Annotated in this window: 182 protein-coding genes, 4 pseudogenes and 1 riboswitch (2 of these 187 running past the window's edge); of the genes and pseudogenes, 78 read left to right on the top strand and 108 right to left on the bottom strand. The window is 72.4% G+C overall.

Translation table 11 applies throughout. From position 1 onward, the window contains the following. On the bottom strand, positions 1-251 hold the start of the coding sequence (locus tag IE272_RS20310; RefSeq protein ID WP_190007422.1) for a DUF8017 domain-containing protein. It extends 841 nt beyond the left edge of the window; 251 of the gene's 1,092 nt are visible here — the first part of the coding sequence; the start codon lies at positions 249-251; its stop codon lies off the left edge, out of view. Between the two features lie 121 nt (positions 252-372). Here IE272_RS20310 and IE272_RS20305 point away from each other — a divergent pair, with 121 nt between their 5' ends. Further along, entirely contained in the window at positions 373-810 is a 438-nt protein-coding gene (locus tag IE272_RS20305; protein ID WP_032792876.1) for a DUF4442 domain-containing protein, read from the top strand. Positions 811-894: 84 nt separating this feature from the next. On the opposite strand, the gene IE272_RS20300 is transcribed toward IE272_RS20305, so the two are convergent. Then, a complete protein-coding gene (locus tag IE272_RS20300) occupies positions 895-1,425 on the bottom strand; it encodes a gamma carbonic anhydrase family protein (protein WP_007453770.1) in 531 nt (176 codons plus the stop codon). A 177-nt stretch (positions 1,426-1,602) separates the two neighbouring features. On the opposite strand from IE272_RS20300, the gene IE272_RS20295 reads away from it, so the two are divergent. From IE272_RS20295 to IE272_RS20285, 3 genes are all read left to right on the top strand, one after another. Next, positions 1,603-2,352: an acyltransferase gene (locus IE272_RS20295; protein WP_056699783.1), complete on the top strand. Its 750-nt coding sequence runs from the start codon at positions 1,603-1,605 to the stop codon at positions 2,350-2,352. 155 nt (positions 2,353-2,507) lie between these two features. After that, on the top strand, positions 2,508-3,080 hold the full coding sequence (locus tag IE272_RS20290) for a helix-turn-helix domain-containing protein (RefSeq protein WP_050357716.1): 573 nt from the start codon (positions 2,508-2,510) through the stop codon (positions 3,078-3,080). 44 nt (positions 3,081-3,124) lie between these two features. After that, the gene (locus IE272_RS20285) at positions 3,125-3,679 is read left to right on the top strand and encodes a YbaK/EbsC family protein (RefSeq protein WP_050357715.1); all 555 of its coding nucleotides are present in this window, start codon (positions 3,125-3,127) and stop codon (positions 3,677-3,679) included. Positions 3,680-3,702: 23 nt separating this feature from the next. Here IE272_RS20285 and IE272_RS20280 read toward each other — a convergent pair whose 3' ends face one another. The 3 genes from IE272_RS20280 to IE272_RS20270 form a co-directional block, all read right to left on the bottom strand. Continuing rightward, complete coding sequence (locus IE272_RS20280; protein WP_073960031.1) at positions 3,703-4,386, bottom strand: hypothetical protein; 684 nt, start codon at positions 4,384-4,386, stop codon at positions 3,703-3,705. A gap of 95 nt (positions 4,387-4,481) precedes the next feature. After that, on the bottom strand, positions 4,482-5,318 hold the full coding sequence (locus IE272_RS20275) for an AAC(3) family N-acetyltransferase (RefSeq protein ID WP_056699648.1): 837 nt from the start codon (positions 5,316-5,318) through the stop codon (positions 4,482-4,484). A 59-nt stretch (positions 5,319-5,377) separates the two neighbouring features. Then, positions 5,378-5,809, bottom strand: coding sequence for a CoA-binding protein (locus tag IE272_RS20270; protein ID WP_098891317.1), 432 nt, complete (start codon positions 5,807-5,809; stop codon positions 5,378-5,380). Between the two features lie 75 nt (positions 5,810-5,884). On the opposite strand from IE272_RS20270, the gene IE272_RS20265 reads away from it, so the two are divergent. The 3 genes from IE272_RS20265 to IE272_RS20255 all read left to right on the top strand — a co-directional run bounded on the left by IE272_RS20265 (position 5,885) and on the right by IE272_RS20255 (position 11,048). Further along, a complete protein-coding gene (locus IE272_RS20265) occupies positions 5,885-6,511 on the top strand; it encodes a YigZ family protein (protein WP_056699643.1) in 627 nt (208 codons plus the stop codon). Positions 6,512-6,774: 263 nt separating this feature from the next. Then, positions 6,775-7,944, top strand: a complete 1,170-nt coding sequence (locus IE272_RS20260; protein WP_190007421.1) for an exonuclease SbcCD subunit D — start codon at positions 6,775-6,777, stop codon at positions 7,942-7,944. Beyond that, positions 7,941-11,048, top strand: a complete 3,108-nt coding sequence (locus IE272_RS20255) for an AAA family ATPase (RefSeq protein WP_190007420.1) — start codon at positions 7,941-7,943, stop codon at positions 11,046-11,048. The genes IE272_RS20260 and IE272_RS20255 overlap by 4 nt, the downstream gene beginning before the upstream one ends. A 59-nt stretch (positions 11,049-11,107) precedes the next feature. Here the strand turns inward: IE272_RS20255 and IE272_RS20250 are convergent, their stop codons facing one another. Beyond that, positions 11,108-11,554 carry an Lrp/AsnC family transcriptional regulator gene (locus IE272_RS20250; RefSeq protein ID WP_190007419.1) on the bottom strand — a complete coding sequence of 149 codons (447 nt, stop codon included), beginning with the start codon at positions 11,552-11,554 and terminating at the stop codon, positions 11,108-11,110. 88 nt (positions 11,555-11,642) lie between these two features. On the opposite strand from IE272_RS20250, the gene IE272_RS20245 reads away from it, so the two are divergent. Beyond that, positions 11,643-12,137 (top strand): rhodanese-like domain-containing protein, encoded by a 495-nt coding sequence (locus IE272_RS20245; protein WP_190007418.1) that lies wholly within the window; start codon positions 11,643-11,645, stop codon positions 12,135-12,137. Positions 12,138-12,157: 20 nt separating this feature from the next. Here the strand turns inward: IE272_RS20245 and IE272_RS20240 are convergent, their stop codons facing one another. From IE272_RS20240 to IE272_RS20230, 3 genes are all read right to left on the bottom strand, one after another. Then, positions 12,158-13,039 (bottom strand): ATP-grasp domain-containing protein, encoded by an 882-nt coding sequence (locus IE272_RS20240; RefSeq protein ID WP_190007417.1) that lies wholly within the window; start codon positions 13,037-13,039, stop codon positions 12,158-12,160. A 55-nt stretch (positions 13,040-13,094) separates the two neighbouring features. Further along, positions 13,095-14,783 carry a DUF885 domain-containing protein gene (locus tag IE272_RS20235; RefSeq protein WP_050357704.1) on the bottom strand — a complete coding sequence of 563 codons (1,689 nt, stop codon included), beginning with the start codon at positions 14,781-14,783 and terminating at the stop codon, positions 13,095-13,097. A gap of 135 nt (positions 14,784-14,918) precedes the next feature. Continuing rightward, positions 14,919-15,398 carry an Lrp/AsnC family transcriptional regulator gene (locus IE272_RS20230; protein WP_050357703.1) on the bottom strand — a complete coding sequence of 160 codons (480 nt, stop codon included), beginning with the start codon at positions 15,396-15,398 and terminating at the stop codon, positions 14,919-14,921. 59 nt (positions 15,399-15,457) lie between these two features. On the opposite strand from IE272_RS20230, the gene IE272_RS20225 reads away from it, so the two are divergent. Next, positions 15,458-16,687: a trans-sulfuration enzyme family protein gene (locus IE272_RS20225; protein WP_050357702.1), complete on the top strand. Its 1,230-nt coding sequence runs from the start codon at positions 15,458-15,460 to the stop codon at positions 16,685-16,687. Here the strand turns inward: IE272_RS20225 and IE272_RS20220 are convergent. From IE272_RS20220 to pdxR, 5 genes are all read right to left on the bottom strand, one after another. Then, positions 16,605-18,047 (bottom strand): GNAT family N-acetyltransferase, encoded by a 1,443-nt coding sequence (locus tag IE272_RS20220; protein ID WP_190007446.1) that lies wholly within the window; start codon positions 18,045-18,047, stop codon positions 16,605-16,607. The genes IE272_RS20225 and IE272_RS20220 overlap by 83 nt on opposite strands. A gap of 101 nt (positions 18,048-18,148) precedes the next feature. Next, positions 18,149-20,977, bottom strand: a complete 2,829-nt coding sequence (locus IE272_RS20215; RefSeq protein ID WP_190007416.1) for a DUF7825 domain-containing protein — start codon at positions 20,975-20,977, stop codon at positions 18,149-18,151. Next, positions 20,974-22,353 (bottom strand): SWIM zinc finger family protein, encoded by a 1,380-nt coding sequence (locus IE272_RS20210; RefSeq protein ID WP_050357699.1) that lies wholly within the window; start codon positions 22,351-22,353, stop codon positions 20,974-20,976. Before IE272_RS20210 ends, IE272_RS20215 begins: the two co-directional genes overlap by 4 nt. A 52-nt stretch (positions 22,354-22,405) precedes the next feature. Further along, entirely contained in the window at positions 22,406-23,989 is a 1,584-nt protein-coding gene (locus IE272_RS20205) for an alkaline phosphatase D family protein (protein ID WP_057661530.1), read from the bottom strand. Positions 23,990-24,117: 128 nt separating this feature from the next. Further along, on the bottom strand, positions 24,118-25,575 hold the full coding sequence (pdxR, locus tag IE272_RS20200) for a MocR-like pyridoxine biosynthesis transcription factor PdxR (protein ID WP_190007415.1): 1,458 nt from the start codon (positions 25,573-25,575) through the stop codon (positions 24,118-24,120). A gap of 47 nt (positions 25,576-25,622) precedes the next feature. Here pdxR and IE272_RS39430 point away from each other — a divergent pair. Beyond that, positions 25,623-26,036, top strand: a pseudogene (locus IE272_RS39430) (EamA family transporter); the annotation flags it as partial. Positions 26,037-26,558: 522 nt separating this feature from the next. Here IE272_RS39430 and IE272_RS20190 read toward each other — a convergent pair. Beyond that, on the bottom strand, positions 26,559-27,389 hold the full coding sequence (locus IE272_RS20190; protein WP_050357686.1) for an alpha/beta fold hydrolase: 831 nt from the start codon (positions 27,387-27,389) through the stop codon (positions 26,559-26,561). A gap of 122 nt (positions 27,390-27,511) precedes the next feature. On the opposite strand from IE272_RS20190, the gene sigJ reads away from it, so the two are divergent. After that, positions 27,512-28,396, top strand: coding sequence for an RNA polymerase sigma factor SigJ (sigJ, locus tag IE272_RS20185; protein WP_050357685.1), 885 nt, complete (start codon positions 27,512-27,514; stop codon positions 28,394-28,396). Positions 28,397-28,681: 285 nt separating this feature from the next. Then, positions 28,682-29,452, top strand: a complete 771-nt coding sequence (locus IE272_RS20180; RefSeq protein WP_050357684.1) for a GntR family transcriptional regulator — start codon at positions 28,682-28,684, stop codon at positions 29,450-29,452. A gap of 157 nt (positions 29,453-29,609) precedes the next feature. Here the strand turns inward: IE272_RS20180 and IE272_RS20175 are convergent, their stop codons facing one another. The 3 genes from IE272_RS20175 to IE272_RS20165 all read right to left on the bottom strand — a co-directional run bounded on the left by IE272_RS20175 (position 29,610) and on the right by IE272_RS20165 (position 32,683). Further along, complete coding sequence (locus tag IE272_RS20175; RefSeq protein WP_050357683.1) at positions 29,610-30,767, bottom strand: ROK family protein; 1,158 nt, start codon at positions 30,765-30,767, stop codon at positions 29,610-29,612. A gap of 100 nt (positions 30,768-30,867) precedes the next feature. Continuing rightward, complete coding sequence (locus IE272_RS20170) at positions 30,868-31,518, bottom strand: response regulator transcription factor (RefSeq protein ID WP_047175546.1); 651 nt, start codon at positions 31,516-31,518, stop codon at positions 30,868-30,870. Beyond that, positions 31,490-32,683 carry a sensor histidine kinase gene (locus IE272_RS20165; RefSeq protein ID WP_190007414.1) on the bottom strand — a complete coding sequence of 398 codons (1,194 nt, stop codon included), beginning with the start codon at positions 32,681-32,683 and terminating at the stop codon, positions 31,490-31,492. The genes IE272_RS20170 and IE272_RS20165 overlap by 29 nt, the downstream gene beginning before the upstream one ends. 108 nt (positions 32,684-32,791) lie before the next feature. Between IE272_RS20165 and IE272_RS20160 the strand changes: the two genes are divergently transcribed. Both IE272_RS20160 and IE272_RS20155 read left to right on the top strand, forming a co-directional pair. Further along, the gene (locus IE272_RS20160) at positions 32,792-33,724 is read left to right on the top strand and encodes an ABC transporter ATP-binding protein (protein WP_190007413.1); all 933 of its coding nucleotides are present in this window, start codon (positions 32,792-32,794) and stop codon (positions 33,722-33,724) included. 2 nt (positions 33,725-33,726) lie between these two features. Continuing rightward, positions 33,727-34,464 (top strand): ABC transporter permease, encoded by a 738-nt coding sequence (locus IE272_RS20155; protein ID WP_190007444.1) that lies wholly within the window; start codon positions 33,727-33,729, stop codon positions 34,462-34,464. Between the two features lie 30 nt (positions 34,465-34,494). Here IE272_RS20155 and mug read toward each other — a convergent pair whose 3' ends face one another. From mug to IE272_RS20125, 6 genes are all read right to left on the bottom strand, one after another. After that, positions 34,495-35,076 (bottom strand): G/U mismatch-specific DNA glycosylase, encoded by a 582-nt coding sequence (gene mug, locus IE272_RS20150; RefSeq protein ID WP_098891331.1) that lies wholly within the window; start codon positions 35,074-35,076, stop codon positions 34,495-34,497. Between the two features lie 19 nt (positions 35,077-35,095). Further along, on the bottom strand, positions 35,096-36,538 hold the full coding sequence (purB, locus tag IE272_RS20145; RefSeq protein WP_032792862.1) for an adenylosuccinate lyase: 1,443 nt from the start codon (positions 36,536-36,538) through the stop codon (positions 35,096-35,098). 100 nt (positions 36,539-36,638) lie between these two features. Further along, positions 36,639-37,508 (bottom strand): SGNH/GDSL hydrolase family protein, encoded by an 870-nt coding sequence (locus IE272_RS20140; RefSeq protein ID WP_057661518.1) that lies wholly within the window; start codon positions 37,506-37,508, stop codon positions 36,639-36,641. A gap of 43 nt (positions 37,509-37,551) precedes the next feature. Continuing rightward, on the bottom strand, positions 37,552-38,571 hold the full coding sequence (locus IE272_RS20135) for a hemolysin family protein (protein ID WP_190007412.1): 1,020 nt from the start codon (positions 38,569-38,571) through the stop codon (positions 37,552-37,554). Then, the gene (locus tag IE272_RS20130; protein ID WP_056699589.1) at positions 38,568-39,905 is read right to left on the bottom strand and encodes a hemolysin family protein; all 1,338 of its coding nucleotides are present in this window, start codon (positions 39,903-39,905) and stop codon (positions 38,568-38,570) included. Before IE272_RS20130 ends, IE272_RS20135 begins: the two co-directional genes overlap by 4 nt. A 269-nt stretch (positions 39,906-40,174) precedes the next feature. Further along, entirely contained in the window at positions 40,175-40,609 is a 435-nt protein-coding gene (locus IE272_RS20125) for a GNAT family N-acetyltransferase (RefSeq protein ID WP_057661516.1), read from the bottom strand. A 95-nt stretch (positions 40,610-40,704) separates the two neighbouring features. Here IE272_RS20125 and IE272_RS20120 point away from each other — a divergent pair, with 95 nt between their 5' ends. Both IE272_RS20120 and IE272_RS20115 read left to right on the top strand, forming a co-directional pair. Further along, complete coding sequence (locus IE272_RS20120; RefSeq protein ID WP_010062312.1) at positions 40,705-40,932, top strand: hypothetical protein; 228 nt, start codon at positions 40,705-40,707, stop codon at positions 40,930-40,932. After that, positions 40,929-41,300 carry a hypothetical protein gene (locus IE272_RS20115; RefSeq protein ID WP_047175538.1) on the top strand — a complete coding sequence of 124 codons (372 nt, stop codon included), beginning with the start codon at positions 40,929-40,931 and terminating at the stop codon, positions 41,298-41,300. Before IE272_RS20120 ends, IE272_RS20115 begins: the two co-directional genes overlap by 4 nt. 40 nt (positions 41,301-41,340) lie before the next feature. Here the strand turns inward: IE272_RS20115 and IE272_RS20110 are convergent, their stop codons facing one another. From IE272_RS20110 to bioB, 4 genes are all read right to left on the bottom strand, one after another. After that, positions 41,341-42,018, bottom strand: a complete 678-nt coding sequence (locus tag IE272_RS20110) for a class I SAM-dependent methyltransferase (RefSeq protein ID WP_050357675.1) — start codon at positions 42,016-42,018, stop codon at positions 41,341-41,343. A 124-nt stretch (positions 42,019-42,142) separates the two neighbouring features. After that, a complete protein-coding gene (gene bioD, locus IE272_RS20105) occupies positions 42,143-42,835 on the bottom strand; it encodes a dethiobiotin synthase (RefSeq protein WP_050357674.1) in 693 nt (230 codons plus the stop codon). A 6-nt stretch (positions 42,836-42,841) separates the two neighbouring features. Beyond that, a complete protein-coding gene (locus IE272_RS20100) occupies positions 42,842-44,194 on the bottom strand; it encodes an adenosylmethionine--8-amino-7-oxononanoate transaminase (protein ID WP_190007411.1) in 1,353 nt (450 codons plus the stop codon). Beyond that, complete coding sequence (gene bioB / locus IE272_RS20095) at positions 44,187-45,464, bottom strand: biotin synthase BioB (protein WP_073960050.1); 1,278 nt, start codon at positions 45,462-45,464, stop codon at positions 44,187-44,189. Before bioB ends, IE272_RS20100 begins: the two co-directional genes overlap by 8 nt. Before the next feature lie 202 nt (positions 45,465-45,666). Here bioB and IE272_RS20090 point away from each other — a divergent pair, with 202 nt between their 5' ends. Next, the gene (locus IE272_RS20090; protein ID WP_190007410.1) at positions 45,667-46,827 is read left to right on the top strand and encodes an 8-amino-7-oxononanoate synthase; all 1,161 of its coding nucleotides are present in this window, start codon (positions 45,667-45,669) and stop codon (positions 46,825-46,827) included. Here the strand turns inward: IE272_RS20090 and IE272_RS20085 are convergent. Beyond that, complete coding sequence (locus IE272_RS20085) at positions 46,820-47,089, bottom strand: DUF397 domain-containing protein (protein ID WP_073960052.1); 270 nt, start codon at positions 47,087-47,089, stop codon at positions 46,820-46,822. The genes IE272_RS20090 and IE272_RS20085 overlap by 8 nt on opposite strands. Positions 47,090-47,148: 59 nt before the next feature. Next, complete coding sequence (locus IE272_RS20080) at positions 47,149-48,003, bottom strand: helix-turn-helix domain-containing protein (RefSeq protein WP_050357670.1); 855 nt, start codon at positions 48,001-48,003, stop codon at positions 47,149-47,151. A gap of 235 nt (positions 48,004-48,238) precedes the next feature. Here IE272_RS20080 and IE272_RS20075 point away from each other — a divergent pair, with 235 nt between their 5' ends. Beyond that, positions 48,239-48,670, top strand: coding sequence for an ATP-binding protein (locus IE272_RS20075; RefSeq protein WP_032792859.1), 432 nt, complete (start codon positions 48,239-48,241; stop codon positions 48,668-48,670). Positions 48,671-48,726: 56 nt separating this feature from the next. On the opposite strand, the gene IE272_RS20070 is transcribed toward IE272_RS20075, so the two are convergent. Then, entirely contained in the window at positions 48,727-49,668 is a 942-nt protein-coding gene (locus tag IE272_RS20070) for a LysR family transcriptional regulator (protein WP_050357669.1), read from the bottom strand. 72 nt (positions 49,669-49,740) lie between these two features. Between IE272_RS20070 and IE272_RS20065 the strand changes: the two genes are divergently transcribed. Further along, the gene (locus tag IE272_RS20065) at positions 49,741-50,400 is read left to right on the top strand and encodes a LysE family translocator (RefSeq protein ID WP_190007409.1); all 660 of its coding nucleotides are present in this window, start codon (positions 49,741-49,743) and stop codon (positions 50,398-50,400) included. 66 nt (positions 50,401-50,466) lie between these two features. Here the strand turns inward: IE272_RS20065 and IE272_RS20060 are convergent, their stop codons facing one another. The 3 genes from IE272_RS20060 to IE272_RS20050 form a co-directional block, all read right to left on the bottom strand. Continuing rightward, positions 50,467-50,937, bottom strand: a complete 471-nt coding sequence (locus IE272_RS20060; RefSeq protein ID WP_007453677.1) for a C40 family peptidase — start codon at positions 50,935-50,937, stop codon at positions 50,467-50,469. Between the two features lie 28 nt (positions 50,938-50,965). Then, positions 50,966-51,042: riboswitch (cyclic di-AMP (ydaO/yuaA leader) on the bottom strand. Between the two features lie 437 nt (positions 51,043-51,479). Next, on the bottom strand, positions 51,480-51,785 hold the full coding sequence (locus IE272_RS20055) for a hypothetical protein (RefSeq protein ID WP_050357666.1): 306 nt from the start codon (positions 51,783-51,785) through the stop codon (positions 51,480-51,482). 37 nt (positions 51,786-51,822) lie between these two features. Next, the gene (locus tag IE272_RS20050) at positions 51,823-52,428 is read right to left on the bottom strand and encodes an ATP-dependent Clp protease proteolytic subunit (protein ID WP_190007408.1); all 606 of its coding nucleotides are present in this window, start codon (positions 52,426-52,428) and stop codon (positions 51,823-51,825) included. An 85-nt stretch (positions 52,429-52,513) separates the two neighbouring features. Here IE272_RS20050 and IE272_RS20045 point away from each other — a divergent pair, with 85 nt between their 5' ends. Beyond that, positions 52,514-52,798: a type II toxin-antitoxin system Phd/YefM family antitoxin gene (locus IE272_RS20045; RefSeq protein ID WP_050357664.1), complete on the top strand. Its 285-nt coding sequence runs from the start codon at positions 52,514-52,516 to the stop codon at positions 52,796-52,798. An 83-nt stretch (positions 52,799-52,881) separates the two neighbouring features. Here IE272_RS20045 and IE272_RS20040 read toward each other — a convergent pair whose 3' ends face one another. Beyond that, positions 52,882-53,865 carry an ABC transporter permease gene (locus IE272_RS20040; protein WP_190007407.1) on the bottom strand — a complete coding sequence of 328 codons (984 nt, stop codon included), beginning with the start codon at positions 53,863-53,865 and terminating at the stop codon, positions 52,882-52,884. 127 nt (positions 53,866-53,992) lie between these two features. Between IE272_RS20040 and IE272_RS20035 the strand changes: the two genes are divergently transcribed. The 8 genes from IE272_RS20035 (at position 53,993) to IE272_RS20000 (ending at position 60,993) form a co-directional block, all read left to right on the top strand. Then, positions 53,993-54,613 carry a TetR/AcrR family transcriptional regulator gene (locus IE272_RS20035; RefSeq protein WP_190007406.1) on the top strand — a complete coding sequence of 207 codons (621 nt, stop codon included), beginning with the start codon at positions 53,993-53,995 and terminating at the stop codon, positions 54,611-54,613. A gap of 137 nt (positions 54,614-54,750) precedes the next feature. Next, complete coding sequence (locus tag IE272_RS20030) at positions 54,751-55,053, top strand: urease subunit gamma (protein ID WP_050357661.1); 303 nt, start codon at positions 54,751-54,753, stop codon at positions 55,051-55,053. Between the two features lie 12 nt (positions 55,054-55,065). Continuing rightward, entirely contained in the window at positions 55,066-55,377 is a 312-nt protein-coding gene (locus tag IE272_RS20025) for an urease subunit beta (protein WP_050357660.1), read from the top strand. Further along, positions 55,370-57,091, top strand: coding sequence for an urease subunit alpha (locus IE272_RS20020; RefSeq protein WP_050357659.1), 1,722 nt, complete (start codon positions 55,370-55,372; stop codon positions 57,089-57,091). Before IE272_RS20025 ends, IE272_RS20020 begins: the two co-directional genes overlap by 8 nt. Before the next feature lie 12 nt (positions 57,092-57,103). Next, positions 57,104-57,766, top strand: coding sequence for an urease accessory protein UreF (locus IE272_RS20015; protein WP_190007405.1), 663 nt, complete (start codon positions 57,104-57,106; stop codon positions 57,764-57,766). Positions 57,767-57,795: 29 nt separating this feature from the next. Next, positions 57,796-58,473 carry an urease accessory protein UreG gene (gene ureG / locus IE272_RS20010; protein WP_190007404.1) on the top strand — a complete coding sequence of 226 codons (678 nt, stop codon included), beginning with the start codon at positions 57,796-57,798 and terminating at the stop codon, positions 58,471-58,473. Beyond that, entirely contained in the window at positions 58,470-59,255 is a 786-nt protein-coding gene (locus IE272_RS20005; protein ID WP_057661507.1) for an urease accessory protein UreD, read from the top strand. Before ureG ends, IE272_RS20005 begins: the two co-directional genes overlap by 4 nt. 208 nt (positions 59,256-59,463) lie before the next feature. Next, the gene (locus IE272_RS20000) at positions 59,464-60,993 is read left to right on the top strand and encodes an alpha/beta hydrolase (RefSeq protein WP_229897358.1); all 1,530 of its coding nucleotides are present in this window, start codon (positions 59,464-59,466) and stop codon (positions 60,991-60,993) included. 63 nt (positions 60,994-61,056) lie between these two features. Here IE272_RS20000 and IE272_RS19995 read toward each other — a convergent pair whose 3' ends face one another. The 7 genes from IE272_RS19995 to IE272_RS19965 all read right to left on the bottom strand — a co-directional run bounded on the left by IE272_RS19995 (position 61,057) and on the right by IE272_RS19965 (position 67,580). Beyond that, positions 61,057-62,109, bottom strand: a complete 1,053-nt coding sequence (locus IE272_RS19995) for an NAD-dependent epimerase/dehydratase family protein (RefSeq protein WP_229897353.1) — start codon at positions 62,107-62,109, stop codon at positions 61,057-61,059. Between the two features lie 63 nt (positions 62,110-62,172). After that, positions 62,173-62,889: a lysophospholipid acyltransferase family protein gene (locus IE272_RS19990; protein ID WP_056699561.1), complete on the bottom strand. Its 717-nt coding sequence runs from the start codon at positions 62,887-62,889 to the stop codon at positions 62,173-62,175. A 191-nt stretch (positions 62,890-63,080) separates the two neighbouring features. Next, positions 63,081-63,239 (bottom strand): hypothetical protein, encoded by a 159-nt coding sequence (locus IE272_RS19985; RefSeq protein ID WP_003970622.1) that lies wholly within the window; start codon positions 63,237-63,239, stop codon positions 63,081-63,083. Between the two features lie 66 nt (positions 63,240-63,305). Beyond that, complete coding sequence (locus IE272_RS19980; RefSeq protein WP_073960061.1) at positions 63,306-64,256, bottom strand: cytochrome c oxidase assembly protein; 951 nt, start codon at positions 64,254-64,256, stop codon at positions 63,306-63,308. Between the two features lie 122 nt (positions 64,257-64,378). After that, the gene (locus IE272_RS19975) at positions 64,379-65,404 is read right to left on the bottom strand and encodes a 6-phosphofructokinase (protein ID WP_003970624.1); all 1,026 of its coding nucleotides are present in this window, start codon (positions 65,402-65,404) and stop codon (positions 64,379-64,381) included. 174 nt (positions 65,405-65,578) lie between these two features. Then, on the bottom strand, positions 65,579-66,307 hold the full coding sequence (locus IE272_RS19970; protein ID WP_007453640.1) for a type 1 glutamine amidotransferase: 729 nt from the start codon (positions 66,305-66,307) through the stop codon (positions 65,579-65,581). A gap of 34 nt (positions 66,308-66,341) precedes the next feature. Continuing rightward, positions 66,342-67,580, bottom strand: coding sequence for a MurT ligase domain-containing protein (locus IE272_RS19965; protein ID WP_032792844.1), 1,239 nt, complete (start codon positions 67,578-67,580; stop codon positions 66,342-66,344). A gap of 114 nt (positions 67,581-67,694) precedes the next feature. Here IE272_RS19965 and def point away from each other — a divergent pair, with 114 nt between their 5' ends. Beyond that, positions 67,695-68,240 (top strand): peptide deformylase, encoded by a 546-nt coding sequence (gene def / locus IE272_RS19960; protein WP_032792843.1) that lies wholly within the window; start codon positions 67,695-67,697, stop codon positions 68,238-68,240. Positions 68,241-68,276: 36 nt separating this feature from the next. Here def and IE272_RS19955 read toward each other — a convergent pair whose 3' ends face one another. Beyond that, the gene (locus IE272_RS19955; protein ID WP_050357651.1) at positions 68,277-68,933 is read right to left on the bottom strand and encodes a TetR/AcrR family transcriptional regulator; all 657 of its coding nucleotides are present in this window, start codon (positions 68,931-68,933) and stop codon (positions 68,277-68,279) included. 183 nt (positions 68,934-69,116) lie between these two features. On the opposite strand from IE272_RS19955, the gene IE272_RS19950 reads away from it, so the two are divergent. Continuing rightward, entirely contained in the window at positions 69,117-70,343 is a 1,227-nt protein-coding gene (locus IE272_RS19950; protein ID WP_050357650.1) for an acyl-CoA dehydrogenase family protein, read from the top strand. Between the two features lie 63 nt (positions 70,344-70,406). Here IE272_RS19950 and IE272_RS19945 read toward each other — a convergent pair whose 3' ends face one another. From IE272_RS19945 to IE272_RS19920, 6 genes are all read right to left on the bottom strand, one after another. Then, positions 70,407-70,895 (bottom strand): glutathione peroxidase, encoded by a 489-nt coding sequence (locus tag IE272_RS19945; protein ID WP_050357649.1) that lies wholly within the window; start codon positions 70,893-70,895, stop codon positions 70,407-70,409. A 50-nt stretch (positions 70,896-70,945) separates the two neighbouring features. Continuing rightward, positions 70,946-71,470 carry a GNAT family N-acetyltransferase gene (locus IE272_RS19940; protein ID WP_050357648.1) on the bottom strand — a complete coding sequence of 175 codons (525 nt, stop codon included), beginning with the start codon at positions 71,468-71,470 and terminating at the stop codon, positions 70,946-70,948. 106 nt (positions 71,471-71,576) lie between these two features. Beyond that, complete coding sequence (locus tag IE272_RS19935) at positions 71,577-72,155, bottom strand: helix-turn-helix domain-containing protein (protein ID WP_190007403.1); 579 nt, start codon at positions 72,153-72,155, stop codon at positions 71,577-71,579. 33 nt (positions 72,156-72,188) lie between these two features. Then, positions 72,189-73,535 carry a chloride channel protein gene (locus IE272_RS19930; RefSeq protein WP_190007402.1) on the bottom strand — a complete coding sequence of 449 codons (1,347 nt, stop codon included), beginning with the start codon at positions 73,533-73,535 and terminating at the stop codon, positions 72,189-72,191. Positions 73,536-73,665: 130 nt separating this feature from the next. Next, positions 73,666-75,123, bottom strand: a complete 1,458-nt coding sequence (locus IE272_RS19925; protein WP_050357645.1) for a DUF2252 domain-containing protein — start codon at positions 75,121-75,123, stop codon at positions 73,666-73,668. Positions 75,124-75,145: 22 nt separating this feature from the next. Continuing rightward, on the bottom strand, positions 75,146-76,132 hold the full coding sequence (locus IE272_RS19920) for a DUF389 domain-containing protein (RefSeq protein ID WP_050357644.1): 987 nt from the start codon (positions 76,130-76,132) through the stop codon (positions 75,146-75,148). Between the two features lie 202 nt (positions 76,133-76,334). Between IE272_RS19920 and IE272_RS19915 the strand changes: the two genes are divergently transcribed. Both IE272_RS19915 and IE272_RS19910 read left to right on the top strand, forming a co-directional pair. Next, positions 76,335-78,164 carry a glycoside hydrolase family 15 protein gene (locus tag IE272_RS19915; protein WP_050357643.1) on the top strand — a complete coding sequence of 610 codons (1,830 nt, stop codon included), beginning with the start codon at positions 76,335-76,337 and terminating at the stop codon, positions 78,162-78,164. A 52-nt stretch (positions 78,165-78,216) separates the two neighbouring features. Next, positions 78,217-78,471 carry a DUF6011 domain-containing protein gene (locus IE272_RS19910; RefSeq protein WP_007453616.1) on the top strand — a complete coding sequence of 85 codons (255 nt, stop codon included), beginning with the start codon at positions 78,217-78,219 and terminating at the stop codon, positions 78,469-78,471. An 8-nt stretch (positions 78,472-78,479) separates the two neighbouring features. Here the strand turns inward: IE272_RS19910 and IE272_RS19905 are convergent, their stop codons facing one another. Next, positions 78,480-79,355, bottom strand: a complete 876-nt coding sequence (locus IE272_RS19905; protein ID WP_050357642.1) for an acyl-CoA thioesterase — start codon at positions 79,353-79,355, stop codon at positions 78,480-78,482. Between the two features lie 34 nt (positions 79,356-79,389). Further along, the gene (locus IE272_RS19900) at positions 79,390-81,903 is read right to left on the bottom strand and encodes a DEAD/DEAH box helicase (RefSeq protein WP_056699550.1); all 2,514 of its coding nucleotides are present in this window, start codon (positions 81,901-81,903) and stop codon (positions 79,390-79,392) included. A gap of 138 nt (positions 81,904-82,041) precedes the next feature. Here IE272_RS19900 and IE272_RS19895 point away from each other — a divergent pair, with 138 nt between their 5' ends. Both IE272_RS19895 and IE272_RS19890 read left to right on the top strand, forming a co-directional pair. After that, positions 82,042-82,833, top strand: a complete 792-nt coding sequence (locus tag IE272_RS19895; RefSeq protein WP_032792837.1) for a metal-dependent hydrolase — start codon at positions 82,042-82,044, stop codon at positions 82,831-82,833. Between the two features lie 92 nt (positions 82,834-82,925). Continuing rightward, positions 82,926-84,461, top strand: a complete 1,536-nt coding sequence (locus tag IE272_RS19890) for an ATP-dependent DNA ligase (protein ID WP_190007401.1) — start codon at positions 82,926-82,928, stop codon at positions 84,459-84,461. 45 nt (positions 84,462-84,506) lie between these two features. Here the strand turns inward: IE272_RS19890 and IE272_RS19885 are convergent, their stop codons facing one another. Next, positions 84,507-85,868 carry an NAD(P)/FAD-dependent oxidoreductase gene (locus IE272_RS19885; protein WP_050357639.1) on the bottom strand — a complete coding sequence of 454 codons (1,362 nt, stop codon included), beginning with the start codon at positions 85,866-85,868 and terminating at the stop codon, positions 84,507-84,509. 249 nt (positions 85,869-86,117) lie between these two features. Here IE272_RS19885 and IE272_RS19880 point away from each other — a divergent pair, with 249 nt between their 5' ends. Then, the gene (locus tag IE272_RS19880; protein WP_190007400.1) at positions 86,118-87,674 is read left to right on the top strand and encodes a fused MFS/spermidine synthase; all 1,557 of its coding nucleotides are present in this window, start codon (positions 86,118-86,120) and stop codon (positions 87,672-87,674) included. A 24-nt stretch (positions 87,675-87,698) separates the two neighbouring features. Here the strand turns inward: IE272_RS19880 and IE272_RS19875 are convergent, their stop codons facing one another. The 5 genes from IE272_RS19875 to IE272_RS19855 form a co-directional block, all read right to left on the bottom strand. After that, a complete protein-coding gene (locus IE272_RS19875) occupies positions 87,699-89,480 on the bottom strand; it encodes an ABC transporter ATP-binding protein (RefSeq protein WP_007453572.1) in 1,782 nt (593 codons plus the stop codon). Continuing rightward, positions 89,477-91,318, bottom strand: coding sequence for an ABC transporter transmembrane domain-containing protein (locus IE272_RS19870; RefSeq protein WP_057661491.1), 1,842 nt, complete (start codon positions 91,316-91,318; stop codon positions 89,477-89,479). Before IE272_RS19870 ends, IE272_RS19875 begins: the two co-directional genes overlap by 4 nt. 159 nt (positions 91,319-91,477) lie before the next feature. Further along, complete coding sequence (locus IE272_RS19865) at positions 91,478-92,944, bottom strand: Gfo/Idh/MocA family protein (RefSeq protein WP_190007399.1); 1,467 nt, start codon at positions 92,942-92,944, stop codon at positions 91,478-91,480. Positions 92,945-93,205: 261 nt separating this feature from the next. Beyond that, the gene (locus IE272_RS19860) at positions 93,206-96,151 is read right to left on the bottom strand and encodes an FAD-binding and (Fe-S)-binding domain-containing protein (RefSeq protein ID WP_098891365.1); all 2,946 of its coding nucleotides are present in this window, start codon (positions 96,149-96,151) and stop codon (positions 93,206-93,208) included. A 33-nt stretch (positions 96,152-96,184) separates the two neighbouring features. Further along, on the bottom strand, positions 96,185-96,664 hold the full coding sequence (locus IE272_RS19855; RefSeq protein ID WP_056699534.1) for a MarR family winged helix-turn-helix transcriptional regulator: 480 nt from the start codon (positions 96,662-96,664) through the stop codon (positions 96,185-96,187). Between the two features lie 113 nt (positions 96,665-96,777). Here IE272_RS19855 and IE272_RS19850 point away from each other — a divergent pair, with 113 nt between their 5' ends. The 3 genes from IE272_RS19850 to mltG all read left to right on the top strand — a co-directional run bounded on the left by IE272_RS19850 (position 96,778) and on the right by mltG (position 100,560). After that, positions 96,778-98,589: an ABC transporter ATP-binding protein gene (locus IE272_RS19850; RefSeq protein ID WP_190007398.1), complete on the top strand. Its 1,812-nt coding sequence runs from the start codon at positions 96,778-96,780 to the stop codon at positions 98,587-98,589. A gap of 92 nt (positions 98,590-98,681) precedes the next feature. Then, a complete protein-coding gene (locus IE272_RS19845; protein WP_190007397.1) occupies positions 98,682-99,293 on the top strand; it encodes a hypothetical protein in 612 nt (203 codons plus the stop codon). A 406-nt stretch (positions 99,294-99,699) separates the two neighbouring features. Then, positions 99,700-100,560: an endolytic transglycosylase MltG gene (mltG, locus tag IE272_RS19840; protein ID WP_057661483.1), complete on the top strand. Its 861-nt coding sequence runs from the start codon at positions 99,700-99,702 to the stop codon at positions 100,558-100,560. Between the two features lie 66 nt (positions 100,561-100,626). Here the strand turns inward: mltG and IE272_RS19835 are convergent, their stop codons facing one another. From IE272_RS19835 to IE272_RS39325, 6 genes are all read right to left on the bottom strand, one after another. Then, a complete protein-coding gene (locus IE272_RS19835) occupies positions 100,627-101,742 on the bottom strand; it encodes an NAD(P)-binding domain-containing protein (protein WP_229897352.1) in 1,116 nt (371 codons plus the stop codon). Between the two features lie 103 nt (positions 101,743-101,845). Further along, positions 101,846-103,054: an LLM class flavin-dependent oxidoreductase gene (locus IE272_RS19830; protein ID WP_050357632.1), complete on the bottom strand. Its 1,209-nt coding sequence runs from the start codon at positions 103,052-103,054 to the stop codon at positions 101,846-101,848. Further along, positions 103,051-104,079: an ABC transporter substrate-binding protein gene (locus IE272_RS19825; protein WP_190007395.1), complete on the bottom strand. Its 1,029-nt coding sequence runs from the start codon at positions 104,077-104,079 to the stop codon at positions 103,051-103,053. Before IE272_RS19825 ends, IE272_RS19830 begins: the two co-directional genes overlap by 4 nt. Then, positions 104,076-104,996, bottom strand: a complete 921-nt coding sequence (locus IE272_RS19820; protein ID WP_190007394.1) for an ABC transporter ATP-binding protein — start codon at positions 104,994-104,996, stop codon at positions 104,076-104,078. Before IE272_RS19820 ends, IE272_RS19825 begins: the two co-directional genes overlap by 4 nt. Beyond that, entirely contained in the window at positions 104,969-105,859 is an 891-nt protein-coding gene (locus IE272_RS19815) for an ABC transporter permease (protein ID WP_179890680.1), read from the bottom strand. The genes IE272_RS19820 and IE272_RS19815 overlap by 28 nt, the downstream gene beginning before the upstream one ends. Before the next feature lie 337 nt (positions 105,860-106,196). Further along, a complete protein-coding gene (locus IE272_RS39325; protein WP_311307964.1) occupies positions 106,197-106,280 on the bottom strand; it encodes a putative leader peptide in 84 nt (27 codons plus the stop codon). 92 nt (positions 106,281-106,372) lie between these two features. Between IE272_RS39325 and IE272_RS19810 the strand changes: the two genes are divergently transcribed. Continuing rightward, on the top strand, positions 106,373-106,795 hold the full coding sequence (locus IE272_RS19810; RefSeq protein WP_050357629.1) for a secondary thiamine-phosphate synthase enzyme YjbQ: 423 nt from the start codon (positions 106,373-106,375) through the stop codon (positions 106,793-106,795). Between the two features lie 173 nt (positions 106,796-106,968). Here the strand turns inward: IE272_RS19810 and IE272_RS19805 are convergent, their stop codons facing one another. After that, positions 106,969-109,323, bottom strand: a complete 2,355-nt coding sequence (locus IE272_RS19805) for a tetratricopeptide repeat protein (protein WP_050357628.1) — start codon at positions 109,321-109,323, stop codon at positions 106,969-106,971. Positions 109,324-109,648: 325 nt separating this feature from the next. On the opposite strand from IE272_RS19805, the gene IE272_RS19800 reads away from it, so the two are divergent. Next, positions 109,649-109,852: a hypothetical protein gene (locus IE272_RS19800; RefSeq protein WP_050357627.1), complete on the top strand. Its 204-nt coding sequence runs from the start codon at positions 109,649-109,651 to the stop codon at positions 109,850-109,852. Between the two features lie 205 nt (positions 109,853-110,057). On the opposite strand, the pseudogene IE272_RS38740 reads toward IE272_RS19800, so the two are convergent. From IE272_RS38740 to IE272_RS19790, 4 genes and pseudogenes are all read right to left on the bottom strand, one after another. Beyond that, positions 110,058-110,195: pseudogene (locus IE272_RS38740) on the bottom strand (IS5 family transposase); the annotation flags it as partial. Between the two features lie 11 nt (positions 110,196-110,206). Then, on the bottom strand, positions 110,207-110,458 hold the full coding sequence (locus tag IE272_RS38735; RefSeq protein ID WP_257140403.1) for a DUF5959 family protein: 252 nt from the start codon (positions 110,456-110,458) through the stop codon (positions 110,207-110,209). Positions 110,459-110,757: 299 nt separating this feature from the next. Continuing rightward, positions 110,758-115,401 carry a sacsin N-terminal ATP-binding-like domain-containing protein gene (locus IE272_RS19795; RefSeq protein WP_050357626.1) on the bottom strand — a complete coding sequence of 1,548 codons (4,644 nt, stop codon included), beginning with the start codon at positions 115,399-115,401 and terminating at the stop codon, positions 110,758-110,760. Positions 115,402-115,816: 415 nt separating this feature from the next. Further along, positions 115,817-116,617 (bottom strand): annotated as a pseudogene (locus IE272_RS19790) (agmatine deiminase family protein); the annotation flags it as partial. 9 nt (positions 116,618-116,626) lie between these two features. Here IE272_RS19790 and IE272_RS19785 point away from each other — a divergent pair. The 6 genes from IE272_RS19785 to IE272_RS19760 all read left to right on the top strand — a co-directional run bounded on the left by IE272_RS19785 (position 116,627) and on the right by IE272_RS19760 (position 123,988). Beyond that, positions 116,627-117,421 (top strand): ABC transporter ATP-binding protein, encoded by a 795-nt coding sequence (locus IE272_RS19785; RefSeq protein WP_308433861.1) that lies wholly within the window; start codon positions 116,627-116,629, stop codon positions 117,419-117,421. Next, positions 117,414-118,211, top strand: coding sequence for an ABC transporter ATP-binding protein (locus IE272_RS19780; RefSeq protein ID WP_056699482.1), 798 nt, complete (start codon positions 117,414-117,416; stop codon positions 118,209-118,211). Before IE272_RS19785 ends, IE272_RS19780 begins: the two co-directional genes overlap by 8 nt. A gap of 67 nt (positions 118,212-118,278) precedes the next feature. Then, positions 118,279-119,436: an agmatine deiminase family protein gene (locus tag IE272_RS19775; RefSeq protein ID WP_190007392.1), complete on the top strand. Its 1,158-nt coding sequence runs from the start codon at positions 118,279-118,281 to the stop codon at positions 119,434-119,436. Positions 119,437-119,658: 222 nt separating this feature from the next. Further along, positions 119,659-120,336: a DUF6338 family protein gene (locus IE272_RS19770; protein WP_098891359.1), complete on the top strand. Its 678-nt coding sequence runs from the start codon at positions 119,659-119,661 to the stop codon at positions 120,334-120,336. Beyond that, positions 120,320-120,466: a hypothetical protein gene (locus IE272_RS19765; protein ID WP_169808518.1), complete on the top strand. Its 147-nt coding sequence runs from the start codon at positions 120,320-120,322 to the stop codon at positions 120,464-120,466. Before IE272_RS19770 ends, IE272_RS19765 begins: the two co-directional genes overlap by 17 nt. A gap of 3 nt (positions 120,467-120,469) precedes the next feature. Beyond that, on the top strand, positions 120,470-123,988 hold the full coding sequence (locus tag IE272_RS19760; RefSeq protein ID WP_190007391.1) for a CHAT domain-containing protein: 3,519 nt from the start codon (positions 120,470-120,472) through the stop codon (positions 123,986-123,988). A 20-nt stretch (positions 123,989-124,008) separates the two neighbouring features. Here the strand turns inward: IE272_RS19760 and IE272_RS19755 are convergent, their stop codons facing one another. Continuing rightward, on the bottom strand, positions 124,009-125,079 hold the full coding sequence (locus IE272_RS19755; RefSeq protein ID WP_057661439.1) for a mannose-binding protein: 1,071 nt from the start codon (positions 125,077-125,079) through the stop codon (positions 124,009-124,011). A 296-nt stretch (positions 125,080-125,375) separates the two neighbouring features. Here IE272_RS19755 and IE272_RS19750 point away from each other — a divergent pair, with 296 nt between their 5' ends. The 4 genes from IE272_RS19750 to IE272_RS19735 all read left to right on the top strand — a co-directional run bounded on the left by IE272_RS19750 (position 125,376) and on the right by IE272_RS19735 (position 131,991). Further along, positions 125,376-126,056, top strand: a complete 681-nt coding sequence (locus IE272_RS19750) for a type VII secretion system-associated protein (RefSeq protein ID WP_050357620.1) — start codon at positions 125,376-125,378, stop codon at positions 126,054-126,056. Next, on the top strand, positions 126,053-127,291 hold the full coding sequence (locus IE272_RS19745; RefSeq protein ID WP_190007390.1) for a ricin-type beta-trefoil lectin domain protein: 1,239 nt from the start codon (positions 126,053-126,055) through the stop codon (positions 127,289-127,291). The genes IE272_RS19750 and IE272_RS19745 overlap by 4 nt, the downstream gene beginning before the upstream one ends. 147 nt (positions 127,292-127,438) lie before the next feature. Further along, the gene (locus IE272_RS19740) at positions 127,439-130,750 is read left to right on the top strand and encodes a right-handed parallel beta-helix repeat-containing protein (RefSeq protein ID WP_050357618.1); all 3,312 of its coding nucleotides are present in this window, start codon (positions 127,439-127,441) and stop codon (positions 130,748-130,750) included. Beyond that, a complete protein-coding gene (locus IE272_RS19735) occupies positions 130,747-131,991 on the top strand; it encodes a S8 family serine peptidase (RefSeq protein WP_190007389.1) in 1,245 nt (414 codons plus the stop codon). The genes IE272_RS19740 and IE272_RS19735 overlap by 4 nt, the downstream gene beginning before the upstream one ends. Positions 131,992-132,048: 57 nt before the next feature. On the opposite strand, the gene eccCa is transcribed toward IE272_RS19735, so the two are convergent. Further along, positions 132,049-136,062: a type VII secretion protein EccCa gene (eccCa, locus tag IE272_RS19730; protein WP_195826389.1), complete on the bottom strand. Its 4,014-nt coding sequence runs from the start codon at positions 136,060-136,062 to the stop codon at positions 132,049-132,051. A 401-nt stretch (positions 136,063-136,463) separates the two neighbouring features. On the opposite strand from eccCa, the gene eccD reads away from it, so the two are divergent. The 10 genes from eccD (at position 136,464) to IE272_RS19680 (ending at position 165,103) form a co-directional block, all read left to right on the top strand. Then, positions 136,464-137,870 (top strand): type VII secretion integral membrane protein EccD, encoded by a 1,407-nt coding sequence (eccD, locus tag IE272_RS19725; RefSeq protein ID WP_056699457.1) that lies wholly within the window; start codon positions 136,464-136,466, stop codon positions 137,868-137,870. 56 nt (positions 137,871-137,926) lie between these two features. Then, positions 137,927-139,468, top strand: coding sequence for a type VII secretion protein EccB (eccB, locus tag IE272_RS19720; protein WP_050357614.1), 1,542 nt, complete (start codon positions 137,927-137,929; stop codon positions 139,466-139,468). 443 nt (positions 139,469-139,911) lie between these two features. Next, positions 139,912-140,247: a hypothetical protein gene (locus IE272_RS19715; protein WP_003970669.1), complete on the top strand. Its 336-nt coding sequence runs from the start codon at positions 139,912-139,914 to the stop codon at positions 140,245-140,247. 91 nt (positions 140,248-140,338) lie between these two features. Beyond that, positions 140,339-140,647: a WXG100 family type VII secretion target gene (locus tag IE272_RS19710; protein ID WP_007457487.1), complete on the top strand. Its 309-nt coding sequence runs from the start codon at positions 140,339-140,341 to the stop codon at positions 140,645-140,647. 119 nt (positions 140,648-140,766) lie between these two features. Continuing rightward, complete coding sequence (locus tag IE272_RS19705) at positions 140,767-141,243, top strand: type VII secretion system-associated protein (protein ID WP_050357612.1); 477 nt, start codon at positions 140,767-140,769, stop codon at positions 141,241-141,243. A 27-nt stretch (positions 141,244-141,270) separates the two neighbouring features. Beyond that, on the top strand, positions 141,271-144,507 hold the full coding sequence (locus tag IE272_RS19700) for an AAWKG family protein (RefSeq protein WP_190007388.1): 3,237 nt from the start codon (positions 141,271-141,273) through the stop codon (positions 144,505-144,507). A 174-nt stretch (positions 144,508-144,681) separates the two neighbouring features. Beyond that, positions 144,682-145,137, top strand: a complete 456-nt coding sequence (locus IE272_RS19695; protein ID WP_007457481.1) for a YbaB/EbfC family nucleoid-associated protein — start codon at positions 144,682-144,684, stop codon at positions 145,135-145,137. A 1-nt stretch (position 145,138) separates the two neighbouring features. Continuing rightward, positions 145,139-145,522 (top strand): hypothetical protein, encoded by a 384-nt coding sequence (locus IE272_RS19690; RefSeq protein ID WP_190007387.1) that lies wholly within the window; start codon positions 145,139-145,141, stop codon positions 145,520-145,522. Positions 145,523-145,612: 90 nt separating this feature from the next. Then, the gene (locus IE272_RS19685; RefSeq protein WP_229897356.1) at positions 145,613-164,620 is read left to right on the top strand and encodes a WXG100-like domain-containing protein; all 19,008 of its coding nucleotides are present in this window, start codon (positions 145,613-145,615) and stop codon (positions 164,618-164,620) included. 78 nt (positions 164,621-164,698) lie between these two features. Next, entirely contained in the window at positions 164,699-165,103 is a 405-nt protein-coding gene (locus tag IE272_RS19680) for an FKBP-type peptidyl-prolyl cis-trans isomerase (protein ID WP_190007386.1), read from the top strand. Positions 165,104-165,206: 103 nt separating this feature from the next. Here IE272_RS19680 and IE272_RS19675 read toward each other — a convergent pair whose 3' ends face one another. The 3 genes from IE272_RS19675 to IE272_RS19665 all read right to left on the bottom strand — a co-directional run bounded on the left by IE272_RS19675 (position 165,207) and on the right by IE272_RS19665 (position 171,325). Beyond that, on the bottom strand, positions 165,207-169,460 hold the full coding sequence (locus IE272_RS19675; protein WP_190007385.1) for a non-ribosomal peptide synthetase: 4,254 nt from the start codon (positions 169,458-169,460) through the stop codon (positions 165,207-165,209). A 98-nt stretch (positions 169,461-169,558) separates the two neighbouring features. Continuing rightward, the gene (locus IE272_RS19670; protein ID WP_190007384.1) at positions 169,559-171,055 is read right to left on the bottom strand and encodes an amino acid adenylation domain-containing protein; all 1,497 of its coding nucleotides are present in this window, start codon (positions 171,053-171,055) and stop codon (positions 169,559-169,561) included. A gap of 33 nt (positions 171,056-171,088) precedes the next feature. Beyond that, complete coding sequence (locus IE272_RS19665) at positions 171,089-171,325, bottom strand: acyl carrier protein (RefSeq protein ID WP_050357605.1); 237 nt, start codon at positions 171,323-171,325, stop codon at positions 171,089-171,091. Positions 171,326-171,643: 318 nt separating this feature from the next. Between IE272_RS19665 and IE272_RS19660 the strand changes: the two genes are divergently transcribed. Both IE272_RS19660 and IE272_RS19655 read left to right on the top strand, forming a co-directional pair. Next, positions 171,644-172,198, top strand: coding sequence for a M23 family metallopeptidase (locus IE272_RS19660; protein WP_190007383.1), 555 nt, complete (start codon positions 171,644-171,646; stop codon positions 172,196-172,198). Next, a pseudogene (locus IE272_RS19655) lies at positions 172,198-172,479 on the top strand (VOC family protein); the annotation flags it as partial. The gene IE272_RS19660 and the pseudogene IE272_RS19655, both read left to right, overlap by 1 nt. A 116-nt stretch (positions 172,480-172,595) precedes the next feature. On the opposite strand, the gene katG reads toward IE272_RS19655, so the two are convergent. Beyond that, positions 172,596-174,851, bottom strand: coding sequence for a catalase/peroxidase HPI (gene katG / locus IE272_RS19650; RefSeq protein WP_190007382.1), 2,256 nt, complete (start codon positions 174,849-174,851; stop codon positions 172,596-172,598). Positions 174,852-175,240: 389 nt separating this feature from the next. Here katG and IE272_RS19645 point away from each other — a divergent pair, with 389 nt between their 5' ends. Then, a complete protein-coding gene (locus tag IE272_RS19645) occupies positions 175,241-175,651 on the top strand; it encodes a Fur family transcriptional regulator (RefSeq protein ID WP_050357602.1) in 411 nt (136 codons plus the stop codon). 13 nt (positions 175,652-175,664) lie between these two features. Here the strand turns inward: IE272_RS19645 and IE272_RS19640 are convergent, their stop codons facing one another. Further along, entirely contained in the window at positions 175,665-176,879 is a 1,215-nt protein-coding gene (locus IE272_RS19640) for a metallophosphoesterase (protein WP_057661419.1), read from the bottom strand. Positions 176,880-177,224: 345 nt separating this feature from the next. Between IE272_RS19640 and IE272_RS19635 the strand changes: the two genes are divergently transcribed. After that, positions 177,225-178,058: a PIG-L family deacetylase gene (locus IE272_RS19635; RefSeq protein ID WP_032791121.1), complete on the top strand. Its 834-nt coding sequence runs from the start codon at positions 177,225-177,227 to the stop codon at positions 178,056-178,058. A gap of 61 nt (positions 178,059-178,119) precedes the next feature. Here IE272_RS19635 and IE272_RS19630 read toward each other — a convergent pair whose 3' ends face one another. Both IE272_RS19630 and IE272_RS19625 read right to left on the bottom strand, forming a co-directional pair. Further along, on the bottom strand, positions 178,120-179,136 hold the full coding sequence (locus tag IE272_RS19630; RefSeq protein WP_190007381.1) for an MBL fold metallo-hydrolase: 1,017 nt from the start codon (positions 179,134-179,136) through the stop codon (positions 178,120-178,122). Positions 179,137-179,219: 83 nt separating this feature from the next. Beyond that, complete coding sequence (locus tag IE272_RS19625) at positions 179,220-180,113, bottom strand: serine hydrolase (RefSeq protein WP_190007380.1); 894 nt, start codon at positions 180,111-180,113, stop codon at positions 179,220-179,222. Positions 180,114-180,152: 39 nt separating this feature from the next. On the opposite strand from IE272_RS19625, the gene IE272_RS19620 reads away from it, so the two are divergent. Then, on the top strand, positions 180,153-181,121 hold the full coding sequence (locus tag IE272_RS19620; protein ID WP_050357824.1) for a LysR family transcriptional regulator: 969 nt from the start codon (positions 180,153-180,155) through the stop codon (positions 181,119-181,121). A gap of 15 nt (positions 181,122-181,136) precedes the next feature. On the opposite strand, the gene IE272_RS19615 is transcribed toward IE272_RS19620, so the two are convergent. Further along, positions 181,137-182,276: a hypothetical protein gene (locus IE272_RS19615; RefSeq protein ID WP_190007379.1), complete on the bottom strand. Its 1,140-nt coding sequence runs from the start codon at positions 182,274-182,276 to the stop codon at positions 181,137-181,139. A 100-nt stretch (positions 182,277-182,376) separates the two neighbouring features. Here IE272_RS19615 and IE272_RS19610 point away from each other — a divergent pair, with 100 nt between their 5' ends. Both IE272_RS19610 and IE272_RS19605 read left to right on the top strand, forming a co-directional pair. Then, positions 182,377-182,568 carry a hypothetical protein gene (locus tag IE272_RS19610; RefSeq protein ID WP_190007378.1) on the top strand — a complete coding sequence of 64 codons (192 nt, stop codon included), beginning with the start codon at positions 182,377-182,379 and terminating at the stop codon, positions 182,566-182,568. 331 nt (positions 182,569-182,899) lie between these two features. Next, positions 182,900-183,751, top strand: coding sequence for an aldo/keto reductase (locus IE272_RS19605; RefSeq protein ID WP_050357595.1), 852 nt, complete (start codon positions 182,900-182,902; stop codon positions 183,749-183,751). Positions 183,752-183,804: 53 nt separating this feature from the next. On the opposite strand, the gene IE272_RS19600 is transcribed toward IE272_RS19605, so the two are convergent. The 8 genes from IE272_RS19600 to IE272_RS19565 form a co-directional block, all read right to left on the bottom strand. Next, positions 183,805-184,713 (bottom strand): class I SAM-dependent methyltransferase, encoded by a 909-nt coding sequence (locus IE272_RS19600; protein ID WP_190007442.1) that lies wholly within the window; start codon positions 184,711-184,713, stop codon positions 183,805-183,807. A 97-nt stretch (positions 184,714-184,810) separates the two neighbouring features. Beyond that, positions 184,811-185,899: an NAD(P)-dependent alcohol dehydrogenase gene (locus IE272_RS19595; protein ID WP_056699417.1), complete on the bottom strand. Its 1,089-nt coding sequence runs from the start codon at positions 185,897-185,899 to the stop codon at positions 184,811-184,813. Positions 185,900-185,901: 2 nt separating this feature from the next. Next, entirely contained in the window at positions 185,902-187,305 is a 1,404-nt protein-coding gene (locus IE272_RS19590) for an aldehyde dehydrogenase family protein (RefSeq protein ID WP_190007377.1), read from the bottom strand. Positions 187,306-187,313: 8 nt separating this feature from the next. Continuing rightward, entirely contained in the window at positions 187,314-188,066 is a 753-nt protein-coding gene (locus IE272_RS19585) for a (5-formylfuran-3-yl)methyl phosphate synthase (protein ID WP_050357591.1), read from the bottom strand. Positions 188,067-188,370: 304 nt separating this feature from the next. After that, on the bottom strand, positions 188,371-189,084 hold the full coding sequence (gene araD / locus IE272_RS19580) for an L-ribulose-5-phosphate 4-epimerase AraD (protein WP_050357590.1): 714 nt from the start codon (positions 189,082-189,084) through the stop codon (positions 188,371-188,373). A 50-nt stretch (positions 189,085-189,134) separates the two neighbouring features. Next, positions 189,135-190,643 (bottom strand): L-arabinose isomerase, encoded by a 1,509-nt coding sequence (gene araA / locus IE272_RS19575; protein WP_190007376.1) that lies wholly within the window; start codon positions 190,641-190,643, stop codon positions 189,135-189,137. Between the two features lie 77 nt (positions 190,644-190,720). Beyond that, positions 190,721-192,433 (bottom strand): ribulokinase, encoded by a 1,713-nt coding sequence (gene araB / locus IE272_RS19570; RefSeq protein ID WP_190007375.1) that lies wholly within the window; start codon positions 192,431-192,433, stop codon positions 190,721-190,723. Between the two features lie 305 nt (positions 192,434-192,738). Next, on the bottom strand, positions 192,739-193,785 hold the full coding sequence (locus tag IE272_RS19565) for a LacI family DNA-binding transcriptional regulator (RefSeq protein ID WP_050357587.1): 1,047 nt from the start codon (positions 193,783-193,785) through the stop codon (positions 192,739-192,741). 282 nt (positions 193,786-194,067) lie between these two features. Between IE272_RS19565 and chvE the strand changes: the two genes are divergently transcribed. Genes chvE through mmsB form a run of 3 tightly spaced genes read left to right on the top strand, consistent with a single transcriptional unit; the run spans position 194,068 to position 198,045 of the window. Continuing rightward, on the top strand, positions 194,068-195,177 hold the full coding sequence (chvE, locus tag IE272_RS19560) for a multiple monosaccharide ABC transporter substrate-binding protein (protein ID WP_190007374.1): 1,110 nt from the start codon (positions 194,068-194,070) through the stop codon (positions 195,175-195,177). After that, positions 195,174-196,814, top strand: coding sequence for a multiple monosaccharide ABC transporter ATP-binding protein (gene mmsA / locus IE272_RS19555; protein WP_373304182.1), 1,641 nt, complete (start codon positions 195,174-195,176; stop codon positions 196,812-196,814). Before chvE ends, mmsA begins: the two co-directional genes overlap by 4 nt. Further along, positions 196,804-198,045 (top strand): multiple monosaccharide ABC transporter permease, encoded by a 1,242-nt coding sequence (gene mmsB, locus IE272_RS19550; protein WP_190007373.1) that lies wholly within the window; start codon positions 196,804-196,806, stop codon positions 198,043-198,045. Before mmsA ends, mmsB begins: the two co-directional genes overlap by 11 nt. Positions 198,046-198,125: 80 nt before the next feature. Here mmsB and IE272_RS19545 read toward each other — a convergent pair whose 3' ends face one another. The 13 genes from IE272_RS19545 to IE272_RS19485 form a co-directional block, all read right to left on the bottom strand. Further along, positions 198,126-198,992: an amidohydrolase family protein gene (locus tag IE272_RS19545; RefSeq protein WP_190007372.1), complete on the bottom strand. Its 867-nt coding sequence runs from the start codon at positions 198,990-198,992 to the stop codon at positions 198,126-198,128. Next, on the bottom strand, positions 198,989-199,300 hold the full coding sequence (locus IE272_RS19540) for an L-rhamnose mutarotase (RefSeq protein WP_050357582.1): 312 nt from the start codon (positions 199,298-199,300) through the stop codon (positions 198,989-198,991). Before IE272_RS19540 ends, IE272_RS19545 begins: the two co-directional genes overlap by 4 nt. 28 nt (positions 199,301-199,328) lie before the next feature. Further along, positions 199,329-200,375 (bottom strand): aldo/keto reductase, encoded by a 1,047-nt coding sequence (locus IE272_RS19535; protein ID WP_050357581.1) that lies wholly within the window; start codon positions 200,373-200,375, stop codon positions 199,329-199,331. Continuing rightward, positions 200,372-201,133 (bottom strand): SDR family NAD(P)-dependent oxidoreductase, encoded by a 762-nt coding sequence (locus IE272_RS19530; RefSeq protein ID WP_056699383.1) that lies wholly within the window; start codon positions 201,131-201,133, stop codon positions 200,372-200,374. The genes IE272_RS19535 and IE272_RS19530 overlap by 4 nt, the downstream gene beginning before the upstream one ends. Further along, the gene (locus IE272_RS19525; RefSeq protein ID WP_050357823.1) at positions 201,130-202,494 is read right to left on the bottom strand and encodes an enolase C-terminal domain-like protein; all 1,365 of its coding nucleotides are present in this window, start codon (positions 202,492-202,494) and stop codon (positions 201,130-201,132) included. Before IE272_RS19525 ends, IE272_RS19530 begins: the two co-directional genes overlap by 4 nt. A gap of 335 nt (positions 202,495-202,829) precedes the next feature. After that, the gene (locus IE272_RS19520; protein WP_050357579.1) at positions 202,830-203,501 is read right to left on the bottom strand and encodes a FadR/GntR family transcriptional regulator; all 672 of its coding nucleotides are present in this window, start codon (positions 203,499-203,501) and stop codon (positions 202,830-202,832) included. Between the two features lie 54 nt (positions 203,502-203,555). Further along, positions 203,556-204,419 (bottom strand): sugar phosphate isomerase/epimerase family protein, encoded by an 864-nt coding sequence (locus IE272_RS19515; RefSeq protein WP_098893321.1) that lies wholly within the window; start codon positions 204,417-204,419, stop codon positions 203,556-203,558. Between the two features lie 52 nt (positions 204,420-204,471). Further along, the gene (locus IE272_RS19510; RefSeq protein ID WP_190007371.1) at positions 204,472-205,932 is read right to left on the bottom strand and encodes a polysaccharide lyase 6 family protein; all 1,461 of its coding nucleotides are present in this window, start codon (positions 205,930-205,932) and stop codon (positions 204,472-204,474) included. 44 nt (positions 205,933-205,976) lie between these two features. Beyond that, positions 205,977-207,299 (bottom strand): alpha-L-fucosidase, encoded by a 1,323-nt coding sequence (locus IE272_RS19505; RefSeq protein ID WP_190007370.1) that lies wholly within the window; start codon positions 207,297-207,299, stop codon positions 205,977-205,979. 78 nt (positions 207,300-207,377) lie between these two features. Beyond that, complete coding sequence (locus IE272_RS19500; protein ID WP_007449285.1) at positions 207,378-208,244, bottom strand: carbohydrate ABC transporter permease; 867 nt, start codon at positions 208,242-208,244, stop codon at positions 207,378-207,380. Next, entirely contained in the window at positions 208,241-209,224 is a 984-nt protein-coding gene (locus IE272_RS19495; RefSeq protein WP_190007369.1) for a carbohydrate ABC transporter permease, read from the bottom strand. The genes IE272_RS19500 and IE272_RS19495 overlap by 4 nt, the downstream gene beginning before the upstream one ends. Next, positions 209,221-210,546, bottom strand: a complete 1,326-nt coding sequence (locus IE272_RS19490) for a sugar ABC transporter substrate-binding protein (RefSeq protein WP_190007368.1) — start codon at positions 210,544-210,546, stop codon at positions 209,221-209,223. Before IE272_RS19490 ends, IE272_RS19495 begins: the two co-directional genes overlap by 4 nt. Positions 210,547-211,030: 484 nt before the next feature. Next, entirely contained in the window at positions 211,031-212,041 is a 1,011-nt protein-coding gene (locus tag IE272_RS19485; RefSeq protein ID WP_190007367.1) for a hydroxyacid dehydrogenase, read from the bottom strand. A gap of 193 nt (positions 212,042-212,234) precedes the next feature. Here IE272_RS19485 and IE272_RS19480 point away from each other — a divergent pair, with 193 nt between their 5' ends. Next, entirely contained in the window at positions 212,235-213,095 is an 861-nt protein-coding gene (locus IE272_RS19480) for a fumarylacetoacetate hydrolase family protein (protein ID WP_050357572.1), read from the top strand. A 123-nt stretch (positions 213,096-213,218) separates the two neighbouring features. Continuing rightward, positions 213,219-213,857 (top strand): GDSL-type esterase/lipase family protein, encoded by a 639-nt coding sequence (locus IE272_RS19475; RefSeq protein WP_190007366.1) that lies wholly within the window; start codon positions 213,219-213,221, stop codon positions 213,855-213,857. 83 nt (positions 213,858-213,940) lie between these two features. Here IE272_RS19475 and IE272_RS19470 read toward each other — a convergent pair whose 3' ends face one another. The 3 genes from IE272_RS19470 to IE272_RS19460 all read right to left on the bottom strand — a co-directional run bounded on the left by IE272_RS19470 (position 213,941) and on the right by IE272_RS19460 (position 216,111). Next, a complete protein-coding gene (locus tag IE272_RS19470) occupies positions 213,941-214,084 on the bottom strand; it encodes an MFS transporter small subunit (RefSeq protein ID WP_169808528.1) in 144 nt (47 codons plus the stop codon). After that, a complete protein-coding gene (locus tag IE272_RS19465) occupies positions 214,053-215,399 on the bottom strand; it encodes an OFA family MFS transporter (protein WP_056699366.1) in 1,347 nt (448 codons plus the stop codon). The genes IE272_RS19470 and IE272_RS19465 overlap by 32 nt, the downstream gene beginning before the upstream one ends. 112 nt (positions 215,400-215,511) lie before the next feature. Beyond that, positions 215,512-216,111, bottom strand: coding sequence for a TetR/AcrR family transcriptional regulator (locus IE272_RS19460; protein ID WP_190007365.1), 600 nt, complete (start codon positions 216,109-216,111; stop codon positions 215,512-215,514). A gap of 192 nt (positions 216,112-216,303) precedes the next feature. Between IE272_RS19460 and IE272_RS19455 the strand changes: the two genes are divergently transcribed. Continuing rightward, entirely contained in the window at positions 216,304-217,266 is a 963-nt protein-coding gene (locus tag IE272_RS19455) for an oxygenase MpaB family protein (protein WP_190007364.1), read from the top strand. A gap of 14 nt (positions 217,267-217,280) precedes the next feature. On the opposite strand, the gene IE272_RS19450 is transcribed toward IE272_RS19455, so the two are convergent. The 3 genes from IE272_RS19450 to IE272_RS19440 all read right to left on the bottom strand — a co-directional run bounded on the left by IE272_RS19450 (position 217,281) and on the right by IE272_RS19440 (position 220,530). Beyond that, positions 217,281-218,183, bottom strand: a complete 903-nt coding sequence (locus IE272_RS19450) for a MerR family transcriptional regulator (RefSeq protein WP_190007363.1) — start codon at positions 218,181-218,183, stop codon at positions 217,281-217,283. Positions 218,184-218,341: 158 nt separating this feature from the next. Then, positions 218,342-219,724 (bottom strand): serine/threonine-protein kinase, encoded by a 1,383-nt coding sequence (locus IE272_RS19445; protein WP_190007362.1) that lies wholly within the window; start codon positions 219,722-219,724, stop codon positions 218,342-218,344. Continuing rightward, on the bottom strand, positions 219,721-220,530 hold the full coding sequence (locus IE272_RS19440) for a serine/threonine protein kinase (RefSeq protein WP_179890871.1): 810 nt from the start codon (positions 220,528-220,530) through the stop codon (positions 219,721-219,723). The genes IE272_RS19445 and IE272_RS19440 overlap by 4 nt, the downstream gene beginning before the upstream one ends. Before the next feature lie 304 nt (positions 220,531-220,834). Here IE272_RS19440 and IE272_RS19435 point away from each other — a divergent pair, with 304 nt between their 5' ends. After that, entirely contained in the window at positions 220,835-221,503 is a 669-nt protein-coding gene (locus IE272_RS19435; protein ID WP_050357565.1) for a cutinase family protein, read from the top strand. A 17-nt stretch (positions 221,504-221,520) separates the two neighbouring features. Here the strand turns inward: IE272_RS19435 and IE272_RS19430 are convergent, their stop codons facing one another. Then, entirely contained in the window at positions 221,521-222,600 is a 1,080-nt protein-coding gene (locus tag IE272_RS19430; protein ID WP_190007361.1) for a BTAD domain-containing putative transcriptional regulator, read from the bottom strand. Between the two features lie 213 nt (positions 222,601-222,813). Here IE272_RS19430 and IE272_RS19425 point away from each other — a divergent pair, with 213 nt between their 5' ends. Together IE272_RS19425 and IE272_RS19420 are read left to right on the top strand one after the other, a co-directional pair. Then, positions 222,814-223,743: an adenosine kinase gene (locus IE272_RS19425; RefSeq protein WP_190007360.1), complete on the top strand. Its 930-nt coding sequence runs from the start codon at positions 222,814-222,816 to the stop codon at positions 223,741-223,743. Between the two features lie 161 nt (positions 223,744-223,904). Further along, a complete protein-coding gene (locus IE272_RS19420) occupies positions 223,905-226,151 on the top strand; it encodes a serine/threonine-protein kinase (protein WP_190007359.1) in 2,247 nt (748 codons plus the stop codon). A gap of 19 nt (positions 226,152-226,170) precedes the next feature. On the opposite strand, the gene IE272_RS19415 is transcribed toward IE272_RS19420, so the two are convergent. Both IE272_RS19415 and IE272_RS19410 read right to left on the bottom strand, forming a co-directional pair. Continuing rightward, the gene (locus IE272_RS19415; RefSeq protein WP_190007358.1) at positions 226,171-227,940 is read right to left on the bottom strand and encodes a siderophore-interacting protein; all 1,770 of its coding nucleotides are present in this window, start codon (positions 227,938-227,940) and stop codon (positions 226,171-226,173) included. Next, positions 227,940-228,923: an ABC transporter substrate-binding protein gene (locus IE272_RS19410; RefSeq protein ID WP_050357560.1), complete on the bottom strand. Its 984-nt coding sequence runs from the start codon at positions 228,921-228,923 to the stop codon at positions 227,940-227,942. The genes IE272_RS19415 and IE272_RS19410 overlap by 1 nt, the downstream gene beginning before the upstream one ends. Before the next feature lie 137 nt (positions 228,924-229,060). Here IE272_RS19410 and IE272_RS19405 point away from each other — a divergent pair, with 137 nt between their 5' ends. Together IE272_RS19405 and IE272_RS19400 are read left to right on the top strand one after the other, a co-directional pair. Further along, on the top strand, positions 229,061-229,807 hold the full coding sequence (locus tag IE272_RS19405; protein ID WP_050357559.1) for a helix-turn-helix domain-containing protein: 747 nt from the start codon (positions 229,061-229,063) through the stop codon (positions 229,805-229,807). Positions 229,808-229,898: 91 nt separating this feature from the next. Beyond that, positions 229,899-230,686: the 5' portion of an iron chelate uptake ABC transporter family permease subunit gene (locus IE272_RS19400; protein ID WP_056699344.1), read on the top strand. Its footprint extends 271 nt past the window's final position; only the first 788 of its 1,059 coding nucleotides appear in the window; the start codon lies at positions 229,899-229,901; its stop codon lies beyond the right edge, outside the window.

The following is a 230,686-nucleotide window of genomic DNA, read 5'->3' as shown; positions in this document are numbered from 1 at the left end:
GGACCCGGGACGGCGTACTGCGGCACCGTCGGCTGCTGGTAGGGATTGGGCTGCTGGTACCCCGGCTGCCCGCCGGGCGGGCCCTGCGGGTACCCGTAGCCCGGCTCCGTGGGCTGCCCCGGCTGGCCCTGCGGCGGATATCCCGGTTGCTGATAGGGATTCGGCTGCTGGTACCCCGGCTGCTGGTACGGGTTCTGATTCTGGTCCTGCGGGTTCTGCTCGCCCCCGGGCGGCTGCGTTCCTGGCCACATGGCCAGTAACCATAGAGGGGCCGCCCGGCCACTTCTACGGCCGCCCTGTCCCAGAGCCGTCACAAGGGGATGGCCAAACGGTGCTACTGGTGAGTAACCTTCGGGCATGAGCGCTGAACAGATGACCGTGGGCGAGATGCTCGTCGCGACGGTCCCGATGGCCCGGACCCTCAACCTCGACTTCCTGGAGACGACCCCGGAGCGCGCCGTCGTCCGGCTGCCCGACCAGGCGGACTACCACAACCACCTGGGCGGACCCCACGCCGGAGCGATGTTCACGCTCGCCGAGTCCGCCAGCGGCGCCATCGTCATCGCCGCCTTCGGCGACCAGATGTCGCGCGCCGTGCCGCTCGCCGTGAAGGCCGAGATCGGCTACAAGAAGCTCGCCAAGGGCGAGGTCACGGCGACCGCGACCCTCGGCCGCCCCATCGCCGACGTGGTCGCCGAGCTGGATGCCGGACAGCGGCCGGAATTCCCCGTCGCCATCGAGATCCGGCGCGCCGACGGCGCGGTCACCGGCGAGATGACCGTCGTGTGGACCCTGCGCCCCAACAGCTGAGAACCGCCGTACGCACCCGGGCCGCCGCCTCTCCCCGAACGGGAGGGACGGCGGCCCGGTGCGCTGCCGGCCGGAACGCGGGTGTCAGCCCCCGTGCGCCTCACGGTGGGCCTTCGCCAGCTCCACGTACCCGGCCGCGTTGAAGCGGATGCCCTCCAGCTCCTCGGCGGTCAGCGGCCGCTTCACCTTCGCGGGCACCCCCGCGACGAGCGAGCCCGGCGGCACCCGCATCCCCTGCGGCACGAGTGCCTGCGCGGCGACCAGCGAACCCGCCCCGATGTGCGCGCCGTTGAGCACCGTGGCGCCCATGCCCACCAGCACGTCGTCCTCGATCACACAGCCGTGCAGCACCGCGTTGTGCCCGACCGAGACCCGCGCGCCCACGGTGAGCGGGAACCCGGGGTCGGTGTGCACGCTGCAGTTGTCCTGGATATTGCTGTCGGGGCCGAGCGTGATGGGACCGCAGTCGGCCCGCAGCACGGCCTGGTACCAGACGCTGGAGCCCGGGGCGAGCGTCACCTCGCCGATCACCACGGAGGTCGGGGCCACGAACGCGTCCACGTCGATGTCCGGCTCCTTGCCGCCCATGCCCGTGATCAACGCCTGCTCCGCCATCGCCTGCTCCTTCGCGCCGGTGTGGTGCTCCTGGGCCTTCCCGCAGAATCGGTCGGATCCGCCGGTCGGGGCCGACTCACACGGTAGGGGACGACTCCCGGCGCACAGCGCCCGGTGGGGCGAACATCACAGGTCATCGCGCGGATCGCCCACCGCGCCGCCGACTACCGTGAGCGCGTGCCGAAGAACCGAAACACGTTCTCCTTCCTCGCCCGCTGGCCGCGCCGCGCCGCCTCCCGCGCGGTCCACCTCGGCTGGGCCTGGGCACAGCGGGCGGGCGCGGTCACCGCCGAGCACCCCGGGCGGCTGCGGTTCCGCGCGATCGGCACGGGGACCCGGCTCGCCTTCCCGCAGGGGACCGTGTTCGGGGAGCCGTGGATCGAGCTCGGCGCGCACTGCGTCATCGGCGAGCAGGTCACCCTCACGGCCGGGATGATGCCGGACCTGGACCTCGGCCCCGACACCGTCCTCACCCTGGGCGACGGCGTGGTGCTGGGGCGCGGCAGCCACGTGATCGCGGACACGACGGTGACCATCGGCCCGGACACGTACTGCGGCCCGTACGTCTACATCACCTCGACCAACCACAGCTACGACGACCCGCACCAGCCCGTGGGCAAGCAGTGGCCCCGGATGGAACCGGTGGCGATCGGGCCCGGCTGCTGGATCGGCACCGGCGCGGTGATCCTGCCCGGGGCCCGGCTCGGCCGGAACGTGGTGGTCGCCGCGGGCGCGGTCGTCCGGGGCGAGGTGCCCGACCACGCGGTGGTCGCGGGAGCCCCCGCCCGCGTCGTCCGCAGCTGGGACCCCGAGAAGGGCTGGCAGCCGCCCCTGCGCACACCCGCGCCCGTGCCGATCCCCGAGGGCGTCACCCCCGAGCAGTTGCTGGCCCTCGCGGAACCGGACGAGGCTTGCGAAACCCCGTAGGGCGGCGGTGGCGGCACACCCGGCCGGACGCGGGAGTGCACCGTACGGCAGTGCAATATTCTTGACCCCGGCATGCGCCGTACGCGACTCAGCACGCCGCACTCAGTACCCGCACTCCGCCACCCGCACTCCGCCATCCACCGCAGGGACGGTACGTGTCCGACCTCGACCAGCTCACCCAGTCGCTGGCCCGCAACCTCAAGCGCTGGCGGGGGGAGCGCGGCTTCACCCTCGACGCCCTCGCGGCCCGCGCCGGAGTCAGCCGCGGGATGATCATCCAGATCGAGCAGGCGCGGACGAACCCGAGCGTCGGCACCACGGTCAAGCTGGCCGACGCGCTCGGCGTCAGCATCACCACCCTCCTCGACCACGAGCAGGGCGCCCAGGTCCGGCTGGTCCCGGAGAGCCAGGCCGTCCGTATGTGGTCCACCGAGGCGGGGAGTTCCACCACGCTGCTCGTCGGCGCCGAGGCCCGCGGCCCGCTCGAACTGTGGACCTGCCGGCTGATGCCGGGGGAGGGCACCACCTCCGACCCGCACCCCGAGGGCACCGTCGAACTCCTCCACGCGACCGAGGGCGAACTGACCCTCGTCGTCGACGGCCGCACCCACCCGGTCCCCGCCGGGACCTCCGCCGCCTTCGAGGCGCACGTGCCGCACGGCTACCGCAACGAGGGCGACGAACCGACCGTGTTCACCATGGCCGTCGCCATCCCGCCCGTCCGCTGAGACGCCCGGCCGGCCTCGCGCCCGCCGCTGTTAGCGTGAGCGCCATGCGCGCACCCATCGGCACCTTCGAGGACGCCGCTCCCGCTGCGGAACGGCTCGACCTGCTCCCCGCCCCCGTCGTCGCGGCCCTGACCGCCGGCTGGGGAGAGTTCACCGCCGAGCAGGTCATCCACGTCGACAGCGACCCGGCCGTCGCCGACACCGCGGTCTTCGCCGAGCACCACGGCGTGGAACTGCTGGACACCTCGGCCAACTGCGTCGTCGTGGCGGGCAAGCGCGGCCAGGACGTCACCCTCGCCGCCTGCGTGGTGCTCTCCCGCACCCGGGTCGACGTCAACGGCGCGGTCCGCAGACACCTCGGCGCCCGCAAGGCCTCCTTCGCGTCGATGGACACGGCGGTCGGCGAGAGCGGCATGGAGTACGGCGGCATCACCCCGATCGGCCTGCCCGCCGCCTGGCCCCTCCTGCTGGACCCCGCCGTGGTGGACGAGGAGTGGGTCCTGATCGGCAGCGGCAGCCGGCGCGGCAAGCTCATCGTCCCCGGCAAGGCGCTCGCCGCCCTCCCGGGCGCCGTCCTCGTCGAGGGCCTCGGCGTCTGAGCGCGGGAGCGCCGGGACCCGGGTCAGAAGAGCGGCGGGTCGACGCGCCGTAGCGACCGGTCGGCGCCCTTCAGCACGTCGATGATGCGCTCATGGGTGTCGCCCACCCGGTCCGTGACGCGTAGCCGCACATGGACGTCACGGACTTCCGCCATCGCCTCCTCGGTGAACCAGCCGATCAGCATCAGGCCCTGCGCCGGAAGGGGCTTGTCGGCGCTGATGAAATGGAGGGAGAAGTCCGACCGGTCCACCGGCCCGCGTTCCTCGATCGCCCGCTTCGCCCGTTCCCGGTCCACCCAGCCCGTCTCGTCGTCGGTGGGGTCCGCGTCCCCGGTGAGGACGACCCGGTAGGCGATCCCGTCGACCACGGCCACGTCCTGGGCGGCGTTGACGACGTGGCAGGCCCAGACGAGCCGGTCGTCGGGAGCGATGCCGGCCGTGGCCCGCCCGTAGTACCCGAGCGCGGGGCGGACAGCTCGCGCGTACTGCCCCCTGGCCAGCGCGGCGCCCATACTGCCGACCACCGCGGTCGTGGCGCTCTGCCCGTCCAGCAGTTCGAGCTTCCACGGCCAGGAGTCCGTGAGGGTGTCCGGAGCGTTCGTACGCCACACGCTGTAGGCGAGCAGGAGCAGGGACAGATAGACCATGCAGGTCAACAGGCGCGAGAAGACGCGATTTCTCCGCACCACCCGCTGCGACGTCCTCACGCCTCGGTCCCCCCGCCGGCCGCTGTTCGAGCAGAGTCACTCTAGGGACTCCTAACGCGGCACGACAGAGCGCCTGTGCGGGCAGTGGCTCCCTCTCAGCCGCCGGTCCGCCGGTGCTCCGTGAGCCAGTCCGTGGCGAAGTCGACGGCGGGGCGCAGCCGGACGAGCCTGCAGGCTGCCGCGCCCACCCGCCCCGCGCGTACGTCACCGTCGGCTGCGGCATCCTCGAACGCCGCGCCCAGGACGGCGAAGTCCCCGTCGTCCAGGGCGACATCCTCGTACTCCCACCACCGGCGCACCCCCCGCGACGTCACCACACAGCGGTAGCTGCGGCGCGGCGGGCCGGGCATCCGGTACTCGCCCAGGTGGAACGCCGTACAGGTGGCGTAGCCGGTGCCGAGCAGCAGAATCCGGGCGTCCGCCTCGTACAGCCGGGCCAGCGGCGAGTCCTCCCCGAGATGGCAGTCGGCCCGGTGCCCGGCGAGCAGCCGCGCCGCGTCCGGGCCGAGCGCGGCGAACGAGGTCTGCGGATGCGCGCTGCGCCCGGCCCCCGCCGCCGTCCGTACGGCCTCGGCCAGCGCGCCCATCGACGGCGCGGGGGTCACGGCCGGGTCGTACGGCTCCATCGAGGCGCGCACGGCGTCGACGGCCCCCGCGTCCAGGCCCCGTACCCGCTCGCGGTAGTGCGGGGAGGTGTCGGAGTTCTCCGGGGTGAAGGCGGGGACCACCAGGGTCCCCGTCGGCCCCACGGCCCGGCGCACAGCGCCCAGCACGCCCCGGGCACCGTCCGCCACCGGCCCCAGCGACCGCAGCGAGGCGTGCACCAGGAGCACATCGCCGGGCCGCACGCCCAGTGCGGTCAGAGCGGCCGTCGTCCGGGCCCCGTCGAGCACATCTGCGTCGTGCACGTCTGCGTCGAGTACGTCGTCCACGGCGGGGATCCTTCCCGTCCCGGGGCGGCCCGCACACCCGGTCCGTACACCCGGTCCGCTCAGGCGGGTCCGACCAGCCGCGGGATCTCGATCGCGGGGCACCGGTCCATGACCATGTCCAGCCCGGCCGCGCGCGTCCGCTCGAAGGCGTCCGGGTCCACGACGCCGAGCTGGAACCACACCGCCTTCGCCCCCACCGCCACCGCCTCGTCCGCGACGCCGCCCGCCAGCTCGCTGTTGACGAACACGTCCACCACGTCGACGGGGAAGGGGATGTCCGCGAGCGAGGCGTACCCCTGCTCCCCGTGCACCGTCTCGGCCTTCGGATGCACCGGCACCACCCGCTTGCCGAACCGCTGAAGGACCTCCGCCACACCGTAGGCGGCCCGGGAACGGTTGCCGGACAGGCCCACCACCGCCCAGGTGTCGCCGGTGTCCTGGAGAATCCGCCTGATCGTCGAGGGGGCCGCGTACGTGTCGTCTGCGTTCATGCCGGGACAACCGACGAGCCCCGCCCGCTCATTCCCGCCGGGCCCCGTCCTCGCGGCGGCGCATAGGGTGGACGGATGCAGGAGCAGTACCGGACCGTCGCCCGCGCGGGTGTGCACGAGAGCGAGATCAACCGATCCCGTTTCCTCTGCTCCCTCGCCCCCGCCGCCACCGAACAGGAAGCGCAGGACTTCGTCGCCCGCGTCCGCAAGGAGCATCCGGCCGCCTCCCACAACTGCTTCGCGTACGTGATCGGCGCCGACGCCTCCGTGCAGAAGGCGAGCGACGACGGCGAACCCGGCGGAACCGCGGGCGTCCCGATGCTCCAGATGCTCATGCGGCGCGAGGTGCGGTACACCGCGGCGGTCGTCACCCGCTACTACGGCGGGGTCAAACTCGGCGCGGGCGGACTGATCCGCGCGTACGGGGGAGTGGTCGGCGAAGCCCTCGACGCGCTCGGCACCATCACCCGGCAGCGCTTCCGGCTCGCCACGATCCGGGTCGACCACCAACGCGCCGGAAAGCTGGAGAACGACCTGCGGGCCACCGGGCGGGACGTCCGCGAGGTGCGGTACGCCGAGGCCGTCACCATCGGCATCGGGCTGCCGGACGGCGACGTCGAGGCGTTCACCGCCTGGCTGGCCGACGCGACCGCCGGGACCGCCACGCTGGAGCTGGGCGGCGAGGCGTACGGCGACGTGTGACGACGCCGGGGTCCGAACGCGCGCGATGAGGGCAATCCCACGGACACCGAAATCATGATCGATGCGGGTTCGGCGGCCCGGCGGCGTTAGCGTGGTCGGTGCCGAGCGGAATCACGGGCCGCCGGTGCGCGGCCCACGGGGTGGAGGACGACGACGATGCAGGCCGGAACCGGCGGAACGACGATGCGGGCCGGATCCGGCGGAGCGACGGTGCACGCCGGAACCGGAACGTCGATGCGGGCCGAGTCCGGCGGAGTGATGGCGTGAGGATCCTGCACACCTCGGACTGGCACCTGGGCCGGTCCTTCCACCGCGTCTCCCTCCTCGACGCCCAGGCCGCCTACCTCGACCACCTCGTGGCGACCGTCCGGGAACGCGAGGTGGACGTCGTCCTCGTCGCGGGCGACGTCTACGACCGGGCCGTCCCGCCGCTCACCGCCGTCGAGCTGTTCGACCGCGCACTGCACCGGCTCGCCGCCGCGGGCGTCCCCACCGTCATGATCTCCGGCAACCACGACTCCGCCCGCCGGCTCGGCGTAGGCGCCGGGCTCTTCGAACGGGCCGGGATCCACCTGCGGACCGACCCGGAGAACTGCGCCACCCCGGTCGTGCTCGCCGACGACCACGGCGACGTGGCGTTCTACGGGCTGCCCTACCTGGAACCGGCCCTGGTCAAGGACACCCTCCGGGCCGCCAAGGCCGGCCATGAGGCCGTCCTCACCGCCGCCATGGACCGGGTCCGCGCCGACCTCGCCACCCGCCCCGGGGGCACCCGCTCCGTCGTCCTCGCGCACGCCTTCGTGGCGGGCGGGGAGCCCAGCGACAGCGAGCGCGACATCACCGTCGGCGGGGTCGCGGCGGTCCCGGCCGGGGTCTTCGACGGCGTCGGCTACGTGGCCCTCGGCCATCTCCACGGCTCCCAGCGGGTCACGAGCCGGGTCCGCTACTCCGGCTCCCCGCTCGCCTACTCCTTCTCCGAGGCCGACCACCGCAAGACCATGTGGCTCATCGACCTCGACGGCGACGGAGACATCGCGGCCGAGGAACGGATCGACTGCCCCGTGGAGCGGCCCCTGGCCCGGCTCCGCGGCCGGCTCGACACCCTCCTGGAGGACCCCGTCCTGGAACGCCACGAGCACGCCTGGGTCGAGGCCACCCTCACCGACCCGGTGCGCCCCGCCGAGCCCATGGCCCGCCTCGCCCGGCGCTTCCCGCACACCCTCAGCCTCGTCTTCGACCCCGAGCGGCCACCGGACGACCCGGGGGCTTCCTACGCGCAGCGCCTCCAGGGCCGCGACGACCACCAGATCGCCGAGGACTTCGTCGCCCATGTCCGCGGCGGCAGCGGCCCGAGCGACCTCGAACGCACCGTGCTGCGGGCCGCGTTCGACGACGTACGGGTGGACGAGACCGTGCGCGAGGTGTCCCGGTGAGACTGCACCGCCTGAGCATCACCGCCTTCGGCCCGTTCGGCGCCACCCAGGAAGTCGACTTCGACGCCCTCTCCTCCGCCGGTCTCTTCCTGCTCCACGGCCCCACCGGCGCGGGGAAGACGTCCGTCCTGGACGCCGTCTGCTTCGCCCTGTACGGAGCCGTCCCCGGCGCCCGGCAGAGCCCCGGGGCCTCCCTGCGCAGCGACCACGCGCCCGCGGACCTGTCCACCGAGGTCCAGCTGGAGCTGACTGTCGGCGGCCGGCGCCTCGAAGTCACCCGCAGCCCGGCCCAGCCCCGCCCGAAGAAGCGCGGCGACGGATTCACCGTGGAGAAGGCGCAGAGCCGGCTGCGCGGTTACGACCCCGAGCGCGGCTGGCAGGCCCTCAGCAAGTCGCACCAGGAGATCGGCGAGGAGCTGACCCAGCTCATCGGCATGAGCCGGGACCAGTTCTGCCAGGTGGTCCTGTTGCCGCAGGGCGACTTCGCCCGCTTCCTGCGCGCGGACGCCGAAGCCCGCGGCAAGCTCCTCGGCCGGCTCTTCGACACCCGCCGCTTCGCTGCCGTCGAGGAACGACTCGCCGAACTGCGCCGGGGCGCCGAGGCCAGGGTCACCGCCGCCGACGAGCGGGTCCTCGCCCTCGCCCAGCGCACCGCCCAGGCGGCCGGACCCGTCGGGGCCGAGGCCGCGCCGATCGCCGCCCGGCCCGGCGAACCCGGTCTCGCCGAAGCCGTCCTGGAGTGGGCCGCGATCGCCCGGTCCACGGCCCGCGAACGGCTCGACATCGCCCACTGCGTCGTGAGCGAGGCCGAGGGCCGGCAGCGCGCGGCACGCCACGCGCTGGACACCGAGCGCGAACGCGCCCGCCTCCAGCAGCGGTACGAGGAGACCGTGCGGCGCGCCGCCGCCCTGGAGGAGCGACGGCCCGAACACGACCGCTGCCAGGAACGGCTGGAACGCGCCCGCAAGGCGGACCGGGTCGCCCCCGCACTGGACCTGCGCGAGGAGGCGGAGCGCGCCCACCGCCGGGCGGGCGACGCCCTGGACCGGGCCAGGGCACAGCTGCCGCCCGACCTCGCCGACGCGGGCCCCGACCGGCTCACCGAGCTGGAGCGCCGGTTCCGGCAGGAGCTGGGCGGCCTGGAGTCGGCCCGCCGGGCCGAGGCGCGCAGCGCGGCGATCGACGAGGAACGGGACCGGCTGGAGCGCGAGTCCCGGGCCGACGACACGACCGTCCGGGACGCGGACGCCTGGCTGGCGGGCTGGGGCGCCGTCCACTCCGGACTCAGGGAACGTATCGCGACGGCGCAGGAGGCGGCGACCCGCGCCGAACAGCTCGCCGGACTCCTCGCCCCGGCCCGCCGCAGACTGGAGGCCGCCCGCCGCCGCGACGAACTGGCCGCCGAGGTCCTGGTCACCCGGCGGACGCTCACCGAGGCCCGTGAAGCCGCCCTCGACGCCCACGAGACCTGGCTCGGACTGCGGGAACGGCGGCTGCGGGACATCGCGGCGGAGCTGGCCGCCGGACTCGTCGACGGCGCGCCCTGCACCGTCTGCGGCTCCGCCGAGCACCCGGCCCCCGCCACCGAGGGCGACGGCCACGTCGACCGGGCCACCGAGGAGGCCGCCCTCACCGCCCACCGCCGCGCCGAGGAGACCCGCGCCCGCGCCGAGCAGGCCCTCGGACTCGTCAGCGAACGCCACGCCGCCGCACACGCGGAGGCCCGCGACACGGATCCCCCGGCAACCGTCACCGATCCCTCGGCGGCCGTCCCCGATCCTTCGGCGGACGTCGTGGCGGAGCCCGCCGGGGGCGAGGGCGAGGGCGGGACGAAGGCGGACCCCGGCCCGTCCGTCGACGAACTCCGGGACGCCGTCGACCGGTTGGCCGCCGAGCATGCCGAGGAGCACCGCCTCGCCGCCGGGACGCACGCCGCCCGCGAGGCCCTCGACGCCGCGGAGCGCGAGCACCTCGGGCGTCTCGAACTCCGGCAGGAGGCCGAGCGCCGGGCCGCCGCCCGCACGTCCCGGCGGGAGGCGCTCGACCGCGAACAGGCCGTGCTGCGGGACGAACTCGCCGTGGTCCGGGGCGAGTCCGGGTCCGTCGCCGCGTATGCGGAGCGCCTCACCCGTCGGGTGGCGCTGCTCGCGGAGGCCGCCGAGGCCGTACGCGCCGAACAGGAGACGGGCCGGAGGCGCAAGGAGGCCGACGGCCGGCTCTCCGACGCGGCGTTCCGGGCCGGTTTCGACACCCCGGAGGCCGCCGCCGCGACCCTCCTCGACGCCGCCGCCCAACGCGACCTCCAGCACCGCATCGACGCCTGGCAGGCCGAGGCCGCCGCGGTCGCCGACCGCCGCGCCGAACGCGACGCCCGCGAGGCCGCCGAGCAGCCCCCCGCTCGACCGACCGCCGCGCAGGGAGAGTTCGACACAGCGGAATGGCTGCTGCGCGAGGCCTCCTCCGCACGCGCCGCCGCCGAGGAGCGCTGTGCCGAGCTGGCCAGGCTCTCCCGGGAGGCCGCCGACGAGGTGCGGCGGCTGGGCCCGGTGCGCCAGGAGTACGAGCGGATCGCCCGGCTCGCCGGTCTGGCGGCGGGCACCTCCGCCGACAACGAGCGCAAGATGCGCCTGGAGGCGTACGTCCTGGCCGCCCGCCTCGAACAGGTGGCGGCCGCCGCCACCGCACGGCTCCAGCGGATGTCCTCCGGCCGCTACACCCTGGTCCACTCCGACGCCCGCACCGGCGGCCGCAGAGCCGGGCTCGGGCTGCATGTGGTCGACGCCTGGACCGGCAGCGAACGCGACACCGCGACGCTCTCCGGCGGGGAGACGTTCTTCGCCTCGCTGGCGCTCGCGCTGGGCCTCGCCGACGTCGTGACCGAGGAGGCCGGCGGCGTACGCCTGGACACCCTCTTCATCGACGAGGGGTTCGGCAGCCTGGACGACCAGACCCTGGACGAGGTGCTCGACGTGCTGGACTCCCTGCGGGAGCGGGACCGGAGCGTCGGCATCGTCAGCCACGTGGCCGACCTGCGCCGCCGGATCCCGGTCCGGCTGGAAGTGGTGAAGGAGCGTCAGGGCTCCTCCGTCCGCCACCGCCTGTGACCGGCACGGCCCGGGAGACACGTCCGGTGACCGGCCCGGCCACGCGTACGCCCGCCGGGTCAGCGGCCGATCGCCCGGCGGGGGAGCGGCGAGGAGTACACGATGCTGGTGGTGACGGAACCCAGCGCGCCGATCCGCCCGGTGGTCTCCTCCAGATGCCTCATCGAACGGGCCGTGACCTTGAGGACGAAGCAGTCGTCGCCCGTGACGTGGTGGGCCTCGATGATCTCCGGCGTGGTCTCCAGGAGATCGTGGAAGGGCTTGTAGTTCCCGTTGGGGTAGCGCAGGCGCACCAGGGCGAGAAGGGGCAGCCCGAGCCGCTCGGCGTCGACCACCGCCGCGTACCCGCTGATCACCCCCAGCTCCTCCAGCCTGCGCACCCGCTCCGTCACGGCGCTCGGGGACATGGCGACGGCGCGTGCGAGCTCGGCGAAAGTGGCGCGGCCGTCGCGCTGGAGGACGTCGAGGATGCGCCAGTCGGTGGCGTCCGGGGAATAGTCGGTCACTCTCCCGAGAGAACAGGGAAAACCCCGGCGAATCAAGAGCAGCGCCGGGGAATCTCACTTCCCGGTCCCGTTCCCCGGTCATAGATTCATGGTCATGACCTCGCACATCACGGCCACGGCCGACAACCCCGTCCTGCGCGTCGCGCCCGCTTCTCCCGCTGCGGCGGCGGCCTACTTCGGCGCTTCGCTCGCTTTCCACGCGGACGTCTCCGACGTCGCGTCCACGCTGGCCGCCGACGGTGATCCCGGGTTCGTCGTCCTGGACAGCCGCTCCACCGCGTCCTGGGACCAGGGGCACGTGCCCGGTGCGGTGCACCTGCCCACCGCCCTGATCCCCGAGCAGGCGGCGGCGCTGCTGGACCCGGCCGTCCCCGTCATCACGTACTGCTGGGGGCCGGGCTGCAACGGGGCGACCCGTGCTGCCCTGGCCCTCGCCCAACTGGGTTACCAGGTCAAGGAGATGCTCGGCGGATTCGAGTACTGGGCGCGCGAGGGATTCGCCTTCGAGACCTGGGAGGGCGTCGAGCGGCGCGGCGCCGACCCGCTCACCGCGCCGGCCGACGCCGCCGACTGCGGCTGCTGATACCGGGACCCGGGCGGAGGTCAGCGCGGTGCGACGGCCGCCAGCGCGGCGAACAGAGCCCCGGCCTCCGCCCCGGCGGGAAGTCCGCTGACCTGGCCGTCGCCGACCTCCACCACCCGCCACACCCCGTCCTCGCGCAACGCCACGTCGGTGGTGACCCAGCGCAGTCCGAGGCGGCCCACCGCCTCCCGCAGGGAGGCCGGTTCGGGGACGGGCGCCGAGCCGGGGGTGTCGGGGTGGGCGGTGACGAGCACCACCTCCCCGTCCACCCACCACACCCGCGCCTCGCCGCCCGCGACGAACGGCTCGAAGGACCGCAGCACCAGGCCGCCCGAGAGGTACGTGCCCTGCAGCTCCACGAAGCGGCCCACCACGGAGGCCAGTCGCTCCCCGTCCGCCAGCTCCGGCACGTAACACGCCTCGTGCCACTCGTGCTTGCGGGACTTCACGAAGTCCTTCACGATGCCGGGACCCGGGCCCAGGGATGCGGCGAGCCCGGTCAGCTCGTCGGCGGTGGGCGGCGGAGCCCCCGGAGCCATGGCGCACCACACGCTGCGCGGCGTGAGCCCGTCGAACTCCTCGTACCAACCGGGGAGTTCATGCGCCCGCCGATAGCCGGCGGCGCCGGTGAGCAGGGCACAGCCCCGGTCGCCGAGCGCCGCCTCCAGCTCCGCGTACCGGGCGGAGGGGATCATCCAGCCCCGGTACCAGTACGGTCCGGAGTCCCGCGCGACCCGGGCCACCGCCCCGGCCGCGTCCCCCGCGAGCAGCGCGTCATGATCGAGCAGCGCGATCCGCCCGCCGGCCGCACGCGCCCCGGCGACCTCGCCGGAGAACTGCGGATCGGGCCGGGAGAGCCGCAACGGGTCGGCGCAGAACAGGAATCCGTTCCGCTCGCTCATGACAGGCTGCCTCACTTTCACGGACAGGGGCTCCGGACCGTACACATCACGCGGATCAGAGCCGCGACAACTCGTCCACCAGATCGTCCAGGCCCAGCGATCCCTGCGAGAGCGCCGCCATGTGCCAGGTCTTCAGGTCGAACGCGTCGCCGCGCGCGGCGCGCGCGTTCTCCCGGCCGAGCAGCCAGGCGCGCTCCCCGAGCTTGTAGCCGATGGCCTGGCCCGGCATCGACAGATAGCGGGTCAGCTCGCTCTCCACGAAGTCGGCGGGACGGCCGCTGTGGTTGCCGAAGAACTCCTGGGCCAGATCGGGTGTCCAGCGCTCGCCCGGGTGGAAGGGGGAGTCCGCCGGAATCTCCAGTTCCAGGTGCATGCCGATGTCGACGATCACCCGGCAGGCGCGCATCATCTGGGCGTCCAGATAACCGAGCCGCCGTTCCGCGTCGGGCAGGAAGCCCAACTCGTCCATCAGCCGCTCCGCGTACAGCGCCCAGCCCTCGGCGTTCGCGCTGACCATGCCGACCGACGCCTGGTAGCGGGAGAGGCTGTCGGCGACGTGCGTCCACTGCGCGATCTGCAGGTGGTGGCCGGGGACGCCCTCGTGGTACCAGGTCGAGACCAGGTCGTACACCGGGAACCGGGTCTCGCCCATGGTGGGCAGCCAGGTGCGCCCGGGGCGGGAGAAGTCCTCGGAGGGACCGGTGTAGTACGGCGCGGCCGCCCCACCGGGCGGCGCGATGCGCGACTCCACCTTCCGCACCCGCTCGGCGAGGTCGAAGTGCGTGCCGTCCAGCGCCTCGATCGCCTCGTCCATCAGACCCTGCAGCCACTCGCGGACCTCGTCCACGCCCTCGATGTGCTTGCCGTGCACGTCGAGGTGGGCGAGCGCCTCCCAGGGGCCGGCGCCGGGCAGGATCTTCTCGGCCTCGGTCCTCATCTCGGCGAGCAGCCGGTGGTATTCGGACCAGCCGTACGCGTACGCCTCGTCGAGATCCAGGTCGGTGCCGTTGTACAGCCGCGACCAGAGGGCGTAGCGCTCCCGGCCGACCGGGTCCGGGGCTCCCTCGATGCCCGGGGCGTACACGTCGCGCACCCAGTCCCGCAGGGAGAGCACCGAGGCGGTCGCCAGAGCGGCGGCCTCGTCCAGCTCCGCCCGCAGGGACGCGGGGCCGGGGGCGACGAAGTCCGCGAAGAACGCCGTGCCCTCGCCTTCCCCGCCCCACTCCGTGAGCTGCCCGACGAAGGTGGCGGTCGCGCGGGGGCCACCGTACAGCTTGCGCTCCAGACCGAGCGCGAGCGAGGCGCGGTACCCCTCGTGCGCGGCGGGCACCGCGCGCAGCCGTTCCACGACCGCCGCCCAGTCCTCGTCCGTCGCGGTCGGCGTGAGGGTGAAGACCTCGGTGATGCTGTGGGCCGGCGACTGCAGGTTGGAGACGGTCCGCAGCCCCTCCTCGGCCTCGTGCACGGCGAGTTCCGCCGTCAGTCGTTCCCGCAGGAGACGTCCGCAGCGCCGCTCGGCATCGCTGTCCGCACCGGGACGCTGCTCGGCGGCGTCCAGCTTCCGCAACGTCGCGCGGATGAGGTCGGCGACCGCGGCCTGGCCCGCCGGTGAGAAGTCGGGCAGCCGGCGCGAGCTTTCGGACACACCCAGATAGGTGCCCGTGATGGGGTCGAGTTCGATGATTGCGTCGACGTAGGCGTCGGCGACCTGACGGGGCAGCGCGCTGCTCGAAGTGTCTGACATGCGGACATCCTCGTACGGCGGTGGCCTCCTCGTCATCACCAGGGGCCCCCGGGCGTCCGAAAGACGATCACTTGCAGCACGTACGGGTCTTCCGGCGGGCGTCGCCGGTGCGTCTCCGGAGTGTGGTCACGGTACTCAGCCCGCGGCGGGAGGGAGCAGCGGCCCGCAGTCCCACTGCTGGAAGATCAGCCGGGTGTCCACCCGGGCCACCTCCCGGCGCGAGGTGAACTCGTCCAGCACCAGCCGCTGCAGATCCGCCGCGTCGGCCACCGCGACCTGCACCAGATAGTCGTCGGGGCCGGTGAGGTGGAAGAGCGCACGCGACTCCGGCAGGGACCTGACGCGGTCGACGAACGGCCCGATGAGCTCCCGGCGGTGCGGCCGGACCTGCACCAGGAGCAGCGCCTGGAGACCCCGGCCGATCTTCGCCGGATCGAGGCGCAGTTGGTCCCCGAGGATCACCCCGGACCGGCGCAGCCGGGCCACCCGGTCCAGGCAGGTCGAAGCGGCCACGCCGACCTCGGCCGCGAGCTCGCGGTACGTGGTCCGGGCATCGTTCTGCAGCAGCCGCAGAATCTGCAGATCCACCGGATCGAGAGCGACGGAATCGGACATGCGGCGAACGTAGCACGGGGTTCGACCGCTACGAACCGGTAGCTGTTCAGAGTGACGGCATGGACAACGAAGTCTCGATGACGCCCCCTGCCCCCACCCCGTCCAGGGCTCTCGCCACCGAAGCCGTGCACGCCGGACGCGACGACCTCGCCTCCCTCGGCCTGCACGCCCCGCCGATCGACCTGTCCACCACCTACCCCTCCTACGACTCGCGCGGCGAGGCGATGCGGATCGACGCCTTCGCCACCACCGGCGCCCGCCCCGACGGGCCGCCCGTCTACGCCCGGCTGGACAACCCCACCACGGGCCGCTTCGAGACGGCGCTCGCCCGGCTGGAGGGCGCCGAGAGCGCGGTCGCCTTCGCCAGCGGAATGGCGGCGCTGACCGCGGTCCTGCTCGCCCGCGCGAGCCAGGGACTGCGTCATGTCGTCGCGGTCCGCCCGCTCTACGGCTGCAGTGACCATCTGCTCGGCGCCGGGTTGCTGGGCACCGAGGTGACCTGGACCGACCCGGCCGGGATCGCCGACGCCATCCGCCCGGACACCGGGCTCGTGATGATCGAGACGCCGGCCAACCCGACGCTGGCCGAGATCGACATCCGGGCCGTCGCCCATGCCTGCGGAACCGTCCCGCTGCTGGTCGACAACACCTTCGCCACCCCCGTCCTGCAGCGCCCCGTCGAACACGGCGCGCGGATCGTCCTGCACAGCGCCACCAAGTACCTCGGTGGCCACGGCGATGTCATGGGCGGCGTCGTCGCCTGTGACGAGGAGTTCGCCGCCACGCTCCGCCAGGTGCGGTTCGCCACCGGCGGAGTGCTGCACCCGCTGGCCGGCTACCTCCTGCTGCGCGGCTTGTCCACGCTTCCGGTACGCGTACGCGCCGCCTCGACGAGCGCGGCCGAACTCGTCCGCAGGCTCACCGCCGACCCGCGCATCGCCCGGGTGCACTACCCGCGGATCGGCGGCGCGATGATCTCCTTCGAGGTGTACGGGGACCCGCACCGGGTGATCTCCGGGGTGCGGCTCATCACGCCCGCCGTCAGCCTCGGCAGCGTGGACTCGCTGATCCAGCACCCGGCCTCCATCAGCCACCGCATCGTGGAGGAGGGAGACCGGCGGGCGTCCGGCGTCGGCGACCGGCTGCTGCGGATGTCGGTCGGCCTGGAGGACGTCGAGGACCTGTGGGCGGACCTGTGCCAGGCGCTCAGCGACGGGCCCCTTCCGTCGGCGCGGACGGCCGAGCGGACCCTTCAGTCGTCGGCCGGTCCGTCGTCAGCCGGGCGGTGATGACGAGCGTGCCCTCCTCGATCTGGTAGTCGAGGGGCAGCTCCAGCGCGCGCATCGCCGCCACCATGCCGGTGTTGTGGGACTGCGTGACGGCGTACACGCTGTCGCAGCCCGCCTCCACGGCGAGCGCCACCAGGCGGCCCAGCAACTCGGAGCCGATGCCCCGGCGCTGCCAGTCGTCCTCGACGAGGAGGGCGACCTCGGTCTCGTCGCCGTCCCAGAGGAGGTGGCCCAGCGCCACCAGCTTGCCGGAGGCCGTCTGCACCGCCAGGGTGCGGCCGAAGCGGGGGGACAGCAGGTGGTCGAGGTAGCGGTCCGCGTCCGAGACCGGACCGTGGTACCGCAGGCCCAGGGTGCGCTGCGAGCAGCGGTCGTGCATGGCGCGGGCTGCGGCGAGATCGCCCCGGTCCGCGCGGCGCACGGTGATCTCGTTGCCCTCGGGCAGCGTGAGGACGTCCTCGCTGCGCGGCACCCGCGGGCCGAGCCGGGCGTCGAGCTCGACCAGGGCACGCGCCCGCGCGAACTCGGTGGGAGTGAAGGGCAGATAGGGCCGCTCGACGGAGATCACCCCGCCGGACGGGTCCCGCAGCCGCATCACCGTCTCCTCCAGCACGCCCTCGACCGGGGCGCTCTCCCCGGTCGGGCGGCCGGTGACGGAGACGGCCGGCAGTGAGTGGATGGTGCACCGGCCGAGCAACTGGCGCAGGGCGAGCGGCAGTTCGGCCGCATCGAGCGCCGTCCGGGTGGCCAGCGACAGCACCCGGGTCGGGATGTCGACCAGATCGTGGGCGTCCGCCCGCTCGATCCACGTGGACGTGCCGCCGGCGGCCGCGATCTCCCGGGACAGCTCCTGCGCCTGGAGCGAGGCCGGGGCCCGCAGCAGGAACTCGTCGACGGTCCCCTGCGCGAGCGGGTGGGTGCCCAGGGTGAGGATGTCCACCCGGAGCCCGGCGAGGGCCACGCACAGCGCGGCCAGACTGCCCGGGGCGTCGCGCACGGTCGTCCGCATCCGCCACAGCGTGGTCTCCTCGGCACCGGCGATCCCGCCCGCACCGCTGCCCCCGGCCACGCCCGCCGCGCCGACCCGCGCCCCGTGCTCCGCCGCGTCCGCTCCGCCCGGCGCGGAGCCCCCCTCACCGGACGGGGGAGCGTGACTGTGCCGTCGCGCCCACCAGGTGTGGAACGCCGCCGTGGCCACCAGCGCCACCGCCGACGCCACGAGCAGGTAGGGCCCGTCCGGCTGGTGCCCGATGAGGTTGGCGATGGCGTCGGCCACGGCCACGGCGGTGAACAGGGCGGCCAGTTCGATCAGGTCCCGCCGCCAGTGGTGCGGACGGCGGGCGCTCTTCGCGGAGGTCACATCAGTCATATCCTCACTGTGAACGAACGGTGTTGCCTGATCACGAACGCCTTGTGACTGATGGGTTACGTGTTGATCTGGTCGCCTATCGTCGTTTTCGGTCAGATTCCGAGACCGGCCGCTCCTTGATCCTTCCGGTCCGGTGCGAGGGCTTCGCCGGCCGCCGGGGCATCGAAGCCCTCGGGAGCTTCTGGAAGGGAACCCTCCGCCCCGGCCGGGAACGTGGCGAGCAGCCGGGCTGCCTGGCGGACCGTCTGGGAGGAGCCCTTGCGCCCCGCCGTCGCCGCGAGCCCCGCTATCGCCGGGATCCCGCCCGTACCGCAGCGTTCGGCGCACTCGGCCGCCACGGACAGCAGGTCGCCGAGCCCCCGCGGCGTCTTCTCGTACGCCAGGAGACCGGGCAGCATCGCGGCCAGCACGGTCAGCACCGTCCGATACGCGCCGGTGGCGGCCGCCGTGCCGAGCGCGTCGGCCGTGCGGTTCACCTTCACCAGGTCGCGGTCGACCAGGATGGCCAGCTCCCGCCCGAGCGAGGCACCGTCCAGCCGGCCCCCCGCCGCCAGCACGAGCAGGGCGTCCACCGCCGCCGTCCGGTCCTCCGGGTGCCGTGCGCCGAGACCGTAGGCCAGCGCGAGATGCGTCGCCCCGCCCACCTCGCCCGCACTCTCCGCCAGGGCCGGCAGGAACCCGACCGCTCCCCGCTGCCCCTGGTCGGCGGCGAACAGCAGGTCCGGCATCAACCAGGCGGCCAGCGCCTCCGGATCCTCGGGCAGGGTGGCCGTCCAGTGCGAGGACCGCTCGGGTCCCCAGTGGTAGCACTCCTGGGCCCGGGGGAGCTGCGCCCGGCCCAGCCAGTGGAAGGACTCCGGGAACTCGTGCCGGATCACCGTCCGCTCCCGCGTCGCCAACAGCACCTGACGGGCCCCGCTCGTCGTCCGCTGCCACCAATTGCCCGCCGAAGGACGGGAGACGGCGGTCGCCGGATGCCGCAGCACCGGGGCCACCGGCTCGTCGGCACGGATCCAGGCGGCCAGCCGGTCGCCCTCGCCGGTGCCCAGCGCCTCGGCCGCCGCAGCGACGTCCGCCGCCCCGGGGCCGCCCCGGCGGACCCGCAGCAGGGCCTGGGCGAAGTCGGCGGGGCCGGGACGGGCGCCCGACTCCCGGTAGATCCGCAGCCGTTCGACGAGCTCGGCCGCCTCGATCGCCCCGGTGTGCCAGGTCGGCGTGGCCAGCAGGAACGGCGTCTCCCCGGCGGCTATCGCCTCCGCGGCCTCCCACGCCCGGTCCAGCAGCACCCCGTTCAGCGCGGTGTGGGCACAGGCGCCCGGCCCCGGGACGGTGGTCTTCGCCCGCCACGCGACCCTGTCCCGGTCGGACACCAGGCCCAGCAGCGAGGCGACTACCACGGAGGTCCCGTGCGAGGTCGAGATGGAGCGCGGGTCGACCATGTACGGGCCCAGGCCGTGCTCGACGAAGTACACACCGGCCAGCGCCTCCCGCAGGGCTTCCGTCAGCTCCTCCCGGTGGGTCCGGGCCAGCCGGACGAGCCCGTCGAGCGTGCGCTCGAAGTGGGTGTCCCCGGTCGAGGGGGCCGCGACGCCCGAGGAGGGGATCCAACGTTCCGACGCATGCGACTTCACCCGGGCGGCCACCTCCTCGACGAGCTCCGCCACGGTCTCCGGTGCGGGATCGTGACGCCGCAGCACCGGCGCGGGCGGCAGGAACTCCTCGTACGCCTCGGCCGCTTCCGCCTCCACGAGATCGCCGAACAGGGCGGTGACCGTCTCCCGGTGCAGAGGACCCAGCCGCGCGGCGGCGGAGGCCAGCTCCTCCCGCACCTCCGGGCCGGCGACCGCGGGGAGATACCGCGCGACCAGCTTCAGGGCCCGCTCCTGGACGTCGATGCCCTCATGGCCGAACGCCTCGGCGACCGCCGGAAGAAGCTCGCCCGCCGTCGAGGCGTCCCGGCGCAGCACCTTGCCCAGCAGGGTCAGCTGGGCGCGTACCAGCTTCTTCTCCTGACGGAAGAGCACGGCGCCCGACACGTCCGCCAGCTCCCGGGTGGACAACACGCCCCGCGCGTCGAGCCGCACGAGCACCTGCTGGGCGTACGAGGCGACCGGCGTGATCCCGTCCGCCGCCATCGCCGTCCAGTCCCGCAGATGCCGGTCCTCCTCTTCCTCCGTCGTCCCCAACCGCAGGAGAACGGCCAGGAAGAACCGCTGATCGACGGACCTGCCACCGCGCATCAGGCGGATCACGCACCGCTCCACCAGGTGTGCCCGGTCCAGCAACCCGTCCTCGACCAGTGCGCACAGCGCCCCGGGCCAGTGGTCCTGCGAGTCCGGCGCGTCGTAGAAATCGACCTGCGGCGGCAGCTCCGGCATCTCGAACAGCCGGGCCGCCAGCTCGGGGGAGTGCGGATCCTCGCGCAGGATGTCGGTCAGCGGGCGCCGGGCCCGGCCGCGCCAACGAGCCGCGCTGACCAGCTCCGTCCAGCCCACGACCAGGTTGTCCGTGACGGGGAGCGGGACCTGGGCGATCCGGGTCAGCTCGCCGACGAAGGTGTACTCCGCGTCGGAGAGGGCCGCGCGCCCCGCGAACCGGAGGGCGAGATCGCCCAGCCACGCCGGATCGCGGTCCTTGAGCGAAGCGAGGATCAGCGGATAGGGCGAGCGGGTCCAGTCGCGCAGATCACGGCCCCCGATCCAGGAGGCACACCCCGCCGCGCCGGTGTGACAGCCCGCGCCGGCCACCAGCAGCGCCTTGCGGATCTTGTCCCGCCGCTGCCAGTCCCAGCTCCGCACCTCCTTGCGCAACTCCTTCAGCTCGGCGAGGGCGGCGCGGCGTCCGGGCAGGTCCAGACCGAGCACCAGCGGCGGTACGTCGTGGTGACGCCCCGCGCGGACGGCGGTGAGCAGCTCGTTCATCGCACGCCTCCGGCGACCGTCGCACCCCGGCGGACCATGCGCACCGCGAGCGCGTGTTTGCAGGGCCCCCGCCGCCCCCGGTAGTCCGCCCACCACTGGCAGGTGCAGGTGAACGCGGAACCGCTCTCACGCACCTGGTAGCGGCGGTCCCCGGAGGCGACCGTCGCCCGCGCGCCGTCGAGGGACACCGCGCCCTCACCGACCAGCCTGCGGGCGGCCACGAGACGCGGGTTGTGCCGCTCCGCCCGGTCCGCGTCGTACGGCAGCTCCCGGTGGAAGTACGCGGCGTCCGCCAGGTCGTAGCCGACCCGGCCCGCCGTGCCGAGCCGGGTCAGCGCGGCCCGCACCCGCTCCACGCCCAGCCCCGACTGCTCGGCCAGTGACGCCGGTTCGATCCGGGGCTCCCAGGCGAGCAGCACGGACACCAGCTCGGCATCGGCCGCCGCGTCGTCCGTGGCCAGCGCCTCCAGGACGCCGCCCTCGCCCGAGAATCCCCGCGAGGAGTCGGGGGAGAGCGTCAGCGTGAGCCGCATCCCCGGCAGCACCACCTCCCAGGCACTCGCCGCCGCCGCGCCGTCGGCCACCGGCCCGTACACCCGCAGGGCCGTCGCGTCGCGCAGGACCCGCTGCAACGCCACCAGCCGCTCCGGGCCCGGCAGGCACACCGCGCCCGGGACCGGCCGGGTCGTCGGGCGCAGGGACCCGCCCGACGCCACCACCCACCGGGCGCCATGTGCCGCTCGGCCCGAGGACGGGGAGCGGGGCAGTGAACGCAGGAACGCCACCGCCTGCGCCGCCGTCAGCTCGGCCCGCAGATCGAACCGGGCCGAGGCGACCTGAGCCTCGGCGAAACCGCGCAGCCACCGGTCGGGCAGCGGCACCTTCTTCTCCACCACCGGACCGTCGAGCGTGGTCACCGCCATCTCCTCGGGCCCCACCCGCAGATGCAGCGGATCATCCGCCGTGATCCGCGAAAGCGCCTCCCGCAGCGGAGGGTTCACGTCCACGTTCGTCGTTCCGTGGCCGGTCTCCCGGCCGTCCAGGCCTTCCTGGAGCACGTCGAGGCGTGCGTACACCCCGCAGCAGCCGGAGAACGACTCAAAGCGCAGCCGGTCGCCGTTGCCCGTCACCACCGGGTCCAGGGAGGCGGGCAGCGTGCGCTGGTAGTAGCGGGCGGCGGCCACGTCCGCGACCGCCAGCAGCCCGCGTGCCGCTATCCGCGGATCGGAGAGGAAGCCCGCGAAGAACCGAGGGTGCGCCTCCGCTCCGCGCGGGGTGAGGCCCCCCGAGGTCTCCAGACCGAGGGACGGCCCCACCTGCGAGGACTCCAGGGAGGACGGGCGTGCGTAGGCCAAGGCCTGAACGGATCGGGTCATGAAAAAAAGCGTAGGACCCACCACTGACAACGGGCCCCACGGCAGCCTTGGTTCACTGCCCGACGCGGCCCGGCCGGAGCACCTTGGTGAACAGCACGGCTCCCCCCTCGGCCCGCAGACGCACCGTCAGCTCCGCACTGTCGCCGTCGATCTCCACCTCGCCGAAGTACTGCGGGGACTCCATCGGCGAGACGTTGGCACGGTCGGGAGCCCGCACGAAGACCCGGTCCGGGCCGAAGGTGTCGTCCAGCGCGTTGGCCGGGAAGCCGCCCGCCGCCAGCGGGCCCGACACGAACTCCCAGAACGGGGCGAAGTCCTTGAACGCCGCCCGCTCCGGCGCGTAGTGCTGGGCCGAGGTGTAGTGGACGTCGGCCGTCAGCCACACGGTGCCGGTGATCCTGCGGTGCTTGATGAACCGGAGCAGTTCGGCGATCTGGAGTTCCCGTCCGAGCGGGGCCCCGGGATCGCCCTGCGCCACCGCTTCGAAGTCCGTCGCGCCGTCCGGCACCACGAGGCCGAGCGGCATGTCGGCGGCGATCACCTTCCACTCCGCCCGGGAGGCGGCCAGCGAGCGCTTCAGCCACCGCGCCTGCTCCTCGCCGAGGATGCCCGTCGTGTCGTCGGCCTGCCGGCCCGGGGAGTTGGCGTTGCGGTGCGAACGCATGTCGAGCACGAACACGTCGAGCAGCGGCCCGTGGTGGACGACCCGGTACATCCGCGAACGCCGCCCGGAACCGTACGAGGGCGCGAGCGGCACGTACTCGTGGAAGGCGCGCACGGAGCGCGCCGCGAGGATGTCCACGTTCTTCTCGGTGTAACGCGCGTCGTCGAGGATCTGGCCGGGATACCAGTTGTTGCGCACCTCGTGGTCGTCCCACTGCACGACGGACGGCACCTGCGCGTTGAAGCGGCGGACGTTCCGGTCGAGCAGGTTGTAGCGGAAGTTGCCCCGGTACTCGTCCAGCGTCTCGGCGACCTTCGCCTTCTCCTCGGTCATGACATTGCGCCAGATCCGGCCGTCCGGCAGCGTCACGCTCGGCGCCAGTGGACCGTCCGCGTAGATGCTGTCGCCGCTGCACAGGAAGAAGTCCGGGTCCAGGCGGCGCATCTCCTCGTACACCCGGTAGCCGCCGATGTCCGGGTTGATGCCCCAGCCCTGCCCCGCGATATCGCCCGACCACAGGAACCGCACCCCGGAGCGTCGCCGGGCCGGAGCGGTGCGGAAGGTCCCGTACACGGGCCTGCCGGTGCGGCGCGGATCGGCCGGATCGGCGAGCGTCACGCGATAGTGCACCTGCTCGCCCGCGGGCAGGCCGTACAGCGGTGTGGTGCCGGTGAAGTCCGTCCCGGGGCCGATCGACGGCCCGTACCACCTGCGCACCCGCCGGAACGACTCGGTCGCCGAGGTCTCCACCAGCATCCGGGCCGGCCGGTCCGAGCGCACCCACAGGAGCGCCGACGAGGCGGTCACGCTGCCCACCTGCACACCCCAGGACGCTTCGGGCCGCCCCGCCAGGTGCAGGGCGGGCGCCGCCGAAGAGGTCGCGGGGGAGAGGACGACCGCCGCAGGGGCGATCAGCGAGCCGCGCAGGACGGCACGACGGCCGGGCGAGGGAATCCGCGGACGGTAGGACATCGAAGCGCCTCCAGGGAGGTGGGCGGGTGGTGCGCCGTTCGCGAGAAGGCCGTGGACCGGCGCCGGTCTCCACCCATGCCTAGTGCCTTGCGGCGGCCGGAGCCCCAACCCCGGGTGAACGGAGCCGGTCAGCCGGTGACGGGCCGGCCGGAACGCCGCGCGGCCGCCAGCGCGGCGATCCCCCGGGCGATGTCGCCGGGGGCGAGATGGGCGTAGCCCAGGACGAGGGGCAGGGTGCCGTCCTCGGAGCCGGCCGTTCCGCAGTCGCGCAGCGGCCGCAGCGCGATGCCCGCCCCGGCCGCCCGCTCCAGGAAGACGTCCTCGGGGCCGTACCGCGCAGGCAGTCGGGCGATGATGTGCAGGCCCGCCGCGATGCCGCTGACCGTCGCGCCGGGGAAGTGCTCGTCGAGCGCGGCCACCAGGGCGTCCCGGCGTTCCCGGTAGGCCCGCTGGCAGCGTCGCAACTGCCGGTCGTAGCCGCCGCGCACGACGAAGTCGGCCAGGACCGCCTGGTCGATCACCGGGTTGCCCAGATCCATGGTCCGTTTGCGGGCGACGATCCGCTCGGTGAGCGCGGCGGGGGCGACCAGCCAGCCGAGCCGCAGGCCGGGAGCCAGTGACTTGCTCACGGAACCGGTGTACACGACCCGCTCGGGATCCAGTCCCTGCAAGGCGCCCACCGGCGCCCGGTCGTACCGGAAGTCCCCGTCGTAGTCGTCCTCCATGATCACGGCGTCCGCGGTCCGCGCCCAGTCGAGCAGTTCGCCGCGGCGCTGCGCGGAGTACCCGATTCCGGTGGGGAACTGGTGCGCGGGCGTGGTCACCACCGCGCGTACGCCGGAGCGTCTCAGGGGTGCGAGCGCGAGGCCGTCGTCGTCGAGGGGCAGGGGGACCGTGCCCAGACCGGTCGCGGCGAACAGCGAGGCGTGCTCCGGGCTGCCCGGATCCTCCACCCCGACCGAGGTCACGCCCTCGTCCCGGAGTACGAAGCCGAGCAGGGTGGTCGCCTGGGCCACTCCCGAGCAGACCACGAGCCGCTCCGGATCGGCCACCACGCCCCGGCGCCGGGCGAGCAGTCCGGCCAGGGCCTCACGCAGCTCCGGCAGCCCGCGCGGATCGGGGTAGCCGAGCGCGCCGTGCGGCAGCCGGCCGAACACCGTCCGCTGGGCGGCACTCCACGCGCTGCGCGGGAAGAGGGACAGGTCGGGGGTGCCGGGCCGGAAGTCCACCAGTGCGCCCGCCGCGCCCGGCGCGCGGTCGCGTACCGGGCGCTCGGCCGCGCGTACACCCTCGTTCACCCAGGTACCCGCGCCCTGCCCGCTACGCAGATAGCTCTCCGCGGTGAGCTGCTCGTACGCCTCGGTGACCAGCCCGCGCGAGACGCCCAGATCAGCCGCGAGCTCACGGCTCGACGGCAGCCTCGTACCGGCCGCGAGGCGGCCGGAGCGGACCGCTTCCCGCAGTGCGGACCGGAGTGCGCGCCCCCGTCCGCGCGCCGGCGCGGCAGCGGCCGGCAGCAGCAACTCCCACGCCGGAGAGAGGGATTCCGCCGACGGACGATGCGAATTGGTCCCCGAAGACGTCATGGAAGTGGACCTTAAACGGGTCCGTCGCCGACCCTAGCGTCGGCCCCATGAACGCAACCTCTCTGCGCGGGGCTCTCCTCGCGGCCCTCGCGTGCGTGCTGGTGGGGGCATCCTTCACGGCCAACAGCGTCCTCGGCGACTACCCGTTCGCGGGCGGCCAGGCCCTTCGCTACGGTCTCGCCGCGCTCCTGCTCGTCCCGTTGCTGCGGCGCGACCCCGACTCCACGACGGCGCGGCTCCGTCGTCTCACCCGCCGCCAGTGGGGGCGGCTCGCGTTGCTCGCCGCCGTGGGCATGGTCGGGTTCAACCTGGCGGTCCTGGCTGCCGAGCAGTCGGCGGAACCAGCTGTTCCCGGCGTCTTCGTGGGCTGTGCGCCGATCGTGGTCGGCGTGCTCGTCCCGCTGCTGGGGGGCCGCCGGCCGTCCCGCGTCACGCTGTACGCGGCCGGACTCGTCGCCGTCGGGGCGTTCACCGTTCAGGGCTGGGGGCGCACCGACCTGGCGGGCGTGCTGTTCTCGGTGGGCGCGCTCGCGGGCGAGGTGGGCTTCGCGGTCCTCGCTGTCCCTGTGCTCCGGCCGCTCGGACCGAAACTGCTCTCCGCGACGGTCTGCGGCGTCGCGGCCGTCGAGTCGGCGCTGCTCGGTCTGCTGATCGACGGCGGATCGTTCCTGCGCATCCCGACGGGCGGCGAGGCGGCGGCCCTGCTGTGGCAGGCCGCCGTCGTCACCGTGATCGGATTCGTCTGCTGGTACAGCGGGATGCAGCGCATCGGAGCCGAACGCGCCACGCTCTTCTCCGGCTTCATCCCGGTCTCCGCCGCCCTGACCGCACCTCTGGTCGGAGCCGGGACGTACGGCCCCGCACAGGGCGTGGGGAGTCTCCTGGTCGGTGCGGGTGTGGCGTACGGTTCCGGCGTCTTCGGGCGGCGCGGGGCCGCCGGAGCGCGACTCCCCGTCGGGGCGCCGGCGCCCCGACGGGCCGGCTCAGCGGCTGGTGTCCAGAATGACGCGGGCCACGAGCGCCGGGTCGTCGTTCATCGGGACGTGCCCGCACCCGGGCAGCCGCACGAGCCGGGCGTCGGGGATCACCCGCTTGGCGCGGACACCCTGCCTGCGCAGGAGTATCCGGTCGCGGGTGCCCCAGGCGACGGCGACGGGGACGCCCTTCACGTCATCGCCGAAGAGCAGGCCCCGGCCGGCCTCCAGCGTCTGGTGAAAGCCGGTCGCTCCACGCAGGGCGAGCGTCTCGGCGACGACGGCCTCCGGTGAACGCCTGCCGGGGCGGGCGTAGATGGTGCTCGTGAGGGCAGCCCGGCCGGCCGCGCTGCGCGACAGGCGCTCGATCAGCGGCACCGGCAGGGCCAGTGCGCTCCGGCGCATCGTCCGCAGGGTGCCGAAGGCGTAGCGCCGTTCCGCCTCGGTCCAGAAGCCCGCCGGGGACAGCGCGGTCACCGACCGCACCAGCTCGGTGCGGCCCAGCTCCAGTGCCAGCAGGCCGCCCAGCGAGTTCCCGGCCACATGCGGGCGGTCCAGGCCGAGTTCGGCACAGAAGGCTCCGAGCACCCGGCCGACGGTCGCGAGGTCGTAGGGAACTCCGTCCGGCAGCGCGGGCGAGGTGCCGAAGCCGGGCAGGTCCACGGCTATGACCTCACGCTCGGCGGCCAGGATCCGTGTCACCGGGTCCCAGGCCCTCAGATGGTGGCCGATGCCGTGCAGGAGCAGCAACGGTTCGCCCGAGCCGGTCCGTTCGTACGCGACCCGGACCGGACGGGGACCGTCGGCCGTTGCGACGGTGAAGGAGACCGTGGTGGTCATGCTGCTGCTCCCTGGGATGGGTAGACGTCTCGTCAACAACAATTACCGCCGGGTAGCTTGTAGTTCAAGGGGCTCGGCGATTCCCGCTGGACAGCACGTGACCGGTGGGCTGGGATGGACCGATGACCGTCGACACCGCGACCGAGCTCTTCGAAGAACACCGGCCCGTTCTCACCGGTGTCGCCTATCGCATGCTCGGCCGCATCGCCGACGCCGAGGACGTGGTCCAGGAGGCGTGGCTGAGGTGGTCGGCGGCGGCGCGCGAGGACGTTCGGGAGCCGAGGGCCTTCCTGGTGCGGATCACCACCCGGCTGGCCATCGACCGGCTCCGGCACCTGCAGTCACGCCGGGAGTCGTACACCGGACCCTGGTTGCCGGAGCCGATGGTCACGGAATTCGGCCCCGCGGTGCCCGACACCGCGGAGCGCGCCGTCCTCGCCGATTCCGTGTCGCTCGCGGTGCTGGTCGTCCTCGAATCGCTCTCGCCGCTGGAGCGCGCGGTGTTCGTGCTCAGGGAGGCCTTCGGGTTCCCGTACGCCGAGATCGCCAACGCCCTGGACCGCACCGAGGACGCCGTCCGCCAGCTCGCCGGCCGTGCCAGGCGGCATGTGGAGGAGCGCAAGCCGCGTTACGACGTGAACCCGGCCGAGCGCCGCGATCTCACCGAACGCTTCCTGGCCGCCGCCTCCGGAGGCGGCATCGAGCAGCTGCTCGCGCTGCTGGCCCCGGACGTCCGGCTGGTCAGCGACAGTGGTGGCAAGGCGAAGGCGCCGCGGCGGATCATCGAGACCGCCGACAAGGTCGGCCGCTTCCTCTTCGCGGTGGCGGGGAGTCTCGGCCCGGACAGGGAGATCCGCATCATGGAGCTCAACGGCGGGCCCGCCGCCGTCTACTTCGTCGGAGGCAAGGCCGACACCGTCTTCCAGATCGAAGTCGGCCAAGGTGTTATTCAATGCGCCTATATCATTCGCAATCCGGACAAGCTTTCCGGGCTGCCCGCCGTATAGCCAGAAGCACCACCCGCCACCTCGGCCCCCAGTGCCCCACAGGCCCGCCGCAGGCCTGGTCAGAGCCCCGCCATCAGCGCTGATGGGCGGGGCTTTGTGCTGCGCTCGCCTCACGGCACCACGAACGTCGTGTGAACGCTCTGCGCCAGAGTCCCGTTTCGTTCCGTTACGAATAAGGATTGGTCTTGACCAAGGGGGTATGCCGTCCTAGGGTCTCCACTTAAGACAGGAACCTTTAATAAATAACGTCGCGGAAAAAGACGCTGGGCGATTGCGGAGGACAGGGTGGGGACCACGCAGCTGGAATCGGTACAGGAGCCGAAGTACTGGCACCTCAAGACCGTGCTCAGTGAGGCACTCGACTCGGACTTTGCGGTGGGGGAGATCCTGCCCAACGAGCGGGACCTCGCGGCGCGGTTCGGTGTCGCCCGAGCCACGCTCCGGCAGGCCCTGGAGCAGCTCGAACTCGAAGGAAGACTGCAGCGCCGCCGTGGCGTCGGGACGACCGTCGCCCCGCCGCGCGTCGGTATCGCCGTCTCCACCGCCCAGCACGAATGGACGGGCGGTGTCAGCGGCGAGGCCTGGCAGCCGGTCGACAGCACCATGGGCAAGGCCCCGGCGGCGGTTGCCGTCATGCTCGAAGCGGACCCCGCCGAACCGGTGCACGTGGTGCGCCGTATCCGCGACACCCAGGGGCAGGCGGTAGCGGCGGAACTCCTCTACATCCCCGCCTCCTCGGTGCCCGACCTCTCCGCCATCGAAGCCCCGTCCGGCGCCGTCCGCGCCCGGAGCGTGCTGCGCGAGCTGCACCGGCTCGGCCTGCAGGGCCAGGACCGCTCGGTGGAGCTCGGCTCGGCGCGGGCGGACGACGCCAAGGAACTGGACCGGCTCCCCGGCGCCCCCGTCCTCGTCGTCACCACCCGCTACTTCACCGCGGACGGTACGGCGGCCGTGTCCGTCGCCACCTACCGCGCGGACACCTGCCGGCTCACCTTCGGGGACTCCGGCGCGCTGGAGATCAGCCACGACGAGCAGCCGGAGCGCCAGGCCTCCTGACGCCTCCGACCCGCTCGGGCCCCACGCCCGCCATTTCTCGAGGACCTCGGTCCAGGGAAGCGGCGGGCGCGCGCGTCTCCCGCCCGATCCGGCCCCGGGGAAAGCGTCGGCGATCCACCCCCCGCGCACGCGGTCCGTGTGCCGGACCCCACCGCGGTCAGCGGCGGGCCGTCACGGCTCCCTCGACGGCGAACAGCTGCTCCTCGACGTGGTCCAGGGCGAGCCGCAAGGCCCCCGTCGCCACGGCGGCCTCTCCGAGCAGCGACAGGGTCACCCGGGGCGGGCGCAGACAGTAGCGGGCCAGCTCCCTGCGCAGCGGCTCCAGCACCCCGTCCAGTCCGGCGGCCCAGCCACCGACCACGACCAGCTCCGGGTCGAGCGCCAGCACCAGCGCCGCCACATCGTGCACCAGCCGCTGAAGGAATCGCTCGACCGCGGCCTGGGCACCCGCATCGCCCTCCCGGGCCTTGGCGAACACCGCGGCCACCGCAAGCTCGTCCAGCGGGTCCAGCGGAGTGTCCGTCGTCGACAGCAGATGCTCCGGCGTCACGTCCCTGCCCAGCAGGTGGAGAGCGCCGATCTCCCCGGCGGCGCCGCCGAACCCCCGGTGCAGACGCCCGCCGATCAAGGACCCCGCTCCGGGGCTCAGCCCTGCCAGCACGAAGACCACGTCGTCGGACTCGGTGGCCGCGCCCTTCCAGTGCTCGGCCACCGCGGCGGCGTTGGCGTCGTTCTCGACGAGGACGGGGCAGCGGAACGAACGGCGAAGCCGCTCCCCGAGCGCGAGGCCGGTCCAGTCCGGCAACGCCGTACCCAGCCGCACGGTGCCGTCGGCCTCCACGATCCCGGGACTGCCCACACCGACCGCACGCAGACTGCTCCGGGCCACCCCGGTGCGTCGCAGTACGTCCGCGATGACGGCCCGGACCTGGTCGAGCCGGTCGTCCGCGCCGGCGGTCTCCGACACCGCGCGGGAGCCCGCCCCGACGATCCGGCCGTCGAGCCCCGAGATGAGCGCCGACACCCGATGCGGACCGATCTCCACCCCGAGCAGGTGCCCCGCCTCGGCCCGGAAACGGAACCTCCGGGCAGGGCGCCCCTGACGCCGCGCCTCGCTCTCGTCGGGCAGGGCCTCGACCACGAGACCCGCTTCGAACAGCCCCTCGACGACGCCTTCGACCGTCGGCCGGGACAGCCCCGTGATCCGCGTCAGGTCCGTCAGCGTCGGCGCGCCGGCCCCTCTCAGGGCGTGCAGTACTACCGCGGAATTGATCCGTCGCAACAGCGACGGGTCCCCACCGGTCAGCCGGCCCACGGTATGTCCTCCCAGCTCGTGCGCATGTCAGCCGGATCGTACTCGCTGGCCGGGAGCCCTGCGACCAGCGAGGGAAGCCGGTATCGAGCCGCAACCTCGGTCACCCCGGAGCGACGAACCCGGACTCATACGCGGCGATGACCGCCTGGGTGCGATCCCTGGCCCCCAACTTCGCCAGGACCGAGCTGACATGGGACTTCACCGTCTCCGTCCCCACGACGAGGGTGGCCGCGATCTCCGCGTTCGACAGGCCTCGGGCCATCAACCGGAGCACCGCCGCCTCCCGGTCGGTGAGCGCCGCCCGGTCGAGGGCGGCCCGTGCTTTGTCCGTTCCGTACTCGGCGGCGAGCTGCCTGACCGCCGCCGGGAACAGCAGGGATTCCCCCTCGGCCACCAGCCGCACGGCGTGCACGATCTCCGCCGGCCTGGCGCGCTTGAGCAGAAAGCCGTCCGCACCCGCCCTCAACGCCTCGTACACGTACTCGTCGTTCTCGAACGTCGTCACCACCAGGATCTTCGGGGGATCCGGCACCGTACGCAGCACCAGCCGGGTCGCCTCGATGCCGTCCATCAGCGGCATCCGCACATCCATCGCCACCACATCGGGCCGCAACCGGTTCACCAGGGGAATCACCGCGGCGCCGTCCCCCGCCTCACCCACCACCTCGATATCGGGCTGGGCCTCCAGCACGGCACGCAGACCGGCGCGCACCAGAGGCTCGTCATCGACCAGAAGAACGGTGAATGGCATCCGACCAGCGTATGCCGTCCAGAGGAAGGCCCACGCGCACCTGCCACTCGCCCTCCCGCGACTCCATCCGGGCCTTCCCGCCCAGCAGCGCGGCACGCTCCCGCATACCGCGCAGCCCACTGCCGCTCCCCGGCAGGCCGGCCGCCCCGGAGAGCGGATTCACCACCTCCAGCTCCAGCCGCCCGTCGGCCACCGTGATGCTCACCCGGATGGGGACCGGCCCCGCATGACGGAGCACATTGGTGAGGCTCTCCTGCAGAATCCGATACCCCTCCCGCGAAACCGGCGCCGGGACCAGACCGAGATCCCCGGACACCCGCGCATCCACCTTCGCCCCGGAACTCCTCGCGGAGTCCAGCAGCCGCTCCGCCTCTCCCAGCGTCGGCCGCCGGCTCACGGGGGTGCCGGATTCACGCAGCACCCGCAGCACCCGCTCCAGATCCTCCAGCGCATCGCGCCCCGTCTCCTCGATGGCGGTCAGCGCCCGCTCCGTGAACGCCGGGTCGTTCGCCGTCCGCGCCGCACCGGCCTGCACCACCGCCACCGTCAGCGCATGGCCGATGGAATCGTGCAGCTCCCGCGCCATGCGATTGCGCTCCAACAGCTGCTCCGTCAGCTCCTCCAGCACACTCAGCCGGTCCGTCGGCGACGGACCCAGCAGCCACCGGGCGGCCGCTGTGCTGAGCCGGCCCCCGAGCACCACCAGAGCAAGCAGCGGAACGATCGGCAGCGGTGCGAGCAGCGCGTTCCACCAGTGCGGGCTCAAGCCCTCGACCAGCCCGCCCGGAGGCCTGCCCGTCGCTGACAGGACGAGCTCGATCGAAGCGACGGGCAGCCAGAGGGCCATGATCGCCGCGGCCGAGATCAGGAGCCGCACCTCCAGCCAGAGCACGGTCCGCCACCGCTCCGCCCAACTCGCCGAGGACGCCACCGCGATGGAGGCGTCGGGCTGCCCGCGCTCGGACGGAGTCAGCAGCAACTGCGCCTGCAGGCCCTCCTCGAGCCGCATGGCGGGAATGAGGCCCACGGGCACCGCGAAGAGCAGGGGCATCCAGAACTCGTCGGAGATGAAGAACCACACACTGGCCGCGGCGGCCGGAATGAACATGTGCAACCAGCGGCTGTAAGTGACCGCGCTGGTCAGCGGGGTGAGGATGCGGCGCATGTCCTCATCGTCCCAGCGGACCGGGCGCACCGGCTCCCCCATGAGAGGGAGACGTTCCCCGCCGACGGGGGAGGCGGGCCGCCCGGCGCAGACGCCAGGCTTGAGGACATGACCAGCATCGACGTCCACGAGCTCACCAAGGAGTACGGAACCACCCGTGCGGTGGACCGCCTCAGCTTTCGCGTGCAACCGGGCAGGGTCACCGGATTCCTCGGCCCCAACGGCGCCGGCAAGTCCACGGCCATGCGTCTCGTCCTCGGCCTGGACCGGCCGACCGGCGGCTCGGCCACGATCGGCGGGAGGCCCTACGCCCGGCTCACCGAACCGCTGCGCACCGTCGGCGCTCTGCTCGACGCCCAGGCCGCCCACGGCTCACGCACAGCCCGCAGCCATGTGGCCGTACTCGCCGCGAGCAACGGGATACCCATGTCACGGGTGAAGGCCGTGCTGGAGGAGACCGGGCTCGGCGACGTGGGTGCACGACGGATCAAGTCCTTCTCCCTCGGCATGCGCCAGCGTCTCGGCATCGCGGTCGCCCTGCTCGGCGACCCGCACGTGGTCATGCTCGACGAGCCGTCGAACGGGCTGGATCCCGAAGGCATCATCTGGATCCGCGAACTCATGAAGCGGCTCGCCCGCGAGGGCCGGACGGTGCTGGTCTCCAGCCACCTCATGAACGAGACCGCCTCCTTCGCCGACCACCTGGTGGTGCTCGGACGGGGCCGCCTGCTCGCCGATATGTCGATGAAGCAGTTCCTCGACTCCCGCAGCACTCCCCGCGTACGCCTGCGCACGACCGAACCGGGCCGACTCCGGTCGGCACTGGCTTCCAAGGGCCTGACCGGAGTACAGGCCGATGACGGCCGTTGGGCGATCGACGGCGTCACGGCGGCGGAGATCGGTGCGATCGCCGCCGGCGAAGGCATTCCCCTGCTCGAACTGGGTGATGAGCGCGCCACATTGGAGCAGGCCTACCTCGACCTCACGGCGGACGACACCCCCTTCGCCGCTTTGACCACCCGCGACCGCCAGGAGACGTGACCATGACCTTGACGGCAGTACTCCATTCCGAGTGGATCAAGATCAGGTCGATACGGTCGATCTACGGCTCGCTGATGGCCGTCCTCGCCACCACCCTCACCATCACCGTGCTCATCATGGGGACCTCTGGCCAGGAGCAAGCGGCGCAGGCCGGATCGGATGCGCTCCTCAACGCCTTCTTCGCCCTGAACTTCGGGCAGATCGCGGCCATCGCGTTCGGCGCGACCGCGGTCTCCTCGGAGTTCTTCAACGGGGCCCTGCGCATATCGCTTGCAGCGGTTCCCCGCCGCTCCCTCTTCTACGCGGCGAAGATGGCGACGATCGGCGGGTCGGCGCTCGTCGTCGGGCTGGTGACCACCTTCACGACGTTTCTGGTCGGTCAGCTCCTCCTGGGGGAGCACGCGATCGGCCTGGGGCGCCCGGGTGCGCTGCGTGCCGCCTTCGGCGGGGCCATCTACCTTGCGCTGATGGCGCTGCTCGCGGCGGGCCTCACGGCGCTCCTACGCAGCGCGGTGGCGGTGCTCAGCCTGCTCATACCGCTCTTCCTTATCGTCCCCTTCGTGCTCGTGGACGTCGCCACCGCGGTGGTGCGGTATCTGCCCGATCGTGCGGGGCAGGCGGTGCTGCAGCAGAATCCGGAAGACGGCCCGGGGCCGTGGACCGGCCTGGCGGTGACCGCCGCATGGGCCGCGGCAGCGCTCCTGGCGGGCTGGTGGGCGGTCCGCGAACGGGACGCGTGAGCCCTGGCGAGGGGCGCCGGCCTGAGCGGCTCAGTGGGCCGAGTCGGGGCCGGGAGCAGGCCGGTCGGTCGGGGGCCGGGTGAGGACGGCGTCCCGGAGGCGGGCGTACTCGTCGGCCATGCTCTGGACCGTCCAGTGGGCGTTGAGGCCGCTGGGGTTGGGGAGAGCCCACACATGGGCGCCGCCGACCATGCGGTCCTGGGGGCCGATCCGGGCCCGGGGCTCCCCGAAGGCGGTGCGGTAGGCGGTGATGCCGACCACCGCGAGCCACTGTGGCGCGAGCAGTCCGACCTTCGCCGTCAGTGCGGCCCCACCCTCCCGGAACTCCTCCGCGCCGAGCTCGTCGGCCCGCGCCGTGGCCCGCGCCACCACGTTGGTGATGCCGAGTCCGAGCCCGAGCAACTCGGCCTGCTCCGACGGACGCAGCTGCCGGGGCGTGAAACCCGAGCGGTGCAGGACCGGCCAGAACCGGTTCCCGGGGTGAGCGAAATGATGGCCCGTCGCCGCGGTCATCAGGCTCGGGTTGATACCGCAGAAGAGCACGCGCAGACCGCCCGCGACCACATCGGGGACGATACGGTCGCGGGCGGCGCTCAGCTCTTCGGGGGTCACGCGGTGAGGGCGGTGCCGGTCAGAGGATCGAGCCGGGGGTGTAGTTCGCGGCCTCGGGGTACTGCTTGGTGATCTCCTCGATCCGGGCGACCAAGGACGACACCTGATCGCCGGCGGCACCCGTGAACGAGAGCTTGTCGGCCATCAGCTCGTCCAGCTGCGCGCGGTCCAGCGGGATCCGCTCGTCCGCGGCGAGCTTGTCGAGCAGCTCGTTGCGCTCGGCGCCCTGCTCCCGCATCGCGAGGGCGGAGGCGACCGCGTTCTCCTTGATCGCCTCGTGCGCGACCTCGCGGCCCACCCCGGCCCGCACGGCGCCCATCAGGACCTTGGTGGTGGCCAGGAACGGAAGGTAGCGGTCCAGCTCGCGCGCCACGACCGCGGGGAACGCGCCGAACTCGTCGAGCACCGTCAGGAAGGTCTCCAGGAGGCCGTCGAACGCGAAGAACGCGTCCGGGAGCGCCACCCGGCGGACCACGGAACAGGACACGTCGCCCTCGTTCCACTGGTCGCCCGCCAGCTCACCGGTCATCGAGGCGTAGCCGCGCAGGATCACCATCAGACCGTTCACCCGCTCGCAGGAGCGTGTGTTCATCTTGTGCGGCATCGCGGACGAGCCGACCTGGCCGGGCTTGAAGCCCTCGGTCACCAGCTCGTGGCCGGCCATCAGCCGGATGGTCTTCGCCACCGAGGAAGGCGCCGCGGCGAGCTGCACCAGAGCGGTGACCACGTCGTAGTCGAGCGATCGCGGGTAGACCTGACCGACCGAGGTGAACGCCTCGGCGAAGCCGAGGTGCCCGGCGATGCGCTGTTCCAGATCGGCCAGCTTGCCCGCGTCGCCGCCGAGCAGGTCCAGCATGTCCTGCGCCGTGCCGACCGGGCCCTTGATCCCGCGCAGCGGGTAGCGGGAGAGGAGGTCCTCCAGGCGGCCGTGGGCCACCAGCATCTCGTCGGCCGCGGTCGCGAAGCGCTTGCCCAGCGTCGTCGCCTGCGCGGCGACATTGTGGGAGCGTCCGGCGATGACGAGCTCGCGGTACTCCGCGGCGAGCTTGCCGAGCCGGGCCAGTACGGCCACGGTGCGGTCGCGCATCAGCTCCAGCGAAAGGCGGATCTGAAGCTGCTCGACGTTCTCCGTCAGGTCCCGGGAGGTCATGCCCTTGTGGACCTGCTCATGACCGGCGAGGGCGTTGAACTCCTCGATCCGGGCCTTCACGTCATGCCGGGTGATCTTCTCGCGCTCGGCGATCGAGGCCAGGTCCACCTGGTCCAGCACACGCTCGTAGTCGGCCAGCGCCGCGTCGGGCACCTCGATCCCGAGGTCCTTCTGAGCGCGCAGCACCGCCAGCCACAGCTGACGCTCCAGCTTCACCTTCTGCTCGGGGGACCAGAGGACGGCGAGCTCCGCGGAGGCGTAGCGGCCGGCCAGGACATTGGGGATGCGAGGCTTCGCAGACACAGCAGTCACGTAGAGGGATTCTACTGGCGGTTTGTGCAGGCCAGCGACGCGCCCCGGTTTGTGGCTTGCTACGAAGGAGCGGGGGAGGGCGCCGACCCGGGCGACCGGTTCAGTCGGTCTCCGCGATACCCGCCGCGGTGTCGGGGGAGACGACGCGGCGCCACCCCGTCACCGGGCCCGGGTTCTCCGCGTCCGACGGCGTGATCCAGAAGGCCCGGCCCGTCGTGGCGTCGAACTGGGCGCCCGAGCGGCCGTCGCCGGAGGAGCGGCCGGTGAGCCGCCGCCCGATCCAGGGGGCCAGGTGCTGACGGGCGAAGCGGATGTCCTCCGTCCGCCGGGCCGCCCAGCGAGGCGGCGCGGTCGCGGGCATCCGTGCACGCCAGTCCAGTTCGGCAGGCAGCCCCAGGGTCTGCCAGACGGCCTCGGCGACGCGCCGGTGGCCTTCGGTGGTGAGATGCAGCCGGTCGACGTCCCACATCCGGGGATCGGCGATCGAGGGCGCGGAGTAGAGATCCACCACCGCGGCGCCGTGCTGCCCGGCCAGATCGTCGATCAGGGCGAACAGCGCCTCCACCCGGGGGCGGAACCGGTCGAACACCGGCCCGCTCCGCCCGGGGCTGCGCATCAGCACCAGCTGTTTGCAGGTCGGTGCGAGACGCTCCACGGCCTCTTCGAGCCGCCCCCTGACCATCCCCATGTCGCACTTCGGGCGCAGGGTGTCGTTGAGCCCGCCGACGAGGGTGACCACATCGGCCCGGAGCGAGGCCGCCGCCTCCACCTGCTCGTCGACGATCTGGCCGATGAGCTTCCCGCGTACGGCGAGGTTGGCGTACCGGAAACCGGGGGACCGGACCGCGAGCCTGGCGGCGAGGACGTCGGCCCAGCCCCGGTACGTGCCGCCGGGGAGCAGGTCCGACATGCCCTCGGTGAACGAGTCGCCGACCGCGACGAGACTGGTGTAGGAGGCATTCAATTCCATGGCCCGACGATCCTACCGGTCGGTAGACCGCGGGGCCAGCAGGTCAGCGGGACCCCCTCCGGCCGACGAGTTCGCGGAGCACGTCCTCCATCGTGACCATGCCGGCCAGCCGGTCGTCCTCGTCGAGAACGGCCGCCAGATGGGTCCGGCTGCGCCGCAGGGCGGTGAGCACGTCGTCCAGCGGAGTCTCCGCCCGGACGCGGGCGATCGGCCGCATCGCCGTCACCGGGAAGGGGACGTCCCGGGGCGTCGCGTCCAGGGCGTCCTTCACATGGAGGTAGCCGAGGATGCGCTGCTCGCTGTCCATCACCGGGAAGCGGGAGAACCCGGACTCGGAAGAGAGCCGCTCCAGCTCCTCCGGAGTGGTGCCGACCCTGGCGTACAGCACCCGGTCGACCGGCATGACCACGTCCCGTACCGGCCGGCGGCCCAGCTCCAGAGCGTGGTGGAGGCGTTGCGCGGAGCGGTCGTCGACCAGTCCGGCGTCCCCGGCGTCCTGGACCAGCCGGGCCAGTTCGTCGTCCGAGAACGTCGCGGAGACCTCGTCCTTCGTCTCCACCCGCAACAGCTTGAGCAGGGTGTTGGCGAACGCGTTGATCGCGAAGATCACCGGCCGCAGGGCACGGGCCATCGCCACCAGTGGGGGGCCCAGCAGCAGGGCGCTCCGCGCCGGTTCGGCCAGCGCGATGTTCTTCGGCACCATCTCGCCCAGGAGCATGTGCAGATAGGTCGCCACGCTCAGCGCGATGACGAACGACAGCGGGTGGACCAGCCCGTGCGGCACCCCCACCGCGTCGAAGGCCGGTTCCAGCAGATGCGCGATGGCCGGTTCGGCCACGATGCCCAGCACCAGGGTGCAGAGCGTGATGCCGAGCTGGGCGGCGGCGAGCAGCGCGGAGACGTGTTCCAGGCCCCAGATGACACTGCGGGCCCGCCGGTTCCCGGCCTCGGCCTCCGGCTCGATCTGGCTGCGGCGCACGGAGATCAGGGCGAATTCGGCGCCCACGAAGAAGGCGTTGGCCACGAGGGTCAGCAGGCCGATGAAGAGCTGGAGAACGATCACCGTTGGTCCTCCGTCCGGTCCTCGGTCCCCGGCAGCGGGGCGTGCAGCATGGCCCGCGCGGCACGGCGGCCCGAGGCGTCGACCACGTCGATCCGCCACCCCTCCAGCTCGACGCTGTCGTCCACGGTCGGGATCCGTCCGATCTCTGCGGCGATCAGCCCCGCGAGCGTCTCGTAGGGCCCGTCCGGCACCCGCAGACCGATCCTGTGGAGCTGGTCGGTGCGCGCCGCCCCGTCGGCCGACCACAGGGTCCGCCCGTCGGCGTCCTCACCGGCGGCGGCGAGGTCCGGCGTCTCGTGCGGATCGTGCTCGTCCCGGACCTCGCCGACGACTTCCTCCACGATGTCCTCCAGCGTCGCGACCCCGGCCGTACCGCCGTACTCGTCGATCACCACGGCCATGGCGAGCCTTCCGGACAACCGGTCCAGCAGCCGGTCCACGGTGAGCGTCTCCGGCACGAGCAGGGGCTCGCGCAGCAGTTCCGATACCCGGGTGCGGGGCCGCCGGTCGGCGGGGATCGCCAGTACGTCCTTGATGTGGGCCACGCCGACCACGGTGTCCAGGCTGCCCCGGTAGACGGGGAAGCGGGACAGGCCGGTCGCCCGCGTCGCGTTGGCGACGTCCTCGGCCGTCGCGTGCAGCTCCAGCGCGGTCACCTGTACCCGCGGCGTCATCACGTTCTCCGCGGTCAGTTCCGAGAGGTTCAGCGTGCGGACGAACAGTTCGGCCGTGTCCGCTTCCAGTGCGCCTGCCTTCGCGGAGTGCCGGGCCAGCGCGACCAGCTCCTGCGGGCTGCGGGCGGAGGCCAGCTCCTCGGTCGGTTCCAGGCCGAAGCGGCGCACGATCCGGTTGGCCGTGTTGTTGAGGTGGCTGATGAAGGGCCGGAACAACGCGGTGAACCCTCGTTGCGGTGTCGCCACCGCCTTGGCCACGGCCAGCGGGGAGGAGATCGCCCAGTTCTTCGGGACCAGTTCGCCGACCACCATCAGCACCACCGTGGAAATCGCCGTACCGAGGACGAGCGCCAGGGTGGACGCCGCGGCGGGAGGCAGCCCCGCCGCTTCGACGGGGCCGCGGATCAGCTTGGCGATGGAGGATTCGGAGAGCATGCCGATCACCAGATTGGTGACGGTGATGCCGAGCTGGGCCCCCGAGAGCTGGAAGGTGAGGCTCCGGACGGCCTTGAGCGCGCTCGCGGCGCCCCGGTCGCCCCGCTCGACGGCCCGTTCGAGCTCGCCGCGCTCCACCGTGGTCAGGGAGAACTCCGCCGCGACGAACGCGCCGCAGGCGACGCAGAGCAGCAGGGCGACGAGCAGCAGAAGCACTTCGATCATCGGTTCACCTCCGTCCCATGATCGGGCAGGGGCGGGGGGACCGCGCGGTGTCGGCGGAATCGGCTGCTGGGCTCGCCCATGGGCGGACGCTCACACCTTTCGGCAGGGGGTGTCGGAGGGGCATGTCGACATAGGGCGTCTGCCCAGCGGCGCGCCGCCTACCGCGTCAATGTTCTGCCGCACCGCGCCAGTACCTGCTTCAACGCGCCGGTACCTGCCTCACCGCGCCGGTACCTGCCCCCTGCCGCGTGGGTGTCCGGCGTACCTCCTCAGCCCGTCAGATGCTTCACCCAGCGGCTCCACTGCGGCTGGGGCGCGTAGCCCGCAGCGCGCCAGGCGTGGTGGGCCGACGTGTTGCGGTCGAGGACCATGGCGTCGGCGCGCCGCCCGCCCAGCGCGACGAACCGCTCCTCGGCCGCCGCCAGAAGGGCGCCGCCCACACCCCGGCGCCGCTGGTCCGGGTGGACCGCGAGCCGGTAGAGATGGCAGCGCCAGCCGTCGAAGCCCACGATGACGGTGCCCACCAGCGCGCCCTCCCGTTCCGCGAGGATCAAGGCGTCGGGGTCCCGTTCCACCAGGCGTGCGACCCCGTCCCCGTCGTCGCTGATGCTGGTGCCCTCGGCGGCCACCTTCCAGAAGGCGAGGACCCCGTCCAGATCGGCCGGGGTCGCGGACCGTATCGAAAGATCGTTCATGACGGCCATCCCACCATCCGCCGCGACGGGGCGTCGATCGCATTTCACCGTGCGGCCGACCGCTCCTCTTGCCGGTGCTAGCACGGCCGCGCTAGCGTGGTCGGGTGCCCAAGACTCAGCTGAACGTTCGAGTGGACGAGGCCACCGCCGAGGCCGCGCGGCAGCGCGCGCTGCAGAGGGGGATGAGCGTGAACCGCTACATAGAGGAACTCGTCCAGCAGGACGCGGGCGAGGTGGGACACACCTTCGTCGAGGCCGCGGCCGACTTCATGAAGCAGTACGAGTCGGTGTTCGCCGAGGAGTTCGGCCCGGAGCGCGAAGGCACCCGTTGAACCTTCGCATCGACCTTTCCTGGTTGCTGATGGTCGCCGAGCACAAGACGCCCGGAGACCCGCAGGTCGCCGACTGGGGTGCGCTCGTCGCCGCCGTCGCACGGCACGACGCAGAGATCTTCGGCAGCGCCGTCTACAGCGACCCGCACGCGCGGGCGGCCGCCCTGTTGCAGCTGCTGCTGCACGTGCCCGCCCTCGAACACTCCAACGCGATGTTCGCCTCGGCCGTCGCGTACGGCTACCTCGTCGCCTCCGGGCTCAAGGTCATCACCTCGCCCGAGCAGGTCCGCGATCTGGCGCTGCTGGTGAAGCAGGGCAAGGCGGACGTGCGGGCCATCGCCGACGAGCTGCGGCAGTGGAGCGTGTGAGGCCGGGCGAAGCGCCCTGCCCCGGGTCGGTCCTCAGCCCTCAGTCCTCGGTGAACGGCTTGCGCGCCACGCCCAGGACGCAGGGGGAGGAGGGCACTTGGAGGCCTGTCTCCGGGATCCGCAGCCTGCGGTACGTGCCCGTCTCGAAGCCCGCCGCCGCGATCGCGGCCAACGGGTCCCGGGCCGTGTGACAGCCGCCGAAGAGCAGCGGCCACAGGGTCCGGTCGGCCACTCGCTGCGCCGTGGCCAGCGCCCGGCCCGGCGCCAGCCCGTGTTCGAAGAACCGCAGTTCGCCGCCGGGCCGCAGGACCCGCCTGATCTCGGCGAGCGCCCGGGGCAGATCCCGTACGGTGCACAGGACCAGGGACGCCACCGCCCCGTCGAAGGCCTCGCTCTTGACCGGCAGCGCCTCGGCCGCCCCCGGCACCACGTCCACCGGCACCTCGGCGCGCAGGGCGGAGCGGACCGCGAGCTGCCGCAGCGAGCGTTCCGGCTCCAGCGCCACCACCTCCGAGACCGCGCCGGGATAGTGGGCGAAGTTCAGCCCGTTCCCGGCGCCGATCTCGATGACCCGGCCGGAGAGCCCCGACAGCAGCTCCTCGCGGTACGCGGCGATGCCGCCCTTCAGGTCGGCGGTCACGCTCACCCGTGCGTAGAAGCGGGCGAAGACCGGGTGGTGCACGGCGTCCCGGGGGAGCTTCCTGCTGCGCAGCTGCATGACGGACCTCCGTCGAGGAGTGGACGTGACGCTCGAGGAGCGGACGTGACGTTCCCCCACGATTCTCCCCCGGATCGCCCCGGCCGGAATCCCCGAGGAACACCCGAACGCCCCCGGCGCCCCGTCAGCGGGTGGCCCGGGTCCCTCCGAGCTCCGGAGCCAGCCACCCCGGCGCGCGCGCCGCGAAGGCGGCGCCCGACAGCGAACCCGCGCCGGCCGGCACCGCGCCGAGCAGCGGTGCTCCGGCCGCCACCGGCAGGTCCTCGATGTTGCAGCGGGACGCGAGGTCGGGCTCCGCCGGCATGCTGCCGATCACGACGCCCCGGCAGCTCAGCCCCCGGTTCGCCAGGGCCTCGGCTGTCAGCGCGGTGGCGTTCAGCGTGCCCAGGCCCGCGGGGGCCACCAGCAGTACCGGCGCGGACAGCAGACGGGCCGCGTCCGCGAGCGTGCCGCCCTCGTCGTCGAACCGCACGAGCAGCCCGCCCGCACCCTCCACCAGGACGAGGTCGTGCTCGGTGGCCAGCTTCTCCGCGGCCTCGGCGACCTCGAACGGCCGCACGGGCACGAGCCCCGCCCGCCGGGCGGCCGTGGCCGGAGCCAACGGCTCCGGAAAGCGGGCCAGTTCGACCGCCGTCACATGGCTCCCCGCCAGGCGCGCGACCTCGGCCGCGTCGCCCGGCTCCCCGGGGGCGAGCCCGGTCTGCGCGGGCTTGAGCACCGCGACGCGGCGGCCCCGCGCGGCGGCCGCCACAGCGGCGGTCACCACGGTCTTGCCGATCTCCGTGCCCGTACCGGACACCACCAGAATCGTCGACATATCGGCTCAGCCCTCCCGTGCCGCCGCGCACACGGCCCGGCAGATCCGTGCCACGTCCTCGTCCCCCGTCACGTACGGCGGCATCGTGTAGACCAGATCGCGGAACGGCCGCAGCCAGACGCCCTCGCGCACGGCGGCGCGGGTGGCCGCGGCCATGTCGATCTCGTGGTCGAGCTGGACGACCCCGATCGCCCCCAGGACGCGGACGTCCACCACTCCGGTGATGTCCGCGGCGGGAGCGAGCCCGGAGCGCAGGCCCGCGCCGATCCGCGCCACCTCGGCCTCCCAGTCCTGCCCGAGCAGCAGGTCCACGGAGGCCGTGGCCACCGAGGCGGCCAGCGGATTGCCCATGAACGTCGGGCCGTGCGCCAGCACCGGCACCTCGCCGCTGGAGATGCCTTCGGCCACCCGGGTGGTGCACAGCGTCGCGGCCATCGTGAGGTAGCCGCCGGTCAGGGCCTTGCCGACGCACATGACGTCCGGCGAGATCCCGGCGTGCCCGGCGGCGAACAGCTTGCCCGTACGCCCGAAACCGGTCGCGATCTCGTCGAGGACCAGCAGGACGTCGTGCTCGTCGCAGGCCTCGCGCAGCACCCGCAGATAGGCGGGGGAGTGGAACCGCATCCCGCCGGCCCCCTGTACCACCGGCTCCACGATGACCGCCGCGAGCTCGTCGGCGTGCTCGGCGACCAGCTCCCGCAGATGCGTGACATAGGCGGGGTCCGGCTCCGCGTCGAAGCCGTCCGGCGGGGCGTCGGCGAAGACCTGGCGGGGAAGGGACCCCGACCACAGCTCGTGCATCCCGCCCTCCGGGTCGCACACCGACATCGGCTGCCAGGTGTCCCCGTGGTACCCCCCGCGCCAGGTCAGCAGCCGTCGCTTGGCCGGACGCCCGGCCGAACGCCAGTACTGGAGGCACATCTTGACCGCGACCTCCACGGAGACGGACCCCGAGTCGGCGAGGAAGACGTGCTGGAGCGGCCCGGGGGTGATCTCCACCAGCCGGGTCGCCAGCCGGACGGCGGGCTCATGGGTGAGCCCGCCGAACATCACATGGCTCATCCGGTCCAGCTGGACGCGCGCGGCCTCGTTGAGGACCGGGTGGTTGTAGCCGTGCACCGCCGACCACCAGGAGGACATACCGTCCACCAACTCGCGCCGCCCCTCGACGGGTTCGGCGAGCCGGAGCCGTACACCGGAGGCCGACTCCACGATCAGCGGCTCCTGGCGGCCCGGCATCGGACCGTACGGATGCCAGACGTGCGCGCGGTCCAGCGCCCGCAGTTCGTCGGGGGCGTACGGCTTCGGAGCGGCGGGCCCCGCGTGTTCGGCGGCCTCGAAGGCGTGCGGTTCAGGCATTGGGCGCGAGATCCGTTCCCGCGCCGCGACGGCGGACCGCCACCAGATCCGTACGCGCCGCGTCCGTCCGCGAGGCCGGCACGCTCTCCCCGGCGCCCGCGACGCCGCCCGCCGGCTGCTGCTCCTGCTCCCCGTGGCCACCGCACGGACCGCAGCCCCCGCCGCCTCCGTGGGAACCGCACCCCGCGGCTCCGGCGTCGTCGTGCGATCCGCAGCCGGCCCCCGCCGTGGCGTCCTGCGTGCCGCAGCCGCCGCCGAGGGCGTCGGCCCGGTGGCGCGGCAGCGTCGTCGTGCCCGCGCCCTCCACCTCGAAACCGGCGTCCGCGATCATGTCCAGGTCGGTCTGGCCGGCCTGGCCCTCACTCGTCAGGTAGTCGCCCAGGAAGATGGAGTTGACCAGGTGCAGCGCCAGCGGCTGCATCGAGCGCAGGTGCACCTCACGGCCCCCCGCGAGCCGCACCTCGACATCGGGGCAGACGAACCGGACCATCGCCAGAATGCGCAGGCAGCGCTGCGGGGTGAGGTTCCACTCCTTGGCGAGCGGTGTTCCCTCGAACGGGATCAGGAAGTTCACCGGCACCGAGTCCGGGTCGAGGTCCCGCAGCGCGAACACGACGTCGACCAGGTCCTTGTCGCTCTCGCCCATCCCGGCGATCAGCCCGGAACACGCCGAGAGTCCGGCGGCCTGGGCCTGCTGCACGGTCTCCACCCGGTCCGCGTACGTGTGCGTGGTGGTGATCGCCCCGTACGTCTCCTCGGACGTGTTGAGGTTGTGGTTGTACGCGTCGGCGCCGGCCGAACGCAGCCGGTCGGCCTGTCCGTCGGAGAGGAGGCCGAGGCAGGCGCAGACCTCGATGCCCTCGTTCTCCTCCTTGATCGCCTCGATGGTCTTCGAGACCCGGTCGACGTCCCGGTCGGTCGGGCCCCGCCCGCTCGCGACCAGGCAGACCCGCTTGGCGCCGCCCGCCACTCCGGCGGCGGCGGCCCTGGACGCCTCGTCCGGCTTCAGCCAGGTGTACTTGAGGATCCCGGCCTTCGAACCGAGCCGCTGCGAGCAGTAGGAGCAGTCCTCGGGGCAGAGCCCCGACTTCAGGTTGACCAGATAGTTGAGCTTGACGCGCCGCCCGAACCACTGACGGCGCACCTTCCCGGCGGCCGCCACCACGTCGAGCAGCTCGTCGTCGGAGGTCGCCAGTACGGCGAGCGCTTCTTCGCGGGTCGGCAGTTCGCGCCGCAGCCCCTTGTCCACCAGCGTGTTCAGCAGGTCCATGGAAGATGATCCTGGCTTACGGCACCGCCTCCAGCCAAGGAGGAACCAGACAGGAGACCCGGGCGAGGGTGTGTGTATTGCCACACCCTGACCTGCTGCGCACCCGGCTAGGGTCTGTTGGCTGCCTACAAAGGGACCGTCCGCACCGGAGGGTCCGCGCGGAGCCGCCCGCCGGGGGCCCGCCTACCCAAGGGACCGCCCCATGTCCTTCGCCCCGTTCGACTGGATCGACGCCGAGGCCCGCGACCGGGCCGCCGCCGGGCTCGTACGCACCCTGCGTCCGCGCGGCGCCGAGCCGGAGCTGCTGGACCTCGCGAGCAACGACTACCTGGGCCTCACCCGGCACCCGGAGGTCATCGCCGCCGCGGCCGACGCCGCCCACCGCTGGGGGGCGGGGGCGACGGGGTCCCGGCTGGTCACCGGCTCCACCGTCCTGCACGCCCGGCTGGAACGGGAGCTCGCCGCGTTCTGCGGTTTCGAGGCGGCCCTCGTGCTCTCCTCCGGGTACGCGGCCAATCTCGCCGCGCTGACCGCACTCACCGGACGCGGCTCCCTCATCGCCTCCGACGCGGGCAACCACGCATCGATCGTGGACGGCTGCCGCCTCTCCCGCGCCGAGACCGCCGTCGTGCCCCACGCCGACCCCGAGGCGTTCGAGAAGGCCCTGCGGGCGCACGACGGGCGTGCCCTCGCGGTCACCGACTCGGTCTTCTCCGTCGACGGCGACGCCGCCCCGCTCCCCGCACTGGCCGAGGTCTGCCGCTCCGCGAACGCCGCCCTGCTGGTCGACGACGCCCACGGCCTCGGAGTGCTGGGCGAGGGCGGTCGCGGCGCGCTCGCCGAGGCCCGGCTGGCGGGCGGCGACGGGATCGTGGCCACACTCACCCTGTCCAAGTCCCTGGGCAGCCAGGGCGGAGCGGTCCTGGGCCCCGCCCGGGTCATCGACCACCTGATCAACACGGCCCGTACGTTCATCTTCGACACCGGACTCGCCCCGGCGGCGGCCGGCGGCGCGCTCGGCGCCCTCGGGGTGCTGCGCCGGGAGCCCGAACGGGCGGCCCGCGCCCGGGAGGTGGCCACCTCGCTGTACGGACGGCTCACCGCCGCCGGGCTGACGGCGGTCCGGCCCGACGCGGCCGTCGTCTCCGTCCGGGCGCCCTCGGCGGACGCGGCGGTGCGCTGGGCGGCCGACTGCCGCGCGGCCGGGATGGCGGTGGGCTGCTTCCGCCCGCCGTCGGTGCCGGACGGCGTCTCGCGGCTGCGGCTGACCGCGCGGGCCGACCTGACCGAGGAGCAGATCACGACCGCGGTGGCCACGGTCCTCGCCACCGCTCCCCGGCAGGCGGACGCCCGGGTCAGCTGATCCGGTGCGGGCCGGTTCCGTGCGGATCGGCTCCGTGCGGGCCGAGTCCGGCCACGAACGTGCTCCAGGCCGCCGCCGAGAAGCGCAGCGGCGGCCGGTCCACGTTCTTCGAGTCGCGTACGGCGAGGAGTGCGCCGCCGAACAGGGCGGTCTCCACGCAGTTGTTCATCCCGGTCGAGCGGCTGCTGCGCCGCCACGGTGCGGGAGACGACGCGGGTGGTGCGGCGGGTGGTGCGAACGGCGGTGCGGGACGTTCGGGCATGGCGGCCCCCTCGGGCAGTCGGACGGTCCGGCGGAACCCGGCCGGAGGGCCCGGCTCCGCTAGCCGCGGCTGATCGCGGTGATGAGGTCCAGCGAGTGCTCGGGCGACAGCGCGTGCGCCTGCAAGGAACAGAAGGCCGAGCTGTACGCCTCAAGGTCTTCTTTCCGCTCCAGATAGAGGCTACTCGTCAAGTGGTCAAGAACGACCACATCCAGATCAGAAATGTTCGGAAAGGAGAAGATAACGAAAGGGCAGGTGAGTCCGACGTAGCCGCCCACCGAGAACGGCAGCAACTGGAGTTGCACATGAGGGAGTTGGGCCACCTGCCGCAGATACTGCAACTGATCCCTCATCACCTCCGGTCCGCCCACCTCGCGGTGGAGCACCGCCTCGTCCAGCACGGCGGTGAAGCGCAGCGGCGGACTCGCGCGCAGCACCCGCTGACGGGTCAGCCGGACCTCGACCAGGGAGTCGAGCCGGCCGTCCGGTAACCCGTCCAGCGAGGCGCGGGTCACGGCCCGTGCGTATCCGGCGGTCTGGAGCAGCCCCGGCACCACCGAGGTCTCCAGCGTCCGGACCGTGCTGGCCTGCGACTCCAGGCTGATGAAGTCGCGGTACTGCGGCGGGATCAGCCCCCGGTAGGCGTGCCACCAGCCCGAACCGCCGCCGCCCGCCGACCCCGCGAGGACTTCCAGCAGGGAACGCAACTGGGTGTCGCGCACCGCGTAGACGTCCAGCAGCCGTGACACGTCCGCGGGCGTCACCCCGCTCGCCCCCGTCTCGATGCGGCTCACCTTCGACTGGTGCCAGCCGAGCAGCCGCGCCGCGTCCCGGCTGGTCAGCCCGGAGGTGTGGCGCAGGCTCCGCAGCTCCTCGCCGAGCTTGCGCCGTCGGACGACGGGGCCGTGCAGCATGCCGGTCTCCTTCTGCTGTCGGGAAGGGCCGGTCCGTCACCGGGGTCGGCCCGCAGAGGGGCCAGTGTGCCGTCCGTCCACGCCGTACGGGTCCCGAATTCACCGCTTCGAGCGACAGATATATGCATATCTTGGCCGAACGCCATTACAGGGAGCTGCATCAATGGCAATCTGGCGCGAAGCGCAATCCTGGTCGGCCGCCGGTCGACCAGGGTGGGAAAGGGACGGCGTCGCCATGGCAGACCATCAGGAAGCAACCGTCACTCTGCCGACCGATCCGGTCTCGGTCTCATCGGCCCGCAGACATGTGGCCAGGACCCTGGCCCAATGGGGCCTCCCCGAGGACACCGAGTTCGCCGACATCATCCGGCTGATCATCTCGGAGCTGGCCACCAACGCCGTCCAGCACACGTTCGGCCAGTCGCCCACCTTCACCGTGGACCTGCGCCTCGAACGCGACGAGGAGCTGTATCTCGGCGTCACGGACAGTCACCCCCGCTGGCCCCAGCGACTGCCCGCAGCCGTACGGCAGGACAACGGCCGGGGCATGGTCATCATCAGGGCGCTGGCCAAGGAGCGCGGCGGGCGGCTCCAGGTGACCCCGACCGCCGAGGGCGGCAAGACGGTCTGGATCGCCCTCCCCTGGGTCGTCCCGGTCCAGGGCTGACCGCGGGGCCGGGGCCGGACCGGTCGGTACCCGTGGGCTGATCCGTCAGGGGCGGGTCAGCCCACCGGGGGCCGGTTCGTCGCCGGGGCCGTGCTCCCCCGGCCGAATCCGCCGCGCAGCAGCGCGAGCAGCGTCGCGGCGGCTGCGGTCGACCGGTCGCCACGGTGCACGACCGAGATGGTCCGGCGGAACGACGCGGGCTCCAGTCGCCGGACCGACAGCGGGGCCGCCGCCATCGAGGCGACCATCTCCGGCACCACCGCCACCCCGAGACCCGCGCTGACCAGCGCGCACACCAGCGCGTACCCGGGCGACTCACAGACCACCGCGGGCGTCGCCCCGGCCTCGGCGAGCGCGTTCTCGACCCCGCGCCGGGGCGGATGGGTGGGCGCGCTGCTGATCAGCGGCCGCCCCGCCAGCTCGCCGACCGGCAGCCGCCCGGTGCCCTCGGAGAGCCGGTGGCCCACCGAGGTGACCAGCACCAGCTCCTCGACCAGCAGGGGTTCGACGAGAACGCCCACCGGCGGGGGACCGGCCGCCGCCGGTTCGTAGGCGTGGGTCAGGGCGAGGTCCACCTCGCCCGCGACGACCGCCGCGATCCCGGCGGGCGGTTCGTAGTCGGCGACAGCCAGCTCGACCTCCGGATGGGCCCGCCGGAACGCGCTCAGGACCGGCGGCAGCAGATGGATCCCGGCCGTGGTGAACGTCCCCACCCGCAGCCTGCCGCCCGAGAGCCCGGCCAGCTGCGCCAGCTCGTGCCGCGCCTGGTCCAGCTCGTCCAGGACCCGCCGGGCCCGGCCCGCCAGCAGCTCGCCCGCCGCCGTCAGCCGCGCTCCGCGATGGTGGCGCACCAGCAGCGTCGCCCCGGCCTCCCGCTCCAGTTTGGCCAGCTGCTGGGAGAGCGCGGGCGCGGTGTAGCCCAGGCGGGCGGCGGCCCGGGTGATCGATCCGGCCTCCGCGACCGCCACGAGCGCCGCGAGCCGTGTCGGGTCGTACATGAAGCGTTCCTTTAGGCAGACCCAGAAGATTGCAAGTACACGCTAAAGGCTCCGCCGGTCCAAGGTGGACCCATGGACGCACAACTGATCGCCTTCACCGGGGTCGCCGCCGGCATGGTCGCGCTGCCCGGCGCCGACTTCACCGTCGTCGTACGCAACGCCCTGGCCTCGCGCACCGCGGGCCTGGCCACCGCGCTCGGCGTCGCCGGAGGGCTGCTGGTGCACACCGCGCTCGCGGTCGCCGGACTCGCCGCGGTGCTGGTGACCATGCCGGTAGTCTTCCGTACCGTCCAACTGCTCGGCGGCGCGTACGTGCTGTACCTCGGGATCAGCGCGCTGTACGCGATCCGCCGCCGGCCCTCGCGGGACGGCTCCGGCGCACCCTCCGGTACGCGGGAGGACGAGCCGGGACGGCCCGTGCCCAGGGCGTTCGGGCGCGCGCTGCGCCAGGGGTTCCTGACCAACGCGCTCAACCCGAAGGCCCCGGTCCTCTTCCTCAGCCTGCTGCCGCAGTTCGTGCCCCACGGTCAGCCGCCACTGCCCCGGACCCTGCTGCTCGCGGCCCTCGTGGTGGTGCTGGCGCTGATCTGGTTCCCGGCCGTCGCCCTGCTCGTGGACCGGCTGGGCCGGTGGCTGCGCCGCCCGCGTACCGCCCGCGCCATCGAGGGCGGCAGCGGTGTGGCGCTCACCGGTCTGGGACTGGCACTGGTCACCGGCCCGCTGCTGCGCTGAGGGCGCCGCGGGCGGCCCCGGAAGAGGCCCGGGCCGCCCGCACGGAAAGAGCGTCCGGCCGATGGGTCAGCGGACCCGTCCGTACCAGACGCTCTTGGACCAGATCTTGGCCAGTCTCACCACGTCCCCCGATTTGGGGGAGTGCCAGATCTTCCCGGCCCCGGCGTAGATGCCCACGTGGTAGACGCTGCGCCCCGAATGGAAGAAGACGAGGTCGCCGCGTTTGCGCTGCGACTTCCCGATGTGGCGGGTCTTGTTGTACTGCTGCTGTGCCGTGCGGGGAAGCTTCTTGCCGGCCTTCTTGAACGAGTAGACCGTCAGCCCCGAACAGTCGAAGCGGCTGGGACCGGCCGCTCCGTACTTGTAGGGAGCCCCCTTCTTCGACGCGGCGACCTTCAGGGCCTTCGTCGAGTGGGTGGCGGCCTCGGCTTCGTTCACCAGGCCGGGCGCCAGCATCGTGGACGTCACGGCCAGGGTGAGTACCGAGGCCGTACCGACCCGGGCGAACAGAGACGGGACATGAACCTGCGCAGACATGCGCAACCCTTCGTCAGCCGCCTGTGAAGGATGACCTGTCGGGTTCGGGCTGGCGAAGTTGCCCGGCCGCTTTCGCGGCTTCACCCCGAGGGCTTCCCGGTCTCCCGGTCGGCCCGTTGTGCTCGGGTCCTCCACTCCTGCCGATCCACTCCTGTCGACCAGTCATCCGGGCGGCGGCAGGACTCGGCGTCCGCCCGGACCGCCCCGCCGCGGTGGCGGGGGCTTGTCGTCCCAGGGATCTTGACGCACTCGGTGCCGGATTTCCGAGCTGAAACGGCGGTTTGTGAGTCTCCTCACCACTGATCCATTCAGGTGGACAGGTCGGATTCGCGCTCGTCCGCGAGCCGGGCGCACACCCTCGTACCAGCGACGAAAGGGCGCATTTCGAGTACGGGCCGCGCACCGAACGCAAGTTGAGCCGTCGCTCGCACGGGTGATCGCCTACGCCGAACGAGCGAGGCAAATCGGTCCCGGGACCGGGCGTGTCGTGCGCGGGGCCGACCGGTCCGCTCCCGTATGGCGCTCCCCGTGCGCGGAGGCGGTCAGTTCACGGGCGGCGGCATCGCGATCCGGCCCGCCCGGCGCTCCCCGTCCAGGACGCGCAGGGCCCGCGCCAGGGTCGCGGCGTGGATCCGCGACTCGCCGCGCTCGTGCATCAGGGCCAGGGCGTCGCGCAGGGCCGCCGCCCGGGAGGCCAGGGCCTGGGCGGCCCGCAGTGCGCTGTAGGTGTCGCTGCCGTGGGCCGGGTTGATCCGGCCCACCTGGTCGAGCACGGCCAGATAGCAGTCGACGAACTCGCCCTCGGCGCGGGTCAGTGCGGGCAGGGGCGGGAAATCGGGTGGCTCCATCGGCGTTTCACCTCGCGTCGTACGGCGGCCGGGAGAGTCAGCGGTTCTCCATGACGTGGTCGACCAGCCCGTAGTCGAGGGCGGCCTTGGCGTCGAGGATGGTGTCGCGCTCGATGTCGGCGGTGATCTGCTCCGCGGTCCGGCCCGTGTCCCGGACCAGCATGGCCGCGAACATCTCGCGGGTGCGCACCAGTTCGCGCGCGTGGATCTCCAGGTCGGACGGCTGGCCCCGCATCGGCTCCTCCATCGCGGGCTGCTGAATGACTACCCGCGCGCCGGGCAGCGCATGTCGGCGCCCCTTCGCCCCGGCCGCCAGCAGGGCCGCCGCATAGGAGCCCGCCTGTCCCAGGCAGAAGGTCTCCACCTCGCAGGTCAGGAACCGCATCGTGTCGTAGACCGCCGCCATCGCCTGGAACGTGCCGCCGGGGGAGTTGATGTAGAGCGACAGGGGCCGGTCCGGATCGGCGTGCTCCAGGTACATGAACTGGGCGATGAGGTCGCTCGCGGCGATGTCGTCGATCGGGCTCCCGAGGAAGACGATCCGCTCGGACAACAGCTTGGAGTACGGGTCCAGCGTCCGGGTTCCGGTCGCGGTGCGCTCGGTGAACTCCGGCAGTACGTAGCGGGCGGCGGGGCGGGTCATGGCGGTGCCTTTCTCCTGGAGCTGACCATCCGTCTGTCCGTCCGTAAAAAATGTACAGGACGTACAGAAGGTTATGATGGGGACTATGGCCTACGAGATTCCGGTGACGCAAGCACGGGCGGAGCTCGCCGAACTGATCAACCGCGTTGTCTACGGCGGTGAACGTGTTGTGGTGACGCGGCACGGGAAGCCGCTCATCGCGCTGGTTTCCGCCGCTGACCTGCAACGACTCGAAGAGGAAGAGTCCGCGGCCGAGGAGCAGGTGATCAGCTCGGTCTCCTCGATCGGCTCCGCGCCATCCGCTCAGGGCGAACGGCGCAGGTTCGGCATCGCCGCCGAGCACCGCCCTCACGACGGTCGGGACGCCTGAGACCCCGACTGCCCCGAGACAGCGCGGAGCCGGGCGCCCCTCCCGGAGGGGGGCGCCCGGCTCGGCCGATGCGGATCCGGCGCTCAGCCGGTCAGGGCCGGCTCCCGGGCGGGTTCGACCGGCTCGGCCGGCGTCGGCGCCCGGCGGGCGAACAGCACCGCCGCCAGGCCGAACAGCGTCCACAGCGAGAGCGTCAGTACGGCGGCGCCCGCAGCGCTTCCGTCGAAGAAGGCGACCGAGCGGAGCAGTGAACCGCCCGCGCCCGGCGGGAGCCACTGGCCGATGGCGCCGACGGGCTCCGGCAGCAGCTCCGGTGCGCTGGTGACGCCGGAGAAGGGGTTGCCCAGCAGGACCATCAGCAGCGCGCCGAGTCCGATGCCGCGCGGCCCGAACAGGGCGGCGAGTCCCGCCACCGCCGAACCGATGGCCAGCACGGTGAGCGCGAGCACTCCCGCCACCGTCCACCAGTCGCCCGTGAGTGCGCCGAGCCAGCTGTGCGCCACGGCCGTGGCGGCGAGGCCCACCAGTGCGGCCGCCCCGACGAGGGTGACCGCCGCCCGCGCCCCGCGCAGTCCCATCAGGGTGACGACCGCTCCGGCCGCCATGCCCGCGAGAGCCAGCGGCAGGACGCTCGCGCCGAGTGCGCTGCCGCGTGGGTCCCCGGGCGGCGCCGCGACCACATCGGTGACCCGGACCCGGGTGTCCTCGGGGACGGACGCCGTCACGGCCTCGCGCAGCAGTTGGGAGACGACGGGGCTCGCCGCCGAGGCGGTGAGCAGATGCGGCCCCTGCGGGGTGGCGACGACGGCTCCGTATACGGTCCGGTCCTCGATCGCGGTGCGGGCGGCGGCCTCGTCGTCGAAGCGGTGCACGTCGAACGCTCCGTCGCGCTGCTCGAAGCGCTGCTCCAGCTGCTGGGCCGCCGACGCCGGGCCCGCGACCCCGACCGGGAGGTCGCGCGGCGCGATCCGGGCGGCGGGCCAGGCGAAGGCCCAGAGGGCGAGCGTCACCATCAGGGGGATCAGCAGGATCACCGCCACCGCGCGGCGGTTGGGTGCGGTGGACATGAGAGGCCTCGATTCGTGCGACGACGGAGAATTCCAGAGAGAAGGATCGTTCGTTTTACGTCCTGTCCCCACTGTCGGCACGCCCTGCCGGATTGTCAAGAAGGAACGTTCGTTTTAGATTGGTGCCATGGCTCGCGTATCCCAGGAACACCTCGACGCCCGTCGCCGTCAGATCCTCGACGGTGCGGCGCGCTGCTTCGCCCGCAACGGATTCCACGGCACGTCCATGCAGGACGTCCTCAAGGAGGTGGGGCTGTCCGCCGGAGCGGTCTACCGCTATTTCCCCGGCAAGGAGGACATCATCGCGGCCATCACGAAGGAGACCTTCGCCGTCATCCGCGGCGCCTTCGAGGAGGCCTCCCGCATGACGCCGCCGCCCACTCCGGACGTGCTGCTCGGCCGGGTGCTCGGCGGGGTGCTCGCGGGGGAGGTGCACGGACTGGGGCGCCGGGCCTTCGCCGCGCTCGTGGTCCAGCTGTGGTCCGAGACGCTGCGCGACGACCGGCTTGCCGCGCTGCTCGACGACGGTTACGCCACCATGCGCGTCGCCTGGACGAAGCTCGTCGACGCCTACCGCTCCGCCGGGATCCTGAGCAGCGACGTGCCCGGCGACCACGTGGCGCGGACGATGATCGCGACGGCGCAGGGTTTCATCGTGCAGGAGGCGCTCTTCGGGGACGTACGCCCCGAAGTGTTGGAGAACGGGTTGCGCGGGTTGATGTCCATGAACCCGCAAAAGATCAGTTAACGCAACGGAAAAACTTCCGCCCTAACGTGCAATGCCTGGTCGCGAGGCCACTGTTCCCGTTCAACGAAATGTTGAACGGGGATAGGGTCCCGCTGCGTCCGGAGCCGGAGCCGGACGGAAGACGATGAGGTGGAAGCGTGCAACTGACCCCGCACGAGCAGGAGCGTCTGCTCATCCATGTGGCCGCCGACGTGGCCGAGAAGCGCCGGGCACGCGGGCTGCGGCTCAATCACCCCGAGGCCGTAGCCCTGATCACCGCCCATCTGCTGGAAGGCGCCCGGGACGGCCGCACCGTCGCCGAACTCATGGCCTCCGGACGCAAGGTGCTCACCCGGGACGACGTCATGGAAGGCATCCCCGAGATGCTCCACGACGTCCAGGTCGAGGCCACCTTCCCGGACGGCACCAAGCTCGTCACCGTCCACGACCCGATCGTCTGACGGGGCGCGCCGATGATTCCCGGAGAGATCCTGTACGGGGACGGGGACATTCCCGTCAACGAGGGGCGGGCGGTCACCCGCCTCACCGTCCTCAACGCCGCCGACCGCCCCGTCCAGGTCGGCTCCCACTACCACTTCGCCGAGGCCAACCCCGGGCTGCGCTTCGACCGCGCCGCCGCCCGCGGCCTGCGGCTGAACATCGCCGCCGGCACGGCGGTCCGCTTCGAACCCGGCATCCCCGCCGACGTCGAACTCGTCCCCCTCACCGGCCGCCGCGTCGTCCCCGGCCTGCGCGGCGAAACCGGAGGTGCCCTCGATGCCTGACCTCGAACGAGCCGTGTACGCCGATCTGTTCGGACCCACCACCGGCGACCGCATCCGGCTCGCCGACACCGATCTGCTCGTCGAGATCGAGGAGGACCGCTCGGGCGGCCCCGGAAACGCGGGCGACGAGGCGGTGTTCGGCGGCGGCAAGGTGATCCGGGAGTCGATGGGCCAGGCTCGCACCACCCGCGCCGAGGGTGCGCCCGACACCGTCATCACCGGGGCCGTCGTCATCGACCACTGGGGCATCGTCAAGGCCGACATCGGCATCCGGGACGGCCGGATCACCGGCATCGGCAAGGCCGGGAACCCGGACACCATGGACGGTGTCCACCCCGACCTGGTGATCGGCCCGGAGACCGAGATCATCGCGGGCAACGGGAAGCTGCTCACGGCCGGAGCGGTCGACGCCCACGTCCACTTCATCTCGCCCACCCTCGTCGACCAGGCGCTCTCCAGCGGCATCACCACCCTCGTCGGCGGCGGCACGGGACCCGCCGAGGGCACCAAGGCCACCACCATCACCCCGGGGCCCTGGCACCTGGCCCGGATGTTCGAGGCGCTGGAGACCTTCCCGGTCAACATCGGGCTGCTCGGCAAGGGCAACACGATGTCGCAGGAGGCCATGCACTCCCAACTCCGCGGCGGCGCACTGGGATTCAAGATCCACGAGGACTGGGGCGCGACCCCCGCCGCCATCGACGCCTGCCTCACCGTCTGCGAGCGGACGGGTGCGCAGCTCGCCATCCACACGGACACCCTCAATGAGGCCGGGTTCGTCGCCGACACCCTCGCCGCCATCGCCGGCCGGACGATCCACGCGTACCACACCGAGGGAGCGGGCGGCGGGCACGCGCCCGACATCATCAGCGTGGTCTCCGAGCCGTACGTCCTGCCCAGCTCGACCAATCCCACCCGGCCGCACACCGTCAACACCATCGAGGAACACCTCGACATGCTGATGGTCTGCCACCACCTGAACCCCGCCGTCCCCGAGGACCTGGCCTTCGCGGAGTCCCGGATCCGGCCCTCCACCATCGCGGCCGAGGACATCCTGCACGACCTCGGCGCCATCTCGATCATCTCCTCGGACTCCCAGGCCATGGGGCGGATCGGCGAGGTGATCCTGCGGACCTGGCAGACCGCCCATGTCATGAAGAAGCGTCGTGGAGCCCTTCCGGGGGACGGGCGCGCCGACAACCGACGGGTCCGCCGCTATGTCGCCAAATACACGATCAACCCGGCCGTCGCGCAGGGACTGGACCGGGAGATCGGCTCGGTGGAGACCGGCAAGCTCGCCGACCTCGTCCTCTGGGACCCGGCGTTCTTCGGGGTGAAGCCGCAGACCGTCATCAAGGGCGGCCAGATCGCGTACGCGCAGATGGGCGACGCCAACGCCTCCATCCCGACGCCCCAGCCGGTCCTGCCCCGGCCGATGTTCGGCGCCCTGGGACGAGCGGCCGCCCACAGTTCGTTCAACTTCGTCTCCGCCGCCGCGATCGAGGACGGGCTGCCCGAACGGCTCGCCCTGCACAAGCGGTTCGTGCCGATCACCAGCACCCGGGGGGTCACCAAGGCGGACATGCGGGAGAACGACGCCCTGCCGCAGGTCCACGTCGACCCCGACAGCTTCGCCGTCACGATCGACGGCGATCCGGTCGAGCCGGCGCCTGCGGCGGAACTGCCCATGGCCCAGCGCTACTTCCTCTTCTGAGCGGACCCGGCCATGTCACGCGCAGCACTCCTCGTCCTCGCCGACGGCCGGTTCCCCGCCGGAGGGCACGCCCACTCCGGCGGCGCCGAACCGGCCGTCGCCGAGGGCCGCGTCCGCGACGCCGACTCCCTCGCCGACTTCTGCCGGGGCCGTCTGCACACCGCGGGCCTCACCGCCGCGGCCCTCGCCGCGGCGGCGGCCCACGGCCTCGACCCGCTCGCCCTCGACGAGGCCGCCGACGCCCGCACGCCCTCGCCCGCCCTGCGGACCACCGCGCGCAAGCTGGGCCGGCAGATGATGCGGGCCGCCCGCGCCACCTGGCCGAGCCCCGAACTGGACGCGCTCGCGGCGGCCCGGCCGCGCGGCGCCCACCAGCCGGTCGTCCTCGGGCTCACCGCACGGTCGGCGGGCCTGGGCCCCGTGGACGCCGCCCACTGTGTCGCCTACGAGACCGTCAGCGGCCCCGCCACCGCCGTCGTCCGGCTCCTCTCCCTCGACCCCTTCCACGCCACCGCCGTACTCGCCCGGCTCGCCCCCGAGCTCGACCGGGTCGCCGAACAGGCCGCCGAGGCCGCCCGGCAGGGCATCGACGCCCTGCCCGCCGCCTCGGCGCCGCTCCTCGACATCACCGCCGAGGCGCACGCCGCCTGGCCGGTCCGCCTCTTCGCCTCGTAGCCACCCCTTCGACCACCACTGGAGCCCCCATGCACCTCGGCCACTCCCACGAAGGCCCCGCCGCCGTCAGCGCCGACGCCACCCGCCCCGACGGCACCCGGCGCGCCCTGCGCATCGGCCTCGGCGGCCCCGTCGGCTCCGGCAAGACGGCCACCGTCGCCGCCCTCTGCCGGGAACTGCGCGACCGGCTCTCCATCGCCGTCGTCACCAACGACATCTACACCCAGGAGGACGCCGCCTTCCTGCTGCGCAACGCGGTCCTGCCGCCCGAACGGATCCAGGCCGTCGAGACCGGCGCCTGCCCGCACACCGCGATCCGCGACGACATCTCCGCCAACCTCGAAGCCGTCGAGGACCTGGAGGACGCGGTCGGGCCGCTCGACCTCATCCTCGTCGAGTCCGGCGGCGACAACCTCACCGCCACGTTCTCCAAGGGACTGGTCGACGCCCAGGTCTTCGTCATCGACGTCGCGGGCGGCGACGACATCCCGCGCAAGGGCGGCCCCGGCGTCACCACCGCCGACCTCCTGGTCATCAACAAGACCGACCTCGCCCCCTACGTCGGCTCCGACCTGGAGCGGATGGCCCTCGACGCCAAGAAGCAGCGCGGCGAACTCCCCGTCGCCTTCACCTCGCTGACCTCGGCCGAGGGCGTCGGACCGGTCGCCGACTGGGTGCGGGCGCGGCTCGCCGCCTGGACCGCGTGAGCGTCCGCGCGACGGCCCGGCTCCGCGCCGAGCCCGACGGGCGGGGCGGGACCGCCCTGCCCGTCCTGGAGAGCGCGGGCCCGCTCGCCCTGCGCCGCACCCGCTCCCCCCGGGCCGCGTACGCCCGGGTCACCGTCGTCGGCGCGATGAGCGCCCCGCTGAACGGCGACCGGCTGGCGATCGAGGCGGACATCGCGGACGGCGCGCGCCTCACCGTGGACTCGGCGGCGGCCACCGTAGCCCTGCCCGGGGCGCGGGCGGACGGCGAGCCGTCCACGTACACCGTGGAACTGGGCGTGGGGGAGGGGGCCGTGCTGCACTGGCTCCCCGAGCAGCTCGTCTCCGCCCGCGGCAGCGACCTGCGTATGACCACCCGGGTCCGACTCGCCCCCACCGGCCGGCTGCTGCTGCGCGAGGAGCAGATCCTCGGCCGGCACGGCGAGCCCACCGGCGCGCTCACCACCCGGCTCACCGTCCACCGCGCGGGCCGCCCGCTCCTGGACCAGCAACTGGCCTACGGGCCCGGCGCACCCGGCGGCTGGGACGGCCCCGCCGTCCTCGGCGGCCACCGGGCCGTCGGCCAACTGCTCCTCGCCGACCCGGCGTTCGAGGACGCCCCGCTCCCCGCGCGCCTCCTCGGGCCCACCGCCGCCCTCACCCCGCTCGCCGGCCCCGCCGTCCTGGTGACCGCCGTGGCCGCCGACGCCCGCCTGCTGCGCGGGATCCTGGACGACGCCATGCGCGAACTGCTGGACGGGCTGAAGACGGAGCAGACCGGCTGAGTCCGCTCAGCGAACCTCCTTCACCGGTTATGGGTTCGGTAAAGAAACAGGTGTACGCCCTGGCCCCGGGCGCCCCACTGACGAAAGGATCCCCGCGACGTACCGATGACCACGTCGCCTTCGGCGGCGGATCGGATGAAGGGGGAGGTTCCACGTGAGACGTACAACGGTGCTCGGTTCGGCCGGGGCACTCGTCGCGGGCACGCTCATGGCGGGGGCGATGGCAGCACCCGCCGCCGGCGCCGACGGCCGCCATCACGGCCGGGGCGACGCGGAGGCGCGCGGGGTCGCCGTCGCGGCGCACCGTGCGGCGAACGCCGGGATCGACTGGCAGGACTGCCCGGAGGACTGGGGCCTGGCCGCCCCCATCCAGTGCGGCTGGGTGACCGTGCCGCTCGACTACGCCCGGCCGAACGGCAAGAAGATCAAACTCGCCGTCGACCGGCACGTCAGCACCGGCACGAAGGACGAGCGCCAGGGCGCCCTGCTCTACAACCCGGGCGGGCCCGGCGGTTCGGGACTGCGCTTCCCCGCCCGGATCACCGCCAAGAACCCGCTCTGGACGAAGACCGCGAAGGCGTACGATTTCGTCGGCTTCGACCCGCGCGGCGTCGGCCACTCGGCCCCGATCTCCTGTGTCGACCCGCAGGAGTTCGTCAAGGCCCCCAAGGCCGACCCGGTCCCCGACAGCGAGGCCGACAAGCGCGCCCAGCGCAAACTGGCCCGCGAGTACGCCGAAGGGTGCGGCGAGCGCAGCGGCGCGATGCTGCCGCACATGACGACGCCGAACACGGCACGCGACCTGGACGTCATCCGGGCCGCGCTCGGGGAGAAGAAGCTCAACTTCCTCGGCGTCTCCTACGGCACCTACCTGGGCGCCGTCTACGGCACCCTCTTCCCGGACCACGTCCGGCGCATGGTCGTCGACAGCGTGGTCGACCCGTCGCGGCAGAGCATCTGGTACCGGGCGAACCTGAACCAGGGCATCGCCTTCCAGACGCGCTGGGACGACTGGAAGGCGTGGGTGGCGAAGCACGATTCCGTCTACGGCATCGGCGACACCCCGCAGAAGGTCGAGAAGGCCTGGCTGAAGCTGCGGGCAGCCGCCAAGAAGGAGCCCATCGGGGGCGTCGTCGGCCCCGCCGAGCTCACCACCTTCTTCTGGGGCGCGCCGTACTACGACTCCTCCTGGGCCCCCACCGCCAGGACCTGGAGCGCCTACCGGGCCGGCGACACCCAGGCCCTGGTCGACGCCGCGGCCCCCGACATGAGCGACCTCGCGGGCAACGCCGCCGCCGAGAACGGCAACGCGGTCTACAGCGCCGTCGAGTGCGCCGACGCCAAGTGGCCCACCGACTGGCGCACCTGGGACCGGGACAACACCCGGCTGCACGAGAAGTACCCGTTCATGACGTGGGCCAACGCCTGGATGAACCTGCCCTGCGCCACCTGGCCGGCCAAGCAGCGGACCCCGCTCGACGTGAGGACCGGCAAGGGCCTGCCGCCGGTCCTCATCGTCCAGTCCACCCGCGACGCCGCCACCCCGTACCAGGGCGCGGTCGAGCTGCACAAGCGGTTCAAGGGCTCGCGGCTCATCACCGAGAAGGACGCCGGATCCCACGGCGTCACCGGACTGGTCAACCCCTGCGTCAACGAACGGGTGGACACCTACCTGCTCACCGGGGAGACCGACCGGCGCGATGTGACGTGCGCCCCGCACGCCACACCGAAGCCGTAACACCGGCAGCACGATCAAGGGCCGGGCGGTCCGTCCTCCGGGACGGTCCGCCCGGCCCGCCGTTCAACGCCGCTCCCGGTCGTACGCCTCCAGCCAGGCGTCCTCCTCCGCGTAGTCGAAGAGCCATGCGCCGTAGTTGCCGAGCATCTTCGGGAACGCCTCCCGCCAGTCGCGCTCCGCCAGCTCTCCGGCGAGCCACTCGACCGTCTCCGGCAGGGACTCCACGTACCCCGTCACCGGGCGGTACCCGAGCTGTTCCTCGGCGGCCGTCATGTCGTAGACCACCGGGTGGGCGCCGCTCCACGGAGTCACCCCGACGTGCCCCTCCGGGGAAGCGCCGTCGACCAGCACCGTCTCGGTCTCCCGACCGAGAACGTCGTCGATCGCCGACGCGATCTCCGCGACCGTGGGGGCCTCGGGGTCCGCCGCGTTCAGCACCCGGGATCCCGGCCGCCGGGCGGCCAGCCGGATCAGCTCCGCCGCGTTGGACACATGGACCGGATGGAAGCGGCTCTCCCCGCCGTACGCGAACACCCGGCGCCGGCGTCCGTCCAGCAGCCGCTTCACCACGTACAGCTCGCGCGGTGTGCGGCAGTACGGGCCGTGGACCGCGCCCGCGCGCAGCAGCGTCACCGGCAGTTCCTCGCCCGCCGCCAGCAACTCCCGCTCCAGCAGGACCTTCCGCGTCCCGTACGTGGCGTCCCCCGGCGCCACCGTGCGCTGGGTCTCCGGCAACGGCACCGGATAGCGGGGGAAACCGTCGATCGAAGCCTGCGTGTCGAAGCTGCGGCCCCGGTCGTCCTCGTACACCGCCCCGCTGGAGATCACGACGGCCGAGCCGATCCGGCCGGCCAGCCCCGTCAGCTGCCGGGCGTGCGCGCCGTCGAACGCCGCCATGTCGACCAGCACGTCACAGCCGTCGCCCAGCGCCCGGCCGAGCGCCCCCTCCTCGTTCCGGTCGAGCGCCACCGTCCGGACCCCGGCGTCCCAGCCCTCGTCCCGGCCGCCGCCGCGCGAGGCCGCGGTGACCTCCCAGCCGTCCTCGGCCAGCGCGCGCACCGCGGCCCGCCCGATCTGGCCCGTCGCGCCCAGCACCCATGCGTGTCCATTGCTCATGATCCGACGCTAGGGGAGCCGGCCTGCCGCGGCGAGGGCGCTCTGCCGGTGGCGTATTCGCGCTCAGCGTCGCAGCTTGGGGAACTTCCTCGGCGGCGCGGCCTCCTGCTCGGCCGCCTTCACCTTCGCCGCGTACTCGTCCACGTACTCCTGGCCGGAGAGTTCGAGGATCGCGTACATGATCTCGTCCGTCACGGCCCGGATCGCGGCCTTCTGGTTCTCCATGCCCGCGTAGCGGGAGAAGTCGAGCGGTTCGCCGAAGCGGATCGCGACCCGTTTGATCTTGGGCACGACCTGGCCGGGCGGCTGGATCTCGAAGGTGCCGACCATGGCGCAGGGGACCACCGGGACCTGTGCGGTGATCGCCATCACCGCGACCCCGACCTTGCCCTTGTAGAGCCGGCCGTCGTGCGAGCGGGTGCCCTCCGGGTAGATCCCCAGCAGCTCGCCCTTGCTCAGCACTCCGAGGCCCTCGCGGATGGCCGCCTGCCCCGCGTCCTTGCCCGACCGGTCCACCGGGATCTGCCCCGCGCTGCGGAAGAAGGCCGCGGTGAGCCTGCCCTTGATCCCCGGGCCAGTGAAGTACTCGGCCTTCGCCAGGAAGGTGATGCGGCGCTTGATGATGGCCGGCATCAGGAAATGGTCGGAGAAGGAGAGGTGATTGCCCGCGACGATTGCCGCGCCGTCCTCAGGAATGTTCTCCAGGCCCTCGATCCGGGGCCGGAACAGCAGCCGCAGTACGGGCCCCAGCACGACATATTTCAGGACGTAATAGAACACCTTGCGGGTGCACCTCGCTCTGCCGGGTCGGCGTCAGGGCTGTACTGCCGGGTTCAGGGCTGCTACCAGGTCACGGTGGTGCCGGGGCCCACAGCGTAGGGCCCCGCCACCACCGTGCGACCGTAGCGGACCGGTCTCCCGGCTCGTACCCGCCTCCGGGCCCGTCAGGCGTCCTCATCCGGCCGCGAGGGTCAGGTGTCCTGCGTGGCCAGCATGCCGAGGGTGCACAGGCCCAGCACCACCCAGCCGAACCAGAGCCAGCCGCTGCTCCCCAGCGCCACCGTGTACGCGGTCACCGCGATCAGTGCCCCGCCGGTCATGTATCCCATGGTCTTCGTCGATCCGGACATGCGCGCACGCTCCTCGTCGGCCGCGCGGCCGTTGTCCCCATGGTCACCCCGTATGCGCCCTCCGCGCTACTGTCCGCGCGCCTGCAATGACGCGAGATAGGCGTTGTACGCCGCCAGCTCCTTGTCACCGTCGCGGTCCGCCGCCCGGTCCGTGCGCCGTGCGGTGCGCTGCTCGGAGCGGTACCACTGGAAGACCAGCGCGATCAGCACCAGCACGGAGGGGATCTCGCTGAACGCCCATGCGATGCCGCCCGCCCAGTTCTGGTCGCTCAGGGCATCGATGCCGAGCGAGGCCGGCGGGTTCTCGTACGTCTTCACCATCGGCGTCGACGCCATCATCAGCGCGATCCCGAAGAACGCGTGGAACGGCATCCCGGCGAACAGCTCCAGCATCCGCATCAGATAGCCGGGCCGGTGCGGGCCCGGGTCCACGCCCATGATCGGCCAGAAGAAGACCAGGCCGACCGCGAGGAAGTGCACCATCATCCCGATGTGGCCCGGCTTCGAGCTCATCAGGAAGTCGAAGATGGGCGTGAAGTACAGCGCGTAGAGGCTCGCGATGAACAGCGGGATGGTGAACACGGGGTGCGAGATGATCTTCATGTACCGGCTGTGCAGCAGCTTCAGCAGCAGCTCGCGCGGCCCGGTACGCCCCCGCCCGGCCGGCGGCAGCGCCCGCAGCGCCAGCGTCACCGGGGCGCCCAGCAGCAGCAGGATCGGCGACAGCATGCTGATCACCATGTGCTGCACCATGTGCACGCTGAACATGACCATGCCGTAGTCGTTGAGCTTGGTGCACATCACCAGCGCGATGCTCAGCACACCCACGACGAAGAACACGATCCGGTTCACCGGCCAGCCGTCCCCGCGCCGACGCAGCCGCACCACGCCGTACCCGTACAGGGCGAGCGCCAGGATGCAGCCGGTCAGGAAGAACGGGTCGACGGAGAGCTCCAGCCCCCGCCCCAGCGTGAACGGCGGCAGATCCATGTTCATGCCGTGCCCGCTGTGATCCATCTGTTCACTCCCGATGGGGACACGTCCCCGTTTCGTGCCGGTTGTCCGGTCCAGAGTAGAACTGCCCCCGGCCGCGGTTGCGGCCGGGGGCAGTTCTGGACGACGTGTCCTGAGGAAGTGTTCTAGAGCACGCACTCCGCCTCGGCGTACCGCTCGGCGGGGACCGTCTTCAGCGTCTCGACGGCCTCGCCCAGCGGGACCATCACGATGTCGGTGCCGCGCAGCGCGGTCAGCATCCCGAACTCGCCCCGGTGCGCCGCCTCCACCGCGTGCCAGCCGAACCGGGTCGCCAGGACCCGGTCGTACGCGGTGGGCGTGCCGCCGCGCTGGACGTGGCCGAGGATGACCGGGCGGGCCTCCTTGCCGAGCCGCTGCTCCAGCTCCCCGGAGAGCTGTGTGGCCACCCCGGCGAACCGCTCGTGACCGTAGATGTCCTTGACGCCCTGCTCGAACTGCATGGAGCCCTCGCGGGGCTTGGCGCCCTCGGCGACCACCACGATGGCGAACTTCTTGCCCGCCGAGAAGCGCTTGCCGACCAGCTCGGTCAGCTCGTCGATGTCGAAGGGGCGCTCGGGCACCACGATGGCGTGGGCGCCGGCGGCCATGCCGGAGTGCAGGGCGATCCAGCCGGTGTGCCGGCCCATGACCTCGACGATCAGCACCCGCTGGTGCGACTCGGCGGTGGTCTTCAGCCGGTCCAGCGCCTCGGTGGCGACGCCGACGGCGGTGTCGAAGCCGAAGGTGACGTCGGTGGAGGCGATGTCGTTGTCGATGGTCTTCGGGACGCCGACGATCGGGAGACCGGCCTCGGAGAGGAGGTTCGCGGCCTTGAGGGTGCCCTCGCCGCCGATCGGGATGATGGCGTCCAGGCCGAGGTCCGCCACATGGCCGCGGGCGCGCTCCACGCCGTCGCGCAGATGTGCGGGCTGGACCCGGGAGGAACCGAGGATCGTGCCGCCGCGGGCCAGGATGCCGCCCACCGCGTCAAGGTCGAGCTTGCGGTAGTCGCACTCCAGCAGGCCTTTCCAGCCGTCGTGGAAGCCGATGACCTCGTCGCCGTGGTCCACCACCGCGCGGTGCACGACGGAACGGATGACGGCGTTGAGGCCGGGGCAGTCGCCGCCGGAGGTGAGTACGCCAATGCGCATGGCCCGAAAACCTTTGCAACGTGGGTCGATGACCGGACCACGTCGTCCGGTTGGATCCCCGCCACCCTACCGGCGCAGGGTGGCGGGACCGAACCGGCCGTCCGCCTGCTGGACTCCGCTCAACCGAGCGGAAATCCCCTCAGGAGGACACCGCTCAGGCGAGCGGAAAACGCCTCAGGCGGGCTGTGTCGCCGAGGCGATCCGCTCGGCGCGCAGCGCCTCGTACCAGCGGTCGTCGGTGGGCGGCAGCGCGTTCACGTCGAGGGCCAGCTTCAGCAGCAGATCGGCGATCAGCGGGTTGCGGGCCATCACGGGGCCGTGCATGTACGTCCCGAAGACCGTGTCGTTGTACGCGCCTTCCGTGCCGTCCCCGGTGCCGTTGCCCCGGCCGAACTGCACCCGGGCGAACGGCCGTGCCGTCGGGCCGAGATGGGTGACGCCCTGGTGGTTCTCGAACCCGGTCAGCGGCGGCAGCCCGAGGTGCGGGTCGATGTCCGCCAGGACGTCGCCGACGCACCGCGCGCCCTCGCCGCGGGTGGAGACCACGTCGAGCAGACCGAGACCGGCCTCGCGCTCGCCGAGGTCGTTGACGAACTCGTGCCCGAGGATCTGGTAGCCCGCGCAGACCGAGAAGATGATCGCGCCGTTGGACGCGGCCCGGCTCAGCCCGCCGTCACGGCGCAGCCGCTCGGCCGCGAGGCGCTGCGGCCGGTCCTCACCGCCGCCGATCAGATAGATGTCGCCGGACGTCGGCACCGGCTGGTCGCTGCGCACGTCGACGCGCTGCACGTCCAGACCGCGCTGGCGGGCCCGCCGCTCCACGACCAGGGCGTTGCCCTGATCGCCGTAGGTGCTGAGCAGGTCGGGGTAGACCCAGACCAGACGCAGACCGTTGTTGCTCATGCTTCGTCCTCTCCGGAGGTGGCCGGGGCCGGGGTCAGTTGCCGACACGACGGCGCAGATCCTGGAAGGCGGTGTAGTTGGCGATGACCTCGATGCGGCCGGGCGGTGCGTACTGCACGGCCTCGTCGAGCGTCTCGCAGACCCGGAAGTCGAGACCGGCCACCTCGAGCCGGACCGCGAGGTCCAGCTTCCGGTCGCCGAGCACGAAGATCGGGTGACCCGCCAGCTGCGTGTAGTCCACGTCCCACAGCCAGGAGGTGTCGGTGCCGTCCGCGCCGCGCGCGTTCACCGAGAGGATCACCGGCGTCGGCGGCGGGTCGATCAGCGAGAACGTCTCCAGCCAGCCGGCCGGGTTCTTCGCCAGCAGCAGACGCAGCTCACGGTTCTGGAAGGTGACGACGTCGTAGCGTCCGGCCACCGCCTGCACCTGGTACATCCGCTCCAGCGCGACCTGCGGCGGCACGCCGAAGACGGCGGCGACAGCGGCGGAACTGGTGGCGTTCGCCTTGTTCGCGCGGCCCGGCAGCTGGAGGTGGATCGGCCACGCCGAACCGTGCGGGTCCAGGACGTAGTCGCCGTTCAGCGCCCAGCTCGGGGCGGGGCGGCGGAAGCCGCACTGCCCGCAGAACCAGTCGTCGCCCGGGCGCTGCATCACACCGCCGCAGGACGGGCAGGACCAGGCGTCGTCCTTCCACGCCTGACCGGCCGCCACCCACACCACGTTGGGCGAGGAGGAGGCCGCCCAGACGACCAGCGGGTCGTCCGCGTTCGCGATGACCACGGCCTTCGAGCCGGAAAGGCCCTCGCGCCACTGCTCGGCCATCATCCGGGTCTCCGCCGCGCGGTCCAACTGGTCGCGGGAGAGGTTGAGCAGGGCGATCGCCTTGGGCGTGGTGTCGCGCGCGACACCCGCCAGATACTTCTCGTCGACCTCGATCACGCCGAACTTCGCGTCCGAGCCGCCGGCCAGCGCCGAGGTGATGCCCGCGGGCATGTTCGCGCCGAGCGCGTTCGACACGACGGGCCCGGCGGCCCGCAGTGCCTCGGCGATCAGCCGTGTGGTGGTCGTCTTGCCGTTCGTCGCCGACACGAGGATCACGTCCAGGTGCTGCGCCAGCCGCCCCAGCAGGTCGGGGTCGAGTTTGAGCGCCACCCGGCCGCCGATCACCGATCCGCTGCCCCGCCCCGCGGCGCGTGACACCGCCGCCGCGGCCTTGCCCGCCGTCACGGCCAGTTTGGCCCGCGGCGACAACGGCTCCGTGTTGCCTGCCATCGTCCTAGATCCTCCTTGCATCGGTCCGCGCCCAGCCTATCGATGTCCGGCGCGGCGACCGCACCGCGGCACCACGGGAACTCCCCGGTCCCGGCGGAACGTACGCTTGCCGCCATGCGAAACCGCCCGATCCCCGGCAGTTCCGGACTCGTCCGTGAGATGAGTCTTCTCGGCGACCCGTTGCTCCACCGCGCCTGCGAGGACGTCACGGACTTCGGCCCGTCGCTGGCGAGGCTGGTCGAGGACATGTTCGCCACGATGTACGCCGCGCAGGGTGTCGGGCTCGCCGCCAACCAGGTCGGCGTCCCGCTCAAGGTGTTCGTCTACGACTGCCCGGACGACGACGATGTCCGCCATCTGGGACACGTGGTCAATCCCGAACTGGTCGAGGCGGACGGACTCACCGTACGCGGACCGGAGGGCTGTCTGTCACTTCCCGGTCTGGAAGCGGGCACGGATCGCTTCGACCACGCGGTCGTCGAGGGTCTGACGATGACCGGCGAGCCGGTCCGGATCGCCGGGACCGGGTGGTTCGCCCGGTGCCTCCAGCACGAGTGCGACCACCTGGAGGGCACGGTCTACACCGACCGGCTGACCGGGCTGCGGCGTACCCGGGCGCTGCGCGCGGCGCGCCGCGCACCCTGGGCGCGCAAGGGCTGAGCGCGCCGGGCTCCCGGGCCGGCGGGCGGAGAGGGTTCAGAACCCCGGACCGCCCTGGAGGTCGCCCGCCTCCGCGAGCCTGCCCCACAGCAGATCGGCGAGGCTGCTCACCAGCCGTTCGCGGGAGCAGGGCCGGTCGCCGAGCCACCAGTCGCCCGCCGCGTGCATCATGCCGACGATCCCGTGCCCCCAGATGCGGGCCATCTGCTCGCTGTCGGGGCCCAGGTCGACCCGCTCGGCGATCACCTGGCCCAGCTCCTCGCCGAGGCGGCGCAGCAGCGGGGCGGAGTGCCGGCCGACGTCGAAGCCCTGCTCGGGGGAGGGGGTGGCGTCGGCGCTGTCGGACGGGTGCATCAGGAAGCGGTAGACCTGGGGGCGGGCCTCGATCGCGGCGAGATAGGTGTCGAGCGTCGACTCCACCCGCTCGCGCCGGTCGGCGGGTGCGTCCAGGGCGGCGCGCAGGGCGATGAGCAGCGCGTCGGTGTGGCGCTTGGCGAGGGCGCGGTAGAGGCCGCCCTTGTCCCCGAAGTGGCGGTAGAGGATGGGTTTGGTGATCCCGGCCTCGGCGGCGATGGCGTTCATCGAGGCCTGTGGTCCGTCCCTGAGCACCACCCGGTCCGCCGCTTCCAGCAACTCGCGGCGACGGCTCTCGGCCGCGGTCCGCTGTCGCTCGGCGCTTCGTGCGGTCTCCATGTCGTCTCTCCCACCCCTGGCCACGCGATGCGTCGCATCGCCTCTGCACGCCCGCGCAACGTAACACTCCGCAGGGCGGACGCCTGATCGGCTCCGTGGCGGTTGACAGTACCTACTTGCCGGTAACAGACTGTGGTTACCGCAAGTAACACACGGTTTTCGCCGCAGTGCCTGGAGGGGAACATGGCCGAGTTCACGCTTGAGCTCAATGACGACCAGAAGCAGGTCAAGGACTGGCTCCACGGCTTCGCGGCGGATGTCATCCGCCCCGCCGCCTCGGAGTGGGACGAGCGTGAGGAGACGCCCTGGCCCGTCATCCAGGAAGCGGCCAAGGTCGGCATCTACTCCCTGGACTTCTACGCCCAGCAGTTCTTCGACCCTACGGGGCTCGGCATCCCCATGGCCATGGAAGAGCTCTTCTGGGGCGACGCGGGCATCGCCCTGTCGATCGTCGGTACGGGCCTGGCGGCCGTCGGCGTCCTCGCCAACGGCACCGAGGAGCAGATCGGCACCTGGATCCCGCAGATGTACGGCGACGCCGACGACGTGAAGGTCGCCGCCTTCTGCTCCTCCGAGCCCGACGCCGGCTCCGACGTCGCCTCGATGCGCACCCGGGCCGTCTATGACGCGGCCAAGGACGAGTGGGTCCTCAACGGGACCAAGACCTGGGCGACCAACGGCGGCATAGCCAACGTCCACGTCGTCGTCGCCGTCGTCGACCCCGACATCGGCTCCAAGGGCCACGCCTCCTTCATCGTGCCGCCGGACACCCCCGGCCTCTCCCAGGGCCAGAAGTTCAAGAAGCACGGCATCCGCGCGTCCCACACCGCCGAGGTGGTCCTGGAGGACGTCCGCGTCCCCGGACACTGCCTGCTCGGCGGCAAGGAGAAGCTCGACGAGCGCCTCGCCCGCGCGCGGGAGCGCGCCAAGTCCGGCGGCGAGCGCGTCAAGAACGCCGCGATGGCCACCTTCGAGGCCTCCCGCCCGGCCGTCGGCGCGATGGCCGTGGGCACCGCCCGCGCGGCCTACGAGGTCGCCCTCGACTACGCGAAGACCCGCAGCCAGTTCGGCCGCCCGATCATCGACAACCAGGGCATCGCCTTCCAGCTCGCCGACATGCGCACCCGGATCGACGCGGCCCGGCTGCTGGTCTGGCGCGCCTCCTGGATGGCCACCACCGGAAAGCCGTTCACCTCGGCCGAGGGCTCCATGTCGAAGCTGTACGCGAGCGAGACCGCCCGGGACGTCACCGCGCAGGCGATCCAGATCCTCGGCGGCAACGGCTTCACCCGCGAGTACCCGGTCGAGCGCATGCACCGCGACGCGGCCATCTACACCATCTTCGAGGGCACCAGCGAGATCCAGCGCCTGGTGATCGCCCGCACGCTGTCGGGCATGCCGATCCGCTGACGGCGACAGGCGGGAAGGGGGCGGTCCGGTACGCGTGTCCCGGACCGCCCCCTTCCGTCATGCTCAGCCGGGCAGCTGCGCCTCGATCGCCGCCACGACCTCCGTGGCCTCGGGCTCGGAGCGCGGACGGAGCCGGGCCACCGGCTCACCGGCCGGCGAGATGAGGAACTTCTCGAAGTTCCACTGGACGTCCCCGGCCTCCCCGTCCGCGTCCGCCAGCTTCGTCAGCTCCGCGTACAGCGGGTGCCGGTCCGCACCGTTGACGTCGATCTTCTCCAGCAGCGGGAACGTGACCCCGTACGTCGTCGAGCAGAAGGTCTGGATCTCCTCCGCGCTGCCCGGCTCCTGCCCGGCGAACTGGTTGCACGGGACGCCGAGCACGGTCAGGCCCCGGTCCCCGTAGTTCTGCTGCAACCGCTCCAGGCCCTCGTACTGCGGAGTGAGCCCGCACTTGGAGGCCACGTTCACCAGGAGGACGGCCCGGCCGCTGTACGCGCCCAGCGTCGTCGGCTCGCCCGTGAGGGTGCGCAGCGGAATGTCGTGCAGCGTCATGAAACTCTCCCTGATCATTGCGTGGTGGTGCCCATTGTGCCGCCCACCGCTCACGGAGCGGCGAGTTCCTTGTAGTAGAAGGTGGTCGGCTTGAGGCTGCCCGCGGGATCCGCCGCGTATCCCGGTACGCTCCCGACCTTCGTCCAGCCCGCCCCGCGGTAGACCTGCTCGGCCAGGCTGCCGCTCTCGGTGTCCAGGATCAGCAGCGTGATGCCCTCGGTCGCGGCGTAGGCCTCGACGGCGGACAGCAGCGCCCCGCCGAGTCCCTGGCCGCGCGCGGAGGGCCGGACCATCAGCTTGGCGACCTCCGCGCGGTGCCGGGCGTTCGGCAGCGGAGCGCGGACCAGGGCGATCGTTCCGGAGACCCGGCCGCCCTCACGGGCGATCCAGATGCCGATCCGCCCCGCCTCCACGTCGGCGGCCCGCTCACGCCACCAGGCGGCGGCCGTCTCCCGGTCCAACGGGGCGAGGAAGCCCACCGAGGACCCCTCGTCGACGGTCTCGGCCAGGAGGCCGGCCAGGTCGTCGGCGTACGTGACCAGCTCGGGGGCGGACACGTGGACGATCTCGGTCATGGGCAGGAGTCCTTTCGCGGCGGAACGGGCGGAACGGTCGGAACGGGCGGAACGGTAGGGAGGGATGACGGGGCGGGGAGAGGGCGGGGAGGGGCCGGGTCGAGGGTCAGGGCAGGACGATGAGCAGGGCGTAGCGGGTCCGTCCGGGGCCCGCGCAGCGGAAGCGGGAGGGGCCGTGCAGCCGGAAACGGAGGCAGTCCCCGGTGCGCACGGTGTGCGTCACCGCGGCGACCGTCACCTCCACCGTGCCTTCCTGTACCCAGATGTGCTGCTCGACACCGGGCACGGGTGCGTCCTCGTAGGCGACCGACGCACCCGGTTCGAGGATCGACTCCACGACCTCGGCGCGCAGTCCCGCGTGCGGCGGCGAGACCGAGCGCCGGACGAACCCGGCCTCCTCGTCGCGCCAGACCGCCTGCCGCGCCTCGGGCACCAGGGACGGGGGCTCCGCCTCCACCTCCATGAGCAGCCGGGACATGGTCCGGCCGTAGACCGTGCACAGCCGCCCGAGCAGGGTGGCGGTCGGGCTCACCTCGCAGCGCTCCAGCCGGGACAGCGTCGACCGGCTCACCCCGCTGCGGTGGGCCAACTCGTCGAGGGACCAGCCGTGTTCGGTGCGCAGCTCCGCCAGTCTCACGGCGAGCCGGACGTCCATGGGGTCCGGCTCCTCCGTCGCGTCTCTCATATCCGGGATGATATCCCGAATACGGGACGGGCTCTAGGCGGCCTTCTCCGGCTGTCCTCGCCCCCCGTCCACCGGCGCGGGCGTCAGCCGAAGGGTGACCACGTACGCCACCACCACCGCCACGATCACCAGGGGCATCACGGTGAGCCCCTCCTTGCCCAGCAGGAGCGTCGCCAGGAGCACCGAGGTCATCGGCAGCCGCAGCATCGCCACGCACATGGCACCGACGCCCATCGCGAACCCCGCCGTGAGATCCAGCCCCGGCAGATGGGACAGCGCGACGCCTCCCACCGCGCCCACGAACATCGCGGGGAAGACGGGGCCGCCCCGGAAACAGCTCAACGAGGCGCAGTAGGCGAGCGACTTGCAGACGATGAGCAGCAGCAGCGCACCGACCGAATACCCCGCGCTCCCGGACAGGAGATGGCCCAACTCGTGCTCGCCCGAGTACAGCACCTCGGAACCGTCCTTGCCCGACGTCTCGGCGTACACCAGCGCGAGCCCGCCGACGACCAGCCCCATCACCGCCGTGGCCGTCACCGTCCGCCGCTCCACACGTTCCTGCAGCGCCAGCGACAGCCGGCGGATGCCCGCACCGGCGAAGGCGGCCGCGACCCCGAGAACCAGCGCCCACCCGAACCCGGCGGCGTCGGGGACCGCCGTCGGCGGGACGTCGCCCAGCGTCAGCGAGTAGGTCCCCAGCCCCGTCCAGGAACCCAGCCCCGTGAAGATCAGCGCGCCGATCCCCGCGGAGAGCAGCCCGGGAACCAGCACCACGCCCAGCATCGGCCCGGCCAGCCCCGACACCTCCATCAGCAGGAACGCGCCCAGCAGCGGGGACCCCAGCAGGGCGCTCACCGCGGCGAAGCTCCCCGAGGCCCCGACCAGGGACCGCGCCTGCGGTGTCAGGTCCCGTCTGACGCGCCCCGCCGCCCAGACGGCCAGCCCGCCGCCCAGCGCGATGAGGGGCGCCTCCGGCCCGAGCACGGCGCCCACGCCCAGCGAGAGCAGCGCCGCCAGGGCGATGCCGGGCAGGTCGGCCGGGGCCGGGGCCCCGGTGGACACCAGCCCCTCCGCCGGCCGGTGCCCGCCCCCGCCCGGCAGCCGGCGGACGGTGAGGCCGACCAGGAGACCCGCGACGCCGAGCAGCGGTACGGGCCACCAGGACGGCGTCTCCTCGAAGCCCATCGCCCTCGGCAGCTCCGTGTACGTCAGCGACTGGAGCTCCGAGACCAGGGCCAGGAAGCCGAACGCGACCGCGGAGACCGGTACCCCGAGAACGGCTGCCATCAGCAGCAGCCCCGCGTACCTCCGCGTGCGGACCGCCGCGTACGGGTCCTCCGGTGCTGCGACGGGTGTGCCCGGAGGCGTGGCCGGCATAGGTCGAACTCCTCGGCGTGACGATCCCCGGGAAGGGGAGGGGCGGGCCCCACGGTTCACGCCGGAATACCACGCACCGGCGGACCGGGCGCCTCCCCGCCGCCGGGGACACGCCCTCCGGTGCGGAAGGTCAGCCGCCCGGCCCCGGAAGACCGTTCGCGTCGCCCGCCGGGACGTCCGCCGGCAGCCGCCCCGAGGCCACCGCGTCCACCAGCGCCCGGTGATCGAGCTCGTTGCGGTCCGCGTACGACTCCGCGAACGTGGCGATCGCCCGGTCGAAGACGTCCCCCCGCCCCAGGTAGCCGGCGATGGCGATCCGGTCCCCGGACCTCGCGTGGGCGCGGGCCAGCGTGGCGCCGCACACCTCGCCGAACGCGCGCATCCCCTTCGGCACCATCGACTCCGGCTCCGCGATGCCCTTCCAGTCGCGCAACTGGCGCACGTAGAAGTCCCGGCTCCGGCCGTCGAGGCCCTCGGCCCGCTCCCAGCCGAGGAAGATGTCGCTGGAGGCCTGCATCAGCCGCTGCCCCGAGACCACCCGCTCGCCCTGGTTGGCGTACCGGCTCGCCCCGGCGTGCTCGGCCAGCACCGAGGGGCCCGCCTCCTTGGCCTGGAGGAGGAGCGGATCCCCGCCGTCCCGGCCGAGCAGCAGGATGATCCAGCACCGGGTGCCGACACTGCCCACACCGACGACCTTCCGGGCCACGTCCACCAGCGTGAAGTCCTCCAGCAGACTGCGCCGGTCGGACACCAGGCTGTGGGCGTAACCCGCCACCATGGTCCGGAACTCCCGGTGCACCGTCTCCCGCGCCACCCCGGGCATCAGATCGGTGAGCGGGACGACCATCGGCGGGTCCGCCGCGATCCGCAGCCGCCCGTCGACCACCTCGGCGAGCTTGCCGAAGGCCTGCAGACTGTCCCGGGAGCGGGCCTTGCCCAGCGCCCGGTCGACGTTCCTGCGACCCCGCCCGCCCAACTGCTCGGCGGCCACCGTACGCAGCCGCTCGGCGTCGGTCCTCGCGTACCACACCTCCAGATTGCGCATCCCGGCGAACCGGGCCATCGCCTCCCGGTACGAGCGGACCGAGGCCCGTACGATCCCGGCCCGCTCCCGGTGCGTGAAGCCGTTCGCCCGCCCCGCGATGACGAGGCTGGCCGCCAGCCGTTTGACGTCCCACTCCCAGGGACCCGGGAGCGTCTCGTCGAAGTCATTGATGTCGAAGAGCAGATTCCGCTCGGGCGAGGCCAGCAGCCGGAAGTTCAGCAGATGGGCGTCGCCGCACAACTGCGCCCGGATCCCCGAGTCCGGGGTGCCCGCCAGATCGGCGGCCATCAGGGCGGCCGCGCCCCGGTAGAAACGGAACGGGGACTCGGTCATCCGGGCGTAGCGGATCGGGACCAGCTCGGGAACCCGGTCCGCGGACTGCGCTTCGAGGACGGTCAGCGGGTCGGGGCGTCGCGGCGACGCCGTGAACTCCGCATGGCTCGACCGGGGAGCGTCCCGCCGGGCGGCCCTGCCGAGTGCCGCCCGTTCGGACGGTGTCGCGTGAGGTGCGGCGCGCAGCGGCGCCACGGCTTCCCGGTCCACGAGGTGCCCCTTCCGGAGTTCGTCAGGTCTCTTCGGTCGTTCGTGAGGCCTCTTCGGCAAGCCGGCGGTCACGGTCGTGCCTGACACCGACCCGCCGCCAGATCGCCCGCTGGGCCTTGAGCGCGGCCGTGCCCACCACGATCAGCACCAGGATGTTCACCACGAGCTGGATGGCCGAGCCCCGCACGTCGGACCAGCTGGTGAACGCCGTGGAGACCGCGATGTCCGCCGCGGCCGGGATCGTCGTCACGGAGATGAACACGCCGAGCAGGGCGCTGGTCCTGGCCTCGGTGAGCGACACGATCCCGACGATCCCGGCCAGGGTGGCGACGGCGACCGAGAAGAAGTTCGGCGTGTTGATGAGATTGGCGACGGGTCGCAACCCCAGGTCGAAGGCCTCCGACTGCAGCCCGAAGCCGCGGATGAGGAGGGCGAAGAGGAACGTGACGACGATGGTGAGGAGGAAACCGGTCCCCAGCGCGGCCAGCCCGCCGCGCACCATGTCCCGATGGCCCCGGTCGATCCCCAGCGCCACGCTGACGATGGCGCCGTACTCCGGCCCGACGACCATCGCCGCCACGATCAGGATCTGCGAATTGGTGACGATGCCGACCGAACCGATCAGCCCGGCGACGACCAGATAGAGATAGAAGCTCGGCGGGTACCGCCCGCCGGACCTGATGCGCGCCTCGACCTGCTCCCAGACCGGCGCCCGGCTCAGCGGCCCCAGCTCGCGCTGTCCCCCCTCGGCGGCGGCGCCGGGGAAGGCCATGTCGACCGGTTCGATGACGAGGGAGCCGCGCTGGTCCAGCCGGACGGCGCGCAGACGGAGCAGCACGTCGTTCGCCGCCCCGGTCAGCACGTCGCAGGCGATGGAGTCGCCGTCGGGACGGCGCGCGGCGTCGAGCTGGACGATGAGGTTGAGCACGCAGGGATCGTCCGAGAGCAGGCCGACGACCTCGTCGGTCAGGTCCGGCGGGCTCACCGCGCGGATGTGGATCATGTCCATCCCGGTACCTCCGCGGCTCCCGGCCCCGTCGCACGGAGCTCCACCCGGCCGGCGGCCCGGGGGCTCACTCCAGTAACGCGGCCCCGGCCCCGTTCGGCAAACCGGGCGCCCGGCCCGGACCCGTCGCCCGGACGTGTGCCGCGCACCCGGGACGGGAGTGCCGGATAGTGAGGGGACGGGGCCCGACCGGGAGGAAAGGCGCATGGACCGGTATCCGCCGATCGCCGACCACGGGCTCGTGGGCGACCTCCAGACCGTCGCCCTGATCTCCTCGCGGGGCGTCGTCGACTGGCTCACCGCCCCCCGGTTCGACTCGCCCAGCGTCTTCGCCGCCCTGCTCGACCACGAGCGCGGCGGCTTCTTCCGGGTGGCGCCCGAAGGCGGCACGCACACGTGCAAGCAGCTCTACTACCCCGACACCGCGGTCGTCGTCACCCGGTTCATGGCGCCCGAAGGCGTCGGAGAGGTCCTCGACTGGATGACCCCGATCCGCTCCGGCGGGCCGACCGACCGGCACACCCTCGTCCGCACCGTACGTTCGGTACGCGGCACCGTGCGCTTCGGCCTGGAGTGCCGGCCCCGGTTCGACTACGGCCGTGCCGCCCACGCGCTGGAACTCGGCCCGACGGGACACGCGGCGGTCTTCCGCGCGCCGGGCGTCACCGCCCACCTCCGGACGGGCTTCCCCCTGACCCGCGACGGCCACGACGCCGTCGGCGGCGTCACCCTGCGCGCCGGGGAGACCTCGGGGGCCGTCCTCACCCTCTGCGACCCCGAGGGCCCCGAGCCACCGCACCCCACCACCGAGGGAATCACCGGCGAACTCTGGGACGTCGTCGACTTCTGGCAGAACTGGGTGCGCGGCTCCCACTACAACGGCCGCTGGCTCGACATGGTCAACCGCTCCGCGATCACCCTGAAGCTGCTCACCTACGAACCCAGCGGCGCACCCGTCGCCGCGGCGACCATGGGACTGCCCGAACAGCTCGGCGGAGAACGCAACTGGGACTACCGCTACACCTGGGTACGGGACGGCTCCCTGTCGGTGCGGGCCCTGCTGGACCTGGGCTTCGTCGACGAGGCGACCGCGTTCACCCACTGGCTCGGCGACCGGCTGCGGGACCGCCGGGACGCCGGCGGAGAGCCGCTGCGGATCATGTACCGGGTCGACGGGCGCCCCCTGGAAGGGGAGCAGATCCTCGGACACCTGGAGGGCTACCGGGGCTCCCACCCGGTCCGGCTCGGCAACGCCGCCGACGACCAGCTCCAGCTCGACATCTACGGAGAAGCCCTCTACGCGCTGTCCGAGGGCCGCGAGGTGGGCATTCAGGCGGGCCACCGGGGTTGGAAGCTCCTCTCCCGCACCCTGGACCGGCTCGCGGACTCCTGGGACCGCCCCGACGAAGGCATCTGGGAGACCCGCGGCGGGCGCAAGCACTTCACCTACAGCCGGGTGATGTGCTGGGCCGCCTTCGACCGGGGCCTCAAACTCGCCGCGCAGTTCAGCCGCCCCGCCGACACCGCCCGGTGGACCGGCGCGCGGGACGCCGTGCTGGAGCAGGTGGTGGAGCGCGGCTGGAGCGAGAACCTCCAGGCGTACGTCCAGAGTTACGGCAGCGAGGTCCTCGACGCCTCCCTGCTGCTGATGCCCCGCGTGGGCTTCCTCGCCCCGAAGGATCCGGGCTGGCTGTCCACGCTGGACGCCATGGACCGCACCCTGGTCTCGGACAGCCTCGTCTACCGCTACGACCCGGCGGCCTCACCGGACGGGCTGCGCGGGTCGGAGGGCACCTTCAGCCTCTGCACCTTCCTGTACGTCGACGCACTGGCCCGGGCAGGACGGCTGCGCCAGGCGCGCTACACCTTCGAGAAGATGCTCACCTACGCCAACCATGTGGGGCTGTTCGCCGAGGAGATCGGCCCCAGCGGCGAACAACTGGGCAACTTCCCGCAGGCGTTCACCCATCTCTCGCTCATCATGGCGGCCCGCACCCTGGACGAGGCGCTCGACCGGGAGCGCGGGCGTCCCTGAGCCACCGGGGCCCTGTCGGGCGGCCGGGGCGCCGTACTGGCAGGATCGTCGTGTGGAGATTCCCGACGCCCTTCCCGAACCGCTGCCCGGCGCCGCCGGAGCCGTCGCCCGGGACCCGGCCGCCGACGGCGAGCAGCATCGAGGCCGCCGCCTCGTCCGCTGCCGCCTCTGCGGCCGGCCCCTCACCGGGACCGACTCGCGGCGGGCCGGCCTCGGACCGTCCTGCGACGCCAAGCTGCACCCGGCGCCGCCGGACATCCGCACCCGCCGCCACGAGGTCGACCAGGACCCGCTGCCCGGCACGTAAAGGACGCTCTAGTCGCTCGCCAGCCGCCGGAACAGCCCCTCCTGCACCACCGACACCAGCAACTGCCCCGAACGGTCGTAGATCCGGCCCCGCGCCAGCCCCCGGCCGCCCGTGGCGATCGGCGACTCCTGGTCGTACAGGAACCACTCGTCCGCCCGGAACGGCCGGTGGAACCACATGGCATGGTCCAGCGAGGCCATGTCGAAGCCGCGCGGACCCCACAGCGGCTCCACCGGGATGCGCACCGCGTCCAGCAACGTCATGTCGCTCGCGTACGTCAGCGCGCAGGTGTGCACCAGCGGGTCGTCGCCCAGCGGGCCCACCGCCCGCATCCACACCGCGCTCCGCGGATCCGCGTCCTTGACCTCGTCCTTCGTCCAGCGCAGCCGGTCGACGTACCGGATGTCGAAGGGCTGCCGCCTGGCCATCCGCTCCAGCGCCTCCGGCAGCACGCCCAGGTGCTCGCGCACCTCCTCGGCCACCGTCGGCAGCTCCTCCGGGTCCGGGACGATCCGGGCCGGCGGCAACTGGTGCTCGAAGCCCGCCTCCTCGGGGCGGTGGAAGGACGCCGTCAGGTTGAAGATCGTCCGCCCCTCCTGGACGGCCGTCACCCGCCGGGTGGTGAAGGACCGACCGTCCCGCACCCGCTCCACCTGGTAGACGATCGGCACCCCGGGGCGCCCCGGCCGCAGGAAATAGGCGTGCAGCGAGTGCACCGGCCGGTCCCCGTCGGTGGTCCGGCCGGCCGCCACCAGCGCCTGGCCCGCGACCTGCCCGCCGAAGACCCGTTGCAGGGACTCCTCGGGGCTGCGGCCGCGGAAGATGTTGACCTCGATCCGCTCCAGATCGAGCAGGTCGACCAGGCGCTCGGCCGGGTTCGTCATGCCGTACCTCTCCACTCGCGTCTCAGGGGTGTCCTCACAGCTGGCCGACGTCGGTGACCCGGACGATCGCCCGGCCCTCCTCGTCGGACGCGGCGAGGTCCACCTCGGCCTTGATGCCCCAGTCGTGATCGCCCGCCGGGTCGGCGAACGCCTGCCAGACCCGCCACAGCCCGTGCGCCGGGTCCTCCTCGATCTTCAGCAGCTTCGGGCCGCGCGCGTCCGGACCGGTGCCGATCTCCTCGTGCGCGTCCCAGTACGCGTCCAGGGCCTCGCCCCAGGCGTCCTCGTCCCACCCGGCGTCGCCGTCCAGCTCGCCCAGGGCGCCGGCCCGGTCCAGCGCGGCCAGCTCCACCCGGCGGAACATCGCGTTGCGCACCAGCACCCGGAAGGCGCGGGTGTTGGCCGTGACCGGCTTGACCTCGTCCGCCTTCTCCTGGGCCTGCTCGGCGGTCTCCACCTCGGGGTTGGCGAGCTGCTCCCACTCGTCCAGCAGACTGGAGTCCACCTGGCGCACCATCTCGCCCAGCCAGGAGATCAGGTCCTGGAGGTCCTCCGACTTCACGTCGTCCGGGATCGTGTGCTCCAGCGCCTTGTACGCGCTCGCCAGATACCGCAGCACGATGCCCTCGGTCCGGGCCAGCTCGTAGTGCGAGGTGAACTCCGTGAAGGTCATGGCCCGCTCGAACATGTCCCGGATCACCGACTTCGGCGACACCGGGTGGTCGTTCACCCACGGGTGGCTCGTGCGGTACACGTCGTAGGCGTGCCACAGCAGCTCGCTCAGCGGCTTCGGGTACGTGACCTCCTGGAGCCGCTCCATCCGCTCCTCGTACTCGACCCCGTCCGCCTTCATCTGCCCCACGGCCTCGCCGCGCGCCTTGTTCTGCTGGGCGGCCAGGATCTGCCGGGGATCGTCCAGCGTCGACTCGACGACCGAGACCATGTCCAGCGCGTACGACGGGGATTCGGCGTCCAGCAGGTCGAACGCCGCCAGCGCGAACGTCGACAGCGGCTGGTTCAATGCGAAGTCCTGCTGGAGGTCGACCGTCAGACGGACGATCCGGCCCTCGGCATCCGGCGTCTCCAACTGCTCCACCACCCCGCCGTCCAGCAGCGAGCGGTAGATGGCGATGGCCCGCCGGATGTGCCGCAGCTGCGCTCGGCGCGGCTCGTGGTTGTCCTCCAGCAGATGCCGCATCGCCTCGAACGCGTTGCCCGGACGGGCGATGACCGCGAGCAGCATGGTGTGCGTGACCCGGAAGCGGGAGTTCAGCGGCTCCGGCTCGGACTGGATCAGCTTGTCGAAGGTGGTCTCCGACCAGGCGACGAAGCCCTCCGGGGCCTTCTTGCGGACCACCTTGCGCTTCTTCTTAGGGTCGTCGCCCGCCTTCTTGACGGCCTTCTCGTTCTCGATGACGTGCTCGGGCGCCTGCGCCACGACGAAGCCGGCCGTGTCGAACCCGGCCCGCCCGGCCCGGCCCGCGATCTGGTGGAACTCCCGCGCGCGCAGGGTCCGCACCCGGGTGCCGTCGTACTTGGTGAGCGCCGTGAACAGCACCGTACGGATGGGCACGTTGACGCCGACGCCGAGCGTGTCCGTCCCGCAGATCACCTTCAGCAGACCCGCCTGGGCCAGCTTCTCCACCAGGCGGCGGTACTTGGGCAGCATCCCCGCGTGGTGCACCCCGATGCCGTGGCGCACGTAACGGGAGAGGTTCTGGCCGAACTTGGTGGTGAAGCGGAAGCCGCCGATCATGTCGGCGATCCTCTCCTTCTCCTCCTTCGTGCACATGTTGATGCTCATCAGCGACTGCGCCCGCTCCACGGCCGCCGCCTGCGTGAAGTGCACGATGTAGACCGGCGACTGCCGGGTGTCCAGCAGCTCGGTCAGCGTCTCGGTGATCGGCGTGAAGCGGTATTCGTAGCTGAGCGGCACCGGACGGGTCGCGGAGCGCACCACGGAGGTGGGGCGGCCGGTACGCCGGGTCAGGTCCTTCTCGAACATCGCGACGTCGCCGAGCGTCGCCGACATCAGCACGAACTGGGCCTGCGGCAGCTCCAGCAGCGGGATCTGCCACGCCCAGCCCCGGTCCGGCTCCGCGTAGAAGTGGAACTCGTCCATCACGACCTGGCCGATATCGGCGTACTTGCCGTCGCGCAGCGCGATGGAGGCCAGGACCTCGGCCGTACAGCAGATCACCGGGGCGTCCGCGTTGACCGAGGCGTCGCCGGTGAGCATGCCGACGTTCTCGGTGCCGAAGAGCTTGCACAGGTCGAAGAACTTCTCCGACACCAGCGCCTTGATCGGCGCCGTGTAGAAGGTGACCTTGTCCTGCGCCAGCGCCGTGAAGTGCGCGGCGGCCGCCACCAGGCTCTTCCCGGAACCGGTCGGGGTGGAAAGGATCACGTTCGCCCCGGAGACCACCTCGATCAGCGCCTCCTCCTGAGCCGGATAAAGGGTGATGCCCTGGGTCTCGGTCCATGACGAGAAGGCCTCGAAGAGGGCGTCCGGGTCGGGGGTCTTAGGCAGCTGGTCGATGAGGGTCACGCCCCCATCTTGCCTGTCTTCCGCCCGGATGAGGGAACCGGCGGACGGCACGAAGATCACGGACGATACGCTGCGGTCTCAACCTGCCCGCGCCGTACCGGTGATGGGCGTACGAAGCGCTGGGGGCGGGAAAAGACCATGATGGGACCGGCACACTCTCTGTCAGGGGCGGCGGCCTGGCTGGGGGTGGGCGCGGCGGCCACCGCCGCGGGCCACACGATGCCCTGGCCGGTCCTCGTCGTCGGGGCGCTGATCTGCGCCGGAGCGGCGCTCGCCCCCGACCTCGACCACAAGTCCGCGACCATCTCGCGCGCTTTCGGCCCCGTCTCCAAAGCCCTCTGCGAGATCGTCGACAAGCTCTCCTACGCCGTCTACAAGGCCACCAGGAGCGCCGGCGACCCCCGCCGCACCGGCGGCCACCGGACCCTGACCCACACCTGGCTCTGGGCCGTCCTCATCGGCGGCGGCGCTTCCGCCGCGGCGATCTTCGGCGGACGCTGGGCCGTCCTCGCGATCCTCTTCGTCCACCTGGTGCTCGCGGTCGAGGGACTGCTGTGGCGGGCCGCCCGGGTCTCCAGCGACGTCCTCGTCTGGCTGCTCGGCGCCACCAGCGCCTGGATCCTCGCCGGCGTCCTGGACCAGCCGGGCAACGGCGCCGGCTGGCTCTTCGACGCCCCCGGCCAGGAGTACATGTGGCTCGGCCTGCCCATCGTGCTCGGCGCCCTGGTCCACGACATCGGCGACGCGCTGACCGTCTCGGGCTGCCCGATCCTGTGGCCCATCCCCATCGGCCGCAAGCGCTGGTACCCGATCGGCCCGCCGAAGGCCATGCGCTTCCGGGCCGGCAGCTGGGTGGAGATGAAGGTGCTGATGCCGGCCTTCATGGTCCTCGGAGGAGTGGGCGGGGCCGCAGCCCTCAACTACATATGACGCCCCTCGCGGCGTACGGGCCGCCTCGGGGAGCGTCCGGGCCGGTCCCGCGCGGGCGGGCGACGCGCTCCGCCCCGTAGCACCATGGCAGCATGCTGCTCGCCGAGCTCGCCCAGGTGTCCCTGGCGGTCGCCGCCACCTCCGCCCGGTCCCGCAAGACGGCGCTCCTCGCCGATCTCTTCCGGAACGCCGGACCCGAGGACGTCCCCGTCGTCATCCCGTACCTCGCCGGACGACTGCCCCAGGGCCGCATCGGCGTCGGCCGGCGGAGCCTCGGGGACCCCGTGGAGCCCGCCTCAGGGCCCACGCTCACCGTCACCGGCGTCGACGCCGAGCTGACCGCCCTCGCCGCCACCTCGGGCCCGGGATCCCAGGCCCTGCGCCGCGAGCGCCTGCGCGCCCTGTTCGCCGCCGCCACCGCCGACGAGCAGCGCTTCCTGTGGGCCCTCCTCACCGGCGAGGTACGCCAGGGCGCCCTGGACGCCGTCGCCGCCGACGCCCTGGCCCACGCCGCCGGAGCCCCGCCCGCCGACGTCCGGCGCGCCGTGATGCTCGCCGGATCGCTCCAGGACGTCGCCCGCGTCCTCCTCGCGGAAGGACCCGGAGCGCTCGGGGCCTTCCGCCTCACCGTCGGCCGGCCCGTCCAGCCGATGCTCGCGCAGAGCGCCGCATCGGTGGGCGAGGCGCTCGACAGGCTGGGCCCGTGCGCGGTCGAGGAGAAGCTCGACGGGATCCGGGTGCAGGTCCACCGGGACGGCGACCGGATCCGCGCCTACACCCGGGCCCTCGACGACATCACCGACCGGCTGCCCGAACTGGTCACCGCCGTCGCCGCGCTCGACGCGCGCCGCTTCGTCCTGGACGGCGAGCTGATCGCCCTGGGGGAGGGCGGCAGACCCCGGCCGTTCCAGGAGACCGCCTCCCGGGTGGGCTCACGGCGGGACGTGGCCGGAGCCGCGGCGCACGTGCCCGTCGTCCCCGTCTTCTTCGACGCGCTTCTCGTCGACGACGAGGACCTCCTCGACCGGCCCTTCGCCGACCGCCACGCGGCCCTGGCCCGGCTCCTCCCCGAGAACCTGCGGGTCCGGCGCACCCTCGTCGCCGATCCGGACGACACCCAGGCCCGCGCGGCGGCCGACGCGTTCCTCGCCGACACCCTGGAACGCGGCCACGAGGGCGTCGTCGCCAAGGACCTCACCGCCGCCTACAGCGCGGGCCGCCGGGGCGCGTCCTGGCTGAAGGTGAAGCCCGTGCACACCCTGGACCTGGTGGTGCTGGCCGTCGAGCGGGGCAGCGGCCGGCGCACCGGCAAGCTCTCCAACCTGCACCTGGGCGCACGCCGGCCCGACGGTACGTTCGCGATGCTCGGCAAGACCTTCAAGGGCCTCACGGACGCCCTGCTGGACTGGCAGACCGAGAAGCTGACGGAGCTGGCGACCGACGACGACGGATATGTCGTCACCGTACGCCCGGAACTCGTCGTGGAGATCGCCTACGACGGACTCCAGCGCTCCACCCGCTACCCCGCCGGGGTCACCCTCCGGTTCGCCCGCGTCCTGCGCTACCGGGAGGACAAGACCGCGCGGGAGGCGGACACCGTGGAGACCGTCCTGTCCCGGCAGCGGTGAGCGCGCCCCGGGGAGCCCGGGACGCGCTCGGACGTGCGTGACGGCTCAGTGCCTGATGACCGTCGCCGCCGTGTGCTCCTTGATCTGCTCCGGCGTCAGATAGACGTCCGTGTACTCGAAGTCCCGCAGCGTCGCCGGCTTGCGGGACTGGAACCCGGTCCGTACGAAGTCGTCACCGGCGACCGCGTTCAGCATCCAGTTCGTCATGACCCGGGTCTTGGCGACGTTCGTCCTCAGCGCCGACCAGTGGTAGCCGCGCGCCACCGCCTGCGCGGGCAGCCCACGCAGCTCGATGCCCAGCGGCTTGGACACGGCGTCCTTGCCGCCGAGGTCCACGACGAGCCCCAGATCCTTGTGCACGTAGTCCCGGAGCGGCTGATGACGCAGCGAGGCGATCAGATTGTCCGCCAGCACCCTGCCCTGGCGCATCGCGTGCTGCGCGGTGGGCGGGCAGACCGCCCCGTCGCCCTTCGCCAGGTCGGGCACCGCGGCCGCGTCCCCGAGCGAGAACACCCCGTCCACGCCCGGCAGGTTCAGCTGCGGGGTGACCGCGAGCCGGCCGCGTACGGTCTCCGCGCCGAGCGTGGCGATCAGCGGGCTGGCGGCCACTCCGGCGGTCCAGATCAGGGTCCGGCAGGGCAGCACCCGGCCGTCGGTGAACGTGACCTGCTCCGGCCCCGCCTCGGCGATCGAGACCCCGAGCGACACCTCGATGTTCCGCTTGCGGAGCACCTCCAGGGCGGCCTGCCCCAGCTTGTCGCCCAGCTCCGGCATCAGCTTGGGCGCGATGTCGATCAGATGCCACTTGATCAGCCGCGCGTCCAGCCGAGGATAGTGCCGGACCGCGCTCGTGGTCAGGCGCTGGAGACAGGCGGCCGTCTCGGTGCCCGCGTAACCGCCGCCGACCACCACGAACTGGAGCCGGGAGGCGCGCTCGGCCTCGTCGTGACTGGCGTCCGCCAGATCCAGCTGGGCGATGACGTGGTCCCGTACGTAGGCGGCCTCGGCCAGCGTCTTCATCCCCCGGGCGTTGTCCAGCAGCCCGGGGATGTCGAAGGTCCGGGTGACGCTGCCCGCCGCCAGCACGATGTAGTCGTACGGCTCGTTCACGATCTCGTCCGTGATCTTCCGGATCACGCAGACCTTCGCCTGCGTGTCCACGCCGATCGCCCCGCCCGGCACGATCCTCGTCCGGTGGCGGCGGCTGCGGCGCAGCGACACCGCCACGGACTGGGGTGTCAGCACCCCGGAGGCCACCTGGGGGAGCAGCGGCAGATACAGCTGGTAGGAGAACGGCGTGACGAGCGTGATCTGGGCCTCTCCCGGAGCGAGCCTGCGCTCCAGGCGGCGTACGCACTCGACGCCTGCGAAGCCGGCGCCGACGACGAGAATCCTGGGTGGTGCCACGGTCTGCGTCCCTTCTCGGGCTTGCGTGGTTCTGCGCTCGCCTGCCCCGTCTACCGGGTGATTCACCCCTCATCCTTAACCGGACGCCCCGGCATCCGCCTCCTGACAGGGGTGAACGGGGGCCCCGGGCACGGTGGCGCGGCGGCCGACCGCCGCCGTCTCCGATGGACCCCGGGGTCCGGTCGGCCGCCCTCTCCGCCCTGCGCAGCGTGGGGAGTTCGGCAGCCGCCCCCGTGCGAGGATGCTGCGGTGACCACCTCGCCCCCCTCGCCCGTGGCCGACGAATCCCCCCTGGCCGACGGCCCGCCCCGCGATCACGGCCTGGGCCCCCGCGCCGCCGCGGTCCTCGTGTTCGGATCATCGGCCGCGGTCCTGGTGGTCGAGATCGTCGCCCTGCGCCTGCTGGCCCCGTACCTCGGCCTCACCCTGGAAACCAGCACGATGGTGATCGGCATCGCCCTCACCGCCATCGCCCTGGGCTCCTGGCTGGGCGGGCGCATCGCGGACCAGGTCGATCCGCACCGGCTCATCGGCCCGGCGCTCGGGGTGTCGGGCGTGGTCGTCGCGCTCACCCCGCTCCTGCTGCGCACCGCCGCCCAGTGGTCGCCGGCGCTGCTCCTGCTGGTCGCGTCGGCGACCCTCCTGGTGCCCGGCGCACTGCTCTCCGCGGTGACCCCGTTCGTGACGAAGCTCCGGCTCACCAGCCTCGCCGAGACCGGGACGGTCGTCGGGCGGCTGTCGGGCGTGGGCACCTTCGGAGCCATCGTCGGCACCGTCCTCACCGGATTCGTCCTGGTCTCGCGGCTGCCCGTCAGCTCCATCCTGATCGGTCTCGGCACGCTGCTGGTGCTCGGCGCCGCACTGGCCGGATGGCGGGCCCGCCGCTGGCGGCGCGCCTCGGCCGTGGCGCTCGCCACCGTCGTCGCGGGCTCCCTCGCCACCGCGTTCGCCCCCGGCGGCTGTGACGCGGAGACCCGGTACCACTGCGCACAGGTCGTCGCGGACCCCGAACGGGACAGCGGCCGCACCCTCGTCCTCGACGGCCTGAGCCACTCCTACGTCGACGTCGAGGACCCGGCGCACCTGAAGTTCGCGTACGTGCGCGCCATCGCCTCGGTGGTCGACACCGCCTTCCCCGCCGGCGAGCCGCTGACCGCCCACCACATCGGGGGCGGCGGCCTCACCTTCCCCCGCTACCTCGCGGCCTCACGCCCCGGGACCCGGAGCGTCGTCTCCGAGATCGACGGCGGAGTCGCGCGCATCGACCGCGACCGGCTGGGCCTCGCGGCGTCGACCGGCGTCGACGTACGCGTGGAGGACGGCCGGCTGGGCCTGCGCAGGCTGGAGGCGGGCAGCCACGACCTGGTGGTGGGCGACGCCTTCGGAGGAGTCAGCGTGCCGTGGCACCTCACGACGTCGCAGGCGCTGGGAGACGTCCGTCGGGCGCTCGACGCGGACGGCCTGTACGTCGCCAACCTCATCGACCACGGTGAGCTGGCCTTCGCCCGCGCCGAGGTCGCCACCCTCGCCGAGACCTTCCAGCACGTCGCCCTCCTCGGGAAGCCCGTGGACATCGGGCTGGACCCGACCGCGTCCACCATCGGCGGCAATCTGGTGGTGGTCGCCTCCGGCCGGCCGGTCGACGCCCCCGCGATCCAGGAAGCGCTGGACGCCCGGGACGTCGGCTGGAAGATCGCCACCGGGGACGATCTCGTCTCCTGGACCGGGAACGCCCGGGTGCTCACCGACGACCACGCACCCGTCGACCAGCTCCTCCAGCCCAGCCGTACCCGGACGGCCCGGTGACCCCCGGGCCGTCCGCCGGGCGGCTCACCCGTGCCAGGACCGCCACAGGGACGCGTACGCGCCGTCCGCCGCCACCAGCTCGTCGTGGCTGCCCAGCTCGCTGATCCGGCCGTCCTCCACGACCGCGATCACATCCGCGTCGTGCGCGGTGTGCAGCCGGTGCGCGATCGCCACCACCGTGCGGCCCTCCAGCACCCGGGCCAGTGAACGCTCCAGGTGACGGGCGGCCCGCGGGTCCAGCAGCGAGGTCGCCTCGTCCAGCACCAGCGTGTGCGGATCGGCCAGCACGAGACGGGCCAGCGCGATCTGCTGGGCCTGCGCCGGGGTCAGCGCGAACCCGCCCGAGCCGACCTCGGTGTCCAGCCCTTCCTCCAGGGCCTTCGCCCAGCCGTCCGCGTCGACCGCGGCCAGCGACGCCCACAGCTCCGCGTCCTTCGCCCCGTCGCGGGCCAGCAGGAGGTTGTCCCGGAGCGAGCCGACGAAGACGTGGTGCTCCTGGTTGACCAGGGCCACGTGCTCGCGGACCCGTTCCGCCGTCATCCGCGACAGCTCCGCCCCGCCGAGCGTCACCTCACCGGTGCGCGGCGCGTAGATCCCCGCCAGCAGACGGCCCAGCGTGGACTTGCCCGCGCCGGAGGGTCCTACCAGGGCGAGCCGGGTGCCCGGAGCCACGTCGAGCGACACCTTGTGCAGGACGTCGACGCCCTCCCGGTAACCGAACCGGACGTCGTCCGCCCGCACGTCCCGGCCGTCCGGACCGACCCCGGCGTCGCCCGCGTCCGGCTCGATCTCCCGGACGCCGACCAGCCGGGCCAGTGACACCTGGGCCACCTGGAGCTCGTCGTACCAGCGCAGGATCAGACCGATCGGGTCGACCATCATCTGGGCCAGCAGCGCTCCCGTCGTCAACTGCCCGACCGTGATCCAGCCCTCCAGCACGAACCAGCCGCCGAGCAGCAGAACCGCGCCGAGGATCGTCACGTACGTCGCGTTGATGACGGGGAACAGCACCGAACGCAGGAACAGCGTGTACCGCTCCCAGGCCGTCCACTCCGTGATCCGCCGGTCCGACAGCGCCACCCGGCGGTCGCCGAGGCGGTGCGCCTCCACGGTCCGCCCGGCGTCGACGGTCTCCGCGAGCATCGCGGCGACGGCCGCGTAACCGGCGGCCTCCGAGCGGTACGCCGAGGGAGCGCGGCGGAAGTACCAGCGGCAGCCCACGATCAGCACCGGCAGCGCTACCAGCACGGCCAGCGCCAGCGGGGGAGCGGTCACCGTCATCGCGCCGAGCAGCAGACCGGCCCACACGACGCCGATCGCCAACTGCGGCACGGCCTCGCGCATCGCATTCGCCAGCCGGTCGATGTCCGTGGTGATCCGGGACAGCAGATCGCCCGTACCGGCCCGCTCCAGGACCCCGGGCGGCAGCCCGACGGACCGTACGAGGAAGTCCTCGCGCAGATCGGCGAGCATCTCCTCGCCCAGCATCGCCCCGCGCAGCCGCATGCTGCGCGTGAACAGGGTCTGGACGACCAGCGCGACCGCGAAGATCGCGGCCGTGCGCTCCAGATGCAGGTCGGTGACGCCGTTGGACAGGTCCTCCACCAGCCCGCCCAGCAGATACGGTCCGGTGATCGAGGCGATCACCGCCACCGCGTTGACCGCGATCAGGACGACGAACGCCCTGCGGTGCCGGCGCAGCAGACTCCGTACGTAACTCCGCACGGTCGTCGGCGTGCCCACGGGCAGCGTCGTCGCCGACTCCGGGGCCGCGGGGTCGTACGCCGGGGGTGCGACGCCGATCATGCCCTCTCCTCGATTTCCTGGGTGCTCTTCATGGCGGGGACTTCGCCGACGCCGTTCAGCGCGCTCGCGGCGGCCGCCTCGTCGTCGGTCTCCCGGGTGACGACCGCCCGGTAGCGGGGTTCGGTGCGCAGCAGGTCGCGGTGGGCCCCCACGGCGACCACGGCGCCCTCGTGGACGAGCACCACCCGGTCGGCGGCGTCGAGCAGCAGCGGGGACGAGGCGAACGCCACCGTCGTACGGCCCCGGCGCAGCTTCGCGATCCCGGCGGCGACCCGTGCCTCGGTGTGCGAGTCGACCGCGGAGGTCGGCTCGTCGAGCACCAGCGCCTCCGGGTCGGTGACCAGCGACCGGGCCAGCGCGAGGCGCTGGCGCTGACCGCCGGACAGGGACCGGCCGCGCTCGGTGATCCGGGTCCGCATCGGGTCCCCGTCGTTGTCGGGGGAGGCCTGCGCCAGGGCGCTCAGCACGTCACCGCACTGGGCCGCCTCCAACGCCGCCTCGGCGGTGACCAGGCCCGAGGCCGGGATGTCCAGCAGCTCCTGGAGCGTGCCGGACAGCAGCACCGGATCCTTGTCCTGGACCAGGACCGCGGCCCGTGCGGCTTCCAGCGGGATCTCGTCCAGGGCGACCGCGCCGAGCAGGACCGACGGAGTCCTCGCCGAAGCCTCCTCGTCCTCCTCGCCGGTCTCCGCGTGCCCGCCGAGCCGTTCGGCCAGCCGGCCCGCCTCGTCCGGGTCGCCGCAGACGACGGCCGTGAACTGCCCCCGGGGGGCCATCAGTCCGGTCGCCGGGTCGTACAGATCACCGGAGGGCGTCACACCCTCGACGGTGGCCTCCCGCGCACTGCGGCGCAGCGACAGCACGCGCACCGCGCGCTGGGCGGACGGCCGCGAGAAGGAGTACGCCATCGCGATCTCCTCGAAGTGCCGCAGCGGGAACAGCATCAGGGTGGCGGCGCTGTAGACGGTGACCAGCTGGCCGACGTCGATGCGGCCGTCCCGGGCCAGCGTCGCCCCGTACCAGACCAGGGAGATCAGCAGGATCCCCGGCAGCAGCACCTGCACCGCCGAGATCAGCGCCCACATCCGGGCCGAGCGCACCGCGGCCCTGCGGACCTCCTGCGAGGCGCGGCGGTAGCGGCCGAGGAACAGCTCCTCGCCGCCGATCCCGCGCAGCACGCGCAGCCCGGCGACCGTGTCCGAGGCCAGCTCGGTGGCCTTGCCCGCCTTCTCGCGCTGCTCGTCCGCGCGCCGGGTGGCGCGCGGCAGCAACGGCAGCACGGCCAGGGCGAGCACCGGCATGGCGAGCGCCACCATCAGACCGAGGGACGGGAGGTAGAAGGCGAGCCCCACACAGATCACCACGAGGGCGGTGGCGGCGGCCGCGAAACGGGAGAGCGCCTCGACGAACCAGCCGATCTTCTCCACGTCGCCGGTCGAGACGGCGACGACCTCACCGGCCGCGACCCGCCGTGTCAGCGCCGAGCCCAGCTCGGCGGTCTTACGGGCGAGCAGTTGCTGGACCCGGGCGGCGGCGGTGATCCAGTTGGTCACCGCGGTCCGGTGGAGCATGGTGTCGCCGACGGCGATCACGATGCCGAGGACGATGATGAGGCCGCCGGACAGGGCGAGCCGCCCCCCGGATCGGTCGATGACGGCCTGGACGGCGAGACCCACGGTGACCGGGAGACCGGCGATGCCCAGCTGGTGCAGCAGCCCCCAGGAGAGGGCCTTCACCTGCCCCGCGAGCTGGTTGCGCCCGAGCCAGTAGAGGAATCGAGGGCCTGAACGGACATCGGGGTCGCCGGGATCCGAATACGGAAGGTCGCGAATCTGCATGACGTCCCAGGGCTTGTGAAACGGAGATCCGGATGGACCTCGAAGAACGGGGTGACGTGCAAGGTTCCCTGTTCGTCCCGGTCCGGGGCAACCGGTTTTCCGGCCCTCTCCGCAGCCCTGCGGGGTCCCGGGCCGACTCGGCCCGGGACCCCGGGGGCGTCACTCCGCGGGCTTCTCGGAGTCCATGCCGGACCGGGCCTTCTTCCACTCGCCCCGGGTGAAGTCCGGGATCGGCAGCGGCGCGCCCTTGGCCTTGATGGAGAGATGGCTCAGCGGCACGGGGGCCGTCCAGGTCGCCGCGTCGTACACGTCGAAGTCGGGGACCAGGCCGAGCCGCATGCACTGCATCAGCCGGAAGATCATCATGTAGTCCATGCCGCCGTGTCCGCCCGGCGGGTTCGCGTGCTCCTTCCAGAGCCAGTGGTCCCACTCGGCGTACTTCTTGAAGTCGTCCCACTGGTGGTTCGTGTTCGTGGGCTCCAGATAGATGCGCTCCGGGTAGTCCTCGAACACGCCCCGCGTACCGCCGAGGCTGTTGATACGGGAGTAGGGGTGCGGGGACGACACGTCGTGCTCCAGCCGGATCACCCGGCCCTTGGCCGTCTGTACGAGGCTGATCGTCCGGTCGGCCCCGATGTACGACTCCTTCCAGCTGGGGTCGCCGGCCGGCATGTGCTCCTTGCGGTACTCGGCGAGCGACAGGGCCGGCGTGCCGATGCTCGTGATGCTCACGGCCCGGTCGCCCCGGTTGACGTCCATGTAGTTGGCGACCGGCCCGAACCCGTGGTTGGGGTAGAGGTCACCGCGCAGCCGGGTGTGCCACAGCCGGCGCCAGGGGCCCTCGTAGTAGTCGGGGTCGAACATCAGCTCGCGCAGGTCGTGGTTGTAGGCGCCCGCGCCGTGCAGCAGATCGCCGAAGAGACCCGCGTGCGCCATGCGCAGCACCCGCATCTCGTTCTTGCCGTAACAACAGTTCTCCAGCTGCATGCAGTGCCGCCGGGTGCGCTCGGAGAGGTCCACCAGCTGCCACAGCTCTTCCAGCCGCATGGCGATGGGGCACTCCACGCCGACGTGCTTCCCGTTCAGCATCGCCGCCTTCGCCATCGGGAAGTGGAGTTCCCAGGGCGTCGCCACATAGACGAAGTCGAGGTCGCCGCGCTTGCAGAGGTTCTCGTAGTCGTCCTCGCCCTTGGCGTAGACGGCGGGTGCGGGCTGACCGGCGGCCGTCACCTTGGCGGCGGCCTTCTCCGCCTTGTCCCGGACCGGGTCGCAGACCGCCTTCACCTGGACGCCCGGGACGGCGAGGAACAGGTCGATCATGCTGCCGCCCCGGTTGCCGAGGCCCACGATGCCGACCCGGATCGTGGAGCGCCCCTCGAAGCGGACGTCCGCCATGGTGCGGCCCTGCCGGGCGGGGGCGGCGGCGACCGCCTCCGCGGTCGAGCGGGCGGTCGCCCCGGCCGCCGAGGCGGTCCCCGCTCCCAGTGCGCCGAGGCCGAGTCCGGCGCCGGCCACGCCCGCCGTCGTCCACAGCACCGAACGGCGGCTGGGGTCCTGCCGCACCACCTCGTCGCTGTGCGGGGGTATGTCCTGCGGTTCCGGTGCGGGCCGGGCGTCGTCGTTCATCGAGCCTCCAGGTGGGGTTGGGGGTTCAGACGTGCGCGAGCGCGTCCGGTCCCCGTACGGATGGCGAGCGCGGGGACCGGGTCTCGGTAAGGACCCTGGAGGGTGAGGCTGATGGTGCGCAAGGGAAGTATTTGGACTCTCGTCCTCAAACCATGGACTTTCTTCACGGCACGCCGAGGCCCCGACTGGTGCAACCAATCGGGGCCTCGAAACGCTCAGTTGTGCAGGCCGGACGGGGCGTTCGCGCCCTCGTTCAACGGGCTAACGGACGGTCGGCCGAGTGGCGTGCTCCAACTCGATCAGCGCCGAGCGGTAGGGCTGTCCGGTGGCCCGTTCCATGCCGATCTCGCACATCCGGTTCGCCGACAGATGGAGGTCGTAGGGGCGCAGCGCGACCTCGGCCGCCTCCTTGGCCGTCGCCGAGTCGGTCAACTCCTTGTGGAGCATGCCCCGGTCGCCCGCGAACGCGCAGCACCCCGCGTCGTCCGGCACCACGACCTCGTCCGCGCATGCCTCGGCCAGCGCGCGCAACTGCCCCACGTCACCCAGGTGTTCCATCGAGCAGGTCGGATGCACGACGGCCGACCCGGCGGTGCGGAACACCGTCAGCTCCGGCAGCAGTTCGTCGGCCGCCCACACCAGCGAGTCCACGACGGTCAGTTCACGGTGCAGCGCCCGGTTGTCCTCGCTGAGGTAGGGCACCACCTCCTCGGCGATGCCGAGCGTGCACGAGGACGCGTCCACGACCAGCGGCAGCGTCCCGCCCGCCGTCCAGCCCCAGGCGGCCTCCACGATGCGGTTCGCCATGATCCTGTTGCCCGCGTCGTACCCCTTGGAGTGCCAGATCGTCGCGCAGCACGTCCCCGCGACGTCCTCGGGGATCCACACCGGCTTCCCGGCCCGCCCGGACACGGCGACCACCGCCTCGGCCAGGGAGAGCCCCGGACGGCCGTCCGGCCCGGCGAAGATGCGGTTGACGCAGGCCGGGTAGTAGACCGCGCTCGCCCCGACGCGGTCCGTACGCGGCAGCCGCCGGGCCGCCGCTCCGGGGATCTGGGGCAGCCACTCCGGTACGAGATCGGGGCGGACGGCCTTGCGGGCGAGCCGCGTCACGGCCCCGAGCGGACCGTCGCCCACCCGGTCGCCGACCGCGTCCGCCACCGCCACGGCCAGCCGCGCCGAGGCCTCCACCACCGCGAAGTTCTTCGCGGTGAGCGCGGCGATCCGCTCCTCGCGCGGCGTGTGCCTGCGGTGCCGGAAGGCCTTCATCATCGCCCCGGTGTCGATGCCGACCGGACAGGCGAGCTTGCAGGTGGAGTCCCCGGCGCAGGTGTCCACGGCGTCGTACCCGTAGGCGTCCAGCAGGCCGGCCTCGACCGGTGAACCGTCCACCTGGCGCATCATCTCCCGGCGCAGCACGATCCGCTGGCGCGGAGTGGTCGTCAGATCCTCGCTGGGGCAGGTCGGTTCGCAGAAGCCGCACTCGATGCACGGGTCGGCGACCGCCTCCACCTTCGGAATGGTCTTCAGGCCGCGCAGATGGGCCCGCGGATCCCGGTCCAGGACGATGCGCGGAGCGAGCACCCCGGCGGGATCGATGACCTGCTTCGTCCGCCACATCAGCTCGGTGGCGCGCGGCCCCCATTCCCGCTCCAGGAAGGGCGCGATATTGCGTCCGGTGGCGTGCTCCGCCTTGAGCGACCCGTCGAAACGGTCCACCACCAGCGCGCAGAACTCCTGCATGAAAGCGTCGTACCGCTCGACGTCGGCCGGCTTCGCCGCGTCGAACGCCAGCAGGAAGTGCAGATTGCCGTGCGCGGCGTGACCGGCCACGGCGGCGTCGAAACCGTGGCGCGACTGGAGCTCCAGCAGCGCCTCGCAGGCGTCGGCCAGCTGTGCCGGCGGCACGGCGAAGTCCTCCGTGATCAGGGTGGTCCCCGAGGGCCGGGACCCGCCGACCGCCGTGACGAACGCCTTGCGGGCCTTCCAGTACCCGGCGATCGTCCCGGGGTCCCGGGTGAACGCGTTGGTCACCGACACGGCCGGGACGACCAGGTCCAGACCGGCGACGACGGCGTCGGCCGCCCGCTCGAACGCCTCCTGGCCCGCCTCGTCGGCCGCCCGGAACTCCACCAGCAGTGCGGTCGTGGTCCGGGGCAGCGCCGCCCAGTCCGCCGGGACACCGGGCACGCTGACGGAGGCGCGCAGCGTGTTGCCGTCCATCAGCTCCACGGCGATGGCGCCCGCCTCGTTGAACCGGGGCACGGCGGCCGCGGCGGCGGTGAGGGAGGGGAAGAACAGCAGCGCGCTGGAGATCCGCCGGTCCAGCGGCAGGGTGTCGAAGACGACCTCGGAGATGAAGCCGAACGTGCCCTCCGAGCCGACCATCAGCCCGCGCAGGATCCGTACCGGCGTCGCCCCGTCGAGGAAGGCGTCGAGGCGGTAGCCGTTGGTGTTCTTGATCGTGTACTTGGCGCGGATCCTGGCGGCCAGCTCCGCGTCCGCCTCGATCTCCGCCTTCAGCTCCATCAGTCCCGCGCACAGCTCCGGCTCGGCGCGGGCCAGCTCCTCGTCGGCGGCCGGGTCGGCGGTGTCGACGACGGTGCCGCTCGGCAGGACGAAGGTGAGCGAGGCGAGCGTCCGGTAGGAGTTGCGGGTGGTGCCCGCCGTCATTCCGGAGGCGTTGTTGGCGACGACCCCGCCGACGGTGCAGGCGATGGCGCTGGCCGGGTCGGGGCCCAGCAGCCTGCCGTGCCGGGCGAGGGCGATGTTGGCCCGCAGCACCGTCGTCCCCGGCCGGATCCGGGCCCGCGCCCCGTCGTCCAGCACCTCGACGCCGGTCCAGTGGCGGCGTACGTCGACGAGGATGTCCTCGCCCTGAGCCTGGCCGTTGAGGCTGGTGCCCGCGGCCCGGAAGACCACGTCGCGGCCCTTGCCGTGGGCGTACGACAGGATCGCGGAGATGTCGTCGAGGTCCTCGGGGACCAGCACGACCCGGGGGAGGAAGCGGTAGGGGCTGGCGTCGGAGGCGTACCGCACGAGGTCGGAGATCTTCCAGAGCACCTTGTCGGCGCCGAGCAGGGCCGTCAGCTCGCTCCGCAGCGGCTCCGGGGTGCCGCCCGCGCTGCGGTCGGTGACCCGGTCGGGGGCGGGTTCCCGTGCCGTTCCGGGGCGCAGGGCTTCCGGGTCGGGCTCCAGCAGCGGCATGTCGGCCATCTCCTCGGCGGCTCGGCGCGGTGTTCAGCAGCGGCGTTCCGGCATGCCGTCGACCAGGGCGGACAGCAGCCCGCCGAGGACCTCGCGCTGATCGGCGGTCAATGGAGCCAGGATCTCCTCTGCGGCGGCCCGGCGCGCGCTGCGCAGGGACCGCAGCGTGGCGCGCCCCTCGTCCGTGATCTCGACGCGGACCACCCGGCGGCTGTCGGGGTCCGGGGCGCGGCGCACCCGGCCGCTCGCCTCCAGCGCGTCGACCAGCGTCGTCACGGCGCGCGGAACGACGTCCAGACGCCGGGCGAGATCCGCCATCCGGGGGGCCGCGTCGTAACTCGCGACCGTCCGCAGCAGCCGGAACTGGGCCGGAGTGATGTCGACCGGCTCCAGCTGGCGGCTCTGGATGCGGTGCAGCCGGCGGGTCAGCCGCAGCAACTGCTCGGCGAGCATGCCGTCGGTGTCGGGGGCGCCGGCGGAGCCGACCGGACCGGGGGAATCTGGGGCGTCCATACGGGAACAATATCAGGACCTTGTTCATTGTGAGTATAGGTAACAATGAGCTAGGCTCTCCATGTGCGTGGCCGGGTCGGCCCGGCCACGCCTCACGCCCGCCGAAGGAGCCCATGAAACCCGAAGAGCCCACGTGGACGCCCCCACCCGATGCCACCACAGACCGGCCGCCCGCCGAGGTGCGCCGCATCCTCCGCCTCTTCCACCCCTACCGCGGCCGCCTGGCCGTCGTCGGCCTGCTGGTCGGCGCGTCCTCCCTGGTATCGGTCGCCTCCCCGTTCCTGCTGCGCGAGATCCTGGACACCGCGATCCCGCAGGGGCGCACGGGCCTGCTGACCCTGCTGGCGCTCGGCATGATCCTCACCGCCGTGATGACCAGCGTCTTCGGCGTGCTCCAGACCCTGATCTCGACCACCGTCGGTCAGCGGGTCATGCATGACCTGCGCACCGCCGTCTACACCCAGCTCCAGCGGATGCCGCTCGCCTTCTTCACCCGCACCCGCACGGGCGAGGTCCAGTCCCGCATCGCCAACGACATCGGCGGCATGCAGGCGACGGTCACCTCCACCGCCACCTCGCTCGTCTCCAACCTCACGGCCGTCATCGCGACCGTCGTCGCCATGCTCGCCCTCGACTGGCGGCTCACCGTCGTCTCGCTGCTCCTGCTTCCGGTCTTCGTCGCGATCAGTCGCCGCGTCGGCCGGGAACGCAAGAGGATCACCACCCAGCGCCAGAAGCAGATGGCCGCGATGGCCGCCACGGTCACCGAATCCCTCTCGGTCAGCGGCATCCTCCTCGGCCGCACCATGGGCCGCTCCGACTCCCTCACCCAGGGCTTCGCCGAGGAGTCCGAGCGCCTCGTCGACCTGGAAGTGCGCTCCAACATGGCCGGCCGCTGGCGGATGTCCACGATCGGCATCGTGATGGCCGCCATGCCCGCCGTCATCTACTGGGCGGCCGGTCTCACCTTCGCGTCCGGAGCCGCCACCGTCTCCATCGGCACCCTGGTCGCCTTCGTCACCCTCCAGCAGGGGCTGTTCCGCCCGGCGGTCAGCCTGCTCTCCACCGGTGTGCAGATGCAGACCTCCCTCGCCCTCTTCCAGCGCATCTTCGAGTACCTCGACCTCACGGTCGACATCACCGAACCGGAACACCCGGTCCGACTGGAGAAGATCCGCGGCGAGATCGCCTTCGAGGACGTCGACTTCAGCTACGACGAGAAGAACGGCCCCACGCTGACCGGCATCGACGTGACCGTTCCCGCGGGCGGCAGCCTCGCGGTCGTCGGATCCACCGGTTCCGGCAAGTCCACCCTGAGCTATCTCGTGCCCCGGCTGTACGACGTCACCGGCGGCCGGGTCACGCTCGACGGGGTCGACGTCCGCGACCTGGACTTCGACACCCTCGCCCGAGCGGTCGGCGTCGTCTCCCAGGAGACCTACCTCTTCCACGCCTCGGTCGCCGACAACCTCCGCTTCGCCAAGCCGGACGCCACCGACGAGGAGATCGAGGCCGCGGCCCGCGCGGCGCAGATCCACGACCACATCGCCTCCCTGCCCGACGGCTACGACACCCTGGTCGGTGAGCGCGGCTACCGCTTCTCGGGCGGCGAGAAGCAGCGCCTCGCCATCGCCCGCACCATCCTGCGCGACCCGCCGGTGCTGATCCTCGACGAGGCGACCAGCGCGCTCGACACCCGTACGGAACAGGCCGTGCAGCAAGCGATCGACGCCCTGTCCGCAGGACGGACCACGCTCACCATCGCGCACCGCCTCTCCACCGTCCGCGACGCGGACCAGATCGTCGTCCTGGAGGACGGCCGGGCCGCCGAGCGCGGTACGCACGAGGAACTGCTCGACCGCGACGGCCACTACGCCGCCCTGATCCGCCGCGACGCCCACCCGGCCCCGGTGCCGGCCCCCTGACCGAGCCCGGCAGGACCGGTCTCCGGTGTCGGGGTGATGCGACAGCCCCCTGATGTCACCGGCGCGGCGCGCGTACGGCATGATCGCCGCGCATGAGAGCTCTCCTCGGGGTGGAACTCCCCGGCTACCGAACCGTGGACAGCGACACCTGGCTGAACGACCACGGTGATGTGCTGTCGCTGCACTTCTTCGACCTGCCGCCGGATCTGCCTGCCGCGCTGGACGACGGCCCCGCCCTGCGCCACGGGCTCACCCATTTCACCGCGCGGGTCGGCGGCGGACTCGTCGAAGCGTCGGTGAAGCGACTGGGCGAGCTGCCCGCCCTGCGCCAGATACTCAAACTGCCGCTGCCGGGACAGCCCAGCGGGCAGGCCTTCATTGGCAGCTTCACCGTGCCGCGCGCCGGATGCAGCACCGTGGTGAAGATCCAGGCGGCGGAGCGCGGCATGACCGGTATGCGGGAAGCCGTGGTGATGGCCAAGCTCGGCCCCGACCAGTACTTCCGGCCGCACCCCTACGCCCCCGAGGTCCAGGGCGGGCTGCCCTTCCACGCGGCGGACCACGCGCAGTGGGACGCGGAATTCCCGGACCACCCGCTCACCCGGGTCCGCCGGACGCTCGACGCCCTCGCGGCGGCGGTGACGGTCGCACCCGAGTTCACCGCGCTGCCGCCCTTCGCCGGACCGGCAGTGGCGAACGGCTGAGCCGGCCGGCTTCCCTACACACGGCGGCGCCGCCGCTCCCGTGGGACGGGGAGCGACGGCGCCGGGCGGAGCAATGGTCAGACGAGCCAACCCACGAAGTGGACGACGCCGGCAAGCAGGTTGGTCAGGAAGTTCATCTGGTCTTTCTCCTTGTACGTGGTGCATCTGTGGGACTGCGCAGTAGCGGTCTGCAGCCCGTTGACTGCGCTCTGCAATCATCACGCCCCTGACGGGTGAACAGCAACGAATCCGCTGACGATCACACGTTCCAGCGAACACCCGATCCCCTGTTCGTGTGTTCTGGGCGTCGTGTGTTCCGGTCGCTCGGTACGGCGTTCGTGTCGCCGGAGCCGACGCCGTGGCCGAGCTACCGGCCGTGGCTCGTGCCCCGGGTTAACGTGCCCGCATGGTGAACGAGTCCCCGGACGCCCGACCCCGTCGCAGACTCCGCCCGACCCGCCGCGGCAAGGTCGTCCTGGCCGCCGTCGCCCTGCTCGTCGTGTCGGCCGCCGTCCTGATCCCGCTGTCCCTGACCGGATCGGACGAGGGCGGGCACGAGAAGGAAAGCCCGCACAGCACTCTGATGATCCCCGAGGGCCGTCGTGCCTCGCAGGTGTACGAGGCCGTCGACCGGGCGCTCGACCTGAAGCCCGGCAGCACGCACAAGGCCGCGACGACGGTGGACCTGGCTCTGCCCGCCCAGGCCGAGGGCAACCCCGAGGGATACCTCTTCCCGGCCACGTATCCGATCGACGCCGCGACCGAGCCCGCCGGCCTGCTGCGGTACATGGCGGACACCGCCCGCAAGCACTTCGGCGCCGACCACGTCACGGCGGGGGCCCAGCGCAACAACGTCTCCGTCTACGACACGATCACGATCGCCAGCATCGTCCAGGCCGAGGCCGACACCGCCTCCGACATGGGCAAGGTGGCCCGGGTCGTCTACAACCGGCTGCTCAAGGACATGCCGTTGCAGATGGACTCCACCATCAACTACGCCCTCAAGCGCTCCACCCTGGACACGACGACCGCGGAAACCCAGCTGGACAGCCCGTACAACAGCTACCGGATCAAGGGCCTGCCGCCGACGCCCATCGGCAACCCGGGGGAGGAGGCGCTGCGCGCGGCCGTCAGCCCCACGCCCGGACCCTGGCTGTACTTCGTCACGGTCGGCCCCGGCGACACCCGGTTCACCGACAGCTACGACGAACAGCAGCGGAACGTCCAGGAGTTCAACCGCAACCGCGCCTCCGCCACCACGAACTGACCGGCTCCGCCGACAAAGGACTTCGAGCCCCGGGACTACGGGCCCGGGGCTTCGGGCTTCGGAGCCTCAGGCCCCGGAGACCGGGGCGCCGACAGCGGCTCCGGCGTTCCGGTCGGGCCGCCCGCCGTCGGACTCCTTCAGCAACCGCATGACCGACCGGACCGCCGCGCGGCCCGCGCGGTTGGCGCCGATGGTGCTGGCGGACGGGCCGTACCCCACGAGGTGGACACGCCCGTCGCGTACGGCTCGGGTGTCCTCGGCCCGGATGCCGCCGCCCGGCTCGCGCAGCTTCAGCGGCGCCAGATGCTCCACGGCGGGCCGGAACCCGGTGGCCCACAGGATCACATCGGCCTCGACGACCCGGCCGTCGTCCCAGGCCACGCCGTCCGGCGTGATCCGGTCGAACATCGGCAGCCGGTCCAGCGCCCCCTGCTCCCTGGCCCGCCGCACCGCATCGGTCATCGGCAGCCCGGTCACGCTGACCACGCTCCGCGGCGGCAGCCCCTTGCGTACCCGCTCCTCCACCATCGCCACGGCCGCCCGCCCCCACTCCTCGGTGAACGGCCCCTCGCGGAAGACCGGTTCGCTCCGGGTCACCCAGAAGGTGTCGGCCGCGAACCCGGCGATCTCCATCAGATGCTGCGTACCGGAGGCCCCGCCCCCGACGACGATGACGCGCTGCCCCGCGAACTCCTCGGGCCCCGGGTAGTTCGCCGTGTGCAACTGCCGCCCCCGGAACGTCTCCTGGCCCGGGTAGCGCGGCCAGAACGGCCGGTCCCAGGTGCCGGTCGCGTTGATCAGGGCCCTCGGGGCGTACGTCCCCTCGGACGTCTCCACCAGCAGCCGCCCGCCGCTCCCCTCCCGTACGGCGCTCACCTCCACCGGGCGGTGGACCCGCAGGTCGAAGCGCTCCTCGTACGCGGCGAAATACGCGCCGATCACCTCCGACGAGGGCCGGTCGGGGTCGGCTCCGGTCAGCTCCATGCCCGGCAGCGCGTGCATCCCGTGGACCTTGCCGTACGTCAGCGAGGGCCAGCGGAACTGCCACGCGCCGCCCGGCCGGGGCGCGTGGTCCAGCACGACGAAGTCGTCGTCCGGCTCCAGTCCGACGCGGCGCAGGTGGTGCGCGGCGGACAGCCCCGCCTGACCCGCGCCGATCACGACCACGTCCAGCTCACGCACCCCAGAAATGTTCACGCTTCTACTAACTGCTCGGGGCTCCGGGATCTTCCCGTACGGGGAAGGCGCCCGGAGCCCCGATGCCGGCAGGCGTCAGCGGCGGGCCTCAGCGGCCTCCGGCGAGCAGCAGCGGCGCCCCGCCCGGAGCCGGGGCGGTCCGGCTCTCGGCGCCGGTCCGGCCCAGCAGCGGGGACGCGGGCACGGTCGGCAGCAGCCCGCGCCGGGCCAGCTCGGGGGTGACGCCCTCGCCGAACCAGTACGCCTCCTCCAGATGCGGATACCCGGAGAGCACGAAGTGCTCCACGCCCAGCGCGTGGTACTCCTCGATCCGGTCCGCGACCTCCGCATGGCTGCCCACCAGCGCGGTCCCGGCCCCGCCCCGCACCAGACCGACACCCGCCCAGAGGTTCGGCGCGATCTCCAGCTTGTCCCGCGAACCGCCGTGCAGCGCCAGCATCCGCTGCTGCCCGACCGACTCGCTCTTCCCCAGCGCCTGCTGCGCCGCCGCGATCGTGTCCGGATCGAGGTCGCCCAGCAGCCGGTCGGCGGTGGCCCACGCCTCCCGCGAGGAGTCCCGCGAAATGGTGTGCAGCCGGATGCCGAACCGGACCGTGCGACCCTGCTCCTCCGCCAGGCCGCGAATCCAGTCGATCTTCTCCTTCACCGCGGCCGGCGGCTCGCCCCAGGTCAGATAGACGTCGGCATGGGCCGCGGCCACCGGCCCCGCGGCAGCCGATGACCCGCCGAAGAAGATCTCCGGCAGCGGGTCCGGCGGCAGCGCGGTCAGCCCGCCCTCCACCTGGTAGTGCTCACCGTCGAAGTCGTACGGCTGCCCGCTCCAGGCGCCCCGCACCACCGACAGGAACTCCGCGGTCCGCGCATAGCGCCGGTCGTGGTCCAGGTGGTCCCCGAACCGCCGCTGCTCCGTCGAGTCGCCCCCGGTCACCACGTTGAGCAGCAGCCGCCCCCGGGTGATCCGCTGATACGTGGCGGCCATCTGGGCGGCCAGCACCGGGGAGATGACCCCCGGCCGGAACGCCACGAGGAACTTCAGCCGCTCGGTGTGCTGCGCGAGCGCCACCGTGGTCAGCCAGGCGTCCTCGCACCACGTACCCGTGGGAGTCAGCACCGCCTCGAAGCCCAACTGCTCGGCCGCTTTGGCGATCTGGGTCAGATACTCGATGTCCGGGGCCCGCACCCCGCTCACCGGGGTGATCCGGTCGCGCTTGATGCCGCCGTCGGTGTACGCGTGCCGGTCGACGAGCGTCCTGCCGTCGCCCCCGGTGGGCAGGAACCAGTGCAGATGGACGTTCACGATGAGGCCTTTCCGTAGGAGCGCGGTGCGGTGGAGGAAGCGGGGAGGTCACGGTTGAACCGGGTGTCGACGTAGTCCTCGAAGTCGAACCGTCGCGGAATCAGCTTCAGCTCGGCGAAGGTGTCGGCGATCTCCTGCTCGGAGGCGATGGCCGCGGCGTCGATCGCGACCGGGACGCGGGTGCCGTAGCTGAGCTTCACGGCGTCCAGCGCCACCTCGTAGGGCAGCCCGGTCTCCTTCGCCCAGACCTTCGCCCACTCCTCCGGGTGCTCGAAGACCCACTTCTGGGCCCGCTCCAGCCGGACGAGCAGGTCGCCGATGGCCTTCGACTTCTTCCCGTCCTTGAGCGAGACGGGCGAAGCGACCTGGAAACCGAGGCCGTTGACGACGCCCTCGCCGGTCGTGAGGACCCGGGCGTCCGCCGTGCGCAGGACCTGCGAGGTGTACGGGTCCCAGATCGCCCAGGCGTCGACCTTTCCCCGGCTGAACGCGGCGAGCGCGTCGGCGGGCTGAAGGTAGTTCAGCTTCACGTCCTCGATCCCGAGCCCGGCCTTCTTGAGCGAGGCGACCAGCTGGAAGTGGGCCGAACTGCCCTGCGCCACGGCGATGGACCTGCCCTTGAGCTGGGCGGGCCTCTTCAACGGCGAGTCCTCGGGCACGACGATGACCTCACCGGCCGACGAGCCGTGCGTGGCGCCGACGACGGCGATGTTCGAGTCGGCCCCCGCGGCGAAGACGGGCGGCGTGTTGCCCACGCCTCCGATGTCCACCGCCCCGGCGCTCACGGCCTCCAGCAGGGGCGGTCCCGAGGTGAAGGTGGACCACTTGATGCGGTAGCCGAGGTCGTCGAGCTCCCCGGAGGCCCGCAGGATCGCCTCGTAACCACCCTTCTGGTCACCGACGTTGAGCGTGAGGCTGCCCTTCCCGTCCGTGCTGCCTCCCGAGTTCGCGGAGGAGGCGCCGCCGCACGCGGAGAGAAGCAGGGCGAGGGGAAGGAGCAGGGCGGGCAGGGTACGGCGTTTCATGACGCGTCTCCGTGACGGGGGTGTGCGGACGATTCGTCGGGGGCCTTCGCCGGCCCCGGACCGGACGGGCCGGCGGCGACGGACGGCTTCTCATCGGCCGGTGCGCCGGGCCCACCGTGGGCACGGCCCTTGCCTTCGACGCCGCCCCCGCCCTCGACGCCCAGTTCGGTGAGCAGCCGGGCGCGCAGGTCGGCGAACCCGGGGGAGCCGACCCCGCGCGGCCGGTCCAGCGCGACGGGCGTGTCGTACGCGATGCGCCCCTCCCGCATCACCAGCGCCCGGTCGGCCAGCAGCAGGGCCTCGTCCACGTCATGGGTGACCAGGAGCACGGCGCAGCCGCGCCGCTGCCAGAGCTCGGCGACGAGCTGCTGGGCCTTGATCCGGGTCAGGGCGTCCAGCGCGCCGAAGGGCTCGTCGAGCAGCAGCAGATCGGGCTCGCGCACCAGGGCCCTGGCCAGCGAAGCACGCTGCGCCTCCCCGCCGGACAGCGTCTTGGGCCACGCCCCGGCCCGCTCCGCCAGCCCGACCTCCGCCAACGCCCCCTCCGCCACGGCGCGTTCGGGTTTGCCCGGCAGCCCGAGCAGGACGTTGCGCCAGACACGCTTCCACGGCATCAGGCGCGGGGCCTGGAAGGCGACCGCGCGTCGGCGGGGCACCAGGACGGTGCCCGAGATCTCCCGGTCGAGCCCGGCGAGCACCCGCAGCAGGGTCGACTTGCCGCAGCCGCTGCGCCCGAGCAGCGCGGTGAACTCGCCTGCCCTCAGAGTGAGATCGAGGTCGTCGATGACCGGGCGCCCGTCGAAGGCGCGGGTGAGCCCTGCGACCCGTACGGCGGCCTCCGGGGCACCGGCCGACGCCGCGGACCTCGGGTCGGGGGCAAGCGTTTCTTTCACTGGCCGGTGAAGGTCGGTCGCCATTGCAGCAGCAGCCTTTCGAGGATCCGGACGATGACGTCGGCGGTGAGGCCGAGGAAGGCGTACACGACGAGACAGACGACGATCACGTCGGTCCGGAAGAACTCACGGGCCTGGTTCATCAGGAACCCGATCCCGGCGTCGGCGTTGATCGACTCACCGAAGACGAGCGCGAGCCAGGCCGTCGCCAGCGAGTACCGCAGCCCGGTCATGGCCCCGGGCAGCGCCCCCGGCAGCACCACATGCCGCACCAGCCCCCACCGCCCGAGCCCCAACGACTCACCGGCTTCGATGAGTTGGGCGTCGACGCCACGGATTCCCGCATAGACGTTGAGGTACAGATGGAAGGCCACCCCGAGCGCGATGAGGGCCACCTTCGGCGCCTCGCCGATCCCGAGCCAGATGATGAACAGCGGGATCAGCCCCACCCAGGGCACCGTGCGCAGCATCTGCACGGTCGCGTCGACCAGATCCTCCCCGAGCCGTGACAGCCCCGACACGAGCGCGAGCGCCGTCCCGACGACCCCGCCGAGCAGGAGCCCCACGACCACCCGCTGGAGCGAGACCCCCATCGCGGCGGGCAGCGTCCCGTCGGCCACCAGATCGGCGCCGGCGCGGGCGATGGTCCCGGGTGAGGCGAGCACATCGGGATGCAGCACCCCCGTGGCGCTGAACACCTGCCACAACGCGAGCAACAGCAACGGCCCCACCGCCCGCCGCACCCACCGCGGAGCGGACCGCAGCCGAGACCGCCGCACGGACGCCGGAACCACCGCCTGCAAATCCGGCGGCGTACGGCTCGGCGCGGAGGATTTCTCCGGGGCAACGGACAGGCCGGGTGGTGGCGGCGCATGGCTGATGGTCATGAGGGCTCCACGGAAGGCCGCACGGATGCGGGGCGAAAGGCGAAAGCCGATTGGGAGGAGGTGAGGGGACGCGGAGAAGCAGGGTCGGCCAGGGCGCGTGAGCACGCAGGGGCACTCCGAACCCACACACCACGACCGACCGGAGGACGGGCGGGGCATCGGAAGGCAGGAGAAACGCGGTGTGCTCAACGGGCGCCGGGCGCCGGGCACCCGACGAGGCGGGACCGGACGCGACTACGCGACCAGGGCGACCAACACGACTACGGAAGGGCGAGCGACGCCCTACCGCAGGCGCGGCCGTGCGGCGGGAAACGCTCCGGAAGTCGCTGGGAGAACGTCAGCAGCCGCGACAACACGCGGCGGAGGCCACTCGCAGCAGGTCGATGTGACCGCGCGAAGTGAGCAGAGCTGATCGGAACATGGCGCTGAACGTAGCCATCCGGTCGGGACACGGTCAATGGTGTCTCGGAGCGTGGACGCGTCATCTCACGCCAGTGGGGCGAAGATGGAGGCATGTCCGATTCCTTCACCACCACGGTCCTGAACATCACCACGGGTACGTCCGAGAGCGTCACGGACCTGACGCGCGCCTGCGAGGAGTTCCTCACCCGCACCGCACCCGGCCGCGACGGCCTGCTCAACGTTTTCGTCCCGCACGCCACCGCCGGCATCGCCGTGCTGGAGACCGGCGCGGGCAGCGACGACGACCTGCTGGCCGCCCTCCACCACCTGCTCCCCGCCGACGACCGCTGGCAGCACCGCCACGGCAGCCCCGGCCACGGCCGCGACCACGTGCTCCCCGCCCTGGTCCCGCCGCACGCCACCCTGCCGGTGATCGGCGGCAGGCTGGAGCTGGGGACCTGGCAGTCGGTTTGCCTGGTGGACACCAACAAGGACAACCGGGAGCGGCAGGTGCGTCTGAGCTTCCTTGGCTGATCAGCGTGACGGGACTGTAGCGTCGAATCCCGGCCGCACCGAATGCCCCTTGGACCGAGCGTGATCAGCCCGTGAGCTCGGTGTCCTGGGTGCGGCGGGTCTCATGCGTCGCTGGTTGCCCTCGTACGAACGTCAGCGCGCTTCTTGGCCGACTCGCGGAGGGTGAGGACTTCTCACCACCACGGGTCGGCGATACTGCCGTCGGGCTCAAGGCCGTACTGGAGCAACCGTTGGTGGCGCGGGTTGTCGGGTCGGCTCAGCATCCAGAGCACTGCCGATTCACCCGCGGCGATCGATCTGAACGCGAGGCGGTCGGCTTCGGCATGTTCACCGGCCTCGTCCAATAGCCGGACGAGGCCCGTGAGAGCCTCGGAGTGACCAGCCTCGATGAGTTGCTGGTACAGCGCGCGGAGTCGGTCAGTCTGACCGGTGTGCCGATATGCCAGGTCCAGTTCGTTCAGGAGCAGATTGCTGCCTTCCTCGGCGACGGCACGCAACGCGTACTGCTCGGCTCCGCCCCAGTCCTCGGCTTCCAGGCGCAAGCTGCCCAGGTTGTACAGCCCGGCTGGGTCCCCGGCGTCGACCGAGGCATGGAAGAGCCGTTCGGCCTCGGAGCGGTCCCCGGCTTCAAGGAGGCGGGCAGCTCTGATCCACAAGGCTGTGGCACCGTTGCCCTCTCGCTCGTCGATGATCCGATACAGGTGTTCAGCCTGCCCCGGGCTCTCCTTCTCCAGCGAGGAAGCCAATTCCCCCAGATCCAGCGGGGTACTGAGGTCGATCATCTCGTCGTACAGACGATCAGCTCGGGCCGCGTCTCCGGCCGACCGCCATCCGTCGACGAGCTTGAGCATCGCGTTGCCGTCACCCCTGCGAGCCGCTTCCCGCGCGTGCGGTTCGGCCCCCTCTCGGTCTCCGGCACTCAGGCGCAGTCTCGCCGCATAGGACCACAGCCATTGGTGGTCGCCGCCGCGGGCGATCAAGGCACGGCACAGCTCCTCCGCTCCCTCGAAGTCTCCCGCCCTGGCGAGGGGATCAGCCAGAGTCACCACGAGAAGGTCGGCTTCGGAGGGATCGGCAGTGGCCGCCGCGATCCGTGCCGCGGCTTGGTAGAGGCGCAGAGCCGTGGAGGTGTCTCCGGCCTTCGTGCGTATATGGGCCAGTTCCAGGTGACCGCGGAATTCCCCGGTATCGGCCGCGGTCCGGAAGAAGTGGGTGGCCCCGTCGGAGTCGCCCGCTCGTGCGTGCAGTTTGCCGAGGTGGACCCAGCCGTGAGGCAGCCCGGCCTGCGCAGCGGCACGGTAGAGCCGTGCCGAGTGGCTCAGAAGGAGCCGGGCTTCGGCAGAGCCGGCGAGTGCGACGAGATCGGGCGGACTGGTCACGCTGTGCACAGCGGCGGTCCAGAAACCGGTCGGAGCCATTTCGTAGCGGAAGGTGTCCCGGGCATACTGCTCCAGGTAGTCGGCGAGCCGGTAGACCGCGCCCGACGGCGATGCCTCCCCGGGGCGGGGCTTGTGAGGCGTGAGGGGGCCGGGGACTCCCTTGCACTCCTTCCCTGCGTACTGGAGTGCTTCCTCGAACCAATTCTCACCCAGTAACTGCCACTGCTGATCGGTGAGATAGCCGGGAGCAGCGGTTCGCAGGAACGCATCGCCGATCAGCAGGCCATGCCCGAGACGCCGTGCGTCCATGGCCGCCCGGATCACCGCTTTGGCGCCGGTCGGCGCGGTCTCGAAACGCCGTACGAGTTCCTGGGCGCCGGCGAGGAACTGGGGGATCTGCCGCCCCCCGTGCTCCATAGCGAGGGCCAGACGCCGGTCCTCTTGCGCGAGCAGGGCCAGTTGCGCCATGTCTTCGTCGTCGAACTTCTCGGGTACCTCGCGACAGCGACCGTCCAGGACGCTGCGCGCATGCGCATGGGGATCGAGCCCTTCGCGTACGGGCCGCACCGTCAGAGTGGCGTGCATTTCGCGCCATAAGGTCCCGAGAATGAGCACAGGCTTGACTGTCTGGTCAGCCAGTAGGCCCAGAAGCGCACGTGCGGTTTCCTCTCCTCGTGGACCATCCAGAAAGCGCTGGGACTCGTTCATCCACAGCACCGTCCGAGGCTCGATCTCGCCCCGGTGATACGCCGCGAGGAATCCCTCTGAGTCGTAGGGCTGCCGCAGTCGCCACTCGGCGAACTGCTTGCGCTTCAGAAGTGCGTGCAGGGCTCGGGTCTTGCCCGTCGACGAGTCCCCGACCAGTACCGCCATGCGACTTGAGGTCTGGGCCTTCAAGGCATTGCCGGCGAGCCAGACGTCATGGCCACGGCTGATGTACGGGGTGAGCGCGCTCAGGGTCGGCTGACCCGGGTCGATGCTGCGGTGGACCTCCAGATGCTCCACCGCGAAGGCGTCGTCCAGTTCCGCGATGGACAGGCCGAGCGGCGCGGGTGCTTCGGCCGTGAGGTTTCTGGAACTCGTGGCTTCGGCAGCCGTGTGCAGACCCAGCAAGTAGTCCTTCTTGTCCTGGAGCTTGAGGGCCTTCATCAGCCTTGTGACCGTCCTCCGGGACGGGGGCTTGGCTACCTTCGAGCTGAGGGCTTGGTTGACGGTTGTTCGTTTGAGGTCGGCAAAGTGCCCGAGTGTCTCTTGTGTCCACCCGGTCCGGGCGAGCGCGTCCCTCAACTCCCTGCGCAATTCCTCGAGGGCTTCGGCAGGGCTCGGAGCCGCTCCGTCTCGAGACATCTCACTCCCTCTGCGCCTGTCGCGTGTTCACCGAAGTCTATTTCTGTTCACGCGAACCACGCTGAACAGCAGTTCCGCGAGATTCGGCATGACGACATCAACTGCTGTTTCCAAGGAGCTCGTTACTATGTCCGACCGCGCCGCTATGATCCTGCTCGGCCTTGCCCTGTCCGTCTTCGCCGCCGTCCTCGTGGCAGCCGGCGCCGGCTACCTCGCACGCCGCGATCAGTGCTCCTACCCCGCCGCCGTCACCCGCGCGGCGACCGCGTTCGCCGCCACCCTCACGCTTATCGCTGTGACGTCCGCCGCGCTTGTAGCCCTGAACGGGTGAACGGGGGGTCGTGTGCGGCGACAGCGCGCCTGGTGTGGGTGTGGGGCTCTCGGGTGACGTCCCCGCCCGTCGCACCGGGGGCGCCGTCGGCTACCTCACTGACACGCTGCTGCCAGGCGGCCGACGCCGGGGGCGTGTTCGGCAGGAATCTGGCGTACATCCTGGCGGCATCGGTCCCCCCGCATGGTTGCCAGAGATACGTGGTCGAAGGCGGGCGGCCTCCTCGGCTTTCTCGCCGGGCCCGGTTGGCGATCTGGTCGGCCCGCTCGGGAATCGTGTGCGGGATCCCGCGGCGGCGGAGCCGGGCGCGGATCGCCTTCGAGCTGTAGCCCTTGTCGCCCAGACGTGATCGGGTCATCTCTTCGCGATCGCCTTGCGCACGTGCTCAAGCCGCAGCCGGTTCTCCTCCAGCCACCCATTCGGCACGTCCACCGGAATCTGCACCGCGATCTGCGTCGACTGCGAGTCGTGCACAGTCACCTCCAGCGGATCCCCAGGAACCACGGGGAGTTGTGTGACTTCCTGCCAGTCCTCGTCGGTGAGTGCCGTCGCGAGATTGTCGAGGTACAGGGACGCAAGGTCTTGCCAGTGGGAGAGCCCTCTCAGTCCGGTCCGGGTCGTAGCCGTACCGCCGAGATACAGGTATGCGAGGCGGGCCTTGAGCGGTAGGGAGCTGGTCAGGAGTGGGCCGGGTCATGATTCTCCTACTGGATCTCGGCGGCGTGCCGCGGCCGGAGGGCTCCGTCAGGCCGACCATATGGGCGGGATCGGACCCGAACACGGCCTTCAGCCCTGCGATCGCAGCGGCATCCCGGATCTCCGCGAGGTCCGGGCCCAGCGCGGCGAAGGGCGGACCCGGTTTCGCCATCCCCGGATCGTGGAGCGTCTGTTCGGGGCGCCAAACTCTAACGGTCCGAGCCGGGCCACTCGTACACGGTCGCTTCCACTGTTCCGTCCCGTACGCCCTTGAGACGGACGTCCGTCGGGGGTTCGACTTCGAAGCGGTGTACGGGGTCGTTCACCAGGCGGAGGGTCGGCCTGCCGGCGCCCTTCTCCAGGTGTGAGGCGATCACGAGCGTGTAGTTCTCGCCTTCGCTCCAGGCCCGGACGAACTCGGCGCGTGTCAGGGTCAGTTCGCCGGGCACCACACCCCCGTGGGCCTTGATCTCGTAGAAGCGGCCGGTCGAGTCGTAGGCATCGGCGCCCATGCCGGACGCACCCCGCTGGTCGTCCAGCTCGACTCCTCGCTCTCGCAGGATCCGGCGAAGAGCCTGGATGACGAGCTCTTCCTTGTCGTGGTCCGCGTAGCCGAGCGGTGAGGCATGGCTGCGGGGCGAGGCCCCTCCGGGCCTGGGCCGGGGGAGCGGGGTTCCGTGTCGGCCCGGCGAGGGGTTCGCCGGCCCTGCGGTACCGCCAGGGAGGCCGGCCGGTGCGCACGGAGTGCTCGTGCGGGTGATGCTGCCGGGCGGGGCGTCGAAGGTGGACGCGTCCACCAGGGGCCGTGCGGCCGGCGGTTGCTGTGGGCCGGGCACGGAACCGGATCCGGGGTTCGCGGGCGAAGGCCCGGCCACCGAACCGTTGCGGGGAGCCGGGATGACGGCGGCCGGGCCGGTGCCGGCGCCCCGTTGAGCGGATTGTTTACCGTTCGGCAGGGGCGGGACAGAGGTCCGCTGTGTGCGCCGGTGCAGTTCTTCGGCGAGCCGCTGCCGTTCCGCGAGGTCCTGCTGTCCCGACGACGTGAGCGTGATCCCGGGCTCTGCCCCCACCAGGTGTTCCTCCCAGACATCCCGCCAGCTGTGGCCCACGCGCGACCTTTCCTCCGCGAAGTGGGCGGCGATGGCCGTGCCCGCACCCGCCTTGGTGGTCAGAGCCGCGTTCGATCTCAGGAACAGGGTGTTGCGACCGCGGTCGATCTGCGCTTCGACAGGGAGCTCGATGGGTGCGTGGGCGTCTCCCGGGTCGAGGCGGATCATCAGGCCGGGGAGCAGCCGGACCTCCAGGCCGGCCAGCCAGGTCCAGCCGGTGAAGGCATCGGCCGTCTCGGGCTCGTCGCGTACCAGAAGGTCCTGGAGCGCGGCGACTCCTCGCCGGAACTCTTCCGTCAGTCTCGCGTCCGCCGACTGGTTCAGGAGGGCGTCCCCGGCCGTGTCCGTGCCTCCGGGCTCGTATGTGACCTGGGCGCCCGCTACGTCCAACGGTGTGATGTGCAGTGCACCGAACAGTGCCGTGAACTGCTGTACGTTCCCGCCCGGCTTCCAGAGCGGCAGACGGCTGGTCAGAACCCGCTCGACCCCGGAGTCGGCCACGGCGAACACCGCTCGGCCCTTGCCCTTGACCCAGCCCGCTGTGGTCCACAGCGGCAGACTCCGCAGTCTGCTCTGCAGCCCGGGCGACATGGGCTTCTCGTCGGAGCGGATCACGTCCCGCAGACGGCGCAGAGCCTCGAGCATGACCCTCTCCTGCTCGGCGTCCGGGATGGCGCCGGTCCCGGAGATCTCCCTCAGCACGTCGATGAGGTCATCGAGTCCTGGTTCGGGGATGCCCAGTACCTGCCACAGGGGATCGATGTCGGACCCGGTCAGGGCGAAAGGACGGAACCCACGCAGGATCGCGGGCCCCTGGAAGCACCTGCCCGATTCGGCCCACCCCTGGTCGGTCAGGACAAGGTCCTCGTAGCGGAACTCGTTGCGGATCTGCTTCTCCAGTGCCGTGTGAGCCGCATCTGCCGAACGGCGCGTAAGGCGTCGGGCAAGGGACTGGTAGACCAGCAGCGCCTCCACTCTCAGGCTGTCCGGCACGTCGGCCTCGGTTCCGGCCTCGTCGTGACGGTGCCGGAGTTCACGCAGCCGTTCCATGAGCCGCGGAACGTCGGGGTCGCCGGAGATACCGAGAGCGGTGAGAACCTCCGTGCGGGTGGACAGGGCCTGATGGATCTCCGGATGCAGGTATCCGGGGTCCTCGGGTCCGTACAGGGCCTCTGTGTCCGGTGTACGCAGGGTGAGTTCGGCCGGTGGCCTGAGTCGGCCGACGCCGTCCTCCAGCCAGGCGGTCTCCCGGAGCAGCCATACCCAGATGGCCGCCGTCTCGCCCCTGAGGTTCCACTTGTAGTGGCCCCGAGCCATGGGGACGACGGCCTGGTCCGAGGCGGTCAGCAGTGAGGTGAGGGTGCGGAGCAGGGCGGCCGTGCGGCGTCGTCGCTCGGCCACGTTCGTCTCGGCCGCGATGTTCTTGACCACGGCGGCGATGTCGCTGCTGGTCAGGTCGTCCAGGGTGTGGTCGGCTCCCGCAACCATCAGCTGCTGCCACCGGCCCGCGGCGGACCACCTGCAGTACCGTGCGAGGCCGAGACGGGAGTCTCCCGGGTACGTCTTGGTGTCCGCCGACCTCTCGCGCACCGCAGTGACCCGGGGCACGTCGGCCACGCCCAGCAAGCGCAGGAAGACCGTCCTGCTCAGGCCGCCTGCCCGGGCGGCGGAGAGAAGCGTTCGAGCGTAGGAGCGGCGCACCCAGATGAGGCCGGGAGTCCTGCGCGCAGCGACCTCGAACCGGTCTCCGTCAGCGCTCTCCAACGCCTGGGGGAGGTAGGCGGCGCCGGGCATCACACGGCGGGACTGTTCGGTTCCGTCCTTGTCGTACGTGATCCCGTTGAGGAGAACGGCCCGTCCGATGCCCGGACCGAGCGGGTCGCGGAGCTTCTTCGGCATGTCGCCGAGTGCCTGCTGCAGGGCGACGAGCCGGGCTGTCTCCGTCGCCTCGTCGCCGTCGGCAAGTCGTCCGCCGGCCTTTCCGAGCCGGGAGACGATCTTCAGCACGGCCGCTGTGTCGTCGCGGCGGACCAGGCAGTCCCGCCGCCGCAGCCACGCGGTGACGGTCTTGGCCCAGGCATTGTCCTCCGCGTAGGCGGGATGCAGGTCCAGAACGACACCCAGCAGGTCCAAGGGGCCGGTGGTCCCGCCGGCCGCGTCAGCGAACGCGTTCTCCGCTGGTTGCGGCCGAAGCCGGCGCCCGTCGGCGGTGGCCAGGCATGTCCGGCCGGCCAGCGCATGCTCGAGGCCCGCCTCGACGGCGACGGCGGCGAGCCGCACGAGTCGCGCGGTGTCCTGCCACTCCTGGTCGGCGAACAGGCTGAGCGCGTCCATCACCCGCACCTCCGGGCGCAGCTCCGCGGCACCCTCCGCACGCCAGTCCGAGAGGACCTCCCGCCAGCGGCCCGCGCGGTCGCGGACGGCGGCCGGCAAGGTGTACGGGGCTTCGCCGAGCCGGGCGATATCGGTGGCGTCGAGGACCGCCGACAGCGCGTCCTCCTCGACCGCGAACTCGGTCAGCAGGGCGGTGGGGCCGCCCTCCGCGACGGGCAGCGCCAGTTCGGCGGCGAGTGACTGCCGTGCGCGGGTGAGCAGCGCGGTGCGGATCCGGTCCTGGAGCAGGGTTGCCGGCGCGGAGCCTGACGGGAGAGCGAGGGGCACGAGGTGCCACGCTGTGTGATCCACACTCTCCAGAACGTCGCGTACGGCGGCTGTCCACAGGTCGGCGATCACGGGGACGAGCTGCGTGTTGAAGAGGCTGCTGGCGAAACCCTCGCGACTCGCAACGGGGTCGAACTGGGTGTGGACGCGGGCCGCCAGGTCGAGCGGGGCCACGGGAAGGCCCGCGTGGACGCTGCCGTGCGCCCCGTGCTCCAAGGGCAGCGCGACACTCACGGGTACGAGCGGGCCCAGTGCCTTGTGGCTCCGCTCCCAGTCGGGGTGCGGTTCGACCTGGGCCGTGTACACCCGCCACAGCGCTCCGTCGGTCGCCCGGGCGTGCTGCACACTCACCTCGTGCTCGACGCCCTCGATCAGGAGCCGACGCTCTGTCACGTCGGCCCGGATCAGGGACAGTACGGTGCTCTGCCCGCCGGCCGTCACCTCGAGGCTTCGGAGATGACGAAGGAAGAGCAGGGAGGCGTCGTTCCAGTCGTCGAACCATGCGTGGAGCTGGCCCGCGGTCAGAGTGCCGGGTGTCAGCGGGATACGGAAGACGGTCCACTCGGGTCCGGAGATCTCGGCGGGGAGTTCCGGCGGTGCCACGGGTTCGAGGCCGGTACCGGAGAAGCGTACGTGGAAGGGGTGGCAGTGGACCTCCCAGACCGTGGTGAGAGTCCTGAGCGTGGACAGCCCGATGCCGAACCGGCCGGTGCTTTCGGCGTCGGCTGTCTTGCCGCTGAGCCAGGGCATGCCGAGCGGGAGGACATCGGCCAGGTGCAGGCCGGCTCCGTCGTGGGCGATCAGCAGATGGTCGGAGCGCAGCAGGATGCGCAGCTGCTCGGCTCCCGTGTCGTCGGAGTTCTGGACGAACTCCGACAGGACCTGAAGCCGGTCGGTCGAGAGCGTCTTGGCTCCGTGCAGTGCGCCTTCGGCCATCTTGCGGTGGACCCCGCGGCCGCTGCGCAACCCCTGATCGAACAGCCGGACAGCGCGTGCGGCCTCGGCGGGGGTCGGCACGTCCACGTCGACCGATGCGTCCGGATCTTCCAGAAGCGTGTCTACCGCGGCTGCGAGAGCATCCACGTCCGTACCCCTCTCCATTGGCGCCTTTGATGTCGACAAGCCTGGAGTCCGGGACGGCTCCCGATGGTCGGACTGACGTGATCCAGCCATGTGCGTGAGGTGCCGCGGCGTACGGTGCGGTTCGGTGGGACGGCGATCATGCAGGGGCGCCGGCAGCGGAGCGGATGACACCGGGCTGCGGCAAGGTGCCGAACGCGGCGGAAACTGATGCCGATCGCTCCTCGGTTGTCAGACCGGCTTGGTATAGCGGCGATGGGGTCGGCCGCCGTGCTCGATTCCGCGCCGCCGGGTTGCGCAGGGCCGCGACCGGTCGAGGTCCCACGACGAGGAGGAGGCTCCCGAGGCGACGAGTCCGGCGCGGGTGGGTGACTGCCGTCTCGCCGCGGCCGCGACCGTTCCGCGCGGCGGCTGGGGGTCAGTCGACCGGCTTGCCGGGCTGGTCGTGTGTGGCGCAGTGGATGCCGCCGCCTCCGGAGGCGACGGTGTCGATCACGACCGGCACGATGTCGCGATCGGGGAACTGCTCCTGGAGGATTCCGCGGGCCCGGTCGTCGGCCTTGCGGTCGCCGAAGCGGGGCATGAAGACCGAGTCGTTGGCCACGTAGAAGTTGGCGTAGGTCGACACGAAGTCGTCTCCTTCGCCGGTGATCCTGTCGAGGTCGGGTTGCGGCAGGTCGATCACTTCGAAGCGTCGGCCGCGCGCGTCGGTCGCCTTGCTCAGCACCGCCCTGGCCTGGTCGGCGGCGCGCGACCAGGAGTCCGGGGGAGTGCCGGGGAAGGCCTGGTCCAGCAGCACCACGCCCGGCGCGGTGAAGCGTACGAGGCTGTCCACGTGGGCGTCGGTGATGTCCTGGCCGCGCACGCCCTTCAGCCACACCACCTTCTCGACACCGAGGGTCTCGATGAGGTCGGCCTCGATGTCGTCCCGGCTCAGGCCCGGGTTGCGGTTCTCGTTGACGATCGAGCTCTCGGTGATCAGCAGGGTGCCCTCGCCGTCGGTCTCGAAGGAGCCGCCTTCGGCGACGAGCGGGGCTTCGACACGCGGGATCCCGTACTTGGTGAGCAGCGTGCGGCCGACGCGGGCGTCGTTCGTGTGCTCCTGCTTGTCGCCCCAGCCGTTGAAGTTGAAGTCGACCCCGATGACCTCGCCCCCCTCCTCGACGAACACCGGGACCGTGTCGCGGGCCCACATGTCGTCCACGGCGAGAGGGATGACGCCGGGCGGGTGGCCGCCCTGCGCGCGGGAACGGCCGCCATGATCTTCCAGGACCCGCGAGCGGCCATCAACCCGCTGCGTCGCATCGGCGACTTCCTCACCGAAGGCGTCGTCCTCCCCAAGGTCATGAGCAGGCCCGACGCGACCGCCCGTGCGACCGAACTCCTCCACGCCGTGGGCGTCGACGACTCCATCCTCGACACGTACCCGGGCCAGGTGTCCGGCGGCATGCTCCAGCGCGTCATGATCGCCGGGGCCCTCATGGGCGACCCCTCCCTGCTGCTCGCGGACGAGCCGACCACGGCGCTCGACGTCACGACCCAGGCCGAGGTCGTCGCCCTCCTCGCCCGGCTCCAGCGGCGATTCGGTACGGGACTGCTGTTCGTCACCCACGACCTCGACCTGGCCGCCGCCCTCAGCGACCGCGTCTACGTCATGTACGCCGGACGGATCGTCGAGAGCGGCCCCGCGAACGACCTGTTCGCCCACCCCCGCCACCCCTACACCGCGGCGCTGCTCGCCTCCACACCCCGCCTCGACGCGCCCGCCGGCCGGCTCGCCGCCATCGACGGCCAGCCGCCCGATCTGCGTACGCCCCTGACCGGTTGTCCCTTCGCCCCGCGCTGTCGGCAGGCCACGGAAGCCTGCGACCAGCAGGAGCCGGATCTCCGATCGATCCCGGACCGACCCGGACACCGGGCCGCCTGTCATCACAGCGACCGCCTCGAAGGGATCGAGGCCCCACACGTGATCGAAGACCTCGAAGGCAACGAAGACCTCGAAGGGAGAGCCGCTGATGTCTGAGCCCGTACTCCAGGCCGTGAACCTGACCCGTGCCTACGGAACCGTACGAGCCGTGGACGGCGTGTCCTTCACCCTGCCCGGAGGAGGATCCCTCGGCATCGTGGGCGAATCCGGCTCCGGGAAGACCACCACCGCCCGGATCGTCGTGGGCCTCGAACAGGCCGACTCCGGCGAGGTCGTCGTGGGCGGACGGAACCGGTCCACCCCGAAACGCGGACGGGCCCACCGCCTCGCCCGCGCCCGCGAGGTCCAGATGGTCTTCCAGGACCCCTACCTCTCCCTCGACCCGAGAACCTCCGTCGAATCGGCCCTGCGCGAGACCCTGCGCCTGCACTTCCCCGACCGGGACCCCGCGCGTCGCGTGCGTGAACTCCTCGGCCACGTGGGACTCGCCACGCGGGCGGCCGACGCGAGGCCCGGGCAGTTGTCCGGCGGTCAACGCCAACGGGTCGCGATCGCACGTGCCCTCGCGGTGGAGCCCGCCGTCCTGGTCCTGGACGAGGCCGTCGCAGCCCTCGACGTGTCCGTCCAGGCACAGATCCTCAACCTTCTCGCCGACATCCGCGAACAGAGCGGTATCGGCTACCTCTTCATCACCCACGACCTGGGCGTGGTCCGCCACGTCACCGACGACGTCATCGTCATGCGCCACGGGCGGGTCGTCGAGGCGGGCGTCACCGCCGATGTGCTCACCGCGCCCCGGCACCCCTACACACGACTGCTCCTGGACTCCCTGCCGCACCCCGGCTGGGATCCGGAGCGGATCGCCGCCGCCCGGAGGGCTCTGTGACAGCCGGTCACCGAGCCTTCCCCGTAACGCCCGCAGTCCTTCGCGGGCAGACCACAGGAGGCATCACGTGAACACCGACACCCCCCGCACACCTTCGACGCCCGGGCCCAACCGGCGCAGATTCCTGGCGGCCGCCGGGCTGACCGCCGCGGGCGCGGCCCTGGCCGCCGTCCAGAGCCGGGCAGGCGCGGCACCGGCCCGCCGCCCCGCCGCCGGCGCCTTCCGCGTCCCCGTGGAGGACGTCCGCCACACCCGTACGTGGATGGCCTGGCCCGACAGCACCGCGATCTGGAGCGGAGGAAGCCTCGCCGGCATCCAGGCCGACATCGCGCTGATCGCCCGCACCATCGCCCGGTACGAGCCGGTCGTCATGTGCGCCAACTCCGCGAGCGCGGCCAGGGCGCGCTCGCTGTGCGGTACGTCGGTGACGGTCATCAGCTCCATCCCCGTCGACGACTGCTGGATGCGGGACACCGGCCCGGTGTTCCGCACCGACGGGGCCGGCGGCCTCGACGCGGTGGGTCTCAACTTCAACGGCTGGGGCAACAAGCAGACCCATCGCAAGGACGCACGCGTCGCCGGACACATCGCCTCGTACGCCGGAGTCCCGTTCACCGCCGCTGACTTCGTCGGCGAGGGCGGCGCCATCGAACAGGACGGTGCGGGAACCCTGATGGCGACCCGCAGCAGCCTGCTCAACCGCAACCGCAACCCCGGTATGTCCGAGCAGACGCTGACGGCCGAGATGTGCGAGGCGTACGGCGCGTCCAAGGTCATCTGGTTCGACGGCGTCTACGGGCAGGACATCACCGACGACCACGTGGACGCCACATCACGCTTCCTCGCACCGGGCGAGGCCCTCGTCCAGATGCCCCTCGCGACGGACAACGACGCCTACGCCAAGGACGCCCGACAGCAGTTCCGCATCCTCACCGGGTCGACGACCGCCGGGGGCGGTCCGATGGACGTGACGCAACTCCAGGGACCGGACTACGACAGGATCCGCTCCACCCACCCGGACTTCCTCGCCTCGTACGCCAACTACTACCTGTGCAACGACGCCGTCATCTGCGCCCACTTCGGCGACTCCCGCGCGGACGCGGCGGCGAAGGCCGCGCTGACCCGCCTCTACCCCGACCGCGCCGTCGAACAGCTGAACATCGACCGCCTCGGCACGGGAGGCGGCGGCATCCACTGCGTCACCCAGCAGCAGCCCGTGCCGTAGCGACAACTGACCCGGATCCCGGCGGGCGCCGCCGCCCGGCAGGGGCGATCAGCCCCTGCCGGGAAGTGCCGGGAAAGGCCGTCACCACCTCGGCAGTTGTCGTCGGGGTCGCGTCCCCGACGCTGCCTCCCCGTAGTCGCGGAAAGAAGCGTTCTGCCGATCGCGGAGCGCGCAAGCCGGTAGCGTGATGGAACGGAGTCCTCACGACAGGGGGTTGGTGAGGTGCAGGCGCCCGCGACCGTCGTGCAGCTCGCTCTGCTCGTCCTTCTGGTGCTGCCCGGGATCACCTACCAGTTCGTCCGGGAGCGCCGCCGCGGGCCGGTGCCCGGTGAGCGTGACCTGGGCGAGCGGGTGCTGCGGGCGATCGTCGCGTCGATCGCGCTGGACGCCCTGTACATCGTGGTGGCGGGGCCGGCGCTGGTTCGCCTGGCGCGGGGCGCCGGCGGCGGCTGGGACGGTTTCGTGGAGCGGCCGCGGGCGGTCGGCCTCGCCGCCGTGATGCTGTTCCTCGTCGTGCCGGCCGTGGCGGCGGTCGCCGTTTCCCTGATGGATCGGCAGCGACGCAAGGCCCGGTTCCTGAGCACGCCCAGCGCCTGGGACCACGCGTTCCGCGACCGCGAACCGTGCTTCGTACGCGTGCGGCTCAAGGACGGCAACTGGGCGGGCGGCTGGTACGGCGACCGGTCGTACGCCTCCTCGTACCCCCACCCGGCCGAGCTGTACCTCGAATCGGCGCGGGTGATGGGTGCCGACGGGGCGTTCGGCGCGCGCGTGCACGGGTCGGCGGGCCTGCGACTGAGGGCGGAGGACTTCGACGTACTGGAGTTCGTCGAAGCCGGAGAACCGGCGGCCGTGCCGGATGAGGAAGAGGGGAGAAGCGGTGATGGCGCACGAACCTGAGCTCTCGCCCGAAGAGGCGGCGCTGCTGCAGGAGGCCGAGGGACGGGGCTACACCCCGAAACGCAAGGTCGCCGAGCCGGACGAGGCACCCGCCGGACCGGCCGGCACCTCGCAGGGCAACGAGGACTGACGCGTGGGTGGGGGACCCGTGAACGGCCCGGCCGAGCGGTTCTGGGAGGCCTTCCGCGTGGCCCGGCACAGCGCGGACCCCGCGTCGATCCAGAAGGCGATCGATCTCGGCCACGCCCTGCTGGCTGCCGAGGACGGGGCCGAGCGGCGCACGATCCTGTCGAATCTCGGGGGCCTGCTGCAGACCCGCTACCACCAGACCGGCGACTTCGCGTTCCTGCAGGAAGCGATCCGGGCCGTCACGGAGGCCTACCTCCTGGCGTACGAAAGCCCGGAGGCCTCGGCGGGCTACGCCAACAACATCGGCATGCTGCTGCACACCGCGTTCCAGCGGAACCAGGACCGCGAAACCCTGGCCGACGCGCTGGACTGGAGCCGGACGGCCGTCGACGAGGAACCGTCCACGAAGAAGGCGTTCTACCTGGGCAACCTCGTCGTCGCGCTGAGGACGGCGTTCACCGTGACGGAAGACCTCGCCCCCCTGGCGGAAGCCGCCGGACACGCGCGGGCCGCCGTCGCATGCTCCCCCGATGACGCGTCCACCGCCAGGAGCCTGCACTTCCTCGCCGTCGTCCTGCGCGACTGGTCCCAGGAGACCGGGGAGACCGGTGTCGTGGAGGAAGCCGTCGACGCCGCGCGGCGAGCGGTGGAGCTCACGCCGGCCGGATCGTCCGACGTGCTCGACCGGTTGAAGAACCTCGCGTACCTGCTCGACGACCACTACCGGGCCCGCGGGGCGCGGAACGTTCTGGCCGAACTGCTCAGGGTCCGGCAGACGCTGATGGCCCACACACCGATCACCGATCCCCGGCACTCGCAGAACCTCACCGAGCTGACGACCACGGAACGGGACTGGGCCGCGCTCACCGGCGAGCGCCCGGAAGCGGACCGAGGCTGGGAACGCGCCGACACCGAAGCAGACGTGTGCGGCCGGTACGCCGCCGAGTTCCAGCAGAACCGGGACCCGGCCCTGCTCGACCGGGCGATCGGACTCGGGCGCTCGGCGGCGGCCGCGACCCCCGCCGGGCACCCCCGTCGGGGTGTGCGGCTGGACCACTTCGCCTCGGCGCTGGCCACCCGCGGTGAAGAGTTCGGGGACCACGCCGCGCTGGCGGAGGCCGTCGGCGTCCAGCGGGAGGCGGTCGCGTGCACGTCGGCGGGCCATCCGCTGCGGGTCCAGTTCATGGGCAACCTCGCCGTCAACCTGAACGCGTTGTTCCGCGCGACCGGGGACCTGGCCCACGTCATGGAAGCGATCGACGTCGCCCGCCGTGCCGCCGAGGCCACGGCCGGGCAGGGCGACCACCCGCGTTCGCTCGGAATCCTCGCCGTCGTGCTGCACAACCGGTTCCGGGTGACCGGCGAGCTGCGGGTGTTGTCGGAGGCCGTCGACCACGCGCGGGAGTCCGTCCGCCTCGGCGCGAGCCTGGTCGCCGGGCAGGCCCAGCGGCTCTCCAACCTCGGCGCCATGCTGTCCGACTGGTTCACCAGGACGGGCAGGGCGAGCGTGCTCGACGAGGCGATCGCCGCACACCGCGCGGCCGCGGACGTGACGGCGGACGACGACCCGGGCCGGGCCGTGCGGCTCGCCAATCTCGGCGGTGTGCTGGGCATGGCGTACGAGAAGTTCGGCGACCGGAACGCGTTGCGGGACGCGATCGCCGCACGTCGCGCGTCCGTGGCCGCGACTCCGCAGGACAGCCCGCACTGGCCCGGGTACACCGCGAGCCTGGCCGGCGCGCTCGGCGACTGGTGCACGAACCCCGTCGCACCCGCCGCCGCGCGACGGGAGCCACCGGATCCGCACCTCCTCGCCGAGGCGGTCGGCCTGGCCCGGAGCGCGGCGCGCGGGCCCGGGCAGGACGCCTACTCCCGGGCGGGTCTGCTGACCGGCGTCGCCAACGTCCTGGTGCTCGGCTTCCGGCACCTCGGCGACGGCGACGCGCTGACCGAGGCGCTCGACTGCTACCGGGAGGCCGCGGCGTCCACCGGATCGCCGGCGGAGAGGCGGGCGGAAGCGGCGGACCGGTGGGGCGGTCTGGCCGCCGAGGCCGGGCAGTTCGACGTGGCCGCCGAGGGGTACGCCGCCGCGGTCCGGCTGCTGCCCCGGCTCGCCGGGCGCCGCCTGGGCCGCGAGGACGCCCAGTACTGGCTCGGCCGGTTCGCCGGGGTCGCCGCCGACGCGGCCGCGTGTGCGCTGGCCGCCGACGACGCGGTGAGCGCGGTGACCCTGCTCGAATCCGGGCGCTGCGTGCTCGCCGCCCAGGCACTCGACAGCCGAGGCGATCTCTCCGACCTGCGCGAGCGGGCGCCCGAGCTCGCGGAACGCTTCCGGACGCTCACCGCGGAGTTCGAGACCGACACCACGCGCGACCGCGTGGCCCTAGCCGACGAGCTCGACGCGGTGACCGACCGCATCCGCGCGCTGCCCGGGATGGAGCGGTTCCTGCGGCCCCCGCTGCTCACCGACCTCACCGCGCAGGCGCACGAGGGCCCGATCGTGTACGTCAACGTCAGCCGGCACCGGTGCGACGCGCTGATCATCACGCCGGACGGGGTCCGCTCACGCGCCCTGGACGGGCTGAGCGAAGAGAACGTGAGCCACCGCGTGCGTGCTCTGCACACCGCGTTCACGGAGGGACGGCTGGCCGCCGAGCACACCATCCACGACACGCTCGAATGGCTGTGGGACACCGTCGCGGGCCCGGTGCTCGGCGAGCTGGGGCTGACGACGGAACCGCCCGCGGACCGACCGTGGCCGAGGATCTGGTGGGCCCCGGTCGGGTCGCTCAGCCTGCTGCCCCTGCACGCGGCGGGCCACCACCGCGACGGCGGACCTGTGCTCCTCGACCGCGTCGTCTCCTCGACGACGCCGACGATCCGCGCTCTGGGCCACGCCCGCGCCGGCCGCCGCGACGACCGGGACGAGCCGCGGATGCTGGTGGTCGCGATGCCGCACACTCCGGACGCCCCGGACCTGCCCGGCGCACAGGCCGAAGCCGACCACCTGGCCGCTCTCCTGCCCGGCGCCACGGTCCTGGTCGGCGCGGACGCGACGCGTGACGCCGTTCTCGACGCCCTGCCGGCCAGTGGCTGGGCGCACTTCGCCTGCCACGGGTACAGCGACCCGGACAACCCCTCGGACAGCCACCTCGCGCTGCACGACCACGACCGCGCGCCGTTCCGGGTGCTGGACCTTTCCCGATTACGCCTGCGGAACGCGGAGTTCGCGTTCCTGTCCGCCTGCGACACGGCCCGCACCACGGCGCGCCTGTCCGACGAGGCGATCCACCCGTTGGCGGCCTTTCAGATAGCCGGGTTCTCCCAGGTGGTCGGGACGCTCTGGCGCGTCGACGACGCGGTGGCGCCGGCCTTCAGCCGGCAGATCTACGGCGAGTTGATCGCGGACCGGTCCGGCGCGCTGTGCGCGTCGGCGGCGGTCCACCGCACGGTCAGGCGGCTCAGGACGACATATCCGAACCTGCCGTCGGTGTGGGCCGCACACGTCCACGCGGGCGCCTGACCACACGCACGCCGCGCCGGTCAGGTCGACCAGACCACCCTGCCGTTGTGCACGACGACCACCTTGGCGTCGGGCCTCAGGACCAGCTGGGCACCGCCGAAGTCATGGGTTTTCGAGGCCCAGATGGCTCGGTCGTCGCCGTTGTGGACGACCAGGTTGCCGTCGGGCTGGAAGATCGCCCGGTGGTTCTCGCCGAAGGTCATGGCAGCCCAGATCGGCTTGTTCTGCTCGTTGTAGACGACGAGGTTGCCGTCCTGCTGCATCGTCATACGGATGCGGTTGGTGGCCCAGGACTGGCCGACCCCGATGGAGCTGGTCGCGGAGACCGTCTGGGTGCCCCAGTCCGGCTTCGGGGCCGCCTTGGGCTTCGGTTTCGGTGAGGCCTTCGGCTTCTCGGCGGGGGCGCTCGTCCGGGGCGCGGGCGTGGGCGCCACGGGTGCGGGAACGGCTTTCGGCGCGGTGGTCCTCTTCTGTTCCGTCGGGGACGGCGTGGGTTTCACCGCCACGTAGTCGTCCAGGGCCGCCGGGGCCGATTCGGCGTCGAGGACGGTGTCGCCGCTCCCGGCGACCGGTGCCGTGGTGTGACGCGGCTTCTCGTCGTTCGCGCTGCCCATCAGCAGCACGGGTATCGCGACCAGGGCGGCGCCGACGAACACGGCTCCCGCCAGGACCGGTGTGCGGGGGCGTCCCCTGTCGGCGACGGTGAGGGTCGTGGTCTCCGGCTGCGCGGCGACGGCCGTCGCCAGTCCCATGCCCTCCGTGCGGCCCTCGGGTGGATCGGTGGTCTCGCCCGTCGACGGGTCGGACGGGGCGGCGGCCGTCGGGGGATCCCCGGCCCCTGCCGTTGCTCCGGCCGGAGCCCGCGTCTCCTCCGTCCCGGCGGTGGCGGCGGTGGCGGCGGGTTCGGTCCGGGTCTTCTCGGCCCCGGCCGTGGCTTCGGCCGGTGCCGGGGACTCCTCGGTCCCGGCCGTCGCGGCGGCCTCGCTCCGGGGCTTCGGCGCCTCGGCCGGTGCGGCGGGCGGCGGGGAGGCGGAGCCGGACTTCTCGGCGGCGGCCGGCTCGGTGCCGGGGGCGGGGGGCTCGGGGGGCATGCGCTGACTCCTCCTCGGGGGCGTGCCCAACGTAGTCCGTTCCGGGAGCGGGGGAGGCCACTCGCCTCGATACGCCCCGGTCGCTTTGTCGTCCCACGCCTCACTGGTCCCGGAAAGTTCCCCACTCGGGCAGTAAACGGGCAGGTGGAAGGCCGATACGGGCTTCCCGCCGGGCCCCGTGAACGGAGCTCGTATGACATCCTGTTGACTGCCCGATCTGATCACTGTCGACGGCGTGCCGAGAGTGTCTTCCGACCGTCCGGCACCCAAAAATTCTTACGGAGCCAAGAGTTCAGGTGGAGATACCGCTCGGAGAGCGGCAACAGGACGGGCAGAGCGTCCCGTTGGCCCTTGCGGATGCCTCCCTGGTGCCGGAAGCCGTGAAGGACGCTGCCCGTCGTGCCCCGGGACACTGGATCGGAATCGTCGATCCGGAGTGGACGTCGACGCGGACGCCGCCGGAGTGGGCCGTGCTGGGGGAGTGGCAGTCCGACGAGAGCGGGGGCGTGGGCGAGTACCGCGCCAATCCCGCCTACCGTCCCTCGGCCCGAGTCCTCGGCTGGCCGGAGCCCACCGACCCGGTGGACGAGGCGGCCCAGCGGGCCGCCACCGGGTACGGCACGGTGGACGAGGCGCTGGCCGCACTCGCGGAGGCGGACGTCACCGTCGTACGCGGGCCGGACGGCGGGCCCCTCATGGCCGCAGGGCGGGACGGGGCGCCGGTGGTGCTCCTGTTCACCTCGCCCACACACGCATTCATGTCCGCGGCACTTCACCATGACACCCTGCCCGCCGGGGAGCTGGCCCGGTCGGTGGCGGCCACCGGCGCCCTGTTGTCGGTCAACCCCGGCGCCGCGGCTCCCCTGCTCGTTCCGGCCGACAGCCTTCTCGGGCCCATGAGCTCCGGCCACGTGACCACGGCCGACGGCCCCGACCCGACCGAACCCTCGCCCCACACCACAGGGAGGACCCCGTGACGCGTTCGTCGTCCCAGCAGACCCCCGCTTCCGCGTCCCCGGAGGCCCGCGCGGAGTCCGGCGCCGAGAGTGAGGGGGCGGCCGCGAGCCCGGCCGAGAGCGTTGCTCCCGTCGGGCCGGCCGCTCCTGACGCGCCCGACTCCGCTCCCGTACAGGCGAAGAGCGAAGCCGCGGAAGCCGAGCCTTCGGCGACCGGGAAGCCCTCGGAGTCCGGGAAGGACGAGAAGACCGGGAAGCCCGAGGGAGGTGAGAGCCCCGAGGCCCCGGCCCCCGACGGCGGGACCGCGACCCCCGGGGCCGCCGCCGCTTCCGACTCCGAGACCGACCCCAGCGCCTCAGCGGCCGCCCAGAGCCGCCTCCCCGCCCTCGTACGGACCATGACCGCCACCGCCATCGGCCAGCCGCAGCAGGAGGCGGGGCCCGTGGGGCGGCCGGGCAGGGCCGCACTCGCGGGCGCGGCGGTCGTGGGAGCGGTACTCGTGTCGGTGCCCTTCCTCGTGCTCGCCGGCAACAACGACGAGGGGCCCAAGCAGACGAACGCCGCCGCGGCCGGGACCGTCCTCGACGGAAGCGGGCCGGAGGCGCCGGGCGAGTTCGCCGTCACCGCTCCCGAGACCAGTGCGCCCGCCGAGGACGGGAAGGGGAAGAAGGACGAGGCGAAGCCGGAGAAGGCCGGCAACCCCGTGCCGGTCGTCCCCTCGGCGGACGGCGGCAAGGAGGAGGCGAAGAAGGGCGACGGCTCCAAGGACACGGCGGAGAAGGCCGGCTCGTCCAAGGCCCAGCCCGAGAAGGAGAGCGGCGGCGGTAAGAACCAGCCTGCCAAGGCCCAGCCCGCCGTCACGTTCAGCGGGCCCGTCTCCTTCCGCAGCCACCTCTCCGGCCGCTGCCTCGATGTACCCGGTCACAACTTCAACGACGGCCAGCCGCTCTTCATGTGGGACTGCAACGGCGCCGACGCCCAGAAGTGGCGCTTCGGCTCCGACGGCACGATCCGGGCCAGGGACAAGTGCCTTGACGTGGCCAACGCGAACTTCAACAACGGCTCCCGTATCCAGCTCGCCTGGTGCAACGGCGCCGACGCCCAGAAGTTCACCCTGAACGGCGCCCACGACCTGGTCAACACCGCCGTCGGCAAGTGCGTCGACATCCCGAACCACAGCAAGGGCAGGGGCCCGGAGACCTATCTGATCCTGTTCGACTGCACGGGCAACGACAACCAGAAGTGGAGCACCTGACCCCGACGTCCGGATGCCGGGAGCCCCGCTCCCGGCATCCGTGCGCCGCACCGGGCCAGGCATGATGGCATCGCCGGACCGCCGACCCGCGTCCCCGGCGAAGAGGGGCGTCCGGACAGGACGCCGCCGTAGCGAGGAGGTTGGTGCGTGTCGCGCCAGGTACTGACGGTCGGCCCCGCGGACCGCTTTTCCACGATCGGTGAGGCGCTCGCCGCCGCCCGTACCGGTGCGCTCATCAGCGTCCGGCCCGGAACGTACGCGGAGAACCTGGTGATCCACACCCGGGTCACCCTCACCGCCGCCGAAGGACGGGGCACGGTGGAGATCCGGCCGCGTTCGGGCAGTGTCGTCGCGCTGCGCGCCGACGCCGTCATGTTCTCCGAACTCACCCTGCGCGGCGGCGACGCCGAGCTGCCCGCGGTGGACGTGCGGCGCGGGCAGGCCGCGTTCGACGGGTGTGAGATCGTCGGCGCCGCCTGGACCGCGATGCTGGCCGGCGGGACCGGCTCCCTCGCTCTGCGCGACTGCCGCGTGAGCAACCCGCAGGGCGCGGGAGTCGTGGTGACCTCCACGACACCCACCACCGTCGAGTCCTGCACGCTCGAACACCTCGGCACCAGCGGCATCGTCCTCGCCGAGCAGGGCGAGGCGCGCGTCCGCGACTGCACGGTACGGGGCGCCCGGGGCAACGGTCTGCTCGCCAACGGCGAGACCCGCGGCACCGTCGAGGACTGCGACATCTCCTCCACCGACAAGCCCTCCATCGCTCTGGAGGAGAACGCCGCCGTCTCCGTCGTCCGGACCGTCGTCCACGACACCAGCACCGGCGTGCACCTGAGCACCGGGGGCCGCTCCGTCCTGGAGGACGTCCGCGTCACCGGCGCCTCCGGCAACGGGATCGTACTCGCCTCCGGCACCGACCCCGTACTGCGCCGCTGCCGGGTCTCGCGCGTACGCGGGCACGGACTGTTCGTCACCGACCGGGCGCGCGGCACCTTCGAGGACTGCTGGGTCGACGGCGCACAGGGCGCGGCCCTGCGGGTCGCCGGGGCCTCGTCCCCGGCGCTGACCGGTCTGACCGTCCGCGACTGCGAGGGGCCCGGGCTCTTCCTGGAGGAGGACTCGGCCCCGGAACTGGACCGTCTGGAGGTCATCGGATCCTCGCCCGCCGTCGTTCTGCAGGGCGGCGCCAACCCGCTGCTGCGCAGGGCCCGGCTGGTGGAGCCCGCCGGTGACGGCATCGCGGCCACCAAGGACGCACGGGGCCGCGTCGAGGACTGCGAGATCGTCCGGCCCAAGGGCGCAGGTGTACGGGTGGCCTCCGGCTCCACCCTCTACCTGGCCGGTGGGGGCGTCTCCGACACCACGACCAGCGGCCTGATCGTGGAGGACGGCGGCAACGTCACCGTCCGCGACTTCCGCGTCGAGATCTCCGGTGAGGAGGGCGTGGTCGTCGCCGCCGGTGGCGAACTGACCGCCAACCGCACCACCGTCCACGCCCCCAGGGGCCACGGCTTCCTGCTCCGCGAGGGCGCCCTCGCCTCGCTCAGCGGCTGCGAGGCCAACGGCGGCGCCCAGGACGGCTTCCGGGTGGAGTCCACCGCACCCGTCTCGCTCGTCAACTGCACCGCCCGGGAGAACGAGGGCGGCGGCCTGGTGCAGATCACCCCCGGTGAACGGCTCGCCGTGGACGGCCTGAACAGCGTCTCCAACGGCAAACGCGACGCCTGGGGCAGTGGCAGCGCCGAGAACACCGACCCGGCGGGCTCCGGCGCCGCCGACTCGCCCCCGCCGGACCGCGCGGACGGCCCGCTCGGCGCCCTCAACGCGCTGATCGGCCTGGAGAACGTCAAGCAGCAGGTACGCACCCTGGTCAACCTCACCCAGCTCGCCCAGCGTCGTGAGCAGCTCGGCATGCCCGCACCGCCGATGAGCAGACACCTGATCTTCGCCGGCCCGCCCGGCACCGGTAAGACCACCGTCGCCCGCCTCTACGGGGCGATCCTGGCCGAGCTGGGCTCGCTGCGCAGCGGCCACCTGGTCGAGGTGTCCCGCGCCGACCTGGTCGCCCAAGTCGTCGGCGGCACCGCGATCAAGACCTCCGAGACCTTCCAACGGGCCCTGGGCGGAGTCCTGTTCATCGACGAGGCGTACACCCTCACCGCCGACAGCGGCAACGGCGGCGCGGACTTCGGCCGCGAGGCGGTGGACACCCTGCTGAAGCTCATGGAGGACCACCGCGACGACGTGGTCGTGGTCGCCGCCGGCTACTCCCGCGAGATGGAGTCCTTCCTCAGCTCCAACCCCGGCCTCGCGTCCCGCTTCTCGCGGACCGTGGAGTTCGAGAACTACTCCGTCCCCGACCTGGTCGCGATCATGGAGAGCATGTGCACCCAGCACCAGTACGAGCTGGGGGAGGGGACGGATGAGGCGCTCGCCGCCCACTTCGGGGCCATGGACCGGGACGCCGGATTCGGCAACGGGCGTGCCGCGCGCGGGGTGTTCGAGGAGATGGTGGACCGGCAGGCGATCCGGCTCTCGGCCCAGGCCCAGGTCAGCGAGCACGATCTGCGGCTGCTGCTCCCCGATGACGTCTCCGCCACCGCCGCCGCGTCGGCCTCCGGGACCGCCGCACCGGCGGACGACCCGCTCACCCGCCTCGGCGACATGATCGGACTGGCCGAGGTGAAGCGCGAGGTCGCCGACCTGGTCAACCTCATCACCACCGCCCGCCACCGGGCCGCCGCCGGGCTGCCCGTTCCCTCGCTCAGCAACCACCTGGTCTTCACCGGCCCGCCCGGCACCGGCAAGACCACCGTCGCCCGCCTCTACGGCGAGGTGCTCACCCAGCTCGGCGTGCTGCAGCGCGGCCAGTTGATCGAGGCGGCCCGCGCCGACCTCGTCGGCCGCTACATAGGCCATACCGCCCAGTTGACCCGTGAGGTCTTCGAGAAGGCCCGTGGCGGCGTGCTGTTCATCGACGAGGCCTACACCCTCACCCCGCGCGGCGGCGGCGCCGACTTCGGCCAGGAGGCGGTGGACACCCTGCTGAAGCTGATGGAGGACCACCGCGACGAGGTGGTCGTCATCGTCGCCGGCTACACCGACGAGATGGAACGCTTCCTCGCCTCCAACCCGGGTCTCTCCTCCCGCTTCCCGCGCCGGATCTCCTTCGCCGACTACTCCTCCGAGGAACTGGTCACCATCGTGCGCGCCCAGGCCGCCGCCATGGGGTACGAGTGTGGACCCGGCACCGGGCCGCTGCTCAAGGAGTACTTCGACGCGGTACCCCGCGACCGGTCCTTCGGCAACGCCCGTCTGGCCCGCCAGGTGGTCGAGTCGATGGTCACCCGCCAGGCGGGCAGGCTCAGTTCGCTGGCCGCGCCCACCCTGGACGACCTGCGCATCCTCCTCCCGGCGGACGTCACGGCCGCGGCCCCGAAGGTGGTCCCCCAGTGAGGCCGCCCGCCCGCCTGCTGTACGGGGCCGGACTCGCGGCCGCTCTGCTGCTGCCCGCGGCCCTCCCCGCCCAGGCCGCGCCCCCCGCCCGTACACCGACGGACCTGCACGCGGCCGACGGGAAGAAGGGCCAGGAACTGCCCGGCATGCCCTCCGCGCTCGACCCGCGGGCCGAGGAGGCGCTCTGCACCCCCGCCTCCAAGGAGCGGGCGAAGAAGCAGGACTGGTCGCGCCAGCGCCTCGACCTGGACCGGCTGCACCGGCACACCACCGGGGCGGGCGTGACCGTCGCGCTGATCTCCACCGGCGTCGCCCCGGGGGCCGAAGGGCTCGACGGCCGGGTCACCGCCCAGGGCGAGGCCGCCGACGACTGTGTCGGGCAGGGGACCTTCCTGGCCGGGCTGATCGCCGGGAACGGCGGGCCCGCCCCGCGCCTCGCCGGGGTCGCCCCGGGAGCGAAGGTCCTGGCCCTGCGCGGCACCGACCGGCGCGGGCAGCCGGATCCCGCGCTCGTCACGGCGGCCGTACGGGCGGCGACGACCGCCCGTGCCGACGTGATCGCGGTCGCGGTGGCCCTCCCGCGCAAGGACACCGCGCTCACCCGAGCCGTCGCCGAGGCCCGCAAGGCCGGGGCGGTGGTGGTCGCGGCGGCCACCCCGGAGCCGCCGCCGCGCGGCTCGGCCGACGAGATCCCCTCCCGTACCTACTGGCCCGCCGGTGAGCCCGGCGTCCTCTCCGTCGCCGACATGCTGCCCGCCGGAGCCCGCCCGGACAGCGCCCTTCCGACCGGCACCGTCGACCTGGCCGCGCCCGGCGCAGGGGTCGTCTCCGGCGGGCCGCGCGGGAAGGGCCACTACCTCGGCGCGGGCGTCGCGGTGGCCACCGCGTACACGGCCGGTGCCGCCGCGGCCGTCCGCGCCGCCCACCCCGAGGAGTCGGCCGACGCGGTGACCCGCCGGCTGACCGCCACCGCGTACCCGGCCGACATCCCCCAACTGGACGCCTACGCCGCCGTCACCACGGTCCTCGGCGACGCGGGCGCCCCCGCCGGCGGTACGGAGCGGGCCGCCGAGCCCGTGGCCGTACGCGACACCTCCGACACCGACCGCGCCACCGGCCGGGCCGTCCTCTTCGTCCTCCTCGGGTCGGCCGGCGTCCTCTCCCTCCTCTGGGCCGGTTTCGCCCTCACCCGGGCCCGCGCCCGGAACTGGCGTCCGGCGGGCACTCCCGACGAGAGCTGAACGTGCGAAGGGCCCCTCCCGGCACTCGTCCTCGGGGAGGGGCCCTTCTCCGTACCCTCAGTCCTGCTCCACCAGGGCCGTCTGCACCAGCCGCGGCTTGCGGCGCTGGATGTGCAGGGCCCGGCCCGGCGGCAGGTTGAGCGGCTTCGCGTTGCCGAAGAGGCGGCCCTCCGTGGGCGGGCAGGAGAGCAGGACCGCCGGGTTGTTGGCCTCGTCCAGACGGCGGATCAACCCGTCGCTCAGGCCGCGTCCCGCGCCCATGGCGCTCCGGGCGACGACCAGGTGCAGGCCCATCTCGTAGCCGAGCGTCAGATGCTCGAAGACCGGCTCGAAGGGGTTCTGGAAGGAGTTGCCGGAGACCATGTCGTAGTCGTCGACCAGGATGAACAGGCGCGGGCCGGTCCACCAGTCGCAGCTGCGCATCCGGGCGGGCGAGATGTCGGCCCCGGGCACCCGGGTCTTCATCGCGCGGGCCGCGCCCTCGATGGTCTCGTTGAGGTTGTCCAGGGAGATGACGTGCCCGATGCGGTACTCCTCGGGGATGGCGTCGACCAGGGTGCGGCGGTAGTCCACCGCGATGATCTTCGCCTCCTCGGGGGAGTACCGGGTGGTGATGCCCCGGGTGACGAGGCGCAGCAGATTGGTCTTGCCGCTCTCGGTGTCGCCGACCGCGATCAGGTGCGGGGTCCGGCTGAAGTCGTGCCAGACCGGCTCCAGCGCGTCCTGGTCGAGGCCGAGCGCGAGGCGCATTCCGCCGCCCTCGGTGGCCTCGGGCGCCGGGAGTTCGGAGACCGGGAGACGGTGCGGGAGCATCCGCACCTGGGGGGCGGAGGGGCCGGACCAGTGCCGGCCGATCTCCGCCACCAGGTGGGCGACGCCCTCGCCGAGGTCCTCCAGAGAGCCGCTGCCGTCCAGGCGGGGCAGACCCGCGAGGAAGTGCATCTTGCTGTCGGCGGTGATGCCCCGGCCACCGGTACGCGGCACCGAGCGGGCTTTGCGGGTGTCGATCTCGGAGTCCATCGGATCACCCATCCGCAGCTCGAGACGGGTGGCGGCCTGGTCGCGGACCTGCGCGGACAGCTCCACCCAGCGGGTGGTGGTGATGATCAGGTGGATGCCGTAGTTCAGCCCGCGGGCGGCGAGTTCGTTGAACTTCGGGATCAGGTCGTCGTAGTCCTGGCGGACCGTGGACCAGCCGTCGACCACCATGAACACATCGCCGAACGGTTCGTCGGGGAACTCCCCGGCGGCCCGGCGGCGCCGGTAGGACTGCATGGAGTCCAGCGTGTGGTCCACGAAGAACTGCTCGCGGCGGGCGAGGAGCGCCATCACCTCGGCGACCGTCCGGTGCACCCGCTCCGGGTTGAGCCGCGCCGCGACTCCGCCCACATGGGGAAGGGCGGCGAGCTGGGAGAGGCCACCGCCGCCGAAGTCCAGGCAGTAGAACTGGATCTCGGCCGGGGTGTGGGTCAGTGCCAGGGCGGCGATGAGCGTCCGGGCGAGCGTGGACTTGCCGCTCTGCGAACCGCCCGCGACGGCGACATGGCCGCCCGCCCCGGACAGGTCCACGATCAGCGGATCGCGGCGCTGGTCGAACGGCTTGTCCACCAGGCCGACCGGAACCCGCAGCTTCCCGGTGCCGGGCCATCGCGTGGCGATGAGGCCGCGTGCCCTGTCGGGCCCGATGCCGGGCAGCAGCGCGTCCAGCGGGGACGGCTCGCCCAGCGGCGGCAGCCATACCTGGTGGGCGTCGGGTCCGGAGCCGCGCAGCCGGTCCAGCGCCACATCCAGCAGCGCCTCCGCCTCCTCCGCCTCCTCCGTCTCCGGCTCCGGGTCGGGTGGGGTCTCCAGGGTGCGCGGCACCACCCAGCCGCTGGTCCACGGCACCACCTGGCTCGCCACCCGGGCCTGCACCACCGCACCGGTGCGACGCCGGTACGTCCCCGAGGAGTACGCGGCACGGAACCGGGTCAGGGCCTCCACCCCGGACTTCAGGAAGCCGCTGCCGGGCGCGGCGGGCAGCTCGTAGGCGTCCGGCACGCCGAGCACACCGCGGCTCTCCATCGCGGAGAAGGTGCGCAGCCCTATCCGGTACGAGAGGTGGCTCTCCAGCTGGTGCATGCGCCCTTCGTCCAGGCGCTGCGAGGCGAGCAGCAGATGCACGCCGAGCGAGCGGCCGAGGCGGCCGATCATCACGAAGAGCTCCATGAACTCCCGGTGCGTGGAGAGCAGTTCGCTGAACTCGTCGACCACCACGAACAGACTGGGCAGCGGGGCGAGGTCGGCCCCGGCGGCGCGGGCCCGCTCGTACTCCAGGGCCGAGGTGTAGTTGCCCGCCGAGCGAAGAAGCTCCTGGCGGCGGATGAGTTCACCGTGCAGGGCGTCCTGCATCCGCTCCACCAGGGCGACTTCGTCGGCCAGGTTGGTGATCACTGCGGAGGTGTGCGGGAGTTCCTCCAGTCCGAGGAAGGTCGCGCCGCCCTTGAAGTCGACCAGGACGAAGTTGAGCGTCTCGGAGGAGTTGGTCAGGGCGAGCCCGAGGACGAGGGTGCGCAGCAGCTCGCTCTTGCCGGAGCCGGTGGCCCCGATCAGCATGCCGTGCGGGCCCATACCGCCCTGCGCGGACTCCTTGATGTCCAGCTCGACCGGACGGCCGTCCACGCCGACCGCGATCGGCACCCGCAGCCGGCCGGAGCCGGAGTGCCGGGCGAACAGGGTCTGTGGGTCGTGCCGGTGCAGATCGGGAATGCCGAGCAGGGTGGTCAGCTCGACGTCGGTCTCCAGCGGCTGGGCGATGTCGGAGCCCAGGCTCATCCGGTGCGGGGTGAGCAGCCGGGCCAGGGACTCCGCGCCGAGCGGGCCGAGCCGGTCGGGGCGGCCGAGCGGCACCGAGCGCTCCTTGCGGCTGCGGTCGGTACGCACCAGGTTCACCCGGTCCGCGCCCACGGTCAGCCGCAGCGTGTTGCGGCCGGGCCGCCAGCGCAGCGCCCCGGAGACGTCGAGGATCAGGGCGTTGCGGTAGCCGTGGCCCTCCCAGCGGTGGCCTTCGGGCACGTTGACGCCGTCCAGCACGACGACCGTGTACGGCTCGTCACGGCCGGGGCGGGCATCCGGGTCGAAGCCGGGGCGCTCGGCGAACTCGGCGCCGAGCAGGTCGTCCAGCTCGGTCAGGTCGGCGGTGATCCGGCGGGCCTGCCCCGCCCCGTCCTCCTCGTGCGGATCCAGCACGTGCGGAAGCCACTTGACCCACTCCCAGTCGGCCCGCCGCTCGTCGCTGACGCAGAGAGCGAGCCACAGCTCCTCGGGCGCGTGGAACACCGCGAGCTGCCCGAGCATCGCCCGCACCAGGGCCCGTACGGCGTCGTGTTCCGGCGCGGACGCATCGGGGGTCTCGCCGTCGGGCGCCTCCTCCGGGCGGAGCTGGATCCGGGCCGAGGAGCGCAGGTAGAGCCCCAGCGGCTGCTCGGGGATGGTGGAGTAGGCGCGGATGAAGCGGCGCAGGGCGTGCGCGCAGAGGGGTTCGAGATCCTCCACCGGGCGGGTGGAGACGGGGTTCAGGGTGAGCGCGAGCTGCTGTTCGCCGACCGCGAGACGGACCTCGCCGAAGTCCTCGTCGGCCGGGCGCCGTTCCCACAGGCGGGAGGTGCGGGCCAGCGAGCGGAGCGACGCGGGCTCGGGGTGGCGCCAGGCCAGCGCCCGCTGCTGCTCCGCGATGGTGGTCCGCACCCGCTTGCGGGTCTGCGCCAGATAGCGGAGGTAGTCGCGTCGTTCACCCTTCAGCCGCTGCTTGCGCTCACTGGAGCGGCGCATCAGCTGCCCCAGCAGCATGGCGCCGGCGGAGAGCGCCATGACGCCCATCGCCAGATACATGAAGACGCTGTTCCCGCCGCCGGGGCGCAGGAACATCAGCATCATCGAGACCGACATCAGGGCCATCGGCAGATAGGTCCACACCGCCGAGGTGTCGGGCACCGACTCGGCGAGGACCGGCGGCTCCTGGAGGGTCAACTGCCCCTCGGGCATCTCCGGCCCGCGCCTGCGGGCCGGGCGGCGAAACAGCACGACACTCAAGGAAGAGAACCTCCGGTTCACTGACTTTCCGGACCGCGCCGAATACCGGCGCACCCGGGAGGAGGAAAGGTCCCACCCGGCGGATTGCTCGGGCTCGGATGCCTCGATGAACGCCGGGTGAATGTTTCGCATGGTTAGCGGGAGCGGTCAACTTCCGTGATGGCCGCCTGTTTGCCGGATTCCTCACCCCGGCCCGCAGCACGGCCGGTGGCCGCAGGCAGTAGTCTGCATTCACGGAACGCGGCCTGTCCACGCGGGAGGGTCGGTCGCCGGGTATGCGGGCACAATTTCCCTGCCAGGCCCCCCGGTTCACGGCCGCGCGGACTTTCCGTACTGTTCGCACATTCCCACTCCCGGGGAAGTCTCTGTCAAAGCCCGCACGGAAGACGAGAGTTCTGCTGATGACCGACAGTGCGGTGGCCGAATCGTGCCGCCTGACCGTACGTGCGCCGAGCGTCACCATCGATCTGGCCGTGCCCGCCGACGTACCGGTCGCCGATCTGCTCCCCACCCTCCTGCGGTACGTCGGTGAGGAGGCCGAGGAGGCCGGACTCGACCACGCCGGCTGGGTGCTCCAGCGGCTCGGCGACGCCCCGCTCGACGAGGAGACCACGCTGGCCCGGGCCGGGCTCGCCGACGGAGCCGTGCTCCATCTGCGGCCCCACACCGAGGCGCTGCCCGAGGCCCGGCTGGACGACCTGGTCGACGGGATAGCCGAGACGGTGGGCCGCCGGCTGCACACCTGGCACGCCGGCGCGGCCCGCGGCCTGCTGGTGGGCACCGCCGTGGCGACCGTGGTGGCCGCCCTGGTGCTGGTGTTCCGGCCCGGCGTGACCGACTCCACCGCCACCCGGGCCGCCTGCGCGGCCGTGGCCGGGGTGCTGCTCCTCGCCGGCGCGGGCTCCGCCAGCCGCGCGGTCGGCGACCGCCTCTCCGCGACCGCCCTCGGCCTGCTGGTCGCCCCGTGCTTCGCCCTGGTGGGCTGGGTGCTGCCCGGCGGCGACCTGACCGGCCCCGACGCGGTGCAGGTCGCGGGCGCGCGGCTGCTCGCGGCGGGCGCGGCGGCGGCGGGCGGTGCGGTCCTCGCGCTCGCCGCGACCGCCGTCGGCGCCCCCGCCCTGCTGGCCACCGCCGTGGTCGCCGTCGCCACCGCCGTCTCCGGAGCCCTGATGGGCTACACCGGCCTGGACATGCCCGCCGCCGTGGCACTGGTCGCCACGGTCGTCGCCCTGGCCGCCGGGGCGGTCGCCCCCTTCGCCTTCAAACTGGCCGGGATGCGGATGCCCTCCCTGCCCTCCTCCGCCGGACAGCTCCAGGAAGGCATCGACCCGTACGCGGGCGACGAGGTCGCCGAGCGCACCGAGCTCGCCGGGCGCTGGGTCACCGCGCTCTTCGCCGCCACCGGCACCATCGCCGCCGCCGCCCTGGCGGTCCTCGCCCACACCCCGGACCTGCCCGAGACGCTCACCGGGCTCGCCCTGTCCCTGCTGCTGCTCCTGCACTCCCGGGGCCTCGTCCACATCGGCCAGCGCCTCACCCTGGCCGTGCCCGGGGTCTGGGGGCTGCTGCTCCTCGCCCGCGCCTGGGCGGTGGACAGCGACGCCGACGGCCGCGTGGTCGTCTTCGCGGTGCTGCTCGCCGTCGCCGCCGCCCTGGTGACCGCGTCCTGGATCGTGCCCGGCCGCCGGGTGCTGCCGTACTGGGGCCGGGCGGCGGAGCTGGCCCACACCGGCCTCGCGGTCGCGCTGCTGCCGTTCACCCTGTGGGTGGCGGGTCTCTTCGGCTGGCTGCGCGGCCTGTTCGGCTGAGTCCGCCCGTACGCCGTTCCATCGCCGGTCCATCGAAGAAGAGTTGAGGAGAGGCTGTGCAGTCCAAGCGCGACCAGGTGCAGGCCCACGGTTTCATGATGGGCAGGCTCAGCTCGGGTCTGCTGACGGCCGACCCGGACGCCCCGGAGAGCCCGCTGGGCCGGACGACCCGGGGGGTCGTCTTCGGCCTCCTGGTGACCCTCCTGATCGGCGCCGGCGCCACCGTCTACGGGCTCCTGCGCCCCGGCGGCAACGAGACCTGGCGCAAGGGCGAGAACCTGGTGGTCAACCGCGAGACCGGCGCCCGCTATCTGTGGACCGGCACCGACGGCGTACTCCACCCGGTCCGCAACTACGCGTCGGCACGGCTGATCGGAGGCCCCCAGCTGAAGGCCGTGGACGTCTCCACCGCCTCGCTGCGCGACGTCCCCGTGGGATCCCCGGCCGGTATCCCCGGCGCGCCCGACACCCTCCCCGCCCCCGGTCAACTCGACTCCGGCGCCTGGCACATGTGCGTCACCGGTCCGGGCGGCGCGCTGCCCAGCACCTCCGGCGCCGCCATGGGGGCCGGGGTGGCCGAGCCGGGGGCCACCACGCTGGTCGCCGGGGCGCCGCTGGAGACCCAGGGCATCGGCGCCGACCGGGGAGTGCTCGTCAGCGGCCCGGACCGCACCGAGTACCTGGTGTGGCGGGGCAGCAGGCTGCCCCTGGACCGTGCATCCGACGCCCGCAACGCCCTCGGCTTCGGCTCCGAGCGGGCCATGCCGGTCTCGGCCGCCTTCCTCGATGCCCTGGCCCCCGGACCCGCCCTGAAACCGCCGGAGGCACCGGGGCGGGGGCAGAAGGGACCGGCGCTCGGCGGGGAGCCGAGCACGATCGGCCAGCTCTTCGAGGTGAGCGTGCCCGGCGGCGGTTCCACGTACTACCTGCTGCGCAAGGACGGCCTCGTGCCGCTCTCCCGGCTGGAGGCCGCCCTCGTGCTGGGCGACCCGGCCACCCAGAAGGACGCCTACCAGGGGCGCTCGCCCGAGGCCCGCGCGGTCGGCGCCGACGCGCTCCGTACGCACCGGGCGAAGGAGACGGCCGCCGGGGCCTTCGCGGCGGAGCTGCCCCGTACGCCGCCGATCCCGCAGTCCGCGCCCCGCGGCAGCGCGCTCTGCGCGCAGGTGGACGGCGGCAACGGCGGCGCCCGGATCCGGTCGGTGCTGGTCCCGCTCACCGGGCTCGGCCCCGTCGCGGTCGCGCAGGGCGCCGCCCAGCCGCTGGTCGCGGCCTGCGCCCGGACGGACGCCACGGTGGTACGCCCCGGGCGCGGCGCCCTGGTCAGGGCCCTGCACGCGAGCGGTGCGGCGCACGCCGGGACGACCTACCTGGTGGCGGAGAACGGCGTGAAGTACCGCGTTCCGGCCAAGGAATCCCTGGAGGCGCTCGGATACGGGGAGGGGGACATCGGCTCGGTCCCCGCGCCGCTGCTCGCGGCCCTGCCGACCGGCGCGGACCTCGATCCGGCCGCCGCCGCCGGCGCCGCGGAGTCCCGGGTGACCGCCCCGAAATGCGGCGCTTCCGGCGCGGCGCGGACGAGTGAATCCCGGCCATGATCCGGATGAAATCCCCCATATGGTGCCGAAGAAAGAGAAAAGGGTGTGGCGCGGAACATCGCACCCGACTCGGCTTCGGCGAGGGCCTATTCGAGGTGCGCCGCGCACCGAGGGAAACCTCAGAAAAAGCTCAGAAGTTCGGCAGCCGGCCTCTCCCGGGGAATCCCGTGAAAGGGGCGCGCCGCACCGGAAACGGGCTGCCCCGATGACCGTTCGGATTCTCCGGCTGCCCGTTTGCCGTCCGCATCGACCGGTACGGACGTCGGCGGGCGGGCCGGGTTCATTTCGTGGAAACCTTCGGACAACTCCGTTGGCTCGCAAGGATTCTGGCCCGCGGAACTATGCTCAAATCTTCCCTGCATACGTTGCGGCGGAAGGCGGGTTCTCTTTAGCCTCGGCGTGCAACGGTGCGACGAGAAGTCACTCAACGAAGGGAGCGCGACATGGCGGACAGTGGCCAGAGGCGGGCGGACTATGCCAAGGGCTTGGGAGGTGTCTCCTCGCTGGAGTCGGCCCGGGCCGCGGTCGAGAAGATCCAGAACAACGTCGCCGAGATCGCCGCACGTTCGGGCGTCGGCGGTGACGAGGGTCAGGCCCTGCTGAAGCTGTTCCGCAGCTGGAACGGCGAGGCGCAGAAGGTCGTCGTCCAGATCAGCAAGATGGTCGACGCGCTCCAGGAGAACGTGACGTCGGCCGACCGGCTGGCGAAGGAGAACCAGGACCTCACCGAGGTGCTCAACAGCAAGACCAGCCAGGGCGTCTTCGAGGCGCTGCGCTGACCCGTCCCCGACGGCACCGGCCCCCTTCGCGGAGGCCGGAACCCGTGAGCACCCCCGGGCCCTGGCGCCCGGCCACCCGAGAGGAGATGTCATGGCCGACGGCATCATCGATGTGCAGTACTCCACGGTCCGCAACGCGATCGAGGAGCTGACCCAGCAGACCAAGCAGATCATCACCACCCTCAACAACCTGGAGGACGAGCTGAAGCCGCTCATCACCTCCTGGGAGGGTGACGACCAGGCGATGTACCGCGGAGTCCAGGCCGAGTGGGACCAGGCGACCAAGAACATGGCCCTGCTCCTCGGCGACAGCGGCGAGCTGGTCCAGAGCATCCACGACAACCACTCCCGCGACGAGCGCAGGAGCGCCGACAACTGGGGTGGTGTGCGCGCCCGTTAGTTCCCCCTCCGGGTTCCACCCGCCATCGTGGCGGGTGGAACCCGGACGCGGTGCGGGCGAGCCGACCGCCGCCCGCCGTTTCCCGAACCGCCCGGAACCGAACCCCAGGAGGACGTCCCATGGCTGAGAAGGCCGACGTCAAGCACTTCGACCTCAAGCAGATGGAGAACTTCCGGGACCTGGAGGTCGAGCCGGTACGCAAGGACGCCAAGGTCACCCGCGAGGACACCCCCGACAGCGGTATCCGCCCGCTCGGTGATCTGGTGGCCGGATACACCACCGCGGACAACCCGAAGAAGGCCGACCAGGTCCTGCGGATCGGGCACATCGGCCGGGGAGACCATGAGGACCTGGTCTCCGGCAAGACGCTGCTGACCGCCATCACCGCGTCCGCGACCAAGATCGACGAGCTCCTCGGTGAGCAGATGACGCTCTTCAAGGAGCTCAAGGAAGCCCTCACCGAGACCATCGAGGAAGCGAACAAGACCAAGGAAAAGAACCTCGACGCGATCGACGCGCAGACGCTGCTCCAGACCTTCGACGAGGTGGACGCCCTCACCGTCGGTGGCACGGGTGGCGACGAGGAAACATCCTGACCCGGACCAGTACCGAAGGGGGTACCCGTGGCTGAGGTCCAGAACGAGGACCCGAACTCCGAAGCGAACGTGAACAAGCTGGAGGGGTTCGATTCCGAATCGTCGGACGCCTGGGCGACGCTGGTGACGCACATCACCGGCTACCCGGTGCCGGACCGCAAGACGATCTTCGAGAAGCTCACCTCGACCAGCGGGGGCCCGCTGTTCCGGATGGACATCCGTGAACGGGACCTCAAGTCCGTCGTCTCGGAGTCCGGCTTCCTCGTGAACGAGGGTCAGGACTACGACATCTTCTTCCTGAACAAGAACAAGAAGTCCTCGCTCATGCAGGCCCGCATCGTCTTCGAGGGCCGGGTGAAGTCGGACAACGACATCCACTTCGCGGGCACGGACGCGGACGACGTGGACGACGCCGATGTCCGCGAGGGCAACGAGTTCAAGGACTACAACAAGCAGGAGATGAGCACCATCCCGCTGGCCCGCTACATGAACGGGCCGCGAGCCGCGCTCATCGCCCTGCGGGACGGCGGCACCGACGGAGTCAAGTTCGCCGACCTTCCGGTGGACGACGCCAACGCGGTGGAGCTCAAGTCCTTCGTGGCGACCGGGGAGTCCTTCGACCGGGCCGCGCAGTTCTTCAAGGACAAGGCGGTCATCCTCAAGGACTGGGAGGACCGCTTCTCCCGGGAGGACGCGAGCTGGAAAGGGGAGGCGGCGGACGTCTTCCGCGACCTTCTGAAGAAGGTGCACGACAACTACGAGGGCTATGTGGAGACCTTCGGGGCGAGCTCGAACGCCGACGACGCGAGCGGCACCGGGGGCACGGTGTACTCCCGAGCTCTGAACACGGGGAGCCAGAGCCTCAAGGACGCCGCCTCCAGCCTGTTGGACGCCTGGCTGACCTGGGCGAAGACCGACTACTACGACCCTCTTCGGGTACTGCGCTTCGTGCTCGACGACCTCGCCCGCTGGGTCAACGAGCACAACATCAGCCAGAGCGACATCGAGGCCACCACACACACCGGGTACCAGGGCGCGGGCTACACCACGGTCAGGCACTCACCGAAGACCGGCTTCCTCCAGGAGCACCCGGAGTACGGCGACCTGAGCGACATCGCCAACTGGAAGAAGGTCGGCGAGAAGGCCGTCGAGCTCTGGAACCAGGGCGTCGACCAGGAGCTCGTCCGGCCCGCCATCGCGGAGACGTCGAAGCTGAACAACCGCTTCCTCGACCTCACCAAGGACTTCACCGAGAACGTACCGAAGCCCAAGACCACCAGCACCGCGGGCGAGGACTACGCCGAGGACAAGCTCAACGATCCCGGCGGCAACGGCGGGCCGGACATCGACGAGTGGCTCGACAAGCTCAACGACAACAACAACGACTTCCTCAACGACCTCAACAACAACAATAACGACATACTCGACGATCTGAACGACAAGAACAATGACATCCTGGATGATCTGAACAACAAGAACAACGAAATCCTGGACGACCTCAATAACAACAACAAGGACATCCTGGACGACCTCGGGAACAGCAACAAGACCGTCCTGGACGACCTGGGGAACATCAACAACCAGGCGCTCGACGATCTCAACAACCTCGGGAACGCCAACAACGACTTCCTGAACGACCTGGGCAACGCCGGCAACAACGCGTTGAACAACCTCGGCAACCTGGGGAACCTCAACTCGCCGTCGGGCGACGGCGGCACGCTGAACACCGACCTCGGTCCACTGGGCGGCAACGGGCAGTCCCCGCCGCCGGTCATCCCCCCGCTCACCCAGAGCCTCGGCAACCTCGGCGGCAACAACCCGCAGGACGGGGCCCGGAACAACCCGAACGAGGAGTTCACCCGCAGTCTGGGAAACCTTCTCGGAAACGGCGGCGCGGGCGGCCTGAACACGCCGACCGGTGGCAACACCAGGCTCCGGGACGGCGGCGGGATCACCACCGACTTCCCCAACGGCGCCAGCAGTTCGTTCGACCCCGACACCGGGGAGCTGACGACCACGAATCCGGACGGTTCGACGCGTACGGTGGATCTGGGTGATGGTGCGAAGATCACCAATCCGGACGGCTCGGTCACGTCGCTGGACCGGAACGGGAATCTGACGACGACCTTCCCGGACGGTTCCCAGCAGGTCGTCGATCCGCGGACCGGGGAGACCGTCACGACGAACCCGGACGGGAGTACGTCGACCAGCAATCTGGGCAACCTGGGTGACCTGGGCGGTCTGAACGGTGGGCTCGACGGGCTGGGTGACCTCGGCCTCGGCGGGAACGGCGACGGACTGGAGACGCCGACGGGCGGGCGTACCTCGCTGGGGCTCGACGGCGATCTGGACAACGTGTTCCCGGACGGCAGCCGCAGTTCGTTCGACCCCGACACCGGGGAGCTGACGACCACGAATCCCGACGGTTCGACGAAGACCGTCGACCTGACGCACGGCGCGACGGTGACCAACCCGGACGGGTCGAAGACCGTGCTGGACAACGGGATGCTCAAGACGACGTTCCCGGACGGCACCACCCAGATCGTGGACCCGGATACCGGGCGTACGACGATCACCGACCCGGATGGCAACACCCGCACCGTGGACCTGGACGGGCTCAACTCCGACCTGAACCGGGAGACCCGCGATCGGCTGGACCTCGACAACCTCGGGCTGAACGGCAACGGCAACGGCTCCGGGGGCGGCGGCTCCGGGGGCGGCGGGCCGAGCACCGTCTCCCGCGATCTGCCGCTGTCCGACCTCGGCCTCACCAACGGCGGAGGGAACTCCGCCGGCCTCGACAACAGCCTTTCCGCCCTCGGCGGCGGCCCGCTCGGCGACGGTTCCGGCAACGGGCTCAACCCCGGTCAGACGCCCGGAGCCCCCGGCCAGACACCCGGCGCCCCGGGCTCACCCGGCATGCCCGGCTCGCCCGGTATGCCGATGGGCGGCGCGGGCATGGGCGCCGGCGGAGCCGGGGAGAAGGGCAACGGCGAACGCGTGCGTGCCGTACTGGTCGACGCGGCCGAGGAGAGCGAGCGCCGCAAGCGCCGCCGCCGCGGCGCCTGGAACCGTCAGGAGGGCGAAGACACCTTCCTGGCCCCCGCCCCCCGACCCACGACCACCAGCAGCGGCGGTGAGACGCGGGGCGAGGAGGAGCAGGACAGCGGCCGCCGGACCACCAGTTCCGCCGCCTATCTGGAGGAGGACGAGGACGTCTGGGGGACCGAGGAGGGCGGCAGCCCCGCGGTGATCGGACGGTGACCGCGAGGACGCCGCGCGCCACGGCGCGGAGGAGACGTATCCCATAGGGATCGTGAGCCGGACCGGCTTCCCCTGCCGGGCGGCCACGAGCAGAATCATCAGAGTTGATCATCGTGCGGGCCGGCCCGGCCGGCCCGCACGACGGTCGACACGGAACGGAGAAGGGACCAAGGCGTGCCGGAACCTCTGGAGAAGCGCCTGGAGACGGCGATGGCCGAACTCCAGCAGGCCCAGGAAGCCATCGCGCGGACCGAACGCGAGCTGCGGCAGGCCTCGTTCGCCCGCGTCTCCTCCGATCGGGCGGTGCGCTGCACCGTGGGCCCGCAGGGGGAGCTGACCAGCCTGGAGTTCCTTGAGGACAAGTACCGCGACATGTCGCCCCAGGCCTTGGCCGCCAGCGTCATGGAGGCGGCGAGCGAGGCCCGGGTCGCGATGAACCGGCATGTGATGAAGGCGATGATGCCGTTCACCGAGCCCAGCAGCGCGATTCCGGAGCTGCCGGGCTTCGAGGTGGACTGGGAGCGGATCTTCGGCCCCGAGGTTCTCCGCGAGGACGACGAGGAGCGGTCGCGGCCGGACGGGGACAAGCCCGCCTGGCGGGACGCGCTCGACGAGGACGGTGAGGACTGAGATGGCCGGACGCTACTACTTCGACCCGCACCGGGTGGCTACGCTGACGGAGCAGCAGGACCAGATCGCCGACCTGGCCATGTCGATCCTGACGGAGTTCCGGGACGACGTGTACGGGACGGCCGGCTGGGTCGGAACGGCGGCGGGCACCGACGAGATGAGCCAGAAGGCCACCGAGCGGGACCGCGAGGAGACCCAGAAGGTCACGGAGACCATGACCGGTTTCCGGGACGCGCTCAGCGCCAGCACCGCCGCGATGAAGGACCAGATCTACCTGGTGCGCTCGACCCGCGACACCAACCTCGAAGGCATCAGCAAGTACAGCAGCCGGGCCGAGGCCAACGGCGTGTTCGGCGACGACACGGGCGGGCATGGCCGCCGCTGATCCCCGCGCCGAGGGCCGCTCCCGCAGAACCGGGGGAGCGGCCGCTCCGGTCTGCCCGCGCACCATCGGGGGCGGCCCCGCTTGAGCATCATGCCCACGCCGGAGATCAACGCGATGATCTTCGCGCTGACCGGGGAGTTCCTCACCACCATCGACGAGGACCTCGCGGACCAGAGCCAGTACAACTTCACCGGCATGGCCCGCAAGATCGAGCAGCTGTCCGGGCTGATCGAGAAGTCGGTGCACGACATCGCGCAGGCGATGCCGGACGAGCTGTCGAGCTCGTACAAGCAGGCGATGGGCACCCTCATCGACGATCAGGGCAAGAACTACCTCCTGGAGTTCACCAAGCAGCTCGACGAGATCGGCCGGGGCCGCCGGAAGACCGGCATGGACGTCATGGAGTCCAAGTGGCAGGTCATCGCCGAGATCGTCCGGCTGCTCATCGAGATCGCGATCTATCTCGCGCTGTCCTTCTTCACCGGTGGCGCCTCCGCCAGCCAGATCCTCGTGGCGAAGCTGCGCAGCCGGTTCGTGCTTCTGACCCTCTTCAGCCACCTGCTCAAGCGACTCCACCTGATGCCCGCTCTGAGCGAGGCACTGGCGGAGGCGTTCACCACCTTCGCCGTCCGGCTGGCGATGATGAACTTCGCTCCCGACGGCCGCCGTCCGGACGGGATCGACTGGGGCGACATCGGCAAGGCGGCCGCCTTCGGTGCGGCGGCGGGGTTCTTCACCAGCCTCTTCGAGAACTGGGCGAAGAACATCGTCAAGAGCTACGACACCAACTTCCTGAAGGACGGGCCCCTCTTCAAGGACAAGCCCGATCCCGGCCCCGACCTGAAGCTCGACACCCCGCACCCGAAGCCCGGCCCGGACGGCCCGACTCCGAAGCCGGACCCGGACGGCCCGACTCCCAAGCCCGGCCCGGACAGCCCGACCCCGGAACCGAAGCCCGAACCCAGGCCGACCCCCGAACCGACGCCGGGACCCAGGTCCGGCCCGGAGCCGACCCCTGAACCGGGGCCGAACCCGAAGCCGGACCCCGAGCCGGCCCCGACCCCCGGCGGCGGCCCCCAGGACCGCCCGCGGCCCGACCTGAACACCGACCCGCCGCCCTTCCTCCGCGACCGGCCTTTCACCTTCCGCTACGACCCCGCCGTCTGGCGCTCCAACCCCGACCTGTGGCGCAACCAGCGCCTCCTGGAGAACAACGCCGACCGGCCCGGAGCGCTCGCCGGGCACTACGGCCTCAAGGGCGTCCTCGACTTCGCGGCGGCCGGTGGCGGTGAGTCCGTCGGCGAGGTCCTGATCAAGGGCGCGTTCGAAGGCGACTTCTCCTCCAACTGGACCACGTTCGTCGGCGCGGGAGTCAGCAGCAAGGTGGAGGGGGGCCTCGCCGACATCGCTGTCAACACCGGCAACGAACTCCGCACCGCCATCGAGAACCTGCGCAATCAGCCGCCCACCGTCTCGGGCGGACCGGACACGGACGGCCCCGCCCGGTCCGGCGGCGACGACGGCTCCGACCGGACCGGCGGCCGGCCGCGCACGGAGTCCTCGGACGGCGACGGCCCCACACCCGGAGCACCTCGGCCGCCCGGCTCCCCGGAGACCACCGGCCTGGACGAGTACACCGGCAGCCCCTCGCCGCGGCCCGACCTGGCGGAGGGCCCGCCGCCCTACACGCCGCAGGACCCGCCCGCGTACGTCCCGGTGGACCCGCCTTCGTACACCCCGGGCCCGCTACCGGTGACCGCCGCGGAGGACGCGCTGTGGCAGCAGGTCCACCAGGGACCGCCCGAGCTGCGCGAGCAGGCGCTGCGCGACCTCGCCGCCATCCGCGGCGAACAGCCGCCCGGCCCGGCCGAGATCGGCGTACGCGACGGCCTGTACGGCAACCTGTCGCAGCACCCCGAGATACGGGTGGTGCCCACCGGCAACGGGCCGGCCGCGGAGATCGACGCCGACGAGGTACGCCGGGCGCTGGAGAGCCTCGGCACACCGGTGACCGTGGAACCACCGGTTGCGGGGGAGGGGACGCCGACGCCCCCACCGGGAAGCGGCGCGCCGACGGGTCCGGACACGGCCGGCGAGACCGGTGCGACCGGTACGGAGACCGCTCCCGGCCCGACCGGTACGGAGACCGCTCCCGGTCCGAACGGCACGCCCGGTCCGGCCGAGGTCGACACCGACGGCACCACGGGGGACGCGCCCGCGATCGGCGACAGCCCTGCGACGCGGGGGACGCCCGGCGACGCGGTCACCGGCCCGCCCACCGCGGACCGTACCGACACGGAGGCCGGCACCGACACCGGTCCCGGCTCCCGTACGGAGACGCCGCCGCTGACGGTGATCGTCTCGGAGACCCCGCCGTCGCTGGTCGACGGGTCTCCCGAGGCCGCCGCACTGCTGGACGGCGCGGGCGCGGACCGGGCCGTCGTGCTCGGCCCGCCGACCGGGACCGACGCGACGGGGCTTCCGGAGCGCGGCGCGTTCGAGCTGACCCGGGAGGGGCCCGGCGCCCCGGTGCAGGTCCGCCCGCTCGGCGGACCGGAGTACGTCGAGGGCCCGAACGCGCCGGGGACCACGGCGTTCCCCGGCGCGAACGTGCTGCTGCCCCTCGCCGATGCCCTCGGCGTCCCACCCGTCGCGACGGCCACCACCCCGCCGCCCTCGACGGCCACCCCGCCGCCCGCAGCGACGCCGCCGCCGACGTCCGCCCCGCCGGGGCCGCGTCCCGTCACGGAGGGGGGACCGGCCGGCGAGCCCGGCGCGGTGGAGCCCGCACCCGGTGAGCGGATGCCGGAGAGCCCGGTCGGTACCGAGACCGAACAGCGCGGCCCCGACCCGTCCGCGATCAAGGTGGTATCCGGCGAGCAGACCCCCGTCACCAGCGGGACCGGCCCGGACACCACCACGACCGGCCCGGACACCACCACGACCGGCCCGGACACCACCACGCCCCCTCCGGACGCCGCGCCCGACATCAAGCCGCTGCCCGTCACCACATCGACGACCCCCACGAGCACCGACGTACCCGTCGCCTCCAAGCCGGCCTCCGACGCCCGGCCCTGGACCGAGACGGCCACCGACCTGCACCTGGAGTCGGGCCGAGACCACGGAAACCCCACCGCCACACCTGCGGCGGCCCCGACCCCGCCCGGGCAGATCACCGTGCGGCCCGCCGACCCGGCACAGGACCAACCCCCTCAGACACTGAGGGACTTCCTGCCGGAGGACCAGTGGTGGACCTTCTACATCGACCCCAAGAACCACCAGGCCGCGCTCGACGCCTTCCCGGACGACCCCGGCTCCTACTACGACCACGACCGCTCGCCGGGATTCCAGCAAGGCATGGTGTCGGCGTACACGCGGTTCCTCGGCGACCCCGGCACCGTCGCGACGCCCATGGACTCGACCTCGTACCGGACCATGCACGGGCTGGCCACCGGCCACCTCGGCCGGACGATCGGCTGGTCCGGCGGCGGTGCCACACAGTTCCCGCTGCGGGGCGAGACGCTCGCCGACGACATCTTCGACGAGCGCATCGGCGACCAACTGCTGGTCTACGACACGACCAGCCGCGACTGGTCCACGCCACTGCCCAAGCCCCGGCCGGTCACCATCCTGACCCGGTTCCTGCACAACAACCCGTCACTGGCGACCAATTACGGCAAGAACGCTGCCCCCGGCCTCGTCGACACGCTCTTCCAGCAGCACTACGCCCGCGTCTCCGAACCCGACGCCGACGACACGGTCAAGCTCGCCTCCATCGTCCGCACGATCCGGGCGCTGCATGTGGTCCACCCGTTCCAGGACGGCAACCTCCGGTCCAACGTGCAGATCCTGCTGCCGAAACTCCTGCTGGAGCAGGGCCTGCGCCCGGTCGTGCCCGACAACATGTACAGCCTGTTCCAGGGCGGCCGCTCGGTACCGCAGATGGTCGAGTCCCTGATCCGCAACGGTGCTCTGGACACCGGGAGTCCCCGCGCGCCGCAGGGCGAGACCGCTGCCGACGTTCACCTGGAGTCGAGGCAGGACAGCATCGTCGACACGGGCGACGAGCCGGTCGCCCCGATCACCACGAGCAGCACCGACCACGACGCGAGCACGCCGGCCCCCACGCCCGAGCCGTCCGTCACCACGCTCGACAGCAGGACGGTGCCCTTCAGCGAGCTCCGGCGCTTCGTGCCACAGGCGCGGTTCGCCCCGCAACCCGGTGTGGCCGTACAGACGTTGACCATCTCGCAGAGCCCGGCCGAGGACGGTACGGGACGGAGCGCCGGCCGTGAGGCGCTGCTGGGGCAGGACAGCTTCCGCGGGGTGCGCACCACCTCGGCCGAGCCCCCGCCCCCCGGTTCCACCGAGGCACCGCCCGCTCCCCGTACGGTCTTCACCGGCCCGCCGACCGCGCTCCCCGGCTCCGGCACCGAGCGGGGCGCCGACTACTTCGTGGGCCACGGCACGCCCCGTACCGTCACCCTCGGGACGGACAACGCCGCCTACCCCACCATCAAGGTCAGCGGTGTGCAGCTCGGCGAGCTGCTCAAGTCCTGGGCCCAGGACGGGGACCAGGACCGACCGCTGGTGCTGTTCTCCTGCGAGACCGGGCAGCAGCCGATGATCGCGGGACTGCCGGTCGCCCAGCACGTGGCGAACCGGACCGGGCGCCCGGTGTACGCGCCGACGACCGAGGCGGGCACCGCGAAGGACCGGGACGGCCAGATCCGCGCGGTCCTCGGCGAAGGCCCGGACGGGCCGGGCCGTTGGCGGCTGTTCACCCCGGAGCCCGCCGGGGCCGACCTGGACGGCCTGGCGCGCGACGCCGGACTGCACGCAGGCCCGGACCCGGCCGACGCCTTCGCCCGTGCCCGAACCCTCCAGCAGATCCGCACCCTGCGCGAGGCCCTCGGCCCGGACGCCGAACAGCATGCGGACAACCGGGAGTCGCTGGCCGCCCTCGCCTACGTGGACGGCCTGCGCTGGCGCGATCCGGGCACCGCCGCCCGGTACGGCGACGGCCGGATGACCCCGGACCTGCTGGACCGGATGGTCACCGACTGGCACACCGCCACCAACGGCACGAACGTCGACCCGGCCACCGGCCCCACCCCGGGGCAGTACAGGGCGTTCCTCGAAGCCGCCGCCGGACTGCGGGCCGGCGCGACCCCCGCGACGACGCTCGATACCCTGCTGCCGCCTCCACCGCCCGAACTGCCCCCGGACACCCTCGTCTCGCAGCCCGATGTGCTCGGCCTCGCCTACGCGCGCTCCGCGCAGATCACCTGGTCGCTGTCCAACACCCCGCTGCCGCTGTCCGAACTGGGCCTCGGACCCGACGACACCGCCGAGCTGGCCCGCCGCCTGCACCACCCGGAGCCGGCGGCCCCGCCCGCCCCGCCCGTCCGGCAGGACGCGCCGGGGCCCGACGGAACCCCGCCCCCGGCCCCGCTCCCGGTGAACTCCCTCGTCGTCAACGCGTACACGGCCCGGCACGTGTACGGCATTCCGGAGAAGAATTTCGACAAGTTCCGTGATGTGGCGCGGGACCGGAATGTGGTGGTGGATGTGCGGCCGACGAATCCGTCGGCGCCGAACTGGCTGGATGCGGGGGCGATGCCGAAGCCGCAGGACATCAAGGCGAAGACCGTCAACGAGGTCGATGTTCTGCTGGGCGCCGATGCGGGGAATGTCGGTCTGGTCGGCTACTTCAAGCCGGTTCTGCCGGATCAGGGGTCGGTTCCGGTGGATGCGTGGGACCGGGTGGTCTCCCGCTTCAACCAGCGGTCCACCGAGTTCCATGAGCTGGCCGGGAAGATGGCCCGGTACGAGGCCGACGGCAAGTTCACCGTGCACGAAGGAATCGTGTTCGGATTCGACGGCGAGGGTGAGCGGCGTCCGATCACCGGGGACCACGATCTGTTCGATGTGTCGTCCCCGGACGGTTCGCGGATATCGCATCCGGCGCACGATGCGCTGATCGATGAGATGCGGGCCAAGGACATGGCCGTCGTGCACGGCGCGCACATGTTCTGGAACCCTCCGACGGCATTCGACAAGTCGGTCTTCGACAAGATCGTCACCTCCCATCAGGGTCCCTCCGGAGAGCCGCTGCTCCGCTTCAGCCCCAACAGCGACCACGCCGTCCTCACCTGGACGCAGAAGCTCAAGCCAGGACAGGTCGACTCCTACACGGCCCGGCACGTGTACGGCATTCCGGAGAAGAATTTCGACAAGTTCCGTGATGTGGCGCGGGACCGGAATGTGGTGGTGGATGTGCGGCCGACGAATCCGTCGGCGCCGAATTGGCTGGATGCGGGGGCGATGCCGAAGCCGCAGGACATCAAGGCGAAGACCGTCAACGAGGTCGATGTTCTGCTGGGCGCCGATGCGGGGAATGTCGGTCTGGTCGGCTACTTCAAGCCGGTTCTGCCGGATCAGGGGTCGGTTCCGGTGGATGCGTGGGACCGGGTGGTCTCCCGCTTCAACCAGCGGTCGACGGAGTTCCATGAGCTGGCCGGGAAGATGGCCCGGTACGAGGCCGACGGCAAGTTCACCGTGCACGAAGGAATCGTGTTCGGATTCGACGGCGAGGGTGAGCGGCGTCCGATCACCGGGGACCACGATCTGTTCGATGTGTCGTCCCCGGACGGTGCCCGGATCTCGCCCCTGGACCATGACGCGCTGATCGATGAGATGCGGGCCAAGGACATGGCCGTCGTCCACGGCGCGCACATGTTCTGGAACCCTCCGACCGCTTTCGACAAATCGGTCTTCGACAAGATCGTCAGCTCCCACGAGGGCGCGACCGGCGAACCACTGCTCCGCTTCAGCCCCGGCAACGACCACGCCGTCCTCGTCCACCCCGAGCCCCGCCCGGACTCGCCGCCGCCCGCCCGCCCGGAGAGCATCGCGGAGGACATGCAGCTGTCCGGCAAGGACACCGGGACACCGGCCCTCGCGGACACCGTCCGCGCGGACGGTCAGGCCTTCCGCAGACTGCCCGCCCGGGCCGACGGGGACTGCCTCTTCCGGTCGCTCCTCGACACCGCGCGCACCCGGCCCGTCCCGCCCCCCTGGGCCGCGCGGAACGTCACCGGACTCCGCACCCTGCTCCGCGACCGGCTCACCGGCTCCGAACTGCTCGCCCCTGATGTCGAGGCCACCCCCGACCCGGTGCTCGCCGTCGTGGACGACCTCCGGATGACCGCCCTGGCCGGGGTGCGGAACCCGGAGGCGCGGGAGCGGATCGGGCAGCGCTGGGACCGCATCGAGCAGGCGGTCGTCACCGGCGGGGACGCACGCCGATGGCGGCAGATCCTGAAGGACAGCGGCTACTCCCCCCTCGCCGACGTGGCCCCCACCCCCGCCGACGCGCGGCGGCTCGGCACCGATGGGCTGATCCTCGCGGCGGCCGAACTCCCGGCCCTGTGGTCCTCGCCCTTCGCCGACGCGCTCCCGCTCGCGCTGGCGCACACCCTCGACGTCGAGCTGCGGCTCGTCCGGCCCGACGGGTCGGCCCCGGCGGGCACCTCCGTCACCCCGCTCAACCCGGGCGGCCGGGGCGGCACCCTGCACCTGGCCTACAACGGCACCGACCACTTCGACGCCCTGGTCCCGGCGGCGTCCCTGCCGGCCCCCGCCACCACCCCGACTCCTCCTCCTGTCCCCGCCCCGGCCACCCCGGACCCGGCCGGCCCCGACGTCTTCGGCGAGTGGCTGCGGAGCCTGGGCGGGGTCACGGATCTGGACAGCCCGGCCGAGGAGACCCCGGACCGGGGCGACCCCGTACCGCTGGAGACCCAGCTGGAGCGGCAACGCCCCGCACGACTGCTGACCGGCGAGGACGCCCGGCCGCCGGGCCCCGCCCCGCGCACCGTCACCTTCGACGACGGCAGCCGGCTGCCCGCCGTGCTGATCAGCCCGGACGCCGATCCGGACGACGGCTCCACCGGCCCGGGCGCGCGGACCGAAGGGACGCCGAGGACCGGGCTTCTCAACGGCCTGGGCGTCGTCACCCTGCGCTCGCCCGAGCAGGTGGCGAAGGAGGTCTTCGACCAGCTGCCCGAGAAGCTCCGCGCCCAGTTCGACGCAGCGGAGCTGCTGCGCCTGCTGAAGGACCAGCCCGGCGCGTTCACCGCCCCGCGCGGCGCCCGCTTCGTCGGCCGGGAGAAGTCCGGGACCGGCCACGAGCTGGTCGTCGAGGCCGTCCCGTACCACCGCTGGGAGCGTTTCTCCGAGGTCGGCGGCGCGACCGTCCGGCTGGACACCATGCGGCGGGGCCAGGCGGGTACGGGCGGCGGGCGCAGCGTCGGTGTCGGCCGCCGGGTCGCCGCCGCGGTGGGCATGGGGCCGCCGCTCAACTGGATGCTGAAAATCGGTGTCTCGCTGGGCTGGACCCGTAGGACCGACTACACCCAGGGCACCCAGGCGTACCACCAGAGCGAGTACCGGGCCTGGGAGGGGTCCCACCTGCATCTGGACGACGTCCACTACCGGGTGCGCGTCGAGCGGGTCACCGAGGCCCCGAAGACCCCCGCCCCGACGCCCACCGGGCCCGGCACCCCGCCCGCCGCCACGCCACGCTGGCAGCGCAGCCAGGTGCACTCCGCGGCTTTCGCCATGCGGGACGGGCTGAGCTGGCGGCTGCCGGACGACCTCACCGTGCCCTTCAAGGGGCCGAAGCGCGCCCCGGAGACGCTCACCTTCCCGGACGGGGCCGAACCTCGGATCACCGACACGACCGCCCTCCACCTGACGGACCCGCCGGAGGACGTGGCGCTCGCCATCTCCGGTGCGCGCCCCGGAAGTTCGGCCCACCGCACGCTGGTCTCCTACGTACGGCCCGGGCGGCTGCTCGGTCTCTTCGGACGGTTCGCCGGACCCGTCAGCGGACCCGAGCTGACCCGGGGCAGCGGGCAGCACCCGCTCGGCCACCTGATCGTCGAGCGGTCGATCCCGCACCGGGCCACCCTGGTCACGGAGTCGGTCAAGGCGGAGGTCCGCGACCTCACCCAGACCACGTACCAGAACCAGCGCGCCCACGTCCGCGACACCCGTCTCGGCGTCCAGGTCACCGCCGGGCCCAACTACACCCTCATCGGCCCCGAGACCGACGTACGCCTCCAGGGCGGCCCCCTGGTCCGTACCGACCTCAGCGCGGGCCGCGGCCACTACCTCGGCACTGACGCCGCTCGCAAGGTGACCGGCCGCGTTCGCAACCACCCGATGGCGCTGTACCGGGTGGAGCGCACCCTGATGGTGCGCAAGGCCGGTCAGCCGGCCTCCGCCGCCCTGCCGGTCCGGGTGGTCAGCCTCGACTGGTACTCCACCCAGGACGCGCGCCGCCTCGCGGGCTGGGACAGCCGCACGCCCGGAGCGACCGGCCCGAACCCGGACGCCGAGCCGCCGGTGCCGTGGTACCTCACCCGTCAGGACCCGGTGCACCTGGGCGGCCAGGTCCGCGCCGAGGGATTCGTACCGGACCAGCGGCCCCCCGCCCCGGCCACCACGACGACGGCCCCCGCCCCGGCGACCACGACTCCGGCCCCCGCGCCGACCCCCGCCACCCAGGACCCCCTGAAGGCCTTCACCGACACGGTCCTGGACACGCTGCACCGCGCGTACCCGTCGCTCTTCGTCCCGCCCCTGATGCTGCGCCACCCCCACCTGGCCAAGCTCTGGTACGGGGACGGGCGCATGCGGACCGCCCTGCACAACGAGCGCCAGGTGCGCGAGGCGCTGAACCGGCCGAGCCTCGCGCAGAGCCTCGACGACCTGACGACCACCGGAGTGCCGGTCACCCTCACCGAGGACGGCAAGGTCCGGCGGGGCCACCACACGCTCATCCTGCGCGCCCGCCTCAGCGACCGGCGGTTCGAGACCACCCTCGGCGAACGCTCGCTGCGCAACGCCGTCATCGGCACCGAGATCTCCGGCCAGGGGCAGCAGGAGTCCACCACCCTCTCCGCCGGCGTCGAACTGGGCATCTCGCCGCGCGACCACGACAAGGACCCCGGCACCGGGCTGCCCCGCCAGGCGGGCAACGTCTCCCTCGGCGCCCGTCACGCGCAGACACGCACCCGCGCCACCAAGAACACCGTCGCGGTCGCCCACGACCAGCTGACCTTCCAGAACGGCGCCGATCTCTACAGCTACCAGGTGGAGTTGGGCGCCACCTTCGAGGGCCACCGCCGCCCGCGCGGCTGGACCCGGCTGGTCTCGGTGGGGCTCCTGGGCGCGGGTGTCTTCGTCAGCAAGGTCGGGGAGCGCCCGCTGTTCACCCGGGGGAACGAGACCGTCGGCCGGGTCGAGCTGGCCGTCCCGGCCGCCCACGGCTCCGACCGCCACGCCCCCGCCGACCCGCCGGCCACCGGCCCCGCGCCGACGCCCGCCCCCGCCCCCGCGCCGCGTCCGCTCTCCTCCACCGACGCGGACCAACTCCTCGACGGCACACCGCCCCTGCCCCGGACAAGCGCGTCCGACCGGCAGCTCGTGAACAAGCTGCTCAGCGCCCCGCACGTGGTCCTCAGCACCGAGGGCGGCGAGCAGCGCCAGCGGCTCGTCCAGGACACCGCCGACCGCGCCACCGGCACCTCCTGGCACGTCAGCGCGCCCGGCACCCCGATCCGCACCGCCCTGCGCCGGGCCATGGCCAACCTCGGCGTCGCCGGGCAACTCGGCCAGTACCTCGGCCCGTTCGGCTCCCGCATCACCGGGCTCACCGGCGCGGGCCCCTTCTCGACCCACTACCTCAAGGCGGCGGTCCGGGGCGAACTCGACAACGTACGCGTCAAGAGCGACCCGAAGCCGGGCAGTCTCGAAGCCACGATCGGCAACGAGCACCGCGTCGCCGGCACCTCCGGCAGCGGCTCCCGGACCACCCTCGGACTCCAGGGCGCCGTGACGCCGGTGCAGCAGGCACCGGGCCAACAGGCGGTGGTGGGGGCGTACTCGACCGCTCTCCAGTACGCCTGGGGCAAGGGTCGCAGCGTCTCCCAGACCCTCACCCGGGGCCGCAACACCACCCTCAGCTACGCCGGGCGGATGTACCTCGTGGTCGCCGACGCCGCCGAGACCGTGGCCGTACGGGACCGCTGGACAGCCGCGATGGGGGCGGTCGGCACCCGCTCCGGGGGCCGGATCAGCGCCGCGGCCGGCCGGATCTCCGACCGGCTGGGGCGCGGCCTCTCCCCGCGCCGGGCCGCCGCAGCGCTCCAGCGCATCCGCGACGCGGTGATGTTCCACCTGCCGATGCAGGACGCCATCGAGGCCGGACTCGCCCCCGACGGCCTCGGCACCCGCACACCGGCCAACCTCGGCGGCGGCTACCGGCTGCCCCCCTTCCTCCGCCGCCACTTCCCCTCCCACCCCAGCGGCCGACTCGACGCGAGCCGGGTGGCACAGCAGCTGATGGGGCAGCTGGAGAGGATGGGCGTGCCCTCGCACGACCGGGAACAGGTGCTCCAGCGCCTCTCACCGGACTTCCTCCGCTCCCATGTGCACGAGCTGACCACCGACGGGATGGCACTGCCGGTCCACTACCGCACCTGGACGAGCCCGCACCACCTGCCGGTCGGCGGCAGCCCGGGGCAGCTGCGGCTCACCCTGACGCCGGTCACCACCACCGTGGAACGGCTGCGTACGGGCTACGAGCTGGAGGACTACCGCACCACCGCCCGCGACGACGTCGACGGCCGATCCCAGGACCGGGGCGCCGACGTGACGCTCAGCGCGAGCGAACGCGCTGCGGGCAGCGGGGTGCTGGTCGCCAATCCGGCCCTCCAGGGCACCGCGGCCAAGCAGCGGTCGAGCAACGTGACCGAGGCGGTCGGCAGTACGGCGATGCCCAACATCGCCACCACCCAGGCGCACGCCGAGATCGTGACCACGTACACCCTGACGGCCACGCTGGTGGACGCGTCCGGGAAGCCGCTCGGCCCCACCGCCACCGCCCCCGTCGGCAGCCTCAACGAGATCCTCCCGGCGAGCCTGCTCACTCCGGACGGCGACGGCGCCGACGGCGCGCTCACCGAACAGGACGTGCCCGAACCACCGCGTGCGGTCAATGTGCTGACGGCTGATCAGGCACGGCCGGAGTCCATCGCCCGGTGGCGGACCACGGACCGGGAGACCGGCGAGCGGGACCCGGACATCCTCCCCTTCGACGATGTGATCGGCTCCGGCATCCTCGCCGTGGACATCCTCGGCTCGGCCAACGTGCAGGACGCCCTCACCCTCGCCACCGCCCGCGCCGACGGCTTCCCCGGCGACCTGGATCTCGGCGAGCGGCACACGGGCGCCACGCTCACCGAACGCGTACGGATGGCCCGCCACACCCCACTCACGGGCCTGGGCACCGCCCCGGCCCAGGCCCAGCAGGAGGCCACCTCCCAGGTCGGCCTGACCGCGGGCTTCCGCGAGGCGCTCGGGGCCGACGGCTCGCCGCTGCCCACCCAGTCCTCCGCCCGCCTCCTCGGCCAGTCCCACACCGCGGACTCCCGTCTCTACGCCAAGATGCACCGGGCCGGCGCCCGGCTGCTGGCCGTGGAGAACAAGCCGCGCATGGAGGCCATGCAGCGGCGCAAGACCGGCGACGCGCTGGACGCCGGCATCACCGACAACGTCGAGGGCGCGGTCAGCACGTCACCGCTGGCGGGCAACAGCAACGCGGGCGTGACCAACCCCGGCGCCACGGTCCCGATCGGCGGCGCCAACGACGCAACCGCCCTCAGGAGCGCCACCGACACCACCCTCGGCACGCACGTCAAGGTCGTCACCGACCGCAGCATGCTCTTCGCGGTTCCCGTCAGCTGGCTCTCGGTGGCCGAGGTCGACCACCGGGTCACCGACAGCCGCCCGATGCAGGCCCTCGGCAAGCCCAAGCGCGGCCCGCGCGCCGTGGAGGCCGAGACCACCGCCCTGGTCTGGCTCCGCGAGGACATCGCCCGCGACTACGGCCTCCTGGACGACACCACCTTCCCCGACGAGGCCCGCACGGCCTGGGACGACCAGGCGAAGTCGGCGGCCGACCTCGCCACCGCCGAGAAGAACTACTACGACGCCCGCGCCAGGACCCGGGAGACCTGGCTCGGCCTGAGCCCCGAGGAGCAGGCCGCACTCGGGGACGACGACCGGGCCACGGTCCTGCCCCGGGCCATCGCCGGCTCCCCGGCCGTCACCGCCTGGCAGACAGCCCGCGACGAGGTACGCCGCTGGCAGCAGCGCCTGGACGCCGCCGCGAAGGACCACCACCGCCTCCACCTCGCCGCCGCCCGCCTCACCGCCCACCACCAGGGTTCCGGCTCGGTGCCGGTGAAGGACGTACCGCAGGAGTACACCGAGCCCGACTGGCGCTCCGAGGCGCCGGAGCCGTACACGGTCACCGACGCCACCGACTCCGCCCCGCGCACCCTCACCTCGCCGGACGGGCACACGGTGCACGAGGTGCACGAAGTGCCCCACGACGGGGCCTCGTTCTTCCACGCACTGCTCACGACGGCCCAGGACCGGGGCAAGCTGCCCTTCCTGCTCGACGCGGACCTCGCCGACCGGTTCACGGCCGACCCCGGGGACCCGGCGGTCACCGCCGAGGCCGTCGACGCCGTGCGCGACCGGCTCGCCTGGGCGCTGGCCGACAACGGCAACGAGGACCTGCTCGACGGGCTCGCACTGGACGCGGCGGACACCTTCACCCAGGCCGAACTGGACTACGCGGAGATCGATCTGACGGAGGCACAGCAAGCGGAGTTCGACGCGCTCGGCCGGCTTCCGCAGACCGTCTGGCCGAGCCCGGCACAACGGGTGGCGCTCGCCACGGCGGCCCTGTACCGCCCGTTCACGGCCGAGCCCACGACAAAGACCCCGGACGGCGGAGACCCGGCCCCGCCCGAGCGCCGGGCGGGCGACCACGGTGGCGCGGACGTGCTGCCCGCACTCGCGGCACGGGTCCTGGGCACCCCGGTGACGGTGGTGACGGGGGAGGGGCGCCGGCAGATGTTCCTCCCGCACGGCGCCGACCCGGCGACGGCCGACGCGGCCTCGGGCCCGGTGCTGTTCGCCGCGGACGGCTTCTTCTCCGCCGCGCTGACACCCGGCACGACGCCGCCCCTCGCCACCGCGCTGCCCGCCCCGCCGACCACCAGCGCACCCTCACGGAGCACGGAGACCACCCCGAAGCCGCCCGCCCACCGCAGCCACGCCACCCCGCCCTGGCTGCCGCCCGCCGACGCCGACGGCCCGCGCTACCGCCTGGACCGCGACGGACTCCTCACCGCACCCGACGGCGCCACCTACACCCAGGGCGCTCCGGCGGGCCGGGGCAACGGCTTCTTCGCCGCGCTCTCCACGGCCCTGCGCCACGCCGCCCGGCAGCCCGGCCGCGACCCGCGTGCGGCGGCCCGGCTCCGCACCCGCGCCGGAGCGTCGCCCGCCCAGTTGATGCGCCTGAACGGGCTCCCCGGTGAGCGGTCGGATCGCGACACGCTGTTCTCGCCCCCGCCGCCCGGGGGCCGAAAGGGCGCTCCCGCCCTCAGCCAGGACGCCCTCGACGGCCGGCTGCGCCGCCACCTCGCCAACGCCCCGTGGGGCCCGGACGCCGACCGTGCGGTGGCCGAGTGGGCGGCGAAGGCGACCGGCGCCACGGTCACCCTGATCGAGGAGAACGGCACCGCCCACACCTACGCCGGCCCCTCCGCCGACGCGCCCCACCTTCGACTCCGCCGCCGGGGCGGGGACTTCGTACCGCTGCTCCTCCGGACCCCGGCCCCGGCCCCGGCACCGAAGCCGAAAACGCCCACACCGAAGCCGGAGACCCCGGAGCCCCTGGTCCCGAAGCCGAAGGCCCCGGAATCACCGAAGGCGCCCACGGACGGCGATCTTCCGGGGCTGTCCGGGGAGGAAGAGGCATACGAACTCAGCACGCTGTCCGGCGCGGAGCCCCAGCCCCTGCGGCAGCCGCACGAGAACACCGGCATCCGCACCGGCACCGGGTCCGACAACGAAACCGACTCCGACTCCGACTCCGAGGGCGAGGAGGACATCCCGATCTGGGCCGACCCCGAGTGGCTGACGGCGGTGTTCGGACCGCAGTGGAACAGGGCTCCGCGCGCCCGCCTCCAGGAGACCTCCCAAGCCCTCTACGAGCTGGTCGAGGAGGCGGCGGGCGGCCGTCCGACCCGCGACGGGCTGGCCGACCTCGTCCGGCACGTCCTGCACCTGCCGCTCCGGGCCCGGGTGAGCAACCAGGACGTCCTGGACCTGGGAGCGCTGGCGCTGGAGGCGTCGTCGGACGATCTGGCGACCGCCGACGACCTCGCCGGGTACTTCGTCGACCGGCAGATCGAGACCCGGCGGGACGCCCTCGCCGAGGAGACCCAACTGCGTGACGCGGACCGGACCCCGGCGGGACGTGACTTCACCGGGGCGAACCGGGGCCTTCCGGCTCCGGACTCCTACCTCGCCGAGCGTTCCGGCCGCGCGGCCGTGCAGAGCCCGGAGTGGCGGAAGCCGTACCTGTTCGTGGCCGGGGCGGCCGAGGGCGGCGGCGTCGAGATCGTCACGCCGTGGCGCACCTTCGTGGTCCGGGACGCCGAGGAGATGGCCCGGATCATCTCGTACGACTCCCGGCGGCCGGGCGGCGCGGACATCGTCCTCGCCCTGCCTCCGGTGTTCGCCGCACAGGTCGCCAACCTGGTCGCAGGCACGACGGCGCGCCCGGTCTGGTACCCGCTGGGACCGGCGGAGGTCGCCACCCATCCCACCACCGGGGCCGCCCACCTCGTGGTGCACCGGCGGGCCGGGGAAGCCGGACCGGACTGGACCACGCCCCCGCCACCGCAGGAGCCCGGACTGCCCGGCGCCCGTGACCTCGGCAGCGGTGACAGCGACACCGACGACGGCTCCGACAGCGACGACGGGAGCGACAGCGGCTCCACCAGCGACGGCGACGCCGAGTTCGACCGGCTGGCCGACCTCGCCCAGTTCGAACGCCGGGTCGACGCGCTGCGCCCTCGCCCCCTGGTCACCCGCGCCTACGAGGTCCTCGACGACAGCGGCACCGGAGTGCTGTTCACCGAGCCCGGGCCCCGGACGGTCGGCGAAGTCCGCACGGCGGAAGGGGCCGAGGGACCCGCGCTGGTCCTGCCTCACCAGACTCCGGGGGCCGTCCCCGCCGCCGACCGGCCGCCGCTGCACATCTCCGAGGACCGGACGGTCGCGCTGCTCTCGGCCGGGGACGACACCACCGGCCGGGGCCGGCAGGTGTACGCCACGCGTACGGCGATCGAGCGCTCCTCGGCCCGCCTGGCCGCCGCCGGAGCCGGAGTGCGGCTGGAGGCCGATCCGTCGGTGCGCGTGGTGCTCGACCAGGAGGACGGCACGCCCGGCGAACCGCTGTTCCGGGTGGAGCCCCGGTTCCTCACCGGCTCCGGAGCCTCCGAGCACGCTTTCACCCGGGACTTCGCCCGGATGGTCGCCGGGACGGATGCCGCGCCGCTCTCCCACCTCGCCTTCCGCGCCCCCGACGGTACGGTCGCCACGGCCCCGGTCAACGGACTGCACGGCCGGGAGGTCACCGGCACCCACCACCTGGCCCAAGCGCTGACGGAGGTGGCCCACGGCACCCGCCCGGCCACCGGGGTCACTCCTGACTGGGCCGTCCGACAGGCGGGCCGGGACCCGCGCTTCACCGGCGGAGTGGTGGGCGCGCCCACCCCGGGCGAGGCGTACGGCCAAGCACTCAGCCACACCCAGGACAACGCGCGGCGCGGACCGTTGACACAGGCCGCCGCCCGTGCCGGGGTCAACCAGTTCGCTTGGGCGGAGGTCGGCGAGGGCTATCTGATCCAGTCGGTCAGCACCACCAACGACGGCGGCGCGCAGCTGTTCACCCACAACCACGCCAAGCCCGGCGACCCGGTCGGTCCGCACGCCCCGTACCACTTCGCGCAGGTGGTGCTGGCCAGCGAGGACGGCACCCACCAGATCACTCTGGAGAACGAGACCCACTCCCGCACACCGATCCCGGCCGACCAGCTCGACGCGGTCGTCGACGAGAACCTCGACCGTTACGACGAGGCCCAACTGAATCAACTGGAAAGGGAGTCGGAAGGACGCGCCGCGACCGCCCGGCGTGACGGGGCGGCCCCGGCGGAGGTCGCCCGCCTGGAATCGTTCGCGCGCACGGCCCGGGCCCTGGCCGCCGTCCACGAGGCCGAGCACGTGCGGTGGTACTTCACCGAGGACCGTCCCGAACACGCCCTGGCCCAGCGCGAGGTGGACCAGGCCCGCGCCCGCGCCCGGGACGCCGTGCGGTCCGCCGCACCGGTGGGGGAAGACAAGGACCAGTGGTTCTTCCGGGCCTACAGCAAGCGCCCCGGTGAGTCGGCCCACGCGGTCAACGCGGCTCTGCTGTCCGGGAGTTCGTCCGCCGTCTCCAATCCGCTCACCACGGTGGCCCTGCACGGCCACGCGCTCCGCCCGGACCAGCGGACCGTACGGTTCGCCGAGCAGCAGCACACACCGTCGCCGGACGCCGACGAGAACCTGGACGCCCTGGCCCTGTCCCTGGCCCGTACCGGCCTGTGGAACCACGCCAACGGCCTGCCCCTGCCCGCGGTCACCGTCACCGGACACGGCAACCGCTCCCGGACCAGCGCCCAGAAGCGGGCCGAAGCGGTCGGCAAGGCGCTCGGGGACCGGCTGGGCAGGCTGCTGAGGACCTTCCAGGAAGGCGTCCCGGGCCCGCACGTCCGGCTCGCCGACTTCACGCTCACCCTGGACGCCCAGCGGGTCCGTCGCGCCACCGACCCGGACCGGGGACGGCTGGTGACCGTCGACATCGACGACCAGCGGCACGCCTCGCGCCCCGCACCCACCCGCCCCGCGCCCGCCGGAGAGCCGCCCCGCACCGAACCGCCCGCGCTGCCCCGTCCGACCGCGGAGCCCGCCCCCGGGGTCTCGCGGCCCACCGGTACGGACCCGACCACCGGGACCCCTGCCACCGGGACCCCGCCCACGCGGCCCGGCACCACCGCGTCCGCCACCACCCCCTCCGACCGGGCCCCCTCCCGCCCCGGCCGCCGGTCCGCGACTCCCAGCCCCGACCGGGGTGCGCCGGTGCCCGCATGGGTACGGGCGCGCATCCGGTACGCCGAGGAGTCCGTCGCCTTCGAGCGCCGACTGGCCGAACACCTCGCCGAGAACAAGGCGGTGACGGAGGAGTTCCGGAAGATGGCGCGCGCCGCGTGGGACCGGGCGCGGCAGCAGTATCCGCACGCCCTCGACACCTTCGGCAGCGAGAACCCGAGCATGCCCGGAACGGTCGGAACCAGCAGGCCCGTCCTCCAGCAGATGCTGCGGACCGGCAACCTGAGGGAGCTGACGACCTTCCTCTTCCAGGGCATCTCCAGCGACCTGGTGCCGGAGATGCTCGGGGGCAGGGAGGACCCGAACCCGGCGATCGAGGAGGAGCGGCCCAGCCGCCGCCAGGCGGAGGGCCGCGCCGAACTGGAGCGGCTGGCGGCGGAGTTGAATCTGGACGACACCCTCTCCGTACCGGAGAAGCAGGCGGCGCTCGCCCGTGCCACCCACCGGCACACGGTCCGGACCGACCCCGAGGACGTACGCCCGCCGCTGAGCCGGGCCGAGCGCCCCTACGCGGTGAACGAGCTCGGGCTCACCTGGATGCCCGCCTCCTCCGTGTACGACCTCGCGATGGCGTCCGGCCTCCAGGGTGCGTCCGAGGACACGGGGGGCCTGGTCCTGACGGGCACGGCGGGTTCGACGTACCGCTTCCTGGTGCACGCCGCCCGGATGAGGGACCGGTGGGGGATCGACCTGGACCTCGGCCTGATCCGGGCCGGCATGATCGCCACCTCGCTGTCGGCGGGCCACCACTCGTTCCACGAGGTGATGCGCGGCGCCCAGTTGGCGCTCGACGGCCTTCCCGGTCACGACCCGGCCCTGGACTACCGGGACAACTGGGGCCGGTACTGGAACGTCCACCCGCTCACCGAACAGGAGCTGCGCGACCACGTCGCCCGGGACGGCCTCTTCCCCGACGAGCACGCCCGGGCCGTGCTCGACGTAACGTGATCTTCTGCCGCACATGGAAGGTCCGTGTGTCCGGGTCGACCCGTGCGAGGGGTTCCGGAGGCGAGCGAGGGGACCGTGATGAGTGAACCGACGAAGCCGGTGATCGAGATTCCGGAGGGCGACGCGCCCACCGAACTGATGATCCGGGACCTCGTGGCCGGGGACGGACCCGAGGCGAAGCCGGGCAGGGTCGTCCAGGTCCACTACGTAGGGGTCACCTTCGCTTCCGGAAAGGAGTTCGACTCCTCCTGGGAGCAGGGCCGGCCGTTCAAGTTCGCCGTGGGCGGCGGCAGGGTCATCAAGGGCTGGGACCGGGGGGTGAGGGGGATGAAGGCCGGCGGCCGGCGCGAGATCATCGTTCCCCCACGTCTCGGCTACGGCAAGCAGTCGCCCTCTCCGCTGATCCCGCCGGGCTCGACGCTGATCTTCGTCGTGGACCTGCTCACCGTCGTGGGCGGGCCCGTCGGGACGAGGCCGGCCTGACCGCTTCGGCCCGAATCCGGCGCGCCGAGCGCCCGGGGACGTCCTGCGCCTCCCGGGGACGTCCTGCGCCGCCCACACCCGCCGGTGACCGCGCACGAGCTGCTCAGGGTCCGGGCAGCCAGCCCTCCCGGACGAAGTAGTCGGCGCAGGCGTCGAACAGCTTCTCGTCGACCTCGGGGCGGACCACCCCCGTCCCGGCCAGCGCGTCGTCCGTGGCACCGGGATCGAAGACCAGGCCCCCTTCGGAACCGCCCCCGGTGAACTCGGCCACCAGTGTGCCCAGCAAGGGGAAGGCGGCGTTCCCCGGGTCCTCGCCTATCCGCTCCAGCCAGGCACGCGGCTCGACCCCGGGCAGCTCGTACCCCCGGGCTCGCAGCCACTCCAACGCGGTCTCCAGCCGCAGGAGACGGCCGGACGCCACATGGAACGTCCGGCCCGACGCGGCGTCGCGACGGGATATCTCCACCAGCGCGTCGGCGACGTGGTCCACCGGAACGAGGTCGAAGGAGGTGCCCACTCCCACCGGGGCGGCCTGTGCCTGGACACAGCCCTTGAGCATCAGCCACAAGTAGTCGCCGCGCTGACAGGCCCCCGTCCGGCTGTGCCCCGCGATACGGGTCGGCCGATAGAGGGAGACCGGCAGACCCCGTGCCCGCGCCACCTCCACCAGCCCTTCGGCCACCCACTTGCTGCGGGTGTACCCGTGTTCCAGCGCTTCGGGGGGACCGGTCGGGTGCTCGGGGCCGATGAGGTGGGCCGCCGTGCCCGTGTAGACGCCCACCGTGGAGACGTGGTGCACCGGCACGGTGCGGTGCCGTGCGGCCAACCGCAGGATCGTCGCGGTCCCGTTCACCGTGGCGGCCTTGAGCCGCCCGTACGGCGAGACCAGGTTGACCGCCGCCCCCACGTGGTAGACCGCGTCGACGGTTCGCGCCAGTGCGTCGAAGTCCTTCCCGGACAGCCCCAGCAGCGGCTGGGCGAGGTCGCCGTGGACCACCGACACCCGCCGCTCGCAGCGGGCGTCCCACAGCCCGTACCCCTCCAGGACGGAGCGCAGCCGCTCGACGGCCTCCTCCCGGTCCGCGCCGCGTACCAGGCAGTGCACCGTGGCGTTCGTCCGCTCCAGCAGCGAGTGGACGGTGAAGGCGCCCAGGAACCCGGTGGCCCCGGTGAGCAGCACATGCGCGGGGTCCGATGCGACGGTGACCACCTCGCGGGCCGGGACGATGTCCGGGGGCAGCGCGATCTCGGCGTTCAGGTCAAGCCCTTCGGCCTGTGTGGCGCCGTCGATGAGGGCCGCGAGCCGGAACACCGTCGGGTTCGCGGGGATCGCGCTGAGCGGCAGTTCGGTACCGAGCTCCTGCCTCAGCCTCAGTACGAGCCGGGTGGCCAGCAGGGAGTGGCCGCCCAGGGCGAAGAAGTCGTCGCGGGCGCCGATCCGGGCGAGGCCGAGCACCTCGGCCCAGACCGCGGCGACACGTTCCTCGGTAGGGGTGGCAGGGGCGACGTAGCTGTCCGTGGGCGCGTCCAGCTGTTCGGGACGGGGGAGCGCGGCCCGGTCGAGCTTGCCGCTCGGGGTGCGCGGGAAGGCGTCGAGCGCCACGAGCACGGCGGGCACCATGTATTCGGGGAGCTGTCGGGCGAGTGCCCGACGCAGCGTCCCGGGCTCCGCCGTCCCCAGGTAGTAGCCCAGCAGACGGCGTCCGCCGACGGGCTGCTCCTGTGCGACCACGGCCGCGTCGGCGACCCGGGGGAGCGCCCGCAGCACGGACTCCACCTCGCCGGTCTCCACCCGATGCCCGCGGATCTTGACCTGGTCGTCGCGTCGCCCCAGACACTGGATCCGGCCGTCCGGCAGGTACCGGGCGAGGTCGCCGGTGCGGTACAGGCGGGTTCCCGCCACGGTGGGGAACCTCTGCGCGGTCAGTTCCGGACGCCCGACGTAGCCGTCGGCCAGGGCCTCGCCGGACACGCACAGCTCGCCCGCGGAGCCGACCGGGACGGGCCGCAGGAACGCATCCAGCAGCCGGATGCCGGTCCCGGCGACCGGGCGTCCGACGGACGGCAGGCCGGGCCAGTGCTCCGGGTCGCCCACCAGCCGTTCCGCGGTGACGACATGGGTCTCGGACGGTCCGTACTGGTTCTCCAGCACGGCGCGGGGGGCGCGGTCCCGGAAGAACTCCCGCAGGGCGGGGGTGACATGCAGTTGTTCCCCGGCGGTGACCACCTCGCGCAGTCCGGGCAGCCGCCGGTCCGTGGCGCAGGCGTACTCGGCGAGCTGCTGGAGGGCGATGAACGGCAGGAACAGCCGCTCCACGTGCTCGGCGCCGAGCAGATCGAGCAGGCCGGCGGGGTCACGGCGCACCTCCTCGTCGACCAGGACCAGTGTGCCGCCGGTCGCCCAGGTGCCGAAGAGCTCCTGGAACGCGACGTCGAAGCCGATCGGGGCGAACTGCAGGGTGCGCGTCCCCGGCCCGGCCTCGGACCGGGCGCCCTGCCAGGCGATCAGGTTGGCCAGCGCGCGGTGCGGCAGGGCAACGCCCTTGGGGCGTCCGGTCGAGCCCGAGGTGTAGATCAGGTACGCCGGATCGTCGGGGGACACCGCGGCCGGCTGTGCGCGCGAGGCCGTGGGGACGAGGTCGTCGACGGCCGGGGTCAGGGTCCGGACGCCGGGGACGAGACCGGAGAGGTCACGCTGGGCCAGTACCGTCCGGATGCCGCTGTCGGCGGCCATGTGAGCGATGCGGTCGGCCGGGTAGCCGGGGTCGAGGGGCAGGCAGCAGCTCCCGGCCTTGAGGACGCCCAGGACGGCGACGGCAAGCTCCGGGGAGCGGCGCAGACATACGCCGACGCGCTGCCCGGCGGCTCCGCCGTCCACGAGCCGGGCGGCCACGGCCGTCGCCGCCGCGTCCAGCTGTGCGTAGGTCAACGACCGTTCGCCGTGCACCACGGCGAGGGCGTCAGGGGTACGCAGGGCCTGGGCGGCGACGGCCTCGTGCGCCAGGGGCGCGCCGGACGCGGGCGCGGCGCCGTGCGCCCATGCGTCGAGGAGCGCGTGCTCGGACGGGGGCAGGAGATCGAGCTCGGCCAGGGGACGGTGGGGCTCCGCCGCGGCGGCCAGCAGCAGTACCGCGAGCCGCTGGGCGAGACGCTCGACCGTGGAGCGGTCGAACAGGTCGGTGGAGAACTCCGCGTAGCCGCGGAAGCCCCCCGCCTCGGGGATCAGGTGCAGGAAGACGTCGTACTTGGCCGTGCCCGCGTGCACATACACCCGCTCGGCTGCGACCCCCGGCAGATCCAGGGCCGGGGCAGGGGCGTCATCCAGGCCGAAGACCACCTGGAACAGGGGAAAACGGCCGGGTGAGCGCTCCACGTTCAGATCGCGGATCAGATGGGAGTAGGGGGCGTCGCGGTGCGCCACGGCACCCCAGACCTCCGCCTTGGCCCGAGCCACCAGGTCGGCGAAGGAGTCCTGCGGCGAGACGCGCTGCCGCAGCGGCATGACGTCGGACAGGCAGGCGATCATCGGCGTCAGGTCCTCGTCGTCGCGGCGGGAGACCGGGGTTCCGATGACGACGTCGTCCTGCCCCGACGCATGCGCCACGAGGGCGGCGACGGCGGCCGCCAGCACGGCGAACGGAGTCGCCCTGGCCGCACGGGCCAGTCGGCGCACCCCCGTACCGGTCTCCGCGTCGAGGACGAACTCCACCCGGTCGCCGCGGGTGCTCAGCACCGCGGGCCGTGGGCGGTCGGTGGGGAACGACGACTCCTCCGGGGCGCCGGCCAGGGTCTTCCGCCAATACTCCATGCAGGCCTCGGACGGTGCCCGCTGTTGTTCGGCATAGGGGCCGAACTGCAGCGGAATCTCGGGCAGGCCGCCTTCCGTGCCGGTCAGTGCGGCGCGGTAGAGCGCGCTGAACTCGGTGTCCAGCAGCCCCCAGCACCAGCCGTCGATCACCGCGTGGTGGATGGCCACGACGAGTACGGCGTCGTCATCGGCCACCCGCAGCAGCGTCGCCCGGAGCAGTGGCGGACGGTCCAGGGCGACGGGCCGGCCGGCCGCCTCGGCCAGTGCCCCGGACAGCTCCGCCGGGGTGACCGAGCACACGGTGAGGTCGACGGGGGACGGGCGGAGGACGGTCTGCCGGGGCACTCCGTCCACGAGGTGGAGCCGCGTGCGCAGCGCCTCGTGGCGGACCACGATGCCGTCCAGCGCCGCCCGGACGGCGTCGGGCACGATCCGGGCACCGCGAAGACGGTACGTCCAGGACTCCAGATAGCGCGAGGCGCCTTCCTGGAACTGATCGTTGAGCCAGACCGACTCCTGCTCGAAGGACATGGGATACGTGGGGTTCATGGGACCGAGCTCTCCGGGGTGGGTACGAAATGCGGGCGGGCGGTCGGCGAAGCGCCCGCGCGTGGTCTTCTGACGGCCGATCGGATACCGGCTCCGGGTCAGGGCGAAGCGCTCAGGGCGCGGTGGTCGAGCTTTCCGTTGGCCGTCGTGGGCAGGGCGGCCCGGTGCTCGACGGTGCGCGGCACCAGGTGGGCGGGCAGCAGGGCGGCCAGCGCACGACGGACGGCGCGGGCGCCGGGATCGTCGCCCTCCTCGGCGGTGTAGAACATCGCGAGCCGCTCGAACCCGCCGCTCTTTGCGGCGATCGGTACGACCACGGCTTCGCGTACGCCGGGGATGCCCCGGGCCGCGGCCTCGACCTCGGCCGGCTCGATGCGGTGCCCGGAGATCTTCACCTGGCGGTCGGCCCGGCCGTGGAAGTGCAGCACGCCGTCGGCGTCCAGGTGCCCCAGGTCGCCGGTGCGGTACACCCGGACCGGGGCGCCGCCGAGCACGACGGTCGGGAAGGCCGCGGCGGTGTCCTCGGGGGCGTTCAGGTAGCCGTCGGCCAGGCCGTCCCCCGACAGGCAGATCTCGGCCCGGTCGCCCGGGGCGGCCGGGCGGTCGCCATCGAGGAGATGGACGGCGGTGCCGTGGACAGGGGTCCCGATAGGGACCCCGCCGGCGCGGACGCAGTCCGCCGCGGTGACCCGGTGGGTGGTGGCGAACACACAGCTCTCCACCGGGCCGTAACCGTTGGTCAGGACGGTCTCCGGATATCTGGTCAGGAACCGTGCGACGTGCTCGGGCGAGAGGCGCTCGCCGCCCGTGAGGACCTGGCGGACGCCCGCGAAGCAGGGGCGGCGCGGGTCGTCCTCGTCCACGAACAGGTTGAACACGGTGGACGTCAGCCAGACGGTGTCCACACCGTTCCCGGCGACCAGGTCCGCGAGGGTGTCGGGCAGCAGGTAGTCCCCGGGTGGGATGACGCAGGTGCCACCGCTGGTCAGCGGGCCCCACAGCTCCATGCTGAAGGCGTCCCAGGCCGGCGGGGCGGCCTGCAGCACGACCCGGCCGGGGCCGAAATCGGCGAAGGCTCCGGGGCCGCCGAACAGACGGGTCGTGGCACGGTGCGGGGAGAGGACCCCTTTGGGGGTTCCGGTGGTGCCGGAGGTGAAGAAGACCGCGGCGGGAGCGTCGGGGCCGATGTCGGGAGCGGGCGCCGCCGTGCGACGGGCGGCCACCCGCGCCAACGATGCGGCGGGCGGCGACCAGAGGCCCGGGCCGGACTCGTCGGTGACCAGGACGGGCGAGCGCAGTGCGGCGGTCACGTGGGCGACTCGCTCCTGGGGCCAGCGCCGGTCCAGGGCGGCGTAGGCGGCGCCGCACTTGAGGACGGCGAGCAGAGCGACCGCCAGGCGGGACGAGCGGGGCAGCAGGACGGGGACCACGCTGCCGGGACGGACGCCCGCGGCGGAGAGTTCCTGGGCGTAGACATCGGACGCGGCGTCAAGTGTCGCGTAGTCGAGGTGCTCGCACCCGTCGATGAGAGCGGGGGCGGCGGGGCGTGTGCGAGCCTGTTCCGCCACGGCGGCGTGGATGAGGCGAGCGTGCATGGCGTGCGCTCCTGAGCGGCCGGAGAGAGGGGCTTAAGCGGCGAGGACAGCGGCGAAATCGCCCAGCGTGTCCGCCTCGAAGAGGGCATCCGGTGCGGCGTGCACGCCCCAGTCCTTGTTGAGGCGCGCGCAGATGCGCATGGCCTGCAGGGAACTGCCGCCGAAGTCATAGAAGTTGTCGTCGGGCGTGACCTGCGGGACGACGAGTATCTCGGCGATGATCTCAAGGACGACCGCGGTGGTGGGGGAAGAGAGTGCGTGCTGGGTCATGGAGGTTCTCCGGATGGTGAAGGCGGTTCCGACAGGTGGCGTGGATCCGAGAATCGCGAGAGCCCGACACCACCTCAGGTGAATCATCGAACAAGATCGCGAGTGAGCGAAGTGTCCACGGCCAAGAAGCATGCGACACGCCCTCGGCGCCCTCGGCGAAACGTGCCGCGGCCGACTCCTCGCGGGGGCGCGGTTGGCAGGGACCGGACATAGGCCCCGAGGCCCTTGTCCGCCCGGCGGCCGACGCCTGATCCTTGCACTCCTGCGCCCCGACGGGACGCGGAGGCCGGGTATCCGGGAACGTGGACGGAGTCGTACATGAGCGGGATGAAGAGAGTTCTGCGCCGCACGGCGGTAGGGGCGAGCGCGCTGCTCACGGCGGTGGGTATCACCATGACCGGGGCGTCCCCGGCCGCGGCGGTGGACTACTACTACGAGCTGCCTTACCCGGCGGGGGAGGCCTACACGGTGACCCAGGGGCCCGAGGGCACGTACTCCCACACCGGTCCCTACAACGAGTACGCGTGGGACTTCGGGCTCCCCGCCAACTACGAGGTGTCCGCCGCCCAGGCAGGCACCATCGTCTTCTCGAACTGGTCGCCGTACTGGCAGAACGGCATCGAGGTGCTCATCCGGCACTCGAACGGCCAGTGCACCCACTACGCGCACCTGAACCGGTCTTTCTATGAGCCGGGCGACTGGGTCCCGCAGGGCCGGATCGTCGGCTGGTCGGGCAGCACGGGCGCCTCCACGGCCCCGCATCTGCACTTCCAGGTGATCGACTGCAACAGCCGCGTGGGTCTGCCCGCCACCGTCCAGGGCTGGACCCCCTACACGGGGACGCGCCCCGTCAGCGTGAACCACTACGCCTGATCGACTGGACCGTCCACGAACTGACCGACGACCGCGCCCTGCTGCGCTCCGCCAAGGGCGTCGGGCCGTACCTGGAGTTTCGCCGTACGCCGGACGACGAGGTCGTCCGGAGCCGCATCCACCTCGACGTGATGTCCGACCGGGGCGAGGACCAGGCGACGGAGGTCGCCCGCCTCGAAGGTCTCGGCGCGACACGGGCCGACGTGGGTCAGGGCGACGTCTCCTGGGTTGTCCTGGCCGACCCGGAGGGCAACGAGTTCTGTGTCCTCGGCCGGGGCTGAAGCCAAGCTCCGCCCCCACGGCCGCCCGCCCTCGGGCCGGGGACCTCTCGGCGGTCGGGCTGCCGAGAGGTCCCTAGCGGTCCGAGGTCAGTAGGGGGCCGAGGGGGCGGCCGCGATCAGACCAGGTCGAAGCGGTCGAGGTCCATGACCCTGCTCCAGGCGGCGACGAAGTCCGTCACGAACTTCTGCCGCGCGTCGTCGCTCGCGTAGACCTCGGCGAGGGCACGGAGTTCGGAGTTGGAGCCGAAGACCAGGTCCGCGCGGGTGCCGGTCCACTTGACCCGGCCGGTCGCGTCGCGGGCCTCGAACTCGTCCTGCGTCGACGACGTCGACTTCCAGGTGATGCCCAGGTCGAGCAGGTTCACGAAGAAGTCGTTGGTCAGCGTGCCCGGACGGTCGGTGAGGACGCCGTGCTTCGAGCCTCCGGAGTTGGCGCCCAGCACACGCAGGCCGCCGACCAGGACGGTGGTCTCCGGGGCGCTCAGCGTCAGCAGGTTGGCCCGGTCGAGGAGCAGGTACTCGGCGGGCAGGCGGCTGCCCTTGCCCGCGTAGTTGCGGAAGCCGTCGTACACGGGTTCCAGGGCGGCGAAGGACTCGACGTCCGTCTGGTCCTGCGTGGCGTCGACCCGGCCCGGGGTGAACGGCACCTCCACCTCGACGCCGGCGTCCTCGGCCGCCTGCTCGACGGCCGCGTTGCCCGCGAGGACGATCAGGTCGGCCAGCGAGACCTGCTTGCCGCCCTTGGCGTTGAAGGACTCCTGGACGCCCTCCAGGGCGCGCAGGACCTGGGTCAGCTCGTCCGGGTCGTTCGCCTCCCAGCCGCGCTGCGGCTCCAGACGGACCCGGGCGCCGTTGGCGCCGCCCCGCTTGTCGCTGCCCCGGAAGGACGCGGCCGAGGCCCAGGCGGCCGAGACGAGCTGCGCCACCGTCAGATCCGTGGCGAGCACCTGCTCCTTGAGCGCGGCGATGTCCGCGGCGTCCAGCGGCTCAGCCGTGCGCGCGGGCAGCGGGTCCTGCCACAGCAGCACCTCGGAAGGCACCTCGGCGCCCAGGTAGCGCTGGATCGGGCCCATGTCGCGGTGCGTCAGCTTGTACCAGGCGCGCGCGAAGGCGTCCGCGAACGCGTCCGGGTTCTCGTGGAAGCGGCGCGAGATCTCCTCGTAGGCCGGGTCGAAGCGCAGCGACAGGTCGGTGGTGAGCATCTGCGGCTTGTGCTTCTTCGACGCGTCGTGCGCGTCCGGGATGGTCGCCTCCGCGTCCTTGGCGACCCACTGGTGCGCACCCGCCGGGGACTTGGTCAGCTCGTACTCGTAGGCGAAGAGGTTGTGGAAGAACTCGTTGCCCCACGTGGTCGGCGTGCTGGTCCAGGTCACCTCCAGACCACTGGTGATGGCGTCCCCGCCCTTGCCCGTCCCGTACGAGCTGCGCCAGCCCAGGCCCTGCTCCTCGATCGAGGCGCCCTCGGGGTCGGCGCCGACGCTCTCGGCCGGGCCCGCGCCGTGCGTCTTGCCGAAGGTGTGGCCACCGGCGATGAGGGCGACGGTCTCCTCGTCGTTCATCGCCATCCGGCGGAAGGTCTCGCGGATGTCGCGGGCGGCCGCGACCGGGTCCGGGTTGCCGTTGGGGCCCTCGGGGTTGACGTAGATCAGGCCCATCTGGACCGCGCCGAGCGGGTTCTCCAGCTCACGGTCGCCGGTGTAGCGCTCGTCGTCGAGCCAGGTGGTCTCCGGGCCCCAGTAGACGTCCTCCTCCGACTCCCAGACGTCCTCGCGGCCGCCGGCGAAGCCGAAGGTCTTGAAGCCCATGGTCTCCAGGGCGACGTTGCCGGTGAGGATCAGCAGGTCGGCCCAGGACAGCGCCTGGCCGTACTTCTTCTTGACCGGCCACAGGAGGCGGCGGGCCTTGTCCAGGTTGCCGTTGTCCGGCCAGCTGTTCAGCGGGGCGAAGCGCTGCTGTCCGGCGCCCGCGCCACCGCGGCCGTCGCTGATGCGATACGTACCGGCGCTGTGCCAGGCCATCCGGATCATCAGCGGCCCGTAGTTGCCGAAGTCGGCCGGCCACCAGTCCTGCGAGGTGGTGAGCACCTCGGCGATGTCCCGCTTCACCGTGGGCAGGTCGAGCCCCTGGAACGCGGCCGCGTAGTCGAAGTCCGCACCGAGCGGGTTCGCCACGGCGGGGTTCTTGGCGAGGATCTTCAGGTTGAGGCGGTCCGGCCACCACTGGCGGTTCCCGCCGCCCTGCGTAGGGTGCGGTGCGCGGCCGTGGGCCACGGGGCAGCCGCTCGCCTGTGCCTCGGGCACCTCGGGGACGGCCGTCTCGGGCGAATCCGGGGTGACGGGATCAAAGGCATGCGACTCGTGGTTCTCGGTCATGGCAATCCTTCCGGACCCGGTGGGTCGTGGGGGCGCTGAACGGGGGAGGAGGATTCGGTCCGCACAGAAGGGGCACGATGTATGCCAGGTCCCGCCGCGGCCGCACGAACCCCTCACGGACCACCGGACCGGACGGTCCCGGGCGGTGCGACGAGGGTGGCGCTCGGTCGGCGCCGCGCGGTCTGCCGACGGTGTCCCGCCGCGTTTCTCTGCTGCCGTACCGGAGTCTTCCTGTCTCTTGGATGTCGCCGGGATCGATCCTACGATGGACTTCGTCCAAGTCAAGAAGTGCGCTAAAACGATAATGACCGGGGCGTGGTGTCGTCGGATCCTTCCGGGGGCCGCACGGCCCCCGGAAGGATCCGACGACGCGGAGCAGGTGAACCGGGATGAGCGACCTCCTTCGACGGCTACGGGGCCGTGGCTGGCGATTGACCTCGCAGCGGCGTGTCGTCGCGGAGGTCCTCGACGGCGACCACGTGCACCTGACGGCCGACGAAGTGCATCTGCGGGCCGCCGCGCGACTGCCCGAGATATCCCGCGCGACCGTCTACAACACGCTGGGGGAACTCGTCACGCTCGGCGAGGTGCTGGAGGTCTCCACCGTGGGCCGGGCCAAGCGCTACGACCCGAACGCGCGCCGCCCCCACCAGCACCTGGTGTGCTCGGGCTGCGGCACGGTCCGCGACGTCCACCCGGTCGGCGACGCACTCGGCGACCTGCCCGAGGCCGAGCGGTTCGGGTTCGCCGTCGGCTCGGTCGAGATCACCTACCGGGGCCTGTGCCCGGCCTGCGCCTGACCGCCGGCACACGTCAGCCGGAACGCCGCGGGGAGCGGAGCACGAGCAGGGTGATCTCGCTGGGGGCGAAGACGCGGAAGGGCGGGCCCCAGAAGCCGGTGCCGCGGCTGGTGTAGAGAAGGGTGCGAGCGCCGTGGCTGCTGAGGCCGGCGACGGCCGGCTGGTCGAGGCGGACCAGGTAGTGGAAGGGCCAGATCTGGCCGCCGTGGGTGTGGCCGGAGAGCTGGAGGTCGATGCCGTGGGCCGCCGCGCGGTCGATGAACTTGGGCTGGTGGGCGAGGAGGAGGACGGGGTGGTCGGGGTCGGCGCCCCGGAGGGCTCCGGCGAGGTGGGCGCGGTGGCCCGCCAGTCCGGAGGACTCGGCCGTGACGTCGTCGACGCCGGCGACCACGAGGGTGTCGCCACCGCGTTCGAGCAGCAGATGGCGATTGCGCAGCGGCTCCCAGCCCAGCTCGCCCATCAGGTCGACCCAGCCCTGCGCCTCGCTGTAGTACTCGTGGTTGCCGGTGACGTAGACACGGGCCCGAGTCGCCTGCACGGTGCCCAGCGGGACGGCCTGCGCGCGACGGCGTTCGGCCGTGCCGTCCGCGATGTCGCCGGTGTGGCAGACCAGGTCGGCCTCCAGGGTGTTCACCGTCTCGCAGACCCGTGCGGACCAGCGGGCGCGGTCGAGCGGACCGTAGTGGGTGTCGGTGATCAGGACGACCCGGGTTCCGTCCAACCCGGCTCCCAGGCGCGGGAGTTCCACGTCGAGCCGGCGCACGCGCGGCACCCGCCGGGCCTCGGCGTAACCCCCGGCGAGCAGCGCGGCGGCGACGCCGAGGACGGCCCAGGTGACGATGCGCGCCCGGTCCTGACCGTCGCCGACGCCGCCCACGGTCAGGGCGAGCCGCAGCAGGACGCCGAGCAGCACGGACCAGGTGAACAGGACCCAGACGCAGCCCAGCAGCGTGTCACCGACGATCGCCGCCCGGTCCTGCTGGCGTCGCCCGTGGCCGCGCACCATCGCGAGCGGCATACCGGCCAGGCCGAGGACGGACAGCGCGGTGCCGATCAGGGTGACGGGGAGCGGCCAGCGCTGGCCGGTGTGCAGAAGAACCCAGCACGGCACGGCCCACAGGAGGACGGGGGCGATCAGGGGGATGTAGCGCATCAGACGCTGCAGTCGGCTCCGTGGCGCCTCCTGCGCCGCACCGGCGGCGGATCGGGTGTCACTGGTCTCGGTCACGCTTCCCCTCCTGAGGTTCTGTCCGGCGGACAGCCCATTGTGCGCCGTCCCGGGAAGGCGCCGTCCCGGGAAGGCGCGGCCCCGGTCACGGCACCCGGTGAAGGAGAGGCCGATGACGCGCGGCCTCCGAGGGCCACGGGAGGCCGTGGTCGCAATCCCCGGCCACGCGGGGAACAGTGGCCGGGCCGGCGCGGTTGCATCGTTCAGGGGACCGGCGCCGTGCGGGCGGGGGGACACGGAGGCCGCAGGGCCGTCCGCCCCTGTCGGGATCCGAGCTCCGGGATCGCGGCACGCATGCCCGCCGTAGACCCGGACCACAACGTATTCCTGCGGGAGGACCCTTTCATGACCGACCGGCCCTTGACTCTCATGGCAGTGCACGCCCACCCCGACGACGAGGCCACCGGAACCGGAGGAGTCCTCGCGCGGTACGCGGCGGAAGGCATCCGCACGGTTCTGGTGACCTGTACCGACGGCGGTTGCGGCGACGGACCGGGGGGTGTCAAGCCGGGCGAGCCCGGACACGATCCGGCGGCCGTCGCCTCGATGCGCCGTCGGGAGCTGGAGGCGAGCTGTGACGTCCTCAGGATCAGCGATCTGGAGATGCTGGACTACGCCGACTCCGGGATGATCGGCTGGCCGAGCAACGAGGCCCCCGGATCCTTCTGGCAGACCCCGGTGGAGAAGGGCGCCGCCCGACTCGCGGAACTCATGCGGCACTACCGCCCCGATGTCGTCGTCACCTACGACGAGAACGGCTTCTACGGCCACCCCGACCACATCCAGGCCCACCGCATCACGATGGCGGCACTGGAGATGACCGAGCTGACGCCGAAGGTGTACTGGACGACGATGCCCCGCTCGACGATGCAGCGGTTCGGGGAGACCATGCGTGAGTTCCACGAGGACATGCCGGAGCCGGATCCGGCCGAGGCCGCCGCGCTGGCCGAGATCGGTCTCCCCGACGACGAGATCACCACCTGGGTGGACACCACCGCGTTCAGCGGCCAGAAGTTCGACGCGCTGGCCGCGCACGCCAGTCAGGGCGAGAACATCTTCTTCCTCAAGATGGGCAAGGAGAGGTTCGGCGAGCTGATGGGCATGGAGACCTTCCTGCGCGTCCAGGACGCCACCGGCGCGGCCGTGCCCGAGAAGGACCTCTTCGCCGGACTCCGCTGACCGTCCGCGCGCCCGCGGCGGGGCGGACCGCCCGCCCTCTGCGCCGCAGAGGTACGGGCGCCTACGCCGTGGACGTACCGGCGCGCATGTCCGCGCCGTACGTCGTGCGGTAGTCCGGGACGACGATCCGGCTCGTGGGGGACTCCTTGTGGACCTGGGCGACGAACCCGTCCAGGTCCATCACCGGATCGCGGCGCGGGGGTTCGCTCAGGGGCTCCTCGAAGTTGTCCCAGTGGACGGGTACGACGACGCCCGGCCGGTCCAGGGCGCGCAGCAGCCTGGACGTATAGCGGAACACCGCGTTGCCGGCCGGCACGGCGACCATCGCGAGATCGGGGCGCAGCCCTTGCACGGCCTGCTCGGAGAAGTCGCTGGCGCCCATCAGGAACGCCGACGGGCCGTCGTTCCCCGCCGTCACCTGGAAGGCCAGGGTGTCGCCCTCCGGCAGATCGGAGATGGTCCTCGGCGCCGCCGCGGGGGGAGCGTTCAGCGTGCCCGGCGCGAAGTAGGAATGCCGTTTGTTGCGGCTGTGCAGGCTCGGCACGACCTGGACGGTGATTCCGTCGAAGTCCAGGACCTCGCCGCCCTTCACCACCGAGATCTGACCCGGGTCGACCCCGAACGCGACCAGCAGATGGAACGTGGTCTCCGTGCCGACGACCCGCGCGCCCGTGGATTTGGCGATGTGCGGCACGTCGGCGATGTGATCCCAGTGCGCATGGCTGACCAGAACGATCTCGGGGCGGCCGACGTGCTCCCGGACCAGGCCGGGGTCGGACCTCAACTTCGTACCCGGCTCGAGCCCTCCGTCGAACAGGCCGGTTCTGAACCGGGTGATGTAGGGGTCGAAGAGCACCGTCCGACCGCCGACGTCGATGCGCCAGCCGGAGGTGCCCAGCCACCGGAAGGAAGCCGAACCGGCGGCCGGGGCACCGCGCTGCGCCGCGGTGGCGGTGGCGTCGACCGTGGCGGCGAGCAGGGGGGCCGCCGCGCCGACCGCGGCGCCGCGCAGCACCGCACGGCGGCCGAATGCCTGGATGCGCCGCTTCGGACGCTGTACGTCTGTGTCCTTGTCCATGGCGTCAGGAGATCAGGGCGCGAGCCTCTTCGTCCAAGATCAAAATCTGGGTGTGCTCATACGCGAACGCATATGAGTACACGTCAGAGCCCGCTGCGGCGCAGGTGATCGACGGCGATTCGGGCCGTGGCGCCGATCGCCGCGTCCACCGCCGTGCGCGAGGCGGCCAGTTCGCGCGTACGGGCGAAGACGGCGACCGCGTAGAGGCCGCCGTCGGGATACCGGACGACCCCCGCCTCCATGTGCAGTCCGGGCAGGGTCCCGGTCTTCGCCGCGATCGTCACGTCGTCGGGAAACCCCGACACCAGCCGGTGCCGGAAGGCCTGGCGGGCCATCAGTTCCCGTACCTGGGCGCAGGCTTCCGGCGGACCTGCCTCGTCGCGCCAGACGAGACGCAGCAGTCTGGTGATGTCCCTGGGCGGGCCGGCGTTGGTCCGCAGCGGATCCAGCACGCTCAGGCGCCTCTTGCGATCGTCCGGCAGCGCGGGGTACCGGAGCGCGAACTCCGCCTCGTCACGTGCGCCGACCTCGGCGAGCATCGACTCCAGTACGTCACGGGGGCCACCCACGATGCGTGTCCTGTCGAGCCCGAGCTCCTCGGCGAGAAGCCGCACCGTGTCCAGCCCGACGCGTGCCAGCAGGAGATCCGCCGCCGAGTTGTCGCTCACCGAGACGGCGAAGAACGCCAGATCGCGCAGCGACAGTTCGACGTCGTCCGCACAGCCCGCCGTGCCCCAGCCGCCGAGCCGGTCGGCCGCCGTCACCCGCACCCGCTCACGCGGGTCGAGCTGGCCGGCGGCCACCTGCCGGGCGAACTCCAGGACCAGCAGCACCTTGAAGACCGAGGCGATCACGACCGGCTCGTCGGCGCCGACGGCCACCTCCCCGGCGTCCGGCTCCCCCTCGACGGGGACCGCGTGCAGCAACCCCTCGGCACCCGCCCCCGCGAACATCTCGCGGATCCGTTTCTCGACCATCGGTTCGCCCCTCGCATAAGGTCATTGGTTGTGGATCTCTTGCGCCACCTGCGTATCTTCGTCGCCGTCGCCGACGAGCTGCACTTCAGCCGGGCCGCCGACCGGCTCGGCATGGCCCAGCCACCCCTCAGCCAGGCGGTGCGCAGGCTCGAGAAGGACCTCGGAGCAGCACTGTTCGACCGGTCGCACCGTCAGGTCCGGCTCACCGCCGCCGGCATGGTTCTGCTGGACGAGGCCCATGAACTCCTGGCCCGCGAGAAGCGGTTGCGGACGCTGGCCCGCCGCGCCGGCGACGGCGGCCTGGGCACCCTGCGCGCGGGCGTTCCTCCCGACACCACCGTCTCCACGCTCTCCGCGCTGCTCTCGGCCTGCGCGCGGCACTCCCCGGGCCTGTCCGTCGACCTGCAGGAGATCACCTCCGAGGAACAACTGCGGCTGCTCGCTTCCGGCGGGCTCGACGTCGGCCTCGTCCACCAGCCCGTGGACGCCACCGAACTCAGCCTCGGCCCGGAGGTGTGCGCGGAGCTCGGCGTGGTCCTTCCCCGCACGTCACCGCTGGCCCGGCTGCCCGAGGTGGCGCTCGCCGAACTGTCCGGCCACGATCTCGTCCTCTTCCCCCGCGCACAGGCCCCCGGTTGGTACGACCGGATCCTCGATTCCTGTCGTGCCGAGGGCTTCGTGCCCGGCCGGGTCCGGCACGCGGCCAACCCCGAGTTCCTGCTGGCCCTTGTCCACGCGGGCCACGGGATCGCCTTCGACCAGGGGCCGGTGGCCCGCAAGGAGCCCCGTGTGGTCTGGCGGCCCCTGGCGGGCCGCCCGCTCGCCCGGCGGACGACCGGCGCCTGGCCCTCCGGTCGTTCCGCCCACCCGGCCGCACCGCACTTCGCGGAGCTCGCGGCCGGAGTGCTGGCCCGCGACCGGCCGGCCGCACCGCACCGCGACGCCGGCCCACGGCCCTCGGACGGGCCTCCCCGCCCCTGGTCCGTGGTGTACGAGGAGCGGAGCTGAGGCGGTGCCGCCGGGCTAACCGATGTCCTGTTCGCGTTCACGGTCCGCGGCCTGCCGCAAGGTGCGGTAGCGGTCCAGTGCCGGTGGATCCTGATCCCCGGCCTGTTCGGCTGCGGCGAGTGCGGCGTCGAGCACCCCGTCCATCCAGAGCCCGGGAACCCCTCGCAGGTGCTCGTCACTGACGGCGAACCGACGACGGGCTGTGGCGTCGTCCGGTGTGTGCGTGACGACGAGGAAGCATTCCTTGACGAAATGCCGCCACAGCCCCGCGCGCAACCCCCGCTTGTCGGCGGGCATGACGTTCCGCGTCTCTTCGAGTGTTCTCCACGCGCTCGCGGCATCGCCGGCTCGTCGCTGCAGCCGGCCGAGCGTGAGCAGGTTGAACGCCGTTGCCTCCGGCGGAGCGTCGCTGACCGCGATGACCTCTCGCTGAACCGCCACCGCTTCGGTGAGGAAGCCGAGTTGGGCCAGGTGATGCTGCAACGTGTTGAGCGTTCCCTCGGTGCGTGGCTCGCCCGCCGCCCACGCGGTCATGAACAGACGGGACGCTTCCCGCTCGCCCCGGCCCGCGGCGTGGTGGGCCCACGAGCTGAGGCTCTCCTCGCCCGGGTCGGAAGGGTACAGCGCACGTTGTTCGCCGAGCCACTGCTCCACGGCCGCGTCGGTGTGGCGATCCGCCGTGATGTCGTCCAGAATGCGGCCACGATCGGGGTGGGCGCTCGCGCGCACGGTGTCCATCGCAGCGGCGACGCCACAGGTCAGCAGATGGTAGAGGTGATATCCGAGCGCCGTGTCGAAGCTGATGTTCTTGGCGGACCAGTGCAGCCACAGGTCCTCCGGCTGCCGGTGTTCGGCGACCAGGAAGCCCGCCAGCGTCAGGTCCGATGCCAGGCCCCAGGGGACGATCTCCCGGTAGAACAGGGTCTCCTGCTGGAGGAGAAACCGCAGAAGCGGCAGGTCCTGGGGGCGGCGGTCGTATTGGAGTGCCCACAGAACGCTCCGGCGGGCGGCCTTGCCCCGGTCGATCTCCCGGCCCTCGGCGGTGCGGTCCGCGGAGAAGGCCAGATCGGGCCAGCTCTCCGGTTTCCGCCGAGCCCGTTCGAGATCGCTTCTCGGCGCACGCAGAAGCCGCTCCTGCTCGTCGGAGAAACTCATCGTTCGTCCTTTCGCTCGACCCTCGGATTCCTCTGCCCGGCACCCCGCACCCGGCCCCCGAGCTTTCCGCCCACGCCCGTGAACTGCGAAAATAGTGCCCATGGCATCTCAGCAGCATGGAGGATCGGAACTGGGCCGCTTTCTGCGTGCGCGGCGTACGCCCGGGCTGCGCGGCCAGCGTCTGGGTGTCTTCACAGCCGAGCCGGGCACCCCCGACTACGAGGCGATCGTCGTGCTGGACGGCATGGCCGGACAAGACGCCGGGCACCCCGTCGTGGATGCGACGAGCTGACGCGTACCGGGCGCGGAGCGACGGACGATCGGCCCGCAGGCGCCCGCCGTACGCCGTACGCACGGTCGAGGGGGCCCTGTCGCACCCCCGCAGCGCGTTCCCCCGATCGGCCCGGCCTGCCCGCGCGGCGCGTGCACGGGCACGATGAAGGTCCAGGGGCGGTCCCCGCCCTCCCGCGGCGGGAGCATGCCCGTGCCCCCGTCGCCGCGCGGCTGTCAGGTTGCGGCCGTGCCGACGGAGCGAGGCAATGGCCATGGACGGGCGGGCGGCATCCGCACCGCCGCCGAGGGGCCGACGACATCCCCGCCCCTCGTACGACAAGGAGAAACCCATGCGGAGCATCACCCTGAACAACGGCGTCACCATGCCGATCCTCGGGTTCGGCGTCTACCAGATCCCGCCCGAGCAGACCGAGGAGGCCGTAGCCGAAGCCCTCGCGGCCGGCTACCGGCTCCTCGACACAGCTGCCGCGTACGGGAACGAGGAGGCGGTGGGCCGCGCCATCAGGAGCAGCGGCGTACCGCGCGAGGAACTGTTCGTCACCACCAAGCTGTGGGTGCAGGACGCGCCCGCCCAGGACAACACGCTCCGCGCCTTCGAGACCTCCCTGGACAAGCTCGGTCTCGACCACCTCGACCTGTACCTCATGCACCAGCCGTACGGTGACGTGTACGGGCAGTGGCGCGCCATGGAGGCACTGCACCACGAGGGCCGGGCCAAGGCCATCGGCGTCGCCAACTTCTACCCCGACCGGCTGATCGACCTGATCCTCAACAACGAGATCGTTCCGGCGGTCAACCAGATCGAGACGCACCCGTTCTTCCAGCGCGCCGACTACCAGGAGCTGATGCGTGAGCACGGCGTGCAGACGCAGTCCTGGGGAGGCTTCGCCGAAGGCAGGAACGATCTCTTCACGCAGCCGCTGCTGAGCGAGATCGGCGCCGAGCACCACAAGTCCGTCGCGCAGGTCGTGCTGCGGTGGCTGACCCAACGCGGTGTCGTCGCGATCCCCAAGTCGGTGCGGCCCGAGCGGATGGCCGAGAACATCGACATCTTCGACTTCGAGCTCACCGACGAGCAGATGGCCCGGATCGCGACCCTCGACACCGGGGCCTCCCTCTTCTTCGACCACCACGACCCCGAGATCGTCGCCTGGCTGGCGAAGCGCCGCCTGGACGCCTGACGCGCATCGCGCGTACGGCGAGGTGCGCCGCCTGCGGGGTGCACGGCCGGCGTCTACCGTCGGGGCTTGCCCGCGAAGACCCACCGGTTGCCCGCCAGCGCGTCGTTCCGCTCGGGCCGAGGGCCGCGTCCGTGCAGGCGGGTGAAGTCGAACGGGGTGCGGACCGTGGCTGACCAGCCCTTGCCCGTCAGATTTCCGGCCGAGTCGGGCCGCGGGTTCCGGTCGAACAGGTCCAGCAGGTCGATGCCGATCTGCTGCTTCGTGGAGGTGTAGAGCGGGCTGTCGCGGTACTCCAGCAGGTCCTTGTCGAGCTTGACCTCGAAGGCCAGAGCGCTTCCCCCCACACTCAGCCGGTCCACCGTATCGATGAGGTAGGTCTCGGCGGCGGGCGGCAGATAGAACAGCAGCCCCTCGACCAGCCAGACGCTCGGCGCGGCGGGATCGAAGCCGGCGCCGGGCAGGGCGCCGGCCCAGTCGGCGCGCAGATCCATCGGGACCGGTACGCGTGCCGCCGTCGGGGTGGCCGAAAGACCGCCGAGCACGTGGTGCTTGAACGCCAGGACCTCCTCCCGGTCGATCTCGAAGACCACGCAGCCGGGAGGCCATGCGAGTCGGTACGCACGCGAGTCCAGCCCCGCCCCGAGAAGGACCACCTGGCGGGCGTTCCCCGCGTGCACCGATCGGAGGAGGAAGTCGTCGAGGACCCGTGTCCGCAGCCCGAAGTACCGCGCGAACCGCCCCCACAGCGGGTTCTCGTCCCCGTCCGGAACGTCCCGCGGACGGACCGGCCAGTCCTTGGACACCGGGGCCCCGAGCACGAAGTGCTCCGCGTAGACGTCCTGCGCCAGGCTGTCGGAGCGATGCGTCTCGATGGCCCGTGCCGCGGCGACCAGGAGAGCGGTCGTACCGACCCCTCCCGCCACACCCTCCACACCGTCGTTCCGGTGCGCTGTTTCGACCATGTTTACTCCCTTGGTGGTGATGGGGACGACGGACAGCGAGCAGCGCGGGGGAAGAGCCGCGGAATCCACGTGCTCCTTCCGGAAGGTGCGCGCTGCCCTACGGGATGAGGACCGGCTTCACCACACGGCCCGCGTCGCAGTCGCGTTCCGCCTCGTTGATCTCGGCGAGCGGGTACGTACGGATCAGCTGGTCGAAGGGGAACCGCCCGGCCTGCCACAGCCCGGTCAGCCGGGGGATCAGCAGCGCCGGTACCGCGTCCCCCTCGCAGATGTGGGAGATCTTCCGGCCCCGGTCCAGGGTCCCCGGTTCCAGCGGCAGCGTGGTGCGCAGCCTTGCCACCAGGCCCAGGTGCCCGGTCGGACGCAGCGACCGGAGAGCGTCGTTGATCAACCGGGCGGAACCCGTGGTGTCCAGGGCGTACTGCGCGCCGCCGCCGGTCAGCCGCTGGATGCGGCCGGGAAGACCGGCCGTGGCGGAGTCCAGCGGGACCGCGTGGAACCGCTCGGCCCGGGCCAGCCGTTCGGGGTGCCTGTCGACCGCCACGACGAGGGCCCCGGCGGCGGTGGCCGCCATGACCGCGGCCAGGCCCACCGCCCCGGCGCCGAAGACCGCGACGGTGTCGCCGGGGCCGGCGCCGAAGGAGTGGAGGACCGCCCCGGCGCCGGTGAGGAAGCCGCAGCCGAGCGGGCCGAGCAGTTCGAGGGGAAGGGAGGCGTCGACCCGGACGGCGTTGCGGGCCGGGACCATCGCGTACTCGGCGAACGAGGACTGGCCGAACCACCGGGGCGCCAGCGCCTCCCCGGCCCCGTCGGTGAACCGGGCCGCGTTCTCGGTGCGTCCCCCGAAGAGGTTGAGCGCGGCGAACCGGTCGCAGTAGGCGGGTGACCCGCCCAGGCAGCTCCGGCACCGCCCGCAGAAGTCGAAGCTCAGCACGACATGGTCGCCGGGGCCGAGGCCGGTGTCCGGGCCGCCCGTCTCCACCACCACCCCGGCCCCCTCGTGGCCGAGCACCGCGGGCAGCGGTGAGCGGCCCGCCGAGTGCCGGACGGCGAGGTCGGTCCGGCACAGTCCGCACCCCGCGATCCGGACCAGGATCTCGCCGTCGGCCGGCCCCGCGTTCAGGATCACCTCCTCGACGGCGAACGGGTCCTCGTAACCGCGCAGTACCGCCGCGCCGAACCTCATCGTCAGGCCTCCCGGGGACGGTGGACGACGAACGGCCGCAGGTTCCCGTACAGCCCCCACGGCCCGCCCGCGACTCCGACGCCGCTCTCCTTGATACCGGCGAAGGGCTGGGCGAGGGAGAGTTCGGCGTGGTGGTTGATCCACGCCGTCCCGCACTCCAGCCGGCCGGCGACCGCCTCGGCCCGGTCCAGGTCGGTCCCCCATACCGAGCCGCCGAGACCGAAGCGGGTGGCGTTGGCCGCCTCGACGGCTTCGTCGAGGCTTCCGTACGGCAGCACCGGCAGGACCGGGCCGAACTGCTCCTCCGTCACCACCGGGCTCCCTGGCCGGACATCGGTCAGGACGGTCGGGGCGTAGAAGTAGCCGGGCCGGTCCAGGCGGTGGCCGCCGGCCGCGGCCCGCGCCCCGTCCGCCAGGGCCGTGGCCGTGTACCGCTCCACCCGGGCCAGTTGGGCGGCGTTGTTGAGGGGCCCCAGCTCCGTGGCCCGGTCGAGGCCGGCTCCGACGACCACGCTCTTCGCCCGTTCCGCGAGTGCCTCGACCACCCGGGAGTGGAGCCGGGCCGGGGCGTAGACGCGCTTGACCGCCATGCAGACCTGCCCGCAGTTGCGGAACGCCGCCCAGAACAGCCGGTCCGCGATCCGCTCCACATCCACGTCGTCCAGCAGGACGGCGGCGTCGTTGCCGCCCAGCTCCAGGGTGACCCGGGCGAGGCCGGACGCCGCACCGGCCGCCACGGCCCGCCCGGCGGTGACCGAACCGGTGAACGTCACATGGCGGATCCCCGGGTGCGACGCCAGGCAGGCGCCGAGCGGTTCACGCCCGGTGACGACCGTCAGCACGCCCTCGGGGAGGGCGGCGGACAGGACGTCCCCCAGCAGCCGGGTGGCCAGCGGCGTGAACGGGGAGGGCTTGAGCACCACCGTGTTTCCCGCCGCGAGCGCGGGCGCGAACTTCGCCGAGGCGAGCTGGAGCGGGAAGTTCCACGGGACGATGGCGGCGACGGGCCCGAGCGACCGCCAGCGGACCTCGCTGTGCACCGCCCGGCCGTCCGTGATCGTACAGGGCTCGGGAACGGACGTGGCGAAGTAGCGCAGGCGGGCCGCCGTGCGGGCGATCTCCGCGTACGACTCGGCCAGGGGTTTGCCCTGCTCACGGGTGAGCAGGGGAGCGAGATCCGCCCCGGCCGCCTCCACGGCGTCGGCCGACGCGAACAGGGCGGCGGTGCGGGCGGCGGGGTCGGCCCGCCAGCCCGGCCAGGCCTCGTGGGCGCGGCCCACGACCGCGTCCAGCTCCTTCGCCTGCTGGTCGGGCGCCTCGTCGAAGGCCTCGCCCGTCGCCGGATCGAGGACGGTGAAGTGCTCACCGCGGGGTACGGGGCCGGGGCGGCGCAGCTGCGGTTCCACGCCGGCGGTCAGCTCGCGGCCGGGGTGGCCGCGTGCTCCCGGGCGTGCCGGTCCATCTCCGCGCGGAAGGCGGCCACCAACCGGGGCCGGATCCGCCCGGTGTTGCGGTCGCCCCCCTCGCAGACCGCCCCGCGCACGCCCACGATGTCCGTCCCGATGCGGGTCAGCGTGGCGAGGTCCGCCGTCTTGACGCTGCCCGCGAGAGCGGCGAGCAGACCGGCCCCGTGGGCCAGCCGCACGAACTCCGCGCACGCCTCGGGCGACACATGGTCGAACAGCCGGGTCCCGTCCTTGATCGCGGTGTCGAGCATGGCCGCGTCGGAGCCCGAGCGGCGGGCGATGTCGGGCAGCGCGAGCGGGTTGACGCAGCCGATCCGGTGCGCGTCGGCGTAGCCCGAGGCCACGACGAAAGCGTCGGGCCGGAAGTCCTTCACGGCCCGGACGACCCCCCGCATGACGTCGATGGCCTGGTCGGGCGTCGTGCACCCGTAGAGACCGACCTTGATGTAGGTGGCGCCGGAGACAGCCGCGCCGAGCGCCGCCTGGGCCACCGTGCCGGGCTTGTACGGCACGTCCCCGACCGTCGCGGAGACCGGCTTGTCCGCCGGGACCGCTCCGCGGATCTCCCTGATGACCCAGGGGTAGTTCGCACCGAGTGACCCCTCGTCGGGCTTCTTGACGTCGACGATGTCGAGGTGTTCCGCAGCCTTCGCGCACGCGAGAGCTTCCTCGACACCGTCCGGGGAGATGAGAAGCAGCAACGTGGATTCCTTCCACCGCGTGGTCACCCGCAAAACGGCGGGTGCGCGGATTCGACGGGATCTTGTGCGGTCGGCTCATCCTCGCCGCGCCTCGGGGCCCTCGGCAGGGCGCGTGGGATGGCGAACGGTGCACTGCTCCGCCGTACTCACGCCCCCTGCGACGCGCCGTTCACCTCGACCTCCGCCAGATCACGTACGGGCCGAATCCCCGCACGTACGGGCCGAATTCCCGCATGTGAGAGGTGAATTCCCGTACGTACGGGGCCGAATCCCCACACGTCGGTGGCGCCCCCCCCCGAGCGCGTCACATGGCCCCGGGGTTGCCGTAGTAGGCGTCCGCGCCGTGTTTACGGGTGAAGTGGCGGTCCAACAGGTGCTGGGGCGGCCGCACGGCCCCCAGGGAGAGCGTGTGCAGCGCCATCTCCGCGACGGCCTCGCAGATGACGGCGTGCTCCAGCGAGGCATGGGCGTCCGCGCCCCAGGTGAACGGGCCGTGGTGGGCCACGAGAGCGGCGGGCACGGTCCGGGCGCGCTCGTCGTCGCCCTCGAGCAGCTCCACGATGACCTGTCCGGTGTTGAACTCGTAGTCGACCGCGCACTGTTCGGGGGTGAGCGGCTCGGTGACCGGCACCGGGCCGTCGAAGGTGTCCGCGTGCGTGGTGCCGAGCACCGGGATCGGGCGGCGGGCCTGGGCGAAGGCCACGGCGTGCGGGGAGTGGGTGTGGGTGATGCCGCCCATCGACGGGAAGGCCCGGTACAGACTCCGGTGCGTCTCGGTGTCCGTCGAGGGGCGCAGACCCCCCTCGACCACCCGGCCGTCCTCCAGCGCGACGACGACGAGGTGCTCCTCGCGGAGCCGGTCGTAGGGCACCCCCGAGGGCTTGATGACGAACACCCCGGCCTCCCGGTCCACCCCGCTCACGTTGCCCCAGGTCAGGGTGGCCAGGCCCGACCGGGGGATGCGCAGGTTGGCGGAGAGGACCTCGTCGCGCAGGGAGGCGAAAGCGGAGCGGGACATGGAGGGGCCTCCTGGCGGGGGTGGGGGAGCGGTCGCCCGGGCGGGGGCGCTCACAGGGCGTCGGCCAGCCGGTGGTAGGCCTGGTTCCAGCGGAGCTCCTGGGCGAACCGGCGTACGGTCGTGTCCGCGTCGATGAAGGCGAGCTCCATGGCGAGCATGTCGGCCAGGTCCTCGAACTCCTCGCGGCCCAGGGCCGTGGAGAGCACCGTGTGGTGCGGTGCGCCGGCGGTCAGCCACGCCTCGGCGGAGGTCCGCAGGTCGGGCTCCGGGCGCCAGACCGCGCGGGCCACGGGCAGCATGGGCAGCGGTTCGGGCGGGCCCACGACGTCGATCCGGTTGGCGACCAGCCGGAAACGGGAGCCCATGTCGGCCAGCCCCACCACGACTCCGGGTGCCGGGGCCGCGTCGAACACCAGGCGGACCGGGTCCTCACGGCCGCCGATGCTCAGCGGGTGGATCTCGCAGGAGGGCGTCGTGGCGGCGAGGGACGGGCACACCTCCAGCATGTGGGCCCCCAGGATGAGGCCGCTGTCCGGAGCGAGGTCGTAGGTGTAGTCCTCCATGAAGGAGGTGCCCCCCGGCAGCCCGAGCGCCATGGCCTTCGTGGCGCGCAGCAGCGCCGAGGTCTTCCAGTCGCCCTCGCCCCCGAAGCCGTAACCGTCGGCCATCAGGCGCTGGACCGCCAGGCCGGGCAACTGCCGCAGGCCGCCCAGGTCTTCGAAGTTGGTGGTGAAGGCGCCGAAGCCCCCGGCGGTGAGGAAGCCGCGCAGTCCGGCCTCGATGCGGGCCGCGTACCGCAGGGACGCGTGGCGTTCTCCGCCCGGACGCAGCTCGGCAGCCAGCGCGTAGCTGTCCGCGTACTCCCGGGTGAGGGCCAGGACGGTGGCGTCGTCCACGGCGTCCACGGCTTCCACCAACTCGTTGACGCCGTAGGTGTTGACGGACGTGCCGAACCTGAACTGGGCCTCGACCTTGTCCCCTTCGGTGACCGCGACGTCCCGCATGTTGTCCCCGAAGCGGGCGAGGCGCAGTCGCGCGAACTCGGCCCGGCCGACGGCGGCACGCGTCCAGGCGGCGATGCGGTCGGCCACGTCGGGCGAGGAGACGTGCCCCGCCACGGTCTTGCGGGCGACGCCCAGGCGGGACTGGATATGGCCGAACTCGCGGTCCCCGTGGGCCGCTTGGTTCAGATTCATGAAGTCCATGTCGATCGTGGACCAGGGGAGTCCGCGATGCGCCTGGGTGTGGAGGTGAAGGAGCGGCTTCCGCAGGGAACCGAGGCCGCTGATCCACATCTTGGCGGGGGAGAAGGTGTGCATCCAGGCGATGAGACCGATGCAGCGGTCGTCCGCCTCGGCGTCCAGACACATGCGACGGATCGCGTCCGCCTCGGTCAGGACGGGCTTCCACACGATCCGTGCGGCCGGCCCGGCATCGGCGCCGATCGTCTCGCATATCTGCTGTGACTGGGCGGCCACCTGGGCGAGGGTGTCCTCGCCGTAGAGCGACTGGCTGCCCGTCAGGAACCACACTTCGCTGTCGGTGGGGGCGAGGGGCATGGCGGGGTGCTCCTTTGTCGGGGTACGGGGTACGGGGTGCGGGCGCGGGGTGCGGTGAGCTGCGGAGTGCGCCGGGGTCAGTGCGCCGGCCGGGCGGCCCTGACCCGGTTGCGGAGTCTGCGCAGCCGGTGCAGCAGAAGGTCGTCGCCGGAGCCGAAGTGGTCGTGCAGTGCGCGGTATTCGGCGAAGAGGAGGTCGTAGACGTCGGCGTTGTCCGGGTCCGGCAGATACGCGTTCCGCTCGACGCTTCCCATCCGGGAGGCGGCCGCGCGTACGTCCGGGTAGGCTCCGGCCGCCACCGCCGCGTGGATGGCCGACCCGAGGGCGGGGCCCTGGTCGGAGGTGGCGAGCGACACGGGGCGGCGCAGGACGTCGGCGTAGATCTGCATGAGCAGCGGATTCTTCGTGAGCCCGCCGGCCGCGATGAACTCGGTGACGGGCACCCCGTGTTCCTCCAGCGCCTCGACGATGACCCGGGTGCCGAAGGCGGTCGCCTCCAGCAGGGCGCGGTAGACGTCCTCGGGGCGGGTGTCGAGCGTGAGGCCCACCAGCACGCCGGAGAGGTGGTGGTCGACGAGCGTGGAGCGGTTGCCGTTCATCCAGTCCAGCGCGACCAGACCGTGGGCGCCGACCGGCTGCCGGGCGCTGAGCCCGGTCAGGTGCTCGTGCAGGTCCTCGCCGGCCGCTTCGGCGGCGGCGCGGTAGTCGTCGGGAACGCCCTGACGCAGCCACCAGGCGAAGATGTCGCCCACCCCGCTCTGCCCCGCCTCGTAGCCGTACGCGCCCGCCACGATGCCCCCGTCGACCACACCGCAGATCCCGGGGACGTCGGCCGACTCCGCGCTGTTGACGACGTGGCAGGTGGAGGTCCCCATGATGGCGAGCAGACGGCCGTTCTCCACCGCCCCGGCGGCGGGGGCCGTGACGTGGGCGTCGACGTTGCCCACCGCGACCGGTGTGCCCGGCCTGAGCCCGGTCAGGGCCGCCGCCTCGGCGGTCACGGTTCCGGCGCGGGAACCGAGGGGAAGCAGCGGGTGTTCGAGCCGGGTGGCGGGGAAGTCCGCGAAGTCCGGGTGGAGTCCGGCGAGATACGCGGGCGAGGGATAGGCGCCGTCCTGGTGGAGGCCCTTGTAGCCGGCGGTGCAGGAGTTGCGCGACTCGGAGCCGGTCAGCTGCCAGACGATCCAGTCGGCCGCCTCGATCCAGCGGTCGCAGGCGGCGTACACCTGCGGATCCTCCTCCAGCACCTGGAGCGCCTTCGCGTACTGCCACTCCGCGGAGATCCGGCCGCCGTACCGCCTGATCCAGGGCTCGCCGCGCTGGTGCGCCAGGGCGTTGACGCGGTCGGCCTGGTCCTGGGCGGCGTGGTGCTTCCAGAGCTTCGGCCACGCGTGGGGGCGGTCCGCCCAGGCGGGCTGTTCGGCCAGCGGGACGCCGTCCGCGGTCGTCGGCAGCACCGTGCAGGAGGTGAAGTCGGTGCCGATGGCGATGACCCGGGCGGGATCGACGCCGGCCGCCGCGAGCGCGTCCGGTACGGCGGTGCGGAGCGCCTCCCGCCAGTCACGCGGGTCCTGGAGAGCCCAGTCGGGGGGCAACGGGGTGTCCGAGCCCGGCAGGCTCCGGTCGATGACGCCGTTGCGGTAGGTGTGCACGGCGGATCCCAGTTCCGCACCGTCGCGGACGCGGACCACCACGGCACGGGCGGAGAGCGTGCCGAAGTCGACGCCGACGGTGCAGGCGTCGGGCGCGTGGTCGAGTGGGCTGACGGGGGGATCGGGCTGAGGGGTCACGAGCGGGACTCTCTGCTGCGGGAGTGGGTGCGGGGAGCTTCACCGCCCCTGATTGTTAGCGCTAACAATCGGTTGGGGCAAGAGGGCGCGCTTCTCGTGTGCCTCGGGTGCTCCTCGTCCACCGCGCGATTCCCGGCTTCCGGCCCGGGGTCGCGGGGCGTCGCCGAGGCGCCTGTCCGGGCGGCGCGACGGGCGGTGCGACGGGCCCGGCCGGGCGAGCCCGAGGGGCCGGCCGGGCGAGCCCGAGGGGCTGGAATCGGCCACCGGGCAGGGGTGGGTCCGGCCGTCCCCGCCGAGGGCCCGCCTCAGGCGCCGTCCTGCGACCGGGTGCTCGCCCGGACGATGAGCTGCGGCTCCACCACGATGTGCTCCACGCCGGTCGCGGTGCCCTCGATGTGCTCCAGCAGCAACTGGATGCTCCTGCGGCCGATGGCCGTGAAGTCCTGGCGCACGGTGGTCAGCGGGGGAGGGAAGAACCCCGCCTCGGGGATGTCGTCGAAGCCCGCGACGGCCACCTGCCGCGGGGTGCGGATGCCCGCCTCCCGGAGCGCGCGCAGGACCCCCAGCGCCATCTGGTCGTTGGCGACGAACGCCGCCGTCACCGGGGTCGAGCCGCGCCGTGCCAGGGTCAGCCCCGCCAGTTCCTGCCCCGCGTGGTAGCCGGACAGGGGGCTCCAGTCGCCCCGCAGCACGCGCGGCGGGCGGATCCCGTGCTCCTCCAGGACGGCGCGCCAGCCCTCGGTGCGCGCGGCGCTCTCCAGCCAGTCCTCGGGGCCGGCCACGTGCCAGACGGTCTCGTGGCCGGCGGCGAGGAGGTGCTCGGTGACGAGGCGGGCGCCCAGCTCCTGGTCGAGGGAGACGCCGGGGATGTCGAGCCCGTGGCTGCCCTCCACCGTGACGACGGGGAAGGGCGGCGTGAGCCGTGCCAGGGCCCGCACGCTGGAACGCTGGGGGGTGATCGCGACCGCGCCCTCGACGCCCCAGGCCGCCAGGTGGTCGAGCGCGTCCTCCAGGGCGTGACCGCCGCCGCTGCGCAGGGTGACGGTCGAGACCAGGTACCCCTCGTCGCGGGCGGCCTCCTGGAGTCCGGCGAGCGTGCTCGCGGGACCGTAGAGCGTCGGGTCCACCGCGATCACGCCGAGCGTCCGCGAACGCCGGGTGACCAGCGCGCGGGCCGCGGAGTTGCGGCGGTAGCCGAGCCGTTCGATCGCGGCCGTCACCTGCTCCCGGGTGGTGGCCCGGACGTTGGGGTGGCCGCTGAGCACACGGGAGACGGTCTGGTGCGAGACCCCCGCCTCCCGGGCGACGTCCGCCATCGTTGGTGGGCGGAGGGCCTCCGTGGGGCGGGTCATGCCTTGCTTCCTCCGGACGACGGCCGCGGCCCGGCCGCGGGACGCTCCGCGAGGGCGACGGGCCCACCTCGAATTCGAGAAACAGCTTAACGCCTCTTGCCCCCGACATGTGTGAGCGCTAACAATCCAGTGGCTGGTGGGCGGTTCCCCTGTCGACGGCGCCCGCGCCGTGGCGGAGGCGTGCCCGCCTGCCGTCGACCACGAAGCCGCCCCCGAGCCGTTCCGAACCACCCCCGAGGCGCCCCAACGCCGCCCCAACGACGGGAATGCCAGGTAACGACCATGACGAATCGACGAGCCGCTCTACCGATCCTCGCCGTCACGACCGCGTGCGCCCTGCTGCTGACCGCCTGCGGTCAGAACAGCGAGGGCGGAAGCCGCGAGAAGTCCGGCGAGGGTGCCAGGACCATCGGCATCGCGATGCCGACCAAGTCGTCGGAGCGCTGGATAGCCGACGGCCGGAACATGACGACGAGCCTGAAGAAGGCCGATTTCCGGACCACGCTCCAGTACGGAGAGGACGACCCCGACCAGCAGGTCTCCCAGATCGAGAACATGATCACCCAGGGGGTGGACGCCCTGGTCATCGCCGCGATCAACGGCGAGGCCCTCTCCAACGTCCTCCAGCAGGCCGCCGACGCCGACATCCCCGTCATCTCCTACGACCGGCTGATCCTCGGCTCTCCCCACGTCGACTACTACGCCTCGTTCGACAACGAGAAGGTCGGGGAGCTCCAGGCGGGCTACATCGTCGACAAGCTCGCCCTGAAGGAGCAGCCGGACAAGGGTCCCTTCAACATCGAGCTGTTCGCGGGGTCGAACGACGACAACAACACCAAGTACTTCTTCAACGGCGCCATGAAGGTGCTCAAGCCCTACATCGACGACAAGCGCCTCGTCGTCCGCTCCGGGCAGACCCGCCTCAACCAGGTCACCACGCTGCGCTGGGACGGCGGCACCGCCCAGCGCCGGATGGACGACCTGCTCACCTCCACGTACTCCGCCGACCGGGTCGACGCGGTCCTCTCGCCGTACGACGGCATCTCCATCGGCATCCTGTCGGCCCTCAAGTCCGACGACTACGGCAGCGCCGCCAAGCCCCTGCCGGTGGTCACCGGGCAGGACGCGGAGGCCGCGTCGGTGAAGTCGATCATCGCGGGCGAGCAGACCCAGACCGTCTACAAGGACACCCGCGCACTCGCCCAGGTGGCGTCCGACATGGTCGGAGCGGTCCTGGACGGGAAGAAGCCCGAGACCAACGACACCACGACGTACGACAACGGGAAGAAGGTCGTCCCCGCCCACCTGCTGCCGCCGGTCAGCGTGGACAGGAGCAACTACCGCGCCGTACTGGTGGAATCCGGCTATCTGAAGGCCGAGGACCTGCGGTGACGGGCGAAGCCCCGGCGCCCGGCGGAGCACCGGAAGGGGACGCGCCCGGCGACCTCGTGCTCGACATGCGGTCCATCGGCAAGGCGTTCCCCGGTGTGAAGGCGCTGAGCGGGGTGAACCTGCGCGTCGGACGCGGCGAGGTCCACGCGCTGTGCGGCGAGAACGGCGCGGGCAAGTCCACGCTGATGAAGGTCCTCTCCGGCGTTCATCCGTACGGCAGTTACGAAGGAGAGATCCGCTACGAGGGCGAGGAGTGCCGGTTCCGCGACATCCGCGCCAGCGAGCGGCGCGGCATCGTGATCATCCACCAGGAGCTGGCCCTGGTGCCCCAGCTCTCGATCGCCGAGAACATCTTCCTGGGCCACGAGTCCGCCCGGCGCGGAGTCATCGCCTGGCCGGAGACGCTGCGCCGGGCCGCCGGACTCCTGCGCCGGGTGGGGCTGGACGAGCACCCCCGGACCCGGGTCGCCGACATCGGCGTCAGCAAGCAGCAACTGGTCGAGATCGCCAAGGCGCTGGCCAAGGACGTCGGACTGCTCATCCTCGACGAGCCGACCGCCGCGCTGAACGACGAGGACAGTGCCCAACTCCTTGAATTGATACGAGAGTTGAAGAGCCAGGGCATCACCTCGATCATCATCTCGCACAAGCTCAACGAGATCGCGAGGGTCGCCGACTCCGTCACCATCCTCCGCGACGGCCGCACCGTGGAGACCCTCGACCTCGGCGCACCGGAGACCACGGAGGAGCGCATCATCCGAGGCATGGTGGGCCGGAGCCTCGACAACCGCTTCCCCGACCGGACCCCCCGCACGACCCCGCCCGCTCCCGCACCGGCCCTGGAGATCCGCGACTGGACCGTGGGCCACCCCGTCGACCACCAGCGGAAGGTGGTCGACGGGGTGTCGCTACGGGTGGAGCGCGGCGAGATCGTGGGCATCGCCGGGCTGATGGGCGCCGGCCGTACGGAACTCGCCATGAGCGTCTTCGGCCGTTCCTACGGGAGATACCTCTCCGGAACGGTGCTCCGCGACGGGACCGAGACACGCACCCGCACCGTTCCGGAGGCCGTCGAGGCGGGTATCGCCTATGTGACGGAGGACCGCAAGCACTACGGCCTGAACCTCCAGGACTCCGTCACCAGGAACATCTCCCTCGCCTCACTGCCCCGGCTGGCCCGGCGCGGCGTGGTCGACAGCCACCGGGAACGCGTCCTCGCCGAGGGCTTCCGCCGCACCATGAAAATCCGGGCCCGCAATGTCCTGGAACAGGTGGGGCGGCTGTCCGGCGGGAACCAGCAGAAGGTCGTCCTGGCCAAGTGGATCCTCGCCGGGCCCGAGGTCCTCATCCTGGACGAACCGACCAGAGGCGTCGACGTCGGCGCCAAATACGAGATCTACACGGTGATCGACCGGCTCGCCGCCGAAGGCAGAGCGGTCCTGATGATCTCGTCCGAGCTGCCCGAACTCCTGGGCATGTGCGACCGCGTCTACACCATGGCGGCCGGCCGGGTCACCGGCGAGAGCTCCCGCGCCGAAGCCGACCAGGAGCTGCTGATGCGGTACATGACGCACGACACCGCCGTCCCCGCGCCCCGGCACCCCGCACCCCACGAAGGACTCCCCGATGAGCACTGACCTCGGCCCGACCCCTCCGGCCGCGACCGACGGCGGCCGACGACGGGGCGCCGCACCCGCGGTGACACGTCTGCTGGTGGACAGCGTCCGGAGCAACACCCGGCAGTACGGGATGCTGTTCGCGCTGGGACTCATCGTGCTGCTCTTCCAGATTTGGACGGGCGGCGACCTGCTCCTGCCACGCAACGTCTCCAATCTCGTCCTGCAGAACAGCTACATCCTCATTCTCGCCATCGGCATGATGATCGTCATCATCTCCGGGCACATCGACCTCTCCGTGGGATCGCTGACAGCCCTGGTCGGGGCGGTCGCGGCGGTGCTGATGGTGGAGCACCACCTCTCCTGGCCCCTCGCCGTGGTGGTGACCCTGCTCATCGGCGCGGCCGCGGGGGCGCTCCAGGGCTTCTTCATCGCGTACGTCGGCATACCGTCGTTCATCGTCACCCTGGCCGGCATGCTGCTGTTCCGGGGACTGACCGAGATCTTTCTGCGGGGACAGACCCTGGGCCCCTTCCCCGAAGGACTGCAGAAGGTCGCGAACGGCTTCCTGCCGGAGGTCGGCCCCGTCACCAACTACCACAACCTGACCCTGCTGCTCGGTATCGGCGTGATCGCCCTGGTGGTCAACCAGGAGGTCCGCAACCGCGGCCGGCAGGCGGAGTTCGACCTGGCGCCCCTGCCGAAGAACCTGTTCGTCCTGAAACTCGTCGCCCTGGTCGCCGCCATCACGGCCGCCACGCTCCTGCTCGCCAGCTACAAGGGCGCGCCCGTCGTCCTGCTCGTCCTCGCCGTTCTGCTGGTCTGCTTCGGCTACGTGATGCGCAACGTGGTGGTGGGGCGGCACGTCTACGCCATCGGCGGCAACCTCCCCGCGGCCAAGCTGTCGGGCGTCAAGGACCGCAAGGTGACCTTCGCGGTCTTCCTGAACATGGGGATGCTGGCGGCCCTGGCCGGACTGGTGTTCGCGGCGCGCTTCAACGCGGCCTCGCCCAAGGCGGGCATCAACTTCGAACTGGAGGCCATCGCCGCGGCCTTCATCGGAGGGGCGTCGATGAGCGGCGGCGTCGGGACGGTGCTGGGCGCCGTCATCGGCGGCCTGGTCCTCGGAGTCCTCAACAACGGGATGAACCTGGTCGGCATCGGCACCGACTGGCAGCAGGTGATCAAAGGTCTGGCGCTCCTCGCGGCGGTCGGCTTCGACGTCTGGAACAAGCGCAGGGCCGGCGCCTGAGGTCCGCGGCCACCCCGCCCGACGGCCACCCCGGGCCGGCACCCTCCGGACCGTGCCTCCGTCCGCACGCCGACGCCGCGTCACACCCCCGGCGGCGTCAGCCCGTACGTGTCCACGGCCGTGCCGCCGAACACGGCCGCCCGCTCCGACGGGCTCAGCGCCCCGGTCAGCAGCCGGGCCGTCGCGAGGACACGCCCGTAGGAGGCCGCGAGTGTGCAGACGGGCCAGTCGGAGCCGAACATCAGCCGGTACGGGCCGAACGCGTCGAGCAGCACGTCGGCGTACGGGCGCAGGTCCTCCACGGTCCAGGTCCGCCAGTCGGCCTCGGTGACCAGGCCCGAGAGCTTGCACACGGTGTTGGGCAGCGCCGCGAAGGCGCGCAGCCCGGCCGCCCAGGGTTCGAGCTCCCCCGAGGCTACGGGCGGCTTCGCCGCGTGGTCGAGGACGAAGGTCAGCTCCGGCAGCGCCGCCGCGGCGGAGACCGCCGCCGGCAACTGGTGGGGGAGGATCACCAGTTCGTGGACGAGACCGGCCTCGGCCACCGCCGCGAGGCCGCGCCCCACATCGGGTCGCAGCAGCCACCCGGGGTCCGGCTCCGACTGGACCTGGTGCCGGATCCCCACCAGCCGGTCCCCGCCCGGCAGCCGGACCAGCGCGGCCAGGGCGTCCGCGACGCCGGGAGCCGTCAGGTCCGTCCAGCCCACCACCCCGGCGACCGTCCCGCTGCCGTGCGCCACCGCCAGCATCTCCGGGGTCTCCTCGGCCACGGTCACGGTCTGCACGAGCACGGTGGCCGTCACCCCGGCCGCGTCGGTCTCGGCCCGCAGGTCGTCCTCGGCGAAGGTCCGGCGCAGCGGGGCGAGCGCGGGACCGGTGATCCAGTCCTGGTCGCGCACGGAGAGGTCCCACAGGTGCTGGTGGGCGTCGACGAGGAGGGGCCCGCTCACAGCTGCCACACCACCGGCAGGCCCGCGTCGGCGCCCGCGCCGGAGTAGTCGTGCACGACCTCCAGGAGGTCGGCCATGCGGGCCTGCCACTCCACGTTGACCGGCAGCTCCTCCAGGTGGGCCAGGAGCCGTGCGTAGTCCTCGCAGTCCAGCAGGTGGAAGAGGTCCGTGCCGCTGCGCCAGATCGTCCAGGACGTGCAGCCGGCCTCCCGTATCGCCCGGGTCAGTTCGGGCGGCACCTCGCGGTGTGCCTGCTCGTACGCGGCGACACGGTCCGCGCGGACCCGGGTGTGCAGGGCGATTCTCAACGGTCTGCTCCAGAGGTGTCGGTGTCGGTCAGGATGACGTCGAGGGCCGGGGGACCGGGACGTCGTCGGACAGGCAGCCCTCGCGCCGCAGTTCCTCCCACAGGGCTGCGGGGATCTCCCGGCCCAGCAGGTCGACGGCGTCCTCGGCCTCCGCCGCGCTGCGCAGACCGATCAGGACCCCGGCCACGGCGGGATGACCCAGCGGGAAGCGGGCCGCCACGGCCCGCAGCGGCACCCCGTGACGCTCGCAGATCTCCCGCAGCCGGACGGCTCGCCGCAGCGTCTCCGGCGGCGCCGCCGCGTAGTCGTAGGTGGAACCCGGCCGGGGATCGGCCAGCAGACCCGAGTTGAACACCCCGCCGACGACGACCGACACCCCGCGGCGGAGCGCGGCGGGCAGCAGCTCGTCGAGGCCGCTCCGGTCGAGCAGGGTGTAGCGGCCGGCCAGCAGGACCACATCGATGTCGGTCTCGGTGACGAAGCGGGCGGGAACCGCCGTCTGGTTCATGCCCACGCCGATGGCCCCGACGACCCCCTCGGCGCGCAGGCGTTCCAGCGCCGGGTACGCCTCGCGCAGGGCCTGGTGGGCGTGGTCGTCCGGGTCGTGCAGGTACACGATGTCGACGCGGTCGAGCCCGAGCCGCTCCAGACTCGCTTCGAGGCTCCGTACGATCCCGTCCGCGCCGAAGTCCCACACCCTGCGGTACGCGGCGGGCACCGCGAAGCCGTGGGCGAGGTCGTCCCCGCGCGCGCCCGGGTCGGGAACGAGGAGCCTGCCGACCTTCGTGGAGACGGTGTACGCGTCGCGGGGCCGGTCCCGGAGGAACGCGCCGAGCCGCCGCTCGGACAGCCCGAGGCCGTAGTGCGGCGCGGTGTCGAACGACCGGACGCCGCCGTCCCACGCGGCCGAGAGGGCCCCGTCGGCCTCCGCGTCGGTGACGCTCCGGTAGAGGTTGCCGATCCCCGCCGCGCCGAACGCGAGACGGGTCGTCCAGGCGGAGCCCCTTCCGAGCGGTACGCGCCCCGGGCCCGGACCCGGGGCCGTGCCCCCGGCGTGCTCCCTCCCCGTGCTCATGTCCCCGCCGGGCGCAGCCGGAGGCCGGCCATGCCGCCGTCGACGGCGAGGGCCGTGCCCGTCACCGACCCGGCGGCGGGGGAGGCCAGGTAGACGACGGCCGCCGCGACCTCTTCGGCGCTCACCAGCCGCCCGGTGGGCTGGCGGGCGCTGAGCGCCGCGCGTTCGGCCGCCGGGTCGTCGGCCGCGTCGAGGAGGCGGCCGACCCACGGGGTGTCCACGGTGCCGGGGTTGACGCAGTTGACGCGGATTCCCTCGCGGACGTGGTCGGCGGCCATGGCGAGCGTCAGCGACAGGACGGCGCCCTTGCTCGCCGAGTACAGCGCCCGCCGGGGCAGGCCGGCGGTGGCGGCGATGGAGCAGACGTTGACGACGGCGGCATGCTCCGACCGGCGCAGATGGGGCAGTGCGGCCCGGGTGGTGCGGACGACGCCGAGGACGTTGACGTCGAGGACGTCGTGCCACTGGTCGTCGGGGTTGTCCTCGACGGTCCCGGCCGCGCCGATGCCCGCGTTGTTGACCAGGATGTCGATGCCGCCGAGCGCCGAGGCGGCCGCTCCGACCGCCTCGCGCACGGAGGCGTCGTCGCCCACGTCCGCACGGAGTGCGGTGAGCGTCCCGGGCACGGCGTCCGCGTTGCGGTCCAGGACGGCGACGGCGACTCCGTGCGCGTCGAGCATCCGGGCGACGGCGAGTCCGATGCCGGAGGCGCCGCCGGTGACGACGGCCCGCAGGCCGGAGAGGGGTGGGGCGGTCATGCCGTCACCTCCACGGTCTCCGTGACGACACCGGCCGCGCCGACCGGTTCGGCGTCCCCGGCAGTCCCGGCGGCTGCCAGGTCGTCGGTCCAGAACGTGCCGCCCGGGTACGCGAAGGTGGCCAGCGAGGCGGGGTACATCTCCGCGGAGAAGCCCGGGGAGAGGGGCGCCGTGTATCTGCCGCCCCGTACGACGGCCGGGTGCTCGAAGTGCCCGTGCAGATGGTCGACGAACTCGATGACCCGGTCCTCGGTGGTCCCGCTGAGTGCCACGTAGTCGAACATCGCCAGGTGCTGGACCAGTTCGCACAGGCCGACACCGCCGGCGTGCGGACAGACGGGAACGCCGAACTTGGCCGCGAGCAGCAGGATGGCGAGGTTCTCGTTCACCCCGCCGACCCGGGCCGCGTCCAGCTGGACCACGTCGACGGCGCCCGCCTGGAGGAGCTGCTTGAACACGATGCGGTTCTGGACGTGCTCTCCGGTGGCCACCTTGACCGGGGCGACGGCGGCCCGGATCCGGGCGTGCCCCAGGATGTCGTCCGGGCTGGTCGGCTCCTCGATCCAGTACGGGTCGAACTCGGCCAGTGCCCGGGTCCACTCGATCGCCTCGGCCACGTTCCACCGCTGGTTGGCGTCGAGCGCCAGCCGGACGTCCGGGCCGACGGCCGCGCGGGCCGCCCGGCAGCGGCGTATGTCGTCCGCCAGGTCGGCGCCCACCTTCAGTTTGATCTGGGTGAAGCCGGCGGCCACCGCCTCCTCGGCCAGCCGCGTCAGCTTCTCGTCGGAGTAGCCGAGCCAGCCGGGCGACGTGGTGTAGGCGGGGTAGCCCTCGGCCCGCAGCGTCTTCTCGCGCCCGGCGCCGCCCTCCCTTCCGTGCCGCAGCAGCTCCAGCGCTTCCTCGGGGGTGAGCGCGTCGGCGATGTAGCGGAAGTCCACCTGGGAGACGAGCCATTCGGGCTCGGCGTCGGCGAGCAGCTTCCACAGGGGTACGCCCCGGCGCTTGGCCGCCAGGTCCCACACGGCGTTGACCACGGCCCCGATGGCCATGTGCATGACGCCCTTTTCGGGGCCGAGCCAGCGGAGCTGGCTGTCGCCGGTCAACGCCCGGCTGACCAGCCCCGGATCGGCGGAGAGATCCTCCACGGACCGGCCGAGGACGTGCGGGCGCAGTGCGTCGAGCGCCGCGACCTGGACGTCGTTGCCGCGGCCGATGGTGAAGGTGAAGCCGTGCCCCGCGAGGCCGTCGGGCGCGTCGGTGCGCAGGACGAGGTAGGCCGCGGAGTAGTCGGGGTCCGGGTTCATCGCGTCGGACCCGTCGAGTTGGCGGGAGGTCGGGAAACGAATGTCGTAGGTGTCCATCGCGACGACCCGTGTGATGCCAGTGGACAACGGGGTTCCTTTCACACCTGGGCTGCCTGTTCGGCGTTCGGCTTCGTCTGCCCGCCGACGCGGAGCAGCCCCAACCCTCAGCACAGATCGGGTGATTGGCCTGTTGAGCGAGAACGATACGGCGCTCATGAGAGGCGAGGCAAGTAGACATCGGATGTTTCTTGGGTGGGTGCTCTCCGGCATCGCCGCCCACCCCTCCCGCCGCGCCGGACGCGGCCCTACGACGACGGGCGCCCGCCCCCTCGGGGGACGGGCGCCCGGGCGGTGCGCGGCCGGTCGCGCACCGGGATCGGAGGGGCCGTGTCTCACAGCACGCTGTCGAGCCACCGGACCACGTTGGAGATGTGGATCGTCGCCCACGCCTCCGCCGTACGCGCGTCGCGCGCGGCGAGGGCGTCCAGGATCGCCCGGTGCTCGGACAGGGTCCTCGCCACCGCCGTCTCCTCGGTGATGCCGCGCCACAGGCGGGCCCGCACGGTGGCCCCGGAGATGCTGTCGAGCAACGAGCACAGCAGCGGGATCCCGGAGGCGGCGGCGATCCGCCGGTGGAACTCCAGGTCGCTGGCCACGAGTTGTTCCAGGCTCGGCGCCTCGCCGAGCCGGTCGAGGAGGGCGCCGAGCTCCCGGATCTCCTCCTCGTCGATCCGCTCCGCCGCCAGGGCGGTCGCCGCGGGCTCCAGGATGCCCCGCACCTTCAGCGCCTGGAGCGCCTGATCGTCCTGGTGGAAGTCCAGTACGAACGACACCGCTTCGAGGAGCAGGGGCGGGTCGAGGCTGGAGACGTACGTCCCGTCGCCCTGCCGGACGTCGAGGATGTTCAGCAGCGAGAGCGCCTTGACCGCCTCCCGCAGGGAGTTGCGCGACAGTCCCAGCTCGGCGGCGAGGTCGGCCTCCTTGGGCAGACGGTCGCCCGGACGTAGCGCGCCGGAGACGATCATCTCCTTGATCTTCCCGATCGCCTCGTCGGTAACGGCCAAGGCGTCCTCCTGTCCACGGCGAAATACATCGGATGTGTTCTGTGTGCTGTCACCCTACGCCAGGGGCGAGCGGCCCCGACCGGGCCCCGGGAACGCCAGGCGCCGCAGCGTCGCGGCCTCGCGTTCCAGAACGGCGGGATCGTCGCCCGGGACGAACTCCAGGAGGGCGTCCCGGGGCACGGGCCGGTCACCGAGCAGCCCGAACACCCGGTCCCACAGGCCGTCGCGGGCGGCGAGGGGCAGCCGGTGGTTGCCCGGCCACCAGGAGAAGACATGGACCGCGCCGACACGGTCGGCCAGGACGTCGAGACCTGCCAGCGCCTCCTCGTCGGGAGCGTCCTGCGGCGGCTGCCAGTAGGCGCCCACACCGTCCACCCCCGCCTCTTCCAGGAGGCGGACCGTGGAGGCCGTCGAATCGGTCAGCGTTCCGGCGTGGAACTCCGGGGCGATCTCGAGGCCGTGGTCCCGCGCGATCAGCGCCGCCTCCCGCAGACCCGCGGTGATCCGGGACCGCTCCTCCTCCGTCACGTCCGCCGACCCGGAGGTCCCCGCCCAGACACGTACCCGAGGCGCCCGGAGCGCGACCGCGCCGCGGGCGACCTCCGCGAACCCGGGCAGCTCGTCCGGGAGGCAGTGGAAGTACGAGCCGTACGAGCAGGAGACCAGGCCGTGCAGCTCGGTGGCGTCCCGGACCGCCCGGAGAACCTCCGGCTCCCCGGGCGGGGCGTGCACGTCCGCCCCCCACTCGATCACCTCCAGACCCGCGCCGGCGGCACGGCGGGCGACCTCCGCGGCGGGCAGGTGCCGAAAGGTGACCGAGCAGATCCCGAGCCGGACGGAGGCGGCCCCGTAACCCCCGCCGCCGGGCACGGGGCCCCGCACGTCCTCGGGCGCGGGAAGCGGGGGGTTCTCGGTCACGGCGGCCTTCCGGGCGGGGCGGTCGGGGGCGGGGAGGCGGACAGGGAGGTGGTCAGCGGGAGTTCGGGCCCACGTCGGCCGGTGTCAGGGGCCGGTACCGCGGGGCGCGCGTCGCGTACTCGTCGGCACCCACGTCCCGCAGCGTCCCCCGCGGATCGCCGTCGATGTCGTGGGTGACGGGCGTGCTCCGCAGCGTGGCCGCCCCGATCGCGGGGCTCCCGCCGGACAGCCGGTGCACCCCGTCGGACCCCGGCACCAGCAGGGGGTCGGCCCGCACGAAACCGCCGGCCGGGACGTTGCCGTCGCCCGCCGCCCCGAAGTGGATGTTGCCCTGCCAGGTGAACCGCACGGTGTTCGCCATCTCGACCAGGTCGCCGGCCTGGCCGACCAGCAGGTTGTCGGCGACGGTCACGTCACGGGGCTCGTGCGGCCGGTTGCTCTCGCCGGAGAGCGCGCTCGCGTTGTCCAGGAAGGTGTTGTGGGCGATGAGGACACGGTCGGGGGCGTCGTTGCCCCGGCGGGCTGTGGGCGACTCGCCGGGTACGTGGTCGCGCGCCGTACCGCTGCCGACCACCATCGCCCGCCCGGACAGCCCGGCCAGGTAGTTGTTGACGACGACGTGGTCGTTGCCGTAGATCCGCACGCCCTCCTTGCCGCCGATGAGGTGGTTGCCCTCGACCCGGGTGCCGTTGCCGTGGCGCAGCACGATGCCGCCGAGGCTGTTCCGGATGGTGTTGTGCCGGATGACGTTGTGGGAGCTCTTCACCGAGATGGCCTCGGGGTCGCCGTCGGCCCGCTCGAACAGGTTGTGCTCCACGATCGCGTACGCGCCGGACAGGGCGCGGGGGCTGACGCCGAGACGGATCGGCTCGCCGCCGTTGGAGCCGGCGAAGGAATGGTCGGAGAAGTGGTTGCGGTGCACGTGCACGCGCTGGGCCATGGCCTCGGTGCCGGCGCCCTCGATGCCGAGGAAGACGCCGAGCGTGGTCTTGCCGTGGAAGTGGTTGCGGTCGATCACGGTGTCGTCGCCCCGCACCATGACCCAGTGCAGCCCCTCGACGTCGGCGAGCCGGAAGTCGTTGCGGGTCAGCCGGACGTGGGAACAGCTCGGCGGGACCTCCAGCGTCGTGCTCTGGCGGAAGGAGAAGCCGCTGACGGTGACATGGGTGGAGTCCTCGAAGAGGAAGCTCCGCTCCCCGTGCAGCACGACCCCGCCCCGCGACGCGGCGACGATCGTGACGGGCGTGCCGTCGGCGCCGTGGACCCCCCGGACCACCACGGACCGGCCCCCGGGAACGGTGTACGCGCCGTTCGCGACGACGATGCGGGTGCCGGGCACGGCCGCGTCGATCGCCTTCTGGAGCGCGTCCAGGGTGTCGACGGCGACGGTGCGGCCCCGTCGGCCGGCGGGTGCGACCCCGGCGGTGGCGCCTGCGTGCGCCGGACCGGACACGGGCAGGACGGCGGTGGCCGCCCCCAGAGCGGTGCCGGTGAGGAACGTGCGTCGTTGCATGGGTGCCTCCATGATCGGGCGAGGTGGGATGCTTCTCGGGCGGATCAGTCGGACGGGTCCGTCAGGTGGAGCTCGATGACGGGCACGGGGGTGTCCGGGCGCTGGACCGGGAGCCGCAGGGTGAGCGTGCCGGCCGGCTGGCCGCCCATCTGTGTGTTGACCGCAGGACGGTCGGGGTCCACCTGGACCCGGACGACCTCCGACGCGTCGTTCAGGAGTTGCGCGTAGCGCACACGGCCGTCGAGCCCGGGCAGGTGCAGGTGGCGCAGCGGCCAGGCGAAGAGGTGGATGTAGAGGCGGTCGCCGCGCTGGGTGTACCGGCAGTCGGCGGGCGGGGTGAACGGGGAGGGGCCGCAGCCGCGCACGGACCGTTCGTGCAGGTCCATCCACCGGCCGACCTCGGCGAGGGCGGCGGTGTCGCGCGGGTCGAGGTGGCCGCGGCCCGTGGGACCGACGTTCAGCAGCAGGTTGCCGCCCTTGGAGACGCCGTCGACGAGCATCCGGACGAGCAGATCGGGGCTCTTGCGGTCGAGGTTGTCGCGGTCGTAGCCCCAGCTCCCGTTGAGGGTCTGGCACGCCTCCCACAGGACCGGTCGGCCGCCGGAGGTCATCGGGGCGGAGGGCTGGTACTGCTCGGGAGTGACGAAGTCCCCGGGCAGCCCGGCCCGGTCGTTGACCAGGATGTGCGGCTGGAGCTCGCGGACCAGGTCGAGGAGTCGGGGGGAGTCCCAGTCGTCCGGGCCCTTGCCGCCCCACCACTCGTCGCGTCCCGCGTAGGAGAAGTCGAAGAAGAGGTAGTCGATCCGTCCGTAGTCGGTGAGCAGCTCGCGGACCTGCCCGTGCAGGTGGCGCCGGTAGTCGCGGATGTCGCGGCCGGCCGCCGCGGCCTTGAACTCCTCGTCGTCACGGAGCGGATGGGTGCCGTCGACGGGGAACGACGGGTGGTGCCAGTCGATCAGGGAGTGGTAGAAGCCGACCTTGAGGCCTTCGGCGCGGCACGCCTCGACGAACGGCCCGACCAGGTCGCGGCCGTGGGGCGTGCGGGTCACCTTGTAGTCGGTGAGCCGGCTGTCCCAGAGACAGAAGCCGTCGTGGTGTTTGGTGGTCAGCACCACGTACCGCATCCCGGCGGCCTTCGCGGTCCTCGCCCAGTCGGCCGGGGCGTAAAGGTCGGGGTCGAAGTGGTCGAAGTACACCTGGTACTGCTCGTCCGTCATCCGCTCCCTGGTCTTCACCCACTCGTGGCGCGCGGCCAGGGAGTACAGACCCCAGTGGACGAACATGCCGAAGCGGTCGTGGGCGAACCACGTGGTGTCCGGCGCGGGGGCCGGAGCCTCGTCCGGCGCGGTGTCGGTTCGGGTGCTCATGGCGGGTCTTCCTTGGCGTCGGGGCGGTCGGAGGAGAGGGGAGCGGGGGCCGGGATCGCCCGGAGTCGTCCCTGCGGGTCAGCCCTTGAGGGCGCCGCTGGACAGACCGTGGACGAAGGAGCGCTGGAAGAGGAGGAAGACGATGATGGACGGAAGCAGCGCGAGCAGCGACGCGGCCATCACCACGCCGGGGGTGACGAGGGGGTCGACCCGCAGGGTGCGCAGAGCCAGCGGCAGCGTGTAGGACGAGGAGTCCGTGGCCACGAGCAGGGGCAGCAGGTACTGGTCCCAGATCATCGTGAAGCCGAAGACGCCGATGACGCCGAGCGCGGGCCTGCACATCGGGAGGATGATCTGCGCGAAGATCCGCAGGTCACCGGCGCCGTCGATCCGCGCGGCCTCCTCCAGCTCCCGGGGCACCTCCTTCATGAACTCGGTCATGACGAGGATGGAGAACGCCCACGCGCCCACGGGGACGATCATGCCCGCCAGCGAACCGATGAGGTTGACGTGGATGACCGGCAGGTCGGAGAGGACCACGGACAGCGGGATGGCCAGGATCTCCTCGGGCAGCATCAGCGTCGCCAGGATCGCGACGAACGCGAAGCTCATCCCCCTGAACCGCTTCCGGGCCAGGGCGTACCCGGCGAGGACGGAGACGGCGACCTGGAGCAGCAGTCCGAAGCCCACGACGAAGAACGAGTTGAGCAGGTACGTCAGGACGTTCTGGTCGAACGCGACCGTGAAGTTCTCCAGGGTCGGGTCGTTCGGGACGATGCTGAGCTGTGTCGGGTCCTTGACGTGGTTGAACGCGCCGACGAGGAGGGCCAGGAGCGGCCCGGCGAACACCAGCAGGACCAGCAGGTAGGTGACGGCCTTCAGGACGCGTCCGGCGACGCCCCTGCTCTCGGTCAGCCCCAGCGCGGTCTCGTTCGGCGCGCTCATGCGTTACCCCTCCGTCGGAACAGGTGGACGCTGACCGTGAGGACCAGCGTCGCCAGGAACAGCAGGACCGCTCCGGCCGCGGCGACGCCGAGCCGGTTCTGCTCCAGGCCCAGTTTGTAGATCACCGTCATCACGACCTCGGTCGAGCCGTCGGGGCCGCCGTTGGTGAGCAGGAAGACCTCGGTGAAGACGCGCAGGCCCCGGATGGCCGCGAGCACGAACAGGATGGACAGCACCGCCCGCAGTCCGGGGACCGCCACGTGGCGGATGCGCTGCAGCCTCGACGCGCCGTCGACCTTGGCGGCCTCGTACAGGCCGCGGTCCACGCCGGCCAGCCCGGCGAGGAAGATCATCATGTCGTAGGGGGCGCCCCGCCAGATGCCGGTGAGCATGATGGAGACCATGGAGGAATCGGGGTCGTTGATGAACCCCGACGGGCCGAGTCCGACCAGTCCGAGGACGGAGTTGAGCATGCCCTCCTCGGTGGGGTGGTACATGATCCGCCACAGCTCGGCCACGACCGCGATCGGTACGACGACCGGGAGGAAGGCCGCCGAGCGCACGAAGCTGATCCTGCGGCCCTGCCCCTCCATCAGGAGGGCCAGGGTGAGGCCGAGCAGCATCGATCCGGCGGTCTGGCCGACCGCGAGGACGAGCGTGTGCCAGGCGGCCTCGCGGAAGCCGTCCGACGAGAGCACCGTCGCGTAGTTCTCGCCGCCGACCCACCGGTTGCCCAGGTAGGGCTGCACATCCTGGAAGGACATGGTCAGCGCGCTGGCCATGGGGATGAACTTGAAGTACAGGAAGAGGATCAGCGCCGGAGCCAGGAAGAGCCAGGGCGTCCACCAGCGGCCCGAACGGCGGCTCCGCACGCGGCGGCCGGCGGTGGGCCCGGCCGCTCCGGCCGGGCCGTGCGCCGTCCTGGGGGAGGGGCCGGCTGCCCGGCGGGCGACCGGCTTCACCTCGTCGACGCTCGTCATCCGGCGATTCCCTGCTCCTTGAGGATGCGGGCGAGCTTCTCGTCGAGCTCGCGCAGCTCCACGTCGGCGTCCAGGGAGCAGTCGGCCATCAACGCGTTGAGGGTCTCGGCCGAGGCCTGCCGTATCGGGGTCCAGTTCGGGACGGACGGCGCGTACCGCCCGGAGGTCCGGTAGACCTCCGCGTACGTCTTCCAACGCGGGTCGGGGCGCACCTCGGCGACGTCGACCGTCTTGTTCACGGGCAGTTGGACGGTGGAGCCCTCCTCGCCCTGCATGCCGAGCCTCTGGCCGTCGGCGGAGATGGCGTATCCGGCGAAGGCGTCCTGCCCGGTCCGGTTCTCCGAGCCCGCCATCAGGTAGACGGCTCCGCCCTCGGCGAGCACGGTGGCGTCCTTCGGCCCCTCGGGCATGGGGACGACCTCGTACTTGTCCTTGCCGAGCGATGTGTCGAAGCGGGGCATGAGGTAGGGGCCGACGACGAAGAGGCCCGTCCTGCCCGCCTCGAACGTCTCGTTCGTCGGCGGGGTGTCCATGGTGACGGCCCCGGGCTGGACGACCTTCCGCTCGCAGTTGAGCGCCCGGAACCAGCGCACGGCCTCCGCCGACTCCTTCGAGGCCATCGCCGGCTTGTACGTGCCCTTGCCCGTCTCGGTGATGAAGTCCCCTCCGGCGGCCCAGAGGAAGTTGGAGAAGTACCACGAGGCGTAGCCGCGCTTGGTCGACAGCGGGGCGGCGAGACCGTACGTGTCCTTCTTGCCGTTGCCGTCGGGATCCCGGGTGGTGAAGGCCTCGGCCATCGCCGCGAGGTCGTCCCAGCTCTTCGGGGTGTCGAGCTTCAGCTTCTCGCGCCAGTCCTTGCGGATCAGCAGGGCGCCGGTCTGGGCGGAGTACGGAATGCCGTACTGCTTGCCGTCGACTCCCTTGCCGGAGTCGCGGCCCTGCTCGATGAGGTCCCCGCTGTTCTCGATCTTGCTCAGGTCGATCTCGCGGAGGAGGCCCTGGCTGTGCATCGCCCCGATCTGGGTGACGTCGTTCATGACGATGTCGGGGAGATTCCGCTGGGCGGCGCGCTGCTGGAGCTTGGTCTCGAAGTCGTCGAAGATCGCCGTGACCTTCACCTTGTGCCCCGTGGCCTTCTCGAACCCGGTGACGAGCCGCAACGTCGCCTTCTCGCCGGGGCCGCCCGGTGTGGTCCTGGTCCACAGTTCCAACTGCGCCTTGGGGTCCTGCTTCGCGTCCGCTCCCGCAGGCCCGGACGTACAGCTCGTGAGGGCCAACGCCGAGGCGAGGAAACCCGCACCGATCCACCGCGTTCTCTGCATGACAACTCCTGTTCGCCGCCTCAGCAGCCGGCCTGTAAGCGCTTGCCGGGGACGCTAACGTGCGGCCGAACAAGGGTCAATAGTCCGATGAATGAAAAGAGTTGAGGGAGTGGGTCGCCCTGATCGGTGAGTCTCTTCCTGCAGGCTCACGGGCCTCGACGGACCGTGGGCGGGGCATGTTTGACCTGCCTGTATCGCGTTCCGTGAGGGAGGAAGCGCAGCCTGCGGGGTGATGCGGGCGATGAGTGGCATCCCGTGCGAACGGTGACGTCTTCAGTGGTTCGTCATTGCGATGCCGTCGATAGATCGGATGTATGAAGGGTGTGGTGGGGGTGCGGGGGCGACCGAGGGGGCAGGTCGACGGCATGCCGGTACGGCCGACGGGGAGCAACTCGTCGGCCGTACGCGGGGAGGGGGTGTCCATCGGGCGCGGGGAGGCGGCGGCGCCGGTACGGGGGAGGTGGCGGCGTGGGTGAGGAGGCCGTTACGCCCGTGTCGCGGCCAGGGCCGGTTCGACGGCGTGCAGCAGGGGATCGCCGCACACCAGCCTGCGCAGCTCGTCGCGGACGAGCTCGCCCAGCCGGGCGCGTTCCCTGCCCATGGCCCCGGCGAGGTGCGGGGTGAGCAGGACGTTCGGCAGAGTGAACAGCGGCGAGAGGGGGTCGGGCGGCTCGGGGGAGGTCACGTCGAGGACGGCGGTGAGATCGGGCCGGTCGCGGAGGACGCCGATCACCTCCGGCTCGTTCAGCACGGCGCCGCGCGCCGTGTTCACCAGTGTGGCGCCCTCGGGGAGCAGTGACACGAGCGGCCCGTCCACGACGCCTTCGGTCTCCGGCAGCAGGGGGGCGTGGACGCTCACCACGTCGCACGACGCGAACAGCTCCTCGATGCCGGTCAGCCGGACGCCCCACCCCCGTGCGACGGCCGGTTCCACCACCGGGTCGCAGGCCAGCACCTCGATGTCGAAGCGCCGCAGGTGCTCCGCGACCAGCCGGCCGATCTCGCCCAGGCCGAACAGCCCCACCCGGGAGCCGTACCCCCCGGCCACCCGGGGATCGTGCGGATACCGGCGGGCGGCCGCCGCCTCGCGGCCGAGCCGGTGCACCTGTTTCAGGCCGAGCAGGATCTGACCGAGGGTGAATTCGGCGACCGGCCGGGCGTTGGCCGCGGCCGCGGACACGATCGGGATGCCGCGGGCCCAGAACTCCGGCGTCGTCAGGTGCCGTACCGATCCGGCCGCCACGAGCACCGCCTTCAGCTCCGGCGCGTGCGCGAGGAGGTCCGCGTCGAGGACCGGTGCGCCCCAGCCGGTGAGCAGGACCTCCACCCCCTCCAGCGCGCCGGGATCGCGGCGCAGGGCGTCACGGGTGAGCGCGGGCCCCTGCCAGTGCGTCAGTTCCCCGATCTCGTCGAGGACGTGCGGCGGGTACACGTCGGCCCGGCGCTCCTCCTCCATGACCAGAAGGGCGGCAGGCCCTCTCCTCGTGTCCGTCATCGTCGGGCCCCCTGGGGGTCGTGTGGTCGCGGCCGGTCGGTGCGCCAGACCATACATCGGATGACAATCGCAGGCGATAGCGAAGATCGGTCCTTCTCCCCGCAGTTGATGGCGGTTGCTCTGGACAAGCTGCCCGATGATTGATTGCATGCTCGCGTCGATACATCCGATGTATATCGTGAGGTGGGGAACCATGCGCGTACTGAGAGTCGGCGAGGCCGGGGCGGAACGTCCCGCGGTCCTGGACGGATCGGGCAGACTCCTCGACGCGTCCGGCATCGCCGGCGACCTGGACCACCGGACCCTCGCCGACGGCGTGCTCGACCGCATCGCCGAGGCCGCGGCCGCCGGGACCCTGCCCGTCCTGGCCGACCGGGCCGACGGCCTCCGCATCGGGGCGCCGGTGGCGCGGCCGGGGAAGATCGTGTGCATCGGCCTCAACTACCGCGACCACGCGGAGGAGACGGGAGCGGACCTCCCGGCCGAGCCGGTCGTCTTCATGAAGGACCCCTGGACGGTCACGGGGCCGTACGACGGAGTCCTCGTCCCCCGCGGCAGCGTCAAGACCGACTACGAGGTCGAACTGGCCGTGGTGATCGGCAGGACCGCCCGCTACCTCGACGGCGACGAGGAAGCGCTCGCGTGCGTCGCCGGGTACGCGGTCTCCCACGACGTCTCCGAGCGCGCGTTCCAACTGGAGCGCGGCGGACAGTGGGACAAGGGCAAGAGCTGCGAGACGTTCAACCCGCTCGGCCCCTGGCTCGTCACCCCTGACGAGATCCCCGACCCGCAGAAGCTCACGCTCCGGCTGTCGGTGAACGGCACCGAGCTGCAACACGGTTCGACCGAGGACATGGAGTTCCCGGTCGCCCGGATCATCCGTTACCTGAGCCACTTCATGGTGCTGCACCCCGGCGACGTCATCAACACCGGAACCCCGGCCGGCGTCGCCCTCGGCCGCCCCGAGCCCCGGCCGTACCTGCGCGACGGCGATGTCGTCGAGTGCGGGATCGACGGGCTCGGCACCATGCGCCACACTTTCCGGCAGGCGTGAGCGGGCACGGCCCCCGGTCGGCGGACCGACGCGTCACGGATGGCATGCCACGAACGGCGAACGACGGGCCCCGGTGGAACCGGGCGGAGCGACCGGGGCCCCGGACGGACGAAGGACACACACGTGCGGTTCACCCAGGACGACCGACTGCTCTTCATCGGCGACTCCGTCACCGACACCGGACGCGACCGCGAGGACCCCTCCTCGCTCGGCGGCGGATACGTCCGGCTGATCGCGGAGGCTCTCCGCTCCTCGACGCCACCGGGCCGGCCCCCCGCGACGGTCCTCAACAAGGGGCTCGACGGCAACCGCCTCCGTGACCTGGAGGCCCGCTGGACCGCCGACGCCGTCGGGGCGGCGCCCTCGGCGCTCACCGTCCTGATCGGCATCAACGACACCTGGCGCCACTACGACAGCGGACTGCCCAGCCCCGTGCCGGAGTTCGAGGCCGCATACGGCCGCGTTCTCGCCCGCGCGCGGGAAGCGTGCGCCCCGCGCCTGTTCGTCATGACGCCGTTCCTGCTGCCCGCCACCCCCGGGCAGCGGGAGTGGTTCGACGACCTCGTCCCGCGCACCGACGCCGTTCTGCGCGCCGCCGAGGCCCAGGGCGCGACGGTGGTCCGCACCGACCTCGCCATGCGCCACGCCGCCGAGGAGCACGGGGCCGCGGCCCTCGCCCCGGACGGCGTCCACCCGAGCCCGCTCGGCCACCGCGTCATCGCGGACGCGTGGCTGGCGGCGGCCGGAGCGGGAACGGGCTGAACGGCCCGTCCACACCCGCCACCACGGGCGAACCGTCCGGACCCGCGCCTCGCGACGAACGGGGCGGCCGGGGCCGGCCGGGGTCAGCCGGTGAACAGCTGGGTGGCCTTGCGGACCAGTTCGTACAGTCCGTAGGCGAGCGGAGCGCCCACCCACAGCCAGGTGACGACGATCAGCGGCCGCCGGTCCCTCGTCTCAGGCGGACTCTGCCCGCTGTCGTCGTGCACGGGGCGCTCCCTTCTCCGCTGTCACGGCGTCGAGGTGGTGGGACGGGTGGACCGGACGGACCAGTTCATTGGCCGCGAAGCCGACGGCGAGCAGGGCCATCATGATGAGGAGGGACGTCCCGTACAGGTCCGCGCCGTGCTTCCCCGCCTCCTCCTGGCGGTCGGCGATCCAGTTCACGATCAGCGGCCCCAGGACACCGGCGGTGGACCAGGCGGTGAGCAGGCGCCCGTGGATCGCGCCGACCTGGTAGGTCCCGAACAGATCCTTGAGGTAGGCGGGAATCGTGGCGAAGCCGCCGCCGTAGAAGGAGAGGATGACCAGCGCGCACAGCACGAACAGAGGCTTGGAGGAGCTTCCCACCAGGGCGATGAGCGCGTACATGAGCGTGCCCGCGCCGAGGTAGACGCGATAGATGTTCTTGCGCCCGATCAGGTCGGAGGCGGAGGACCAGCCGATGCGTCCGGCCATGTTGGCGGCCGACAGCAGGGCGACGAATCCGGCAGAGGCGGTCACCGACACGGGGGTGGAGGTGTCCGCGAAGAAGTCGGTGATCATCGGCGCGGCCTTCTCCAGGATGCCGATGCCCGCGGTGACGTTCATGCAGAGCACGACCCACAGAAGCCAGAACTGCGGGGTGCGCAGAGCCCGGCGCGCCGACACCTGCGGTCCGTCCGGCGTCGCGGGCCGACCGTCCGACCGCTCCTCGGCGCGCGGGCGCGGCACCCGTACCAGCACCACGCCGAGCAGCATGAAGACGGCATAGGCCAGTCCGTGGACGAGGAAGGCGAGCGCGATGCCGGAGTTGTCGCCGCCGAAGGACTCCAGCATCTGCGCCGACCAGGGCGAGGCGATCAGCGCGCCGCCGCCGAACCCCATGATGGCGATGCCGGTGGCCATGCCGGGACGGTCGGGGAACCACTTGATGAGCGTCGACACGGGCGAGATGTAGCCGATGCCGAGGCCGATGCCGCCGACGAAGCCGTACCCGAGGACGATCAGCCAGAACTGCTGGGTCGCGGCGCCGAGTGCGGAGAGCAGGAAGCCGGAGGAGAAGCAGACGAGGGCGACGGTCATGGCCCATCGGGGTCCGCGGCGCTCCACGAGAGTGCCGCCGAAGGCGGCGGAGAGCCCGAGCATGACGATGCCGAGCTGGAAGGGCAGGGCGCTCTGCGTGCCGCTCAGGCCGAGCGCTTCCTCCAGCGGTGGTTTGAACACGGACCAGGCATAGGCCTGACCGATGGAGAGATGGATCGAGAGAGCGGCGGGCGGCACCAGCCAGCGACTCCAGCCCACGGGGGCGATGGGGGGACTCATGGGTCCCTCACCGTAGTGAGCGGGAAACCTTTTGAGAAGGTCGTTGACAAATCTTCACCGTGTCCGGCCCGCGTGGCGGCGACGCGTTCGCACCGCCCGCCGCGCTGGGCGGCTACTCCCGCGACGTCGCCGCGAGCACCAGTTCCACGCAGTGCGACTCCAGCCGCTCGCGCGGCACGTCGAGTGTGCCGTGCAGCCACCCCGCGAAGAGGTTCGCGAGACCGCCGACCAGGGCGTGCGCGGCCATGCGGCGGTCGATGTCGTCCCCCGTCCCGGCGAGCTGGCCGCCGACGAGGTCGGTGAACACCGGCATGAGCCGGTGGCTGTGGGCCCCGAGAGCCGGGTCGGCGAAGGGTTCCAGGAGCAGCAGGCGGCCTTTGTGCGGCGCGTCCAGGACCAGGGCGACGAACGCGGACACGGCGGCCCGGGCCCGGATGTCGCGCTGCGGGTCGCTGAGCGCCACGGCGTCCTCCAGGGCGGCCCTGGCCTCATCGGCGACCCGCTCGAAGGAGGCGAGGAGCAGGTCGTCGCGGCCGGTGAAGCTCTCGTAGAAGTAGCGGTCCGTCAGGCGCGCCTCCCTGCAGACGGACCGGACCGTGACGGCCGCGCACCCCTCCTCGCCGGCCAGGCGCTCGGCGACGTCCAGGAGGATCTGTCGGCGGGCGGCGCGACGATCGGCGAGCTTGGTCCCGCCCCAGCTCCGTTCCGCCAACTCCGGTGCCTCCACTTTCCGTTGAGCAATTGACGACAGGTGTCCGCACATTCTAGCCTGAGGACAGGTGTCCTCAGATTGCCCTCGGCGCAACTGCCCGGACGAACCGTCAGCGCACCGTGACGACCAGCGCCACGAAAGAACGCGATGAACAGCGCGGCCCCGCACCGGAATCCCTCAGCGGAGGTACACGTGACACCGTCAGTCCCCGGACCGGACCCGACCGACCCGAGACCTGCCGAGCCTCTCGGCCCCGACTCCCTCACCTGGCGCTGGTTCGGCGACTGGAGAGGCCTTCTCCTGGCCCCCTGGGCCGGATCGATGCAGAACATGCACCCCGAGCTGGGCGCGGGCGTCGCCGAGCACTCGCGCTTCTTCGAGGAGCGCTGGGAGCGCCTCTTCCGCTCGCTGTACCCGATAGGGGGAGTGGTCTACGACGGCCCGCTCGCCGTCCGGACAGCCCGTGAGGTGCGCGGCTACCACGCCTCGATCAGCGGGATCGACGAGCACGGCCGCCCGTACCACGCCCTCAACCCGGGCACGTTCTACTGGGCGCACGCCACGTTCTTCATGCTGACCGTGCAGGTGGCCGAGCGGTTCGGCGGCGGCCTCACCGAAGCGCAGCGGCACACGCTCTTCGACGAGCACGTCCGCTGGTACGCGCTGTACGGACTCTCGATGAAGCCCGTCCCCCGGACCTGGGAGGACTTCCAGAGGTACTGGGACCACATGTGCGCCGACGTCCTGGAGGACAACCGGCCGACACGGGACGTGCTGAACATGCGCCGCATCGCCAAGCCGCCCCTCCTGCGGCTGCTGCCGTCGCCGCTGTGGGCCCTCGCCCGCATCCCGATGGTCCGGCTGACCCTGTGGATCACGGTGGGCATGTATCCGCAGGCCGTGCGGGAACGTCTCGGACTTCGCTGGACGCCCCACGACGAATGGCTGCTCGGCTGCCTGGGCCGGCTGGTGCACCACGCCTGGCAGCGCGTTCCCGAGCGCCGCCGCTTCCACCCGCGCGCCCGCGCCGGCTGGGACCGTGAGCGGGGTCGCCCGGCGTCGGGCCCGGTGGAGACGCCGGCCCGGAACCTGCCGCCCGAGGAGCGGCGCGGACTTCCCCAGCACTATGCGCCGAAAGCCGACCGCCCCGGGTGAGCCGGGTGCTGTCGTCAGACGTCGTGGGCGGCGAGCTCTGCGGCCAGTTCCATGCAGCGCAGCCGGGCCGGGGAGAAGTCGTAGGGCATCTTGCCGACGGCTTCCAGCACGCTCATGGACGCGTGCCCCCGGCCGGAGTCCGGGCCGGTCTCGTCCTCACCCGCGCCCTCATCGGCGGCAGGGGGGTGCAAGGCGTCCCAGGAGTCGAAGAGCGCGTCGTCGCCCGCCGCCTGGCCGGAGTCCTCGATGACGGCGTGCAGCGCCTCTTCGAACGCGTGCCGTTCGGCAGCCACCCGGGCCACGCGGGGGTCATCGACAGCGATCGTGTCATCGAGTGCCTCCTCGGCGGCATCGACACGGTCGGATTCCTCCCGTAGACCCGGGTGCGTGACCAGCGCGATGAAGCGGCCGGCCTGGACGGCAGCCCCGAGCGGGCCGAAGATCCGCTCGGTGACCAGGAGGCTGTCCAGGTCCGCCTGACGCAGGGAGCCCTCGGGCAGGCTCTTGAGGCGGCCGGTGACGAAGTCGGAGAGCAGCCCCATCCTGCTGCCCTCGGTGCGCATGCGCCGCACGGCGGTTCGTTGCCGCCGCAGTTCGGCTTCCCGGGCGACGAGGGTTTCCTCCAGCCGTTCCAGGATGCTCGCGATGCCGTCGTCGCCGCCGGCACTCGCGGGAGCCGGGTCTGCGAAGGCGTCACGGATGTCGTCCAGGGCGATCCCGGCATCGGCCGTCCTGCGGATCCACAGCAGCCGGATCATGTCTTCGTAACCGTAGCGGCGGCGGCCGTCGCCGCCCCGCACGGGCTCGGGGAGCAGACCGATCTCGTGGTAGTGACGGATCGCCCTCGGTGTGGTGCCGACGAAGGCCGCCGCGTCACCGATCCTGACCTGGCGCGGCGGGACGAAGGACGAATACATGAGCAGGGGCCTTCCTCGGTGGGGCGGGACATGGGTCCACCGGACCACATACCGCTACGGAAGGTGCAACCCCGGCCGTGCGGTGCCGTCCGGTCCTGAGGGCCGCAAGCGGGTGGACGGCCACCGGTACGCGCCCGGCACGATCCGCACGAGTGTCCCTAGGGACACTCCGGCAGCGCCGGGCGCTCCTTGGCCCGTACGGCGGGGAGCCACGCCGTACGGGGCTCCGGGCCGGAGGGAAGGCGGACGCGGAACCAACGGGTGGACCGGCGGTCCTCCTCGTCGATGATGGTCTCCCCGTCGCGCACCTGGCAGTCGGTGCCGAGGACATCCCCGTGCCACACCCTGGTCGGGACGACGTTCTCCGCTGTGTAGGGCCGCACGGGATCGATCGCCAGACCCAGACTGCACCGAGGGGCCCGGTCGGCCCGTCCCCGGCAGTCCCGCTCCGCGTTGTACACCTGCACCGTGCGGGGCGGCGCGGCGCCCGCGCGGTCCGGCGGTGCGGGCGGTCCCGCCCGTACCGCGTCCGAGGACAACGTCGCGCCGGCGATCCCGTACAGGGCGGTGGCCAGGACGGCCGCGCGGGCCCGGGCGCCCCGCCGCCCCGCCCCGGGAGCCTCCCGGTGGGCGGCGATGCGGACGAGCAGGCTCTCCGCCGTGTGCGGGGCGCGGGCCTCATGGGTCGGGGCGAGGCAGTCGGCCGTCAGCGCACGCCAGAACGGCGGTACGGCCTGGTCCATGCGCAGCGGCGCGCGCCCCTGACCGTACTCCTGGACCGCGGCGCCCCGGGCCATGGGCGTGGCCCCGGGAAACGGTGAGCCGCCGTAGGCGAACACCTCGTGGATGATGATGCCCAGCGCCCAGATGTCCGCGGTCGGCCGGACCCGTACGCCGAGTTCGCCGAGGGGAGCCCTCCAGCGCTCGGGCGGGAAGTAGTCGAGGGTGCCCAGGGGAGGCACGTGGCCGTGCGTCCCCGTCAGCTCGGTGGCGAGGCCGAAGTCCGAGAGCTTCACGGACCGGTCCTCGCCGAGCAGGACGTTCTCCGGTTTGAGGTCCGCGTGGACCCAGCCCGACCGGTGGAGATGGGCGAGCCCCTCGCAGATGCCCGCCACCAGCCGGCCGCGATCGACCTCGTGCGCCCCCGCGTCGACCAGTTCCCGCAGACTGCCGGCCGCCCGCTCCATGACCAGCACGATCGCGCCCTCCAGCGAGGGGCGGTCGGGCGAGGTGAGAACGAACGACTCCAGGAGACCGATCAGCCGGGGATGCCCGGCCCCGCGCCCGAGTTCGACCTCGCGACGGGCGGACTCCACGATCCTGCGCGCCTGGAGCGGCGCGAGTCCGGCGGTCGGCATGACCTTGAGCGCGACACGGGCCCGGCCCGGGCGGCTCCCCGCCGGTCGCGCCGCGTACACCGTGGACCAGCCCCCGGCGCCGATCGGGCCGGTGACCACCCAGTCCCCGACGCGGGACCCGGGCGGGAGCAGCTCTGTGCCGTCGCCGTCCGCGCTGTCCCACAGGGCGTGCGGCGGTCTCATCGTGCGGCCTGCCGCTCCCGCCCGCCCGCCCCTGTCAGCGGCGGCAGCAGCGCGAGATGCTCCTCCCGTACCAGCCCGAACCGCAGCGCCAGCCCCACGATCTCCTCCCGTTTGCCGTTGCGGCGGTCGCCCTGGCCCGGCTCATGGGTGTCCGGACCGCCGATGCGCAGCTTCTCCTCGGCGAGGTAGTCGATGTGCGAGCTGACCGCCCGTGCGGTCAGCACGCCCCCGGCGAGGTGCCCACCGAGCCGCTCGACGATCCGGGGCGTGGTGGGGACCGCCACCCGCGACTGGTCGCGCAGGCGCGGTTCGCAGAGCGCGACCAGGACGAGGAAGTACGTGGCCGTCTCGTTCAGGGAGTACGCGGTGACCGTGCTGTTCCCCCAGGGGCCGCCCATCGCGTCCGGGTCCAGATAGAGGTGGTCGGGTGCGAACACCTGGAAGGAGACCGTGACATCGCCGCGCGTCGGCAGCACCACGCGCGAGAACTCGAACGGAATGGGCGCCCCCACCCGCCGCGGCGGCACCCGCAGGTACTCGCCCGCCCCCTCCGGGTTCTCCACGAGATAGCTGTGGGTGGTGCTGTGGTTCGTCAGCTGCCAGTGGTCGTCGACGACCCGGATCTCCCCGGCGAGCCGGGAGATCGCCGGGTCGTCGAGACGCAGCTCGACGGGGGCGGTCGTGGAGCCCCGTCCGAAGCGGGCGGCCTCGCCGGGACCCAGACGCAACGTCACCGTGTCTCCGTGCGGTCCGCCACCGACGGCGCCACCGTTTCCCCGCGGCAGATGGACGACTACGCCGCTCACCGCTCCCCCCGTCCTCTTCGACGCCGGTCGGACCAGCGGAACGATACTCATCTCCCGGAGGAGTTCACCGGTGGACTTCGGCCACATAGCCGGAACCCGTCGCCCGACGCCATGGATGCCCCGTTCTGGACGGGGCGCAGTGGGGAAGGTCACCGAGGGAAGCGCCGGGGCCCGGACCGGGGGACGGTGCGGGACGCGCCCGTGTCCGCCCCGTCCGCCCACCCGGCCCACCCCGTTTCATCGTCATGTCATCGGCCACTGCCAGGGTCGTGGGGCGAAGGCAGACCACACAGGGGAGGAACGCATGCGAGCGAAGAGGATGGCGGCCGTGTCGGCCGGACTTCTGCTGACCGCAGGACTTTCGGTGACCCAGGCGTCCACGGCGCAAGCGGCGACGGCGGCGGCCCCGTGCGAGGGCACCTACACGATCGTCGTCGGCGGCACCGGAAGCTCGTGGGACAAGGACGGCTTCACCGGCAACATCCAGCAGCACGTCGGGTACCCCACCACGATTCCCAACGGCGCGAGCGCCCGGGCGGGCGTGAACGAGCTGAACCGGCTGGTGCGCGACCAGCGCGCCGCGTGCCCGAACCAGCACGTCAAGATGGGCGGTTACTCCCTGGGCGCCGCGGTCGTGCACATCTGGGTCACCGAGAACTGGCAGACCTTCGACAAGGTCAACGCCATCCTGATCTCGGACCCCAAGCGCCAGGCCGGCCCCGGAGCCAACGGGGGATCGGTGCCGTTCGGGGGGATCGTCGGCGCTCCGCTCGCCGGCGCCGACAAGTTCTTCGGCAACGTACCCGTCAAGACCATCTGCCACTGGGACTACGTCTGCGACGAGTCGGCCGGCATCTGGACGTACCCGCACAACCACATCAACAACTACCCGAACGACTTCAACATGGATCACCACAACAACACCGCGAACGAGCAGTGGTACAACGGCGCCTGGCACCCCGCCTCCTGGTGACCCGGGACGCCCGGTGATCAGGGACCGGCCGCGGTCCCGGCCGAGGGGCCGGGGCCGGGGCCGGCCTCGTCACCGCGCAGAATCATCCGGTGCGCCCGCCGCAGCACCCCGCTCGGCGGAACCCCGAGGTCGTCCGCGAGGCGGCGGCGGGCGCGCTCGAACACCAACAGGGCGTCGGCCTGGCGTCCGCCCCGGTACAGCGCCCGCATCAGCATCGCGGCCAACGGCTCGTTGAGGGGGTGCGCCGCCGACAGGGCGAACAGCTCGGCGATCGCCTCGGCTTCCTGGCCGAGACGCAGCTGCCACTCCAGCTTCCGCTGCACCAGCGCGATCCGGCGCTCGACGAGCCGCAGCCGCTCCAGCTCGGCGAGCGGCCCCGGCAGGCCGGCCAGGGGTTCCCCGCGGAACAGGTCCAGCGCCCGGGTGCAGAGGCGGACCGTCTCCAGCGGTTCGCCCGCCCGGTCGGCCTTCCCGATGCCGGTGACCAGCTCCTCCAGACGAGCCACGTCCACGTCGACAGCGCCCGGGACCAGCTGGTACCCCCGGGGCCCGCGCTCGATGACCGCCGGACCGGCCCCGTCGCACAGGGCCTTGCGCAGGCGGTAGATGTACACGGGCACCACGTTCGCGACCGGCGGTTCCACCCCCCACACGTCATCGAGCAGTTCCTGCTGACCGAGGGGCCGCCCCGCACCCAGCGCCAGCACCGCCAGGACGGCCTGCTGGCGCAGATGCCCCAGACGCAGAAGACGCCCGTCCCGCCGCACCTGCAACGGCCCCAGCAGGGAGATCCCCATCCTCGGCGCCGATTCCGCCGCTCGCACGGCGACGGTCCGGGAGGCGGGTCGCGCGCGCGGGCCGCGCCCGGGGGCGACCAGACCGCAGTCGAAGGCGTGGACGATGGCGGCGGCCCGGTCGCGCAGACCGAGCTTCACCAGGATCCGCGCGAGAAGCTCGGCCACGGTGTCCTCGGGGACGGCGAGGGCGTCGGCTATCTCGTCGTCCCCGAGACCGCAGCCGACCGCGGAGAGCACCTGGCGCTCCTGGCGCCCGAGCGCGGTGGCGTCGGGGCGGTCGGTGGTGGCGGTCGTCGGCATCGCTGCTCCCCGGGATAGGGACGGGACGGTCGTGCGGGCGCCGTCGACAAGGTAGTGGGGGAGCGCCGGGCCGGGCATCCGGAACGATCCGGAGTGACATCCGGGAGCCCGTGCCGTTCCCGGAACCGCTCCACCTCGGTCCGGTGCCCTGAGAGGCTGTCCACTCCTCCGCGTCCCCCGGCGGTCGCGGTCCCGTTCCCGGAAGGAACCGCCATGAGCAGCGCGTACGACGTCCTCGTCCTGGGCGGCTCGGGTGTCGACACGATCGTGTACGTCCCCGAACTCCCGCTCCCGTACGCCGACAGCTACATGATCCGCCCCGGCATCGAGGCCCGCGCCGGGCAGACCGGCGACTTCGTCGCCCTCGGTCTCAGCTCCCTGGGGCTGCGCACCCACCACATCGACATGATCGGCGACGATCCCTCCGGGGAACTGGTCCGCGCCTTCCACCGCGACCACGCCATCGACTTCACCGCGGTGCCGCTGCCCGGCGGCACCAAGCGCGCGGTCAACCTCGTCGGTCCGGACGGTCGTCGGCTCTCCCTCTACGACGACAGCCGCTCCCACGTGTCCGACCGCCTTCCCGAGGAGACGGTCCGCACCCTGGCCGGGGCCAGCACGCACGCGCATGTCTCCATCACCTACCCGTGCGCCCACGCGCTCCCTCTGCTCCGCGAGGCCGGAGTCACCGTCTCCACCGACCTGCACGACTGGGACGGCGAGAACCCCTATCACGAGGAGTTCGCCTACGGCAGTGACCTCGTCCTCGTCTCCACCGCCGCCCTTTCCGACCACGAGGCCACCATGCGGGAGATCATGGAGCGCGGCCGGGCCGAGGCCGTCGTCGCCACCGCCGGGGCGGCGGGCTCCTACCTGCTCAGCCGCGAGGCCGACGGGCCGGTGCACATCCCGGCCGTCGCCCCGCCCGGCCCGGTCGTCGACTCCAACGGGGCGGGCGACGCCTACGCCTCCGGCTTCCTCTTCGGCCGCCTCGCGGGCGAATCCTTCGAGCGGTGCGCGCTGTACGGCGCCATCGCCGGGGCCCACGCCTGCACGGTGCCCGCGACCGGTGGCGACGCGATCGACCGGGCCGCGCTGCTGGCGGAAGCGGCCGCCCTGTCAGCGGTGGAGGCCGATGCGTGAGCGCCGGAGCGGGCGGCTTCCCCCGTGGACCGGGCGCGGCCGGGCTCCCTGATCGTCACCCGCTTTGCTCTGCCGTACCGACCTGCGGCTAGTTTGGGTGCAGCACAGGTGAGCGGGCCCGTGGCGGCAGAGAACGCACGGGAAACGGGAGGTCGGGAAGAGTGTCGCTGCGCGGAGGTGATCCGGTCGAGATCGGCGGTTATCCGCTGGAGGAACGGCTCGGTTCGGGTGGCATGGGCACGGTCTTCCTGGCCCGTACGAGCTCGGGGCGGCCTGTCGCGATCAAGCTGATCCATCAGCAGTTCGCGGGGGACGACGAGTTCCGCATCCGTTTCCGGCAGGAGGTGGCGGCCGCGCGGCGGGTGAGCGGTGCGTTCACCGCCGCCGTGGTCGACGCCGCCCCCGAGGCCGAGCAGCCGTGGATGGCGACGACCTATATCGAGGGGCCCACGCTCGCGCAGCGCATCGCCGCGAACGGCCCGCTGGACGGAGCGGAGCTGAGGCGGCTCGCCTTCGGGCTGGCCGAGGCACTGCGCGACATCCACCGGGTGGGAGTCGTCCACCGCGATCTGAAGCCCTCGAACGTCGTGCTCTCGCCCGAGGGCCCACGCGTCATCGACTTCGGCATCTCGCGCGCGGTGGACCAGCAGACGCTGACGATGACCGGACGCGTCATCGGTACGCCGCCCTTCATGTCGCCCGAGCAGTTGCAGGCGCCGCGCGGTGTGGGGCCGCGGTCCGACGTCTTCTCCCTGGGGACGCTCCTGGTGTACGCGGCGACGGGCCATGGGCCCTTCGACGCGGACAGCCCCTATATGACGGCCTATCAGGTCGTGCACGAGGAACCGTCGCTGGACGCCGTTCCGGAGGCCTTGCGGGCGGTCGTCGAGCCGTGCCTGGACAAGGAGCCCGAAGGGCGCCCCTCGGCGGACGAACTCCTCGTGCTGCTGCGGGACCTGCCCGCCGAACTCGGCGGGGCCAGGACCGGCGGTCCGGGTGCGGGCCGCACCCGCGACATGAACACCCAAGCCCACGTCGCGACGGACACCCCGGTGCGGACCGCCCCGACGGACCCCGGCACGGGGAGCACCGGTGCCCCGGTCGGCGGCCGTCTGCGCCGCCGGTGGCGGCCCGTGCTCGCGGCGGCGGTCGCGGTGGCGGCGATCGGCGGGGGAGTCGCCGCGCTGACGACGGGCGGCGTCGACGGGAGCGGCGGCGGTACGAGCCCCGGTGGCGCGGGCAAGGGACAGAGCACCGCGGCACCGGCGGGCGCGCTTCCGGACGGCTTCGAGCCGTGGCGCGGGACCGTGCCGGGCGGTCGCGAGGACATCCCCGACGAACTGCGGTGCGTCGCACGGGGCGACGCGCTGTTCTGCGGGGGCGGCGGCGTCGTCGCGACCCGTATCAGGGCCCACGACGGGTCCCGGGTGTGGACGGCGAAGAGCCCGGGCGTCCCCGTCCAGGGCGTGCACCTGGTGGGCGCCACCGACGACACGGTGCTCGGCTACCGCTTCGCCGCCCAGGACGTTCCCGAGGGCCCTCGCAGCGAGGTGGTGGCCCTCGACGCCGACAGCGGCCGGGAGTTGTGGTCCGCGCCGTCCGGCGCCCAGTCGACGGCCGTCACGGGCCGGACCATGGACGCCGTCGTGGTCGGCTCCGCCGTGGTGACGGTCGACGCCGCCAACTCCCGCTTCGAGGCGCGGGACGCCCACAGCGGTGAGGTGCTCTGGACGACGCCGTTCCCGGCCGGCACGCAGTGCGCCCCCGTCCCGCTGCGACCGAGGCTCCTCGCGATGTGCGCGGCCGACGTGGAGGTGGACGACCTGCAGGTGCGCCGTCCCACCCTGCGCACCCTCGCCCTGTCCTCCGGGACGCTGGGCAGGCCCGTCGCGGTCGACGGCCCGGTCGTGCCGGTGGGCGCCGCCCGCGGCAGGCTCGTCCTCCTCTCGAAGCACTACGAGGGAACGGCGCCGGCCGGGAGCGACGGAGTGGCGCGGTTCGACCCGGCCTCGCGGAAGGTCACGTACGCACGGTTCGACAAGGTGTACGAGGGCACGTCCGGCATGGCGGACGGCACGGTCTACGTGAGCGGGCAGGCCGGTCTCGTCACGGCGCTCGACTCCGCGACCGGGCGCAGGAAGTGGTCGCGTCAGACGGGAGTGGAGGGCGCTTCCGGCCCCGCGGCGGGGGGCGGCGCGCTGTACTTCAGCTCGGCCACCGGCCGGGTCGTCGCGTTGTCGCCGAAGGACGGCGAACCGCTGTGGACCACCGACCCCCGGGTCGACGCGCTGACGGGCGAGCAGGACGCGAGCCCCCGCGTGACCGTCGCGGGCCGCGCGGTGTTCGTGGCCGCGGCGACGAACACCCTCTTCGCCTTCGACGCGCAGAAGCCGCCGAGGTCGGGCTGACCCCGGCGGCCTCCGGGGCTCAGGTCCGGCGCAGGACCGTGGCCTCCGTGCCCCAGCCGAGCGCGATCGTCCGGTCGACACTCCAGCCCGACCGCTCCGCGAGGGCGGCGATCGCCGCGGAGTCGCGCAGGGGGCTGCCGGTCGCGGTGTACGCGTGCAGGGCCGCCTCGGCCGCGTGCGGGCTCAGGCCGTCGGGGCGGGAGGCCTCGACGAGGACCGCCGTACCGGTCCATTCGGCCAGCCGCGTGAGGAGCTGGGAGGCCTCCTCGTCGGTGCGGTGGGCGAGGGCCTTCGCGGCGACGGCGACATCGGCGGGGCCGGCCGTCCAGTCGATACGGTCCGGTGCCGTGAGGTGTCCGCGCAGGACCTCGGCCGGGGTGGCTTCCTCCGCGATCCGCAGCCGGGGCCGCCGTCCGGCGTCGTCGAGGGCGGCGACCACCGAGGCGCTGCCCGGCCCGGTCAGGAGGCAGGTGCCGACGTCCTCCCAGAGGGGGTCGGCCGTCAGACCGGTCAGCAGGAAGACCAACTGCTCGCACTCCTCGACCAGTTCGCCGTAGCGGTCCGCGTCGTGGGTCACCGTGTCGTGCAGCCCGGCGCCCGAGGCGAGCCGCCAGGGGGACGTGCCGTCCCGGAGCGCGGGCGCCAGGTGCGCGAGGGCGAGCAGCAGCTCGGCCTCGTGGCCGGTGTACTCCTCGCGCTCGTGGTCGTCGGTGAGTTCCTCGCCCACCGGGCCCAGGCGCAGCCCGGCCCCGTCGTCGTCGCCGACGACCACGCCGTACGCGGCGAGCAGCGGAAGCAGTACGCCGATCCCCGGCCCGGGCACGCCCAGGCGGGCCGCGAGCGCTTCGGCGGAGAGCCCCGGCGCGTCGGCCACCGCGTCGACGAGGCCGAGCTGCAAAGCGGCCCGTGCCACCAGCCACGGCAGCGGCGACGGGATCTCGGCAGGGCCCTGCGCGGCGGCGTCGGCCGTGCCCTGCGCCTCCGGCGCGGCGGCCTCCTCGCGATGCCAGTAACCGGTGATGTTCACGCGGTCCTTCGTGAGCTTCCGCTCCCGCTTGAGGTACCGGCGTACCGGAAGCAGCGCCCGGCTCTCCGCGGCCGCCCAGGCGAACCCCTCGCCCGCCGGCGACGGCAGTGCGCGGACGGCGGCGTCGAGGGCCGCCGCGTCGCCCGGCTCCGCGACCACCCAGGTGATCGTGTCGCCGTCGCGCAGCGCCAGCTCCTGGCGTGCCGCGTCGTCCGAGACGGTCACCAGGACGTGCGCCGGGGCGTCGACGGTGCGTTCGTCGAGGAAGCGGCCGATCGCGGGCAGGGCCGTCTCGTCCCCGATGAGGAGGATCCAGTCCAGCCGTTCCGGCAGCCGGAGCGACGACTTGGGCCCGACGAACCACAGCTCGTCGCCCTCCCGCGCCGAAGCGGACCAAGCCTCCGCGGGCCCTTCGCCGTGCACGACGAAGTCGAGGTGGAGCTCTCCCGCCCGATGGTCCACCCGCCGGGGCGTGTAGTCGCGGGTCAGCCGGTGTTCGGCCGGCGTCCACTCGATGCCGTGCGGCAACTGGGCGGGGAGCGCCGCCCGGACGTCTCCGTCCGAGGCCAGGATCAGTTTGATGTGGTCGTCGAACCCGGGTGCGGCGAAGGCGGGGTGAGCGGTCCCGTCGCGGGTGAACGCCGCGAGGTCATCGCCGCCGAGGACCACCCGGCGCATCCTGGGGGTCACTTCGTGGACGCGGCGCACGGTGACCCGGCGCAGGACGAGGGGGTGTGTTGTGTACGCGCGCTGGGCGGCCATCAGGAGAACTGCTTCTCGATGATGTCGAGCAGGGCCATCGACTCGTCGTAGTCGCCGCGCAGCACCCAGTGCGGCAGGTCGTAGGCCTGGTTCGCCTTGAAGGCGGGCAGTGCGCCGTAGACGGGGTTCTTCTTGAGGGTGGCGACGTCGGTCGTGTCGCCGTTGAAGCCCATCACGAAGACGGACGGCTGGGTGATCGTCTGGCCCACCTTCTCGGTCGACAGCTCGAACATGTCACCGCCCTGCCCGTACACCTTGAAACCGCCGTCGGCGAAGACCGGCGCCGGCTCGATGCCGACCTTCTTCAGCTCGGGGGGCAGGCCCACGCTCTCCACCAGACCGAAGGCGGTGCCGTCGCCGGTGAAGGTGAGGAAGGAGACGGGACCGGCCGGCGGCTTGATGGCCTTCTTCACCTCGCCGATCCTCTTGTCGTAGGCGGCCAGGTGCTTGTCGTAGACGTCGGCCTTGCCGAACACGTCACCCGCGAGGAAGGAGAACTGGCTCCGCCAGTCGCCGAGCTTCTTGCCCACGAGCACGGTGGGAGCGATGTCGGAGAGGTCGTCGTACACCTTCTCCGCCTGGAACAGCGGGAAACCGATGCCGCCGCCCACGATGAGGTCGGGCTCCAGGGCGAGGATCGCCTCCAGGTCGAAGCCGTCGACACTCCACGGCAGGAACGTCGTGCCGTCCTCCTTCGCCTCCTTCTCCCAGTACGGGGAGAACTCGCCCTTGCTCTCGGCGTCCTCGGGGATCGTGGCCCGCACCGGCACGTCGAGGTCGTAGAGGTACCCGGCGAGGGCGTGGTTCAGCACGACCACCTTCTCGGGCTCGGCCGGCACCTTCACCTTGCCGTAGTCGGTCGTGACGGTTCGGGTCTTCGCGGCGGAGGACTTGTCCCCGTCGGACGGGTCGGCGGCCGAGCAGCCGGTGAGGGCCAGCGCGGCGACGACCGCGACGGCGAGAAGGCGGGCAGGAGCAAACATGGGACCTCATGTGGCTGGATAGGCTCGAACGTTCGAGCTGTTGGTAAGGTGAGGCTAACCTCGCTGGTTCCGCTGCGTCGATCCGCGTACGACATCGCCAGTGACGGACACGACGCGTCGCACAACGGGAGGCACGCTTGCCGACGACATCCCTCGGCACCGTGGTCGCCGAGAACGCCATTCGTTTTCTGGGGCACGACACCCATCGGCACGACGCGCCGCACCTCATCTACCTGGTGACCGGCAGCGCCCGCCTGTCCGTCGACGGCGAGGAGTGGCGGCTCGGGCGGCACGAGGCCATCTGGCTCGCCCCACGTGTGCCGCACGCGCTGCGGATCGAGCCGGGCGGCATGGCACTCGGACCCTTCCTCGACCCCGCTGACCAGCCACGATGCCGAGTCCAGCCGCTCGGGGCGGTACCCGCGATCGTCGAGGTCATGACCACCACACTCGGCGCGGCACCGACCACGCCGGAGCAGGTCGAGCCGTTCCGGCAGGAGCTGGGCCGCGTACTGAAGGGCATCTCCCGGCAGTACTTCCCGGTCGTGCTGCCCGTCCATCCCGCGGTGCGCGGACTCGCCCGCGAGGCCCTGCGCGCTCCTTCCCTGACCCTGGAACGGCTCGCCGAACAGCACCGGATGAGCCCTCGCCAGGTGCAGCGCGTCTTCCTCGACGAGACCGGACTGCCCTTCACACGGTGGCGCAACCGGGCCAGGATGAACGCCGCCGTCGAACACCTCCGCGGCGGGGGCGAACTGACGGCGGCGGCCAGGGCGGCCGGCTACGCGACCCGGGCCGGACTGCTGCGCGCGCTGAGCCGGGAGTCCGGGGTGCCCGTGAGCGCGCTCACCACGGACGCGGTGGGGGCGCTCGGCGGCCGCTGAACCGGGAGCCGGGCAGTCCCAGCAGTTCATGTACGTCGATCACGCACGGCACTTCGGCCTGTCCGGGTGGCGGGTTGCACAGGGAGAACAGATGGCACAGGCGCTCGCACGGACGACCGCGCCACCACCGACCACGCCGTCGAGGTCCTCGCGCCGCAGGACCCGCCGGCTCCTCGGCCTGGGCGTCGCCGTCGGCACGCTCCTCGTGGCGGTGGTGCTCAGTGTCGCGATCGGCTCGGCACTCCTTCCCCTCGACGTGGTGTGGCAGGCACTGACCGCTCCCGACGGCTCCGCCTCGCACGCCACGATCAGCGGCGCCCGCGTGGACCGCACGCTGCTCGGCATCGTCGTCGGCGCGTCCCTGGGCGTGGCGGGGGCGCTCATCCAGGCGCTCACCCGTAACCCGCTCGCCGACCCCGGAGTCCTCGGCGTCAACGCCGGCGCGAGCTTCGCCGTCACTCTGGCCGTCGCCGTCTTCGGCGTCACACGCATCGACCAGTACCTGCCCTTCGCCTTCGTCGGCGCCGTCGTCGGCTCGGCCGTGGTCTACCTCGCCGCGAGCGGCGGCCGGGGCGGGCCCACACCCCTGCGCCTCACCCTGGTCGGGGTCGCCTTCTCGGCGGTCCTGCTCGGCATCTCCCAGACCCTCGCCCTGATCGACACGGAGACCTTCGACCGTATGAGGTTCTGGGGAGCGGGCACCATCACCGACCGCCCGACGGGGACCGCCGCCGACATCGCGCCCTTCGTCCTGGCCGGCCTGCTGGCCGCCGCCTTCTGCGCGCGCCCGCTCAACGCGATCGCGCTCGGCGACGACGCGGGGCGGGCCGTCGGGCTGCGGGTCGGCGCGACCCGGTGCGGTGTGGTCGTCGCGGTGGC

The sequence above is a fragment of the Streptomyces anulatus genome (assembly GCF_014650675.1).
GTDB classification, from domain to species: Bacteria; Actinomycetota; Actinomycetes; order Streptomycetales; family Streptomycetaceae; genus Streptomyces; species Streptomyces anulatus.
This window is presented reverse-complemented; position numbering and strand designations above follow the sequence as displayed.

Coding starts and splice junctions, on each gene's coding strand:
- ureG (WP_190007404.1), top strand. CDS start 57,796: ATGCACCTCGGCCACTCCCACGAAGGCCCCGCCGCCGTCAGCGCCGAC.
- IE272_RS20170 (WP_047175546.1), bottom strand. CDS start 31,518: ATGCCATTCACCGTTCTTCTGGTCGATGACGAGCCTCTGGTGCGCGCC.
- IE272_RS19665 (WP_050357605.1), bottom strand. CDS start 171,325: ATGACCCAGCACGCACTCTCTTCCCCCACCACCGCGGTCGTCCTTGAG.
- bioD (WP_050357674.1), bottom strand. CDS start 42,835: ATGTCGACGATTCTGGTGGTGTCCGGTACGGGCACGGAGATCGGCAAG.
- IE272_RS20130 (WP_056699589.1), bottom strand. CDS start 39,905: ATGATCGAAGTGCTTCTGCTGCTCGTCGCCCTGCTGCTCTGCGTCGCC.
- IE272_RS20045 (WP_050357664.1), top strand. CDS start 52,514: ATGGCCTACGAGATTCCGGTGACGCAAGCACGGGCGGAGCTCGCCGAA.
- IE272_RS19815 (WP_179890680.1), bottom strand. CDS start 105,859: ATGACCATCAGCCATGCGCCGCCACCACCCGGCCTGTCCGTTGCCCCG.
- IE272_RS20075 (WP_032792859.1), top strand. CDS start 48,239: ATGGCAGACCATCAGGAAGCAACCGTCACTCTGCCGACCGATCCGGTC.
- IE272_RS19765 (WP_169808518.1), top strand. CDS start 120,320: ATGGCGCACGAACCTGAGCTCTCGCCCGAAGAGGCGGCGCTGCTGCAG.
- IE272_RS20205 (WP_057661530.1), bottom strand. CDS start 23,989: ATGTCCTACCGTCCGCGGATTCCCTCGCCCGGCCGTCGTGCCGTCCTG.
- IE272_RS19705 (WP_050357612.1), top strand. CDS start 140,767: ATGGCTGAGAAGGCCGACGTCAAGCACTTCGACCTCAAGCAGATGGAG.
- IE272_RS19905 (WP_050357642.1), bottom strand. CDS start 79,355: ATGACGAACCCGGCCGAGCGCCTGGTCGACCTGCTCGATCTGGAGCGG.
- IE272_RS19670 (WP_190007384.1), bottom strand. CDS start 171,055: ATGCACGCTCGCCTCATCCACGCCGCCGTGGCGGAACAGGCTCGCACA.
- IE272_RS20225 (WP_050357702.1), top strand. CDS start 15,458: ATGGACAACGAAGTCTCGATGACGCCCCCTGCCCCCACCCCGTCCAGG.
- IE272_RS19935 (WP_190007403.1), bottom strand. CDS start 72,155: ATGAGAGACGCGACGGAGGAGCCGGACCCCATGGACGTCCGGCTCGCC.
- IE272_RS19825 (WP_190007395.1), bottom strand. CDS start 104,079: ATGAAACGCCGTACCCTGCCCGCCCTGCTCCTTCCCCTCGCCCTGCTT.
- mmsB (WP_190007373.1), top strand. CDS start 196,804: ATGAGCACTGACCTCGGCCCGACCCCTCCGGCCGCGACCGACGGCGGC.
- IE272_RS19485 (WP_190007367.1), bottom strand. CDS start 212,041: ATGACGGACACGAGGAGAGGGCCTGCCGCCCTTCTGGTCATGGAGGAG.
- IE272_RS19975 (WP_003970624.1), bottom strand. CDS start 65,404: ATGCGCATTGGCGTACTCACCTCCGGCGGCGACTGCCCCGGCCTCAAC.
- IE272_RS19625 (WP_190007380.1), bottom strand. CDS start 180,113: ATGGTCGAGAAACGGATCCGCGAGATGTTCGCGGGGGCGGGTGCCGAG.
- IE272_RS20020 (WP_050357659.1), top strand. CDS start 55,370: ATGCCTGACCTCGAACGAGCCGTGTACGCCGATCTGTTCGGACCCACC.
- IE272_RS19530 (WP_056699383.1), bottom strand. CDS start 201,133: ATGACCGCCCCACCCCTCTCCGGCCTGCGGGCCGTCGTCACCGGCGGC.
- IE272_RS19510 (WP_190007371.1), bottom strand. CDS start 205,932: ATGCAACGACGCACGTTCCTCACCGGCACCGCTCTGGGGGCGGCCACC.
- IE272_RS20240 (WP_190007417.1), bottom strand. CDS start 13,039: ATGAGCGAGCGGAACGGATTCCTGTTCTGCGCCGACCCGTTGCGGCTC.
- IE272_RS19800 (WP_050357627.1), top strand. CDS start 109,649: ATGTCCGACCGCGCCGCTATGATCCTGCTCGGCCTTGCCCTGTCCGTC.
- eccD (WP_056699457.1), top strand. CDS start 136,464: ATGACCGACAGTGCGGTGGCCGAATCGTGCCGCCTGACCGTACGTGCG.
- IE272_RS19945 (WP_050357649.1), bottom strand. CDS start 70,895: ATGACGCTGCACGACATTCCGCTGCGCACCCTCACGGGCGAGCCGACG.
- IE272_RS19595 (WP_056699417.1), bottom strand. CDS start 185,899: ATGAGGTTCGGCGCGGCGGTACTGCGCGGTTACGAGGACCCGTTCGCC.
- IE272_RS20065 (WP_190007409.1), top strand. CDS start 49,741: ATGGACGCACAACTGATCGCCTTCACCGGGGTCGCCGCCGGCATGGTC.
- IE272_RS20025 (WP_050357660.1), top strand. CDS start 55,066: ATGATTCCCGGAGAGATCCTGTACGGGGACGGGGACATTCCCGTCAAC.
- IE272_RS19915 (WP_050357643.1), top strand. CDS start 76,335: ATGGACCGGTATCCGCCGATCGCCGACCACGGGCTCGTGGGCGACCTC.
- IE272_RS19755 (WP_057661439.1), bottom strand. CDS start 125,079: ATGCCCCCCGAGCCCCCCGCCCCCGGCACCGAGCCGGCCGCCGCCGAG.
- IE272_RS19710 (WP_007457487.1), top strand. CDS start 140,339: ATGGCCGACGGCATCATCGATGTGCAGTACTCCACGGTCCGCAACGCG.
- IE272_RS20040 (WP_190007407.1), bottom strand. CDS start 53,865: ATGTCCACCGCACCCAACCGCCGCGCGGTGGCGGTGATCCTGCTGATC.
- IE272_RS19680 (WP_190007386.1), top strand. CDS start 164,699: ATGAGTGAACCGACGAAGCCGGTGATCGAGATTCCGGAGGGCGACGCG.
- IE272_RS19500 (WP_007449285.1), bottom strand. CDS start 208,244: ATGAGCGCGCCGAACGAGACCGCGCTGGGGCTGACCGAGAGCAGGGGC.
- IE272_RS19995 (WP_229897353.1), bottom strand. CDS start 62,109: ATGAGCAATGGACACGCATGGGTGCTGGGCGCGACGGGCCAGATCGGG.
- IE272_RS19415 (WP_190007358.1), bottom strand. CDS start 227,940: ATGGCCGCCCAGCGCGCGTACACAACACACCCCCTCGTCCTGCGCCGG.
- IE272_RS19860 (WP_098891365.1), bottom strand. CDS start 96,151: ATGCCGCTGCTGGAGCCCGACCCGGAAGCCCTGCGCCCCGGAACGGCA.
- IE272_RS19690 (WP_190007387.1), top strand. CDS start 145,139: ATGGCCGGACGCTACTACTTCGACCCGCACCGGGTGGCTACGCTGACG.
- IE272_RS19955 (WP_050357651.1), bottom strand. CDS start 68,933: ATGGAGACCGCACGAAGCGCCGAGCGACAGCGGACCGCGGCCGAGAGC.
- mltG (WP_057661483.1), top strand. CDS start 99,700: ATGGTGAACGAGTCCCCGGACGCCCGACCCCGTCGCAGACTCCGCCCG.
- IE272_RS20190 (WP_050357686.1), bottom strand. CDS start 27,389: ATGACCACCACGGTCTCCTTCACCGTCGCAACGGCCGACGGTCCCCGT.
- IE272_RS20140 (WP_057661518.1), bottom strand. CDS start 37,508: ATGGAATTGAATGCCTCCTACACCAGTCTCGTCGCGGTCGGCGACTCG.
- IE272_RS19780 (WP_056699482.1), top strand. CDS start 117,414: ATGTCTGAGCCCGTACTCCAGGCCGTGAACCTGACCCGTGCCTACGGA.
- IE272_RS19930 (WP_190007402.1), bottom strand. CDS start 73,535: ATGCCGGCCACGCCTCCGGGCACACCCGTCGCAGCACCGGAGGACCCG.
- IE272_RS19410 (WP_050357560.1), bottom strand. CDS start 228,923: ATGTTTGCTCCTGCCCGCCTTCTCGCCGTCGCGGTCGTCGCCGCGCTG.
- IE272_RS20300 (WP_007453770.1), bottom strand. CDS start 1,425: ATGGCGGAGCAGGCGTTGATCACGGGCATGGGCGGCAAGGAGCCGGAC.
- IE272_RS19505 (WP_190007370.1), bottom strand. CDS start 207,299: ATGAGCACCCGAACCGACACCGCGCCGGACGAGGCTCCGGCCCCCGCG.
- IE272_RS19635 (WP_032791121.1), top strand. CDS start 177,225: ATGACCGACCGGCCCTTGACTCTCATGGCAGTGCACGCCCACCCCGAC.
- IE272_RS19845 (WP_190007397.1), top strand. CDS start 98,682: ATGAGAGCTCTCCTCGGGGTGGAACTCCCCGGCTACCGAACCGTGGAC.
- pdxR (WP_190007415.1), bottom strand. CDS start 25,575: ATGACGTCTTCGGGGACCAATTCGCATCGTCCGTCGGCGGAATCCCTC.
- IE272_RS19605 (WP_050357595.1), top strand. CDS start 182,900: ATGCGGAGCATCACCCTGAACAACGGCGTCACCATGCCGATCCTCGGG.
- IE272_RS19610 (WP_190007378.1), top strand. CDS start 182,377: ATGGCATCTCAGCAGCATGGAGGATCGGAACTGGGCCGCTTTCTGCGT.
- IE272_RS19805 (WP_050357628.1), bottom strand. CDS start 109,323: ATGAAGGCCCTCAAGCTCCAGGACAAGAAGGACTACTTGCTGGGTCTG.
- IE272_RS19465 (WP_056699366.1), bottom strand. CDS start 215,399: ATGAGTCCCCCCATCGCCCCCGTGGGCTGGAGTCGCTGGCTGGTGCCG.
- katG (WP_190007382.1), bottom strand. CDS start 174,851: ATGACCGAGAACCACGAGTCGCATGCCTTTGATCCCGTCACCCCGGAT.
- IE272_RS20000 (WP_229897358.1), top strand. CDS start 59,464: ATGGCGGGGGCGATGGCAGCACCCGCCGCCGGCGCCGACGGCCGCCAT.
- IE272_RS20015 (WP_190007405.1), top strand. CDS start 57,104: ATGTCACGCGCAGCACTCCTCGTCCTCGCCGACGGCCGGTTCCCCGCC.
- bioB (WP_073960050.1), bottom strand. CDS start 45,464: ATGGACCTGCTGAACACGCTGGTGGACAAGGGGCTGCGGCGCGAACTG.
- IE272_RS19535 (WP_050357581.1), bottom strand. CDS start 200,375: ATGAGCACGGGGAGGGAGCACGCCGGGGGCACGGCCCCGGGTCCGGGC.
- IE272_RS20160 (WP_190007413.1), top strand. CDS start 32,792: ATGACCAGCATCGACGTCCACGAGCTCACCAAGGAGTACGGAACCACC.
- IE272_RS19565 (WP_050357587.1), bottom strand. CDS start 193,785: ATGACCCGCCCCACGGAGGCCCTCCGCCCACCAACGATGGCGGACGTC.
- IE272_RS20165 (WP_190007414.1), bottom strand. CDS start 32,683: ATGCGCCGCATCCTCACCCCGCTGACCAGCGCGGTCACTTACAGCCGC.
- IE272_RS19615 (WP_190007379.1), bottom strand. CDS start 182,276: ATGAGTTTCTCCGACGAGCAGGAGCGGCTTCTGCGTGCGCCGAGAAGC.
- IE272_RS19890 (WP_190007401.1), top strand. CDS start 82,926: ATGCTGCTCGCCGAGCTCGCCCAGGTGTCCCTGGCGGTCGCCGCCACC.
- IE272_RS19675 (WP_190007385.1), bottom strand. CDS start 169,460: ATGAACCCCACGTATCCCATGTCCTTCGAGCAGGAGTCGGTCTGGCTC.
- IE272_RS19495 (WP_190007369.1), bottom strand. CDS start 209,224: ATGACGAGCGTCGACGAGGTGAAGCCGGTCGCCCGCCGGGCAGCCGGC.
- IE272_RS20110 (WP_050357675.1), bottom strand. CDS start 42,018: ATGCAGCTGCGCAGCAGGAAGCTCCCCCGGGACGCCGTGCACCACCCG.
- IE272_RS20080 (WP_050357670.1), bottom strand. CDS start 48,003: ATGCTGCACGGCCCCGTCGTCCGACGGCGCAAGCTCGGCGAGGAGCTG.
- IE272_RS20090 (WP_190007410.1), top strand. CDS start 45,667: ATGTCCTTCGCCCCGTTCGACTGGATCGACGCCGAGGCCCGCGACCGG.
- IE272_RS19525 (WP_050357823.1), bottom strand. CDS start 202,494: ATGGACACCTACGACATTCGTTTCCCGACCTCCCGCCAACTCGACGGG.
- IE272_RS19985 (WP_003970622.1), bottom strand. CDS start 63,239: ATGTCCGGATCGACGAAGACCATGGGATACATGACCGGCGGGGCACTG.
- def (WP_032792843.1), top strand. CDS start 67,695: ATGCGAAACCGCCCGATCCCCGGCAGTTCCGGACTCGTCCGTGAGATG.
- IE272_RS20215 (WP_190007416.1), bottom strand. CDS start 20,977: ATGAACGAGCTGCTCACCGCCGTCCGCGCGGGGCGTCACCACGACGTA.
- IE272_RS20285 (WP_050357715.1), top strand. CDS start 3,125: ATGCGCGCACCCATCGGCACCTTCGAGGACGCCGCTCCCGCTGCGGAA.
- IE272_RS39325 (WP_311307964.1), bottom strand. CDS start 106,280: ATGTTCCGATCAGCTCTGCTCACTTCGCGCGGTCACATCGACCTGCTG.
- IE272_RS19820 (WP_190007394.1), bottom strand. CDS start 104,996: ATGGCGACCGACCTTCACCGGCCAGTGAAAGAAACGCTTGCCCCCGAC.
- IE272_RS19435 (WP_050357565.1), top strand. CDS start 220,835: ATGCGAGCGAAGAGGATGGCGGCCGTGTCGGCCGGACTTCTGCTGACC.
- IE272_RS19660 (WP_190007383.1), top strand. CDS start 171,644: ATGAGCGGGATGAAGAGAGTTCTGCGCCGCACGGCGGTAGGGGCGAGC.
- IE272_RS20060 (WP_007453677.1), bottom strand. CDS start 50,937: ATGTCTGCGCAGGTTCATGTCCCGTCTCTGTTCGCCCGGGTCGGTACG.
- IE272_RS20265 (WP_056699643.1), top strand. CDS start 5,885: ATGCAGGAGCAGTACCGGACCGTCGCCCGCGCGGGTGTGCACGAGAGC.
- IE272_RS19490 (WP_190007368.1), bottom strand. CDS start 210,546: ATGCAGAGAACGCGGTGGATCGGTGCGGGTTTCCTCGCCTCGGCGTTG.
- IE272_RS19630 (WP_190007381.1), bottom strand. CDS start 179,136: ATGGACAAGGACACAGACGTACAGCGTCCGAAGCGGCGCATCCAGGCA.
- IE272_RS20155 (WP_190007444.1), top strand. CDS start 33,727: ATGACCTTGACGGCAGTACTCCATTCCGAGTGGATCAAGATCAGGTCG.
- IE272_RS19600 (WP_190007442.1), bottom strand. CDS start 184,713: ATGGTCGAAACAGCGCACCGGAACGACGGTGTGGAGGGTGTGGCGGGA.
- IE272_RS19940 (WP_050357648.1), bottom strand. CDS start 71,470: ATGACCGAGATCGTCCACGTGTCCGCCCCCGAGCTGGTCACGTACGCC.
- IE272_RS19980 (WP_073960061.1), bottom strand. CDS start 64,256: ATGGATCACAGCGGGCACGGCATGAACATGGATCTGCCGCCGTTCACG.
- IE272_RS19895 (WP_032792837.1), top strand. CDS start 82,042: ATGATGGGACCGGCACACTCTCTGTCAGGGGCGGCGGCCTGGCTGGGG.
- IE272_RS19450 (WP_190007363.1), bottom strand. CDS start 218,183: ATGTATTCGTCCTTCGTCCCGCCGCGCCAGGTCAGGATCGGTGACGCG.
- IE272_RS19855 (WP_056699534.1), bottom strand. CDS start 96,664: ATGGACGCCCCAGATTCCCCCGGTCCGGTCGGCTCCGCCGGCGCCCCC.
- IE272_RS20035 (WP_190007406.1), top strand. CDS start 53,993: ATGGCTCGCGTATCCCAGGAACACCTCGACGCCCGTCGCCGTCAGATC.
- IE272_RS20270 (WP_098891317.1), bottom strand. CDS start 5,809: ATGAACGCAGACGACACGTACGCGGCCCCCTCGACGATCAGGCGGATT.
- IE272_RS19810 (WP_050357629.1), top strand. CDS start 106,373: ATGTCCGATTCCTTCACCACCACGGTCCTGAACATCACCACGGGTACG.
- IE272_RS19920 (WP_050357644.1), bottom strand. CDS start 76,132: ATGGACATGATCCACATCCGCGCGGTGAGCCCGCCGGACCTGACCGAC.
- IE272_RS19875 (WP_007453572.1), bottom strand. CDS start 89,480: ATGATCGGCGTCGCACCCCCGGCGTACGACCCCGCGGCCCCGGAGTCG.
- chvE (WP_190007374.1), top strand. CDS start 194,068: ATGACGAATCGACGAGCCGCTCTACCGATCCTCGCCGTCACGACCGCG.
- IE272_RS20305 (WP_032792876.1), top strand. CDS start 373: ATGACCGTGGGCGAGATGCTCGTCGCGACGGTCCCGATGGCCCGGACC.
- IE272_RS20235 (WP_050357704.1), bottom strand. CDS start 14,783: ATGTCAGACACTTCGAGCAGCGCGCTGCCCCGTCAGGTCGCCGACGCC.
- IE272_RS19715 (WP_003970669.1), top strand. CDS start 139,912: ATGGCGGACAGTGGCCAGAGGCGGGCGGACTATGCCAAGGGCTTGGGA.
- IE272_RS19970 (WP_007453640.1), bottom strand. CDS start 66,307: ATGAGCAACAACGGTCTGCGTCTGGTCTGGGTCTACCCCGACCTGCTC.
- IE272_RS19870 (WP_057661491.1), bottom strand. CDS start 91,318: ATGCAGATTCGCGACCTTCCGTATTCGGATCCCGGCGACCCCGATGTC.
- IE272_RS19425 (WP_190007360.1), top strand. CDS start 222,814: ATGAGCAGCGCGTACGACGTCCTCGTCCTGGGCGGCTCGGGTGTCGAC.
- IE272_RS20245 (WP_190007418.1), top strand. CDS start 11,643: ATGGTCATGACCTCGCACATCACGGCCACGGCCGACAACCCCGTCCTG.
- IE272_RS20230 (WP_050357703.1), bottom strand. CDS start 15,398: ATGTCCGATTCCGTCGCTCTCGATCCGGTGGATCTGCAGATTCTGCGG.
- araD (WP_050357590.1), bottom strand. CDS start 189,084: ATGTCCCGCTCCGCTTTCGCCTCCCTGCGCGACGAGGTCCTCTCCGCC.
- IE272_RS19850 (WP_190007398.1), top strand. CDS start 96,778: ATGAAACCCGAAGAGCCCACGTGGACGCCCCCACCCGATGCCACCACA.
- IE272_RS19950 (WP_050357650.1), top strand. CDS start 69,117: ATGGCCGAGTTCACGCTTGAGCTCAATGACGACCAGAAGCAGGTCAAG.
- IE272_RS20050 (WP_190007408.1), bottom strand. CDS start 52,428: ATGACCCGCCCCGCCGCCCGCTACGTACTGCCGGAGTTCACCGAGCGC.
- IE272_RS20085 (WP_073960052.1), bottom strand. CDS start 47,089: ATGCCCGAACGTCCCGCACCGCCGTTCGCACCACCCGCCGCACCACCC.
- IE272_RS19685 (WP_229897356.1), top strand. CDS start 145,613: ATGCCCACGCCGGAGATCAACGCGATGATCTTCGCGCTGACCGGGGAG.
- IE272_RS19480 (WP_050357572.1), top strand. CDS start 212,235: ATGCGCGTACTGAGAGTCGGCGAGGCCGGGGCGGAACGTCCCGCGGTC.
- IE272_RS19645 (WP_050357602.1), top strand. CDS start 175,241: ATGAGCGACCTCCTTCGACGGCTACGGGGCCGTGGCTGGCGATTGACC.
- IE272_RS20055 (WP_050357666.1), bottom strand. CDS start 51,785: ATGGAGCCACCCGATTTCCCGCCCCTGCCCGCACTGACCCGCGCCGAG.
- IE272_RS19445 (WP_190007362.1), bottom strand. CDS start 219,724: ATGAGACCGCCGCACGCCCTGTGGGACAGCGCGGACGGCGACGGCACA.
- IE272_RS20070 (WP_050357669.1), bottom strand. CDS start 49,668: ATGTACGACCCGACACGGCTCGCGGCGCTCGTGGCGGTCGCGGAGGCC.
- araA (WP_190007376.1), bottom strand. CDS start 190,643: ATGCCCCTCGCCCCCACCGACAGCGAAGTGTGGTTCCTGACGGGCAGC.
- sigJ (WP_050357685.1), top strand. CDS start 27,512: ATGACCGTCGACACCGCGACCGAGCTCTTCGAAGAACACCGGCCCGTT.
- IE272_RS19965 (WP_032792844.1), bottom strand. CDS start 67,580: ATGGCAGGCAACACGGAGCCGTTGTCGCCGCGGGCCAAACTGGCCGTG.
- IE272_RS19865 (WP_190007399.1), bottom strand. CDS start 92,944: ATGAACGACGACGCCCGGCCCGCACCGGAACCGCAGGACATACCCCCG.
- IE272_RS20100 (WP_190007411.1), bottom strand. CDS start 44,194: ATGCCTGAACCGCACGCCTTCGAGGCCGCCGAACACGCGGGGCCCGCC.
- IE272_RS20125 (WP_057661516.1), bottom strand. CDS start 40,609: ATGGCCGTCATGAACGATCTTTCGATACGGTCCGCGACCCCGGCCGAT.
- IE272_RS19430 (WP_190007361.1), bottom strand. CDS start 222,600: ATGCCGACGACCGCCACCACCGACCGCCCCGACGCCACCGCGCTCGGG.
- IE272_RS20210 (WP_050357699.1), bottom strand. CDS start 22,353: ATGACCCGATCCGTTCAGGCCTTGGCCTACGCACGCCCGTCCTCCCTG.